At 59.6% G+C, this 227191-nt stretch carries 216 protein-coding genes and 2 riboswitches (2 of these 218 cut by a window edge); of the genes, 112 read left to right on the top strand and 104 right to left on the bottom strand.

The window, feature by feature from the left end; all coding sequences use genetic code 11:
* The 6 genes from ACVDG9_RS15135 to ACVDG9_RS15160 all read right to left on the bottom strand — a co-directional run.
* Positions 1-161: the 5' end (the start) of a hypothetical protein gene (locus ACVDG9_RS15135; RefSeq protein WP_023000998.1), read on the bottom strand. 430 nt of this gene lie to the left of the window's left edge; only the first 161 of its 591 coding nucleotides appear in the window; it begins with the start codon at positions 159-161; its stop codon lies off the left edge, out of view.
* Between the two features lie 153 nt (positions 162-314).
* Positions 315-1376, bottom strand: coding sequence for a FecCD family ABC transporter permease (locus ACVDG9_RS15140; protein WP_229004167.1), 1062 nt, complete (start codon positions 1374-1376; stop codon positions 315-317).
* A 53-nt stretch (positions 1377-1429) separates the two neighbouring features.
* Positions 1430-2365, bottom strand: coding sequence for an ABC transporter substrate-binding protein (locus tag ACVDG9_RS15145; protein ID WP_447238365.1), 936 nt, complete (start codon positions 2363-2365; stop codon positions 1430-1432).
* A gap of 17 nt (positions 2366-2382) precedes the next feature.
* The gene (locus ACVDG9_RS15150; RefSeq protein WP_055654925.1) at positions 2383-3156 is read right to left on the bottom strand and encodes an ABC transporter ATP-binding protein; all 774 of its coding nucleotides are present in this window, start codon (positions 3154-3156) and stop codon (positions 2383-2385) included.
* On the bottom strand, positions 3153-3557 hold the full coding sequence (locus tag ACVDG9_RS15155; protein WP_031269287.1) for a DUF1636 family protein: 405 nt from the start codon (positions 3555-3557) through the stop codon (positions 3153-3155). Before ACVDG9_RS15155 ends, ACVDG9_RS15150 begins: the two co-directional genes overlap by 4 nt.
* On the bottom strand, positions 3547-3825 hold the full coding sequence (locus ACVDG9_RS15160; RefSeq protein WP_447238366.1) for a hypothetical protein: 279 nt from the start codon (positions 3823-3825) through the stop codon (positions 3547-3549). The genes ACVDG9_RS15155 and ACVDG9_RS15160 overlap by 11 nt, the downstream gene beginning before the upstream one ends.
* A gap of 108 nt (positions 3826-3933) precedes the next feature.
* Positions 3934-4146, bottom strand: a riboswitch (cobalamin riboswitch).
* A gap of 143 nt (positions 4147-4289) precedes the next feature.
* Between ACVDG9_RS15160 and ACVDG9_RS15165 the strand changes: the two genes are divergently transcribed.
* Together ACVDG9_RS15165 and ACVDG9_RS15170 are read left to right on the top strand one after the other, a co-directional pair.
* Positions 4290-6374, top strand: a complete 2085-nt coding sequence (locus ACVDG9_RS15165; protein ID WP_168684064.1) for a S9 family peptidase — start codon at positions 4290-4292, stop codon at positions 6372-6374.
* A 204-nt stretch (positions 6375-6578) separates the two neighbouring features.
* Complete coding sequence (locus ACVDG9_RS15170) at positions 6579-6977, top strand: hypothetical protein (protein WP_023000992.1); 399 nt, start codon at positions 6579-6581, stop codon at positions 6975-6977.
* Positions 6978-6981: 4 nt separating this feature from the next.
* On the opposite strand, the gene ACVDG9_RS15175 is transcribed toward ACVDG9_RS15170, so the two are convergent.
* Positions 6982-7908, bottom strand: a complete 927-nt coding sequence (locus tag ACVDG9_RS15175; RefSeq protein WP_297834958.1) for a LysR family transcriptional regulator — start codon at positions 7906-7908, stop codon at positions 6982-6984.
* Between the two features lie 99 nt (positions 7909-8007).
* On the opposite strand from ACVDG9_RS15175, the gene ACVDG9_RS15180 reads away from it, so the two are divergent.
* Genes ACVDG9_RS15180 through ACVDG9_RS15190 form a run of 3 tightly spaced genes read left to right on the top strand, consistent with a single transcriptional unit; the run spans position 8008 to position 8933 of the window.
* Positions 8008-8316 carry a putative quinol monooxygenase gene (locus ACVDG9_RS15180; protein WP_023000990.1) on the top strand — a complete coding sequence of 103 codons (309 nt, stop codon included), beginning with the start codon at positions 8008-8010 and terminating at the stop codon, positions 8314-8316.
* 6 nt (positions 8317-8322) lie between these two features.
* A complete protein-coding gene (locus ACVDG9_RS15185; RefSeq protein WP_023000989.1) occupies positions 8323-8541 on the top strand; it encodes a DUF2798 domain-containing protein in 219 nt (72 codons plus the stop codon).
* A gap of 17 nt (positions 8542-8558) precedes the next feature.
* Positions 8559-8933 (top strand): RidA family protein, encoded by a 375-nt coding sequence (locus ACVDG9_RS15190; protein WP_447238367.1) that lies wholly within the window; start codon positions 8559-8561, stop codon positions 8931-8933.
* 195 nt (positions 8934-9128) lie between these two features.
* On the opposite strand, the gene ACVDG9_RS15195 is transcribed toward ACVDG9_RS15190, so the two are convergent.
* From ACVDG9_RS15195 to ACVDG9_RS15210, 4 genes are all read right to left on the bottom strand, one after another.
* A complete protein-coding gene (locus ACVDG9_RS15195; RefSeq protein WP_447238368.1) occupies positions 9129-9620 on the bottom strand; it encodes a GNAT family N-acetyltransferase in 492 nt (163 codons plus the stop codon).
* 28 nt (positions 9621-9648) lie between these two features.
* Positions 9649-10581 carry a cytochrome c gene (locus tag ACVDG9_RS15200; protein ID WP_077292604.1) on the bottom strand — a complete coding sequence of 311 codons (933 nt, stop codon included), beginning with the start codon at positions 10579-10581 and terminating at the stop codon, positions 9649-9651.
* Between the two features lie 143 nt (positions 10582-10724).
* Positions 10725-11186 (bottom strand): c-type cytochrome, encoded by a 462-nt coding sequence (locus ACVDG9_RS15205; RefSeq protein ID WP_370199026.1) that lies wholly within the window; start codon positions 11184-11186, stop codon positions 10725-10727.
* Positions 11187-11386: 200 nt separating this feature from the next.
* Positions 11387-11989 carry a superoxide dismutase gene (locus ACVDG9_RS15210; RefSeq protein ID WP_023000984.1) on the bottom strand — a complete coding sequence of 201 codons (603 nt, stop codon included), beginning with the start codon at positions 11987-11989 and terminating at the stop codon, positions 11387-11389.
* A 799-nt stretch (positions 11990-12788) separates the two neighbouring features.
* Between ACVDG9_RS15210 and ACVDG9_RS15215 the strand changes: the two genes are divergently transcribed.
* Entirely contained in the window at positions 12789-13967 is a 1179-nt protein-coding gene (locus ACVDG9_RS15215) for a YbfB/YjiJ family MFS transporter (protein WP_447238369.1), read from the top strand.
* A 10-nt stretch (positions 13968-13977) separates the two neighbouring features.
* Here ACVDG9_RS15215 and ACVDG9_RS15220 read toward each other — a convergent pair whose 3' ends face one another.
* Positions 13978-14835 (bottom strand): branched-chain amino acid aminotransferase, encoded by an 858-nt coding sequence (locus ACVDG9_RS15220; RefSeq protein WP_055656627.1) that lies wholly within the window; start codon positions 14833-14835, stop codon positions 13978-13980.
* A gap of 314 nt (positions 14836-15149) precedes the next feature.
* On the opposite strand from ACVDG9_RS15220, the gene ACVDG9_RS15225 reads away from it, so the two are divergent.
* The 5 genes from ACVDG9_RS15225 to ACVDG9_RS15245 all read left to right on the top strand — a co-directional run bounded on the left by ACVDG9_RS15225 (position 15150) and on the right by ACVDG9_RS15245 (position 20587).
* On the top strand, positions 15150-15584 hold the full coding sequence (locus ACVDG9_RS15225; protein ID WP_055654941.1) for a VOC family protein: 435 nt from the start codon (positions 15150-15152) through the stop codon (positions 15582-15584).
* Positions 15585-15705: 121 nt separating this feature from the next.
* Positions 15706-16368 carry a haloacid dehalogenase type II gene (locus ACVDG9_RS15230; RefSeq protein ID WP_023000980.1) on the top strand — a complete coding sequence of 221 codons (663 nt, stop codon included), beginning with the start codon at positions 15706-15708 and terminating at the stop codon, positions 16366-16368.
* A gap of 322 nt (positions 16369-16690) precedes the next feature.
* Entirely contained in the window at positions 16691-17797 is a 1107-nt protein-coding gene (gene dctP, locus ACVDG9_RS15235) for a TRAP transporter substrate-binding protein DctP (RefSeq protein WP_023000978.1), read from the top strand.
* Between the two features lie 96 nt (positions 17798-17893).
* Positions 17894-19228: a TRAP transporter small permease subunit gene (locus ACVDG9_RS15240; protein ID WP_023000977.1), complete on the top strand. Its 1335-nt coding sequence runs from the start codon at positions 17894-17896 to the stop codon at positions 19226-19228.
* Between the two features lie 3 nt (positions 19229-19231).
* On the top strand, positions 19232-20587 hold the full coding sequence (locus ACVDG9_RS15245) for a TRAP transporter large permease (RefSeq protein WP_023000976.1): 1356 nt from the start codon (positions 19232-19234) through the stop codon (positions 20585-20587).
* A gap of 108 nt (positions 20588-20695) precedes the next feature.
* On the opposite strand, the gene ACVDG9_RS15250 is transcribed toward ACVDG9_RS15245, so the two are convergent.
* Positions 20696-21451 carry an outer membrane protein gene (locus ACVDG9_RS15250; RefSeq protein WP_447238370.1) on the bottom strand — a complete coding sequence of 252 codons (756 nt, stop codon included), beginning with the start codon at positions 21449-21451 and terminating at the stop codon, positions 20696-20698.
* Positions 21452-21631: 180 nt separating this feature from the next.
* Here ACVDG9_RS15250 and ACVDG9_RS15255 point away from each other — a divergent pair, with 180 nt between their 5' ends.
* Both ACVDG9_RS15255 and ACVDG9_RS15260 read left to right on the top strand, forming a co-directional pair.
* A complete protein-coding gene (locus tag ACVDG9_RS15255; protein WP_023000974.1) occupies positions 21632-22213 on the top strand; it encodes a hypothetical protein in 582 nt (193 codons plus the stop codon).
* A 346-nt stretch (positions 22214-22559) separates the two neighbouring features.
* Positions 22560-22781 (top strand): helix-turn-helix domain-containing protein, encoded by a 222-nt coding sequence (locus ACVDG9_RS15260; RefSeq protein ID WP_023000973.1) that lies wholly within the window; start codon positions 22560-22562, stop codon positions 22779-22781.
* Here ACVDG9_RS15260 and ACVDG9_RS15265 read toward each other — a convergent pair.
* Entirely contained in the window at positions 22778-23164 is a 387-nt protein-coding gene (locus ACVDG9_RS15265; protein ID WP_447238371.1) for a YkvA family protein, read from the bottom strand. The genes ACVDG9_RS15260 and ACVDG9_RS15265 overlap by 4 nt on opposite strands.
* Positions 23165-23366: 202 nt before the next feature.
* On the opposite strand from ACVDG9_RS15265, the gene ACVDG9_RS15270 reads away from it, so the two are divergent.
* Positions 23367-23636, top strand: a complete 270-nt coding sequence (locus ACVDG9_RS15270) for a hypothetical protein (protein ID WP_077292599.1) — start codon at positions 23367-23369, stop codon at positions 23634-23636.
* An 18-nt stretch (positions 23637-23654) separates the two neighbouring features.
* Here ACVDG9_RS15270 and scpA read toward each other — a convergent pair whose 3' ends face one another.
* Positions 23655-25820, bottom strand: a complete 2166-nt coding sequence (gene scpA / locus ACVDG9_RS15275) for a methylmalonyl-CoA mutase (protein ID WP_447238372.1) — start codon at positions 25818-25820, stop codon at positions 23655-23657.
* Complete coding sequence (locus ACVDG9_RS15280; protein ID WP_447238373.1) at positions 25817-27829, bottom strand: methylmalonyl-CoA mutase family protein; 2013 nt, start codon at positions 27827-27829, stop codon at positions 25817-25819. Before ACVDG9_RS15280 ends, scpA begins: the two co-directional genes overlap by 4 nt.
* 509 nt (positions 27830-28338) lie before the next feature.
* On the opposite strand from ACVDG9_RS15280, the gene ACVDG9_RS15285 reads away from it, so the two are divergent.
* A complete protein-coding gene (locus ACVDG9_RS15285; protein ID WP_006939443.1) occupies positions 28339-29040 on the top strand; it encodes a helix-turn-helix domain-containing protein in 702 nt (233 codons plus the stop codon).
* A 214-nt stretch (positions 29041-29254) separates the two neighbouring features.
* On the opposite strand, the gene ACVDG9_RS15290 is transcribed toward ACVDG9_RS15285, so the two are convergent.
* Together ACVDG9_RS15290 and ACVDG9_RS15295 are read right to left on the bottom strand one after the other, a co-directional pair.
* Positions 29255-29662 (bottom strand): DUF4332 domain-containing protein, encoded by a 408-nt coding sequence (locus tag ACVDG9_RS15290; RefSeq protein ID WP_023000968.1) that lies wholly within the window; start codon positions 29660-29662, stop codon positions 29255-29257.
* 44 nt (positions 29663-29706) lie between these two features.
* Positions 29707-30099: a DUF2780 domain-containing protein gene (locus ACVDG9_RS15295; protein ID WP_055656631.1), complete on the bottom strand. Its 393-nt coding sequence runs from the start codon at positions 30097-30099 to the stop codon at positions 29707-29709.
* Positions 30100-30319: 220 nt separating this feature from the next.
* On the opposite strand from ACVDG9_RS15295, the gene ACVDG9_RS15300 reads away from it, so the two are divergent.
* The 6 genes from ACVDG9_RS15300 (at position 30320) to ACVDG9_RS15325 (ending at position 37837) form a co-directional block, all read left to right on the top strand.
* Positions 30320-31879: a helicase HerA-like domain-containing protein gene (locus ACVDG9_RS15300; RefSeq protein WP_447238374.1), complete on the top strand. Its 1560-nt coding sequence runs from the start codon at positions 30320-30322 to the stop codon at positions 31877-31879.
* Between the two features lie 8 nt (positions 31880-31887).
* The gene (locus tag ACVDG9_RS15305) at positions 31888-32835 is read left to right on the top strand and encodes a cation diffusion facilitator family transporter (protein WP_447238375.1); all 948 of its coding nucleotides are present in this window, start codon (positions 31888-31890) and stop codon (positions 32833-32835) included.
* A 131-nt stretch (positions 32836-32966) separates the two neighbouring features.
* Positions 32967-34859, top strand: coding sequence for a mechanosensitive ion channel family protein (locus tag ACVDG9_RS15310; RefSeq protein ID WP_447238376.1), 1893 nt, complete (start codon positions 32967-32969; stop codon positions 34857-34859).
* Positions 34860-35008: 149 nt separating this feature from the next.
* Positions 35009-36397 (top strand): dipeptidase, encoded by a 1389-nt coding sequence (locus ACVDG9_RS15315; protein WP_447238377.1) that lies wholly within the window; start codon positions 35009-35011, stop codon positions 36395-36397.
* Positions 36398-36500: 103 nt separating this feature from the next.
* On the top strand, positions 36501-37082 hold the full coding sequence (locus tag ACVDG9_RS15320) for an LOG family protein (protein ID WP_447238378.1): 582 nt from the start codon (positions 36501-36503) through the stop codon (positions 37080-37082).
* 164 nt (positions 37083-37246) lie between these two features.
* Positions 37247-37837 carry a DUF1131 family protein gene (locus tag ACVDG9_RS15325; protein WP_023000961.1) on the top strand — a complete coding sequence of 197 codons (591 nt, stop codon included), beginning with the start codon at positions 37247-37249 and terminating at the stop codon, positions 37835-37837.
* A 220-nt stretch (positions 37838-38057) separates the two neighbouring features.
* On the opposite strand, the gene ACVDG9_RS15330 is transcribed toward ACVDG9_RS15325, so the two are convergent.
* Entirely contained in the window at positions 38058-39095 is a 1038-nt protein-coding gene (locus tag ACVDG9_RS15330; protein ID WP_023000960.1) for a phytanoyl-CoA dioxygenase family protein, read from the bottom strand.
* Between the two features lie 176 nt (positions 39096-39271).
* On the opposite strand from ACVDG9_RS15330, the gene meaB reads away from it, so the two are divergent.
* Both meaB and ACVDG9_RS15340 read left to right on the top strand, forming a co-directional pair.
* Positions 39272-40270, top strand: a complete 999-nt coding sequence (meaB, locus tag ACVDG9_RS15335; protein ID WP_023000959.1) for a methylmalonyl Co-A mutase-associated GTPase MeaB — start codon at positions 39272-39274, stop codon at positions 40268-40270.
* Positions 40267-40878: a pyroglutamyl-peptidase I gene (locus ACVDG9_RS15340; protein WP_447238379.1), complete on the top strand. Its 612-nt coding sequence runs from the start codon at positions 40267-40269 to the stop codon at positions 40876-40878. Before meaB ends, ACVDG9_RS15340 begins: the two co-directional genes overlap by 4 nt.
* A 165-nt stretch (positions 40879-41043) precedes the next feature.
* On the opposite strand, the gene ACVDG9_RS15345 is transcribed toward ACVDG9_RS15340, so the two are convergent.
* Complete coding sequence (locus ACVDG9_RS15345; protein ID WP_447238380.1) at positions 41044-41622, bottom strand: TetR/AcrR family transcriptional regulator; 579 nt, start codon at positions 41620-41622, stop codon at positions 41044-41046.
* 203 nt (positions 41623-41825) lie between these two features.
* On the opposite strand from ACVDG9_RS15345, the gene ACVDG9_RS15350 reads away from it, so the two are divergent.
* Positions 41826-42299: a YHS domain-containing (seleno)protein gene (locus ACVDG9_RS15350; RefSeq protein ID WP_023000956.1), complete on the top strand. Its 474-nt coding sequence runs from the start codon at positions 41826-41828 to the stop codon at positions 42297-42299.
* 199 nt (positions 42300-42498) lie between these two features.
* Positions 42499-43869: a TIGR03808 family TAT-translocated repetitive protein gene (locus ACVDG9_RS15355; RefSeq protein WP_031269278.1), complete on the top strand. Its 1371-nt coding sequence runs from the start codon at positions 42499-42501 to the stop codon at positions 43867-43869.
* Positions 43870-44108: 239 nt separating this feature from the next.
* Here the strand turns inward: ACVDG9_RS15355 and ACVDG9_RS15360 are convergent, their stop codons facing one another.
* Positions 44109-44909: a dimethylarginine dimethylaminohydrolase family protein gene (locus ACVDG9_RS15360; protein WP_447238381.1), complete on the bottom strand. Its 801-nt coding sequence runs from the start codon at positions 44907-44909 to the stop codon at positions 44109-44111.
* A 45-nt stretch (positions 44910-44954) separates the two neighbouring features.
* Here ACVDG9_RS15360 and ACVDG9_RS15365 point away from each other — a divergent pair, with 45 nt between their 5' ends.
* The gene (locus ACVDG9_RS15365; protein WP_447238382.1) at positions 44955-45371 is read left to right on the top strand and encodes a GNAT family N-acetyltransferase; all 417 of its coding nucleotides are present in this window, start codon (positions 44955-44957) and stop codon (positions 45369-45371) included.
* A 115-nt stretch (positions 45372-45486) separates the two neighbouring features.
* Here the strand turns inward: ACVDG9_RS15365 and ACVDG9_RS15370 are convergent, their stop codons facing one another.
* Together ACVDG9_RS15370 and ACVDG9_RS15375 are read right to left on the bottom strand one after the other, a co-directional pair.
* The gene (locus ACVDG9_RS15370) at positions 45487-46515 is read right to left on the bottom strand and encodes an asparaginase (protein WP_062488426.1); all 1029 of its coding nucleotides are present in this window, start codon (positions 46513-46515) and stop codon (positions 45487-45489) included.
* A gap of 35 nt (positions 46516-46550) precedes the next feature.
* Positions 46551-47729: an aminotransferase gene (locus ACVDG9_RS15375; protein WP_447238383.1), complete on the bottom strand. Its 1179-nt coding sequence runs from the start codon at positions 47727-47729 to the stop codon at positions 46551-46553.
* A gap of 179 nt (positions 47730-47908) precedes the next feature.
* Here ACVDG9_RS15375 and ACVDG9_RS15380 point away from each other — a divergent pair, with 179 nt between their 5' ends.
* Positions 47909-49693: a hypothetical protein gene (locus ACVDG9_RS15380; RefSeq protein WP_447238384.1), complete on the top strand. Its 1785-nt coding sequence runs from the start codon at positions 47909-47911 to the stop codon at positions 49691-49693.
* A gap of 23 nt (positions 49694-49716) precedes the next feature.
* Here the strand turns inward: ACVDG9_RS15380 and ACVDG9_RS15385 are convergent, their stop codons facing one another.
* The 3 genes from ACVDG9_RS15385 to ACVDG9_RS15395 all read right to left on the bottom strand — a co-directional run bounded on the left by ACVDG9_RS15385 (position 49717) and on the right by ACVDG9_RS15395 (position 52106).
* Positions 49717-50409, bottom strand: coding sequence for a transporter substrate-binding domain-containing protein (locus tag ACVDG9_RS15385; protein ID WP_447238385.1), 693 nt, complete (start codon positions 50407-50409; stop codon positions 49717-49719).
* Between the two features lie 47 nt (positions 50410-50456).
* On the bottom strand, positions 50457-51200 hold the full coding sequence (locus ACVDG9_RS15390) for a substrate-binding periplasmic protein (RefSeq protein ID WP_447238386.1): 744 nt from the start codon (positions 51198-51200) through the stop codon (positions 50457-50459).
* A 237-nt stretch (positions 51201-51437) separates the two neighbouring features.
* Positions 51438-52106, bottom strand: coding sequence for a substrate-binding periplasmic protein (locus ACVDG9_RS15395; RefSeq protein WP_447238387.1), 669 nt, complete (start codon positions 52104-52106; stop codon positions 51438-51440).
* Here ACVDG9_RS15395 and ACVDG9_RS15400 point away from each other — a divergent pair.
* The 4 genes from ACVDG9_RS15400 to ACVDG9_RS15415 all read left to right on the top strand — a co-directional run bounded on the left by ACVDG9_RS15400 (position 52099) and on the right by ACVDG9_RS15415 (position 58046).
* Positions 52099-52503, top strand: coding sequence for a hypothetical protein (locus ACVDG9_RS15400; protein ID WP_447238388.1), 405 nt, complete (start codon positions 52099-52101; stop codon positions 52501-52503). The genes ACVDG9_RS15395 and ACVDG9_RS15400 overlap by 8 nt on opposite strands.
* A 74-nt stretch (positions 52504-52577) precedes the next feature.
* Positions 52578-54116 (top strand): SulP family inorganic anion transporter, encoded by a 1539-nt coding sequence (locus ACVDG9_RS15405; RefSeq protein WP_055656639.1) that lies wholly within the window; start codon positions 52578-52580, stop codon positions 54114-54116.
* Between the two features lie 172 nt (positions 54117-54288).
* The gene (locus tag ACVDG9_RS15410) at positions 54289-56103 is read left to right on the top strand and encodes an adenylate/guanylate cyclase domain-containing protein (protein WP_447238389.1); all 1815 of its coding nucleotides are present in this window, start codon (positions 54289-54291) and stop codon (positions 56101-56103) included.
* A gap of 116 nt (positions 56104-56219) precedes the next feature.
* Entirely contained in the window at positions 56220-58046 is a 1827-nt protein-coding gene (locus tag ACVDG9_RS15415; RefSeq protein WP_447238390.1) for an adenylate/guanylate cyclase domain-containing protein, read from the top strand.
* A gap of 51 nt (positions 58047-58097) precedes the next feature.
* Here ACVDG9_RS15415 and ACVDG9_RS15420 read toward each other — a convergent pair whose 3' ends face one another.
* The 3 genes from ACVDG9_RS15420 to ACVDG9_RS15430 form a co-directional block, all read right to left on the bottom strand.
* The gene (locus ACVDG9_RS15420; RefSeq protein ID WP_023000943.1) at positions 58098-58667 is read right to left on the bottom strand and encodes a cytochrome b; all 570 of its coding nucleotides are present in this window, start codon (positions 58665-58667) and stop codon (positions 58098-58100) included.
* Positions 58668-58981: 314 nt separating this feature from the next.
* Complete coding sequence (locus tag ACVDG9_RS15425) at positions 58982-60097, bottom strand: helix-turn-helix transcriptional regulator (protein ID WP_447238391.1); 1116 nt, start codon at positions 60095-60097, stop codon at positions 58982-58984.
* A 175-nt stretch (positions 60098-60272) separates the two neighbouring features.
* Complete coding sequence (locus ACVDG9_RS15430; RefSeq protein ID WP_023000941.1) at positions 60273-61658, bottom strand: homospermidine synthase; 1386 nt, start codon at positions 61656-61658, stop codon at positions 60273-60275.
* A 46-nt stretch (positions 61659-61704) separates the two neighbouring features.
* Between ACVDG9_RS15430 and ACVDG9_RS15435 the strand changes: the two genes are divergently transcribed.
* The gene (locus tag ACVDG9_RS15435) at positions 61705-62448 is read left to right on the top strand and encodes a hypothetical protein (RefSeq protein WP_447238392.1); all 744 of its coding nucleotides are present in this window, start codon (positions 61705-61707) and stop codon (positions 62446-62448) included.
* Positions 62449-62545: 97 nt separating this feature from the next.
* Here the strand turns inward: ACVDG9_RS15435 and ACVDG9_RS15440 are convergent, their stop codons facing one another.
* A complete protein-coding gene (locus ACVDG9_RS15440; RefSeq protein WP_447238393.1) occupies positions 62546-63097 on the bottom strand; it encodes a GNAT family N-acetyltransferase in 552 nt (183 codons plus the stop codon).
* 10 nt (positions 63098-63107) lie between these two features.
* Positions 63108-64238 carry a type III PLP-dependent enzyme gene (locus ACVDG9_RS15445; protein ID WP_447238394.1) on the bottom strand — a complete coding sequence of 377 codons (1131 nt, stop codon included), beginning with the start codon at positions 64236-64238 and terminating at the stop codon, positions 63108-63110.
* Between the two features lie 705 nt (positions 64239-64943).
* Between ACVDG9_RS15445 and ACVDG9_RS15450 the strand changes: the two genes are divergently transcribed.
* On the top strand, positions 64944-65324 hold the full coding sequence (locus tag ACVDG9_RS15450; protein ID WP_447238395.1) for a VOC family protein: 381 nt from the start codon (positions 64944-64946) through the stop codon (positions 65322-65324).
* Between the two features lie 28 nt (positions 65325-65352).
* Here the strand turns inward: ACVDG9_RS15450 and ACVDG9_RS15455 are convergent, their stop codons facing one another.
* Positions 65353-67005, bottom strand: coding sequence for a pyridoxamine 5'-phosphate oxidase family protein (locus tag ACVDG9_RS15455; RefSeq protein ID WP_447238396.1), 1653 nt, complete (start codon positions 67003-67005; stop codon positions 65353-65355).
* A 76-nt stretch (positions 67006-67081) separates the two neighbouring features.
* Positions 67082-67702 carry a glutathione S-transferase family protein gene (locus ACVDG9_RS15460; protein ID WP_447238397.1) on the bottom strand — a complete coding sequence of 207 codons (621 nt, stop codon included), beginning with the start codon at positions 67700-67702 and terminating at the stop codon, positions 67082-67084.
* A gap of 176 nt (positions 67703-67878) precedes the next feature.
* On the opposite strand from ACVDG9_RS15460, the gene ACVDG9_RS15465 reads away from it, so the two are divergent.
* The gene (locus ACVDG9_RS15465; protein WP_062488416.1) at positions 67879-68775 is read left to right on the top strand and encodes a LysR family transcriptional regulator; all 897 of its coding nucleotides are present in this window, start codon (positions 67879-67881) and stop codon (positions 68773-68775) included.
* On the opposite strand, the gene ACVDG9_RS15470 is transcribed toward ACVDG9_RS15465, so the two are convergent.
* From ACVDG9_RS15470 to ACVDG9_RS15500, 7 genes are all read right to left on the bottom strand, one after another.
* Entirely contained in the window at positions 68753-70384 is a 1632-nt protein-coding gene (locus ACVDG9_RS15470) for a sensor histidine kinase (RefSeq protein ID WP_062488415.1), read from the bottom strand. The two genes, ACVDG9_RS15465 and ACVDG9_RS15470, sit on opposite strands and share 23 nt — an antisense overlap.
* Positions 70381-71103, bottom strand: coding sequence for a response regulator (locus ACVDG9_RS15475; RefSeq protein WP_447238398.1), 723 nt, complete (start codon positions 71101-71103; stop codon positions 70381-70383). Before ACVDG9_RS15475 ends, ACVDG9_RS15470 begins: the two co-directional genes overlap by 4 nt.
* Before the next feature lie 66 nt (positions 71104-71169).
* Positions 71170-73500 carry a VIT and vWA domain-containing protein gene (locus ACVDG9_RS15480; protein WP_447238399.1) on the bottom strand — a complete coding sequence of 777 codons (2331 nt, stop codon included), beginning with the start codon at positions 73498-73500 and terminating at the stop codon, positions 71170-71172.
* Positions 73497-74993, bottom strand: coding sequence for an exosortase T (xrtT, locus tag ACVDG9_RS15485; RefSeq protein WP_447238400.1), 1497 nt, complete (start codon positions 74991-74993; stop codon positions 73497-73499). The genes ACVDG9_RS15480 and xrtT overlap by 4 nt, the downstream gene beginning before the upstream one ends.
* Before the next feature lie 41 nt (positions 74994-75034).
* Positions 75035-75877, bottom strand: coding sequence for an ABC transporter ATP-binding protein (locus tag ACVDG9_RS15490; RefSeq protein ID WP_168684120.1), 843 nt, complete (start codon positions 75875-75877; stop codon positions 75035-75037).
* Positions 75870-76889, bottom strand: coding sequence for a FecCD family ABC transporter permease (locus tag ACVDG9_RS15495; protein ID WP_208997690.1), 1020 nt, complete (start codon positions 76887-76889; stop codon positions 75870-75872). The genes ACVDG9_RS15490 and ACVDG9_RS15495 overlap by 8 nt, the downstream gene beginning before the upstream one ends.
* Positions 76889-77878, bottom strand: a complete 990-nt coding sequence (locus ACVDG9_RS15500) for a FecCD family ABC transporter permease (protein ID WP_447238401.1) — start codon at positions 77876-77878, stop codon at positions 76889-76891. The genes ACVDG9_RS15495 and ACVDG9_RS15500 overlap by 1 nt, the downstream gene beginning before the upstream one ends.
* 92 nt (positions 77879-77970) lie before the next feature.
* On the opposite strand from ACVDG9_RS15500, the gene ACVDG9_RS15505 reads away from it, so the two are divergent.
* Both ACVDG9_RS15505 and ACVDG9_RS15510 read left to right on the top strand, forming a co-directional pair.
* Positions 77971-78879, top strand: coding sequence for an ABC transporter substrate-binding protein (locus ACVDG9_RS15505; protein WP_447238402.1), 909 nt, complete (start codon positions 77971-77973; stop codon positions 78877-78879).
* A gap of 132 nt (positions 78880-79011) precedes the next feature.
* The gene (locus tag ACVDG9_RS15510; RefSeq protein ID WP_447238403.1) at positions 79012-79389 is read left to right on the top strand and encodes a VOC family protein; all 378 of its coding nucleotides are present in this window, start codon (positions 79012-79014) and stop codon (positions 79387-79389) included.
* A gap of 13 nt (positions 79390-79402) precedes the next feature.
* On the opposite strand, the gene ACVDG9_RS15515 is transcribed toward ACVDG9_RS15510, so the two are convergent.
* The 4 genes from ACVDG9_RS15515 to ACVDG9_RS15530 form a co-directional block, all read right to left on the bottom strand.
* Positions 79403-79870, bottom strand: coding sequence for a GFA family protein (locus ACVDG9_RS15515; protein ID WP_031269258.1), 468 nt, complete (start codon positions 79868-79870; stop codon positions 79403-79405).
* 72 nt (positions 79871-79942) lie between these two features.
* Positions 79943-80386 (bottom strand): winged helix DNA-binding protein, encoded by a 444-nt coding sequence (locus tag ACVDG9_RS15520; RefSeq protein WP_447238404.1) that lies wholly within the window; start codon positions 80384-80386, stop codon positions 79943-79945.
* A gap of 264 nt (positions 80387-80650) precedes the next feature.
* Entirely contained in the window at positions 80651-81649 is a 999-nt protein-coding gene (locus ACVDG9_RS15525) for a hypothetical protein (protein ID WP_447238405.1), read from the bottom strand.
* Between the two features lie 194 nt (positions 81650-81843).
* Positions 81844-82983, bottom strand: coding sequence for an EF-hand domain-containing protein (locus ACVDG9_RS15530; protein WP_447238406.1), 1140 nt, complete (start codon positions 82981-82983; stop codon positions 81844-81846).
* A 235-nt stretch (positions 82984-83218) separates the two neighbouring features.
* On the opposite strand from ACVDG9_RS15530, the gene ACVDG9_RS15535 reads away from it, so the two are divergent.
* Entirely contained in the window at positions 83219-83947 is a 729-nt protein-coding gene (locus ACVDG9_RS15535; RefSeq protein ID WP_023000920.1) for a response regulator, read from the top strand.
* Positions 83944-85389 carry an ATP-binding protein gene (locus tag ACVDG9_RS15540; RefSeq protein ID WP_023000919.1) on the top strand — a complete coding sequence of 482 codons (1446 nt, stop codon included), beginning with the start codon at positions 83944-83946 and terminating at the stop codon, positions 85387-85389. Before ACVDG9_RS15535 ends, ACVDG9_RS15540 begins: the two co-directional genes overlap by 4 nt.
* 6 nt (positions 85390-85395) lie before the next feature.
* Here ACVDG9_RS15540 and ACVDG9_RS15545 read toward each other — a convergent pair whose 3' ends face one another.
* The 5 genes from ACVDG9_RS15545 to ACVDG9_RS15565 all read right to left on the bottom strand — a co-directional run bounded on the left by ACVDG9_RS15545 (position 85396) and on the right by ACVDG9_RS15565 (position 88778).
* A complete protein-coding gene (locus ACVDG9_RS15545) occupies positions 85396-86538 on the bottom strand; it encodes an FAD-dependent oxidoreductase (protein ID WP_447238407.1) in 1143 nt (380 codons plus the stop codon).
* Positions 86539-86675: 137 nt separating this feature from the next.
* Complete coding sequence (locus ACVDG9_RS15550) at positions 86676-87098, bottom strand: (R)-mandelonitrile lyase (RefSeq protein WP_023000917.1); 423 nt, start codon at positions 87096-87098, stop codon at positions 86676-86678.
* 75 nt (positions 87099-87173) lie between these two features.
* Positions 87174-88094: a DMT family transporter gene (locus ACVDG9_RS15555; RefSeq protein WP_062488402.1), complete on the bottom strand. Its 921-nt coding sequence runs from the start codon at positions 88092-88094 to the stop codon at positions 87174-87176.
* A gap of 10 nt (positions 88095-88104) precedes the next feature.
* Complete coding sequence (locus tag ACVDG9_RS15560) at positions 88105-88449, bottom strand: antibiotic biosynthesis monooxygenase family protein (protein ID WP_447238408.1); 345 nt, start codon at positions 88447-88449, stop codon at positions 88105-88107.
* Entirely contained in the window at positions 88446-88778 is a 333-nt protein-coding gene (locus ACVDG9_RS15565; protein WP_055656646.1) for an NIPSNAP family protein, read from the bottom strand. Before ACVDG9_RS15565 ends, ACVDG9_RS15560 begins: the two co-directional genes overlap by 4 nt.
* 93 nt (positions 88779-88871) lie before the next feature.
* On the opposite strand from ACVDG9_RS15565, the gene ACVDG9_RS15570 reads away from it, so the two are divergent.
* Entirely contained in the window at positions 88872-89561 is a 690-nt protein-coding gene (locus ACVDG9_RS15570; RefSeq protein WP_075283257.1) for an ArsR/SmtB family transcription factor, read from the top strand.
* A 519-nt stretch (positions 89562-90080) separates the two neighbouring features.
* Here ACVDG9_RS15570 and metH read toward each other — a convergent pair.
* The 9 genes from metH to ACVDG9_RS15615 form a co-directional block, all read right to left on the bottom strand.
* A complete protein-coding gene (gene metH / locus ACVDG9_RS15575) occupies positions 90081-93809 on the bottom strand; it encodes a methionine synthase (protein ID WP_447238409.1) in 3729 nt (1242 codons plus the stop codon).
* Positions 93810-93886: 77 nt separating this feature from the next.
* On the bottom strand, positions 93887-94171 hold the full coding sequence (locus ACVDG9_RS15580) for a hypothetical protein (protein ID WP_077292563.1): 285 nt from the start codon (positions 94169-94171) through the stop codon (positions 93887-93889).
* A gap of 184 nt (positions 94172-94355) precedes the next feature.
* Complete coding sequence (gene metF / locus ACVDG9_RS15585; protein WP_023000909.1) at positions 94356-95270, bottom strand: methylenetetrahydrofolate reductase [NAD(P)H]; 915 nt, start codon at positions 95268-95270, stop codon at positions 94356-94358.
* Position 95271: 1 nt separating this feature from the next.
* Complete coding sequence (locus tag ACVDG9_RS15590; RefSeq protein WP_031269253.1) at positions 95272-96282, bottom strand: ArsR/SmtB family transcription factor; 1011 nt, start codon at positions 96280-96282, stop codon at positions 95272-95274.
* Positions 96283-96594: 312 nt separating this feature from the next.
* Entirely contained in the window at positions 96595-97350 is a 756-nt protein-coding gene (locus ACVDG9_RS15595) for an amino acid ABC transporter ATP-binding protein (protein WP_447238410.1), read from the bottom strand.
* Positions 97347-98027 (bottom strand): amino acid ABC transporter permease, encoded by a 681-nt coding sequence (locus ACVDG9_RS15600; protein WP_031269252.1) that lies wholly within the window; start codon positions 98025-98027, stop codon positions 97347-97349. Before ACVDG9_RS15600 ends, ACVDG9_RS15595 begins: the two co-directional genes overlap by 4 nt.
* 99 nt (positions 98028-98126) lie before the next feature.
* Positions 98127-98900, bottom strand: a complete 774-nt coding sequence (locus ACVDG9_RS15605; protein ID WP_447238411.1) for an amino acid ABC transporter substrate-binding protein — start codon at positions 98898-98900, stop codon at positions 98127-98129.
* Positions 98901-99367: 467 nt separating this feature from the next.
* Complete coding sequence (locus tag ACVDG9_RS15610) at positions 99368-100243, bottom strand: glycosyltransferase family 17 protein (protein ID WP_447238412.1); 876 nt, start codon at positions 100241-100243, stop codon at positions 99368-99370.
* A 181-nt stretch (positions 100244-100424) separates the two neighbouring features.
* Entirely contained in the window at positions 100425-100991 is a 567-nt protein-coding gene (locus tag ACVDG9_RS15615; RefSeq protein WP_447238413.1) for a hypothetical protein, read from the bottom strand.
* Between the two features lie 434 nt (positions 100992-101425).
* On the opposite strand from ACVDG9_RS15615, the gene ACVDG9_RS15620 reads away from it, so the two are divergent.
* Positions 101426-103309, top strand: coding sequence for a caspase family protein (locus ACVDG9_RS15620; protein WP_447238414.1), 1884 nt, complete (start codon positions 101426-101428; stop codon positions 103307-103309).
* Positions 103310-103426: 117 nt separating this feature from the next.
* Here ACVDG9_RS15620 and ACVDG9_RS15625 read toward each other — a convergent pair whose 3' ends face one another.
* Both ACVDG9_RS15625 and ACVDG9_RS15630 read right to left on the bottom strand, forming a co-directional pair.
* Positions 103427-105844: a mechanosensitive ion channel family protein gene (locus ACVDG9_RS15625; protein WP_447238415.1), complete on the bottom strand. Its 2418-nt coding sequence runs from the start codon at positions 105842-105844 to the stop codon at positions 103427-103429.
* A gap of 162 nt (positions 105845-106006) precedes the next feature.
* Entirely contained in the window at positions 106007-107092 is a 1086-nt protein-coding gene (locus ACVDG9_RS15630) for a DUF2336 domain-containing protein (RefSeq protein ID WP_023000900.1), read from the bottom strand.
* Positions 107093-107542: 450 nt separating this feature from the next.
* Between ACVDG9_RS15630 and ACVDG9_RS15635 the strand changes: the two genes are divergently transcribed.
* A complete protein-coding gene (locus ACVDG9_RS15635) occupies positions 107543-107773 on the top strand; it encodes a hypothetical protein (protein ID WP_447238416.1) in 231 nt (76 codons plus the stop codon).
* Positions 107774-107886: 113 nt separating this feature from the next.
* Here the strand turns inward: ACVDG9_RS15635 and ACVDG9_RS15640 are convergent, their stop codons facing one another.
* The gene (locus tag ACVDG9_RS15640; protein WP_228872550.1) at positions 107887-111408 is read right to left on the bottom strand and encodes an indolepyruvate ferredoxin oxidoreductase family protein; all 3522 of its coding nucleotides are present in this window, start codon (positions 111406-111408) and stop codon (positions 107887-107889) included.
* Positions 111409-111555: 147 nt separating this feature from the next.
* On the opposite strand from ACVDG9_RS15640, the gene ACVDG9_RS15645 reads away from it, so the two are divergent.
* Complete coding sequence (locus tag ACVDG9_RS15645; RefSeq protein WP_006939550.1) at positions 111556-112035, top strand: Lrp/AsnC family transcriptional regulator; 480 nt, start codon at positions 111556-111558, stop codon at positions 112033-112035.
* 33 nt (positions 112036-112068) lie between these two features.
* Here the strand turns inward: ACVDG9_RS15645 and ACVDG9_RS15650 are convergent, their stop codons facing one another.
* Complete coding sequence (locus ACVDG9_RS15650) at positions 112069-113337, bottom strand: NAD(P)/FAD-dependent oxidoreductase (RefSeq protein ID WP_447238417.1); 1269 nt, start codon at positions 113335-113337, stop codon at positions 112069-112071.
* 101 nt (positions 113338-113438) lie between these two features.
* Here ACVDG9_RS15650 and ACVDG9_RS15655 point away from each other — a divergent pair, with 101 nt between their 5' ends.
* The 5 genes from ACVDG9_RS15655 to ACVDG9_RS15675 all read left to right on the top strand — a co-directional run bounded on the left by ACVDG9_RS15655 (position 113439) and on the right by ACVDG9_RS15675 (position 118534).
* Complete coding sequence (locus tag ACVDG9_RS15655) at positions 113439-114404, top strand: bile acid:sodium symporter family protein (protein WP_031269250.1); 966 nt, start codon at positions 113439-113441, stop codon at positions 114402-114404.
* A 69-nt stretch (positions 114405-114473) separates the two neighbouring features.
* Positions 114474-115256: a DUF2259 domain-containing protein gene (locus tag ACVDG9_RS15660; protein WP_447238418.1), complete on the top strand. Its 783-nt coding sequence runs from the start codon at positions 114474-114476 to the stop codon at positions 115254-115256.
* A gap of 121 nt (positions 115257-115377) precedes the next feature.
* Positions 115378-116049 carry a ribulose-phosphate 3-epimerase gene (gene rpe, locus ACVDG9_RS15665; protein ID WP_152506214.1) on the top strand — a complete coding sequence of 224 codons (672 nt, stop codon included), beginning with the start codon at positions 115378-115380 and terminating at the stop codon, positions 116047-116049.
* A 296-nt stretch (positions 116050-116345) separates the two neighbouring features.
* Positions 116346-116645, top strand: a complete 300-nt coding sequence (locus ACVDG9_RS15670) for a GIY-YIG nuclease family protein (protein WP_055655048.1) — start codon at positions 116346-116348, stop codon at positions 116643-116645.
* Positions 116646-116956: 311 nt separating this feature from the next.
* The gene (locus ACVDG9_RS15675) at positions 116957-118534 is read left to right on the top strand and encodes an APC family permease (protein WP_447239034.1); all 1578 of its coding nucleotides are present in this window, start codon (positions 116957-116959) and stop codon (positions 118532-118534) included.
* 18 nt (positions 118535-118552) lie between these two features.
* On the opposite strand, the gene ACVDG9_RS15680 is transcribed toward ACVDG9_RS15675, so the two are convergent.
* Positions 118553-119035, bottom strand: coding sequence for an NUDIX hydrolase (locus ACVDG9_RS15680; RefSeq protein ID WP_447238419.1), 483 nt, complete (start codon positions 119033-119035; stop codon positions 118553-118555).
* A gap of 158 nt (positions 119036-119193) precedes the next feature.
* On the opposite strand from ACVDG9_RS15680, the gene purB reads away from it, so the two are divergent.
* The 5 genes from purB to ACVDG9_RS15705 all read left to right on the top strand — a co-directional run bounded on the left by purB (position 119194) and on the right by ACVDG9_RS15705 (position 123306).
* The gene (gene purB / locus ACVDG9_RS15685) at positions 119194-120522 is read left to right on the top strand and encodes an adenylosuccinate lyase (protein ID WP_023000891.1); all 1329 of its coding nucleotides are present in this window, start codon (positions 119194-119196) and stop codon (positions 120520-120522) included.
* Positions 120523-120747: 225 nt separating this feature from the next.
* Positions 120748-121149 (top strand): DUF4260 domain-containing protein, encoded by a 402-nt coding sequence (locus ACVDG9_RS15690; RefSeq protein WP_447238420.1) that lies wholly within the window; start codon positions 120748-120750, stop codon positions 121147-121149.
* A gap of 3 nt (positions 121150-121152) precedes the next feature.
* Positions 121153-121902 (top strand): metallophosphoesterase family protein, encoded by a 750-nt coding sequence (locus tag ACVDG9_RS15695; protein WP_447238421.1) that lies wholly within the window; start codon positions 121153-121155, stop codon positions 121900-121902.
* A gap of 94 nt (positions 121903-121996) precedes the next feature.
* Entirely contained in the window at positions 121997-122512 is a 516-nt protein-coding gene (locus ACVDG9_RS15700) for a BA14K family protein (RefSeq protein ID WP_447238422.1), read from the top strand.
* 239 nt (positions 122513-122751) lie between these two features.
* Complete coding sequence (locus ACVDG9_RS15705; RefSeq protein WP_075284787.1) at positions 122752-123306, top strand: RBBP9/YdeN family alpha/beta hydrolase; 555 nt, start codon at positions 122752-122754, stop codon at positions 123304-123306.
* 6 nt (positions 123307-123312) lie between these two features.
* On the opposite strand, the gene ACVDG9_RS15710 is transcribed toward ACVDG9_RS15705, so the two are convergent.
* From ACVDG9_RS15710 to ACVDG9_RS15720, 3 genes are all read right to left on the bottom strand, one after another.
* Complete coding sequence (locus tag ACVDG9_RS15710; protein ID WP_055655054.1) at positions 123313-123528, bottom strand: hypothetical protein; 216 nt, start codon at positions 123526-123528, stop codon at positions 123313-123315.
* 185 nt (positions 123529-123713) lie between these two features.
* A complete protein-coding gene (locus ACVDG9_RS15715; protein ID WP_023000885.1) occupies positions 123714-124520 on the bottom strand; it encodes an HpcH/HpaI aldolase family protein in 807 nt (268 codons plus the stop codon).
* 220 nt (positions 124521-124740) lie between these two features.
* Positions 124741-125064: a DUF1476 domain-containing protein gene (locus tag ACVDG9_RS15720; RefSeq protein WP_023000884.1), complete on the bottom strand. Its 324-nt coding sequence runs from the start codon at positions 125062-125064 to the stop codon at positions 124741-124743.
* A 307-nt stretch (positions 125065-125371) separates the two neighbouring features.
* On the opposite strand from ACVDG9_RS15720, the gene purC reads away from it, so the two are divergent.
* From purC to ACVDG9_RS15750, 6 genes are all read left to right on the top strand, one after another.
* Positions 125372-126136: a phosphoribosylaminoimidazolesuccinocarboxamide synthase gene (gene purC / locus ACVDG9_RS15725; RefSeq protein ID WP_006932454.1), complete on the top strand. Its 765-nt coding sequence runs from the start codon at positions 125372-125374 to the stop codon at positions 126134-126136.
* A gap of 121 nt (positions 126137-126257) precedes the next feature.
* Positions 126258-126797, top strand: coding sequence for a hypothetical protein (locus tag ACVDG9_RS15730; RefSeq protein ID WP_055655057.1), 540 nt, complete (start codon positions 126258-126260; stop codon positions 126795-126797).
* Positions 126798-126903: 106 nt separating this feature from the next.
* Positions 126904-127146, top strand: a complete 243-nt coding sequence (purS, locus tag ACVDG9_RS15735) for a phosphoribosylformylglycinamidine synthase subunit PurS (RefSeq protein WP_031269246.1) — start codon at positions 126904-126906, stop codon at positions 127144-127146.
* A gap of 28 nt (positions 127147-127174) precedes the next feature.
* Positions 127175-127282: a phosphoribosylformylglycinamidine synthase-associated small membrane protein gene (locus ACVDG9_RS15740; protein ID WP_023000881.1), complete on the top strand. Its 108-nt coding sequence runs from the start codon at positions 127175-127177 to the stop codon at positions 127280-127282.
* An 18-nt stretch (positions 127283-127300) separates the two neighbouring features.
* A complete protein-coding gene (gene purQ, locus ACVDG9_RS15745; protein ID WP_023000880.1) occupies positions 127301-127966 on the top strand; it encodes a phosphoribosylformylglycinamidine synthase subunit PurQ in 666 nt (221 codons plus the stop codon).
* A 19-nt stretch (positions 127967-127985) separates the two neighbouring features.
* The gene (locus ACVDG9_RS15750; protein WP_447238423.1) at positions 127986-128240 is read left to right on the top strand and encodes a DUF2164 domain-containing protein; all 255 of its coding nucleotides are present in this window, start codon (positions 127986-127988) and stop codon (positions 128238-128240) included.
* Positions 128241-129159: 919 nt separating this feature from the next.
* Here the strand turns inward: ACVDG9_RS15750 and ACVDG9_RS15755 are convergent.
* Positions 129160-129960, bottom strand: a complete 801-nt coding sequence (locus ACVDG9_RS15755) for an AraC family transcriptional regulator (RefSeq protein WP_023000879.1) — start codon at positions 129958-129960, stop codon at positions 129160-129162.
* A 107-nt stretch (positions 129961-130067) separates the two neighbouring features.
* Between ACVDG9_RS15755 and ACVDG9_RS15760 the strand changes: the two genes are divergently transcribed.
* Positions 130068-130604 carry a peroxiredoxin-like family protein gene (locus ACVDG9_RS15760; RefSeq protein ID WP_447238424.1) on the top strand — a complete coding sequence of 179 codons (537 nt, stop codon included), beginning with the start codon at positions 130068-130070 and terminating at the stop codon, positions 130602-130604.
* Between the two features lie 123 nt (positions 130605-130727).
* On the opposite strand, the gene ACVDG9_RS15765 is transcribed toward ACVDG9_RS15760, so the two are convergent.
* Complete coding sequence (locus ACVDG9_RS15765; protein ID WP_208992478.1) at positions 130728-130967, bottom strand: DUF1127 domain-containing protein; 240 nt, start codon at positions 130965-130967, stop codon at positions 130728-130730.
* A 102-nt stretch (positions 130968-131069) separates the two neighbouring features.
* On the opposite strand from ACVDG9_RS15765, the gene ACVDG9_RS15770 reads away from it, so the two are divergent.
* The 4 genes from ACVDG9_RS15770 to ACVDG9_RS15785 all read left to right on the top strand — a co-directional run bounded on the left by ACVDG9_RS15770 (position 131070) and on the right by ACVDG9_RS15785 (position 134786).
* Positions 131070-132581, top strand: coding sequence for an aminotransferase-like domain-containing protein (locus ACVDG9_RS15770; protein WP_023000876.1), 1512 nt, complete (start codon positions 131070-131072; stop codon positions 132579-132581).
* A gap of 23 nt (positions 132582-132604) precedes the next feature.
* On the top strand, positions 132605-133075 hold the full coding sequence (locus tag ACVDG9_RS15775) for a hypothetical protein (protein WP_447238425.1): 471 nt from the start codon (positions 132605-132607) through the stop codon (positions 133073-133075).
* A 106-nt stretch (positions 133076-133181) separates the two neighbouring features.
* Entirely contained in the window at positions 133182-133694 is a 513-nt protein-coding gene (locus ACVDG9_RS15780) for a hypothetical protein (protein ID WP_447238426.1), read from the top strand.
* Between the two features lie 126 nt (positions 133695-133820).
* Positions 133821-134786, top strand: a complete 966-nt coding sequence (locus tag ACVDG9_RS15785) for a calcium/sodium antiporter (protein WP_447238427.1) — start codon at positions 133821-133823, stop codon at positions 134784-134786.
* Between the two features lie 97 nt (positions 134787-134883).
* Here the strand turns inward: ACVDG9_RS15785 and ACVDG9_RS15790 are convergent, their stop codons facing one another.
* Positions 134884-135861 carry a cyclase family protein gene (locus ACVDG9_RS15790; protein WP_447238428.1) on the bottom strand — a complete coding sequence of 326 codons (978 nt, stop codon included), beginning with the start codon at positions 135859-135861 and terminating at the stop codon, positions 134884-134886.
* Between the two features lie 534 nt (positions 135862-136395).
* Here ACVDG9_RS15790 and purL point away from each other — a divergent pair.
* From purL to grxD, 3 genes are all read left to right on the top strand, one after another.
* A complete protein-coding gene (gene purL, locus ACVDG9_RS15795) occupies positions 136396-138594 on the top strand; it encodes a phosphoribosylformylglycinamidine synthase subunit PurL (RefSeq protein ID WP_447238429.1) in 2199 nt (732 codons plus the stop codon).
* A gap of 42 nt (positions 138595-138636) precedes the next feature.
* A complete protein-coding gene (locus ACVDG9_RS15800; protein ID WP_006932469.1) occupies positions 138637-138870 on the top strand; it encodes a BolA family protein in 234 nt (77 codons plus the stop codon).
* An 89-nt stretch (positions 138871-138959) separates the two neighbouring features.
* Positions 138960-139295, top strand: a complete 336-nt coding sequence (grxD, locus tag ACVDG9_RS15805; RefSeq protein ID WP_023000869.1) for a Grx4 family monothiol glutaredoxin — start codon at positions 138960-138962, stop codon at positions 139293-139295.
* Between the two features lie 249 nt (positions 139296-139544).
* Here the strand turns inward: grxD and ACVDG9_RS15810 are convergent, their stop codons facing one another.
* A complete protein-coding gene (locus ACVDG9_RS15810; protein ID WP_447238430.1) occupies positions 139545-139937 on the bottom strand; it encodes a hypothetical protein in 393 nt (130 codons plus the stop codon).
* Positions 139938-139997: 60 nt separating this feature from the next.
* Here ACVDG9_RS15810 and ACVDG9_RS15815 point away from each other — a divergent pair, with 60 nt between their 5' ends.
* Positions 139998-140279: a hypothetical protein gene (locus ACVDG9_RS15815; RefSeq protein ID WP_023000868.1), complete on the top strand. Its 282-nt coding sequence runs from the start codon at positions 139998-140000 to the stop codon at positions 140277-140279.
* Positions 140280-140436: 157 nt separating this feature from the next.
* Here the strand turns inward: ACVDG9_RS15815 and ACVDG9_RS15820 are convergent, their stop codons facing one another.
* A complete protein-coding gene (locus ACVDG9_RS15820; protein WP_209169522.1) occupies positions 140437-142017 on the bottom strand; it encodes a DUF427 domain-containing protein in 1581 nt (526 codons plus the stop codon).
* A 205-nt stretch (positions 142018-142222) separates the two neighbouring features.
* Between ACVDG9_RS15820 and ACVDG9_RS15825 the strand changes: the two genes are divergently transcribed.
* The 4 genes from ACVDG9_RS15825 to ACVDG9_RS15840 all read left to right on the top strand — a co-directional run bounded on the left by ACVDG9_RS15825 (position 142223) and on the right by ACVDG9_RS15840 (position 144103).
* Positions 142223-142576 carry a hypothetical protein gene (locus ACVDG9_RS15825; RefSeq protein ID WP_062488373.1) on the top strand — a complete coding sequence of 118 codons (354 nt, stop codon included), beginning with the start codon at positions 142223-142225 and terminating at the stop codon, positions 142574-142576.
* A gap of 118 nt (positions 142577-142694) precedes the next feature.
* On the top strand, positions 142695-142976 hold the full coding sequence (locus ACVDG9_RS15830; protein WP_447238431.1) for a hypothetical protein: 282 nt from the start codon (positions 142695-142697) through the stop codon (positions 142974-142976).
* Positions 142969-143433 carry a DUF411 domain-containing protein gene (locus ACVDG9_RS15835; RefSeq protein ID WP_055655078.1) on the top strand — a complete coding sequence of 155 codons (465 nt, stop codon included), beginning with the start codon at positions 142969-142971 and terminating at the stop codon, positions 143431-143433. Before ACVDG9_RS15830 ends, ACVDG9_RS15835 begins: the two co-directional genes overlap by 8 nt.
* A gap of 79 nt (positions 143434-143512) precedes the next feature.
* On the top strand, positions 143513-144103 hold the full coding sequence (locus tag ACVDG9_RS15840; RefSeq protein WP_077292536.1) for a L,D-transpeptidase: 591 nt from the start codon (positions 143513-143515) through the stop codon (positions 144101-144103).
* A gap of 93 nt (positions 144104-144196) precedes the next feature.
* Here the strand turns inward: ACVDG9_RS15840 and ACVDG9_RS15845 are convergent, their stop codons facing one another.
* Positions 144197-145621, bottom strand: coding sequence for an aldehyde dehydrogenase family protein (locus tag ACVDG9_RS15845; protein ID WP_447238432.1), 1425 nt, complete (start codon positions 145619-145621; stop codon positions 144197-144199).
* Positions 145618-146613, bottom strand: coding sequence for an NAD(P)-dependent oxidoreductase (locus ACVDG9_RS15850; RefSeq protein ID WP_447238433.1), 996 nt, complete (start codon positions 146611-146613; stop codon positions 145618-145620). Before ACVDG9_RS15850 ends, ACVDG9_RS15845 begins: the two co-directional genes overlap by 4 nt.
* 114 nt (positions 146614-146727) lie before the next feature.
* Between ACVDG9_RS15850 and ACVDG9_RS15855 the strand changes: the two genes are divergently transcribed.
* Positions 146728-147606: a LysR substrate-binding domain-containing protein gene (locus ACVDG9_RS15855; RefSeq protein ID WP_206907475.1), complete on the top strand. Its 879-nt coding sequence runs from the start codon at positions 146728-146730 to the stop codon at positions 147604-147606.
* 461 nt (positions 147607-148067) lie between these two features.
* Here the strand turns inward: ACVDG9_RS15855 and ttcA are convergent, their stop codons facing one another.
* The 8 genes from ttcA to ACVDG9_RS15895 all read right to left on the bottom strand — a co-directional run bounded on the left by ttcA (position 148068) and on the right by ACVDG9_RS15895 (position 156323).
* Positions 148068-149006: a tRNA 2-thiocytidine(32) synthetase TtcA gene (gene ttcA / locus ACVDG9_RS15860; RefSeq protein WP_370198391.1), complete on the bottom strand. Its 939-nt coding sequence runs from the start codon at positions 149004-149006 to the stop codon at positions 148068-148070.
* 107 nt (positions 149007-149113) lie between these two features.
* A complete protein-coding gene (locus ACVDG9_RS15865) occupies positions 149114-150496 on the bottom strand; it encodes an FGGY-family carbohydrate kinase (RefSeq protein WP_447238434.1) in 1383 nt (460 codons plus the stop codon).
* 6 nt (positions 150497-150502) lie between these two features.
* A complete protein-coding gene (gene rhaM, locus ACVDG9_RS15870) occupies positions 150503-150817 on the bottom strand; it encodes an L-rhamnose mutarotase (RefSeq protein ID WP_055655087.1) in 315 nt (104 codons plus the stop codon).
* A 3-nt stretch (positions 150818-150820) separates the two neighbouring features.
* A complete protein-coding gene (locus ACVDG9_RS15875; protein ID WP_062488364.1) occupies positions 150821-151837 on the bottom strand; it encodes an ABC transporter permease in 1017 nt (338 codons plus the stop codon).
* The gene (locus ACVDG9_RS15880) at positions 151834-152817 is read right to left on the bottom strand and encodes an ABC transporter permease (RefSeq protein WP_055655090.1); all 984 of its coding nucleotides are present in this window, start codon (positions 152815-152817) and stop codon (positions 151834-151836) included. Before ACVDG9_RS15880 ends, ACVDG9_RS15875 begins: the two co-directional genes overlap by 4 nt.
* Positions 152814-154367 (bottom strand): sugar ABC transporter ATP-binding protein, encoded by a 1554-nt coding sequence (locus tag ACVDG9_RS15885; protein WP_152506194.1) that lies wholly within the window; start codon positions 154365-154367, stop codon positions 152814-152816. Before ACVDG9_RS15885 ends, ACVDG9_RS15880 begins: the two co-directional genes overlap by 4 nt.
* 101 nt (positions 154368-154468) lie before the next feature.
* The gene (gene rhaS, locus ACVDG9_RS15890; RefSeq protein ID WP_077292528.1) at positions 154469-155461 is read right to left on the bottom strand and encodes a rhamnose ABC transporter substrate-binding protein; all 993 of its coding nucleotides are present in this window, start codon (positions 155459-155461) and stop codon (positions 154469-154471) included.
* A 55-nt stretch (positions 155462-155516) separates the two neighbouring features.
* Positions 155517-156323, bottom strand: coding sequence for a DeoR/GlpR family DNA-binding transcription regulator (locus ACVDG9_RS15895; protein ID WP_031269240.1), 807 nt, complete (start codon positions 156321-156323; stop codon positions 155517-155519).
* Between the two features lie 184 nt (positions 156324-156507).
* Here ACVDG9_RS15895 and ACVDG9_RS15900 point away from each other — a divergent pair, with 184 nt between their 5' ends.
* On the top strand, positions 156508-158610 hold the full coding sequence (locus ACVDG9_RS15900; protein ID WP_447238435.1) for a bifunctional rhamnulose-1-phosphate aldolase/short-chain dehydrogenase: 2103 nt from the start codon (positions 156508-156510) through the stop codon (positions 158608-158610).
* Positions 158611-158763: 153 nt separating this feature from the next.
* Positions 158764-160047 (top strand): L-rhamnose catabolism isomerase, encoded by a 1284-nt coding sequence (rhaI, locus tag ACVDG9_RS15905; RefSeq protein WP_447238436.1) that lies wholly within the window; start codon positions 158764-158766, stop codon positions 160045-160047.
* Positions 160048-160098: 51 nt separating this feature from the next.
* Here the strand turns inward: rhaI and ACVDG9_RS15910 are convergent, their stop codons facing one another.
* From ACVDG9_RS15910 to ACVDG9_RS15940, 7 genes are all read right to left on the bottom strand, one after another.
* On the bottom strand, positions 160099-161106 hold the full coding sequence (locus ACVDG9_RS15910; RefSeq protein ID WP_023000849.1) for a LysR family transcriptional regulator: 1008 nt from the start codon (positions 161104-161106) through the stop codon (positions 160099-160101).
* 59 nt (positions 161107-161165) lie between these two features.
* Positions 161166-162077, bottom strand: a complete 912-nt coding sequence (locus ACVDG9_RS15915; RefSeq protein WP_023000848.1) for a dihydrodipicolinate synthase family protein — start codon at positions 162075-162077, stop codon at positions 161166-161168.
* 81 nt (positions 162078-162158) lie between these two features.
* Entirely contained in the window at positions 162159-163331 is a 1173-nt protein-coding gene (locus ACVDG9_RS15920; RefSeq protein ID WP_023000847.1) for an L-rhamnonate dehydratase, read from the bottom strand.
* Between the two features lie 13 nt (positions 163332-163344).
* Complete coding sequence (locus ACVDG9_RS15925; protein ID WP_447238437.1) at positions 163345-164367, bottom strand: 4-hydroxythreonine-4-phosphate dehydrogenase PdxA; 1023 nt, start codon at positions 164365-164367, stop codon at positions 163345-163347.
* Positions 164364-165644 (bottom strand): TRAP transporter large permease, encoded by a 1281-nt coding sequence (locus tag ACVDG9_RS15930; RefSeq protein ID WP_023000845.1) that lies wholly within the window; start codon positions 165642-165644, stop codon positions 164364-164366. Before ACVDG9_RS15930 ends, ACVDG9_RS15925 begins: the two co-directional genes overlap by 4 nt.
* Complete coding sequence (locus ACVDG9_RS15935; protein ID WP_023000844.1) at positions 165641-166204, bottom strand: TRAP transporter small permease; 564 nt, start codon at positions 166202-166204, stop codon at positions 165641-165643. The genes ACVDG9_RS15930 and ACVDG9_RS15935 overlap by 4 nt, the downstream gene beginning before the upstream one ends.
* A gap of 65 nt (positions 166205-166269) precedes the next feature.
* Positions 166270-167253, bottom strand: coding sequence for a TRAP transporter substrate-binding protein (locus ACVDG9_RS15940; protein ID WP_209169534.1), 984 nt, complete (start codon positions 167251-167253; stop codon positions 166270-166272).
* A gap of 297 nt (positions 167254-167550) precedes the next feature.
* Between ACVDG9_RS15940 and ACVDG9_RS15945 the strand changes: the two genes are divergently transcribed.
* From ACVDG9_RS15945 to ACVDG9_RS15965, 5 genes are all read left to right on the top strand, one after another.
* Positions 167551-168468 (top strand): LysR family transcriptional regulator, encoded by a 918-nt coding sequence (locus tag ACVDG9_RS15945; protein ID WP_447238438.1) that lies wholly within the window; start codon positions 167551-167553, stop codon positions 168466-168468.
* 101 nt (positions 168469-168569) lie between these two features.
* Positions 168570-170225, top strand: a complete 1656-nt coding sequence (locus tag ACVDG9_RS15950; RefSeq protein WP_447238439.1) for a sulfatase-like hydrolase/transferase — start codon at positions 168570-168572, stop codon at positions 170223-170225.
* A gap of 1 nt (position 170226) precedes the next feature.
* Positions 170227-172338, top strand: a complete 2112-nt coding sequence (locus ACVDG9_RS15955) for a TRAP transporter permease (protein WP_447238440.1) — start codon at positions 170227-170229, stop codon at positions 172336-172338.
* Between the two features lie 28 nt (positions 172339-172366).
* A complete protein-coding gene (locus ACVDG9_RS15960; RefSeq protein ID WP_229004258.1) occupies positions 172367-173341 on the top strand; it encodes a TAXI family TRAP transporter solute-binding subunit in 975 nt (324 codons plus the stop codon).
* Positions 173342-173527: 186 nt separating this feature from the next.
* Positions 173528-174016 carry a LysM peptidoglycan-binding domain-containing protein gene (locus ACVDG9_RS15965; RefSeq protein WP_447238441.1) on the top strand — a complete coding sequence of 163 codons (489 nt, stop codon included), beginning with the start codon at positions 173528-173530 and terminating at the stop codon, positions 174014-174016.
* Positions 174017-174101: 85 nt separating this feature from the next.
* Here ACVDG9_RS15965 and rpsD read toward each other — a convergent pair whose 3' ends face one another.
* Positions 174102-174719, bottom strand: a complete 618-nt coding sequence (gene rpsD / locus ACVDG9_RS15970) for a 30S ribosomal protein S4 (protein WP_023000837.1) — start codon at positions 174717-174719, stop codon at positions 174102-174104.
* Positions 174720-175210: 491 nt separating this feature from the next.
* Here rpsD and ACVDG9_RS15975 point away from each other — a divergent pair, with 491 nt between their 5' ends.
* Complete coding sequence (locus tag ACVDG9_RS15975) at positions 175211-177007, top strand: EAL domain-containing protein (RefSeq protein WP_023000836.1); 1797 nt, start codon at positions 175211-175213, stop codon at positions 177005-177007.
* 195 nt (positions 177008-177202) lie between these two features.
* On the opposite strand, the gene murI is transcribed toward ACVDG9_RS15975, so the two are convergent.
* Positions 177203-177997: a glutamate racemase gene (murI, locus tag ACVDG9_RS15980; protein ID WP_447238442.1), complete on the bottom strand. Its 795-nt coding sequence runs from the start codon at positions 177995-177997 to the stop codon at positions 177203-177205.
* A 9-nt stretch (positions 177998-178006) separates the two neighbouring features.
* Positions 178007-178819, bottom strand: a complete 813-nt coding sequence (locus ACVDG9_RS15985) for an RNA methyltransferase (RefSeq protein ID WP_023000834.1) — start codon at positions 178817-178819, stop codon at positions 178007-178009.
* 500 nt (positions 178820-179319) lie between these two features.
* Between ACVDG9_RS15985 and ACVDG9_RS15990 the strand changes: the two genes are divergently transcribed.
* From ACVDG9_RS15990 to ACVDG9_RS16000, 3 genes are all read left to right on the top strand, one after another.
* Positions 179320-179622, top strand: coding sequence for an EAL domain-containing protein (locus tag ACVDG9_RS15990; protein ID WP_447238443.1), 303 nt, complete (start codon positions 179320-179322; stop codon positions 179620-179622).
* A 321-nt stretch (positions 179623-179943) separates the two neighbouring features.
* Positions 179944-182160: an NADP-dependent isocitrate dehydrogenase gene (locus tag ACVDG9_RS15995; RefSeq protein WP_447238444.1), complete on the top strand. Its 2217-nt coding sequence runs from the start codon at positions 179944-179946 to the stop codon at positions 182158-182160.
* A gap of 75 nt (positions 182161-182235) precedes the next feature.
* A complete protein-coding gene (locus tag ACVDG9_RS16000; protein ID WP_447238445.1) occupies positions 182236-182922 on the top strand; it encodes a hypothetical protein in 687 nt (228 codons plus the stop codon).
* A 185-nt stretch (positions 182923-183107) separates the two neighbouring features.
* Here ACVDG9_RS16000 and ACVDG9_RS16005 read toward each other — a convergent pair whose 3' ends face one another.
* Positions 183108-183929, bottom strand: coding sequence for an alpha/beta fold hydrolase (locus tag ACVDG9_RS16005; protein ID WP_447239035.1), 822 nt, complete (start codon positions 183927-183929; stop codon positions 183108-183110).
* Positions 183930-184177: 248 nt separating this feature from the next.
* Here ACVDG9_RS16005 and ACVDG9_RS16010 point away from each other — a divergent pair, with 248 nt between their 5' ends.
* A complete protein-coding gene (locus tag ACVDG9_RS16010) occupies positions 184178-184678 on the top strand; it encodes a MarR family winged helix-turn-helix transcriptional regulator (RefSeq protein WP_447238446.1) in 501 nt (166 codons plus the stop codon).
* Positions 184675-185391, top strand: a complete 717-nt coding sequence (locus tag ACVDG9_RS16015; RefSeq protein ID WP_447238447.1) for an HAD family hydrolase — start codon at positions 184675-184677, stop codon at positions 185389-185391. Before ACVDG9_RS16010 ends, ACVDG9_RS16015 begins: the two co-directional genes overlap by 4 nt.
* 6 nt (positions 185392-185397) lie before the next feature.
* On the opposite strand, the gene ACVDG9_RS16020 is transcribed toward ACVDG9_RS16015, so the two are convergent.
* The gene (locus ACVDG9_RS16020) at positions 185398-186345 is read right to left on the bottom strand and encodes an AraC family transcriptional regulator (RefSeq protein ID WP_023000825.1); all 948 of its coding nucleotides are present in this window, start codon (positions 186343-186345) and stop codon (positions 185398-185400) included.
* 183 nt (positions 186346-186528) lie between these two features.
* On the opposite strand from ACVDG9_RS16020, the gene ACVDG9_RS16025 reads away from it, so the two are divergent.
* Positions 186529-186900, top strand: a complete 372-nt coding sequence (locus ACVDG9_RS16025; RefSeq protein ID WP_023000824.1) for a hypothetical protein — start codon at positions 186529-186531, stop codon at positions 186898-186900.
* Positions 186901-187082: 182 nt separating this feature from the next.
* Positions 187083-187568, top strand: a complete 486-nt coding sequence (locus tag ACVDG9_RS16030; RefSeq protein ID WP_075283922.1) for a YHS domain-containing (seleno)protein — start codon at positions 187083-187085, stop codon at positions 187566-187568.
* Positions 187569-187658: 90 nt separating this feature from the next.
* Here the strand turns inward: ACVDG9_RS16030 and ACVDG9_RS16035 are convergent, their stop codons facing one another.
* A complete protein-coding gene (locus ACVDG9_RS16035) occupies positions 187659-188336 on the bottom strand; it encodes an energy-coupling factor ABC transporter permease (RefSeq protein WP_447238448.1) in 678 nt (225 codons plus the stop codon).
* 54 nt (positions 188337-188390) lie between these two features.
* Positions 188391-188601, bottom strand: a riboswitch (cobalamin riboswitch).
* 323 nt (positions 188602-188924) lie between these two features.
* Between ACVDG9_RS16035 and ACVDG9_RS16040 the strand changes: the two genes are divergently transcribed.
* Together ACVDG9_RS16040 and aroQ are read left to right on the top strand one after the other, a co-directional pair.
* Entirely contained in the window at positions 188925-189158 is a 234-nt protein-coding gene (locus ACVDG9_RS16040) for a hypothetical protein (protein ID WP_023000821.1), read from the top strand.
* A gap of 50 nt (positions 189159-189208) precedes the next feature.
* Positions 189209-189733, top strand: a complete 525-nt coding sequence (gene aroQ / locus ACVDG9_RS16045; protein WP_062488344.1) for a gamma subclass chorismate mutase AroQ — start codon at positions 189209-189211, stop codon at positions 189731-189733.
* A gap of 35 nt (positions 189734-189768) precedes the next feature.
* Here the strand turns inward: aroQ and ACVDG9_RS16050 are convergent, their stop codons facing one another.
* Positions 189769-191871: an EAL domain-containing protein gene (locus tag ACVDG9_RS16050; RefSeq protein ID WP_168684241.1), complete on the bottom strand. Its 2103-nt coding sequence runs from the start codon at positions 191869-191871 to the stop codon at positions 189769-189771.
* A gap of 491 nt (positions 191872-192362) precedes the next feature.
* Between ACVDG9_RS16050 and ACVDG9_RS16055 the strand changes: the two genes are divergently transcribed.
* Positions 192363-192518 carry a hypothetical protein gene (locus tag ACVDG9_RS16055; RefSeq protein WP_447238449.1) on the top strand — a complete coding sequence of 52 codons (156 nt, stop codon included), beginning with the start codon at positions 192363-192365 and terminating at the stop codon, positions 192516-192518.
* A 94-nt stretch (positions 192519-192612) separates the two neighbouring features.
* Positions 192613-193413, top strand: a complete 801-nt coding sequence (locus ACVDG9_RS16060) for a class I SAM-dependent methyltransferase (RefSeq protein ID WP_447238450.1) — start codon at positions 192613-192615, stop codon at positions 193411-193413.
* A 9-nt stretch (positions 193414-193422) separates the two neighbouring features.
* On the opposite strand, the gene ACVDG9_RS16065 is transcribed toward ACVDG9_RS16060, so the two are convergent.
* Positions 193423-194844 (bottom strand): MFS transporter, encoded by a 1422-nt coding sequence (locus ACVDG9_RS16065; RefSeq protein WP_447238451.1) that lies wholly within the window; start codon positions 194842-194844, stop codon positions 193423-193425.
* Between the two features lie 131 nt (positions 194845-194975).
* Between ACVDG9_RS16065 and ACVDG9_RS16070 the strand changes: the two genes are divergently transcribed.
* The 6 genes from ACVDG9_RS16070 (at position 194976) to ACVDG9_RS16095 (ending at position 199625) form a co-directional block, all read left to right on the top strand.
* Positions 194976-195416, top strand: coding sequence for an Rrf2 family transcriptional regulator (locus tag ACVDG9_RS16070; protein WP_023000815.1), 441 nt, complete (start codon positions 194976-194978; stop codon positions 195414-195416).
* Between the two features lie 222 nt (positions 195417-195638).
* Positions 195639-196856, top strand: a complete 1218-nt coding sequence (locus tag ACVDG9_RS16075; RefSeq protein WP_023000814.1) for an NADP-dependent isocitrate dehydrogenase — start codon at positions 195639-195641, stop codon at positions 196854-196856.
* Positions 196857-196998: 142 nt separating this feature from the next.
* Positions 196999-197607 (top strand): ABC transporter ATP-binding protein, encoded by a 609-nt coding sequence (locus ACVDG9_RS16080; protein WP_229004270.1) that lies wholly within the window; start codon positions 196999-197001, stop codon positions 197605-197607.
* Positions 197604-198410: an ABC transporter permease gene (locus ACVDG9_RS16085; RefSeq protein WP_447238452.1), complete on the top strand. Its 807-nt coding sequence runs from the start codon at positions 197604-197606 to the stop codon at positions 198408-198410. Before ACVDG9_RS16080 ends, ACVDG9_RS16085 begins: the two co-directional genes overlap by 4 nt.
* Positions 198407-199039 carry a glutathione S-transferase family protein gene (locus ACVDG9_RS16090; protein ID WP_447238453.1) on the top strand — a complete coding sequence of 211 codons (633 nt, stop codon included), beginning with the start codon at positions 198407-198409 and terminating at the stop codon, positions 199037-199039. Before ACVDG9_RS16085 ends, ACVDG9_RS16090 begins: the two co-directional genes overlap by 4 nt.
* A gap of 196 nt (positions 199040-199235) precedes the next feature.
* The gene (locus tag ACVDG9_RS16095; protein ID WP_209017890.1) at positions 199236-199625 is read left to right on the top strand and encodes a hypothetical protein; all 390 of its coding nucleotides are present in this window, start codon (positions 199236-199238) and stop codon (positions 199623-199625) included.
* Positions 199626-199642: 17 nt separating this feature from the next.
* Here ACVDG9_RS16095 and ACVDG9_RS16100 read toward each other — a convergent pair whose 3' ends face one another.
* Positions 199643-200974 (bottom strand): cyclic nucleotide-gated ion channel, encoded by a 1332-nt coding sequence (locus ACVDG9_RS16100; RefSeq protein WP_208993906.1) that lies wholly within the window; start codon positions 200972-200974, stop codon positions 199643-199645.
* 191 nt (positions 200975-201165) lie between these two features.
* On the opposite strand from ACVDG9_RS16100, the gene ACVDG9_RS16105 reads away from it, so the two are divergent.
* The gene (locus tag ACVDG9_RS16105) at positions 201166-201291 is read left to right on the top strand and encodes a hypothetical protein (RefSeq protein ID WP_023000808.1); all 126 of its coding nucleotides are present in this window, start codon (positions 201166-201168) and stop codon (positions 201289-201291) included.
* Between the two features lie 545 nt (positions 201292-201836).
* Here the strand turns inward: ACVDG9_RS16105 and alaS are convergent.
* Positions 201837-204494, bottom strand: coding sequence for an alanine--tRNA ligase (gene alaS / locus ACVDG9_RS16110; RefSeq protein WP_447238454.1), 2658 nt, complete (start codon positions 204492-204494; stop codon positions 201837-201839).
* 353 nt (positions 204495-204847) lie between these two features.
* Complete coding sequence (gene recA, locus ACVDG9_RS16115) at positions 204848-205918, bottom strand: recombinase RecA (protein WP_031269221.1); 1071 nt, start codon at positions 205916-205918, stop codon at positions 204848-204850.
* 339 nt (positions 205919-206257) lie between these two features.
* Between recA and ACVDG9_RS16120 the strand changes: the two genes are divergently transcribed.
* Complete coding sequence (locus ACVDG9_RS16120) at positions 206258-207181, top strand: PfkB family carbohydrate kinase (RefSeq protein ID WP_447238455.1); 924 nt, start codon at positions 206258-206260, stop codon at positions 207179-207181.
* A 105-nt stretch (positions 207182-207286) separates the two neighbouring features.
* A complete protein-coding gene (locus ACVDG9_RS16125) occupies positions 207287-208219 on the top strand; it encodes a pseudouridine-5'-phosphate glycosidase (RefSeq protein ID WP_447238456.1) in 933 nt (310 codons plus the stop codon).
* Positions 208220-208303: 84 nt separating this feature from the next.
* Here ACVDG9_RS16125 and ACVDG9_RS16130 read toward each other — a convergent pair whose 3' ends face one another.
* Entirely contained in the window at positions 208304-210730 is a 2427-nt protein-coding gene (locus ACVDG9_RS16130) for a DUF3772 domain-containing protein (protein ID WP_447238457.1), read from the bottom strand.
* A gap of 349 nt (positions 210731-211079) precedes the next feature.
* On the opposite strand from ACVDG9_RS16130, the gene ACVDG9_RS16135 reads away from it, so the two are divergent.
* From ACVDG9_RS16135 to ACVDG9_RS16150, 4 genes are all read left to right on the top strand, one after another.
* Positions 211080-212285 carry an RLV_5639 family protein gene (locus tag ACVDG9_RS16135; protein ID WP_023000800.1) on the top strand — a complete coding sequence of 402 codons (1206 nt, stop codon included), beginning with the start codon at positions 211080-211082 and terminating at the stop codon, positions 212283-212285.
* Between the two features lie 62 nt (positions 212286-212347).
* A complete protein-coding gene (locus ACVDG9_RS16140) occupies positions 212348-213274 on the top strand; it encodes a DUF6384 family protein (RefSeq protein WP_447238458.1) in 927 nt (308 codons plus the stop codon).
* Positions 213275-213311: 37 nt separating this feature from the next.
* Positions 213312-214778: an AAA family ATPase gene (locus ACVDG9_RS16145; protein ID WP_447238459.1), complete on the top strand. Its 1467-nt coding sequence runs from the start codon at positions 213312-213314 to the stop codon at positions 214776-214778.
* Between the two features lie 169 nt (positions 214779-214947).
* Positions 214948-215442: a hypothetical protein gene (locus tag ACVDG9_RS16150; RefSeq protein WP_023000797.1), complete on the top strand. Its 495-nt coding sequence runs from the start codon at positions 214948-214950 to the stop codon at positions 215440-215442.
* Positions 215443-215587: 145 nt separating this feature from the next.
* On the opposite strand, the gene ACVDG9_RS16155 is transcribed toward ACVDG9_RS16150, so the two are convergent.
* Positions 215588-216016, bottom strand: coding sequence for a VOC family protein (locus ACVDG9_RS16155; protein WP_447238460.1), 429 nt, complete (start codon positions 216014-216016; stop codon positions 215588-215590).
* A gap of 140 nt (positions 216017-216156) precedes the next feature.
* Between ACVDG9_RS16155 and ACVDG9_RS16160 the strand changes: the two genes are divergently transcribed.
* On the top strand, positions 216157-216765 hold the full coding sequence (locus ACVDG9_RS16160; protein ID WP_447238461.1) for a TetR/AcrR family transcriptional regulator: 609 nt from the start codon (positions 216157-216159) through the stop codon (positions 216763-216765).
* 87 nt (positions 216766-216852) lie between these two features.
* Positions 216853-217248 (top strand): VOC family protein, encoded by a 396-nt coding sequence (locus tag ACVDG9_RS16165; RefSeq protein WP_031269217.1) that lies wholly within the window; start codon positions 216853-216855, stop codon positions 217246-217248.
* Here ACVDG9_RS16165 and ACVDG9_RS16170 read toward each other — a convergent pair.
* Entirely contained in the window at positions 217200-217862 is a 663-nt protein-coding gene (locus ACVDG9_RS16170) for a helix-turn-helix domain-containing protein (RefSeq protein ID WP_062488327.1), read from the bottom strand. The genes ACVDG9_RS16165 and ACVDG9_RS16170 overlap by 49 nt on opposite strands.
* Before the next feature lie 172 nt (positions 217863-218034).
* Here ACVDG9_RS16170 and ACVDG9_RS16175 point away from each other — a divergent pair, with 172 nt between their 5' ends.
* From ACVDG9_RS16175 to ACVDG9_RS16200, 6 genes are all read left to right on the top strand, one after another.
* Positions 218035-218919, top strand: a complete 885-nt coding sequence (locus ACVDG9_RS16175) for a LysR family transcriptional regulator (protein ID WP_031269215.1) — start codon at positions 218035-218037, stop codon at positions 218917-218919.
* A 127-nt stretch (positions 218920-219046) separates the two neighbouring features.
* A complete protein-coding gene (locus ACVDG9_RS16180; protein WP_447238462.1) occupies positions 219047-219523 on the top strand; it encodes a formate dehydrogenase subunit gamma in 477 nt (158 codons plus the stop codon).
* Complete coding sequence (locus ACVDG9_RS16185; protein WP_447238463.1) at positions 219520-221037, top strand: formate dehydrogenase beta subunit; 1518 nt, start codon at positions 219520-219522, stop codon at positions 221035-221037. Before ACVDG9_RS16180 ends, ACVDG9_RS16185 begins: the two co-directional genes overlap by 4 nt.
* A gap of 32 nt (positions 221038-221069) precedes the next feature.
* The gene (gene fdhF, locus ACVDG9_RS16190; RefSeq protein ID WP_447239036.1) at positions 221070-223913 is read left to right on the top strand and encodes a formate dehydrogenase subunit alpha; all 2844 of its coding nucleotides are present in this window, start codon (positions 221070-221072) and stop codon (positions 223911-223913) included.
* A gap of 6 nt (positions 223914-223919) precedes the next feature.
* A complete protein-coding gene (gene fdhD, locus ACVDG9_RS16195) occupies positions 223920-224738 on the top strand; it encodes a formate dehydrogenase accessory sulfurtransferase FdhD (protein ID WP_447239037.1) in 819 nt (272 codons plus the stop codon).
* Complete coding sequence (locus tag ACVDG9_RS16200; protein WP_062488321.1) at positions 224728-224931, top strand: formate dehydrogenase subunit delta; 204 nt, start codon at positions 224728-224730, stop codon at positions 224929-224931. The genes fdhD and ACVDG9_RS16200 overlap by 11 nt, the downstream gene beginning before the upstream one ends.
* A gap of 210 nt (positions 224932-225141) precedes the next feature.
* Here the strand turns inward: ACVDG9_RS16200 and ACVDG9_RS16205 are convergent, their stop codons facing one another.
* The gene (locus ACVDG9_RS16205; protein ID WP_447238464.1) at positions 225142-225819 is read right to left on the bottom strand and encodes a S8/S53 family peptidase; all 678 of its coding nucleotides are present in this window, start codon (positions 225817-225819) and stop codon (positions 225142-225144) included.
* A protein-coding gene (locus ACVDG9_RS16210; RefSeq protein WP_447238465.1) for an ABC transporter ATP-binding protein crosses the window boundary here: on the bottom strand, positions 225816-227191 show its 3' portion. 367 nt of this gene lie beyond the right edge of the window; the window shows 1376 of its 1743 coding nt (coding positions 368-1743); the start codon falls outside the window, past its right edge; its stop codon occupies positions 225816-225818. The genes ACVDG9_RS16205 and ACVDG9_RS16210 overlap by 4 nt, the downstream gene beginning before the upstream one ends.

Here is a 227191-nt window from a genome sequence, read left to right on the forward strand (position 1 = left end):
AACGACCACCCAAGGTGCACGCTGTAGATCTCTTCGCGTTGGGGATGCTGAACATACCGCGCGAGGCCATTGAGCAGCCGCGCAACACCCAGCCCGATCACCATGCCGATGATGATCCGGATGTGTGTGAATTCCGCAAGATTGGTGGGAAGTTTGTCCATGTGGGTCCGTTTTGGTCTCGATAAGGCAACACTATACGAATGCTGCCTGATGGAAACCGTCGAGATCTACCACAACGAACCTTGAGCCTCGCTCTGACCAGCGACCGTTCAACCAGGCCCGGTTGAACGGCCGGCAGCGGACCATGCGAGGTTCTAGTGTGCCTGACCCGTGCGGGAGCGCAGGAGGAGCACGAAGAAAATGCCGCCAATCAGCCCGGTGACAATGCCGATTGGCATATCCTCGGGGGACAGGAGCGTTCGTGCGATGATATCCGCCCAGATCAGGAAGATTGCGCCAAGCATCATTGATGCCGGCAGAACCCGGCTATAATTGCCCCCTACCAGAAAGCGGGCAATATGCGGCACCATCAGCCCGACAAAGCCGATGATGCCTGAAAAGGCGACCATCACACCGGTGATCAGAGCTCCCAGCACAAACACCGTGAGACGGAACCGGGCAACCGGAATGCCGAGCGTCGACGCTGTTTCATCGCCGATGGTCATCGCATTGAGATCGGCAGACCGCAGCAGAAAATACGGCGCCACCAGCAGCAGAATGCCAAGCGGAAACGGCAGTTGAGCCCACTGGGCAAGACCGAGACCGCCCAGCATCCAGAAGACAACCGTATGCGTTGCCCTCGGATCACCAAGGAAAATCAGGATATTGGCGATCGCCATGATGATGAAGGACACGGCTACACCGGCCAGCACCAGCCGGTCGGCACTGGTTGCAGATGCAAACCGCGTCACCCCGAGCACCAGAAAAGTTGCCGCCAATGCTCCGGCGAATGCCATCAGCGGAACGGTCATCAGCCCCAGGAAAAGACCAGTATGCAACAGCGCAAGAATGGCGCCAGCCGCTGCACCGGACGAAATGCCGAGCAGATGCGGATCGGCCAGTGGATTGCGCGTGACGGACTGCAGAGCGGCGCCGACAACGGCCAGACCAGCGCCGACAAACCCGGCCAGCAGCGCCCGCGGAAACCGGATCTCCCAGACGATAGCCTCCCGGCCCTTGGACCAGTCAATCGCGAACAGATCCGGCATCACACCGTTGGCCAGGATCTTGAAGACAGTACCACCCGGGATCGCCACCGCACCCGCACCGATGGCGGCTACAATGGAAATAGCCAGCACCAGCACGCCGGCCAGAAGCAATACCCCATTCCCCCGCAACCGGCGTAGGCCAGCGCTTTTGTCCGTGAGCACGCTCATGCGGGCCCGTCGTTTCTGCCTGCAACGGCAGTTCGAAGCATTTTCTGCAAGGCTCACTCTCCCCAAAACGCTTCGGTGAGCTTTCCGATGGCCTTGAGGTTCCGCGGCCCCGGGGTTGCCTCGACATAGTCCAGCACGACAAACCGGTCGTTCTTGACGGCTGCAATATTGGCCAGAGCGGGATTGTGTTTCATGAAGTCGCGTTTCTGGTCAGCCGTCACTTCGCCGTAGTTGACGATCACGACCATGTCCGGGTCTTTTTCCACCACGGTTTCCCAGTCGACGGTCGCCCAGCTCTTTTCAAAATCGTCCATCACGTTGACGCCGCCGGCTGCCTCGATAAGCGCTGTCGGCATGGCATATCGTCCGGCGGTGAAGGGCTTGTCCTCGCCGCTGTCATAGACAAAGACCCGCAACGGCTCTTCACCAGCAGGCACCGTTGCCGCGATCCGGTCCAGCTCCAGTTTGTAGGCCGCAACAAGATCGTGGGCGGTGTCTTCAACACCGAAGATCTTTCCGAGGTTGAGGAGGTCGTTATAGAGATCCTGCAGGGACGCCTTCGGCTTGTCTCCGATATGAATGCAGGATTCGGTCAGCTCGTAGACCTTGATGCCGAACGGCTCCAGCGTTTCAGGCGTCACTTCACCGCCCACCTTCATGCCGTAGTTCCAGCCGGCGAAGAAGAAATCGGCGTCGGCCCCAATCAGCACTTCCTTGCTCGGATATTTCGACGCGAGTTCGGGAAGTTCGGCAACTCCCTCACGCATCTCCGCGTCCAGCGTCTTCCAGCCTGAAATGCCGGTATAACCAACCATGCGGTCGCGCAGGCCAAGTACCAGCATCATCTCGGTCAGGTTGACGTCATTCGAAACGGCTGCTTTTGGCGGCGAGTCGAAGGTCACCGTACGGTTGCAGCTTTCCACGCTCGTCTGCGCTAATGCCGGAACAGACAGAAAGGTGAGCGCGAGGCTCAGGGCAATCTTTTTCATTTTAAGTCTCCAGAAATTCAAAGATGGAAGGTCAGGTAGCGCTCGCGGCTGGCAGACAGTTGCTCCAGACGGACCTGTACCGAATAGGCTTGCTCAATGTTGCCGGGGGTCAGCACCGTCTCCGGCATTCCCTGGGCAACCAGTCGGCCCTCATGCAACAGCAAGACCTTGTCGCAGACACGGCTTGCCAGGTTGAGGTCGTGCAGGCTGGTGACAATGGTAATGTCCAGATCGGCAATCAGCTCGACGATCTCGAGCTGATGACGGATATCCAGATGGTTCGTCGGCTCATCCAGCACCAGAAGCCTTGGTTCTTGCGCCAGCGCCCGGGCCACCATCACCCGTTGCCTTTCCCCCCCGGACAATGTGCCGAAGGCTCTTTTTGCATAGGACAGCAGATCCATTTTCCCGAGACAGTCATCGACGATCTCGGCGTCCCGCTTGCCTGCGCCGGCAATACCGGTTGCATGGGGACGCCGGCCGAGTGTGACGATCTCGCGCACGGTCAAGGCAAAATCGGTCGGCTGCTCCTGAAGCACGGCGGCGATCGTTTTGGCGGCCTCCCTGGCACTGATGTGCCAGAGATCCGTGCCATCCAGAAGGATTTCGCCCGTTTTCGGTTTCAGGAAACGATAGAGCAGCCGCAACAGGGTGGATTTGCCGGCACCATTGGCGCCGGCAATTCCAAGTACCTCACCGGCAGGCAGATCGAAGCTGAGCGGATGCAGAATGGTTTTGCCCTGCCCCGTCTTCCAGCTGACCTCCCGGACAAACAGATCGACCCCCGTCATGAGAACGCCGTCCCGTCTGCTTCCGAGACGATCATCGCTGCCGGAAGCCGGCCTTGCGATGCGCTCCAGCGCTTGCCGTGGCTTTCCTCGGTTACCTCGCATCCATTTTCAATCTGGCGATACCGATTGGCGTAGTCGACCAGGTCGTCGATGTCCGTATCGTCCTCAATGTCCCCAAAGAGGTAGATCGCCTTGTCGGTGGCCTTGAATGCCAGCGTGCAAGGTCTCGAACAGCTCTCCATGTCGGCTGTTCCACTGATTTCGAATTCGTCTCCAACGACAGGCACTGCCTGTGCCATTGCGCTCTTCAGCTTGCAGATCAGCCCATATCCGGGATGGCAAGTCTGCCCATTGTGACGACAGGTCGTGCAGACAAATATCTTGTGCGGATCATTGCTCATGACGCGCCTCCACGGCTTCTGCCAGTGAACCGACAGCAGGCTGCGGAAAAGCAAAGGCATTGCTTTCCTCGTTGCACTGGGCACGGCCGGATCGGGAAGGTTTGGCACAATCATCATGTAATGTTATTACATTACCAATGTTCTTGCTGACAACAGATTTTTGCAACCCATCCGGAACCATCGCGCGCACTGCGCGCGCCGCCAGTGGATCAGCCTCGGTCAGGAGGTTGGCAAGTCTTGAGAATTCAGCAGAAAATTTCCGGTTCATATCGCCCTCCGCGATTTCGCGGGGCAGTCAGGAACCGAATGTGCAACTTTGCCGGCAGGTGCCGATTGGCCATGTCACTCACTCCTCCGGGGCACCCCGCCCGGGTTAAGGTTTGAAGGTGAAATGGCAGGTCTCCTGACTTGCGGGTCATTGCTTGCCTGATCCTTCCCGGGGTCTCCCCAGTGGCGCTTTCAGGTTTGCTCACCGCTCACAGTTGCGGGGGCAGTCACGGATTTGCAGCCTTTCGGGCTCGTCGCACCGTGTTCCCTTTTAATCCCGGTCCGGAGTTCGGAGTCGGGAACCATCTCTTCCTAAGTGCGCGAACGCCTGAAAAATGTCAAAGACTTTTGCGAGGCGCCGCTCTTGTCTGAAAGCACGACAGGATTGCCTGGAAGCGGAAACACCCAGCCGCCTCGGCAGTATTGACCCTTGCCTTCAAGGCTCAAAAATCTTACCTCCGATCCATGAAACAGGATGCCCTTCCCCCGCGCGCCGCAGCGCGCCCCCTCACCCTTGAGACCCACGGCATTACCCGCCAGGACGACTTCGCCTGGCTGAGGGCGGACAACTGGCAGGAGGTCATGAAAGACCCGTCCGTGCTGGATGCCGACATCCGCAGCTATCTGGAAGCGGAAAATGCCTATCACGAAGCGCAGATGGCACCGACGAAGGCTCTGCAGGAGAAGCTTTTTGCGGAGATGCGCGGCCGCATCAAGGAAGACGACAGCTCGGTTCCTGCGCCCGACGGACCCTTCGCTTACGGCCTCAAGTATGAAACCGGCGGCCAGCAACCGGTTTTCTTTCGCACCCCGCGTGACGGCGGCGCGGAAACGGTACTTCTCCATGGCGACAAGGAAGCCGAAGGAACGGCATATTTCCGGATCGGCGGCGTCAGCCAGTCGACGGATCACAAGCTCATCGCCTGGGCCTATGACGACAAGGGCTCGGAATATTATTCACTGAAGCTGCGCGACGCCCAGTCTGCCAAGGATTTCGACTACGCCATCGAGGATACGGGCGGCGGCGGCGTCTTCTCGGAAGACAGCCGCTATGTGTTCTACGTTCGCCTCGACGCCAACCACCGGCCATCGAAACTCTTCCGTCACGAAGTCGGTTCCGACCCGGCGAGCGACGTTCTCGTCTACGAGGAAAAGGATGCCGGCTTCTTCATGGGAGTCGGCAAGACCCAGTCCGGCGACACGATCGTCATCGACATTCATGATCACGAGACGTCCGAAGTCTGGATGATCCCGGCAACGGACCCGACCGCCGAACCGGTGCTTGTCGCAGAGCGCGAGACCGGTATCGAGTATTCCATCGACGATCACGGCGACACACTCTACATCCTGACCAACGCAGGCGGCGCCGAGGACTTCAAGATCGTCACTGCGCCGAAAGGCAATCCCGGCCGCGAAAACTGGTCCGATCTTGTGCCTCACAAGGCAGGATGCCTGATCCTGTCGCATTGCGTCTACAAGTCCTTCATGACGCGGCTGGAGCGCGAAGACGGCTTGCCGCGCATCGTGATCCGGCGGCTTGCAGACAACATCGAGCACTCCATCGCCTTCGACGAGGAAGCCTATTCGCTCGGCCTTGGCGGCGGATACGAGTTCGACACAAGCACGATCCGCTTCACCTATTCCTCGATGACAACGCCATCGCAGACCTTCGACTACAATGTCGAGACCCGCGAGCGTGTTCTGCGCAAGGAACAGGAAGTGCCTTCCGGCCATGATGCGGACGACTATGTCACCCGCCGGTTGATGGCTCCCGCAGCCGACGGCGAGACCGTGCCGGTGTCTGTGCTCTACCGCAAGGACACCAGGCTCGACGGCTCCGCACCTCTGCTGCTTTATGGCTATGGCTCCTACGGCATCACCATACCCGCAAGCTTCAACACCAACTGCCTGTCGCTGGTCGACCGGGGGTTCGTCTACGCCATCGCCCATATTCGCGGCGGCAAGGACAAGGGCTTCCACTGGTACAAGGATGGGCGGCGCGAGAACAAGAAGAATACCTTCAGCGACTTCATTGCCGCAGCAGACCATCTAGTTGCGGAAAACTTCACCTCGCACGACCGTATCGTCGCTCAGGGCGGCTCGGCCGGCGGCATGCTGATGGGGGCGATTGCCAACCTGGCACCGGAAAAATTCGGCGGCATCATTGCCGAAGTTCCGTTTGTCGACGTTCTGTCGACCATGCTGGACGACACGCTGCCGCTCACGCCGCCGGAATGGCCGGAATGGGGCAACCCCATTACGGACAAGGCAGCCTACGATTACATCGCGTCCTACTCGCCCTATGACAACGTCGAGGCAAAGGCCTATCCGGCCATCCTGGCAGTTGGCGGATTGACCGATCCGCGCGTAACCTACTGGGAGCCGGCCAAATGGGTTGCCAAGCTGCGGGCAACCGGCACAGGTGACAAGCTGCTGATGCTGAAAACCAACATGGAAGCCGGTCATGGCGGCGCTTCCGGCCGTTTCGACCGGCTGAAGGAAGTCGCCGAAACCCAGGCCTTTGCCCTTTTGGTGACCGACAAGGCCTGACACCTCGTCAGGCCCGAGGATTTTCCGGGCGTGCGGAGCAGTTCGCACGCCCGGGAACCTAAATTCCTTTCACACGCCCTTGCGGGTACCACCCGAGCGAACGTGACTTGATTTTGACCAAGTCTTCGGCTCATGTGAGAGTTGTTGCAAATCAATCAATTGAACGGTCCTGGACCGTACCGATGCTGTTCACTGGAGCCCGTGATGACCTGCTACCGCACACTTCCGCACCGCCTTGCTGATGGGCTGAAAAAGGGGTTGCGCCTGGTTCCGGTCATGGCCGCCACGCTGAGCCTTGCCGCATGCCAGTCCTACGACACGACCGGCGGCAACGTGGTGGAAACGCTGCTGTTCTCCCCCACCTTCACCAAGAACCGGCAGGACATCCCCAGCACCTACAACACAGCTTATGACTGCCGCACCTTTACCGGCAGCGGCTGGAAAGGCATTGCCGGTGGCAAGGTCTTCAATTTCAGCCAGAAATACATCATCTCCCAGGCCGGTTGCTTCAAGACTCAAGGCGAATGCAACGCATGGCTTGCGGTCATGTCCAGCTACATAGATCAGCCGCGCTACATCCGCTGCAATCCCTACACTGCGTAGGACATCAAGCAGATCTTGCAGGATCACGCTGGACGACAGTCCCCTGAAACACGGGAAGCGCTGCCATGAACGGTTCCATGTAATCAAGCAGGCAGCGCGCCCGGGCGTTGAGCAGCCGCCCGGTGGGCCATACCGCAAAGATATCCCGTTGCTGCCCTTGCCAGTCTGCGAGCACAGGTGTGAGGCGGCCTGAAATCAGGTCATCGGAAATCTCGCTCACAGGCAACAGAGCGAGCCCGTGACCGTCGCCGGCCAGCTGCCGGGCAAGGCTGATGTCATCGACAACGACACGTGCATCGACAGGCACGGTTTCGCGGCAGCCCGTTTCCCGATTTGTCAGTTGCCATTGCGGAAGCGTGGACACCCGCACCACCTTGTGCCGGCCGATCTGGTCCGGTCTTTCCGGGGCACCCGCCTGTTCAATATAAGCAGGCGCCGCAACGAGAACCGTTGCCACCACCCCGAGACGCTTCTGGTAAAGCCGCTCATCGGTTTGGGGTCCGGCTCGGAGGGCAATATCGACCCTGTGTTCCAGCAGATCCTTGTTCTCGTTGCTGAGCGTCAGCGTCAGCTGGATCTCCGGAAAGGTCTTGAGAAAATCCGACCACATGGGCTGCAGGATGCCGATGGAAATATTGGTGGGCGCCGCCACCTTCAACGCTCCCCGAAGACCGTGCAGATCAGTGCTTAACCCGTCCAATGTCGTCTCAGCGTTTTGAACCAGGTCGGCAAAGGCCTCGAAATACGCCTCACCCGCCACCGTCAGATCGAACTTCCGCGCGGAGCGAAAGACCAGCTGCGTGCCGATGGTTTCCTCCAGCTTCGCCAGGCGCCGGGTCACCGTTGCCGCAGGCAATCCGAGATGCGCAGCAGCCTTTGCCAGGCTTCGATTACGCGCGATGTGAACAAACAAGGCGATGTCGTCGAGCATGATTTCATTTTCAAAATTTAAACTCTCATTATTCGATATAGATTGAGATTAGAGAAATCAATAAATCTGTCTTCGTCCTTAAACGCAACGGAGACACTCATGGGCAATTACTTCATCAGCGCTGGTATCGAACTGCAACAAGGTGCGGAGCGGACCAGGGCAGAGACGGAACTGCGCCGACTTGTGGCTGAAACCCAACACGAACCCGGCTGCAATTTCTTTGAAATCCGGCAGAACCTGCAGGATCCCGACAAGTTCACCCTGTGGGAAAGCTGGACTGACAAGGACGCCCTGGCCGCCCATTTCGAAATGCCGCACACCAAGGCCTATCTCGCGCAGAACCTGACACAGGTCAGCTACATTGAAGAACTGGGCGAAATCGGCACCAGCGAAGCGATCAAAAGGTAGTCAGTCATGAAGAACCGATTGATCGCGACGTTGCTGATGTCACTGGGTCTGTCGCTCTTGATGTCGTGCTGGGTCACATTCCTGAACCTCGGCTGGAGCGACAGGTTCTTCTGGCAATGGATGAATGCCTTTCGTCTGGCCTGGCCCGCAGCTGCCGTCATCGCCTTCTTTCTCGGCCCGCCCGTGCAAAAGGCAACGCTGTTCCTTTCAGCCCGCCTGCCGTAATCAGAAAAGGAAAAATAATGCCTCTTGCCCGACAGAATTTCGAGGAACTGGGCCTGCCGGCAGGCCCCTATACCCACGCCGTTCGGCATGGACAGACGGTCTATACATCCGGTTTCACAGCTTTCGGCACACCTGCACAGGCCGATTCGGCCGGCCCGCAAATCAGGGCGGTGTTCGCTCAGTTGAACACGATCGCCGCCCACTATGGAAGATCACTGAAAGATCTGGTGAAAGTAACCGTGTTCGTCACCGACATGACCGACTTGCCGGAAATCCGGTCAGCCCTTGCAGAACTCTATGAAAATGAGGTTCCTGCTAGCTCGCTGGTCTGTGTTGCCGCTCTGTTTCACCCACAGCTGAGGGTCGAAGTTGAAGCGATCATTGCAACCTGATCGATGAACGACTTGCAACCGGATCGAGAAATACGTATTATCCCTTAGTTGAATAGCAATGGACCGGCTCTACAACTTTCTGGAGATACGCGTTCCAATTTCTCGAATAACTGTGCACGGGCAAAACGACCCAATAATAAAAAGCGAAACTTGACCACCTGCTCGCAGGTGGTTTTGTTTGAAAGCGTCAGTTGTTTACTCGTTCAGTTGTTTTTTGAAAAAAACCGTCTCCAGGATCGGCGTATCGTAATAGGCGCCAACTTGCTCAAACCCCGCGGCCTTATAGAGCTTGATGGCACCCGTCATGCTTGGCAGCGTGTCCAGAAGCATCTCCCGGTAGCCGGCGGCAACCGCCGCTGCGATTACAGCCTCCACCAGCGCACCACCCACACCCTTGCCGCGTCCGTCCGGCAGGACGTAAAGCCGCTTCATTTCACACGCACCGTCTTTTCCGAACGCCCGCAGGCCAACACAACCGAGAACCGAGCCTTCCTCATCCTTTGCCAGGAAAAGCGCCCCGGACGGCGGCGCGTATTTCCCCGGCAGACCTGCAAGCTCTTCTTCAAAGCCCTGGTAGGAAAGGTCGATGCCGAGCCAGTCGACATAGGCACGAAACAGGTGCCGGATCGGCGCCAGGTCGTTTTCGTTTGAAACGGGTACGATCGAAATTTGCTGCGATTGAATCATGGAATGACAAAAGGTCCGCGTGATGTCGTCAGTTGGCTGTCGGCGCAACGGGCGGGATGGCTTTCAGGTAGGCGGCGATCGCTTCACGATCACTGGCAGGAAGCTTGGCCATGTTTTCCTGAACATGCACCATTTCACCACCGACGGAATCGTATTCAGGCGTGAAGCCGCTTTCCAGATAATAGGCAATATCGCTTGCACTCCAACTGCCGAAACCACCGTCTACCGGCGTAATGTCCGGAATACGGCCTTCACCTGTGGGAGCCGGTGCGCCACCGAGCCATTTTGCCAGATCCAGTCCCCCTGCAAGATTTCGAGCCGTGTGGCATTCACCGCAATGACCGGGCCCTTCCACCAGATACCGTCCGCGGTCCCAAAGCGCAGCGTCGACCTCGTTCCCGCTTGAAGGGGCGGCTATGACGGGTGACGGATCCAGGAACAGCCGTTTCCAAAGCCCCAACCCCCGACGGATATTGAACGGGAAACCGAGCTCATGAGGTGGCGTTTTACCGTTGACGGACGGCAGCGTTTTCATGAAGGCAAATAGATTGCCGATGTCTTCGCCAGACATGCGGGCATAGGAAGTATAAGGGAACGCCGGGTAATAGTTTTGCCCGTCCGGTGATGTGCCATGCGTCATGGCATTGGCGAAATCAGCAAGCGACCAGGCTCCGATACCGTCTGCCGTGCTGGACGAAATGTTCGGGGCAACAAACACCCCGAACGGCGTCTCCAGGCGAAGGCCTCCGCCAAGCTTCAGCTTGTCGTCTCCCGCAGCATCCTTGGCCGCATGGCAGGACGTGCAGCCGCCGGCCCAGAATACAAGTTCCCCTTGCGACGCATCCCCTTCCGCAATGGCGGCAAGCTGGGCTTCGCTCAGCTTCGTCGGCGCGGACAGGAACCAACCCGCACCTGCCGCAACAACGGCAAGAACGACGAGGACGATGACAGCCTTTTTCATGAGGTCTCCCTGGGTCTTCCTGGCACCGAAACGCCAAAACAGCGGCTCTTCAACCCGGACAGGGTGAAAAGCCGCTGATCTGTCTCACAGTCTGGAGCCTGCCTGTTGCAGTCTGTGTGCGGTAGACCCCGGAGTGCCGCCGGTCAGTTTTTCTTACGGTAAGTTTCGTGGCACGATTTGCAAGAGCCGAACACGGGGCCCATCGCAGCCTTGAAAGCTTCGACATCCGCAGGACCGTCCTTGCCGGATGCTTCGAAGGCTTTTGAAGTCGCGTCCGCAAACTTGGCCAGCTCAGCGGAAAATCCGTCCGGATTTTCCCAAATGGCGGCAGCGGCACCGGTTTCACCCTGATCGGAACCTGCAGGGAAATAGTCTCCGAATGTCAGGGCTGCTGCATTCATCGTTGCGATGGCAGCCTTACCGGCAGCAGGAGAATAGGCGATCTCCCCTTTCATCAGGCCTCCACCGAGCCCGGCCGCCGCGCCGACCGACGACATGATGGCCTGCCGGGTCGCAATCGGATCGTCAGACGCCTGAGCAATGGAACCGGCAAGGCCAATCCCGGCCGCAAGACCCAATACAACAGCCGATTTGATCATTCGCATCGTTCTCTCCCTCTCGTGGAAATTGCCTTCGGCAATGATTCACCAGTGCGAGTACAGCCCATGTACCGCTCGGTCTGAAAATCACGGTCGCGTGATGTGCGCCATGTTCGGTGAACACAGCGTCAACGCTGACGAAACAGCCAAACAAAAAACCCCGGCCTGTTCAGGCCGGGGTTTCGCAAAACGGGATGTATCCCGAATTACTTCGTTGCAGCTTCGTACATTTCCAGCACGTAGTCCCAGTTGACCATGCTGTCGATGAAAGCTTCGAGGTACTTCGGGCGCGCATTGCGATAGTCGATGTAATAGGAGTGTTCCCAGACATCGCAGCCGAGAATCGGCGCTGCGCCGTGTACCAGCGGATTTTCACCGTTCGGGGTCTTCATGATTTCCAGCTTGCCGTCCTTGACTGCGAGCCAGGCCCAGCCGGAGCCGAACTGGCCAACACCTGCGGCGATGAAGTCGGCGCGGAACTTGTCGAAACCACCAAGATCACTGTCGATAGCGGAAGCCAGCGCACCCGGAAGCGAGCTGCCGCCACCGTCTTTCTTCATCCACTTCCAGAAGTGAATGTGGTTGTAGTGCTGACCGGCGTTGTTGAACAGCGGAGCGTTCTTGCCGAAGCTTTCCTTCACGATTTCTTCCAGGGATTTGCCTTCCAGGCCGCTGCCGGCGAGCAGCTCGTTGCCTTTGGTGACATAGGCCTGGTGGTGCTTGTCGTGGTGAAACTCGAGAGTTTCAGCAGACATGTAAGGGGCCAGCGCGTCATATGCATACGGCAGGTCAGGCAATTCGAAAGACATGACAAACTCCTTAAAAGGTCGGTGACCGGCGGCGACATTCCTGCCTCAAGAATGAATGCAGGAACGGCCGCGTCGAGCGGCAAAATAGGATTGCTGGGCCGTCACGGCAAGCGCCGATCCCCAAAATAAAGAAATTTTTTCTTTTTATTTTAGGACGTACGATCTGCCATTGACACTTCCCACGAGGGGAACGCGTCCACACGGCTGCAGTTGCGCCATTCACGGAAATGTGATCAGTAATTTTCCAAAGAAAAGCATCGTCATTTTTAATGAAAACACTTAAACAATATAGAATCATCTAATAATATTCAGCATATTTCGATCATTATTTAATTTATATATAGCATTATATTAAATAATAAGTAGAAAATATCACTTCTTTTCTCAAGAAACATTCTCCCTGCTACCACCATCAACTCTCAGACCAGGCTCTGAAACGGCAGTGACCTCGGCGAATGCTAAAACAACTGGATTTGATGATGTAACGACAAGACCTGCCGCTACCCGAACAGTTGCTACGGTGGAGCATGGTTCATTGCGACTGTATCCATAAGACCTGCATGACCCGGGCTCCCGGTTCCAAGGTCCAGTCGGTAAGACACCAATGCCCTGCGAAAGGTAATGCGCACCAATACTCGTCTTGTCGCCCCTGGTGTCCGCACCGGAAACTGATCGCCTTCACCCTGCCCTAGACCAACCCAACCGGAACTCGTTCCTGGAAATGACAAAGCAGAGCGATCGTGCAAGATAGCAACGACTGCATGTCAGTTTTCAGCTATCGCCTCACGACCGGAACTCCATGTCACCCATCTCGCGCTCTCCTGCCGCATTGGCTTTCGGTGGTCTGCTCGCCCTTGCTGCCGCGATGGGCATCGGCCGGTTCGTCTATACCCCGATCCTGCCCTTCATGACCGACGGCCTGCAGTTGCCGCCTGATGATGCCGGCCTGATCGCGTCCGCGAATTTTCTCGGATATCTGGCTGGAGCTCTTGCCGGCGCCTCAAGGTCGCTGCCGGGCAATCCCCGGCTGTGGTTCCTCGGTGGGCTTCTTGCCAGCGCCCTGACCAGTGCCGCGATGGCGCTGACCACTTCCCTGACTCTGTTTCTGTTGATCCGCTTCGCGAGTGGGGTCGCAAGCGCCTTTGCGCTGGTCTTTTCAACCAGCCTGATCCTGGAGCGGCTGACGGCAGCCGGTCGCGGCGGCTTGAGCGCCCTCCACTTTGCCGGGGTCGGCTGCGGCATTTCCTTTTCCGCTGTTCTGGTTGCCCTCCTGGCGCATCTGGAGGCAGACTGGCGTGGGCTCTGGCTGGCCAGTGGCGCTGCCACGCTTTGCTTTCTTCTGGTGGCTGCATTTCTGGTGCCGTCCGAGCCGTCTTCCCAGCCGGTCACCACACCTGCGCCAAGCTCCCCCGACGAAGCCTCGGCATCTCCGTTTGGCTCTGCCAGTCGCATCCGCCTCATTCTGGCCTATGGTCTGTTCGGTTTCGGCTATGTCATCACCGCGACCTTCGTCAATACGATCGCACGCGCCAATCCGGCACTTCAATCAACCGAAGCCTTCGTCTGGTTGACAGTTGGGCTGTGCGCTGCACCTTCAATTTACGTCTGGAACAGGATTGCCGCCCGCATGGGCACTCGAAAGGGCTTCGCTCTTGCCTGCGTGCTGGAAGCGGCAGGCGTTGCCTTGACGGCGGTGAGCACAGCGCCTGGGCTCTTCCTCTTCGGAGCAGCGCTCCTCGGGTCAACCTTCATGGGTATCACCGCGCTTGGCCTGATGGAGGCACGGCGCGAAGTCAGCCGGGACGGACCGGCAGCAATCCGTCAGATGCTTGCGGTACTGACGGCAAGCTTTGGCGTCGGGCAGATGGCCGGGCCCTGGGTTGCCGGCCAGATGCACCATCTGACCGGGTCCTTTACTGCTTCATCCCTGGCAGCCGCCGCGGCGCTTGTGGTAGCCGCGGCACTGGTCGTCAGATGAAACTCCCCACTCAGGCGTGGGAGAATTCCCAGTAGAGCTCTCTTGCGCGAGCCGCGATCGGACCAGGCTGCAGGTCGCGTTCCTCGATCCGCTTGACCGGCGTTACCTTGCTGTAGTTCCCGGTTGAGAAGATCTCGTCGGCTTCCAGGAATTCGCCATAGTCCATGGTGCGCTCGAAAACGTCATAGCCAACGGACCTCAGCAGCTGAATAACGCGCTGACGGGTAATGCCGTTCAGGAAGGTGCCGTTGGGAACCGGCGTGTGTACCTTGCCTTCCTTGGCCATGAAGATATTGGCCGATGTCAGTTCAGCGACATTGCCCAGCATGTCACGAACGACCGCGTTGTCGAAGCCGCGCCCTTTGGCCTCCAGCATCGCTCTCGCATTGTTGGGATAAAGGCAGCCGGCCTTGGCGTTGACAGGCATACATTCAACAGTCGGACGGCGGAATGGAGACAGCGTGATGCTCATCGCCGCATCCTTGGGTGCCATCGGCGCATCGAACAGGCACAGGCAGAACCGCGTGCTGTCCGGATCGCCCACGATCACCCCGGGTCCGTCACTTTCGACCCAGTACATGGGCTTGACGTAGATCTGCTGGTCACCACCGAATTTGGCGCAGCCTTCCTTGGTGAGTTCGACCATTTCACCAACCTTCATGGTCGGCTTCATGCCCAGCGCCACGGCACTGTCGTTGACGCGTTTGCAGTGTAGATCGATGTCCGGCATCACACCTTCAAAGAAGCGGGCGCCGTCAAAAACGCTGGAACCGAGCCAGGAAGCATGTGTGCGCGGGCCCATGATCGGCGGATTGCCCTCGTGCCAAGTCCCGTCGATCCAGGTCCAGGTGTCACTCCATCCGCTCATGTCTCTTCCCTTTTCTGCGCTGCGGTTGTGCAGTCTGTCCGCCGAAACAACACCGCTCATCCCGGCAGGTCAATAGCTTACCGCGAAATTGAGGAAAGTTGCTGTCATTCTTCGCAAGATACGGTGATATCAGGATAAAAATCACCAAAACACCCACTTGAGCGACATCATTTTTTCAAGTCGGGTTCTGCAATGACAAGATGTGGATCCCCTCACCGACCCTTGGCTTGGAAACAATGCCCCCGCCCTCGGACCATTGACTCTCGCTACACAAAGTTCACTATATGTTCCTGTTACAATTTTGGGAGTTCAGGATGGAACAGCGCATTTCCGTGACGACGCTCGTGGTTGAAGACGTTGCCGAGGCACGCCGCTTTTTCGAAGACGGCCTGGGATGGCAGGTTCATTCCTCGCCGGGCCCAGAAGTGGTCTTTTTCCAGGTTCCCGGCAGTGTATTTGCCCTCTATGGCCGCGCCTCCCTGGAAGAGGAAATCGGACGCTCTGTCACCGACAGCCCCACCGGTGCGGTGACGCTCGCCTGGAACGGCAGGTCGGAAGCCGAGGTGGACACAAGCTTCCTGAAAGCGCTCGCCGCGGGCGCCCGATCGGTCAAGGAACCCCAGAAAGCCTTCTGGGGCGGGTATTCTTCTTACGTGGAAGTCCCCGGCGGTCACCTGCTCGAGATTGCCTATAACCCGTTTTGGCCGGTGGAAGAGGATGGCGCAATCACCCTGCCTCCAGTCCAATAGCAGGGCACAATTGTTGTATAAGTCCTGCCTGCGACCTTTGTCGCAGATAGCTGCGCTTGACGCAGGAGGCCGCAGGCTGTTCTCTTCCGCGGTTTCGTGAAAGGGCTTGGAGGTCTTGAAGATGGCGCATGCAGCTTACGTGTTCGATGCGTATGGAACCTTGTTCGATGTGCATGCCGCCGTCCGCAAACATGCGGAGAAGCTCGGACCGGATGCCCAGAGACTGTCGTCTCTCTGGCGGGAAAAGCAGCTTGAATATTCCTGGGTGCGCGCCCTCATGGGCAAGTATCTGGACTTCTGGGAACTGACCCAGCAAGGCCTGGACACCGCATTCGCCCTGGTGCCTTCCGCTGACAAGTCGTTGCGCGAAGATCTTCTCAGCGCCTATTGGGAACTTGATTGTTACCCGGAAGTGCCGCAGGTGCTGACCAACCTCAAGGCAACCGGCGCTAAAATCGCGATCCTGTCCAACGGATCTCCGGCCATGCTCGAAGCTGCCGCCAAGGCCGCCGGATTGACGGAACTTTTCGACGAGATCTTTTCCGTCGACGCGCTTCGAACCTTCAAGACCGATCCGCAGGTCTATGAAATGGTCACGACCCATTTCCGGATCTATCCGGAAGAGGTTTCCTTCCAGTCTTCAAACCGTTGGGATATTGCCGGTGCTACCGCATTCGGGTTCCGTACCGTGTGGATGAACCGGATGGGCATGCCTGACGAATATCCGGACCTTTCTCCCAAGGCGGTTCTGGCGGATCTGACAGGGCTCGCCACACTCGGCTGACCTGACACCACTTTCCTTCAGGAAGAGGAGACAGCGCTAGCTTTGTGTTTCTCTATTTTCAAAACAGTTCCGGCCATTTTTTCCAAAAAGGAAAAGATGTTTTGAGCGTCCGGCAAGGTTGCAGGATTCTGTAAGTGTAATATCCTTCCCTTGGTTGGGAGGAAAAGAAGAGCGACAGACTTCCTCGAGGTCATCCCGAACCAGTTACAAAACAACTGCTTAAGAACACAAACAGCTGGTTTGTCTCCGCGAAGAAGAAGGGGCGTTGAAACACTCCCCGCGCGAGCGCTCATTTGCTCCCAGACCTATTTGGGAGGATACCATGAAACAACTTACGACACGCAGGCAGGCCCTGCGGACGCTCGCAGGTGCCGGCACGGTCGGAGCAGCGACACTCGCTGCGCCGCATATCGCTTCGGCACAAGGCCAGACGACGACCTGGAAAATCCAGACGTCCTGGCCAGGCGGTGCCGGTTTGCAGATCTTCAAGGACTGGTGCGCAACCATTGCCGAAAAGACAGGCGGGGAGCTCGCCTTCCAGCCATTCGGTGCCAACGACGTCGTGGGCGATTTCCAGCTGTTCGACGCCGTCAAGAATGGCGTTCTGGACGCGGTCAACCCGTTCACGATCTATGCGCAGGGCATCATCCCCGCGGCCACCTTCCTGACGAGTTATCCGCTCGGTATGCGCAACCCGCACGAATGGGACGTGTTCTACTATTCCCTTGGCGGTCTCGAAATCGCCCGTGAACTCTACGCCGCACAGAACATGATGTTTGTCGGACCGGTGCATCACGGCCCCAACATCATCCATTCCAAAGTGCCGATCCGCTCGATCGATGACTTCCGCGGCCGCAAGATGCGCCTGCCCGGCGGCATGGTCGCCGAAGTCTTCACCGAGATCGGCGCGGAAACGACGGTGCTTCCGGGATCGGAAATTTTCCCCGCACTTGAAAAAGGCACCATCGACGTCGCCGATTATGTCGGTCCGGCGGTCAACTATGCCCTCGGTTTCAGCCAGGTCACCAAATACATCTCAATGGGCCCTCCGGGCTTCATGTCGCTGTATCAGCCGGTCGACCTTATGGACATCACCGTCGGCATGGATGCCTGGAATGCGCTCAGCCCGCAGATGCAGCAGTTCGTCGAGATGGAAACACACGTCTATTCCGACATGCACCATGCAGCCATCCAGAAGGCAGACCAGGAAGCCTGGGCGAAGTTCGAGGCCGACGGCACCGAAATCACCCGGCTCAGCCAGGACGATGTCGAACTGATGACCGAAGTCGCCGTTCCGATCTGGTTCAACTATGCGAACCGGGACAAGGACAGCGCGCGCCTCTTCAAGATTCAGCTCGACTACATGATGTCCGGTTCACTCGGCTACGTCACGCCGGAGCAGGTCGAAGGCCTCGAACTCGACCTCTGATCCCAGACGACGTCTCGGGAAACGGACCCGCGCGGCCAGCCGCGCGGGTCCTGTTCAACTCAACAGGGGCTTGTTTCCCCTGGGGAAGGGAGAGGCATGCCTCATCTGGACTTTACCCTGCCGCACTGGGCCTATTGGCTGGGGCTGATCATCTTTCCGCTGATCGCCGCTGCCCTTGCCAAGCGGCCTAAGCCGACTGAACGGCGCTACTCGCTGGTGCTCGGCTATTTCATTCTTGTCACCGGCGGCATCCTGGGCCTGCATCGGCTTTACCTGAAAAGCCTGATCGGGCTGGTCTATATCCCGGTGTTCGTGCTGATCCTCTACGCCAACGCGCAAAGCCAGGATGCGCGCGCGGTTGTCTCGGACATGGCCAACGCAGTGCGACAGGCGGAGCGGACGCTCGAGCGCGAAGGCGAAAGGGTGAAGACCGCAGAGGCCGATCTTCCTGCCTTGCGCCAAAAGCTCGCCGAGGCGGAAGCGCAGGCCGAAGAAGGCAGCTTTGCCAAGCGCCGCGCGGAAAGGGATGTCCAGCGCGCCGAACAACGTGTCGAACAGGGCAAGACCCGGGTTGCGGAGGCCGAGGCAACTCTGGAGACCGCCCGCCCGGCTGCCGTAACAGCTCGCGAAACCCTCGATTTCTGGGGCAATGTTGCCAAGTACGCCTTCTGGCTCCTGCTTGCAGGTGTGGCGGTCGACGCACTCCTCCTGCCCCGGCTGGTTTCCAAAGCGAACGAAAACCTGCCACCGGACCCGGAACTCAGCGAGGCGGAAAAGAAGCTCAAGGAGCTGGAAGAAGCCGAGCGCAAGGACGATGCGGATCACGTCTCTTCCGGCTGGACCGGCTGGATTGACCGGCTCTCGCTCTACTGTGGCGAGTTTGTCAGCTACTGGGCGGTGATCGCCGTTCTTGTCTACTACTTCGAGGTCATGAGTCGATACGTCTTCGGCAGCCCGACCAACTGGGCTCACGAGGCGATGTACCTCATGTTCGGCATGCAGTACCTGATCGCCGGTTCCTACGCCATGCTGACGGAATCCCATGTACGGGTCGATGTCTTCTATGCGCCGCTCTCGCCGCGCCGCAAGGCAATTGTCGATCTATTGACATCCGTCTTCTTCTTCATCTTCGCCGGCACCCTGCTGGTGACTTCGTGGATTTTCGCCTTCGATGCCATCGCGGTTCCCTCCGGCAACTCGCTGGTATCTGACTGGGCACGCGGTGAAATCGGCTTCAGCGATGTCGTTGCAAGCTGGAACCTGGCCCAATGGACCGATCCGAACATCCGCTGGGGCGAAATCAGCTTCAACGAATGGGAAGTGCCGCTCTGGCCAATGAAGTGGGTCATGGTGCTCGGCGGGTTGCTGCTGGTGCTCCAGGGAATTTCCAAATTCGCGCAGGACATCCGCGCAGTGATGGGCAGGGCTTGATCGATGGGACTTGAAATCGGAATCGAGTGGCTGACACTCATCATGTTCGGCTCGCTGCTGGTCCTCTTGATGGCAGGGCTGCCGCTGGCCTTCGTTACGGGAGGGCTCGCCTGTGTGTTCCTGTTCGTCCTGGGTGACGAGCGGGCGCTCAACATCGTGCCGTCGCGCATCTTTCCGCTGATGACCAACTACCAGCTATCGGCAATCCCGCTGTTCATATTCATGGCATCGATGCTGGAACGGGCTGGCATCATCAACGACATGTTCGATGTCATCTACAAGGTGCTTGGCGGCGTGAAGGGCGGCCTGGCGGCTGCCACCATCATCGCCTCCACCGTACTGGCGGCCATGGTGGGTGTCATCGGGGCGGCTGTTGTCACCATGGGCATCATCGCCCTGCCCGCCATGCTGAAGCGAAACTACGATCCGAAGATCGCCATGGGCTCGATCATGGCCGGAGGAACGCTTGGCATCCTGATCCCGCCGTCGATCCTGGCAATCATCTACGCCGTCGTGGCCGAACAGTCCGTTGGTGAGCTCTTCATCGGCGCGGTCATTCCCGGCCTGCTGCTGTCCGGGCTCTACATCCTTTATGTGATCGTCAGCTGCATGATCGACCCCAGAAAAGGCCCGCCGATCCCGGAGGAAGAACGTATTCCGTTCAAGGAAAAGGTCCGGCTGCTGTCGAACATGTCCGCTCCGATCGCGCTGATCGTGATCGTGCTGGGCGTGATCTTCACCGGCGTCGCAACTCCGGTGGAAGCAGCCGGCATCGGCACCTTCGGTGCCATAGTCGTGGCCGCCATCCACCGCAATCTCGATTGGCAGACACTGCGCGAAGCCTCGCTGACCACCTTGAAGGCTTCGGCCATGGTGATCTGGATCATGTTCGGCGCGACCATCTTCGTTGGTCTCTATGTACTGGAAGGCGGTCAGCAGTTCGTGCAAGGCGCGCTGGAAGCCACCGGCCTCGGCCCATGGGGCATTCTGATCATCATGCAGATCGTGCTTGTCGTCCTGGGCATGTTCCTGGACTGGGTCGGCATCCTGCTCCTGTGCGTGCCGATCTTCGTGCCGATCATCAAGGCGCTCGGAGCGGCCTCCTTCGGGCTCGACAGCCCGGACGATCTGGTGCTGTGGTTCGGTGTTCTCTATCTGGTGAACATGCAGATGAGCTTCCTGTCACCACCGTTCGGTTACGCACTCTTCTACCTGCGAGGCGTCGCTCCGGCGGACATTCCGATGACAGACATCTTCAAGTCTGCCCTGCCCTTCCTGGCGCTTCAGGTGCTTGGACTGGCATTGTGCATGCTGTTCCCCGGACTGATCACCTGGTTGCCGAACCTGGTCTACGGATAACAGAGCCCACAAAGACAAAGGGAAACGGCTGCGCTCAGTGGGAAAAGCGCAGCCGATCCATGCTGCCGGACAAATGTGCCAGACAGGATTGGCTTGTCAGGAGACAGATCAGAACGAACGGGAGAGCCCGATCATGAGCCGATGGTTACCGGCCGTCCGATCTACCTTCGTACCGCCATATCCGGCCTTCTCGTCCAGGATTCCGGTCATCGAGTAGTCGGCCCTGAGATGCCACGCATCCGTTACCGCAACCTCGACACCCCCGCCGATCACTGGACCAATCGAAACGGAGTTTCTCTCCGTCCCGTTCGCCTTGAGGCTGTGTTCTGTCGCAGCAATACCGAGGCTGAGATAAGGCATCACGTTGTTGATCGGCACGCCGACCCGGGCCTTGGCATTGATCGTCCACTTGGATCCTGTCTCGATGGTGCCCAGCGTCGGATGGTTGCCTTTTTCACGGCCGCCGAGATAGGCCGCACCGCCTTCGACACCCAGGACGAAGCGGGAGACTTCCCAGTTGTAACCGCCGAAAAGACCGAACGCTGCGTCGACCCGTGAAAAATCCTTCGATCGCCCCCCTGATTTGACGTCTGTCACGGTCTGCGAAACACCTGCTTCAAAGCCGAGATAAGGCCCAGCCCAGAGCGACTGTGGCGCTTGCGAATAGACAGGAGCGTCAAAAGTCTCCAGATCGGCAGCACTCGCCCCAACGACAAGCACACCAAGAACGGCGCACAGAACCAGCGGCTCCAACAGCCAGTGGCTCCGCAGAACACGCCTGATCACACCGGGGCGTTGCCTGGAGCGACCGCGCCCGATGGCCGGCGGCGCACGAAAAACATAATTGGCAAAGGAACTTACCATCAGTGATCTCACTTCATGTATGACAATCTCATCGCCTCACATATTCAAAAAATTAATGTAAAACGATAATTTGAAAATTGATTGCAATAATTTTTTTGTCAATAGCAATGTTTTTGAATTTGTGTTTTCCCGACAGATGAACTAGATACGATGCCGCAATGACACGATGCGGAGTAACCGATGAGCGAACTTGAATGGGCGGAACGGGAGAAGCGGCTGACGCGGATCCGGCGTGTATCCGCGTTCATGAAATGGGCCGTCACCATCATCCTGTTGATCCTGCTGGGTCTGGGCGTGGTTGTCACGATCGGTATCGCCCTGCCGAACGAGTTGATGATCGGTGCGCAAGAAACATTTGATGTCGCCGATACCGAACGCATGCTGGGTGACATTCCGCAGGTTCAGCGCATCGGAATATCCATACTGGCAGCCATTGCCTTCAGTCTGCTGCTGGCGGTTGGCTGGAACATCCGTCAGGTCTTCAAGCGGTTTCAGAAGATGGAGTTCTTCTCGCCGAAGACGCTTGCAAACGTGTTTTCCTTCGGCATCTGGCTTATCGTGTTCGCGGTCTTCGACCTGATCAGCGATCCGATCGGCTCGGTCCTCCTGACCTATGACTTTCCCCCGGGCCAGCGCACCGTCGACATCAGTCTGGACGGTGGCGAGATCTTCTTTCTCGTCCTTGGTGCCTTGATGCTGCTGTTCGGCTGGATCCTTCGCGAGGCTGCCCTGATTGCAGACGAGAACCAGCAGTTCATTTGAGGTGGACCATGGAGCGTTGCGAATGCTGAACATCAATGGCGTTGCCTGTCTCCCGCAACTCGGCCTCATGCACGGTGGCACCGAGGTGGGCAGATGTCTTCAGCCCCCGCACCTTCTCTCAGCCTTTGCAAGCAACAAGGCTCCCCGTCATCCACGGCCAGTCGCGTTTGCGCGCCGGAAGCTTTCACAAGAACAAAGGATTGTTGACGCCGTGGCTGATGGCAGTGAAATATCAGGCATGATTCTCGGGACGCTCATGCCTTGCTCATCTCTCTCTTGCGTAAGGCCGTCCAGCTCGCAGAAGAAAATCGAAAAATAAGCAAGCGACAGCGCCGGGGGTCCCTTCATGCCCATCATCATTGAACTGGACGTAATGCTCGCCCGCAGGAAGATGCGGTCCAAAGAGCTTGCCGAACGCATTGGCATCACCGAGCAGAATGTTTCGCTGCTCAAGTCCGGAAAAGTGAAGGGTGTCCGTTTCGAGACCCTGGAAAAGATCTGCGACGTGCTCGACTGCCAACCCGGTGACATTCTGATTTACGAGCCCGAAAAAACTCCGGAAGATTAGACAGAAACACGCCGCCAGAACCACAAAAGTGCAGCCAACGCCGCACCGATCCAGATCAGTAGAACCAGGACTGCCGCCATTTTGTTGGCAGGCAGCTTTTCCGATCTCCTTTCAGCTTCCACCCGGCAGTCCTCCATCACCTGCGGTGGAATGAGCTTCACCACCAGGTAGATGCCGAGCGGCACGAGAAGCAGATCGTCGAGATATCCGATCACCGGAATGAAATCCGGAATCAGGTCAATGGGTGACAGAGCATAGGCTGCGGTTGCGATGGCCAGGGCCTTCACATACCAGGGAACCCTCGGATCCCTTCCAGCCAGATAAAGGGCATGGAGATCTCGCTTGATGCGCTTTGCCCAGGTCTTGATGGTGTCCTTCAGCATGTCAGCCCGCGTGAATTGGAAACAGTTCCTGCGACACGGCAGCCCCTGGGCAGTGTCGGCCGGCAGGTCATCGGGCCCGAAACACCTTCCAGTCCTGCGCAAGCTACGCTGCCTAGAACATCCTCCGTAATTTCAACAGGTCCGACGGAGCGAGCGGTCTTTAGCCATGACGCGATCAAATTCCCCCCTTGAAGGCAGGCCGGTGCCTGCAACAAGAGCGCGGCTGCGATCAGGCAAGCTGCTCAATCTCGACAGCACGCACCTGAGCGAATGCACGCTTTACGACCTTGAGAACGGCGACATCGGCATCGTCGTTCAGGACCCGGACCTGCCGGTGCCGGACCGGGTGCTGATCGATGACGACAAGGAACTGACCCGGGTCTTTACGGAAATCCGTTGGCGCATGGGTCCTTACCTCTTCGGCATGTACCTGGAACCACCGGTCCCGGTGAGCAAGTTCCAGGATACCTGACGATTGCCGACATGGGCCTTATTCAGCTGCTTCAGCGGAGCCATATCCCAATTGCTCGTTGAGTTTGCCGATCAAACCGATGGCCGCTTCCGCAATCACGGTTCCCGGTGGGAAGATCGCCGCTGCCCCGGACTTGTAGAGTTCGTCATAATCCTGCGGAGGCACGACACCGCCAACGACGATCATGATGTCTTCCCGGCCTTCTTCCGCCAGCGCCCGCCTCAGAGCCGGCACCAGTGTCAGATGGCCTGCCGCCAGCGATGACACGCCGACCACGTGAACATCGTTTTCGACCGCCTGGCGAGCAGCTTCTTCCGGGGTCTGGAACAAGGGTCCGATATCAACGTCGAAACCCAGGTCGGCAAACGCCGAGGCAATCACCTTCTGACCGCGGTCGTGCCCGTCCTGCCCCATCTTGGCGACCAGGATACGCGGTCGGCGGCCATCGTTGTCTTCAAAGGCTTCCACCAGCTTCTGGACTTTCTCGATGGTTCCGGACATGGCGCCAGCCTCCCGTTTGTAGACACCGGCAATCGACTTGATCTCGGCCTTGTGCCGGTCGAACACCTTCTCCATTGCCAGGGAGATTTCACCCACGGTTGCCTTGGCCCGTGCGGCCTTGACCGAAAGGTCCAGCAGATTGCCGTCACCGGACGCGGCACATTGGGTCAACGCTTCCAGGGCGGCCTGGGTCTCGGCCTCGTTGCGCTCTTCACGCAGGCGCTTGAGCTTATCGATCTGGGCGGCGCGCACCTGGGCGTTGTCGACCTTCAGAACGTCGATCGCCTGTTCGCTTTCCGGCTTGAACTTGTTGACGCCGACCACGGTTTGCGCACCGCTGTCGATGCGCGCCTGTGTCTTGGCGGCTGCTTCCTCGATCCGCAGCTTCGGAATGCCCTTCTCGATGGCCTTCGCCATGCCGCCAAGCTCTTCCACTTCGCGGATGTGCGCCATGGCCTTCTCGGCAAGGTCTGCCGTCAGCTTCTCAACGTAATAGGAACCGCCCCAGGGATCGATCACCTGCGTCGTGCCGCTTTCCTGCTGCAGAAACAGCTGCGTGTTGCGGGCGATACGTGCGGAGAAATCGGTCGGCAGAGCCAGCGCCTCGTCCAGCGCATTCGTGTGCAGCGACTGCGTATGCCCCTGCGTTGCCGCCATGGCTTCCACACAGGTTCTAATAACGTTGTTGAAGACGTCCTGTGCCGTCAGTGACCAGCCGGAGGTCTGCGAATGGGTGCGCAGCGACAGGGATTTCGGGTTTTTCGGCTGGAAGTTTTCTTCCATCAGGGTCGCCCAGATCAGGCGCGCGGCACGCAGCTTGGCAACTTCCATGAAGAAGTTCATGCCGATCGCCCAGAAGAAGGACAGCCGCGGTGCGAACTGGTCAATATCCATGCCGGCGGCGACACCGGCGCGGGCATATTCGATGCCGTCGGCAATCGTATAGGCCAGCTCCAGATCCGCCGTCGCCCCCGCTTCCTGCATGTGGTAGCCGGAAATGGAGATCGAATTGAAGCGCGGCATGTTCTGGGACGTGTATTTGAAGATGTCCGAGATGATCCGCATGGAATGCTTGGGCGGATAGATATAGGTGTTGCGGACCATGAACTCCTTCAGAATATCGTTCTGAATGGTGCCCGAGAGGTCCTTTTGCGCAACGCCCTGCTCTTCCGCCGCAACGATGTAAAGCGCCAGCACCGGCAGCACCGCGCCGTTCATGGTCATGGAGACGCTCATCTTGTCCAGCGGAATGCCGGAAAAGAGCGTACGCATGTCATAGATGGAATCGATCGCCACCCCTGCCATGCCGACATCACCCGAAACACGCGGATGATCGCTGTCGTAGCCGCGGTGCGTGGCAAGGTCGAAGGCCACCGACAGGCCCTTCTGACCGGCGGCAAGGTTACGCCGGTAAAAGGCGTTTGAATCTTCGGCCGTTGAGAACCCGGCATACTGGCGCACTGTCCAGGGCTGCTGGACATACATCGTCGGGTAAGGACCGCGCAGAAACGGCGGCAGGCCCGGCCAGGTATCCAGATGTTTCAGTCCATAAAGATCCTGCGCCCCATAGACAGGCGGCACAACGATGTCTTCCGGCGTTTGCCAGCTCTCCTGCGAGCCGGCGTCCGCAGCCTTCACGATTTTCCGGAACGGCTTGTCAGCGAAATTCGGGATCCTGCTCATGATTGGACCTCCAGATCTTTCGGCTCGACCCCTTGTTGGGTCTCCAGCCGGTCAAATGCATCCTTCAACAGTGCAAGCAGATCGCATCCGGCAAAGACGAAAGCGTCCACACCGGCTTTGCGATAGGCATCTTCCCGGTCTCCAGGGCGCCCTGCAAGGTAGAGGTAATCCACCCCTGCCGTTTTCAGGGCTCGAGCAGCCTCTTCCGCCTGCGCCTCGTAAACATCGTCCGTGGAGACGAGACAGGCAAGCATCGCCCCGCTTTGCCGGAAGGCCTCAACGAGATCTTCAAGAGAACCATAGACAGCCGGTCCGACGGGTTTCAACCCGCCCGCCGCAAAGGCGTTTGCCGTCCAGGTGGCTCTCGCCGAGAACTGGGCCAGACTGCCGAGAGACGCCAGGAATACCGTTGGCGTCGTCGACGCGGCCTGCTCGAAGGCTTCGGACCTGCTACGAAGCTGTTCGAAGGGCTCCGCTATCCGGGCCGTTTCCAGCTTCGGAAGGGAATAGTCGCGCGGCAGAAGGTCAAGCCGCATGCCCAGCTCGCTCAGGGGCACTCCCTGAAGGGCAAGCTTGCGCAGTGTCGCAAAGCGCTCGCCGTCTCCCGGTTCCGGCAGGTCCTCACGCGGTGCGCTCACGCCTGCAAGATCTTCCTTGCTCGATTTCAGCACCGCAACAGGCTTTTCAGCAAGGTCCGGGAACTCGCTTACGCCGGTGATAGGACGCTTTCTGGTGGCGATGTTCTTGGCAAGACCGGCCCTGGCAGCCCCGATGCGATCATGCACGAGGCCCGTGCGCACCGCCTCGAACAGGCCGCCGGCCGCCTCGATATCCTGGAAGAGGCTCCAGGCAGCCTCGCAAACTGTATCCGTCCGGTCTTCAATGGCGCCAGAGCCGGCGGCCGGATCGGTCACCTTCGCAAGGTTGCTTTCTTCCAGAAGGATAAACTGCGTATTGCGCGCCAGCCTGCGGGCAAAGCCGTCGGGCAAACCGACAGCCAGCGTATGCGGCAGGACACAGACACTGTCTGCACCACCGACACCGGCTGCAAAGGTTGCCACGGTGTTGCGCAGCAGATTGACCCAGGGATCCCGGCGGGTCAGCATTCTGTAGGAAGTCGACATATGCAACGGCAGACCTGCTTGCGGCAGCCCAGCACCGTCCAGTACCGACGCCCAGAGCGAGCGGATCGCGCGGGCCTTGGCAATGGTTCCGATCTGGTCGGCTTCCGCGATCAGGCTGAAGGAAATTCTGTCAGCCCATTGTTCGGGCGCCAGTCTCGTGCCTTCCAGCAAGCGCATGTGAGCTGTGGCGGAAGCCAGAACAAGCGCAAGCTCCTGCGCAGGCGTTGCCCCCGCTTCGTGCCATATGCGGCCATCGGCCTTCATTACCCGTGCCGGGCTGCCAAAATCATGCGCTGCAACCACCAGATCGCGGAAATGCCTGTAGGCGTTTTCCATGTCGGCGAGAGCGACACCATTGACTGCCACCCAGCCATAGGGATCGATCCCGGCCGTCAGGCGAACGCTTGCCGGATCGATATTGCGTTTTTCGAGCAATGCCAGAATGGAGGCGAAAATCTCGACATTTTCCCGTCCCGCCTCAAAGCGCAGGTCAATCAGATCCAGTTCGACGTCTTTCAGGAGGCGGTCGACACCGGATAGATCGTCTACCCGGATGCCATTGCCGTATGATGCGGCAGCACCGCGGAAAACCAGGTCAAGGCCGCTCGCGCCACCCTCCAGATCTTCCAGAATTTGTGCGTTTGCGGCGGCAGGATCGGGAATGTCGATCCGCTGGACCACGGACCAGTCGCCTGCGGCAGCCCGAAGGGCGCGCGCCGGACTGTCTGTCCTGCGCTCATAAAGCGGCGCGATATCCAATCCATCTTCGGTTTTCCCGTAAAGCTTCTGCCGGGCACTCCCCTTCAGGGCCTTGTCGACGGCAGCCCACCAGGCCTCCGCGTCGGCAGAATAAAAACTTTCAGGTCCAGTAAAGCTGTTCGGCATCGCACGTACTCCCTGGCCCCGTTTTAGTCCCTGGGCCCGAAGCTTGGCAACTCAGCAGAATGGGTAAGGATTTGAAGTTCACAAGGTCTCGGACAGTTGAATCAGGTGAAACCGGGAGCCAGTTCCGACTTGCGATTCGCTCGTAGAATTAATTAGACGCGCAAAATAAAAATTTATCTACAAATTGCGTTTTTCGACTTACACTTACGAAGACGTTAAACACTTCTCAGAAAGACAATTTGGCCTCTTCTAGGCGCCAACTTGTCAATTTTTTGGCGGAATAAGCTAAATTTGCCAGTTTTCCCTATTGGTACGATCATCAATTGTATTGTAGCGTATAGGTGCTGACGCATGGGAAATTCTACCCTCATAAGAAATGCGCGGCGTCCGGATCCGACACTTACCTGAATAGGTTTGGCGGGAACGGGTTTCACCCATCAGCGGATGTTCCGGCTCGCGTACGGACACCCGCAAAGACGCGGCCACCCAAGCCGCAAAGGATGTGCACAATGCTTGATCAAACGGAATTGAAGAGCAAGCTGAGAGCAATCTCGGAAGCAAATGCCGCCCATCATGTTCTCGATATTTTGGAATCGAACCTTCGACGCATGGGGGCGACGCATATCCTCATTACCGGCCTGCCGATGCCGAACCGCCCGATCGACAACCTCGTTCAACGGTTCCGGTGGCCCGATCAACGCAATGACGGAATTGAAAGCACTTCGCTTTCTGCAAATGACAGCGCCTTGATGCTTGGCCTCGGTTCAAACCGGGCTCGCGTCTGGACAATCTCCGCCGGTGACATGGAACATTCCGACCTTCTGGCGTCAGCCGGGGAAGGAAGTCAGGTTCTCGTCATCCCGGTAACGGAACTCTATCCTTTCCAGGCATTCGTGTTTGCAAGCGGCCCTGCTCTTCAGGTCAACAAATACGATCTTTCCAATCTGGAAGCACTTGCAGCTGCCGCCTTCTCGCGTCTGCGCGAACTTGGCGTGATTTCCGGACAGCGACCGGGCGCATTGTCGACCCGTGAGCGCAAGGTTCTGGAACTGACGGCCTATGGCAAGACAGCCGGCGAAATTGCAGACGTGCTCGACATCTCCCAGCGGACTGTCCACGCTCACCTGCAGAATGCCAGTGTCAAGCTGAACGCTTCCAACAAGACCCACACCGTGGTCGAAGCGCTTCGTTACGGCCAGATCAGCGTATAACGCTGCTTCTCCAGCCAACAGCTTCCAGGGGCTAACAACAGGCGCACTTCGGTGCGCCTTTTTTGTTCTGGCGCGGATGCAAAACAACATGGGCCAGATGAGACCACGCTAGGCACGCACGCCGGGCAACAACGTCAAAATGCCAATCGCCAAAAGGAAAAGGCGCGCTTTCCGCACGCCTTTTTTTGTCATTTCATTTTTCGGCTTGCCGACCTCAGTAGGTCATCATCGGCGGCAATTCCTTGGCCTGATCGACCCATTTGGTGACCTGGCTTTCACTCGGCACCTGGCGAACAAGCTTCTTGGCTTCGTTCACTTCCTGCATCTTCTCCGCCAGGTTGGCGGCATTGCGATGCTTCAGTTCCTTCACCGTGTCGACGCCGGCAGCTTCCAGGAGTTCGGAATATTCCTCACCAACGCCGCTGATGCGCATCAGATCCGCCATGTTGGCCCATTTCAGGATCCGCTTGCCGTCGATGCCGGTTTCTTCTTCCAGCGCCTTGCGACCTTTCGGGTCCTTCGCACGCTCCAGATAAGCTTCCGTTGTCTTGATGCCGACTTCACCCAGCTTTGCAGCATAGGTTGGGCCGATACCTTCGATTTCATCGATGGAATAAGACATGCGCTCAGAACTCCCTAATCAACCGGCAACCGAACCTGGGACAGTCAGACGATCTGGCTCAGTCCCGGAATTTGTGAAACCACTTCATTCACAACATCGTCCCCTGCTTTTTCCTTAGCATAGGACACGAGTTCTTTGACAACACTTTGCACGCCATCCATGTCGAGGCCCGCATTTGTCAATTCATTGAGTGCCGCCATGGCGCCCATGCCACCGCCCATCATGCTTCCAAGACCGCTCAAAAACCCGCCGCCGGAACCGGCTTCCGCACGCGCATCGACAAGATCCTTCGCTCCAGGCAAAGCGTCGAAGATGAGCTGCATCTTGTCTTCCGGACCTTCCTTGTTCAAGAAGCCCAGAATGATGCCGATGGCGTTCTTGGCAACATCTTCCTCGATGCCTGCTGCCGCCATGATCCGCTGGATGAGCTCGTCCATGAAAATCTCCTGATCAAATGACTGACGCCATGTCATCCGGCGCCCGTTTGGCTTCTCTATACAAGTCTCGAGGTGCCCACGTCGATGGGCAATGTCTTTTCTGCTCGACTATGCCGCATGCAGCCCGCAGGCTCGTCCAATGCCGCCCGGCAACAGAATGTTTCAATCTGGCAGCGAAAGGCTCTAGGCTGCGGCAAGATGCAGGGATTCGGGGGTAATCGTGACGGTAAAAGACAGTATTTTCATCGGTGCCAGCACCAGGGAAGAAACCCTCACGCTCAAGCTCGCAAACCGCCACGGCTTGATTGCCGGAGCAACAGGCACCGGCAAGACCGTTTCGCTGCAGATCCTTGCCGAAGGCTTTTCCAAGGCCGGTGTTCCCGTGTTCTGCGCCGATATCAAGGGCGACCTGTCCGGACTTGCAACCGCGGGTGTTTCCAAGGACTTTCTTGAAAAACGCGCCAGCGATGTCGGGATCGCCGACGAATACACCTACGAAGCGTTCCCCGCGGTGTTCTGGGACCTGCTCGGCGAGCAAGGCCATCCGATCCGCACCACCGTTTCCGAGATCGGGCCCCTGCTCCTCGCGCGACTGCTGGAACTCAACGATACGCAGGAAGGTGTACTGAACGTCCTGTTCGAGCTGGCCGACGATGAAGGCCTGCTGCTGCTGGATCTGAAAGACCTCAGGGCAATGCTTGCCCACGTGGCAGAACGTGCCTCCGAGCTTTCCACGATCTACGGCAACGTTTCCAAGGCGTCCGTCGGGGCCATTCAGCGCAGGCTTCTGGTGCTGGAGCGCCAGGGCGGAGAACACTTCTTCGGAGAACCGGCCCTCGACATCCGTGACTTCATCCGCACCGCGCCGGACGGCCGGGGCGTCGTCAACATCCTCGCTGCCGACAAGCTCATGTCCGCCCCCCGGCTCTATGGCGTCTTCCTGCTCTGGATGCTGTCTGAACTCTTTGAGGAACTGCCCGAAGTCGGTGATCCGGAAAAGCCGAAGCTAGTGTTCTTCTTCGACGAAGCCCACCTTCTGTTTTCCGATGCTCCCAAGGCACTTATCGAGAAGGTGGAACAGGTAGTCCGGCTGATCCGCTCCAAGGGTGTCGGCGTCTATTTTGTTACTCAGAACCCGCTGGACGTACCGGAGACCGTGCTTTCCCAGCTCGGCAACCGCATTCAGCACGCCCTGCGTGCCTTCACGCCGCGCGACCAGAAGGCTGTCAGGGCAGCTGCGGAAACGTTCCGTCCCAACCCGGATCTCAACACCGAACGGGTCATCACGGAACTCGGTGTCGGCGAAGCACTGGTCTCGACCCTGGAAGGCAAAGGCATTCCGTCCGTCGTTCAGCGCACGCTGATCCGTCCACCCTGTTCGCGGCTGGGTCCTGTCACTCAGGCCGAACGACGGGCCTTGATCCAGTCTAGCCCCGTCTTTGGCACTTACGAGCGCACCCGCGACCGGACGTCGGCTTACGAAGTCCTGATGGGGCGCGCGCAGGAAGCGCAGAGACAGGAACAGCGGCGCCAGGAAAAGGAAGACAGCTACGCCAGGAAACATGGCGATCCCCGGCGCTCGCGATCCGGTTTTCAGCTGCCCGACTTCGGACGCGATGACAGGCCGCGTCAGGAAAGCCGGGAACGGCGCAGCAACCGCCGTGGCCAGCGCGACACGGCCCTGGAAGCCGGGCTCAAGTCCGCAGCCAGAAGTCTCGGTTCCTCGCTCGGCCGTGCGCTGGTTCGGGGCCTGCTCGGTTCGCTGAAAAGAGGCAACTAGACAAAGCGATGCCGGCAACCGCGGCCCAAAATCTGGAGACCGAGCGCAAGGCGCTTGTCATCGGCAAATGGGCCAACCTGTTCATGGCCGTTGCCGGCCTTCTGACCGCCTGGGTATCCCGGTCCGACGCCATGCTGGTGGACGGGCTGTATTCGGCGGTCAACTTCATCTCCGCCATTGCGGCCGCTCGTATCGGGGCAAGGGTTGGCCTGCCACCGAAACGCTCCAGACCCTGGGGACACGATTTCGACGAGGTGCTCTATGTCACCTTCCGGAGCCTCATCCTCATCGGCGTGCTGGTCTTCGCAGCCTTTGTCTCCATCTCGAAAATCTGGACCTTCTTTTCCGGAGGCGTTGTCCCGGAACTGGTGTTTGGTCCGATCGCGGTCTACGCAGTCGTCATCGTCAGCATCTGCCTTGGCCTTGCATTCAACTTTCACCGTGCCTACCGGAAAACCGGCAAGCGCAGCGCCATCCTGAAGACCGAAGCCCGCGCCGCTCTCATCGACGGCGCGCTCAGCGTCGGATCGGGAGCAGCCCTTCTGTCGCTGCCCTATCTGGAAGATACGGTTCTCGGACCATTTGTCCCGATCGGTGATGCCGTCATCGTTCTGGTGTTGATCCTGGCGATCATCTGGCAGCCGCTTTCGACCTTCCGCACGACGCTGGCAGACCTTGCCGGCGTCAGCGCCCCCAGCAGCACCTATGCCAAGGTCGCCAGGGCTGCCAGGGACCTTGCCCGCGAAAAAGGCTATCGCCTGCATCGGGCAGCTGTCCTTCAGGCAGGGCGCATGCACTGGGTGGCCGTCTATCTCGACCCCGAAAAACCCGTTCGTGCCGAAGACATAGACACGTTCCGCGACATTCTCTCCGCCCGGCTGGAAGATGTCATCGGGCCTGCAAGGGTGGAAATTGTCCTCACCGCAAGCGATTACACCAATCCGGTTCAGGAGTGATGCGCCCCCATTATCCCCTGAGTAACAGGATAGTTACCCCTTCCCGTTAAGGCTGCAATTGAAACAACGGCAGACGGGGCAACATGCGTTACCGAGAACACCGGCCACAACCGCAATACAAAGCTGAGTGCTTGCAACAGCGCCTCTTCGGTTCGGCCCTGCAATTGCTTTTCCTGCTGTCCCTGGTTGCTGTTCTCCTGACCGGCGCGCCGATGGCCGGTGCACAGGAGCCCGGCGCAGCCCCCACCAGTACGGAAGAGCGGGCAGGATCACTGGATCAAAATCGGGTGGCACGCGCCCGGGAGTACCTGCGCGACAACCCGATTTCTCCACCCGACACGTCCAGTCCGCGCGCGACACTGGAAAGCTTCGTCTACATCATGAACGAAGTGAACACGCTCTGGATGTCGGTTCGGGACAGTTATGATGACAGCAACCGGCTGTTCCTGTCGGACAGCGAAGAGGAAAAACTGGTTCTGGTACGTGCGCTTCTTTCAAAAGCCGCGCAGACTTTCGACCTAAGCGGCATTCCCGTGACTTCCCGGGAAAATGCCAGCGTCGAGATTGCACTGCAGCTTCAGGAGATCCTGGACAGGATCCCGGCGCCGCTTTTCGAAGACATTCCCGGCTCGCCTGCAGGCAGCTCGCGAAAGGCCGGCAACGCGGCGGACTTGCCTGACCATTGGACCATTCCCGGCACCAGCATCAACCTGCTGCGCCAGGATGAAGGGGAACTGCGCGGGCAGTACCTGTTTTCCAGGTCCTCCGTTGAACGCATTCCCGAAGACTATGCAGTTGTACGGGTTCTGCCCATCACCGCGGATCGCGGGGAAGACCTCTTTGAATACTACACCTACACCCCCGGCAACCTGATTGCACCGCTCTGGTATGACGTCATTGAAGCAGGGCCAGACCTGCTTCAGTACCATTTTGCCGACCAGGCGTATTGGCAGTGGCTGGCACTTGCCGGACTTCTCGTCCTCTACGCGGTCGTGTTCGGATACTACGTTCGCTGGCGCAGGTGGCGTGCGGTCTCCGTGAACGAAGGTACCCGCATCGTCCACGCGATCCTCAATCCGGTTGTCGTGATCCTTGCCGCAAGTCTCTTCCGCTATGTGTGCGAAGATCAGATCAACATCACAGGCATGCCTTTGGTGGCAGTCGGAACGTCGACGACAGCCATCATCTGGTCGGCGACCGCCTGGATGGTCTATCAGCTTCTGCAGCTGTTCTACGTCTGGTTTTCCAGCAGTGCCGGGGCTGCAAGAGATGGACTTGACGTCAGCCTTCTGCGCACCGGCTTCCGGGTCTTCTCCCTTGCCATCGCGCTGATCGTGCTCGGGTATGGCGCAACTCAGATCGGCATTCCGATCTACGGCGTCATCGCTGGTCTCGGCGTGGGCGGTCTTGCAATTGCCCTTGCCGCCCAGCCGACAATCGAAAACCTGATCGGTGGTATCATTCTCTATGCTGACCGGATGGTGCGTGTCGGCGAGTTCTGCCAGTTCGATGATCTGGCGGGCACCGTGGAATCCATCGGCATCCGTTCAACCCGTATCAGGGCGCTCGACCGAACACTCATTACCGTTGCCAATGCCGACCTCGCCAAACGAAAGATCATCAACTACAGCTACCGTGACCAGTTTCACTTCCGACACAAACTCAAACTGCGGTATGAGACGAGCCCGGCATCGCTGAAGCGCGTTCTGGCAGCGATCCACGACTATCTCCTCGCCCACGAAAAGGTAATCGAAGATCCGCTTCGCGTGCGAATGATCGGCTTTGACGATTACGCTATATCGGTCGACGTCTATGCCTATGTGCAGGCAGCCACCGTCGCAGCGTTTCAGGAAATCCAGGAAGAGCTGCTCTTCGGCATAAGGGAGATCGTCGAGGCCAACGGATCTGAAATCGCCTATCCCTCCTCGACCGTCTATCTGTCGCAAGACAAGGGTCTGCAGGACGAACAGACGGCCGGTGACGCAGCACCTGCCGCTGGCGAGAAAGAGATCCAGGCCGCCTGATGGATCGGCGGCCGGCGCTTTGCGGGCCGTCTTCTGCTTCCTGAATAAGCAATTGCGCTACGCGCGCCGATATGGCCTGTTAGGGCCTTCTCACATTGCCCGAGTCCATCGGGCCTGCTCCTATCTGTTCAAAAATTCAAGGATCCGTCATGAGTTCCATCGACAAGGTCTTGGCGCGCATCGATGCCAATCTCGACAACAGCCTCGACCGAATGTTCGACCTCCTCAAGATCAAGAGCATTTCCACCGACCCGGCTTTCAAGGCTCCGTGCCGTGAAGCCGCTGAATGGCTGGCAAGAGAACTGAACGACATCGGCATTGAAGCATCGGTACGCGACACGACCGGCCATCCGATGGTTGTGGGTCACCGCAAGTCCGGCAAGCCGGGGCCGCATGTCCTGTTCTACGGCCACTACGACGTTCAGCCGGTCGATCCGCTGAACCTGTGGAAGCGCGATCCGTTCGACCCGGCCATCGAGACAAAGCCGGACGGCAGCAAGATCATCGTTGCCCGCGGTTCCGCCGACGACAAGGGTCAGCTGATGACCTTCGTGGAAGCGGCCCGCGCCTACCTGGAAGAAACCGGCGATCTGCCGCTCGACGTGTCGATCCTGTTCGAAGGTGAGGAAGAGTCTGGTTCGCCGTCGCTTCATCCGTTCCTTGAAGCCAACAAGGACGAACTGTCCTGCGACCTTGCGCTCGTGTGCGACACCGGCATGTGGGACGCTGAAACACCGGCAATCTCCATCATGCTGCGCGGCATGGTCGGCGACGAGATCATCGTCAAGGCGGCCAGCCGCGACCTGCATTCCGGCTCCTATGGTGGCTCGGCTCAAAACCCGAACCACATCGTCGCTTCGATCATTGCCGGCCTGCACGATGAGAACGGCAAGGTGACCCTGCCCGGTTTCTACGACGGCGTCATCGACATGCCGGAAGAAGTCACCAAGATGTGGGACGAGCTCGGTTTCTCGGTCGAGGAATTCCTCGGCGAGGTCGGCCTGAAATATCCGCGCGGTGAAAAGGACCGCATGCCGCTTGAACATCTCTGGACCCGCCCGACCGTTGAAGTGAACGGAATGTGGGGCGGTTACCAGGGTGCCGGTTCCAAGACCGTGATCCCGGCCGAAGCACATGCCAAGTTCACCTTCCGCCTTGTCGGCGATCAGGACCCGGACAAGGTCCAGGAAGCTTTCCGCGCCTACGTGCGCTCTAAGATCCCGGCAGACTGCACGGTGGATTTCATTGCCAAGGAAGGCAGCCCTGCCCTCAGGCTCGACTTTGCGATGCCTGCGCTGGAAAAGGGCAAGACAGCCCTCAAGGCGGAATGGGACAAGGATGCTGCGCTGATCGGAATGGGCGGTTCGATCCCGATCGTGGGTGATTTCAAGCGCATGCTGGGCATGGATTCGCTGCTGATCGGCTTTGGTCTGGAAGATGACCAGATCCATTCGCCGAACGAAAAATACAACCTGACCAGCTTCCACAAGGGCATCCGTTCCTGGGCCCGGGTTCTGGACGAGTTGGCCAAAGACTGACCTTGAAGATGACACGCGGGCCCACGGGCCCGCGTGTCATGGATCGAACACGATCAAAATTCCTGAGGGCAGAGCCTGCCACCTCAGCGACCGGAGAACAGACATGAAATCCATTTGCGTCTTTTGTGGCTCCAGCTACGGCGCTCTCGAGGCATATGCGGATATTGCGTGCGAAACGGGACGCGCCATCGCCGAACAGGGCTACACGCTTGTCTATGGCGGCGCCAAGGTTGGCCTGATGGGCACCGTTGCCGACGCGGCACTTGCAGCCGGTGGCAAGGTGATCGGCGTGCTGCCGCGATCTCTTCAGGACAAGGAAATCGGCCACGAGGGTTTGAGCGAACTGCATCTCGTGGATTCGATGCATGAGCGCAAGGCGATGATGGCAGACTTGTCCGACGCCTTCATAGCCCTTCCGGGCGGCGTTGGTACGCTCGAAGAAATTTTCGAAGTCTGGACCTGGGGCCAGCTCGGTTATCACAAGAAGCCCTGCGGTTTCCTCAATGCCGAAGGCTATTACGATCACCTGATCGCCTTCCTCGACCACCAGACAGAGCAGGGTTTCACCAAACAGGTGATGCGCGACATGGCGCAGATCGCCAGTTCTCCGCTTGATATGATCCGCCAGTTCGAAAATTATACGCCCCCTTCCGCACCCAAATGGATCAACCGGGACGAGACCTGACAGGCACGCTGAAACGCAAGCCTTGATGCCCCTGCGGCAGTTGCCTGCAAGCTTCGGGAACTGTCCACAGGGGGCATCGCTCTCTTTGCAAACAAGACGTTACTTGGTAAATCCCGTATCGCTTCTGCGCACTTCGGCGCAGCCCAATCAGCCCGAGTATCATCATGCGTCTAACTGCTATCGGTTTTGCCTGCCTTTTCGCACTTACGGGAGCGGCCTGCGCACCGACGGCGGATCTGGACGGCACATCCGGGCGCCTGGTGCGGACATCCAACATCACGCTGGTGCAAATCGCCGAAGATCATGTCGGCGGCATTACCGGTGAAACCCAATACGGCCAGAAAGCCATTGAGGCAGCCCTGCCCGGCTTCACCACCGAAGGCATTCAAACCGCCAACGAAAACTCCACCGAGTGGGCTCTTGCAGCTTTCAACAGTGACGGCTTTCAGGTGTTGCAGGTGTTCAAGGGTCAGAACGGCAAGGTCCGCACCGTCCACGGTGTGACACACCACCTGCAGGGCCCGAACGGCGAACGGATCGGCATGACCTTTTCCGAAATCGGCTCCTCACGTGCCGATTGCCGGGTCGGCCAGAACCTGTGGCGCGGCATGGCAATCTGCCATTCCGATGGCCATCCGAACGTGGAACTGGTCTACGCGATTCCGGGCTACGACGGCCCGTTCGACCGCCTTCCGGCTGAAAACGACCTGTTCGATGCACAGCTACAGCGGATCCTCTGGACGCCGAAGAGCTGACGGTTACACGGCCGGCCAGGTTCATTCCGACAGATCACCCCCAATTTCCCCCTCATCCTGAGGAAGCGCGAAAGCGCTGTCTCGAAGGATGGGCGGCACACTCTTGAGCAATTGGCCCATCCTTCGAGACGGACCTGATGGTCCTCCTCAGGATGAGGTTGGATGGGAACAATTGACTATCGGATCTTTGAAACGAAGAAATCAGAAGACACCTCAGCCCTCACACATGCGGCTGCGAGCGCACCATGACTTCGCCCACCTTGCGCCACACGTTGCGCTGCTTCAGCGTCTTTTCAGCCACATCCGCAAGATCCATCAGAACCGGCATGCCGCGATCCTTGAGACCCGGCAGTGCCTTGATGTCGCCGCCGGTCCACGGCAGGAACGGATTGCGGCGCATGTGCCAGTGGATTTCCGAACGGACTGTCGGTTTGTCGGACGGCGTGCGGCCGTGAAAGGCAAAGGTATCGGCCACGATCAACGTGTTTTCCGGCACCGCCATCTTTTTGGGCTGCGGCAGGCCAAGGGAGGCAAGCTCATCCGCCTTGATCCGGAAAGACCCGCTGGCATGGTGGGACCTCAGGTCCTTGGCTGCGCTCAGGGAGCATTCGTACTCCCATTCCAGCCGCTCCTTCGTGAGCTTGTGTGAGCCCGGCACGAAGAAGAAGGGCCCGTCGTCCTCGCCGACGTCCTGCAGGAACAGCCAGGCCTTGGACGTCGCGTGGAACGTATCTGCATGGGCATCGGACTGCGGATCTTTTTTCTTCACCTTCAACGGTTCCACCAGGACCGTCTGAATGAAATTGAGAGGCTGTCCACCCTGCGAGGCGGCATAGCGGATCATGTTGATCGCACGCGGATCACGCACCGCCTGAGCCAACGCAGCGTTTTTGCGCAACACCTCCGGCGGCAGCAAGGTCATCCGCGTCACCGCCTGGCCCTGGCGCATCTCCCGCGATTCGAACGGCTGGTTGAACACTTCTTCCTTGAGCTGGCGGAAAGTTTCTTCCGGCAGGAAGTTCTTGACCAGGAAATAGCCGTTCTCATCGAAGAAAGCCTGCTGGTCCCGATCAACCAGATGGGCCAGCTTTGCGCGTCTGTGTGCAGCAAGATCGGCCGCAAGCTGCACTCTTTTCTTGTGCAGGCCCCAGGTATTCAGCCTCTCGCTTCCCAGAAGCGGATTCTTGCGCGGAGACTTGTCGGTTCCGGCGAGACCCAGAACCCAGAACGGGGCTTTCAGATAGGACAAGGGTGTCATGCAGCACCAAAAATGAATTTCATCGAAGTGGCGTGTATCTAACACGTTTTTGCCTGCGGGTTTCAATGTTTCCATCCATTTCGGCGCTGTTTTGCGCCATCAGAACGCGTCGCGAATGCGTCTTCACCCTTTGGCGGCAGTGACCTTTGCCGAATCCTGCGCTAACACCTTGAGGCATGATGACAACGGCACGAAATCTCGACCCCGCGAAGCTGGCGGACGGTCTGAAAGCCGGACAGCGCGCTGCGCTTGCCCGCGCCATCACGCTCGTGGAATCGCGCAAGCGTGAGCATCGCCGCCTTGCCCAGCATCTGATCCAGGAACTGCTGCCTCTCACAGGCAAGGCCCTCAGGGTCGGCATCACCGGCGTACCAGGTGTCGGCAAGTCCACGACCATCGACACGTTGGGATCCAACCTGACTGCCGCCGGGCACAAGGTCGCCGTTCTGGCGGTTGATCCGTCATCCACCCGTACCGGTGGGTCGATCCTGGGCGACAAGACACGAATGGCCCAGCTAGCTGTGGATCCGAACGCCTTCATCCGCCCATCGCCTTCCGCCGGTACACTTGGCGGGGTCGCCGCGAAGACGCGCGAAACCATGCTGTTGTGCGAGGCCGCCGGGTACGACGTGATCCTGGTTGAAACCGTCGGCATCGGACAATCGGAAACCACGGTTGCCGACATGGTCGACTTCTTTCTGGTCCTGATGCTGCCTGGCGCCGGTGACGAGCTTCAGGGCATCAAGAAGGGCGTTCTTGAGATTGCCGACATGATCGCCGTCAACAAGGCCGACGGCGACGGCGCTACCCGTGCCCGTACCGCTGCCTCGGACTATCGCGCAGCGCTGCATATTCTTGCTCCCAAGTCGCCCACATGGACGCCGCCTGTCATCACGGTGTCTGGCCTCGCCAACGAAGGGCTGGATCACCTGTGGGAGCAGATTACGGTGTTTCGCGAGCGCATGCAGGCCAGCGGTGAATGGCATCAAAAACGCAGCGGACAACAAGTCGCCTGGATGTGGGACATGCTTCAACAGCGCATGATGGAAGCCCTGACATCGAACACGCGTACCGCCGACCGTCTCAAATCCCTGGAGGAGGAAGTGCGCGGCGGCAAGACCGCTGTCTCGCTCGCGGTGGACGAATTAGCGACCTTGATGGGGCTTGGCGAATGAACACTTCAGGACGCAAGACCGTTCTTGTGACCGGTTTTTCGCCGTTCCCGGGGGCACCCGTCAATCCGACGGAGCGCCTCATGAGACGGCTCGCCAAACGCATTGGGGCGCATCAGTCAGGTGTCGACTTCGTCTTCCATGTCCTGCCGACAACCTGGGCAGGGCGTGAGGTTGTCACAGACCGGCTCCGCACCACCCTTTCGCCAGACGCCATCGTGCACTTCGGCGTCGACGGGACGCGGAGAACGATCAATATTGAAACAAGGGCCGTCAACAAAGCCGTACGCGTGCGTCCGGATGCGTTGGGCAGAGCACCGGCGAGGCCGGAACTGGCAATGTCTCAAGAGCGCGCGCGGAGCTCAACCCTGCCTGCCAGGGCCCTGCGCGATGCTGCGCTTGCCGCAGGTGCGCCCGCACAGCTTTCCACCAACGCCGGAACCTATCTCTGCAATGCCACCTTATGGGATTCCATCGGCTCGGGCATTGCCAGCATCTTCGTTCACGTTCCGGCTTTGCCGAAAGGTCCGCGCGATACGAGACCCGCCTACCCTGTCATCGAGGAAGCCGCGGTCCGTATTCTGCGCGAACTGGCAAGGCGCCTGCGATAGAGCGAGGCTCGGAACACCCTCCTGAAGAACTTTCCCCTCATCCCATCCTTCGAGACAGCACTTCGTGCTCCTTCGGGATGAGGTGGTATTGGGTTATCTGAAATTCAGTATTTCGCGGTTTCAAAGTCCCCGAGCCTCAATAAACCACCTGCTCCTGCTCCTGCCTCAATGCACTCGGCCAAGCAGTCTCTCGACCTGGCGGATGCAGTCGGCCGCCATGTCGGCGGACAACCCCGCCCGGCCGAGAACCCGCAAGCCGAAATAGGCTGTCAGTACGCCGCGTGCGGTGCCGCGAGCTTCTGTCCCCTCAAGCCCATCGTCCCGAAGCGCGCGGTAAAAACCGTTTTCCAGACGCCTTGTCATCGCCTGCAGACTTGCCTCTGCCTCTGCGCCCCCCGCCTTGTCGACCAGGGCATTGCACAGAAAGCAGCCAAGCCTGTCGCCATCTTTCTGGGCGAGCTCGGCAATGCGGCCGAACAGGGCAAGTATCCGGTCCCGTCCCGCCCCTTCTGAAGGGTCACCAAGAAAAGCGACCGTGTTGCTGACAACCTGATCGTTGTACCTGTCGAGTGCCGCCAGATAGACCGACTGTTTGTCCTGGAACGCCTTGTAGAAAGAACCCTTGGTAATGGCCATCGCATCGAGCAGTTCGGACAGCGAGGCTTCGTCATAGCCAACGTCCCAGAACAGCTCCATGGCTTTTTCCAATGCCTCATCGGCGTCGAATTCCCGAGGTCTTGCCATGCGATCTCCCGTCAAGCCACTTCACAAAAAACTCAACCGCGTGTCACGCGCTTGTGTTTTGTACCATTCGGTTCCTAACTCTATTTAGGAACCACCGGCAGGGTTGGTCAAGTGCGACCGATTAGGAACCAATCGGTTCCTATCTCAAGATCGCTTGAACACGTCTTTGCCGGACCAATTCAACCCCTTGGGAGTGTCTCCAGATGTTTGCAAACCTCATTCGCGGCTCAGTTGCCGCCCTGGTCGTCGTCACCGGGCTTGTCTCCAGCGCTTTCGGTGCCGGTTTTGATGTCAACGCCACCATCACCGGCCTGGCCCTGCGCGGTGTCGATCCGGTTTCCTATTTCGTCAATGGCGCTCCGCAGGACGGCGACATTGCTATTACCGAAGTTCACAACGGCGCCACCTACCGTTTCGCCTCTGAAGAGAACCGCGATCTCTTCAAGCAGAACCCGGAAAAATATCTTCCGCAATACGGCGGTTTCTGCGCCTTCGGTGCTGCCATGGGCGTGAAGGTCGATGGTGACCCGGACCTGTGGAAGATCGTCGACAACAAGCTTTACCTGAACCTCGCACCGTCGATCCAGGAACGTTGGAACAAGGACGTACCGGGCTTCATTTCCAAGGCTGACGAAAACTGGGTTGGTCTGGAAAGCGTCGACCCGAGCAGCCTCTAATCGTCTCTGACCGGTCTCTTCTGCCCCTGTAGACCGGTTACCTGACCGGCCAGGCCATGTGCCTGGCCGGTCTCTTTTTTTCCGCCGGTTAAAGCGTGTGATCTCGCAAATGCCAATCCGGCACGGCTCTTGCGATTTCAGCCATAGACACTTGAGACGCATCCCAATCCGGGACGTCGGAAAGCAATTGGCCGGATCGATGACACGTAATCTTTCAAAACTGAACCGACGCGCGTTTCTTGCCGGGACAGCATTGTGTCTTTCCGGGACAGTCGCCACGGCCCAGATGAAGGTTGCCGACCTGCGCGGTTCTATCGACTCAGAGGATCTTGGCCTTCTGCCCAACGCGGCAGATGACCAGACCGCTCAATTCCAGAATGCCGTCAATCGTGCCGTTGAGCGTGGTCGCGCGCTGTTCCTGCCTGCCGGCACCTATCCGGTCGCCAATCTGCGTCTTCCCTCTGGCACATTGATTGTCGGGGTTCCCGGCAGAACACGGCTCGTCTACCAGGGCGGCGGCGGTCAGTTGATCCGTGCCGAGGATGTTGCCAATGTCGGTCTGACCGGGATTACCTTCGATGGCGCCAATCGATCCATCGGCGATTTCACCGAGGGCCTGCTGCATTTCATCAACGTCAAGAACGTCACGCTGGACAATTGCGAGATCACCGGTTCTTCCAAGATGGGACTGTTGCTGGACCGCTGTTCAGGCCGGGTCGAAAATTGCCGGATCTCCGGTGCTGCGGAAGCGGGACTGCGCTCGAACGAGGCAAACGGCCTTGCCATCACCGGCAACACGGTAACCGACTGCGCCAACGGCGGCATCTGGGTGCACCGCTGGCGCGAAGGCGAGGACGGAACCATCGTTTCCGGCAACCGGGTGGAACGTATCGGCGCCCGCTACGGCGGCACCGGCCAGTTCGGCAACGGCATCAATGTTTTCCGCGCTCATGGCGTCATGGTTTCCAACAACCGCGTGGCGGATTGCGCCTTCTCCGCAATCCGCTCCAATGCAGGTTCCAACGTCCAGATCATCGGTAATTCCTGCCTGCGCTCCGGAGAAACGGCGATCTATTCCGAGTTCGGTTTCCAGGGAGCGGTCATTGCCAACAATATCGTTGACGGCGGCACGATCGGCATATCCATCGCCAACTTCATGGATGGCGGCCGTATGGCGGTCTGCTCCGGCAACCTGATCCGCAACATCAAGAAGGAAGGCCCCTACCCGCCGGAAGTGGCCGGCTTCGGCATCGGCATTGCCGTTGAAGCGGATACGACATTGACCGGCAATGTGGTGGAGGGCGCACCGAAATTCGGCCTGATGCTCGGCTGGGGCCCCTATATGCGCAACATCGCAGCCTCCCAGAACGTTGTTCGGGACTGCGGCACGGGCATTGCTGTCACCGTGGTTGATGGCGCGGGCGCTGCCGTCATCACCAACAACATCGTCCAAGGTTCGCAACAGGGCGCGATCAACGGTTACCGCTGGCTCGAAAAAGCGACCGGTGAACTGAACAATGTTTCGGAATTCGACAATCTCACCGTTCACGGCAACCAGATAGCCGCCTGACTGACCCGACCGCCCGGCACAAACGCGCTCATCCTCTGAGACATCCTGTAGACCGCTCTCTCCACAACTCAGGTTAAAACCTTACGAGCGGAAACGGAATGGATGCCATGGCCAACCCGTGTCGTGACAATGGAGTTCGAAAGCCTGATACTTCTCAATGAACTCATCCCGAGAACGCATTTACGCGCGTTCCCAGGCCCAAGACGAACCGCTGTCAGAACTGGAGAGCTCCAGAGAGATCAGTCCAGGGCAAAGCGCAGTGACAGGCACGACAGGCCACCATCGACCTTGCGGGCTTCGTGGGTCGGCAGGACAACGGTCGTGAAACCGGCCGCCTCGATGGCTGCCAATGTCTTCGGGTAGCCTTCCGGTACCATGACGACATCATTCACACGGATGACGTTGGCGGCGTAGTCTTCCCCTTCCGGAACGACCACAATTTCCCGGTCACCGAAAAAGCCGCTGTCTGCCATGACCTTGGTCGCCAGGATGACGCCATCGCCAAGGGTGGAACAGGCCGTCTTGAAATGCAGCACGCCATCGGGCGTCTCGCAGACTTCGGCCTTGTACCCCCACTCGCCCAGCAATCCGGCAAAGGCATCAGCGCCCTCCCGGTCGGTGCGGGCGGACAGGCCGATCAGGATGACGTCGTCGAGCATCAGGACATCGCCGCCGTCGACATGACCGTTCCCCGGCAGGTCGACAACCTTGCCGAACCGGCTTTCCAGCGCCGCACGGATCTCCGCGCCTTCGCCTTCCCGGCTGGCCGTGCCCGGCCGAAGCTGGATGGCGCCATCAGGAAGGCAGAAGGCAGGATCCTCGACAAAACAACTGTCCGGGTAGGTTTCAAGCTGCGGCAGAACGTCAACCGTCAAGCCGGCTTCTTGCAAGGCCGAGACATAACGCTCATGTTCTGCCCTGAATTTTTCGCCACTCGGGTTGCCCGTGTCCACCGCACGGATGCCGTCGGCCACGCTGTCGGCGGGCGTGCGCGTGATCGCGTGGGTGAAACGGAAAGACAAATCGGGACGATGTGCCATGAGACAACTCCTGTGACAGAACCAAGCGCTCAACCAGCCATCCGCATGGCCAAATTGCAAGACGTCCCGGCCCTGAAAACATGCATCGACAGGGCCTATGCACTGGTAAAATCAACCTTGCCAGACCTGCCGGACGTCTCTTCCGGCCTGGAGGAAGACATCGGGCAAAATCAGGTCTTCGTTGCCGAAACGGATGGCCGTATCGTCGGCTGCGCAATCCTGGGTCTCCACGGCCAAAGTGCTCATCTCATGAACATAGCCGTCGATCCGGATAGCAGGGGCATGGGCATCGGACGTCTGTTGATGGAAGCCGTAGAGGTCCTCGCCAGTGAGAGCGGAGCCACCGAGATACATCTGGCAACCCATGTCGCCATGCCTGAGAACGTTGCTCTTTACGCGCACCTGGGCTGGAGTGAATTGGAAAGAAACGGCAACAAGGTGCTGATGAAAAAAGATCTTTGAGCCAGCCCATAAGCGCTCGTCACACTCCTCTGCCTCAAGAGCCGAAAAAGCGGCATCTGAAACCAGACGGAAACAGGTGAGAGCCAGGAATGAAGCCTGAGAGTGCGCCGGCTTGTTAAGGCAGCGCTGCTTTCAACTCGGTCAGGAACTCTTCGCGCGGCTTGATGTGTCCGGCCTGGATACCGACCCGGGTCAGGATCGGCGGATTCACCAGTCCGTCAAGCAGAGCTGCCTCATCATCGTTCAGCTCCAGCATCGCTTCCAGAACGGTTGCCATCATCACTTCGGACGCCCGGGTTGCTCCGTCGTCGCATTTCAGCGCGACACCGAAACCAAGCTCGGGAATGGAAGCACAGAAGACACCTTCGGCTCCGGTCTTGACGAACACTCGGCCACGGAAAGCTTCCATCACCCTGGTGCAGAAACGGCCTGTCCCGGCAACCATGTAAGGTTCGTTGATGCAGGCATCAAACAGCCGTTCGGCAGCCTCGGCCCGAAGCGGCTCCAGCCCTTCACCCGTTCCGAAGGCGGCAAAGGCGCGCGCGAAGCTGCGCAAAGGTGAAGCGTAGGTCGGGATTGAACAGCCGTCTGTTCCGCAGACATCCTCGGACAGAGTGTCACCGGTCATCTGCTCCATCACGTTGCGAACTTCACGCTGCACAGGGTGTTCCGCGTTTACATAGCCGCGTGTCTCGACACCCATAACCTTGGCCAGGCCAAGGAAACCGGCATGTTTGCCTGAGCAGTTGTTGTGCAGGCCGCAGGGCGATTCATCAGCCAGGATAAGTTTGGCTGCGTCTTCCATCCGCTGGGGCCACTGCGGGCCGCACTCGAGATTGTCTTCGGCAAGGCCTGCCTTCATCAGCATGACCCTTGCCGAATTGGCGTGAACTTCCTCGCCGTTGTGAGACGCACAGGCGAGTGCCAGTTCGGCATCTGAATAGTCGAGCGCTTCTGCCGCTCCCGATTCAACCAGGGGCAATGCCTGAAGTGCCTTGATGGCGGAGCGCGGAAACACCCGGGCTTCCACATTGCCGATACCGAAAACCAGCTTTCCGGCGCTATCGACGATGGCAATGCTGCCCCGATGCAGGCTTTCGATCACGGTGCCGCGGGTGACGTCGACCAGAGCCGGATTGTCCATGAAGTTTCTCATTTCCAAGGTTTCACACTATCAGGCTAAGCGGATTCGGCCCGGGCCGCAGTCAAAAATGCGGAAAGACGCGCGAGCGCTTCGTCGATCACGGCATCCTGCTTGCAGAAGCAGAAGCGAATGTAGCCTTCAGGCGCATCCGATCCATAAAAGGCAGACACGGGAACTGCCGCAACACCGGCGTCCGTGACCAGGGTTTCACACGCCTCGACGTCGGTCCGTCCAAGCCCCAGCCCTTCGAACCCGCAAGTCAGGAAGTAGGTTGCATTGCAAGGCAGAACGGAAAAGCCGAGGGCGGCAAGGCCTGCCGCCATGCGGTCGCGCTTTGCGGCAAGGTCTTGCGACAGGCCATCGTAGTAGCTGTCGTCCTTGCGCAGGCCATAGGCAACAGCCTTTTGCAGATGTGGCGGTGTCGTGAAGGTCACCCACTGGTGCGCCTTGGCAATCGGATCCATGAGCGCGGCATGCCCGGTGACATAGCCGACCTTCCACCCGGTGAGCGAGAAGGTCTTGCCCGCGGAGCCGATCCGCACCGTGCGCTCGCGCATGCCGTCCAGCGTCATCAGCGGTGTGTGCCTATGACCGTCAAAGACGAGGTGCTCGTAGACTTCGTCACAGATCGCATAGGCATCATACTGGCGGCAGAGAGAGGCGACCAACTCAAGCTCTTCGTCTGAAAACACCTTGGCCGTCGGGTTCATCGGGTTGTTGATGAGAACTGCCTTGGTCTTGTCGGAGAAGGCTGCCTTGAGAGCTTCAGCATCCAGCGACCAGTTGGGCGGGGTCACCCGGACGCGCACGGGAATGCCGCCGGCCTGCTTCACCAGCGGCAGGTAGCAATCGTAGAGCGGTTCGATCAGCACGACCTCGTCACCCGGGGATACCAGAGCGAAAATGCAATCCGCCAACGCCTCGGTCGCACCGGAAGTCACCATCACTTCGGTTTGCGGATCGACCTCGAGACCGTAGAAACGGCGATTGGCCTCGGCAACGGCCTGGCGAAGGTCCGGTATTCCCAGCATGGGCGGATATTGGTTCGGCCCCTGCAACAACGCATCAGCCGCCGCCTGCCGGATATCCACCGGCCCGTCGACATCTGGAAATCCCTGTCCGAGGTTCACGGCCCCATGCGCCATTGCCAAGCGCGACATGGTCTCGAACACGGTGGTGGCAATGCCGGTGAAGACCGGATTGGTCGGCTTCATGGTTCCTCCCGAGCGTCTTTTCGCCGGTTCTAATCCTACCCGCGTTTGCCGTCGAGCTTTTTCATTTGAACGAGGCCCAGGCGCAGTTCGACCACCACGTGTCACATGAGTGTCGTTGACTCAGTCCATCACCCGCAGTCAGATAGGTTCCGCATCGGAACCTTGGCGGAGGAAGCGTGATGCTCGGCGTGATTATTGGAATTGTGGCAATCCTTCTGGGAGCCAGCATCATTCTTCGACGAGCCGGAGTTCCCGCCGGCGGTCACAGGCTGGTTCAAATTTTTTCGAGCCGGTTCATGGGCATCATTCTGGTGCTGATCGGCGGCTTCATGCTCCTGTCCTCTTCCTTCATCTTGGTGGACGCCAACAGTGTTGGTCACCTGAAGAGGATCTATGCGTTCGAGGAGTTACCCGAGGGCCGCATCATTGCCCTGGACGGCGAAAAAGGCCCGCAGGCCCAGATCCTCGGGCCCGGCTTTCATTTCATTCCGCTTGTCCGGGTGCTCTACGATTTCGAGGAATGGGACGTCGTCACCATTCCCGAAGGCTATTATGGCCAGTTGACCGCACTCGACGGCGACGCCATGCCCTCCGGCATGTTCATGGCACCGGCAATTGCAGATGCGGATGTCGGCGACATGCTGAAGGCCGACAGCTTCCTGACAAAGGGCGGTTTGCGCGGACCGCAGGAAACGGTGCTGAAACCCGGGCAATACCGTCTGAACCGGTATCTCTTCGACATTCGCCTCGATGAGAATACCAACGCGACGATTATCCCCGCCGGGCACGTGGGTGTGGTCAAGTCCAATGTCAGTCAGCCCGGCATCAATTGCATCGAGGAAGAAGTCTCTGCCTCCTCTGTTTCCCGCGAGGCGCTTACCGTTCCCCTGGTACCCAGGGGCTGCGTCGGCATCTGGAAGGACCCGCTCTTCCCCGGGGCCTATTACCTCAACCGGCAGGCCTATGAAGTGACACTGGTCGATACCCGCGTCCAGACCTGGGAATACAAGGGCGGCTACGTAAAACGCATCATCGATCTCTCGGTCGATCAACAGGGCAATATCCAGCAGAACGAACGGTCCGTGCAGGAACAGATCCCCAGCGACGCTGCCGACCGGGCGGTCTACGTGAAGGTGGAAGGCTGGGACATTCCCCTGGAACTGCGCGCCCTCGTCCAGGTCGACCCTGACAATGCACCCGTGGTCGTCGGCTCCGTCGGCGGACTGGAGGAGATTGAAAACCGCATCCTGACACCGGCCATCCGCTCGATCGTGAGGAACGTCGCCGGTGCCTCGATCCGCGTGCAGGACAAGAATGCCGACGGGACGCCGGTGCAGCCTGCGACCTACACCGTGCGCCCAACCAAGGTTCTGGATCTCATCGAAAACCGCGATGCCCTGGAACAGACCATCGAGCAGCAGATCAAGATCGAAGGCAACAAGGCCGGCGTCGACATTCGCGAGATCCGTCTGGGCGAACCGGCCATCCCGCCGGAACTGCTGGTCTCCCGCCTGCGCGTGCAATTGGCCGATCAGCTATCCACCGCCTACGAACGCGAAACGGATGCGCAGCAAAAACGCATCGAAACGGAACAGGCGCGTTCCACGGCGGACGAACAGCCCCGTCTCGTGGAAGCCCAGATAGCTGTGCAGGTAGCTAATCAGCGCGAACAGGAACGCGCGGCCCTCGGCCGCGCCGAGCGCCAGTATCTGGAGGAACTTGCCCGAGGCCAGAGAGCGCAGGTCGACGTTCTCGGCCAGGACCGCGTAGCCCTGCTGCAGGCGCTGGAGAAACTGCTGACCTCGCTGGAACGCAAACCGGAGCTGGTCGGCCTCGTCGGCAAGCTTGTTCCCAATACAGTTGTCGGTGGAGACAGCGGCTTTGCCGGTGCGGCCGCCCTTCTCGGTGCAAGCCTGGGCCAGGCCCAGCAACCGGCAGCTAACCGTACATCCGGCGGGCAGTAATCCGGATCAGCGGATTGGCCCGCCTAACTCGGGCCATCCCCGGTATCCTTGTCCTTCTCACCCAGGACGGCGCGCAAGGCCTCCTCCACCCGAGGCACCAGATCCCGGTGCCGCTCGTGAAGGTAATGATAGAAGGCATATTCCTTGCGGCTGGACGGGAGAGAATAAGCATCCTCAAGACCGAACCTCTCTATCATCTCCTTCGCCCTCAACTCGCGGACGAAAACCAGATCGAGTCGCTTCTGTTTCAGCATGAGAAACAGCTGCTCCGGTTCTTCAGCCGACCATACCTCAGCAAACCCGCTGGCCGCCATTTCGCCAAAGACAGCCCCGCGCACATGCCCTGCCCGCAGGGATTTAAGATCCTCCAGGGATTTGTCCTTCAGGTCTGCGCGGTTGGTGTAACCGTAGGCCACAACAGAAAGCAGCGGCACATCCAACCTGACGAGGGTGGGATAACGGTCCCCCACAGAGCCGATCCGGATCACTTCGCCATCGGTTTTGCCGGAGGTGGATTCCACCAGTGCCCGGCTTGGCGTGTTTTCGACAATCTCCAGTTCGATCCCAAGGCTCGAATAGGCTTTCTGCAGATAACCGACCGCCACCGGGGTCAAACCGGGAGCCTCAAACCCGGACAGCACAATTCTCTCGCCAGCGGAAGCGGCAGTAGCCAGAAGGAACCCGGCCAGCAGACATATGAGCCTCTTCGTGCACATAGTGTTCCTCGCAGCGTCTCGTCGGCCGTGCAGCCTGCGTAAAACCTTCAGCTCAAGCCGGTCTTGTGCAGAACGTGTCCATCTTTCTCCGGTGCCGTTTCACCGACACCGTCGGTTTCCTCACCCACTGGCACAGCCAGCATTCTTTTCAGAACTGCTTCGATCCTGGGCACCAGATCCGCATGTTTTTCATGCAGATAATGATAGAATGCGACCTCCTGCAAAGACGGTCGCAACGGGAAGACACCCACCAGTTTCCGGTCGCGGATAATGCGCCGCCCCGTGCCCTCCCCGGCAATGACAAGGTCGATCCGGTCTCGCTGGAGCATCTCGAACAATTGTTCGGGCGTATCTGCGGTCCATACTTCGGCAAACCCATCTGCCAGTTCAGCGGCGAACCGTGCGCCCGCCACATGACCAACCCGCAAATGCCGGAGCTGCTTGAAGGACTTGCCGCGAAGCTGAGGCTTGTTCGCATAGGCGAAGGTCCGAGCCAGGATAATCGGAACATCGACACGCAACAGGCTGCTGTGATCGGCTTCGATGGTCCGGATCCGCACCAGTTCACCGTCGGTCTTGCCGGAAGCTGAATCCAGCAGTGCCCTGCGAGGGCTGGTGATAATCGTCTGGATGCGGATGCCTAACTCCCCATAGGCCTGACTTAGAATACTCTCGGCAACGGGGGTCAGGTTTGGAGCTTCAAAACCGGACAGCTTGAGAACGTCCTGTGCCCGGGCGCTGGACATCAGAAGAAGAACGCTCAGCATGGCGCAAAACATGAGCCGATGCATTCCGCCCTCCTTAAGCTGCCTGCACGACAATTTCGTTCACAACAAGCCGTTTGACTGCGGTCACGTCCTCCGCAGTCCGGTATCTAGAGCAATAACCCTACGGGACAATTTGCAGACTTTCCAAGCTGATTGCAATGCGGTTGTACAATCTATTGAGAATAACCAATAACGTGCGCTTACACGCCTCTCCATCTGCCAGTCAGGAAAAGACTTCAAGGATCGAAAGATTTGGCAACGTCAGGAGTGCGAGCCGTAATAGTCCTCTGCAATCTTGTCGATGAAGCCTTCGTCGACTAGCTCCTTGATGACACGGTTCAGTTCATCAAGCTTTGCCGCCCAACCCGATTTCTTGGAAACACCGAGATACAGGTCGACCGAGTTTCCCGGATTATACGGCGCCTTTTCAATCTTGTCGGCGAACCCCTGGCGTTTGATCAGGTAATCCACCTGGCAATCCGTACCGATCATGATACCGAAACGCCTCTTCATCAGCATGTCGATCAGGATCTGCTCCTGCGCAACGCCGACCTTGTCCAAAGACCTGTCCTTGTCGAACCTTTCGAAGTAGGCCGAATGCAACACGTAGCCGACCTGGTATGGCGCCAGGTCTTCGTAGCTCCGGATCTTATCGGCTTGTCCCTTGATGGTGTAGAAGGCGGTCGTGCATCTGAAATAAGGCGTATCGGTATAGGCGATATATTCTGCCCGGTCCGGACGGAAAGCCAGCCCGGTCATGACATCGACGCCGCCCCCTTGCATTTCGGTGAGCGCCCGCCCCCAGGGCATCTTGGCAATCCGGAGCTCGGCTTCTGTGCGCCTGGCAACTTCGTCCATCAGGTCCAGATCCAGCCCGATGAAGGTATCTCCCTCCGAAATCCGGAAGGGCGGCCAGTCATCGGTGGCCATGATCATCTCGTCCGCGCGTGCGGCACCTGCTGACACCGCAAGCAAAAAGGAAAAAGCAACGCAACAGATACGAGAAATTGACACAACAACAACCCCAAATAATCAGAGAATTAAAGTTGTTACCCAATTTCATCAAATATTATCGCTCGTATTATTGCAACATCGTAAATTGTATCCAGCAAGAACCAATTCTTCTTCCTTAACGGAAAACTCCTGTCATACACGCGCTTTACTGGCTCAACAGGCAACCATCGAACCTTTATCAAGGAAGAACCCCGGTCAACGCATGGCTGCTCCTGCCTGGCCCGCCTTGCTGCGTTGCAAAAAATCGATTAGAAGGTGGCAACTTGATCCAGGTCAAAAGTGGAAATCCGGGCAGGGATTGGCGCTGACCTAAAAAACCACACCAAATATCCGGAGCAGCCCGTGTCAGCACGCGCGGAGGCCGTTGCGCCTGAACAACCGTTGAAAATGGATGCGTCCCGCATCAAAACCGAACTTCTGGCCGGGCTTACAGTTGCCCTGGCGCTCGTTCCCGAAGCCGTGGCCTTTGCCTTTGTTGCCGGCGTAAATCCGCTGGTAGGTCTCTATGCGGCGTTCTTTGTCGGTCTGATCACGGCCTGTATCGGTGGTCGTCCCGGCATGATTTCCGGCGCGACCGGCGCACTGGCCGTAGTGATGGTCTCCCTCGTCAGCCAGCACGGGGTGGAATACCTTTTCGCCACCGTCGTGCTGATGGGCCTCATCCAGATCGTGGTGGGCTTGCTGAAGTGGGGCAAGTTCATCCGCATGGTGCCCCATCCGGTCATGCTTGGTTTCGTCAACGGCCTTGCGATCGTGATCTTCCTTGCACAGCTTGGCCAGTTCAAGGTTCCAGATGGCGCTGGCGGACTGACATGGATGGAAGGCTCCCAGCTGTATCTGATGCTCGGCCTGATCGCCCTCACCATGGCTGTTATCTGGTTCCTGCCCAAGATCACATCGTCTTTCCCAGCGCCGCTTGCAGGCATTCTGGTTGTCTCCGCGCTCGTGCTCGGCTTCAACCTCGACACCCGCTCGGTTGGCGATCTCGCCTCGATCGCCGGCGGCCTGCCGGATTTCCACATTCCCATGGTGCCGCTGACGCTCGACACATTGCAGATCATCCTGCCTTATGCCGTGATCCTGGCAGCCATCGGCCTAATTGAATCCCTGCTGACGTTGAACCTCGTGGCCGACCTGACGGGCACCAAGGGCGGCGCGTCCAAGGAATGCCTTGCACAGGGCACGGCAAACGTCGTGACCGGCTTTTTCGGTGGCATGGGTGGCTGCGCCATGATCGGCCAGTCCATGATCAACGTGAAATCCGGTGCACGTACCCGGATTTCCGGCATTGCCGCAGCTCTTTTCCTGCTGTCCTTCATCGTCATCGCCTCGCCCTTGATCGAACGGATCCCGGTCGCAGCCCTGGTCGGCGTAATGTTCATGGTGGTCATCGGCACCTTCGCATGGACCAGCCTGAAGATCATGCACAAGATCCCGCCGATCGACGCGCTTGTGATGGTCATTGTCACCTGCGTCACCGTTTATTCGGATCTCGCGGTCGCTGTTGTTGTTGGTGTGATCATTTCCGCGCTTGCTTACGCCTGGAATGCAGCCAGCCGAATCCGTGCCCGCATCGGCACCAGCAAGGAAGGCTGGAAGGTCTATCGCCTGACCGGCCCGCTGTTCTTCGGCTCCACCACTGGCTTTGCCGATCTCTTCGATCCGTTGAACGATCCCGAGGACGTTGTCGTCGACTTCATCGACAGCCGCGTGGTCGATCATTCCGGCCTGGAAGCAATTGACGCCCTCGCCTCGAAATACCTTGCTGCTGGCAAGCGCCTGCACCTGCGCCACCTGTCGCCGGACTGCAAGAAGCTGCTGGCCAAGGCTGGCGACCTTGTCGAAGTCTCGGTCCTTGAAGATCCGGATTACGAGATTGCCGTGGACTACGGTCACACGTTCGACCGGGCAGAAAAGACTTCCTGACGCACGCTTTTCCAAGCGCGAAAAACCAAGACCCGCACGGTTTCGCCGTGCGGGTCTTTTTGTATCTGAAAAAGGTTTCAAGTTTCCGGTGCAGTTCCCCGATTGCTACGCGCAGCGTAATTTGAAAGAGATATCGGCTTACGACAATACAGCTCACAATCGGGACGTCACGGTGCCAGCACGCAGGAAACTCTTCATCACACCGACCCTTGCCTCCGTCATCGGCAGTTTCGTGCTGGTGACCGCGGCTGCGATCCTCTTCATCCAGGCCGTCACTTCTTCGGAAGTCGTCAGGAGAATGGGCGGTGAGTTGGTCGATATCGGCATGGATGCGGCCGAAACGGCGTTTGTCGAGCAGCTTCATGCCATCACCGAAACTGCCGAATTCACCCGACTGACCTATGAGCGCAAGGAACTGCCGGTCGACGACCCCGATCTCATCCTGTCTTACCTTTACGGTGCACTCGCCCCGATGGAGCAGGTCTCCTTTCTGGTTCTGGTAGACGAAAATGGCGAAGGCGTTGATGTCGACAGAGGCGATGCGGACGGCAAGCTGCTGGGCGGCAACGTCAATCTGGCGAAGGATATTCCGATCCTGGCTCCGCTGGCGGAACGCGCGAAAAAGCAGTCTGGTGCTTTCTGGAGCGAGCCGTTCTACATGCCGAACCGCGAGCACACCTATTACGTCTTTGTGCGCCCGCTGCATGAGGGCAAGACCTACCGTGGCAGCCTGATGATCGGCATGTCGCTCGACAGAATGTCCGAGATCACCTGGCACGTTTCGACAGACGACATAACCGTCTTTCTCATGAAAGAGGGATCAGACGAAATCGTCGCCCATCCCGACCTTCACAAATCCTTCGATGACCTGACAGCAGAAATGCCTCTTCTGAATGTCGATCGTTTGCCCGATGCCTTTCTGGCTGGCTTCAAGGACATGCCGAGGGTCAAGAATGAGTCCTTCGACATTTCCGAGAAACTGGCTGTCTATTCCGGCACTGCCCCTGACGGCGCCGAACGGTTCGTGATCCTTGAACAGAAGAACGAAAACCTTTTGGGCCTTCCGGTCAGGATCGGTGTTCACTTTCCGGCCGAGTACCTTTCCCAGCCGCTGAAACAACTGCTGATGGCGCTACTTGTTGGTGGCGGACTGCTCGTGCTGTCGCTGCTTGGCGCAGTTTTGCTGGCGAGACGGATTGCAAGACCGGTGCAACGTGCTTCGGTCGCGGCAAGAGAAGTGGCGGGCCTGAACCTTTCGACCGTAGCCCCGCTGCCTTCCAGCATCATCCGGGAACTGGACGACCTGTCCAAGGGCTTCAATGCCATGTTAGGCGGCTTGAAAGCCTTCAATCGCTACGTTCCGGGCACACTTGTCAGGAAACTTCTGAGCGAAGGCCGGGCGGATGCCCCGCCGGAAGAAAGGGAGGTTGCAGTGCTGTTCACCGACATCGCCGGCTTCACCTCGGCCTCCGAAGGCATGACGGCAACCGAAACCGCTGCCTTCGTCAATCATCACCTGTCCCTGCTCGGCGCCGAGATCACAAAGGAAGGCGGCACCATCGACAAATACATCGGCGACAGTGTCATGGCATTCTGGGGCGCACCGGAAAGGCTGGAAAATCCGGCAGAGCCTGCGGCCCGTGCGGCAATCGGCATGGCCCGTGCCATCCGGGAGGACAACATTGCACGCGTTGCCCGCGGTGAAGCGCCTGTTCGTATTCGCATCGGCCTTCACATGGGCCCGCTCGTGGTCGGCGACATCGGCGCACCGGAGCGGGTCAACTACACGGTCATCGGCGACACGGTAAACGCCGCTTCCCGGCTGGAGAGCCTCGGCAAGGAGATCGACGGCGACGCCGATGTTGTGATTCTCGTCTCCAGCGAGATCGCCAAGCGTCTCGACAGCAGCATCGAGCAGGAGGCCATCGGACTGCACAAGGTCAAGGGGAAATCGGCAGCGGTCGAGGTCGTTCGGCTGCGTGGCTAGCTCCGAGCCGATCATCCGTTGCAATCCTCACGGTTTCATCCGGTCACCCGTGCTTTGCCTCGCCACGTTATCAGGGTATGGGTATTGCGTCGAAATTCAGTACGCAGGCCAAGCACTTGCCCTTTAACAGGCGCCTTCACATCACGCCGACGCTCACGACGGTCATCGGTGGTTTTGTCTTCATCACCGCTGCGCTTGTCCTGATCGTTCAGGCGGCCACGTCCGAAAAGGTCGTGCGCAACCTGGGCGGCTCGCTGATAAACTCGGGCATGCACTCCCTGGAGCAGGCCTTTTCCGCCCAGATAGAAGCCGTCGAGGAAGCAAGCTCCTTTACCGCGGCAGCGCTTTCCACCGGCAGCATCCTGTTGCGCCATCCTCAGGAAGTCGCCGACTACATGTTCGGTGCGCTGTCGGCCATGGAGCATGTCTCCTTTGTCATCGTCGCCGACAGGAACGGCAATTTCATCCAGGTCGACCGGGGCCGAGCAGACGGAATTCTTGTACCCCAATTCGTGCCGAAGACGGACGAAACGCATGCCCTTGCGGGTCTGATCTCGTCTTCAAGGGACAAGACAGCCCCCTTCTGGTCTGGCCCGGCCTTTTATCCTCAGCGCCAGCACACCTATATCGCTCACGTTCAACCGATCCTGTCCGACGGCCCTGACGGCAGTGATTACGAAGGCCTCGTCCTGATGGCCATGTCCATGGAGCGCTTGTCGGAAGTCACAAGCGACATCTCCACCGGCCTGGTTCAGGTGTTCATGATCAACCCGCAGACCTACGGTCTGATTGCTCATCCTGCGTTGTCAGAGGTCTTCAACCTTCTGTCGCCGACAAGTCCGCTGATTGAACTCGAGAACGTCCCGGACACTTTTTTGCAAACCCTCAAATCGACCGAAACAGTCGATGCATCAGGCTATGGGATACGCCAGGGACACGAAATGCGTGCCGGCTATGATGCCCTTGGCAACAAGCGGTTTGTCGTCCTCCAAAGCCCGGACCTCGGCCCGACAGGGTTGCCGATTTCAATCGGCGCCCATTTTCCGGCGGAGGTTCTCGAGCAGCCGCTTGAGCAATTGAGCGATGCGATACTGATCGGCATCGCCCTTCTCGGACTGTCGCTGATCGGCGCCGGCTTTCTTGCCCACCGCATCGGCCAGCCGATCCGCCGGGCAGCGCTTGGGGCAAGGGCCGTCGCGGATCTTGAGCTGGACTCTGCCGAGCACCTGCCAGGCAGCTTCGTGCGCGAACTGGACGACCTGGCCAACGGTTTCAATTCCATGGTCAGCGGCCTGACCGCTTTCAGCCGGTACGTACCCAAAACACTGGTCAGGAAACTCCTGCGTGAAGGCCGGGCGTATGCGCCGCCGGAAGAACGAGAAGTCGCGGTTATGTTCACCGACATTGCCGGTTTCACCTCCGCCTCCGAAGGCATGACGGCAACCGAAACCGCTGCCTTCGTCAATCATCACCTGTCCCTGCTCGGCGCCGAAATCACAAACGAAGGCGGCACCATCGACAAATACATCGGCGACAGTGTCATGGCATTCTGGGGCGCTCCGGAACGGCTGGAAAATCCGGCAGAGCCTGCCGCCCGTGCGGCAATCGGCATGGCCCGTGCCATTCGGGCGGACAACATTGCACGCGTTGCCCGCGGTGAAGCGCCTGTGCGTATTCGCATCGGCCTTCACATGGGCCCGCTCGTAGTCGGCGATATCGGTGCACCGGAGCGGGTCAACTACACGGTCATCGGCGACACGGTAAACGCCGCTTCCCGGCTGGAGAGCCTCGGCAAGGAGATCGACGGCAGCTCCGATGTAGTGATCCTCGTCTCCAGCGAGATCGCCAAGCGACTTGGCAACACCGTTGAGTACCGGTCCATCGGCCAGCATCAGGTAAAAGGCAGAGTTGAGCCCCTGGAGGTGGTGCGGCTCATCGATTGACGCTCGCCACTGGAGGAAGCGGCGAGCGCTACCCAGCACTGGCTGTTCGGTTCAGAGGATCCGGTAGAGTGTCCGGTCACGCCTCAGAACGTGGTGGAACAGTACCGCGCCAATGTGAAGGGCAAACAGTGCCAGCAACGCCCATGCACTCCAGGAATGAATGGCCGACAGTGTCCCCGCAATGTCTGGCGACTTGCCGATCGGGCTCCAGACCGGAACCAGTCCGAACCAGCTCAGCGGAAATCCGTGGGCGTTTGTTGCCAGAAACCCGCTCACAGGCATGACGATCAGAAACAGATAGAGAAGCCCGTGAACGACGCTGGCCGCCAGTCGTTCCAGAGCCGGGCCCTCTTCCGCCGGCTTTCGAGCAACAAGCTTGTTGCCGACACGAACCAGCATCAGCCAGAGCACCAGAAAGCCGAAACTTTCGTGCAGCAGGTAGAAATCCAGGGACACATCGCTTTTCACGAACTTGATCACGTAACCCAGTGGCCATGTCGCCAGAACCAAAGCGGCAATCATCCAGTGCAGGATCCTGGTGGTTCCGGCATGACGGCTTTCCGGTCCAAGGGGATGCGCATCGGTTCGCGAAGTCGTTTCCATGGAATTCAGCACTGTCATTGTCCTTTTTATGTCTCAACAGCCCGGGTTCGTTTTGCGCCCGGTTCCTTCACGGTCGGCTGCCCGCCAGGTTCGGGTAGATGGCAACCGTTGTCACCAGCGTTTGAACCTGACACGAGCCCTGTCACCGTCTCTTGTTAGCTCATCCCCTTCCCGGCCTCCTGTGACCAGCGACACTGCCCGAACAGCAGGCGCAAACGGTCTTGACATGAAACCGGGGGAAACAACGCAAGGCGGCCCGGGTCCGGCAAGATCAGCGACAACGGATCCAGTATAAATCTGTCAGGCATTCCGGATGGCAAGAGCTTCGCAGGTCAGCGAAGACGGAAGAAGCAGAACCGCTCGACCAGCCGCAAAAGGTCTTTCTGCGAGCGGCAGTTGGCCTTGGCCATTGTATTCTTCAGGTGTTTTCTTGCGGTGTCGAGTGAGATGCCGCGCTCAACGCAATGTTGCGACAGATCCTGCCCGGACGCGATTGCGCCAACCACAAGCTCCTCGGAAGGTGTCAGGCGGAACAAGCCGGCAAATTGCCTGATCTCCGATGGGTCCGGCCCATGCTGCATGTGGAGCGGAATACACAGGACAGCCAGCATCGAGCCGCCACCACCGATCCCTCCGGGAACGGGCAGGAAGCGGACCCCGATCTGATGATCCGTTGTATCGGTGAGCGTAACGGTCTCGCCCGAAGGAACGCTCGAACGGAAGTGAAGGGCATCCAGCGCAAGCGCAAGACGCCGGTTCAAGGCCCTGTCCCGGAAGACAAGACCCCGGCTGCTCATTTTCAGAACCTGTTCTTGCTGCAAGGCTTCGGCCTGATCGTTCGCGAAGACGATCCTGCCCCCTGCGGTCACCAGGATTATCCCTTGCCCGCGTGCCGTCAGGAGATTGCCGAGCGTTTCCGTATTCGCTTTTGCTTCTGCCAGTGTCAGATGGATCCGCAAGGCCTGCCGGGTATGGCCGAGGATCAGCTGCTGAGCCTCGAGCTGATCTTTTTCCCAAGGCTCCTCTTCATAGAGAGAAAAGCCAAGCCAGCTCAAGCGATCGGGCATGGCGAGCTGGGCGCCAGTTACCTCGTAGAGTTCGAAAGGCAGCAGGTTCTCGTGATAGACGGGACTGGCCATCCGCTCTTCGTCGGTCCACAGGAGATCTCCGTGCAGAACTCTTCCGACCGGAGCTTCCAGAATGCGCGGATACCTGACATCAAGCTCTGCGTAAGTGCCCATGTAATCCTTGTGAAAATCAGGATCCATGCGAACCGTGACGAAAAGGTCGTCCCCCGCATCTGTCAGGTTGTTGGAGAAGAAGTGACAACTCTTTGCCTGGAGGGCGTCAGTCACCTCTTCCATGGCCGGCTTCCAGAGCTCCGCCGTAACCGCGGCCTCATAAAGGCCCCGGATGGCAGCGTTCAGTCTTGCCTGATCGACTTTCAACTTGCCCTCGCCGAATGGTTGCACCCTATGACGTATATTCTGCCAAGATCTATTTCAAGAATGTTATGTAGATCACAAAGTTTTCGCGTTCAGCGACTTTCCGAATTTCAACAAACAACAAAAAAGCCGCCGGAGTTATCCGGCGGCTATATTCACCAAAGGTTGCCCTTTTTCGCTATCGCACCAGAATGTTACGGAACTGCCAGGGATCCTTGGTGTCGATATCTTCCTTGTAGAAGCCAGGCCGCCCCTCCAGCGGAGTCCAGTCCGTATAATAGCCTTTGACCGGGCCAAGATACGGCAGCTGGATTTCGAGGCAGCGCTTGTAGTCCATCTCGTCCGTCTCGACGATGCCCGCTTCCGGGTTCTCCAACGCCCAGACCATTCCGGCCAGAACAGCCGAAGTCACCTGCAGACCGGTCGCGTTCTGATACGGCGCAAGGTCCCGGGCTTCCTCGACAGACAGCTGGGAGCCATACCAGTAGGCGTTTTTCTTGTGACCATAGAGCAGAACGCCGAGTTCATCGATGCCATCCTGCAGTTCACTTTCGTCGAGAACGTGCAGCGTCTCCTGAACCTTTCCTGCGGAGCCGAACAGTTCATGCAGCGAGAGCACGGCCACGTTCGCCGGATGATAGGCATAGTGGCATGTCGGGCGGTAGCTGACCTTCTTGCCGTCGCTCACGGAGAAGTAGTCGGCGATGGAGATCGCTTCATTGTGCGTGACGAGGAAGCCATATTGCGCGCCTGGCGTCGGGCACCAGGTCCGCACACGGGTGTTGGCGCCCGGCTGTTCCAGATAGATCGCCGCCTTGCAGCCTTTCTTGTGCTTCTTGGCGTTCGCAGGCTTCCAGGTTTCATGCGTGCCCCAGCCGAGTTCCGCAGGCTGGAAACCTTCGGAAAGGAAACCTTCCACCGACCAGGTGTTCCAGAACTCGCCGAATGGTTTCGGTTCCTTGGCTCGCTGGGTGTCACGCTCGGCAATATGGATGCCCTTGACACCCACCTTTTTCATCAGCTTGGCCCAGCCCTTCTGGCTGGACGGTTCCTTGAACTTGACGCCGGTATCGGTCGCGATATCCACCAGCGCCTTCTTCACGAACCAGGAGACCATGCCGGGATTGGCACCGCAGCAGGAAACTGCCGTAGTGCCGCCAGGATGTTTCTTCTTTTCGCGTCGTACGGCCTCACGCAGCGCATAGTTGGTCCGGTCGGCTGCCGTTGCGGTGTCGTCGAAGTAGAACCCCGGCCAGGGTTCGACCACCGTGTCGATATAGAGCACGCCAAGCTTGCGGCAGAATTTCATCAGGTCCAGCGATGAAGTGTCGACAGACAGATTAACGACAAACCCCTGCCCCTCGCCCTCCGTGAGCAAGGGCGTCAGTATGTCCTTGTAGTTTTCAGGCGTCAGGGCGACTTTTTCGAACCGGTATCCCCGGTCGGTCACCAGCTTGGCATCGCCATCAACCGGGTCGATGACGGTAAACCGGCTCTTGTCGAATTTGAAATGACGCTCGATCAGCGGCAGCGTTCCCTTGCCGATGGAACCGAGACCGATCATCACAAGAGGACCGGTGATCGTTCCGTGAACAGCGCCTGCTGATGCAGTGGAACCTGCTTTCGGTTCAGCGGCCTTCGAAGCTGCCGCCTTCGGTGCAGAAGCTTTAGGAGCGGCTGTCTTCGCCTTAGAAGCATTCGCTGCTTCCGGTTTCACCAGAGCCGCTTTTTTGGCAGCCGGCTTGGCCGCAGTCTTGGCCTCAGTCTTGGTCTGCGTTTTTGCAGCAGCAGGTTTCGGTGTCCTGCTTGTCGAAGGTTTTGTGGCCGCCACAGACTTTGCGGGCGCTTTCGCGTCAGCTGCCTTGGTGGCGGAGGCGGACGGCTTGTTGGTTGCGGGTTTCGCAGCAGCAGGCTTTGCAGAGGCCGTTTTGGCCGGAGTTTTTGCAGCAGCCGGTTTCGCAGACGCCGATTTCGCAGCCGCCGGTTTGGCGGGCGCAGCTTTGGCTGCAGCCGGCTTCGCAGACGGTGATTTGGCAGGTGTCGATTTGGAGCTTGCCGGCTTTGCCGATGCGGCTCTGGAAGCAGGCGTACGCGATGTGGTCTTGCGCCGTGTTGTTGGCTTTGCGGCAGCTTTTGCCGCCGGCTTCTTCGGCGCACCGTCGTTGGTGTCGTCGGTCATATGCGTAACTCCAATCCTATCCGATATGCCGCCCACATCGCTTCCAGAGGGTCCGGCCCGTTGGGAAATCCTTCAAACAGCAAAGCGCACTTATTGCGCCTTTGTTAGGTGTGGCTGGTTTCTGCAGGAATTTCAAGTCTTCTCGGTGAAAGCCCGTTCAAGGAAAGACAAATGACTGTCTCAAACCCTGTTATTTTTAAACAAACAAGCCTGTGCTTAAAAAACAAGAGACGGCGGCGAAAAACTTCGCCGCCGTCTCCAAGTCTAAAGCTTCAAATTGCTTGCGAAACCGAGAAGACGTCTTCCCGGGCAGCCGGCACTGCCATCGGATCCAGTACACCGGATGCCGAAAGCACACCCTCCAGGCCGTCAATGTGCCCTGGAGTGAACTCCAGTGCGAGGAAACGGTGATAGTCCACCGGTCCCGGCATCCCGACCTTGTCGAGAAGGCCCGCAGCAAAACCGAAGCGGGTATAATACGGCTGATCGCCGACCAGGATCACGGATCCATGGCCAAGCACGGCAGCCTGGTTGAGGGCGTGCCGCATCAGGCGGTCTCCGACCTTCAGTCCCCGGCAAGCCGGATCGACGGCAAGGGGTCCGAGCAACAGGCTTTGCGAGCCGTTGCGGTCCGCCACAGACCAGAGCCTTACCGTGCCAACGAGCTTGCCAGATTCGTCGATTGCAGAAAATGCGAAGACCGGAAGCCGGCCTTCACGCAGACGCTCGGAGGTTTTCCTGAAGCGGTCCTCGCCGAAACAAAGGTCAAGCAGACCCTCGCGGGCGCCGGTGTGATCCGGCGCCGCGTCCACAATATCAATCATGGCACTTGCCTCAGATGACGAAGGACGCCAGCGGCGCGAAGCCGTTGAAGCCGACCGTGGAATAGGTCGTGGTGTAGGCACCACAGGCCTCGATCAGCACCTTGTCGCCAATGGACAGGCTCACCGGCAGTTCGTACGGCGTCTTTTCGTAAAGAACGTCGACGCTGTCGCAGGTCGGGCCGGCCAGCACGCAAGGTGCGGTGGTGTCGCCGTCGCGCGGGGTGCGGATCGGATAACGGATCGCCTCGTCCATGGTTTCGGCCAAGCCGTGGAACTTGCCGATATCGAGATAGACCCAGCGCACTTCGTCGTTTGCGGATTTGCGGGAAATCAGAACGACTTCAGCTTCGATCATGCCGGCATTGCCGACCATGCCGCGGCCCGGCTCGATGATGGTGGACGGCAGACGGTTGCCGAAGTGCTTGCACAGCGCCTGGAAGATCGCTTCGCCGTATGTCGAAACGCCCGGGACGTCCTTCAGGTAACGGGTCGGGAAGCCCCCACCCATGTTGACCATTTTCAGTTCGATGCCGCGGAGCGCCATTTCCTGGAAAACGCCTGCTGCCATGGCGAGAGCGAGATCCCACGCCGTGAGGTTGGCTTGCTGGGAGCCGACATGGAAGGAAACGCCATGGGCGACAAGGCCGAGCCGGTGCCCGTGTTCGAGGACGTCGGGCGCCATTTCGGGGTCGCAGCCGAATTTGCGGGAGAGCGGCCACTCGGCGCCGACACCGTCGCACAGGACGCGGCAGAAGATTTTGGAGCCAGGGGCAACGCGGGCGATTTTTTCAACTTCTTCGACGCAGTCGACGGCGAAGAGGCGGACGCCATACTGATAGGCACGCGCAATATCCTTCTCCTTCTTGATCGTGTTGCCGTAGGAAATGCGGTCGGCGGATGCGCCGGTTGCCAGCACCATTTCGATTTCGCCGACGGAGGCGCAATCGAAGGAGGAGCCGAGGCTTTCCAGGAGCGACAGGATTTCAGATGCCGGGTTGGCTTTCACTGCGTAGTAGACGGAGGTGTCCGGCAGGGACTTGGCAAAAGCTTCAAAGTTGTCGCGCACGATGTCGAGATCGACAACAACGCACGGGCCATCTTCGTCACGTCGGCGGAGGAAATCGCGGATACGGTCGCTCATTGGGGGGCTCCCCTCTTTCTCAATCTCAGCCGCAGGCGCGCTAATCCTTGGCGTGCGCGCTGCGTTCACGTCGCAGGGTGCTGCAATGCGCACCGGGCCTCCCCCGGGATGGAACCGGAGGCCGGGTTGACTGCAGCGACGGTTGGGCTATGCGACTGCCAAGCAGCACAAAGCTTTCCCGCGTCGGGAAATGCCGTTGATTGGATCGGGAGAACCGAACCGCACGTCGGGCAATGATGTAACAAGTGCCTCTTCAGTGACGCCGGAGGTTGGAAACCCCGGCAGAGACCAAAAAAGCCCTCTTACGTCGTTGCTTTAAGCCGTCCGGATCTCAACTGCCCCGCCCCTTGGCGGATTGTCTGGCAGCGGCCCCTTAAGAGATGTCTTGTTGAACATCCCATGGACGACCACGGGCACGTGCGAATTTGGGCAAGGCGTATATGCGCCCGTTCGCCCCCCGATGCAATAGGAAATTTTCAGTTGCAGAAGGTTTTTTTCACGCTGAACCGGACGAATGGTCTTCAGAACCGAAAGCCTTGCCCGACCTTAACTATTTGCTAAAAATTGTGACAGTCCCGGCAGGCGTTTCGCGGTGCCTTGCCCGGTGTCTTGGATGCCGACCGGCATTGACTTGCCAGCCCTCGAGGGTCAGACAACAAATCACCACTTACCGGACCAAACGGACCGCTCGGGAAAGGCCAGCGCATGAAGATCGGAAAGCTAGACCACGTCAATCTTCGCACCACGCGGCTCGACGAACTGATCGCCTGGTATGGCGACATTCTCGGGATGGAACCCGGACCACGTCCCGATTTTCCCTTTCCAGGTGCCTGGCTCTACGCGGGTAACGATGCAGCCATTCATCTGGTCGGTGTTGAGGGGCCGGAAGCAACCGGATCCGAAGCCAAGCTGAAACTGGAACATTTCGCCTTTACCGCTTCCGGTCTGGAAGCTTTCGAAGCAAGACTGAACGAACGCGGCGAACGTTATCGCCGCTCCGTTCAGCCCGGCACGGGGACGGTTGCCATCAACGTCTGGGACCCGGACGGCAACCATATCCATGTCGACTTCACCCCGGAAGATTAACGACCGGACTGATACGCCCGGATCGCCCTCAGAAGGCTTCGAAGTGGATCCGCTCCTGCGAAACACCGAGCTGTTCCAGCCCGGACTTCAGATCAGCCAGGAAGGCAGACGGACCGCACAGGAAGTATTGCGTCTGCAGTGTGGGTGACAAGTCCAGCAGCTCTTGTGCCGTTATCCGGCCGACCGAATTATAATCCTGACCTGAAACGTCCGAAGGCTGTGGGCGGCTATAACGGATCTCGTGCCGAATGTTCGGCCTCCCCGCCGTCAGGCTTTCGACTTCCTGCCGGAAGGGATGATGATCGCCATCCCTGACACTCTGGACAAACCACACGGGACGGCTCCCGTCCTCACCAGCCAGATGATGCAGCATGCTCAGGAGCGGCGTGATGCCGATGCCCGCACTTGCCAGCACCACCGGGTCCTTCGTCTCCGGCAACGCAAAATCGCCAGCCGGCCTTCCAGCGTCTATGTATCCGCCAACCTGAAGCACGTCATGCAGGAGACGCGAGACAAGTCCGTTCGGCTCGCGCTTCACGGATATTCGATAGCGGCCTTCGGACGGATCGCCGGAAAACGAATAGCTTCGCTGGATCTTGCCATGGCCGGCAGGAAGGCTGAGTTCTATCGGCAAATGCTGACCGGCCTTGAACGAAGGCAAAGCTCCCTCGTCGCGAGCCTCGAACACAAACGACGTCACATCGGAACTTTCCCGGATTTTCTCTGCGAGCCGCAACGACCGGATTGCCGATGCTTCTTTCTGCCAGCGCAAATGCAAGACCGACGTCAGTTCAACGATTTCGTCGACCTCGAAGGACACGAGTTGACGTGCACCAGGCACTTTCGCCACTTCTTCCGCATCCCAAACGATCGTTGCCCGGCCGGTCACCTGCAACAGGCTGCCGCTTGCAAAATCCAGGAACAACAGCCCTGTTCGCGCATCCGCCAGAATGTTGCCGAGCGTGTTGTAGAACCTGTTGCCCGCATAGTCGGGGAAGATCAGCCGGCGATCATCCAGAACATGCACGAAGCCGCGTTCACCGCCCCGGTGAGACACGTCCATGCCGAAGGCCTCGTCTTCGCCCTCTCCCCGGTAGCCGGTTGCGATGAAGAACGTATCGGCGGACCTGATCCACGCCGATTGCGTCGCACTCAAACGCGATCCACGAACTGCTTCTCCCGAGACAGCTTCCGTGCTCCAGCGCACATCCCGTGCCCGGATATATTGCGGGCAATTTCCGAACGACTGCCCGACAGCAAACCGGAAACCGTCGGCCCCTGCTGACGCGACTGTCCCGTTGACGCGGTTGCGCCGCCGGGTCGCAAGTTCGATCCCGATGAACCCGACATCCGCGCCTTCGACAAATGCCTCTGCCAGGGCGTCTCCTGCGACAGGACGCGCTGAAATCGTCAACGACGCGGGATCGGGTGAGCGTACAAATCCGGGCCAGCCCTCCAGCACTGTCGCCCAGGGGCGACCGGCAGCATCGCGTGCCGAGGCGATCATGAATGGCTGGTCCTCGAAGAAGGCCCGATGCTGATCCGGCATGAAGCCGCGGATGGCACCACGCGCCCAACGCTCTACGTCCCTGTCGCCAAGTCGTTCCTGCACCTGGCGTTCGCCGTCATGAAACGGAGAAGGGATGACCGTCCGGTTTGCAGTCTCATCGATCTCAGCCATCGTCAAATCCTCTCGGTACCTTCGAGAACGCCAGACGCAGGCCCTTGCTCGCAAGGACCTGCAGTTCGGGGAAACGTTACGCGGCAAGGCCTGCCTTGGTCGCCGGCATGGCCACATAGCCCGGCAAGTCCTCGATGCGCTTCAAAAGACCGCGGATGCGCGGATAGGGTTCGAGCGAGACGTTGCCTTCCGGCGCATGCGCCGTGTAGCTGTAGATGGCGATGTCGGCGATCGTCGGCCGGTCGCCAACGAGCCACTCGCGGCCGTCCAGATGGGCTTCCAGGTTATCGAAAGCCACCTTGGCGACAGACTTCGCGCGTTCCGGATCAAGCGGCCGTCCGAAGACCGTGATCAACCGCGCCGCACCCGGGCCGCTGGCAAGTTCACCGGCGGCAAAGGCCAGGAAGCGATGAACTTCCGCTTCCAGATACGGATCTGTCGGCAGCCAGTCCGGCGCATATTTGCGTGCCAGGTAGACGAGGATCGCGTTGGAGTCAGAGAGCACGGTCGAACCATCTTCGATGACCGGAACCAGGCCCACCGGATTGAGTTTCAGAAACGGATCGCGTTTGTGCTCGCCATTGGCCAGGTCGACCTCGACCAGCTCGTAATTGATGCCGGTGAGGCTGGAAAAGAGTTCCACCCGGTGGCAGTGACCGGAGAGCGGAAAACGGTGGATCTTGATTGCGTTGGACATCGCCAGCTTCCTCTTGCCTTGAAGGATCTTCCTGCGGCCGAAGCGTCTTGGTCCGGTCCGCTGCCTGCAATATGCCTCCTGACTTGAATGGAGATAATCTTCGAATTCATTCAATGATTATGTACAAGTAGGGGATAAATAGCTGACGAGAGCAGGATCCGCCGAGGACAATAGTGATGGACAAGATCGAAACCATGCGAGCCTTCATCGCCGTCGCGCAGGAAGGGTCCTTCACAAGCGCGGGGCGACGGCTGGGCCTGTCGACCAAACTTGTCAGCAAATATGTCCAGCATCTGGAAGGCCAGTTGAAGACCCAGCTTTTCAACCGGACCACGCGCAGTGTGTCCCTGACCGACGTCGGCGCTGCCTATCTGGAACATTGCCGGCCGATCCTGGAGCAGATCGATGATCTGGATTCGCTTGTGCGTGAACGTCAGGGCGCCCTGGCCGGCCAGATCAGGCTGACGGCCCCGACCGGCTTCGGCAGCACGAGGCTGAGCGAGGCGCTTGTCCCTTTCCTGCGCAAGCATCCGGATGTCGAGGTGGATATGCGCCTGACCGATCACCGGCTTGCCCTGGTGGAGGAAGGCCTCGACCTGGCGATCCGCATCGGAGCCTTGCGGGATTCCACCCTGATCGCTCGCAAGCTGGCCGGCATGCCGCTGGTTCTTTGTGCCTCACCGGATTATCTGAAGCGGCACGGCAGACCGCAGGACCCAAGAGCCCTTTCAACCCATGTCTGCCTTGTCGACAGCAATCAGACCGAACTCAACACCTGGCGGTTTCATTCCGGGGACGAAGAGCAGGTCATTCGGCTGCATGGTGCCGTCCGCTCCAACTCTCCCGGAGCCCTGGCCCGTATGGCAATGGGCGGTCTCGGCCTCACAATCGCGCCGCTCTATGCCATCGAGGACGCCCTGGCGGACGGACGGCTTGAGCGCGTGCTGCCGGAATACAAGACCGACACGTTCGGCCTCTATGCACTCTACCCGCCCAACCGGCACCTGACCCGCCGTGTGCGTGCACTGCTCGATCATCTGGCCGCAGTGTTCAGCTCCCGCTGGCCGGACTAATGGCAGGCGACCTCACCGGAAAGAAGAGTTCGAAGGTTGCGCCACCGGCACCCGGCAGCAGTCGGATCGCTGCACCATGGGCCTTCAGGAGCGCCTGGACGATGCCAAGCCCCATGCCGGTGCCCCCGCTTTGCCGCCGGGTGGTGAAGAAGAGTTCGAAGACCTGGTCCTGATTGCCTTCGGAAATGCCCTCGCCATCGTCTTGCACCTGAACCGTCAGGCCTTTCTCGTCGGGCACGGCAACAATCGACACCCTGGACGCGGCGTGGCGGCGGGAGTTGTCGATCAGGTTTTCAAAAACGATCCGGGCGTTTTCCGCCGACATAGGCAGATCCGCCTCGCCGGACAGGTCGATTTCCAGCCCTTCGAAGCGTCTCCTGAGCGCGGTGGCAACTTCGCTCAGCCGACAACTCCCGCCGATCTCGACGCTGTCGGCCCGGGCGAGATCTCGAAGTCGGTTCAAGAGCTTCGAGGCACGTTCGGTATCGTGCAGGATATTGCCCAGGAACTTCTCCCTGTCCGCTTCGCTCAGCTCTGCCCCTTCGTCCTTCAACAGCTCCGCCGCACCCTGGATAGAGGTCAGCGGCGTCTTCAACTCGTGAGTCACGTGGTTGGCGAAGGTGGAGATATAGTCGTTCCGATCGAACAGCTTGCGCGACATGTCCAGCATGCTTTCTGAAAGCGCATGGATCTCGCGGTTGCCGTGAATGGCAAGCGGCACCAATGCCTCCCGCTCGCCATTACCGATCGCCAGAGAACGCCGTGTCAGTGCCTTGATTGGTCCGGTGATGGCGCGCGCGAAAATGAAACCGACGACAAAAGTCGCAGCCAGCACAAAGACCACGACCCAGAAGACGGCCTCGCGCTTAACGAACATTTCCTTGAGAATGTTGCTGGGTGTTCGCGAGGCATAGACAACGCCCGCGACCCGGTCGCTCACGATAATCGGCATCGCGACAAAAACGCGAACGCTGGTTCCCCGGCTGATGGAATAGATCGGCTGCGGGTTGTCGACGATGCGCTCGCGCAGCGCACTGGCATAATGTCCCGAAAGCGCTCTTTTGATCTCCTCCACATGGGCAAGCGACAGGCCGATATCCTCACGTCCGGCGATGATCACGCCATTGAAATCCAGCACCCGGAATCCGGCCAGGGTCTTCTTCTGAGTTTCCTGCAGGATGCGGTCCACGGCTTGTCCGGCACTCAGATATTCGAGAAGTGGTGGTTCGGCAGCCGGCCGTGGCGCCCCTCTTCCGGGCAAGACATTCGTGCGTGTCAGATCGAGTTCCGGAAGTTGCGGCGTCCAGCTTCCGCCCGGGTTCCGCAGATAGATGCTGCGACTGCCGGGCACCTCCGTAGCCTTCGCAACTTCCGGCCCCAAAGGCAGGTCGGCGCCACCGATCTCCTCAAGGCGCTGCGCCATTGCCGCGGCAATTGCCGCCGACTGCCCGATCAGCTCCGCTTCTGTCGTCTCGATGAGCTGGTTTTCATAGACGCGAAAGAAGGCGACACCTGCGAGAGGCACCAGCAGCATAATGCCAAGAACACCCGCCACCACGAGCGACAGCGGCGGACGCCATTTGTCTCGGAAGGTGCGCGACAGGATCATCCGCCGTTTCCATTCTCGACCCGGCAGGGCCCAAGTCGGAACCCGACGCCGTGCACGGTCTCGATGGCATCGCCGCATCCAGCGGTACCAAGCTTGCCGCGGATGTTGCGGATGTGGCTGTCGATGGTGCGATCGGAGACGTGGATATTATCCCGGTAGGCATTCTGGAGGATCTGCTCGCGGGTAAAGACGATCTTCGGCCGGGCCAGCAGGGTAGCCAGGATATCGAACTCGATGGCCGTGAGCGTGACAGGTGTTCCATCGACTGTCACATGGCGCTGCGACCGGTCAAGTTCGACTGCACCGAAACGCAGCGCAGGTAAGTCTTCAACCATTTCGGCAGCCGCGGGGGCGCCGTAGCGCTTAAGGATCGCGCCGACGCGGGCGATCAGTTCGCGCGGGCTGAAAGGTTTGGTCACATAGTCATCGGCGCCCAGTTCAAGGCCGACGATCCTGTCGATCTCGTCATCGCGTGCCGATAGAAACAGGATCGGCACTTCCGACGTGCGGCGCAGATGCCGGCAGACATCCAGCCCGTCCATTTCCGGCAGGCCGATATCCAGAACGATCAGGGACGGATTGCATAAAAGCGCCTTGTCGAGCGCTTCCTTCCCGTCAGCGGCAACTTCGAACACATAGGACGCTTTTTGAAGCGCGAAACAGATGACGTCCCGGATATGCGGGTCGTCATCGACAACAAGAATGGTTTGACCTGGCAAATGTCTCTTCCCGAAAAATGGCTCCCGCAGTTGCCTGCGGGAGCGTTACCAATAGCGAAGCACGGATCAGGTTTCCAGCCACCAACCATCCCGGCGCAACGTGCGGGGCAAGGCAGGATCCAGCTCGCCAGACGCAGCTTCCTCATCGCGTGACCGGAACCCGCGAACCCTTTCCCGCAACTTGCGGAAACTATTTGCCAGTTGAAGCCGGAACCGGGCAGCCACAGCCAGGAGGACCAGCATCACACCCAATATGCCTTCCGGCTCCGGCGCGGAACTGCCGGAAAGATTCAAGGACGGATAGGCGTTGGTCGAAACGCCTGCAACCTGCGGCAAGGGCACGTTTCGGTGAGAGGCCGTCGACGGTGTGCCATTCACCACATTTTCAGAGACGGCGACAAAGGACGTGAACCGGGTCTGAAGCGAATAGGTCAGGCCCAGATCGACGATTTCCTGCTTCAGTTGCGTGTCGGTGCTGCCACCGATCGTATAGGCGCGCTCCTTGTCGAAAATCTGCTCGCGTGCCCAGATCAGCGGCAGGGCCCGGCTGGAAACCGAGCTGCCATCGACAGAAGACTTCAGGTCGATTTCAAGCGGCAGTCTGGCAGCATGTCCGTTGACCAGACCGTTGATGAAAATCGTGTGCTTGCCACCGGCAGCGTATCGCCCCATCACGCGCACCGAGCCGCCTTCGAACAGATCAGGTGTCCGGGCCGGGCTCTGTCCCTCAACCTTGAGACCGTTCCAGTCGATGGCGATGTCTGTCAGGAGCGGTGTCTTCAGGTTCGCGGCAAGGCTTTCCGCCGCTTCGCCCGCATCTTCTCCCAAAGCCACATAGCGGGCATAGCCCCTGCCCTCTGTGGCCATCGCATCCAGCAGGAACCGGTTGACCGAGTTGCCGACGCCGAAGGCATAGATACGCGCCTTGCCGATACGGCTCGCGACACTCGAGATCACGGTCGCCTCGTCGCCGATATAACCGTCGGTCAGAAAGACAACGATGCGTGTGGTGTTTTCCGGTTGCACCTGATCGAAGGCGGTGTTTACGGCCTGGTTGATTTCCGTCCCACCACCGGTCGAAAGGCCAGCCACGAACTTCAAGGCCTGCCGCTTGTTTCGCTCCGTTGCCAGAACGGCATTTCCGGCAAATTGGGAAGTGTTATTGGAAAAGCGGAGGATGCGGAAATAGTCATCAGGGCGCAGAGACCTGATCGCTGCCGTCATGAAGGTCTTGCTCGCTTCGATCGGCTGCCCGCTCATGGACCCGGATGTATCCAGCACGAAGACAAGCTCACGCTGGCCAATCATATCTTCAGCCGGCAGTTTCGGCGGCTCGATCAGCAGCGAAAAATAGCCCCCGCCATCGGCTTCGTACCGGGACGAGACACCGGCAGCAACATCGCCCTGTGCGGCAAGCTCGTAACGCAAAACGAAATCCCGATTGTCGATGGCCCTGCCGGACTTGAAGCGGACTGTCCGCATTTCGCCCTGGCTTGAAACCTCCAGTGCATGGGTATCGCTCGACAGCCGCGAGACAGGCATTGGTGCCTTGAGAGCAAGTTCCAGCGACACCCGCCTCGGATCGATTTCCTTCGGAGCATTCTGCCCGATGACCTCCGGATAGGCCGGAAGCTTGTCAATCTGCCAGCCGGAGACTGTTTCACTGTGCTTGAAGGCAGCAGGTTTCGCAGAGACGGGTTCATCGCTCGCATATTCGGTATCGCCGTATCCTGGACTGTCGTCCTCCGGCACACTCTTGTCCGCGATGTTTTGCGAATGCTTCAGGGCGGCTTGCGCGCCCAGCCTCTCGTAACGCGGCCCCACCACCATCGGCATTACCAGCTCATAGGCGCCGTCGATCTTGGGGACGGTCTGGGCGTATTCCAGGGTCACCTTCACCGGGCGACCGGGCATCAGATGCGCAATATCCTGGGTGAACATGTTGGGCCGGTGCTGCGTCAGAAGGGCAGCGGCCTTGCCTTCCCGTTTCGCCTTCTCGAAGGTTGCCTTGGCATCTTCCTTCTTCTTCATCCGCGCCACGATGGTCTCGCCGTCGAGATCCATCCGCATGGCGTGAATGGCCGCCTTCTGGTTCAGCGGAAACAGGTAGGTCGCATCGAGCGGCAGCTTGGTCGGGTTCAGGAAGGTCTGCGTCAGTTCCACATGGGCAACATCGCCTTCAACCTCGACCTTGTAGTCGGCCTTCAGAAGCGGCAGATGGATCTCCTTGCCACCGGCAGTGGCAACCACGGTGCCGGACAGATCGTCGAGATCTGGCTCGGCTGAAGCCGGCAGCGCTGAAAGTGTGCCAAAGACGATGGCCAGCGAGGCTGCCAAAGTGGCTTTCAGAGTTGGTTTTAGAGAACTGGCAGACGCCAATGGGGACAGGAACGTCATATGCGTTTCTCCTTTTGGGCAGGGAAAATACCGGACGTGCGGGTGTTGAGATCGAGCGCAGCCCCTGCGGCGGCCTCAAAGGCGGCGCGTTGCGGCTCGTCTAGTGTCCACGGGGTAATTCGCTGAATGCTGGTCCAGGTGGTGCCGGGCCGTTTCAGCCACAGCCAGATCGCCTCGGCGATGTTGTGGGTCGTCTCGCCGGTGCTGGAGGTAAAGGTGACGGCAACGCGCCAGTCACCTCCGGTTTTCGAACGGGCCCGGTAGAGCGCTGTCGGAACCGGTTCGAAACGGCTGCCGAGAAAGGTCACGTCGAAGCCGAGCCCGCGCAGGCAATCGTCCGGGGCGTGCAAATGGCGCAGCGGCGAAGAAGTGTGCACCAGCGTCAGTGCCATCGGCCCGTAGCGCCGCTTCTGGGCGTGCCCACCATATTGCAGGAAGTATTGCTCCTCGATCGGCAACAGCGCCTCGTCGACACCGACCTCACCCGCCAGTGTCAATGGCAATGGCTGCGGCCTGGTCGAAGAAGAAACATCAAGCGCGTGCCGCGGCAGGCTGACGATGAACAAGGCAAGGCTCAGGAACACCAGAGCAGACATCTTCTGCAAGGGCCGCGACATCACCGGCAAGCTGAAGACAGCCTGGGCAGCTCGCCACTCAGCGGGACGTGGCTTGTAAAACGCCAGCACCGGTGCCATCGACAAAAGAAGCGTCAGATAACCGATAATGTCGTGGAGCGGCTGCGCCATGACATCGGCCTCAAGGACACTTTCCGGATAGGCAATGCCGACGGCAAGCAAAGCGATGCGCAGAGAATTGCCTATCAGAGCCAGCCCGAGCGTGATGCCAATCCAGAGCACGGCAGTCAGCAGGTTTGGCCGGTATAGCGCAGTCAGGATGACCAGGAAGGCCATGGCGAGCATCAGCCCGGATGTGCCCGAGCAAGGCAGGTCCACCAGAACGTCCTTGCCGGCAAGACCGATCCGGATGCCTGAGCACGAGAGGTCCGAAAAGAAGAGGCCGAGACCGCTGCAGGAAAGCTTGGCCGACAGTTCCTGCAGCGGATAGCCGAGCAGCCGTTGCAGAATGCGCTCGACCGGCAGAGTGAACAGAAACAGGACGGACAGCCAGAAGGGGGAAACGGCACGCTGCCTCTCCCCTGTCCGCAAAAGGGTCGCCAGCGCGAAGACATCAATTGCCAGCGCCAACCCGCCGACCACGTTGATCGCCAGAACCTGGCTTGCCAGCCGGATCAACGCCGCCCCCAACAGGAGCAGCACTGCCATTTGCCGGTGCCCGATCGAATTCTGCCGAACCGGGCTCGTCATCGACCAGAGCACCAGGGCTGCCACCGCGATCAGATAGAGCGCGCCGGTCGATGGGTAGGACGGGTCAGTCCATGTGCCGACCAGCCAGCGTAGCGGCTCATAGGCAAGGATCAGCGAGGCCAGGAGGAAGGCCAGTGAGGTCGGGGAAGAGGTTGCCAGGCGGGTCATGGCACCTGTTGTGCCAAGCCCGCTTGCAGGCCTTTGTCAGCCTATGTGCAGATTTTGCGCATTTTGTCGGACGACAGGCCGGAAACGCCCGCCCCGGTGGCCTTGCCCCAGGAAACGATGACTGGTCGTTCCAACCCGTCCAGGGGCATAATCCTGCAGGCGATGCCAAATACGGAAGAGACGGTCGCTTCCGTCAGCACTTCCGTTGTCGGCCCATTGGCGGCGATCCGTCCCTTTTCGAACAGCACAACGTGATCGGCGTAGCGCATGGCCATGTTGAGATCATGCAGGACAATGACGAAGCTTCGGTCCTCGGAGCGGCTCAGGTGCTTGACGAGGTCCAGCAACTCAAACGCATGGGCAATATCCAGATGGTTGGTCGGCTCGTCCAGGAAGATCCTGGGCGCATCCTGCGCCAGTGTCATGGCAACCCAGGCACGTTGCAGCTGCCCGCCGGAAAGCTGGGCGAGAGCCCGGGATTTCAGCTCGGCCATTTCGGTGATTTCAAGCGCACGGTCGCAGGCAGCCCTGTCCGCTGCAGATGGCCCGCCGAACCGGCTTCGATGCGCAAACCGCCCCATCAGCACCAGATCCTCAACCGAAAGATCCGACGGTGCATCGGGCGACTGGGACAACATGGCGACCTGGCGCGCAAGATCCTTCTGGGACCAGTCGCCAAGCGCCCTGCCTGCGATTTCCACATTGCCGGCATCCGGCCGGTGCAGACCGCGCATCACTTTCAGGGCCGTCGATTTGCCGCTGCCGTTCGGTCCGCAAAAGGCGATGATCCTGCCGTCGGGCAGGTCGAGACAGACCTCGTTCAGCGCAAGGGCGCCGTCATATGCGGCACTGACACGATCGAGACTGGCCAAAGTGTCAGGCATGGGATTGCCGTCCTTTTACAAGCAGATAGAGAAACAGCGGCGCACCGACGAGCGCAGTCAACGCGCCTGCGGGCAATTCCAGCGGCGGAGCGATGATCCGGGCCAGCGTGTCGGCTGCCAGCACCAGGAAGCTCCCGGTCAGAGCCACGGAAACCAGATAACCGGACCTGAACTGACCGTGGAAGATCCGTGCGACGTGCGGCGCGACCAGACCGACAAAACCGATGGCACCGACATGGGCCGTTGCGATGGCCGTCAGGAAAACGGCAACTGCCAGCAGGCAGAACTGGGCCTTGTCCAGCGACAGACCGGTCACGGCAGCGCTTTGAGGATCAAGTACGAGTTGCCGCAGTGTGAGCCGTTGCCACAACAACACCGGGATGATTGCGACAAGGCCGAGACCGACCGCCAGAACGTCCTGCCAGTGGGCTGCACCAACCGAGCCCGTCAGCCAGGTCAGTGCCTGACTTGCCCTGTAGACAGGCCCGAGAATAATCAACAGCGTGACCGCGGCCTTTGCGAGTGCCGCCAGGGCAATACCGTACAAAATGATCTTCAGCGGCTTGCTGCCTGCCCGATCGAGCGATGCCAATGCGATCACCAGGGCACCGAAGACGGCCGCCCCGGCGATGGCGGCCAGAGGCTGCCAGTGAATGGAGACTGTCAGATTGTTCGCCTGATCGGAAAAAAGCCACAAGAACAGCACGACGCCAACCGCCGCGCCGTCGGTAATGCCCAGAACCGAGGGCGACGCCATGGGATTGCGCACGACCCGCTGCAGCAAGGCACCCGCAAGGGCAAGCGCCGCTCCGGCCAGTATGGCAAGGGCAACACGGGGCAAGCGGAGGGTCCAGACGATTACTTCATCCATGCGGCTGCCCTGCCCGGCCAGCGCCGCGACAACACGTTCCGGCGGCATGAAGCTGGACCCGATGCCCGTTGCTGCCAGCGTCAACGCAAACACGAGCAGCATGACCGGCAGCAGCCTGAAAAGTGGAAATGCGCCTGCCATCACGCTGCCAGCCCTTTCCGCCTGTGAAGCAGATGTACCAGCATCGGCACACCGACAAGCGCAAGAACGGCACTCATCGGCGCTTCACCGGGCGCAACCACAATACGCGCAAGAATATCGGCAAGGACTGCGATCAGGGCACCGGTCAGAAGGGAAAGCACGATCAACTGCCGTGTCGACGGCAGGGCGCCGTCGGTCAGGCGACGGGCAAGATGCGGCGCAACCAGCCCCAGAAACAGCACCGGCCCCGCCATCGCCACCGCGCCCGCCGCAAGCAGGGCAGCAAGCCCGAGCGCCGTCGATCGGACCGCGCCAACATTGACACCCACAGACCGGGCACTGGCATCGTCGAGGCGCAGCACATCCAGCGGTGTTGCCAGAAGAAGGCTGCCTGCGACCCCGATGGCAAGCGACGGCAACCCGAGTTGCAACAACCCTATAGGCCTGTCGGAAAAACTGCCCGACAGCCAGAACAGCAGTGTCTCAAGAGCGCTTTCGTCGATCAGCAGCAAGGTCTGCGTGAAGGACGCCAGCAGCGCGGCGACGGTAAATCCGGCCAGCAACGTGGTTGCCGGATTGCCTGCACCGCCAGTGGACGCTGAAATCGAAAAAACCAGGGCCGTTGCCGCCAGCGCGCCCATCACTGCTGCCGTGCCGATACCGGCAAGGCTTGCCACGCCGAAGACTGTCACCCCGAAGGTCACGAACAGCGCACCGCCTGCATTGACCCCGAGCAGTCCCGGTTCAGCCAGCGGATTGCGCGTAACCGATTGCATCAACAGGCCGGAAAGGCCGAGAGAGGCCCCGCAAACCACCCCGATCGCGGTTCTTGGAAGACGCAACGTCGTCACGATCAGCGCATCTGCGCCCTCCCCCCCCAAGAGCGCGGAAAGGACCGTATGAGGCGCATAGAAGGTCAATCCGGCATGCAGGCTGAAAATGACAGCCGCGCACAGCGCCAGACACAATGCAATCGCCGGCCGCCTCATGCGCCCTCTCCCCTCCGATTGACAAATCAACGGCCCGTCCATACACGGGTTTAATACTGGAGGCAAATATTCAACTTTTTGGAGTCATTCTAATGAAGATCTGGTCACGCCTGCTGTGCGCCCTGCCGCTGTTTGCAATGCTGGCATCAGCCCCTGCGATTGCTCGCGATGTCACCGACAGCATGGGCACCGTCACGGTTCCGGACGCCCCGAAACGGATTGTCGTCCTTACCAATGAAGGCACGGAAGCGCTGCTGGCACTGGGAGTGACGCCGGTGGGCGCGGCCAATTCCTGGAATGGCGATCCCTGGTGGGACCATATTTCCGATGCCATGGACGGAGCAGGACCTGTCGGCAAGGAAAGCGCGGTGAACCTGGAACTGATCGCAGCTCTGGAGCCCGACCTGATCCTGGCAAACAAGCAGCGGCACGAGGAAATCTATCCGCAGCTGACTGCAATCGCCCCGACCGTCATGTCCAAGGAGCTTCGTGGTGACTGGAAAATCAACTTCCGCCTCTATGCCGAAGCACTCGGCAAGGAGCAGGAAGCGGATGCAGCCATCGCCGATTACGATGCTTCAGTCGCAGACCTTCGCGAGAAACTTGGTGACCACCTCAACGAGGAAGTTTCCGTGATCCGTTTCGTGCCCGGCCAGATCCGCATCTATCAGCTCGACAGTTTCTCCGGTGTGCTTTTGAAAGACATCGGCTTTCACCGGCCGGCGAACCAGAATGTGGAAGAATTTGCCATCCGCACCGGCAAGGAGAGCATTCCGGATATGGACGGCGACCGGATCTTCTATTTCACCTATGACACGGGCGATGGCAAAGGCACGTCTCTGGAAGAAGAAGTGCTTGCCGATCCGTTGTGGCAGTCCCTGTCCGCCGTCAAGGCGGGCAAGGTGCATCAGGTCAGCGATGCGATCTGGAACACCGCCGGTGGCATTCTGGCTGCAAAGCTGATGCTTCACGACATTGCCGGCATTTACGGCCTTGACTAGAAAACCGTTCGGCTTCCGCTTGAGCGGAAGCCGTTCCCACACAGGCACCGCCCTGAGATTGCGGATAAGCGGGTTCTCACCGGCACCGACCGGTTGCCTTGCTGTCCGTCATTGAAAACAGAAGGGTAAGCCATGACCACCGACACTTCCTCGCAGCTGCGGCTCGGCCGCATCGCCGCAACACTGGGCGTCAGCGATATTGAACGTTCCCGTACACTCTACCGGGAAATCTTCAGCCTGGAAAAAGTGTTCGAAAACGGCAGTCCGGTTGGCTTCATGATCCTGAAGAAGGACGAGGCCGAATTGCACCTGACACTCCAGAAAGGCTACCGGGCTCCGCCATTCAATCAGGCCCACATCATGGTGTCCGACGCTGACGCCGCCTGCCGGGCCTGCGAGCGCCATGGTTTGCGCATCGTCAAGCGCCTCCAGAACAAGGACTACGGCCTCAGAGCCTTCGTCTTCGCCGATCCGGACGGCAACCGGATCGACGTTGCCGAGGAAATCTGACCTGGCCGACCTGCTATCTGGTTGCCAGCTGGTGGGCGGCGAATTCGCCCATCAGCTTCATGAAGTCTTCCGGCGGCGGAAAGCCTTCATAACGGTGCCTTGCAGGCGTTTCCGCCCAAGGCAACTTGCTGGCAGTCATTGTTTCCATGAAAGGTTCTGTCCAGTGGAGGTCGTCGAGCAGGACCGAGCGGACATTGACGATTTCGTCGTACCCGGGAATACGCGTGAACATCCAGGTCTTGCAGTCCGGGCAGAAGTAATGATCCGCCTCAGGTCCCTGCAATCCCCCTTTGACCGGCGTACCTTCGGTCACCTTGAACGCGGGCGCCGGCATGATCGCAGTCAGGGAATAGGCGCTGGAACTCATTTGCTGGCACCCTCTGCAATGGCAGGCACAGGTGATCAGCGGCGGCGCGGAAACCTCGAAGCTCGTGTGACCACAACGGCATGTCCCCTTGAGTGAAAAAGTCTCTTGCGTCATGTCCGGCTCCATCTGGTTCGGCTGGCCGTTTGGCCAGTGGCAACGGCAACTTGCAGAGGTTCGCGTCTCCATTCAAGTGTCTTCTGGACTGTGGCAATTGCTGACGAGCCTGGCCAGAACATTCACCACAAGGCTGTAATCAGCCTCGGAGATTCCCTGCATCGCCTTTCTCCGCAAGGCGGTTTGGCGTTCCATCGCGCTTCTGTGGACGTCCCTGCCCTTGTCCGTAAGCCGCCAGAAATCTTCCTCGGACCGAAGAAGCCGCCGGTCTGCAAGACTGATCAGAACCTTGTGCAGGTCCCTTACCTCCAGCATGGGATCAAAGGTCTGTCTCAGCCGGCCAAACGACATTCCTGCTGCACTTTCGGCAAGCGTATTGAGCACCTGCCAGTCGGCTCGCTCAAGCCCCAGGTCAAACTGGATGGCCTCGATCGCCTTGGTAAGACATCTATCGGCAGAGCGGATCCAGTACCCGATCGGGCGCGTGGAAACCTGCGTTTCAAATGGGATCGTCATGACATGCTCCCTCGACTTCGCAAACGCGAAGGGACGGCATCTCCGCCGCCACAGTCGGGGGTTCTTGACGGACGGCGTTTATGCCGCCTGGCCGAACAAAGCCTTCACGTGTGAAGGGACCGGGGCTTACCCGGGCGACAGGCCCAACCGGTCACGCCTTTTTCGACAACCTTCAGGTAACCGGACCGCGGCATCCTTGCAATATTGACGACGTGCCAAGAAGCCGGGATGGAACAAAAAAACGTTGGCCGGCCTGGTACCCGGTCAAACTTTCTCCAGCAATGGCCGGAGCAAGGGATGAATGTTCGGGCTTTCTTCCCGGATGAACCGCAGCAGGGCCTTCTCGTTTTCATGCAGGAGACCGTCGCGGCCAATGCGCTCCACCAGCCAACTGGCTTCGTCTTCCGTCACCACCTCATTGGCGGCAATCTCCGCAAGCATCTCGTTTCCGCGGGCGGTGAACGGGTCAGGCGTGTCGCCATAGGCGTCACGAATGCCGCCGACACCACCGCTGAACATCTTCTTGAAAAATCCGCCGAGCCCACCTTCAAATCCGCCGGGCTGTTCCAGCCAGTTTTCACGCTCGAGGGCAATCTTGCGGGAGGGTGGCGTGAAACCGGACATCGCCATCATGTAATTGGCGACCGCCTTGGCAAAGAGCTCCGACCAGCCGGGAGCATTTTCCGCCTCTATTGTCGCGTCGTTGAGATCGAACAGTACCTCGGCTTCAGCCTTCGAAATGGCAACGCCGCGACTGCCGGCACCGGCATAGAGCACCCGGCGCAGCAGCTCCACTTCAGCCTCGGCAATGACGCCGGGCTTGAGGTCCAGGCCCGAGCGCGTCGGACCTTTCCCCGAAATCACGCTGTCCGCCACAGCCCGCAGTGCAAACTGTTCGAGACTTTCCGGTGCTTCGCGGGCTTTTTCCAGCACATGCAGCACGGCGTCCAGCTCGGTTTTGCCACAGATATGACCGTCCGCCATGATCTGGGTGACCAGCCAGGCAGCCTTGTCCTCCGATACATAGCCCTCGGGTTTTGCCTGGTGCACCAGGATATCGAGGATGGCTTCGGGAAAGAGTTCGTACCAGGTGTCGTGATAGGTGATGTCGGCATTGTTCAGCCGAAAAAGAGCTTCCCCCTCTTCAACAGACACGGCCATGTCGCCGTAAACGTAGCGGCGTACGTTGATGACATCATCCTCACTGAGATGTCCCGCTGCTATTCTGGCAGTCACGAATTCATTCAACGTCGGTTTGGCCATGCTGTCCCCCTTGAAAACCGGAACGACTATTGCCGAAATTTCTTGAAGTTACCCTAAACCCGAACCGACAAAAAAAGGGAGCCGCGAGGGACGGCTCCCTTATCCGTTTCCCGTGCGCGGGGTGGGCCGCCGGGGGTGGGAAACGGCTCCGGCCGGTGTGATCGGCCGGAGTTTTTCAGGTGTTCTGCGCCAGATCAGCCGCGGTGGTGTTTACCCCATCCCTGACCTTGACCTTGACCACGACCTTCGCCATCACCATGGCCGTGACCTTTCTTCCAGCCGTGGCCTTTGTCCGGACCATGGCCACCTTTCCGGCCACCCTTGAAGTCCGCCTTGGTGATCACGCCGTCGTTGTTGCGGTCGGCGCGCTCCAGCATGCGGTCCTGGTGTTTGCTCTGTTCTTCCGCGGTAATCCCGAGGCTGCCGTCGGCATCGGCACGCTGGAACATGTCGACCACCCGGTTCTCGTTGATCGAAAGCCACAGCGGACCGAAATCCTGAAGCGTGAACGAGCCGTTGCCGTCGGTGTCGGCCAGAGCAAACAATTCACCGCGCCTTGCATCGAATTCCTCGCGGCTCACCTTGCCGTCCACATCGGTGTCGAACATGCCCAGGAACATGCCTCCCGGGCCGCCGTGACCACCACGACCCATGCGGTGTCCACCTTGTCTCATTTGCGGTCCACCGCGCCAGCCGTGCTCACCACGGCCGCCGCGCTCGGCTCGCTCTCCGCGCTCTCCACGCTCTGCTCTTTCGCCACGCGGGCCACGATCATCGTCGTCATCGTCGGCCATAGGGCCACGCGGACCGCGAACACGTTCAACGGTTCCGTTGCCGTCACGATCCATCATGTTGAACATGCGATTGGCAAGAAAATCCGCTTCTTCCTGGGTTACAGTGCCATCGCCGTCACGGTCGAGGAACTGAAATGCCCTGACCATGCGGTCATTGGAGCGGGTGAGAAATTCGGCCTTGAATTCCTCCAGACTGATCTCGCCGTTGCCATCTGCATCGGCCGATGTGAACTCCTGCGTCCGGACTTCCTCGATTTCAGCCTTGGTGATGACACCGTCTTCATTGACATCGAAACGTTCGAACAGCCGCTCGGCGCGTTCCTTGCCACCGCGCATGCCATGACCCCGGCCGAAGCCGTATCCCGGACCACCGCGCCCATCCATAAGCGCGACACGCTGTCCGTCGGCCTGCTGAATTTGTTGCCCCCCGTCCTGGTTTGCAGTCGCGTTCTGGGCGGAAGCGGACAGGCCGGCCGTCAGCGCGGTACCCGCGACGCTCGCAGCCAGGGCGGCAATTGCAATCTTCTTGAACGGTTTCATTCCAACAACTCCTTGGTTCGTTGATGAGCTGAAGGTAGGCAGCAATTGTCGCAGGAATACCGTCCGAATGGGCCCGAAGTGTCGCCATCTGTCCCGGATGGGCACTGCGACACACTTTGTTACAAGTTACGGTCGCGCTAGCGCGTTCCGGAGACTATTTTTACCTTAGAAACAGTAGGATCACAGCGCCCGGCCGGTTTGAGACCATTCCCGGCAGGCCAGATTGGAGAGACACTTGAGCGATCCGAGCCCGCATATCCTGGTGGTGGACGATCACCGCGACATCCGCGAAACCCTTGCGCGCTACCTCGTCAAGAACGGACTGCGCGCAACCGTGGCGGAAAATGCCGCACAGGCGCGCAAGACCCTAAAGGCAGCGTCCATCGATCTTGTCGTGCTGGATATCATGATGCCGGGCGAGGACGGACTGTCCCTGTGCCGTCATCTGGTGGAAACCGGCTCCATGCCCGTGATCCTGCTGACCGCGATGGCAGACGACACGGATAGGGTGATCGGTCTGGAAATCGGTGCCGACGATTATGTTACTAAGCCCTTCAACCCCCGCGAACTGCTCGCGCGCATTCGTGCGGTTCTGCGCCGTACATCGCTTGTGCCGAAGGAACGCGATCCGATCGAGCACGACAGGCTTCATTTCGACGGCTGGTCGCTGAATGTCTCGCGTCGAGAGCTTCTGGACCCGGAAGGGACTTCCGTGGCCCTTTCCAGCGGCGAATTCCAGTTGCTGTGCGCCTTCCTCAAACGTCCGAAAATGGTGCTGAACCGCGACCAGCTGATGGACCTGACAACCGGCCGGACGCCCGCTGTCTTCGACAGGTCCATCGACAACCAGGTCTCCCGTCTGCGCCGCAAGATCGAGATCGATCCGAAAGACCCCAAACTCATCAAGACCGTCTGGGGCGGCGGCTACATGTTCACCGCGGAAGTGAGAGACACGGCCGAATGACGACACGTCCGACGCCTCGCCCGATCCTGTCCCGTCTCTGGCCGAGCACCCTCGCCTCGCAGCTGATCATTCTGCTGCTCGCAGCCATCGTCGCGGCACAGGCCTTCAGCATCTGGATCTTCCAGGACGAGCGGCGCATCGCGCTCGTGGCGGCGGCCCGTGACAACCTTCTGTCGCGCGCTGTTTCCCTGGCGGAGCTGATGGAAGATACACCTGCAAACCTGCAGGACAGGATCCTTGTGGCCAGCAGCAGCCGGTTCGCAGTGTTCTGGCTTGGCGACAAGCCGCTGGCACCGGCGCCCGGCAACTCGCGCTTCGAAAAACGCCTGCAGGGCTACATGGCCGAAAGGCTGGAACACGGCCAGACTGTGCATCTCAACATTCTTGCCGACGAAAAACGTGGACCGCGTGGCCGCGAGGCAGACGACGATGATCATCCGAAGTGGCGCGACGAGCCGCGGCACGAACGCCCTTCGAAACTGCGCAAGATCATGAACAAGCCGGAAGACCTGTCGCTGTCTATCCAGATGAGTGACGGGCGCTGGCTGAATGTCGCCACCAGCTATCGCCCGCCAGCCGGCGATTTTCTGCCTCTGGTCGTGCAGCTGTCGATCACGGCCCTGCTGATGGTGCTCATTATCGGTTTTGCCGTCCGCCGAGTGACCCGGCCCTTGAAGGAACTGTCCGTGGCTGCCGAGAAGTTCGGCCGCGGCGAACAACAGAAGCCACTGACACCCAGCGGGCCGAGCGAAGTCCGCTCGCTGACGAACGCCTTCAACGACATGCAGGACCGTCTGACACGGTTTGTCAGGGACCGCACACGGATGCTGGCCGCCATCAGTCACGATCTCAGAACCCCGATAACTTCATTGCGCCTGCGGGCCGAGTTCATCGAGGACGAGGAAAACCGCGACAAGATGATCGAAACCCTGGAAGAAATGGCCGCGATGACGGAAGCCGCGCTGCGTTTCGCCAGGGACGACGCCCAGGCGGAAACAGCGGAAAACGCCGATCTTGGTGCGATCCTGGAGGCACTTGCAGGCGACCAGCAGGACCTTGGCCACAAATGCACCGTTGAAACGGAAGAACGCATCGTGCTTCCGTGCCGTCCGGTGGCCTTGAAACGGGCCTTGAGGAACCTGATAGAGAACGGGATCCGCTACGGAGACGGCGTCTCGGTCCACGCGGCAAGATCCGCCGGCGAAGCCATCATCCGCATCACCGACAAGGGTCCCGGCATTCCCGAAGAAAAGTTGAAGGACGTCTTCGAACCCTTTGTCAGGCTTGAAGAATCCCGCAGCGAAGAAACAGGCGGCATCGGTCTGGGTCTGGCGATCACCCGTTCGATCATCCATGCACATGGCGGCCGGATCGAGTTGAAGAACCGTCCGGAAGGCGGTCTTCAGGCCGACGTCAGATTGCCGCTCGGGGCGGGCAAATAGACTGGGTCAAATACCGCGTGGCACAAGCGTTCCCGAGATCAGATGCGACAGCACCGATGGAACGGGGGGGATCCGGCTGACAGGAAACAGCACATTGTCGCGCAAAAAGGGCAGCAACCGGCTGTCACTTTGATAGGCCGGCGTGAACATCGCGCTGAACGCCTGATAGACACCCACGTGCCAACGTCTGGCCTTGCCGTAGGCAGGGAGAGCCTGGTCAAGCGGCAGGGTCTCCAATGCCTTTGCCAGGGCGGCAGCGTCCAGCAGAGCCATGTTCGCGCCCTGCCCGAGCTGCGGGCTCGCCCGGTGGGCGGCATCGCCGACAAAGGCAATCCTGTCACCCCAGGGCTGGCGCAAGGTGCCATGGCTGTAGCGCGCCATGGTCATTTGCTCCGGATCCGTGATCTGCTCCAGAAAGGGGCCGGCATCGGGCCAGATCGACAGCGCCGTGTCCTTCCAGGCTGCCAGCCCGCCCTTGAGCCAGTCTTCATAAGCGTCCTGGCGAAGTGACCAGAAGAACGCGGCCTTCCGCCGGTCCTGTCCCGGCATGAGGCCGACAGGCAACACACCAATCATGTGGTCTGCACCGCGATAGCGCTGGGAAAGATGATCCTCGGGCAGACCGCCGGAAACCCAGTCGACAGTTCCCCAGATCGCACCGAACGACAGTGCGCGCGCTTTCAGCGGCGACAGAACCGAATTTGCGCCCGACGCATCGATGATCAGGTCGAAGGCCTCGGAAAAGCTGCCATCGGCGAAACGCAGTTTCCCGTCCTGGTGACCGGTGATCCGGCAATCCGTGTGCCAGTAAAGCGCACGGGTCAGCACCTTTTCATAAAGTGCGGAAAACAGCGCGGCCCGGTGGATACCAAGCCCCGGCACTGCGCCATAGTCCACGTCAAGAACCCGTCTGCCGGTTTGCGACGACCTGCCAAGCACACGCTTGATCGGTGTTGCGTGCTTCAGCACTACATCCGCGACACCAGCCAGCTCCAGGACTTCAAGCCCGACAGGCTGGATCATCAAACCCGAACCGATGGGAACCGGTTTGCGGAATTGTTCAAACAGGGAAATCCGGTGGCCCAGACGCTCCAGGAGAATGGCTGTGGCCAGTCCTCCGATCCCGGCCCCGACAATGGCTATGTTCATCGGGCAATCACTTCATGAATGGATGGGTCCTTTTGACCAGAGTCTGCCGGCAAGCACAATATGCTCCGGCACCCCGTGCCGCGGATGAACGCAAGGCATTCGCCGAGAGGAGACGAGGCAACTTCGGCACCGGGTGCTCAACGCCTTGCCTGAAGGCCACCGGCGTAAGTGGCCTCATCGACCGGTTCGAGCCACTCCGCCGTCGCACCGTCCTGCTCTTCCTGTATGGCCAGATGGACAAGTGACGTGTTCGGTCCGGCACCATGCCAATGTTTGACGCCAGGCGGGATCCAGATGACATCACCTGGCAGTATCGACAGTTTCTCCTGCCCCCACAGATGCACAAAACCTGCCCCCTCCAGTATCTGAAGGGTCTGCCCGAGCGGGTGAGTATGCCAGTGGGTACGTGCTCCCGGTTCGAACGTCACCCGCAATGCACGCACGCGCGCTGGCGCGGGCGCCTCGATCACCGGGTCCTGCCAGACCGTTCCAGTGAAATAATCCGGATTTGCACGTCGCGATGGCCTGGAACCGGCCTCGAATACGGTCAGGACACTCATGGACACCTCCTCGCAAGTCTCTGCCACCATGCGCACGGATCGGGCCGCCCAGTTTCCTGCCGGCCGAATGCCCTCTTACTTGGCGGCAGATACTGGAGCCGAAACGTCTTGACGCTTCACCGCACGTGGCCAGTTGATCAGAACAACACCGAAAATAGCAAGGCAAATTCCGGCAAAGGTCTCCAGATCCAGCGTCTCCGACAGGAACACGACACCGAGAAAGACACCTACGCCTGAGCGCAGATAAGCCTGACTGGCCGTTCCCATTGCCCCAAGGGTCGACAGCAGACGAAAATAGATCAGAAATGCCAGCGCGGTGCACGCGAGCGAGAGCGTCAGCGCGGCAACGATGCCGGTCGTATCCGGCGTCAACTGCCAGGGCCGGTCGACGATGAGGCTTGCCGGGACCAGAACAACCGATGCGCAGATGAGCGTTCCCGCAGCCGGCACAATCGGCGGCAGACCCGCAAAGACACGGCCGCGCAGGGCCGCGATGCCATAGAGCGCAGCCCCGAACAGGACGACAAGCTGCGGCACAAGGTTCCTGCCGATATCCTCAAGCGCACCGACACCGACGATCAGCACGATACCGGCAAAGCCGAACAAGGCGCCGGTGAGTTGCCGGGCACCTGGCCTTTCGCCATGGTTCAGCAGCAGGAACGAAAAGGCGAAGACCCAGAGCGGCGAGGTTGAATTCAGAACGCTAGAGACGGCCGTCCCGGCATATTGCTGGCCCCAGGCCAGCATCAGCCAGGGTCCTGTGCTGTTGACCAGGGACTGGATGAAGAACTGCTTCCAGTTTTGCCTGTCCAGCGGCATGCGAATGCCCCTTGCAGCCATGATGGCCAGAAGCGCCAGCGCAGCAAGAGACACACGGATGGCAATCAGCGTCGCAGGCGGAAACGATGGCAGCGCCAGGCTGATCCACATGTAGGACGAGCCCCAGAGCAGGGCGAGCACACCCAAAAGCGCCAGTTCGATGGATCTGTTTTGCATGGTTGCCGGCTTAACCGTTCACGTCGCGGCTGTCGGCGGGAGCCTCGTCGCGCTCGTCCATGCCATAGTCGCGCAGCACCTGCGCCACCCGCAACCGGTAGTCCTTGAAATAGCTGTTCCGTCCGACACGCTGCGCCTTGCGATGCTGCGTGAGCTGCCGCCATTCATTCAGCGCGGCTTCGTCCCGAAAGAAGGAGACCGACAGTAATTTCTCCGGATTGGTGAGGCTCTGGAAACGCTCGACGGACAGGAACCCGTCGATCTGTTCGACCAGTGGCTTCATCTCGGCAGCCATGTCGAGATAAGCCTGTTTCTTGTCCGCATGCGGGATCACTTCGAAGATGACGGCAATCATTTGAGTTTCTCTCCCATGCCATGCGGTGCAGAGGCCAGTTTCAAAAACGTGCGGTCTTCCCGCAAGATGAATTTTTCCTTCATGGCAAAAGCATAGTTCTCCTGCCCCAACGGGTCCGCGGCAAGCCGCGCCCGGTAGGCTTCATATGCCGCAAGGTTCTCAATGGAATAAACACCGTACGCCAGCGTCGTCGAGCCTTCGTGGGGTGCAAAATAGCCGATGAGATCCGCACCGCAACGCGGGATCGCCTGCCCCCAGTTTCGCGCGTATTGCTCAAAGGCGGCTTTCTTCGTCGGGTCGATGTGATAGCGGATGAAACAGGTAATCACCAAGGTCTCCTTCAGGGCTGTGTCGATTGCGCTTGTGTGCCACGGTCTATGTCTGCAATGCTTCGACGCAGATCGAACCATGGAGGAGATCCGATGAAGGATGGACCGGACATTGCCCGCATCGGCGCCTTGATGGGTGACCCGGCCCGCGCCAACATTCTGAGCGCGCTGTTAAGCGGCAAGGCCCTGACGGCGACGGAACTGGCAACCGAAGCCGGCATCACCGGCCAGACCGCCAGTTCGCACCTGAAGAAACTGATGGAAGGCGGCTTGCTGACCCAGGCCAAGCAGGGTCGGCATCGCTATTTCACGCTCGCGGGCCCGGAAGTTGGGGCCGTGCTGGAAGCCGTAATGGGCCTTGCCGCCCGCAAGGGTCACCTACGCACACGCACCGGCCCCAGAGACCCGCAGATGCGGGCCGCCCGTGTGTGCTACGACCATCTGGCCGGCGATATGGCGGTGCGTATTTTCGACAGCCTGCAGAAGCGCGGGTTCCTTGCCGTCTCGACGGACAAGGGCGGCCTCGCCCTGACCGCGGATGGTGAAGGTTTCGTCTCAGGCATCGGCATTGACCTGGATGCCCTCACAGCAAGCCGTCGCCCGATGTGCCGTGCCTGCCTGGACTGGAGCGAAAGGCGCAATCATCTGGCAGGAGGTCTGGGGGCCGCTCTTCTGACGCGCTTCACCGAAAGCGGCTGGCTGCGCCGCGAACCGGCGGGACGCATCGTTCATATTTCGCCGAAAGGTGAAGCGGAACTGAAGAAACTGTTTCCGGTACCCTGAGCAACACCCCTGCCCCTTTCTGCTCATCCACAGATCAACAAAAAACCCGGCCGAAGCCGGGCTTTGTAAGGAAGTGGGCAGACGCCAGGGGCAAACGAGGCGCCCAGTGATCTTGTTCTTGTTTCTTGGGGCCAATTTCGGGGTGGGCCCAGCTCAAAGAGACCGGATTGTCTCCTGAACCTTCGGAAGGGCTTCACGCCAGGAGCGATAAAGCCGCGCCGGCAACCACGCAAGGCGATCCCGGTTGTAATCCTGGCGATGCTGAACCAGCAAAATTCTAGCGATTTGCACAGTCATGTTTTTTTCTCCTTTGGTGTGCGCAGAACCTTTATCGGCGCTCACCTGATAGAGCATATGTTAGCGCACTGCGTGCACATTACAAGAGTGCACAGTGTGCATATTCTCAAAAATTTGTGTTATTTTCCTTACGTCATTTAATTCATTGGAGAAAATAAATGGCCTCCCGCGTGCGACACGCGGGAGGCCATCTGTTTCCAGTCGGTTCTGGTGGTGCGGACCCTACTCGGCAGCGACCATCCGGGCCGGATCGTAGTTAAGAATCGGAGCCAGCCAGCGTTCCGCGTAGGCCAGATCCCAACCTTTGCGTGCGGCGTAGTCCTCCACCTGGTCCTTCTCGATCTTGCCGACACCGAAATAATGGCTGTCGGCATGACCGAAATAGAGCCCGGAAACGGAAGACCCCGGCAACATGGCCCTGCTCTCTGTCAGCTGGATGCCTGTCAGGCGTTCCGCATCGAGCAGCCGGAACAGGGTATCCTTTTCCGTATGGTCCGGCTGGGCCGGGTAGCCCGGTGCCGGACGAATGCCCTGATATTTTTCCGAGATGATATCGTCGATGGACAGGTCTTCGGCGGCGGCGTAGCCCCAAATGTCCTTGCGTACGATCTGGTGCAGCTTCTCGGCAAAGGCTTCCGCCAGCCGGTCTGCCAGGGCCTGGGAGAGGATCTTGTTGTAGTCGTCCGACTCCCTGGCGTAACGCGCCGCCAGCTCGTCCTCGCCATGACCCGAGGTAACGGCAAATCCGCCAATCCAGTCGGCAATGCCGCTGGCCTCGGGCGCAACGAAATCGCTGAGGGCGATATTGGCGCGGCCACCTGCAGTCCGGCTCATCTGCTGGCGCAGCGTGTGGAAGGTCGCCAGCGTTTCGCTCCGGCTTTCATCGGTGAAGACACGCACATCGTCACCAACCGCATTGGCCGGCCACAGGCTTGCAACACCACGTGCCGTCAGCAGCTTCTTTTCAACGATTTCATCGAGCATCCGCCGGGCATCGTCGAAAAGCGCCTTGGCCGCCGGGCCGTAGCGATTGTCGGTCAGCACCGCCGGATAACGGCCCTTGATCTCCCAGGTGGAGAAGAACGGCGTCCAGTCGATGAACGGCACCAGTTCCTCCAGCGGGAAATCGTCATAGACAGTCGTGCCTGGCTTCTTCGGCGCAACCGGCTGTTTGCCCTTAAAGTCGGCCTTGAAGGCATTGTCCCGCGCAGCTTTCAGCGACGTGCGCTGCTGAGAGCCCCGGCCTGCTGCATGCTTTTCGGCAATATCGGCATATTCGGCACGCACATCGGCATAGTAAGGCGCGCGGCCACCTTCGCTCATCAGCTTGGAGGCAACACCGACAGCCCGGCCCGCATCGGTGACATAGATTGCCTGGCCGCGGGCATAGTTCGGGTGGATCTTCACCGCTGTATGGATCTTGGACGTGGTCGCCCCGCCGATCAGCAGCGGCACATCAAGCCCTTCACGTTCCAGCTCGGCGGCAACGTGGCACATTTCGTCCAGCGACGGGGTGATCAGGCCGGACAGCCCGATCATGTCGACCTTTTCCTGACGCGCGGTATCGAGGATCTTCGCTGCCGGCACCATGACGCCGAGATCAATCACCTCGAAGTTGTTGCACTGGAGCACGACGCCGACAATGTTCTTGCCGATGTCATGCACATCGCCCTTGACCGTCGCCATCAGGATCTTGCCGGCGGAAGAATGACCTGTCTGGCCAAGCTCTTCCTTTTCCTTTTCCATGAACGGCATCAGATAGGCGACCGCCTTCTTCATGACGCGGGCAGACTTGACCACCTGCGGCAGGAACATCTGCCCGGATCCGAAGAGATCGCCGACGACGTTCATACCGTCCATCAGCGGGCCTTCGATCACGTGCAGCGGCCGGTCGAAGGCCTGGCGGGCTTCTTCGGTGTCTTCTTCCACGTAATCGGCAATGCCGTGAACGAGCGCGTGTTCCAGGCGCTTGGCAACACCCCAGGTGCGCCAGGTGAGATCGGCTTCCTTTTTCTTGCCGCCCTCGCCTTTCCAGCGCTCGGCCGCTTCCAGCAACCGGTCGGTGCTGTCCTGTCGCCGATTGAGGACAACGTCCTCGCAAAGCTCGCGTAGTTCGCGATCGAGATCATTATAGACCGCAAGCTGACCGGCATTCACGATGCCCATGTCCATGCCACGCTTGATGGCATGATAGAGGAACACCGAGTGCATCGCTTCGCGCACGGCTTCGTTGCCGCGGAACGAGAACGACAGGTTCGATACACCGCCCGACACATGGGCGTGCGGCAGGTTCTCGCGGATCCAGCCGGTCGCCTCGATGAAGTCGACGCCGTAGTTGTTGTGTTCCTCGATGCCTGTCGCGACGGCAAAGATGTTCGGGTCGAAAATGATGTCTTCGGGCGGGAAGCCGACCTTTTCGGTCAGGATCTTGTAGGAGCGCGCGCAGATCTCTGTCTTGCGCTCGAAGGTGTCGGCCTGTCCGCTTTCATCAAACGCCATCACCACAACGGCAGCACCGTAACGGCGGACCAGCGTCGCGTGCTTGATGAACTCCTCTTCGCCTTCCTTCATCGAGATGGAGTTCACGACCCCCTTGCCCTGGATGCATTTGAGGCCCGCTTCGATGACCGTCCACTTGGAACTGTCGATCATCACCGGAACCTTGGCGATGTCCGGCTCGGCGGCCACCAGGTTCAGGAAGGTGACCATGGCTTCCTCGGAATCGAGCAGGCCTTCGTCCATGTTGATGTCGATGATCTGCGCGCCGTTTTCGACCTGCTGACGGGCAACTTCGAGCGCGGTTGGGTAGTCCCCTTCCTTGATCAGCTTGCGGAACCTGGCCGAGCCGGTCACGTTGGTCCGTTCGCCCACGTTGACGAAGTTGGTCTCCTTCGTCACCACGAACGGCTCCAGGCCCGACAGACGCATGTGAATGTCGATGTCCGGGATCTCGCGCGGTTTCTTGTCCGCAACGGCGTCCGCAATCGCCTTGATATGCGCAGGCGTGGTACCACAGCAGCCGCCGACAACGTTGACGAGACCCGCCGAGGCGAATTCCTCGATCAGGCCGGCCATATGTTCCGGGCTCTCGTCATATTCACCGAATTCGTTCGGCAGGCCGGCGTTCGGATAGGCGCACACAAGCGTGTCGGCGACGCGGCCGAGCTCGTCCACATGTGCGCGCATTTCCTTGGCGCCAAGTGCGCAGTTGAGACCGATGGTCAGCGGGCTGGTGTGACGGACGGAGTTCCAGAAGGCTTCCGGTGTCTGTCCGGAAAGCGTCCGGCCCGAAAGATCGGTGATCGTACCGGAAATCATCACCGGCAGGATCTTGCCGGTTTCTTCGAAGACCTCGTCAATGGCAAACAGCGCCGCCTTGGCGTTCAGCGTGTCGAAGATGGTCTCCACCAGGATGATATCGGCACCACCCGCTATGAGACCTCGGGTAGCTTCGGCATAGGCAATGCGCAGATCATCAAAGGAAACAGCACGGTAGCCCGGATTGTTCACATCCGGGGAGATCGACGCTGTCCGGTTGGTCGGGCCAAGCGCCCCGGCGACGAAACGCGGCCGGGACGGATCCTGTGCCGTGACCTTGTCGCAGGCTTCACGCGCGAGTTTCGCGCTTTCGAAGTTCAGCTCATAGGCCAGCTCTTCCATGCCGTAGTCGGCCTGGGCGATCGTCGTGGAGGAAAAGGTGTTGGTCTCGACGATGTCGGCACCGGCTTCCAGATAATCGACATGGATCTTCCGGATCGCGTCCGGCTGGGTCAGGCTCAGCAGATCGTTGTTGCCCTTGATGTCGCTCGGCCAGTCCTTGAAGCGCTCACCGCGGTAGGCCGCTTCATCCAGTTTCAGAAGCTGGATTTCCGTGCCCATGGCACCGTCAAGGACGAGAATACGGGTCTTGGCGAGGTCACGGAGGCGCTCGAAGGCGTCTGACTTGATCACGGGGTTTCCTTCCGGAAATTTCTGTTGGTTTGGCCGGCGGAAGCCGGCGTGATTTAACTTTGCAACCGGACAGCGTGTCAGCTGTCCCGGTCGGTATCGTTGTAGGAGGCGTCCCAGAACTTGGTGCGGCTGTGAACGTCGTCTTCGGTCGGGTGCCAGTCTTCGCCGCGCGCCTCATAAACGGCCAGAAGCCCGAGAATTTCGAGGGCCGAATGCCCGCGGAACTCGTGGTCCTTGTCGGTGGCGACGATCAGACGATTGTTGTCCGCGCCCATGTCGACGACATGAAGCTCGAAGCCCTTCTCGCGCAACACCGCATAGGCGGTCGATTCAATGGCATCGGCAGTGCTTAACTTGATCATCTCGCTCCGCTTCCCGCTTGGTTTCCGGCCGTTCCTGTCCTGAAAGACAGCAGCGTGTCCCGGCTGCGCCGATACCCCCAACCCTGCCCCACCCAGGTAAGGGTAAGGGGCCAAGAGGGGGCATCCGCTCTAAATCCAAAACAACTGGCTCGTTTCTGCGCCTGGCCCGGCCGCCTCGCCTCCCTCAGGCCGCCAGGGTTTCCTTGGTTTCCGGCTGCCCCATGCCAAGCATGTGGCAGATGGCAAAGGTCAGGTCGGCCCGGTTCATGGTGTAGAAATGGAAGTCGTTGATGCCGCGGTCGACCAGGTCCATCACCTGTTCGCAGGCAACCGAAACGCCAACCAGCTTCCGGGTTTCCGGATCGTTGGTCAGGCCGGCAAAACGCCGAGCCAGCCACTGCGGAATGGAGGTGCCGCACTTGGCGGAGAACACCATCGTCTGTTCGAAATTGTGGATCGGCAGAATGCCCGGGATCACCGGAATATTGATGCCGGCGGCCGCAATCCGGTCCAGGTAATCATCGAACAGGTCATTGTCGAAGAAGTACTGGGTAATGATCCGGTCCGCACCGGCGTCGACCTTGCGCTTCAGATTGTCGATCTCTTTCTGCCAATTGCCGCTTTCCGGATGCCTTTCCGGATAGCCGGAGACGGAAATATCGAAATTGGCGATCTTCTTGACGCCTTCAACCAGGTCGGTCGCATAGGCATAGCCCTCCGGATGCGGCACGTAACGCGAGCCGATGCCGTCGAGCGGGTCACCGCGCAGCGCCACCAGATGACGCACGCCCAGATCCCAGTAGTCCTTGACGATCGCATCGATTTCGCTGCGCGCCGCACCGACACAGGTCAGGTGTGCCGCCGGTGCAAGGTCGGTTTCCTTCAGGATCCGCTCGACAGTGCGATGCGTACGCTCGCGGGTGGAACCGCCTGCACCATAGGTCACGGAAACAAAGGACGGGCTGAGCGGCGCCAGCCGCTGAACCGTCTGCCACAGCGTCTCCGCCATCTTGTCGGACTTCGGCGGGAAAAATTCGAACGAAGCCGTGATTGGCGAAGGTGCGGCCTGGTGAGACCGGCGGTTGGAACAGGTTGTCATGTTAGGCGACCTCTCGGGACGTGTCTCGGGCAGGCAGGTCGGTGACAATTCGGCGGTCACGCGCAAGCCAAAGGGTTACGGTAAGGTTGGTGTCGTTGCCGTCTCCCGGAACAAGATCGGTGACCTGTTCCAGGTCCAGTTCGAGCGCTTCAAGCCAGCGCTCCATCTGGTCATGGGCAAAGCCCAGGCGACGATGCGCGTGTTTTTCGCGCAGGAACTCCAGCTGATGCGGAGCAAAATCGATGATCAACAGGCGGCCACCGGGACGCAGCGCACGAGCAGCCTCGTTGAGCGCCCTTGCCGGTTCCTCAAGGAAGTGCAGCACCTGGTGGATCGCCACGACATCGAAGGACCGCGGCGGCACATTCAGTGCGTAAACATCGCCGTGGCGTACCTGGGCGTTTGAAAGCCCGGCCTTGGCAAGGTTCGCGCGGGCAACGGCAAGCATGTCATGCGAGGCATCGACACCGAGTGCCGTCGCATACTGGTCTGCAAACACTTCCAGCAACCGGCCGGTGCCGGTGCCAAGGTCGAGGAACGACTGGAACGGCTTGTCGCCCAGTGCCTTGCGCATCGCCTTCTCGACATCGTCTTCGGAAACATGCAGCGAACGCTCCCGGTCCCAGGTGAGCGCGCGGGCTGCAAAATATGCAGCCGCCTCGTCCGCCTTGGCCTTGCGGATCGCCCGGAACCGTTCCTGGTCCGCCGCCAGCACCGGGTCTTCCAGGGAAATGCGGGCAACAAGATCGCGTGCAAGCTGGCCTTCAGGACCATCCGCCAACCGGTAGTAGACCCAGGCCCCTTCCGGGAACCGCTGAATGAGATCCGCTTCGGCAAGCAGCTTCAGATGACGGGAGATGCGCGGCTGGCTCTGTCCGAGGATCGCCGTGGCATCCTTCACCGTCAGCTCGCTTTCCGCCAGAAGCGCAATCAGCCTCAGGCGCGTCGCCTCGCCGACAGCCCTCAGGGCGGCCAGGGTATCGTCAACGGACAGGGTCTGTTCTTCGGTCATGCGCTTCGCCATCAATGTCGATATAAAGATATCTTTATATGAAATCGAAGCGCCATGCAAGAGATCAAAACAAATACGACACTGATTGGTCCGTATTCGTCGAAATTACGCCCGCAGGAGAAAAACGAGAGCCGACCTGCGCACCACCTCGCATCCACTAAGCGGGGCCATCAGCACAAATGGAACGAGCCACTTCAGGTCAGGTGAGCTGCCTTACGCGGTCTTGAGCCCGGGCAAGGGCAATAGCCCAGCCCTCGCGTGACACGCCGAATTGCACCACTTCCCGCATCTGAGCAATGCGGGAGCGCTGACCTAGAGCGTCTGTGCGGCGTTGATGGAGGAGACAAACCGGCGGGTGCGCTCGCGCTCGGGATGACGGAAGATCGCGTCCGCGTCTCCGGTTTCCACCACCTGCCCGGCCTCCAGAAAGACGACATGATTTGCGATCTGCGATGCCAGTCGCAGGTCGTGTGTCGCCATCACCATGGTGGTCCCTTCCCGGGCAAGCTGACCGAGTACGTCGACCACCTCACCGGCCAGTTCCGGATCGAGCGCGGAAGTCGGCTCGTCGCATAGAAGCACCTTGGGCGAAGGTGCAAGAGCACGGGCAATCGCAACACGCTGCTGCTGACCGCCGGAAAGGTTGGCCGGCCAGGCGTCGGTCTTGTGCGACATGCCGACCTTTTCGAGCAGATCCAATGCCCGCTGCCGGGCCTTTTCACGGGGCCATTTCTGAACCACCAGCAGGCCTTCCATCACATTTTCGATCACTGTCCTGTGCGGAAAGAGCTGAAAGTTCTGGAACACCATGCCCGTCTCGCAGCGGATCTTCTGAACCGATGCCTGCGACACTGAAACGCTCGGCTTGAACGTGATCTTGTGTTCACCGACCTGAACGCTGCCGGAGGTCGGTATCTCCAGCAGATTGATACAGCGCAGCAAAGTGCTCTTGCCGCCGCCCGACGGGCCGACAAGCGCCGTTACGCTGCCTTCGGGAAAACGCAGCGAGATATCGTCGAGGATAAGCGCGTCACCGAACTTTTTCTTGATATTGGAAAGCTCGATCATCTTGAGGTCTCCAGCATGCCGCCATATCGCGCAAACCGGACTTCCAGCCGCTCCTGCAGCCAGGCAAGCACGGAACTCATGGCAAGATAGATCAGGGCAGCCTCGATGTAGAGGATCAGCGGTTCATATGTGGTGGCAACAATGCGCTGCGCCGACTGGAACAGCTCCGGCACCGTGATGGCAGCGGCCAGAGACGTATCCTTGACCAGCGAAATGAAAGTGTTCGACAGCGGCGGCACCGCCACGCGCCCGGCTTGCGGCAGGATCGTGCGCATCATCGCCTGGCGCCATGTCATCCCGGTGGAAAACGCGGCTTCCCACTGTCCCTTCGGCACGGAGGAAATGGCAGCCCGGATGATCTCCGACGAATAGGCACCGACATTGAGCGTAAAGCCGATCAGGGCGGCTGGAAATGCATCCAGCAAGATACCGATACTGGGCAGGCCGTAAAAGATCACGAAGAGCTGTACCAGCAGCGGCGTTCCCCGGAAGACCCAGACATAAAAGCGCGCGACCAGCACCAGCGGCAGCGGCGCGAACAGGCGTGTGACAGCCGTGGTCAGACCAAGACTGAGCCCCAGTGCGAAGGACAACAGCGTGAGCGGAATGGTGAATTTGACCCCAGCCCACAGAAGCGTCGGCAGGGAATCGATCATCAACTGAAGCCAGTGAGGCACGATAAAGCTCCAAAAAAACGCGCCCGGCGCGAACGCCCGGCGCTTTTCGTTTAGGTGAGAAGGGCCGGTCTAGATCTGCATGGACCGGCCTTCATCATGTCAGTTGGACACGTCCTGACCAAAGTACTTGTCGGAAATCGCCTGGTAGGCACCATCCGCCTTGATGTCGGCCAGTGCTGAATTCAGGGCGGCAACCAGTTCCGGATCCCCCTTGCGCACCAGAATGCCGGAATAGTCGGCATTTGCCTTCTCGGCGACAACCTTCACCGGTGCATCCGGTTTCTGCTTCTTGAAGTCCAGATAGGACAGGCTGTCGTTGATGGTCGCATCAGCGCGGCGTGTCAGCACCAGCTGGATTGACTGGTCGAACCCGTCGGTGCCGACCAGTTCCGCTCCGGCTTCTTCCGCCAGCTTGCCGAAATTGCTGGTCAAGGACTGAGCCGCCTTTTTGCCGGTGAGGTCTTCGAAGCCATTGATGTCGTCATTGCTGTCGCGAACGATCAGCACTGCCTTGGAGGCGATGTAGGGGTCGGAGAAATCGTATTTCTGCTTGCGGGCGTCAGTGATGCCGACCTGATTGATGACCACGTCGTAGCGCTTGACGTCCAGGCCGGCGATCAATCCGTCCCATTTGCCTTCGATGAACTCGGCCTTGACGCCAAGTTTTTCGGCAACGGCCTCGCCGATTTCGACATCGAAACCGACCAGTTTGCCTTCCCCGTCGTGGAAGGTGAAAGGCGCGTAGGTGCCTTCGGTGCCGATCTTCAGGACACCTGCCGATTTGATCGCATCGAGGTTGTCACCCGCCTGCGAGGGAGAAAGGGTAAGTACCTGCAGCACTGCGGCCGCGGCAATCGCTTTGAACCAGCTCATATCAATTCCTTTCCGGCATGATGAGTGAGTGGCCTTAGTGCCGGAATGTGGAAGCGATTGCAGGAGAAGAAAGAGCAAAAATGCAGAAAGAGGGAGAATATTTTGCTCTCATATTGCGGATCGGCAGCACACGACACAACACCGGTCGCAGCCTCGCCCCCCCCTCTTTGGAAGTATCCTGGCGGCAACTGTCCGCCACTGAAACTGTTCCCGTGACCGCTCCTATGGGTGCCGTCAGTCGCTAAAGCGGCGGAAGGTTCATGGATACGTTCTCCAGGTCAGGCTCCAAATCGGCTTCATGTGAATATTTCCCACAAGAAGAAGACGCCGTCTACTTGGGCGAGGAAGCATCCAGCCCGCATCGTGTAGAAGCTCGATCGGATTAGTCACATGGCTGCGATCATCGAGCGTGCCCTCCCGAACGGATCAGGTTTCCGATTACCAAAGACCGAATTCGGCGGAACTCGTCAGCTTTCGGCGGGCACAGCACCTTGATCCAGCATGTGATCGAAGCGCCCCTCGTGCACACAGCCCGGCAGTCCTTCGCGCGGGATGATCTCGGTGCCGACAAGCTCTTTCGCGTAGAGCCTTTCGATATCGCTGGTATCGACCGTCTGGCCATGGACGACAGATGCCAGTTTGGTTCGGAAGGCTTCCACGCCGCCCATGGATGAAAAATGCCAGCCTGCATCGGGCAGGATATTCACCGGGCGGCTGATGCCCGACAGGTTGTTGTTGCGGATCCTGAGAAGCGGTTGGGCGACAAAACCCGGCACGTAGGACTTTTTTGTCATCCGGGCCTTTGTCCGTCGCAGTTGCTGCGGCGTGGTCAGGTACTTCCTTTCAATCATCCGCGACCCCAGAAGCCAGGTCTTGCCGGGAACGATCCGGTCGAGATGGTGTTTGTGCAGGCTCTGTTCGAACACCAGCAGCCGCCCCTTGTAGAGTTTCTCGTCCAGCACCTTCTTCAGAACATCCGCCCGCACGATCTCGTCGACATCCGACAGAAGGATGACGTCGTCCGACGCGCAGGCGTCCAGTCCCCGTGCAATGCAATTGCGCTGATAGTTCTCGCGTTCCCAGTCCGCCTTCCGGCGGTTCTTGTAGACGCCGAGCGCCGGTGGCAATTCATCGGGAAACTCGACCTGAAGATCGATGATCTTGTCGGCCCAGGGCGCAAACCGTTCGCGATTTTCCGCAAAGTAGAACGGCTTGGGACCACCGCGTTGCGTCTGGTTCGCTTCCACCAGGACAAACTTGTCGACATGGTTCCCCATCTCCCGAAGACGGATTTCCAGAAGGTCGAATTCGTTATGGAAGACAAAACAGTCGTAGAGCTTCATGCTTGGGCCCGGTTTCCTCGATCAGCGAAGGGTGGCGCATCCCGGCTGCCGGATGGCAGCTCAAGTCATGGCAAGCCTCTTCCTGGTGCCTGCCGGGACCGATATCGGATTTCAGTCAAGAGGTCCACGGACCTGGCGCACAAAAGCGAAGAGACCGCCTCTAACCCCGTTGCCGATGCACCTACTTGATTGAAAAGGGCATCCGGACTTTCGCGGAATTGCCGCTGAATTCATCGTTGACGGTGAGTTCCAGTACATAGTCGCCCGCCGGGGCCCCGCTGACATTCAGGGTCAGGTTGGCCATGTATTCGGTATTGGGCACGTGGCTCTTGAAGTCGAACCGGCCAAAGCCCTTTTGCCCAGCCAGCACCTTGCCATCGGGCGACGCGAGGTCGAAGTCGACGGTCAGAAGAGATGTGAAAAGGCCATCCTGCTGTTTCCAGTCGAAGCCAACCGGCTCCAGGTAGATGCGCAGCGGCTCGTCCGCTCCGAAAGCTGCATCTGCCCGGGGTTTATAGATGCCGAAGCCGTCGGCGGGGGCCATCACGAACAAGGCGGTTGGAATGGAAATGGTGGCTTTCGACCAAACGTCGAAAAGCGCCTCGCGCATCAAAGAGATGGCTTCCCCGCCCTTGCCGGCATCAAGCGCGGCCTCCACTTCAGCCGCCTTGTCCTGCAAAGGTCCCGCAATGGCCTGGCATGACAGGGCAACCGCAAGCGCAGTTCCCAGAAACATTGGTTTCAGCATAGTCTCCCCCTTCACATTTGCGATCCGAAAGGTGAAGCACACCATTATGGCGGTCTCGCCGCAAGTGTCAGATTCTGTCCTGCGGAACGCAAGGGACAAGGCGAAATGCTCAAAATCTCATGCTAGGCGGGCAAGTGAAGCCTGTTCTAACCGGCAGAGTGCGTTCGGCAGGTATGCTTCCGTCTTTTGGTCGTTTCCAACAGGCGTACCGAAAGAAAAAGAGCCGCTGCATTCATCCAGGTTTCAATAGCCACTCCATACACAGAAAGCTTGCTTGCTTCCGCCAAGGGAAGCCGCTTAAATCCTGGTACTGGCCACTTCGTTTCCCGTTTCAGGAAATCCGGACGCCTTATTTCCGCCAGTACACATGTTTGACGAAATGATCGAAGAAGCTTTTGCCTGGGAGTGTTCAATTGTTTTTCGAGCGTGGCCCCGTGACGAGATCAATTTACCTATTTTTCAGCGTTCTGCTTTTCACGGTTCCCGCACATGCCGAAAAGCGTGTCGCGCTAATCGTGGGGAACGCGGCCTATTCCTCGGCCAGCACGCTCGAAAACCCGGTCAACGACGCAAGGAAACTTGGTGAAGCCCTGAAAGAGCTGAATTTTGAGGTCCTGCTGCAGGAAAATCTGCAGCTTTCCTCGTTTCTGGAAACAATCCGGATGTTTTCCAAATCCCTGGAAGGGGCTGACGTCGCCCTGTTTTTTTACGCTGGGCACGGAATCCAGGTTGCCGGCGAGAACTACCTAGTCCCCTCCGACGCCCATTTGCAGGAAGAAAGCGACATCAGCGCCGAGCTGATCGCCGTCAAATCGCTTCTACAACAAATGGACGGCTCGGCAAAAACCAGGATCATTCTGCTTGATGCCTGCCGTGACAATCCATTCGCACAAACCCTTGCCGGCGCCATGGGGAATAGAGCGGTTGAGGTAGGCCAGGGGCTCGCCCGGGTCGATGCCGGACCAGGCACGCTTATCGCCTACGCAACGGAGCCAGGCAATGTCGCCCTTGACGGAACAGACGGAAACAGCCCCTTTACAAAGGCATTGCTGACGCACATTTCCACCCCTGATCTGGACATTGCCCGCATGCTGCGGCGGGTGCGGACGGATGTGATTGAAACCACGGAAGGAGCCCAGATCCCCTGGGAAAATTCATCCCTGGTTCTGGATTTCACCTTCAACCCCACCGAACAGGGCAAACTGGCACTTGCGTCGAGCGAAGAAGCCTTGTGGGAAGCCGTCCGCTACGGCGACAATCCGGATGAAGTCAGGCTGTACCTGGAGCGCTATCCGGACGGGCCATTCGCCGAGGACGCTTTGAAGCTGCTGAACAACGCCCTCGGACACAAGCATCCCTCGATTGCCGACAACCAGGATGCCAAGGCGCGGCAGTCAGCTTCAAGGCCGGTCAAGACATGCCTGGCCATCGAGAACGCAGATATAGGGCTCAGTGATCCCGAAGAGGCCGTGCAAGCCTGTTATGACGCCGTCGCGCTCTTTCCCAACTCCGCCCTGCTTCGGCTGCTTTACGGCAAGGTCCTCGACCGCTCGGGCAACGAAGCCGAGGCATCCCGCCAGTACCGACAGTCGGCGGAGCTCAACAACACCGAAGCCATGGTCGAACTGGCCGTCGCGTATGAGCTCGGCAAGGGCGTCGAATGGCAGCCGGGAGAAACGCTGCGGCTTCTGGAAAAATCCGCCCGTCTGGGCAACGCCAATGCCATGAACCTGCTCGCGCATTCCTATAGCGAAGGCAACCTCGTCGACTATGACGAGGCGAAGGCGTTCGAGTGGTTCCAGAAGGCAGCCGAAGCCGGCAACCCGGAAGCCGCGTTTTATGTCGCCGGAGCTTATGACAGAGGCGAAGGAATTGAGCAGAACGATTTCAAGGCCCGCCACTGGTACCAGCGCGCGCTGGCGTCGGACGACGAAGGCCTGGCGGCAACAAACCTCGCCTGGATGTATCTCAAGGGCCGCGGCGGCGACAAGAACATCGACAGGGCCCGGGAACTGCTGGAACAGGCAGCGGCGGCTGACGACCCGATTGCGATGCGGGAACTGACCCTTCAATACCTCAACGGCACCTTCAAGAGCGACCGGAGGGAAATCGCCATCGATTGGCTCATGAAGGCAATCAAGTCCGGCGGCAGGATCGAAGCGGAGTTCTGGTTTCTGACCAAGTCCGACACTTACCCGCTCTCCTTCAACAAGGCCGTTCAACGCCGGTTGAAGGAAGCCGGGGTTTATCATGGCAAAATTGACGGCCAGATTGGCGACCAGTCCCTGCAGGCGCTCTTTCAATATGCGGATGAGTAGTAATTTTCTCGTGGGTTATATGGATTTCAAGGATGCGGGCGACGCCTTTTTCGCGCTCTGCGGATGTGACCGGATCGGTCCGCCTCAAATCAAATGATCCTTAATAGCGGCCATACCCTAAAGCCGGTCTTCCGCTCCCTCTCGGCCTTCCCCATCGGCCTCTTCGCCCAATAGTCCAGCCGCAGCAGCCCCTGCGGCGGCAGCTTCCTTGGCAGCAGGCGGCATTGCCTCTTCGTCGTTGTCGGTCCCGGCAACACGCACGGTCACCTGGCGATGTGCAAAGCGGATCCCGTTCTTTTCGAACAGATCACGCAAACCTGCATAAACGACCTTGCGAAGCTCGAACTGCTTGCCCGGTTTAGTCGTGAACTTGACGCGCGCGATCATGGCACTGTCTTCCATCGACATGATGCCCTGAGATTTCAGCGGCGCCAGGAACATGGGCCCGAAATACTCGTCCTCCAGCAGCTCCTTGCCGAAGTTCTTGATGATCTTGCGCATCTTGTCCACGTCGGTGTCGTAGGTGACGCGGAACGCAAGTTTCATCACCGCCCAGTCTCGTGAGAAATTCTCCACTTTCTGAATTTCGCCAAAGGGAACCGTCGTAAGCGCACCGCGGTGGTGCCGCAGTTGCATCGACCGGATCGAGATCTTTTCGACAACGCCCTTGGCGCTGCCGATATCGATGTATTCCCCTTTCCGGAACGCATCGTCGATCAGATAGAAAGCTCCGGAGAAGATATCCCGGATGAGGGTTTGAGCCCCGAATCCAACTGCCAGACCGACGACACCGGCACCGGCGAACAATGGCGCGATATTTACGCCCAGCTGCGACAGGATCACCATCGTGGCGATCACCACGATCGTGATGAGCAGGAAATTGCGGAAGATCGGCAGCAAGGTGGAAATCCGGCTCTCACCGGTTCCGCCGACTTCCGCCTCTTCGTCTTTCTCGGCAGGCGCTTCCTTGGCAATTTCCCGGTCAATGACGATTTTCACGGCCTCATAGGCCATGTAGCCAAGGAACATGACCAGAAGCACCTCGACGAAGGAACCGATCAGCGAGCCGCTACCGGCAAGCGGCAGTCCCCATTTGGAAGCCAGCATGTCCAGCGAGGTGAACACGACCAGAATAGTGGCACCTCGGTCGAACAGGTCCCGGAAGGGTGAGCGCCGCGCTTCCCGCTCGGCAGCTTCCGCGCGCGCCTGGGCCAATGTGCTGGCAACATCCTCTTCGCCGCCCTCGCCTGCTTCGGCACGTTTGATGTCCTCGGCAATCTTCTCCTGTGCGGCGGCCGTGTCCAGCCTCGGCAACAGAACCCGGTCGATGAGCAGGATCAGCAGCCCATAGGCAACCGCAGCCATCAACAGCACTTCCAGCGGCGCACCGACAAGACCGATCGCGTCCGGCAGGTCGAGCAGGATACGCACTGCCGAAATCCCCCAGGCGAGGAAGAAATAGGCAACGGCAACAAAGTGCCAGCCGCTGGCCAGAACCCTTCGCCAGATCGGCGCTTCAGCCCCCTTCTTTCCCCGGATCAGCCGCCCAATCACCCTGCGATAGACAATCGCGATGCCGGACAGGATGACCATCGACAGCGCGGAGGCTGCAATCAATGCCAGCTTGTGAATGTCAGGCGACAGACCCAGTCGCTCCATCCAGAGGCAGAAGGCAACCGCCGCAAGGGAAATGGCGGAGCCGACCAGCAGCGTCCTGTAGAGCCCGGTCGCTTCCTGATTGGAAAGCGCCAGCAACCGGTGGCTCTCCGCGTCGGGTGCCAGCACATTCAGCCAGACAACACGGAGCGCCAGAAAAACCGCCATGGTGCCGACAACCACAAGTGCGGTCTTGTTGGATGCATCAATGCCCGTTCCGACCAGAAGAAATACCCCGGCCGCTACGGCAAAGAAGAGCCCGACACCGACGAACATCAGGATCGCCCGGGCATAAAGATAGATAATCTTGTCAGCCCGTGTCGTCGCGTCCGGCTGGTACCAGGACGCGAATTGCCGCCGGCCCCACCGGTTCACCAGGGAAGAGGCCACAAGGCCGAGAACAACGGCTATCAGAATGTCCACCAGCGTCGACGACATCCAGTTGAGACCCCGTTCGCCCCCCTGGGCGCGCAGGGTCTCCACCATCACATCCTGGATCTCGGGAATTTTCTGAACGATGGATTTGAGAACATCCCGGGCCTCGACGGCATCTTCGGTGAACTCGTCAACGGTCTGAAGAAGGTTTGCGCCTTCACCGGCGCCGTCGGCCGGCGCCACTGCAGAGCCAGCCGCTTCCGTCTGCGCATTTCCATCTGCCGTTGTTTCAGCGGCCGGAGCCCCGGTACCGGTACCGGTCTCGGTAGAGCCCTTTCCGGAAAACAGCCCGGGTATTCCCTGTGCCTGCACCCCTGAGGGCAAACCACCCAGACACAGAAAGAGTGCAAGCAGACCTGACAGAAGAAGGAACGCCTTGCCTGGCCTCTTGCGGCCGCCATCGGCAAGACAGGATCGGCGATAGGTTGGATGTGAAAAGCGCATGTCAGCCCCAGGACGAGTCGCGAAAAGGATCCCCGTCTTTCTTGGCACGGATCTGTGCCATTTGAAAGAAAGCCGGCTTTTCGCAAGGCGCTGAAAAAGAAGAGGCCCGATCCTTTCGAACCGGGCCTTACATGCAGGCAGGAGGCGCCTTGCTTAATTGTGTCAGTGCAGAACGGTGTTGTTCCAATGAGCCATCTTGCGCTTGGCTTCGGCGATCGTCATGCGCTCGAACATGGCCATGGCATCGCTGCGCACATCCGGTGTCAGGCGGTGGCGCCAGGGGCCGATGGCCAGCAGGGAACCCACGGTGATGGAGGAGAAGCCGGAAGCCTTGGCAAGGATGACGAACGGCTCCGGATCGGGGCGCACCATCCAGTGGCTGACTTCCTCGACACCGCATCTCACCAGCCAGGCAAAGGTGGCAACCGCTTCCGCGAACCGGTCTTCCGAGGCGAACCGGCGCAGGGCGGCCTCATTGACCATCCCGCGTTTGGCCAGCAGCAGTACCCGGCTGCGCGCTGTTTCGAAGTCGTAGCGGCCCAGCCAATACTGGTTGGACATGCGCTGTGCGGCGATATCGGCAGCTTCCTCTACCCGCTCGGCTTCGTGACCACGGCCGGTTGCATGCAGCTTCCGCCGAACTTCCTCGCTGGCAACCGAGATCAGGCTGGCAATATGCGCTTCGGCAAGATCCGCACGCTCGCTCAAGGAAAGCTGCAGCGTCGCATCGGAGGCAGCATCGCTGATCAGGGCCATGATCGATGCATCCGACAGGCAGGCGCCATCGTTGCTGGCCACCTTGCGCTTGACCTTCAGATCACCGCGACGCACCAGCACATCGGTCAGCTCTTCAGACAGAACTTCGCGCTGTGCGATGGCGAACCGGTGCGCATTGCCGCGTTTTTCGGCGATCTTGATCAGATCGGCCTCCCGCAGCACGGTGGAGCGCAGCAGGATCGGCTCAGCTACCTCGATCTCGTCATCGGCCAGACGGCGGATGGTTTCTTCCGGACCGCGTCTCAGGCTGGACATCTGGTCAGCGACATAACGGCGAACTTCGTCTTCCACCATGTCGACAAGCCGCAAGAGGACGGAGTCATAAATATCGACCTGCTCGTCGGAGCACCGATCGGAGGTCAGGGCAAACAGGGTTGCGACATGCCGGGCCAGTTCGGCCCTCCGGGCGCTGCCAGCTTCACCGGTCAGCTCCGAGAAGTTCACCAGTTCTGTTTTCAACGCTTCAGTCATGTTCCATTACCAATTTTCACAAGTGTGCCGGTTTGGCGTTGGTACAGAAAATGACGATGAGTTTTAAAGAAGGTCGAAACGCGCTTTTCCAGAATGTAATTGTCTTTTTTTAAAACTTGAGAACAATTCTAACTATATCGCATGTATTCATTACATGTCATTGAAATGTAACAATTTTGACCGCTTCGCTCCCCGCTCGAAGTCACTTTTTTATCCCGTTGAAATCCGAATATTTTTTCCGAAAAAAGATTTTCAAGGGCCGTTTCAATAGCCTCCGAAGGTCAGAAATTGCGACTGGTTTAAATACATTCGTTGCGCCGCAAGGCCTCTGGACAGGGGCGTGCCCATCGGCAGCGCACGAGATAAAGAAATATTTTCCTTTTCTTATTGACCCTTCACCAGGCGCAATCTAAATAAAGAAAGCAATATATTTCTTTATTGGAGCCAGCCATGTCCTCCGTGGTCCGTTTTCCCCGTGTCGCCGCCATACCGCCCTCCCGCACCCGCGGTCTCTATCAACTGGCGGCCCTCCTGCGACGGAAACTTGGCAAGGCCATTTCCCGCCGATCCAGCCATCAATCCATTCCGGACGATCTTCTTTTCGATGTCCTCAGCGACAACGATTTGAGAGCCCGCGAAGAAAACCGGCGGCGGCCGATCATTAGCGGCCCCTGGCGCTAGCTCGTCCATGGACTTGCCGTCTGTTTCAGGATTGCAGCGCCTTCACCCGGAGCAGAAGACATAAAAAAACCGGCACCCTGCGGCGCCGGTTTTTTGCTGTTCCTGCTCAGCCTTTATTCGGCTGCCGCCAGAAACTCCTTGGTGCCGGTCTTGTTGTCCGAACCGCCGTCGTTGCTTCTGTCGAGCTGCTCCAGAAGCACACGGCGCTTTTCAGTCGCCTTTTCGATGTTGTCATCCTTGATCGGACCAAACCCGCGGATAAGATCCGGAACCCGGGCGAGCTCGACCAACAGGCCGTAGTGTCCTTCCGGCAGCCGCTTCAGGATCTCGGCAATATCGCCCTCATACTGGCTGATGAGCGCGCGCTCTGTCTTGCGTTCCGCCGTACGGCCGAACGGGTCGTACCATTTGCCGCGCATGCCCTTGAACTTCGCCAGGAAGCTGAACGCGGAGAAGATCCAGGGTCCGAAGGCAATCTTCTGCGGACGGCCGGTCTTCGGATCCTTGCGATGCGCGAGGAATGGCGGTGCCAGATGAACCTTCAGCTTCTTCGGGTCTTCAAAGCGCTGCGCGATCTTCTCCTTGAAGGCAGGATCGCTATAAAGCCGCGCGACTTCATATTCGTCCTTGTAGGCCATCAACTTGAAGAGCATGTCGGACACAGTCTGCGTCAGACGGAACGTGCCCGGACCATGCGCTTCGTCAGCCTCTTTGACCTTGCCGACCAGATCCAGATAACGCTGTGCGTAGGCCGCATCCTGATAGGCAGTCAGCTCCTGGGCGTTGAAGGCAATCTTCTCATCGACGGTAAAGACACGCTGCTTGGCTTCCGACGGCAGGGCCTTGAGCAGTTTTTCCGGATCTGCAGCCAGCACGCGGCCTGCACGGAACGCCTTGATGTTGTTCTTCACCGACGCGCCGTTGAGCTCCAGCGCGGTTTCGATGGCATAGTCCGAGACCGGCAATGCGCCACTCTGGAAAGCCATGCCGACCAGCAGCATGTTGGCATAGATGGCATCGCCCAGAAGCTTCTCGGCAATGTCTGCAGCATTGACAGGCAGATATGTGCCGGAGGCTTTGCGCAGGGCGCTGTCCATCTGCTTTTCATCGAAGGAAAGCGTCTGCTTCAGCACGAATTCCGCAGTCGGGGCCACCTTGGTGTTGGCGACGGTCATCGTGTGACCACGATGAGCGAGCGCGAGCTGATCCGCGTTCGCGGCCACCACCATGTCACTCGCGATCAGAAGGTCGAGGCTGGCTGCCGGAACCCGCGGACCTTCAATCGACCTGTTGCCCGCCGCAAAACGCACGTGAGACGTCACCGGGCCACCCTTCTGGGCAAGGCCGGTCATGTCCAGCGTGGAAGCCTGTTTGCCGTCCACATGGGCCGCCATAGCCAGGATCGCGCTGATCGTGGTCACGCCCATGCCGCCGATACCGGCCACCAGCGTGTTCCAGGTGCGGTCAAGCGAAGCAAGTGTCGGCAGCGGCAGGGTTTCCACCAGGGTGTCGATATCGACATCCGCCTTCTTCGGCTTCTTCAGTGCAGCACCGTTGATCTCCACAAAGGACGGGCAGAACCCCTTGATACAGGAGAAGTCCTTGTTGCAGCTCGACTGGTTGATGACGCGCTTTTCACCGAATGGCGTTGCCAGTGGCTCCACCGACAGGCAGTTGGACTGCACGGAACAGTCGCCGCAGCCTTCACACACCCGGTCGTTGATAAAGAGGCGCATGTCCGGATCGGGAAACTGCCCGCGCTTGCGCCGGCGACGCTTTTCCGCGGCGCAGGTCTGGTCGTAAACGATCACCGACACGCCCTTGAAGGTCTGGAACTCCTCCTGAACCTCCATCAGTTCGTCGCGGTGGTGAATCTTGGTTCCCGGGGCAAGCGGTGTCCAGGAGCCGTAGCTGTCCGGGTTCTCCGAAACAACCGCGATCCGCTCGACGCCTTCGGCTTCCAGCTGACGGGTGATCTGCGGAACGGTCAGCTGGCCGTCCACCTTCTGGCCACCGGTCATGGCAACCGCGTCGTTGTAGAGGATCTTGTAGGTGATCGGCACGTTGGAGGCGAGCGCCTGCCGGATCGCCAGGATGCCGGAATGGAAGTAGGTGCCGTCGCCGACGTTGGCAAAGACGTGGCTGTCGCCGGAGAAGGGCTGCTGCCCGACCCACAGGACACCCTCGCCGCCCATCGCAATCTGGCCTTCCGTTGTCCGGCCGGCCATTTCCGTCATCGCGTGGCAGCCGATGCCCGGCAGCGAGCGGGAGCCTTCCGGTGTCTTGGTCGACGTGGAATGCGGGCAGCCTGAGCAGAAGTAGGGAATACGGGCAGCGCGTTCCGCATGGCCCTGGGCCCACATGGCCTGTTTGGTCATCCGGTTGGCAACGGCGCGCATTTCTTCCGAAACCACATCGCCCGGCAGCCAGGTCATGAGGCCTTCGATCAGCTCGGCAACGGACAGTTCCAGAACGTCGGACAGGAACGGTGTCCCGTCCGGACGGCGTTTGCCCCAGATCTCCGGCCGGCTCATTTCCGGCCAGTGATAGGAGATGTCCTTGATCTGGGATTCCATGAACGCGCGCTTGTGCTCCACCACCAGCAAACGTTCTGTGCCACGGGCGAAATCACGCAGGCCGAGCGGCTCCAGAGGCCAGCTCATTGCCACCTTGTAAACCCCGAGGCCCAGCGCCTTGGCAAAGTCTTCTGTAATGCCCATCAGGTCGAGCGCCTGCAGCAGATCCCGGTAGGCCTTGCCGGAAGCAACGATGCCGTATTTGGGATTGGTCCTCGTTCCGAAGGTGACCCGGTCCAGACCGTTTGTCCGCACATAGGCCTGAGCCGCCGGAATACGAAGATCGCGCACCAGACGCTCTGTCTCCAGGCGGTTACCCAGAAGGAGATCGCGATTCTGGTGATAGTCCTTGCGCGGATCGCCTTCCAGCGGACGCACCATGCGCAGCCTGTTCGGAGAGATATTGATCGTTGCCGATGCATCCATCGTGTCGGCAACGCAGATCAGGGCCGTCCAGAGGCTGGTGAAGCGGGACATTTCCAGGCCGTGCAGGCCGTAGTCGAGAACATCCTGGATATCGGCCGGGTTCAGGACCGGAATTTCCGCATGCTCGAAATAGAACTCGCTCTGCGCCGGAAGGATGGAGGATTTTGCAAGGTGGTCATCACCGGCCAAGGCAAGCACACCGCCGTTGCGGTCGGTGCCCGAAGCGTTGGCTTGACGCAGCACATCGCCGGCACGGTCGACGCCCGGCGCCTTGCCGTACCAGATGCCGAAGACGCCGTCGTAAGAGGTTGCCCGTCCAACACCGCCCTCGCCGCGCAGCTTCTGGCTGCCCCACACTGCGGTCGCGCCCAGCTCTTCGTTGACGCCCGGCTTGAAGACGACGTCATACCCCTTGAGGTGGCGATGAGCCCGCATCAGCTCTGTGTCGTAACCGGCAAGCGGCGATCCCCGGTAGCCGGAAATGAAGCCGCCCGTTTTCAGGCCGGCCAACTGGTCCATGCGCGCCCGATCGAGCGCCAGCCGGACAAGCGCCTGTATGCCTGTCAGATAGACCCGTCCTTCCGTGGCGACGTATTTGTCCTCCAGGGTAACGGTTGGCATGTGCACGTTCATCCGAATTCCTCCTCAACCGACATCTGGGGCAATGTCCCCCGGCGGCAACCTCACATAATAGGTAATATCATCCTTTTCTCAGGCAATTTCTGTGCTATCGTCACGGCCAATCACCCAGAGGCAGAATAAAAATTCCTAAAATATCCAATGACAGATAAATATCTTCTCGACCCGTCGGACATACGTGTTCTGCGTGTACTGCAACGGGATGCGTCGCTCTCCATTGCCGAAGTGGCAAAGGAAGCGGGCATGAGCCAGACGCCTTGCTGGCGCCGGATCAAGCGCCTCAAGGAACAGGGAATCATCCGCCAGATCACTGCCATCATCGACCGCGAATCCGTGGGTCTTGGCTTCGTGGCCTACTCGTTCGTCAAGCTTGCGGTTCCCAGCCGCGAGAACATGGAAACATTCGACAAGCTGGTCCACCATTGGCCCGAAGTCGTGACGTGCGAGCGCATCACCGGTGCCGTCGACTATCTTATCAAGGTTGTGACGGATGATATCAAAACCTACGACAATTTTCTGCGTTTGAAGCTGCTGGACAATACACTCGTGTCCGATGTGCAGTCTCGCATCGTCGTCAATACGGTGAAGGATACCGTCGCCCTGCCCTTGCGCGAGAGCTGACATCCGACCTTGCACGACCGCCAGGTTAGACGCTCAGGTGGCGAACCGCAACGCAGACAGCCCCGCCGGGTCCAGGAAAGGCTGCTTGCCCGCAATCATGCTGGCCAGCAGCCGTCCCGTCACCGGCCCGAGCGTGAAACCGTCATGAGCATGGCCGAAGTTGAGCCACAGGCCCGGGATCTTTGCAGACGGACCAACCACGGGCAGCGAATCCGGCAGGCACGGCCTGCTTCCCATCCACGGCTGTTCCTGTAACGCCCGACCAAGCGGAAAAATTTCCTCGGCCCGTCGTTTCGCCAGCTTGACAATCGCCGGATTGGGCGGGGCATCGCGCTCGGCCAGTTCGACACCAGTGGTCAGGCGAATGCCATTGTCCGTCGGTGTCAGGGCGAAGCCGTTTTCGACATCCACAACCGGTCGTGACAGGGACGCCCCGGACAACGGACGATAATGCATGTGGTAGCCACGCTTGACTGCAAGCGGATAGGTTTCTCCAAGGCGTGCCAGCAGATCCGCGGTCCAGGCGCCGAGGGCAACCACTGCCTGGCGGGAAAACAATGTGCCGCGTTCCCCCTCGATTTGCCAGCCGCCACGCTCCTGCTTCAGCTTCATCGCATCGGCGCGGAAATACCCGCCCCCGTCATGCACGAATCCCCGCCAGAAAGCATCGACCACGGCACCGGGATTGGACACCGAACAACTTTCCGGCCAATGAACGCCTCTCAGCCCCTGCGCCGTCAGGCCAGGCTCCAGCGTTCCGATCTCGCCAGCCGACATTTCCCGATAGGAAACGCCAAACACCCGCGCGTATTGGCGTTCGGTCTCGCTTGCCTGGAAGGCAGTCTCCGAGCGGTAAAGATGCAGCCAGCCGCCCTGGCGGTAAAAGCGGTTGGCATTGGTCGCATGCGCCAGGTCGAGATGCTCCTCGACGGCGAAGGCTCTCAACGGAGCAATCGCCCGCGAATAGGCCTCAACCCCGCGGGCATTGCCTGCTGCGTGGAACTGGCGCAGCCACGGCAACATCCGCAGTACGGTGGCCATATCCAGCGAAACGGCACTTGAGCGGCCGAAAAGGATCCCCAGAAGCGTGAGCGGATGCGTCGGCACCGCATGCGGTACGAAGCCGTTGCGCTGGACAATCCCGGCATTGCCGAAGGAAGCTTCCTCGCCCGGGTGCTTGCGGTCGATCAGCGCAACGGACAGGCCCAGCCGCTGCAGATGCAGTGCCGTCGACACGCCGACGATACCGGCGCCGAGCACCATCACGTCGAAGGATTGCGTTTGCCTGGTTTTTGCTGTCATGCCTGTTCCGGACGGTGCCCTAATACTGGCGTCCGAGGTCCGGATCCTTTAAGAGGCGCGGAAGTGCCTGCCACAACTCGCGGTTCAAAGGACAACTTAAGATGATTCGATGGTGTGGTGCAGGCTTGGCATGGATCGGGCGCAACGGAACGGCCGCCCTTGCTGTGAGTATCTTCATCGGCATGGCCTTGCCGGCGCTGTCCGCCTATCTGCGGCCCTACCTGACCGTTGCCGTCTTCAGCCTGTTGACCCTGGCTTTTCTGCGGGTCGACACCTTCGCGATCCGCATGCGCCTGCGTCGCCCCACGCTTCTGATTGCCGCCCTCCTGTGGATGATGCTCGGCGCACCCCTGCTGACGTGGCTGCTGATCGATCTCTCCGGACTGAAGGCTCTTGGCCCCGATGTGATGTTGGCCCTTTTCATCGCAACCGCCGCTCCCCCGGTGATGGCAGCTCCTGCCTTCATCTATTTGCTCGGCCTTGATGGCACCCTCAGTCTCGCGCTTTCTGTTGCCGCTCTGATCATCACCCCGCTGACGGCCCCCTTCATCGGCGAGTTGATGCTCGGGCCTGCCCTGCCTCTCAGCGTCGGAGGGCTAGCCATCCAGCTCTCCCTGCTGCTCGCAGGCGCCTTTGCGGTCTCGATCGCCTTTCGCAAACTGGCCGGTGAAGAGCGCCTGGCTCGCTCCTCCCACCACATCAGCGGTCTCAATGTGCTGCTGCTGCTGGTCTTTGCCATAGCTGCCATGGACGGTGTCGCCGCAAGCTTTGCCGCAAAACCACTGTTCACGCTGGGCCTTACCGCCATCACCTTCTGCCTCGCACTGGTACAGATTGCGCTCAGCCTGCTGCTGTTCTCACCGGCGACCCGAGAAGACGCCTATGCAATCGCCCATACCTGTGGCACCAGAAACATGGGACTGATGGTCGCCGCCTTCGGTGGCACCCTGCCGGAATTCACCTGGCTCTGGTTCGCTGTCGGCCAGTTTCCGATCTACATCCTGCCCCTGTTCCTGAAACCGTTTGTACGGGTGTTCTGCCGTCTGAACGTGAAAACTGTGACGTAGCACACCTGACAGGCGAACGTGCTAGGCTTACCACTTGCCAGGTCAAACACTTCGCGTGAGGAAAGTGCCGTGTCCGTTCTGCCATCCACCGTCAAATCCCTGTGCTCATCGGCGGGCCGCAGTCTTCTGTGTGCCGCAACGCTCCTGCTTGCCGGCGCGAGCCTCGCTCCGGCCGCAATGGCTGGAGACACCGCAGAGCTTCAGCTTCTCGGCTTTTCCAGGAACGGCGATTTCTTCGCCTTTGAGCAGTTCGGCGTCCAGGACGGATCCGGCTTCCCCTATTCTGAGATCTTCGTTGTCGACGTGATCGGCGATACCTGGGTGCCGCCGTCCCCCTTCCGCCTGCGCAAGGATGTTGACCCGGGTCCGGGCGATGCAGCCGACAACGCCCTGTCGGAGACCAGGGCGGAGAACCGTCTTGCCGCCCAGCCGCTGCTTCAGGACAAGGCCATTGCCGGTAAAGGCCAGACGGTCGGTTTCAATCCTCGCACGGAATTGACATCCGATCCCCACAAGATGCTGGTTGCCACCCGTACCGCCTTCCTGTCCGGTGACGATCCAATCGACCTCACCCTGTCGGAATACCCCCTGCCGAATGCCCAGTGCCAGAGCTACGGTGCCGAGACCAAGGGGTTCCGCCTGACCATGGTCCACAATGGCGTCACCCGCATCCTCAACGAGGACAACAGCGTGCCTGAAAGCCGCCGTTGCCCACTGGCTTACCGGATTGAGCGCATCGTCACCCATTTCCCCGATGAAGCCCCGCCAGTCTTTGCCGTGCTGATCCAGATGGATAGCCTCGGCTTCGAAGGACCGGACCGCAGATATCTGGCGATAACGGGACGTCTTTGAGCTTCTAAACCGATTGAGGCCGGCTCGGGTATCTTGCCCAGTCGCATCAGAAGTGCTAGCGCGGCGGCAACATCAGAAAACGGGACGATAACGGCCCGTCTGGCCTGTCCGGGAGTTTGCCATGCCGCGCGACATCAAGATTGCCCCCTCCATCCTCGCCTCCGATTTTTCCAAACTCGGCCAGGAAGTCCGCGACGTGGTGGAAGCGGGAGCCGACTGGATCCATCTCGACGTCATGGACGGCCACTTCGTGCCGAACATCACCTTCGGCCCGGATGTCATCGCCAAGCTGCGCCCGCACACGGACAAGATCTTCGACACCCACCTGATGATCGCTCCCTGCGATCCCTACCTGGAAGCCTTTGCAAAGGCAGGATCCGACATCATCACGGTTCATGCCGAGGCCGGCCCCCATCTCGACCGGTCTCTGCAGGCAATCCGCAATCTGGGCAAGAAGGCCGGTGTTTCTCTGAACCCGTCGACCCCGGAAAGCGTCATTGAATATGTTCTCGACCGGCTGGATCTCATTCTGGTGATGACGGTCAACCCGGGTTTCGGCGGTCAGAAATTCATCCAGTCGCAGGTCGAAAAGACCCGCCGCATCCGCCAGATGATCGGTGACCGTCCGATCGACCTCCAAATCGACGGTGGCGTCACCCCCGAAACCGCCCCCCTCGTTGCAGCGGCTGGTGCCAATGTGCTGGTGGCAGGGTCCGCAGTCTTCAAGGGCGGCACGGTGGAAAGCTATGCCGGCAATATCTCCGCGATCCGCAAGGCCGCGGAAGAGGCTTGAAGGCGGCGCTAGCTCTTATCGAGTGCCCGGGTCATACGCCGTGGACTAGGCACCCATAAGGCAACCGCTTTTTTAGAGGAAACGCTGTGCGAGGCTGAGCAAGCGGCCCATCCTTCGAGACAGGCCTTTGGCCTTCCTCAGGATGAGGTGGTGGGGGACAGGGAAGCAACCACCGCTTCAGCCCGTCTACACTAACGACCTCATCCTGAGGAGGACCTTTAGGTCCGTCTCGAAGGATGGGCCACACCCCCAACCGGCCCGTCCATTATTTGTCCAAGCCATGATATCCAGCATCGATGAAGGTTACTTTCTATATCCTCAGATGTTCGAACGGCAGCTATTACACAGGCGTCACGCGAAAGGATCTCGCGAGCCGAGTTAGTGAACATCAGCAAGGAACGTACGACGGTTACACAGCGCGCTACCGACCGGTTGAACTGGTTTTCAATTGCGAGTTCGAGCAGCTTACAGACGCGATTGCCTGCGAACGCCAGGTAAAAGGATGGCGGCGTGACAAGAAAGAAGCCTTGATCAAAGGTGAGTTCGACCTGCTTCCCGCGCTGTCGAAACGGGGTGAAACCGCATCAAAAAATTGAGCAAATGGCCCATCCTTCGAGACAGCGCTTCGCGCTTCCTCAGGATGAGGTGGTGGATCGGTTTGGCGCTCTAATGCTCTAGAGCTCTGATGTTTTCAGGCCCAGAGACAACTTTCACTTCAGACCTCCAACAAGCACTTCCTCATCTTGAGGAGGACCGCCAGGTCCGTCTCGAAAGATGGGCTACAGATACCGTTTTCACCCACGACTTCCGGTCGCGAAGCAATTACTTCCGCAACGCGTCTTTCCGTCGAGACATTCCCTCGGTTAAGCTCTCCCCGTTAAAGACTGGGGGAATCGTCTTGGCGCATATGCAACGCAGTATCGGTCTGCTGAGCCTCACCTTTGTGGCGATCAGCGGAATTCTCGGATCTGGCTGGCTGTTCGCGCCCTTGATGGCTGCGCAAGCTGCCGGGCCGTCATCACTCATCGCCTGGATGATTGGCGGCTTCGCGATGCTGCTTCTTGCCGCGACCTTCGCCGAGATCGCGGCGATTCTGCCGGTTGCAGGCGGCATCGGCCGTGTGCCGCATTTCTCCCACGGGTCGGTCGTCTCCATGACAATGGGCTGGACGGCCTGGGTTGGCTACAACACCACCGCCACCATCGAGGTGGAGGCAGTACTGCGCTACTCCAAGAGCCTTGCCCCCTGGCTTTACGGGTCAGACGGACTTCTCAGCCCTGCCGGTCTGGCGGTTGCCTGCGTCCTGCTGGCGGTCTTCACGGTTCTCAATGCCTTTGGCGTCCGCTTCTTTGCCCGTCTCAACACGGCGCTCACCTGGGTCAAGATCCTTGTTCCGGCCGGACTGGCCGCCGTTATCCTCACGTCCGAGTTCCGATACGCCAATTTCAGTGAATACGGCGGCTTTGCCCCCGAGGGACTGAAGGGCATCCTGTCGGCGATCTCAACCGGCGGTGTGATCTTCGCCCTGATCGGGTTCCGCCACGTGATCGATATGGCCGGGGAAGCCCGCAATCCGAAGGTGAACGTGCCGCTGGCGCTTGTGATCAGCCTGGTCGTCTGCCTGCTGATCTACGGCGGGCTGCAGCTCGCCTTCCTAGGCGCCCTTGATCAGTCACAGCTCAAGCAAGGCTGGGCGGCGCTCAGCTTCCCGGGCGAGCTGGGGCCCATGGCGGCCCTTGCGACCGCCGTCGGCGCGCTCTGGATCGTCAGCATTCTGGACAGCAGCGCCCGCATCTCCAGTTTTGCCTCGGCGCTTGTGTCCGTCGGCTCAAATGCCCGCCTCGGCCTTGCCATGGCCCAGAACGGTCTCTTTCCGAAGTTCATGGAAACGCTTTCGGCGCGCGGCGTGCCGCTGTTCGCTTTGCTGATCAACTTCGTGGTCTCGGCTCTGTTCTTCTTCATTCTGCCATTCAACGAAGTGCTCGCCCTCAACACGTCATCCATCGTGTTGTCTTTCGTCGTCGGCCCTGTCGCCGTGCTGGCCTTCCGCCAGCTGATGGCCGACGCCCCGCGCGCCTTCGTGCTGCCGGCCGCTCCTGTCACCGGGTGTCTTGCCTTCGTCGTCGCCAGCCTGATCATCTACTGGAGCGGCTGGGACACCATGCTGCATCTGGGCGTCTGCCTGGTCATCGGTTTCCTGCTGATGATCTACCGCAACAGCAGAGGCGGCTTCGACAGCCTGGACTGGCGCGAGGCGGCCTGGCTTGCTCCCTATCTTGCAGGTCTTGTGCTCATTTCCTGGCTTGGATCCTTCGGCGGCGGCGCGGGCTACCTGCCGGTTGGACCGGATATCGCCGTGGTTTCTGCTCTGGCAGTCGCGGTCTACATCCTGGCGGTGCGCCTTCGCCTTCACCAGGACAAGTTCGATCTCTACATGGCCGAGGAAAAGGCTGACGAGCGGATGGAATACGGCGACGGCGCGTGAGGCGGCTCAGGATCCAGCCTAGCTGAAACGACGGCCCGGCACGGGTTTCCCCGCCTGCCCTGGCAGCTTGTCCTGCAAACCGGAGGGATAGAGCTCAAGACCCTTGGCGGCCAGTTCGTCAAGCGTGATCCAGCGTGCCGTCCCGACCGTGTCATCGTTCACCTCGTAAACGATGGTATCGGTCCGGTAGTAGCTGTTGTCGGTAAAATGGGCGTGGCACAGGAAAACGATCTCGTGGCCTGCGACGCCATGATGATCGTAGATGTTCTCCATGACGATATACTCGTCCAGCAGAGTGATCCTTGCTCCCAGTTCTTCCAGGAACTCACGCTGGAGCGTATCGCGCCAGGGCTCGCCAAACTCCACGGTGCCGCCGAGCGGCCGCATGCCGGTGATACGTCCCGTATCGTTCCGCACGTCTGACAGAAGCAGCGCGTCATCCTGCCAGATCAGGGCAAGAGCCTTGACCGCAATCGTGTTAGCCGGCCGCCAGATTGTCATCCGTGTCTCCTCAAAGACAGTCGCATCGCGCTCGTGTGCACCGTAAAATTCACATTCGGGCACTTTGCTGCAAGCAAAAACCGCGTCTCCGCATTGAAGGGGCAGCGCCCCTCTGCTATTCCGCAGCCAGATTTTCCACATACGAGGTCCATTCGCCGATGATCCCGCGCTATTCCCGTCCCGACATGGTTGCCATCTGGTCGCCGGAATCGAAGTTCCGCATCTGGTTCGAGATCGAGGCCCATGCCTGCGACGCACTGGCCGAGCTCGGGGTCATTCCGAAAGAAGCGGCCAAGACCATTTGGGAAAAGGGTGGCAGCGCCACGTTCGACATAGACCGCATCGACGAGATCGAGCGCGAGACCAAACACGACGTCATCGCCTTCCTGACCCATCTGGCGGAAATCGTTGGCCCGGATGCCCGTTTCGTGCACCAGGGCATGACCTCGTCCGATGTGCTCGACACCTGCTTCAACGTCCAGCTGGTCAAGGCAACCGACATGCTGCTGGCCGACATGGACGCCCTGCTTGCCGCGATCAAGCGCCGGGCAATGGAACACAAGGACACCGTCTGCATCGGTCGCTCCCACGGCATCCATGCCGAACCGGTAACCTTTGGCCTGAAGATGGCCGAAGCCTATGCCGAGTTCGACCGCTGCAAGAAGCGCCTGCTGGCAGCTCGTGAGGAAATCGCCACCTGCGCCATTTCCGGTGCGGTCGGCACCTTCGCAAACATCGACCCGGCCGTGGAAGAACACGTCGCCAAGGCCATGGGCCTCCAGGCCGAACCGGTCTCCACCCAGGTGATCCCGCGTGACCGTCACGCGATGTATTTCGCGACCCTCGGCGTGATCGCCTCCTCCATCGAGCGCGTGGCAACGGAAGTCCGCCACCTGCAGCGTACCGAGGTTCTGGAAGCCGAAGAATTCTTCTCCAAGGGCCAGAAGGGCTCGTCGGCAATGCCGCACAAGCGCAACCCCGTCCTGACCGAGAACCTGACCGGTCTTGCCCGTATCGTCCGCGGCTTCTCCATTCCCGCAATGGAAAACGTGGCTCTCTGGCACGAGCGCGACATTTCCCATTCCTCCGTCGAGCGCATGATCGGCCCGGACGCGACCATCACCCTTGATTTCGCTCTGGCCCGCCTGACGGGCGTTATCGACAAGCTGCTGGTCTATCCGGAGCGCATGATCGGCAACATGGACCGTCTCGGCGGCCTCGTGCATTCCCAGCGTATCCTGCTCGCTCTCACCCAGGCCGGTTCGTCGCGCGAGGACGCATACCGTCTGGTCCAGCGCAACGCCATGAAGGTCTGGGACAGCTACCAGGTGGCTGGGGCCGCCTCGGTCGACTTCCTGACCGAACTTCTGAACGACGCGGATGTGCGCAAATATCTGTCCGAAGAAGAAATCCGCGACCGCTTCGACCTCGGCTACCACACCAAGAATGTCGATGTGATCTTCGAACGGGTGTTCGGCGAAGCGTAAGGCTTCCCTGAAACGCGGTGGGTTCGTCATCCCGGACGCAGCGAAGCGAAGATCCGGGATCGGAGACCCAAAGCAGAACCAACATTGGGAGAGCCACGGCAAAACCTGTGGCTCTCCGATCCCGGCTCGCACTTCGTTTGGCCGGGATGACCCCGGAAGATAAAACGAAGACGGCGAGGACCGGAGGTATTCGCCTCCCTTTCCTCTTTGGTCGGGAGATTGCACATGTCCGGCGAAAAATCCTTTGTTGCCTGGCAGCGCATCGAAGCGCTTTTCATCCTGATTGCTTCGCTGGTCCTCTATTTCTGGACAGGGGCGCCGTGGCTGACGTTTGTCATCCTCATTTTGGTGCCCGACCTGTCGATGCTGGGCTATTTTGCCAATCCACGCGTTGGCGCCCTGATCTACAATCTCTTTCACACCTACATCGGCCCGGCCCTCCTGATGGGGCTTGGCGTCCTGCTCACGGATTATGATCTGGATCCCTACGCCTTCTGGGATTTTGCTCCGATCGCGATCATCTGGACCGCCCACATTGCGTTCGACCGGGTTCTGGGCTACGGCCTGAAGAGCCCTGAAGGGTTCAAGATCACTCACCTTGGCCGGATCGGCCGTCAGGATAGCTGAATCATGAAAATCGCCGTCGTCTCGGACATTCACGGCAATGTCCTGGCCCTTGAAGCCGTGCTTGCAGACCTGAAACTGGAAGCACCGGACCTGATCGTCAATCTGGGTGACTGCATTTCCGGTCCGCTCTGGCCGGAGGAAACTGCCGCCATCCTGCGTGAGACTGCCTGGCCGACCGTTCGCGGCAACCATGACCGCATCGTCCTGGACGATCCGATCGACAAAATGGGACCGACCGACGTCTTTGCCGCTGAGCGTCTTTCACAGTCAAGCCGCGACTGGCTGGCAACAAGTCAGCCGACCATACGCCTGACAGACGAGATTTTCCTGTGCCACGGCACCCCGGACAACGATGACCGCTACCTGACTGAAAAGGTGGACGGGCCGAAGGGACACCTGCCGGACGAACAGACCTTGCTGGACGAGTTGAAGGGCGAAACCGCTCCCGTCATCTGCTGCGGTCACACGCACATTCCCAGGGTCATCCGCCTCCAGAAAACCGGGCAGATCCTGCTCAATCCGGGCAGCGTCGGCTTGCCGTCCTACGAAGACGACCATCCGCACCGGCATGTCATGGAAGCCGGCAGTCCGCATGCCCGCTATGCCCTGATGACAAACAATCACGGAGCATGGAACTTTCAGGAAAAGATCCTGACATACGATTGGGACACAGCCTCCGCCGAAGCGGAAAAGAACGGGCGTTCGGGTTGGGCCCGGGCCCTGAAACACGGTTTTTACGGCCCACTTTCCTGAGATCTTCGCGATCACAAATGACGGAGCATGACCATTTCGGGGAACGAAGCCGGGCGCTCCACGTTTTATACCCATGATTAGCATGGAGTATGTGATGTCGATCTGGAAATCCGTTTTAAGTCACGCCGCTATCGGCGGTCTTGCCGTGAGCCTGGCTTTGCCGGCCTTCGCCGCTCCGCTGCCGCTGCTCAAGACCGTGCCGGTGCCGGTTCAGACGCACTCGGAAGCCCCGGCGAACGTCCTCAAGGTTGACCACAGAAGAGGTCATAACCCGCATCGCGGCTACAACAATCGTAACGGACGCCACTATTACAACGGGCACCGGGGTTACCGGAAATATCGCCAAGGCTATCGCCAGTATAACGGCTGGTGGTTCCCGCCGGCAGCTTTTGCCTTCGGCTTCGGCGTTGCTCCCGGCCCCCGCTATGCGGCCCCACCACGCTACGCAGCCCCCCCGCGCTACGCCGCCCCGCCTCGCTACGGCCGTGGCTACAGCCCCGCGCACTATCAGTGGTGTGGTCAGCGTTATCGGTCTTACCGCCCTGGCGATAACAGCTTCCAGCCCTATCACGGACCACGCCGTGTGTGCGTCTCGCCCTATGGGCCGTGATTTAAGCTGAAGCCGACAAACATCGAGCCGGTCCTTTGGGCCGGCTCCTTTCATTTGCCTCAGCCGTCACCTCGAAGGCTTTGAACGCAAACGGCGCTGAGATCCGAAGGCCGGTAGCTTGCCGGTTGCTTCTTCCAGCCTTCCGAACATCCGGCTCCTTCCTTGCCGCGATTGACAAGCGCCCGGAAAAACTGCGAGACAGCGGCACATCTTCGACAGCCACGCAAAAGGTGTAGCCCGTGAAAATTTCAGACACCGACATTCTGCTTGTTCCAGGTTACGGTCAGACACTGCCGGGCCATTGGCTGTTGCGCTGGCGCGACAAGATGCCGACGGCCCGGGTCGTGAAACAGGCAGAGCTGCATCGTCCGAGCAAGAAGGAATGGCTGGAAACGCTGGTGAAAGCGGTTGATGCCGCCGAACGGCCCGTTGTGCTTGTCGCACATTCGCTTGGCTGCATCCTGGTTGCCCACGGTGCCCATGCGCTGAAGGACAAGATTGCCGGCGCCTATCTCGTCGCTCCTTCCGACTGGGACCGCGAGGGGCTCGTGGCGGAATTCGATGGCGGGGACTTCAAGCCCATTCCCGAACATCCGTTGCCCTTCCCCGCGCATCTTGTCGCCAGCCGGGACGACCCATATTGCGACTACGCCCGTGCCGAGCATTTCGCCAAGGTCTGGGGCACCACTTTCCAGGACGCCGGAGCCGCCGGTCACATCAACCTGGAAAGCGGCCACGGCCCCTGGCCGGAAGGCATGATGTCCTTTGCCCATTTCATGAAGAAGCTCGGCTGACGGCTGTCAGGTCCGTGCAGAGGAAGCGTCCATCAACGCTCCGAGGCGCGTGGCCACCCAATAGCTCACCGGAATGGCGATCGCGGCGCCTGTCGCCGCGCCGCCGACCAGAAGCAGAGCATTGAATGTGCCGACACCGTAGATCGATAACGGAACCAGTGCACCAAGGCCGGCAAGCGTCGGGCCGATGATGATGAACAAGATCATTGCCAGTTTCCACATGAGGATCTCCCATCGGGAAAGCGGCGGTTCTCCGTCCTGAGCAACAGCGGCAACAGTGGTTGATTATGAGACATAATCAACTTTGTCGTTGAAGCTCAGAACCGTCGCGGTTTCGATATCTGAATACTTTCGCAATATCGAAATTAGAACATTGACCCAGGTCAAGCTTCCGCAAGAAGTGCAAATCAATATCCGGCGGCAGGTCCTGTGCCCTGCTCCGCCAGCCAGGCCACTTCCTTGAGCGCAGCCCTGGCGGAATGATCAAGAAAGAGCGTGTCGACGCCGTGTGACATCAACCGGAACCCCTGATTATAGGCTTCCTCGACCTTGTCGGCGTTGAGGCAGAAAATCCCGGCAAGTTTCCCTGCCGCGAGCGCCTTTTCCGCAATCTCACCGGCAACTTCGCCGGTATGTGCCCCGTTCGGATCGAGCGAAGCGCCTTTCGACAACGCAAGGGAAAGATCGCTCGGACCGACAAACACGCCATCAAGACTGTCGACGCTCAGGATCTCGTCCAGCGCGTCGATCGCGTCCTGGGTTTCGATCATGGCAAAGGCAAGGGTCTGTGCATTGGCGTTTTCGAGATACTGGTCCCGCGTCTGGCCGCTCAGCATGGCTGCCCGAAACGGCGACCAGCTGCGGTCGCCGATTGGCGGATACTTGACAGCCCGCGCAAAGGTTTCCGCGTCCCGAAGGGAATTGATCATCGGCGCGATGATGCAATCGGCCCCCATGTCGATCAGCCGTCCCGCTAGGGCGTTGTCACCGACGGGAATGCGGGCGATGCGGTGCGCCCCGGCAAGAGCAATGGCTGCCATCGCCTCGCACGCCGATGCAAAATCATACATGCCGTGCTGAAGATCGAGCGTAACCGCCTCGTATCCCGAGCGCGCAAACAACTCCGGAACCATGGGCGCGGACAATTGGGACCAGCCGGTAATGACGGCTTTTCCGGAACGCAACTTGTCGGCAAGAAAGGCATTATCTGACACGGGTCGTCTCCTCCGATAGAGGAGGTATCAAATCCGTCCGCCGACACAACCGCAAGCGCTGTTTTTGCAATTCTGGGAGCTTGGTTGACGCAAAGGGAGATGGGGATTTTCTTCTTCCAGGCCGGAAAAGCCCCAACTTGCCAATCATCATGCCCGTCAAAACAAAAACGCCCACCGTTTCCGGCGGGCGTTTGAAACTGACAATCGAAGAAAGCTTCGATCAGCCTTCTTTCTGCAACTGGTCCACAGCCGTGTGCATCAGTTCGTCCATGGTGCGACGAATCTGATGATCGGACTGCTCGACCTTGTTTGCGTCGAAATCTTCGCGAAGCTTGCGGAAAACGTCTTCCTCGCCCGGCTCTTCGAAATCGGCCCGGACAACTTCCTTGGCGTATTCGTCGGCCTTCTCGCCTTCAAAGCCCAGAAGACCTGCCGCCCACAAACCCAGCAACTTGTTGCGGCGTGCGGTTGCCTTGAACCGCAGCTCCTCGTCATGCGCAAACTTGTTTTCAAACCCCTGCTCGCGCTTGTCGAATGTGCTCATACTCATCGTCTCCTGAACTGCGCTGATGCACTTCCCCCCATATGGGGCTGATTTGGTCTCTTGCATATCCCCGCAAGCCGATCAAATCAACGCAGTACGTACACTCATGCGTCAAAAGCATAACCGCCCTGCGAACTCTCCGGAAACATAAGATTGTACTTTTGCCCGGCTTCGGTTAAGTTCCGCGCCGCAAAACAGGGCCTGCTGCCTTCAAGCATCGGCCGGTTGACGACAAACGTCCCGGTGGATTTTCAGACAAGGTAAGCATGTTCCGTCAAAGGTTTCTCTAAAAGATACGGTATAGCCTATGAACCGCCGCCGGCGCATTTACGAAGGTAAGGGCAAGATCCTTTACGAAGGTCCGGAACCGGGAACCCTGGTTCAGCACTTCAAGGACGACGCGACTGCCTTCAACAACAAGAAACACGAGATTGTTGACGGCAAAGGCGTGCTCAACAACCGGATTTCCGAATATATCTTCAATCATCTGAATGCCATCGGCATCCCGACTCACTTCATTCGCCGCCTCAACATGCGCGAACAGCTGATCCGGGAAGTCGAGATCATTCCGCTGGAAGTGGTCGTGCGCAACGTCGCCGCCGGTTCCATCGCCACCCGTCTTGGCCTGGAAGAAGGCACGCAGCTGCCGCGCTCCATCATCGAGTTCTACTACAAGAACGACGAGCTCAACGACCCGATGGTCGCCGAAGAACACATCACCGCCTTTGGCTGGGCCACCCCGCAGGAACTGGACGACATGATGGCGCTTGCCATCCGCGTCAACGATTTCCTGTGCGGCCTGTTCCTGGGCGTCGGCATCCGTCTTGTCGATTTCAAGATCGAATGTGGCCGTCTGTTCGAAGGCGACATGATGCGCATCGTCGTCGCCGACGAGATTTCCCCGGACAGCTGCCGCCTGTGGGACATCGAGACCAACGACAAGATGGACAAGGACCGCTTCCGCCGTGACATGGGCGGCATGCTGGAAGCCTACCAGGAAGTTGCCAAGCGGCTGGGGATCATGATCACCAGCGAACGTCCGGCAGGCTCCGGACCGACCCTGGTCAAGTAAGACCCGCTGCTGATGCAGTATTGACACAGGCCGGCGCAATCGCCGCTAACGGCCCTAACGTCAGTATTGCAACCAAAGGTATTGCAAACTATGACGCCCCCTTGTTCAACGAGGGGGCGTTATGTCTTTTAGATTTTCTTTCATTTTCAAAGCCGTATCGATTGCACTTCTGTGCGGCTTTCTTGCAGCCTGTCAAACCACGGGCCTGAAGCCCGGCAGCATATCCTCCAGCTTTGCACCCAAGGGTTGGGCCAGCAAGCAGAACGGCAACAAGGCCGTCTATGTTTGTCTGCCATCCACCTGCAAATCGCCTGAAGTTGTCGTTGTGGGTCCGATCGAGGTCAAGGGCGACACGGAATCGGCCATCCGGCAAAACCTGATCTCTGCCGAATTGATGAATGCCGTCGGCAACATTGCGAACGTGGCCTCGAAGGGGCAGGTCCGTCTCAAAACCAATCGCCGTGTCGTCACCAAATCCTATTCCGGCTTCGACATGACTGCCAGGTACCGGACGGACAAAGGCAACGTCTATGTTGCCGCACGCATCATCATTCAAAACGACCGCGGCAGCACCGTTGCCTCCTTTGCGACATCAAGCTCCAGGGCAAAGACAAATCTCGACCGCTTCCTGAAGCAGACAACGATCAAACGCCTGCCGTAAATCGCAGGTTTTCTGCACACAGGCCTTTCGCAAATGGGGCTCCTCGTGTATGGGGAGCCCCAAAGTCATTCAACTGCAGAATCTGCAGTCTGCTGCGGGGATCCCAATCATGAAAGCACGTGTGATCGTCACCCTGAAAAACGGTGTTCTCGATCCTCAGGGAAAAGCCATCGAAGGCGCGCTCGGCGGCCTCGGCTTCGGCGACGTCGGCTCTGTTCGTCAGGGCAAGGTGTTCGATGTCGAACTGACCGGCACCGACAAGGAAGCCGCCAAGGCTGAACTGGAGCAGATGTGCGAAAAGCTGCTCGCCAACACCGTCATCGAGAACTACGCGATCGAGATCGCCTGACCGAAACTTCGACACCGGGGCACCACCGATGGATGACGATACCCGCACGGCCCTGATCTTCATGGCCACCAAAGCGGCGATATTCATCCTGGTGCCCGCAATCGCGGCCTTGATAGCCGTACTTGTTCTGCTCTGAACCGACTGGATTGCCCACATGAAAACCGCAGTCATCGTTTTCCCCGGCTCCAACCGCGACCGTGACATGTTCCACGCACTGGAACTGATCACCGGCACCAGGCCGCAGAGCGTCTGGCACACGGAAAGCACCCTGCCGGATGTGGATCTTGTGGTTGTTCCCGGCGGCTTTTCCTACGGCGACTATCTGCGCTCCGGTGCAATTGCAGCCCGCTCCCCGATCCTCAAGGACCTTGTTGCCAAGGCCGACAGCGGCGTCGCCGTCCTTGGCGTTTGCAACGGCTTCCAGATCCTGACCGAGGCAGGCCTGCTTCCCGGTGCCCTGATGCGCAACGCCGGCCTCACCTTCGTCTGCCGCGAAGTCCTGATGGAAACGGTCAACACCGCGACGAGGTTTTCCTCGAAGTTCGAAAAAGGCCAGGTCTGGCGTTGCCCGGTTGCCCATCACGACGGCAACTATTTCGCCGACGCTGACACGCTGAAGCAGATCGAGGACAACGGCCAGGTCGTTTTCCGCTATGCGGGCGACACCAACCCGAACGGCTCCATCAACAACATTGCCGGCATCATGAATGCCAAAGGCAACGTTCTGGGCATGATGCCGCACCCGGAAAACCTGATCGAGCCGCTCAATGGCGGCCTCGACGGGCGCCTCCTGTTCGAAAGCCTGCTGGAAGCAGCCTGAAGCCATCCGGGAGGCGGACATGACGGACCTGACACTCGACAAGGACGCCAGAACCCGCCTCGCCTCCGAGATCAAGCATTATCTCGAAACAGACCTGGACATCGACATCGGCAACATGGATGCCGAATTGCTGATCGATTTCCTGACGCCATCCCTCGGGGCCAGGTACTACAACCTCGGCCTCAAGGACGCCCAGGCGCTGCTCGCCCGCAAGGTCGATGACATCAACGACGAACTCTACGCCCTGGAAAAACCGGTTCAGGATCGCGGTTGAGCTTTACGGCGATTAGTTGCGCGAATACTCCATCGCAGTCCTCGTTACCCGCGTCCCACGACACAAAAGCCGCCTCGCCCTTGTCATCCCCGCGAAGGCGGGGATCCAGTAACCGGCTGCCTCGGGCACATCGCATTATCCTGCCAGCTCCCACGACTACTGGATCCCGGTCCTGGCGCTTCGCACCAAACTGGGATGACAAGCGGGGTTGGGAAAGTCGCTGTAGCCTGACCATCTATGAGCGAAAGCAGTACCTCCTGCGCTCCAATCCGCCAGCACCTCACAAACCCGAGCCGCCCTCCACCTCCCTTGTCATCCCCGCGCAGGTGGGGATCCTGTAACCCACTGCCTGGACCGCTTTGCCTATTCCTTCAGCCCTGAAGGCTACTGGATCCCGGTCCTGGCGCTGCGCATCAAACCGGGATGACAAGCGGGGTTGGGAAAGTCGCTGTAGCCTGACCATCGAAGTGTGAATGCGGTACTCTCGCGCACAAATCAGCCATAACCTCACGAACCCGAGCCGCCTTCCACTCTCTTTGTCATCCCCGCGAAGGCGGGGATCCAGTAACCGGCTACCTGGACCGCTTTGCCCATTCGTTCAGCCCTGAAAGCGACTGGATCCCGGTCTTGGTGCTGCGCACCAAACCGGGATGACAAGCGGGTTGGGAAAGTCGCAGTTGCCTGACCATCGAAGTGTGAACGCGGTACACTCTCGCGCTCAAATCAGCCTGCGCCTCACGAACCAAGTCCGCCCTCATCTCCCTTGTCATCCCGCGAAGGCGGGGATCCAGTAACCGGCTGCCTCGGTCACATCGCATTATCCTGCCAGCTCCCGCGACTACTGGATCCCGGTCCTGGCGATTTGCGCCAAACCGGGATGACAAAAACAGGGGCTAGTGAGGTTCAGCGAACAGACGGTTCAGGCCGCCTGGCTACGCTTTTGTTTGGGGGAATAGCCGAAACGGCGGGAGAAGGCCCTGGAAAAGGCCGCCGGACTTGCGAAGCCGCAGAGGCTCGCGACGGCCTTGACCTGCCTGCCTGTTTCCAGCTCCGAGCGGGCAATATCCAACCGCCAGTTCGAGAGATAACCCATGGGTGTTGTCCCGACGAGCTCCTTGAACGTCACCGCGAACTGGGTGCGTGACATGCCGGCGGTTTCGGCCAGTTTTTCCAGTGTCCAGTGTTCTCCGGGCACCTCGTGGATTGCCACCAGAGCGGCTGCGATCCGCGGGTTTGCAAGACCGTTCAGGAGGCCGGTATCGGCCTTGCCTTCTTCCATGGCATGACGCAGCAGACGGATCACCACCACTTCGCACAAACGCTGGAAGGCAGCCTGCCCACCGCACCTGGGCATAGTCGCCTCCTCGATCAGCGGCGTCACGACAGCGGTGAGATATGGATCTTCCGACATCGGCACGGAAATGCAGTCCGGCAAGGCACTGACCAGCTGCCTGCCGACACCTGATATCGTGATCCGGGCAGCGACAAGCGACGTTTCGTCGGGGGCTGCTTCCATACCTGCACGCACGGCAGATCCGTCCCGCTCCGGGCAGAAAACCAGTCTCAGCCCTCTCTCAGGACTGTCATAGACCCTCAGGTTGGCATCGCTTTCGCTCCCGTCCGCTGCCAGTGAAATGTCCACCTGAACGCGGAGCCGGTCGATGAGCGAAGACAGCCGGTCCAGCCTTCCATTAAAGGACGTGCGATATGGGACCGACATTTCCGTACTCCTGAGCATATTTTTTGAATGTTTATAGCGCTTGCGTTCACTACCTTACAGCCATCGGCAGGGAAATGTGAAGCCTTGCCTAGCCAAATGAGGAAAACATGCTCGTTCCACGCCAACCGGTACCCGGCCTCACGGTCGAAACCCTGAGCTCCGGCACCTTTGATCTGTCCAAGGATAACGCCGACTTTGCAACGCTGGTAGTGTTCTACCGCGGCCTTCATTGTCCGATCTGCGCCACTTACCTAAAGGAACTCGGCCGTCTGACCGCCGACTTCGCGGCCAAGGGCGTCAAGACGATCGCTATTTCGTCGGACGAGAAGGACCGTGCGGAAAAGATGGCGGAAAAGGTCGGCCACGCGGATCTGCGCTTTGGCTACGGCCTGCCGCTGAGTGTTGCGAGGGAATGGGGACTTTATGTTTCAACCAGCCGCGGCACCACCTCGATCGGCATCGAGGAGCCTGCGCTGTTTTCCGAGCCGGGTGTCTTTCTTGTCAGACCGGACGGCACGCTCTATTTCGCCTCCGTCCAGACCATGCCTTTCGTGCGTCCGCACTTCCAGGAAATGGTCGGTGCACTCGATTTCGTTCAGAAGAACGACTATCCGGCACGCGGCGAATATACCGGTGCAGTCTGACGGCACCTTGATACGGAATTGAAAACAAGGATGCCGGACACGGGCTGCATCGTGTCCGGCATCAACAAAGACTCGCCAGGGGTAGCAGGTCCTTGTTTGGGGGGATCGCCAAAGATCTCCGCATCAATACCGGCCCTTGCGCCGGCTTTCGGTATCCCAGAAGGGGCGCATTGCCTCGGCAAGCGCAGCTTCCCGGGTCAGTCCGAGGTCCTCAAGGGCCGCGTCTGACAATTCCAGAAGTTCCAGGCGGGTCCGGCGCCTGACAAACCAATCCTTCAGATAGCTGAAAGCCGTTTTGGTAAAACCGCCGGGAATCCGGAGCCGCGATATCGGGCGCCCGGATATTGTTTCGATTGAACTCATTTGAGACATCTCCAGGGTGACAATTACATCAATTGGGCGCATTGTTGCGCTACAATCATATGAATTGACTCCATTCGGGATGCAATATATTAAATTGTCACCATGACAAATTGGCACCCAGAGATTCCCGAGGGCCAAGGGCCCCTCTACATCCGGCTGGCGGACCGCATCGCCGAGGATATTGCCACTGGCGCGCTTGGTGCCGGTTCCAAACTGCCGCCGCAGCGCGACCTTGCGTATGATCTGGGTGTCACTGTCGGCACCATAGGACGCGCCTACGCCCTGATCCGACAGCGTGGCCTCGTCAGCGGCGAAGTCGGGCGCGGCACATTCGTGCTCGGCAGCACCTATGAACCGTCACTCGAAGAAGACACCAAACCAAACCTTGACCGGCCGACACAGCAAACCAACGGCTCCGCCGCACATGACATGTCCGCCTCTTCCTGGACCCAGGGCGCGATGCACATGCCTAAGGATGTCGCCTTTGGCGGCACCAGGGTCATGGTGCCTTCGCCGGAGGCTATCCGCTTCGACAGCACATCCGCTCCCGAGATCGGCCAGGCCGGCGTCATCGGAAGGCTGACGGCAGACATCACCCGTGATGCCCCTTACGAAATTGCCAGCTATACCCGCTCCGTGCCTGAAAGCTGGCGCCAGGCCGGGCGGATCTGGCTGTCCCGTGCCGGCTGGCAGCCGCCGGAAGGCAGCATCGTGCCGACAACGGGCGCCCAGGCGGCAATCATGGCAATCATCGCGGCAACGACAGCACCTGGCGATCAGGTCGCCTTCGAGGAACTGACCTACAGCTCGATCGCCCGTGGCGCGGCTCTCTCCGGTCGCAGGCCAGTGCAGATCGCACGGGACGACGAAGGTCCCCTGCCCGAAGATCTCGCGAGGGTCTGCGCACAGAAACACCCGAAGCTGCTGTTCGTGATGCCGACCATGCATAATCCGACCCTCGGCATGATGGGTGAACAGCGCCGTGCGGACATTGTAACCATCGCCCGCCAGTACAATCTCTGGATCATCGAGGACGAGGTCTACGGTTCCTTGCGCGAAACCTCGCCGCCCCCGCTTGCCGCACTGGCACCGGAGCGTACCTTTCATGTCGGCTCGCTGTCCAAGTCCGTGACGGCAGGCGTGCGCGGTGGCTGGGTTTCCAGCCCGCTGTCTCATGCACAGCGGATCTACACCGCCCACAAGATGCTGACCGGCGGCATATCCTTTCTCCTGTCGGAATTGTCATCCCGGCTGGTTCTGTCCGGCGCTGCCGACGAATTCCGCCAGAAAATCCTCGCGGAAGTCTCCGCCCGTTTCGAACTGGTGCAGAAATATCTCGGCGCCTACGACATGTTTGCCGCCGCCGACGCGCCGTTTCTCTGGCTGAAGCTTCCCGAACCCTGGCTCTCCGGCACTTTCAAGGCGGCGGCCGCTGCCGCCAATGTGCTGATTGACGATGAAGACGAGTTCAAGACCGGCCGATCCGGCAAGGTCTATCACCGCGTTCGCATCGGCATCACGAACCCGATGACCCGGCAGGAAACCGCGAAGGGTCTGCTGATCCTGCAAAATTTGCTGGAGGACAGCGGCGCCTGCTACGACAGTTTCGAATAGCGACCCTTTGAAGGCGGAGAAACATGTCTGAAACCAGCTTGCTCTTCTTGATCCTGCCAGCCTTCGCAGTCGTCTTCGCCCTGTTCTGGTCGCTGATCGTCTTTGTCATTGCCCATACAGGCGGCTGGGCGGGACTGGCAAAAGCCTACCCGGCCAGCCAGAAGCCGGAAGGCCGCACCTGGAGCTGGCGCACCATCCGCTTCGGTCTCTTCGGCAACTACCGCAACAGCGTGGATGTGACCCTGTCCGATGCAGGGCTCCACATGTACCCGATCTTTGTCTTCAGGATCGGCCACAAGCCGATACTCATTCCCTGGACCGCAGTCTCGGACGCATATCGCCGCGATCTCTGGTTTGCGCCGACGCTGACGCTTTCAGTTACTGTGACGGGAAACGGCGATGAAAGACGAGTGTCCTTTTACGGTGCGGAGTTCGTCGAGGCGATCGAGGACTGTCTGAGGCGCAATGGCAACGGCAACGCTCTCCGCAGGTAAGCAAACCGCCGGTTTGCCTGCCTCGCACCGTTTGATACCGGAAACACGTTTTCCTTGTCCTGCACCGGCGCTGCTGACAATGTGAACCGACTACCGGGAGGTTGTGATGACAGGGTCTGTGCCTTTGTGGGTGAAACTGGCCGGCGTGGCAGCGGCTGTCTATTGCGTTGCCGTCTTCGGAACCGTCTACCGCTACAATCAGTCCATCCTGGAAAGCGCCAGCTTCGCCGAAATCACCGGCGGTGGCTTCATATACAACTACCGCATCGCCGACATTCGGGCGGGCATTACGGTTGGCCTCGTAAAACCCCTGCCCCTTGGCACCCGGCTCATTGCCGAGTTTGAAAGCCCGCAAGGTGGCAAGATCGAGGTCGAAAAGGCCGTTTCCCACGCCAAGCGGAACTACAGCTTCGAAACACCGTCCCTCAGCGATGTTGAAGCCGAACGCACCTATGCGGCAGTTCTTCATGTCATCGACGCAAAAACGGGCGAGGAAATAGAGCGCCACGAAAAGGGTCTCAAATCCAGCGTCGCGCCAAAGGCGATGCCGACAAAACCGCTTACCATCGGCCCCGGGTATCACGTCAATCCGGATATCCGGCCGGCGCCAAAGGGCTAGACCGATTGCCGCCGCGGGAAGTCCTTTTGCTATCGCGCGAAAAAAGTGTGCGCGACACCTCAAGAGCCATTGTGCGGTGCAATCCGGCACACCATCTGCCAGCGACGTGTCCTCGGGATCTCCAAAATGACTGTCTTTGAAATTGCGCTCGGCCTGGTTCTCCTCGTGGCCGGTGGTGACGTGCTTGTGCGCGGTTCTGTCGGCCTTGCAAAGCGCTTCGGCATCTCCGAACTTCTGATCGGCCTGGTCCTTGTGGGCTTCGGCACGTCGACACCGGAACTGATGACGAGCGTGCTGGCGGCACTCAACGGATCTGCCGGCCTTGCGGTCGGCAACGTCGCCGGCTCGAACATCGCCAATATCCTGCTCATTCTGGGGCTGACGGCCGTCATCTCACCATTGCTGGTCGACCCCAAAGCGTTGCTGCGCGACGGTCCGGCCAACGCTCTGGCAGCTCTCGCTTTCACGGGCCTCGCATTGTCCGGCTTGATTGGACGGGAAGCAGGCCTGGTCCTGATACTCGCACTGGCGGTCTATCTTGTTGTCACCTACCGGATGGAAAAAGGCACGCATACGCCTTCGGCGGAGCTGCACAGGGGGGAAGTCCAGCTGGTCGCTCCCAAAACCGGACAGCTGAACCTGCTACTCAATCTGACGATGGCATTTGGCGGACTGGTAATGATCCTGGGCGGAGCGCACTTTCTGGTCTCCGGGGCAACCAGCCTTGCGCAGGCTGCGGGCATCAGCGACGCGGTTATCGGCGTCACCATCGTCGCGGTCGGCACGTCCCTGCCTGAGCTGGTCACCTCGGTGATCGCAGCTCTCAAGCGGCAGACAGATATTGCTCTTGGCAACATCCTTGGCTCCAACCTCTTCAATATCCTGGGAATTCTGGGCATTACCGCGGTTATCACCCCCCTCCAGGTCCCGCAGGAAATCATGAGCTTCGACATCTGGGTCTTGTTGGGGGCTACAGTGATCCTTCTGGTCTTTGCCATGACGGGGGGCCGTATCTGTCGGCGCGAGGGCGCCATCATGCTCCTGGCCTATGCCGGCTATACAGGTTACGTCCTCCACAACGCCCTCGGGTGAACCTCCTCAAAAAAGCCGACCCTAGCGCAATGGGGAGATCTTCTCCTGCCCGCGCAAGCCGGCGGAGGCTTTTGCTCCGCCGGGCAGAAGTAAAGCTTCAACGACTGCTTCTGATCGGGACCGCAATCGGGCGGATCGGCGAGCCTGTGGCGCCACGCAGTTTCAGCGGCGAGGTGATGAAGGCAAATTCATGCACCCCGTCCCTTGCCAGGTCTTCCAGCCACAAGAGCTCGATAAACGAGACACCCTTCTGCGCCAGCAGATAGGAATGGACAGGTGCGAAATTGTCCGGATTGGTGGACGGGAAACTTTCCAGACCCAGGTTATCCGCGCCCAGCACCATCGCCTTTTGCTCCTCGGCCAGCCACCTTGCGGCATCAAGGCCAAGCCCTGACTGGCTGAACAGCGCCAGTTTCGACCTGTCCGGCCAATGCTGCATCTGGCCTGTACGGATGAGCACCACATCACCTTCCTGCAAGCTGGTTCCCTGCGCATCCAGCGCGGTTTTCAGATCATCCACCGTAATGGCGTAGGACGCCGGCAGCACATCCACACCCTTGGCCTTCGCTACGTCGATCAGCACGCCGCGCGCAATGATGGGTGGATACTTGTCCGCACCCGATTTCGCCCACCCGCGCGCCCCCTGCGCCTCGTCGGCGCTAACGTTGTTCCAGATTTTCCCGTGAAGTCCGAAGTGGCTGAGCGTGTCGATATGGGTTCCCGTGTGGGTATTCATCGAAATCGCTTCGCTGGAATGCGAAAGGAGCTCCTCGCTGCCATCCCCGCGCGCCGGCGCATGAAGCATCATCATCTGGTAGGTCGGATCTCCGAAGGCGGCACTGCAACAATCTGGCATGCCCACAAAGAGATCCACACCGAGATCATAAATCTTGCCGGCATCGATGCGCTGCAAGATCTCCAACCGGGAGGCATCGCTCATCATGTTGAGCGTGCCGATCTCGTCTTCCGGTCCCCATGGACTTTCACCCACCTGATCGTCTGCCGCGAAAACCGGTGAACCGGCAAGGGTCGCGGCCAAGAGTGTGGCGGCAAAAAGCTTTCGGGTGTGATTCATCAAGTCTTGCACCAGTGGAATTCCTTCCTCTCAAAACCCCGTGCATGCAGGAACGACCGGCAAGGCGATTCCGTTCATGGAGGATTGCTCCTCCACGTTTCAGCAGGACGGATTGCCTGACAGGGTTTTCGGTTTTCAGAACGGGCGCATTCGAACGCGCTCAGTACGATTAGGACAATTGCCCTAAAATCGAATTAGGACAATCGTCCAAATCTGTCAAGACTGCAACCAAATGCACTGAAACACCCGCATTGCAGCCATCTCCGCTTTGCCGGTGAGACTTTTACGAACCGTATTTTCCCTTGATACCGGGCTTGAATTCGAACTTGCGCCGGTTGGAATGCACTGCGCTGTCAGGTGGAAGAACGTCTGCAAGGCCAATAGCATCGCCCGCGATCAAATTTGTCGAATTTCTTTGCACCGCAAGGCTCCCAAATTGGGGGACAATCTGCTAAACGGCGGCATCATCGTCTGCCCGTGCCGTCGCGGCCCCACCCATTGGCCAGAAACACTGGCCAAAAACAGTGAAACGTCATGATCCCGAACGACATCAAGATCACGCCCGACCTGATTGCTTCCCACGGTCTGAAGCCGGATGAATATGAGCGCATCCTGGAACTGATCGGCCGCGAGCCGACCTTCACCGAGCTGGGCATCTTTTCAGCCATGTGGAACGAGCACTGCTCGTACAAATCCTCCAAGAAATGGCTGAAGACCCTGCCGACCGAAGGTCCGCGCGTGCTTCAGGGCCCGGGTGAAAACGCGGGTGTGGTCGATATCGGCGATGGCCAGGCCGTGGTCTTCAAGATGGAGAGCCACAACCACCCGTCCTACATCGAGCCTTATCAGGGCGCTGCGACCGGTGTCGGCGGCATCCTGCGTGACGTCTTCACCATGGGCGCGCGACCGGTTGCAGCCATGAATGCCCTGCGCTTCGGCGAACCCGATCATCCGCGCACCCGTCACCTCGTTTCCGGCGTCGTTTCCGGTGTTGGCGGCTACGGCAATTCCTTCGGCGTTCCGACAGTCGGCGGCGAAGTCGAGTTCCATGCCCGCTACAACGGCAATTGCCTGGTCAACGCCTTTGCGGCAGGCCTTGCAAAATCGGATGCGATCTTCCTGGCCAAGGCCGAAGGCGTCGGCCTGCCGGTCGTCTATCTCGGCGCCAAGACCGGCCGTGACGGTGTCGGCGGCGCGACCATGGCTTCGGCGGAATTCGACGATACGATCGAAGAAAAGCGCCCCACCGTTCAGGTTGGCGATCCTTTCACCGAAAAATGCCTGCTGGAAGCCTGCCTCGAGCTCATGGAAACCGGCGCGGTCATCGCCATCCAGGACATGGGTGCGGCCGGTCTCACCTGTTCTGCCGTCGAGATGGGCGCCAGCGGCGACCTCGGCATCGAGCTGGACCTCGACAAGGTTCCGGTGCGCGAAGAACAGATGAGCGCCTACGAAATGATGCTTTCGGAAAGCCAGGAGCGCATGCTCATGGTTCTGCGTCCGGAAAAGGAACACGAAGCCGAAGCCATCTTCAAGAAATGGGGTCTCGACTTCGCCATCGTCGGCAAGACCACCGACACGCTGCGCTTCATCGTCAAGCACCAGGGCGAAGTCGTCGCCGATCTGCCGATCAAGGAACTCGGTGACGAAGCTCCCGAATATGACCGTCCCTGGGTCGAGCCGAAAAAGCGCCCCGTTCTGTCCGCGTCCGAAATCGAGGAACCGGCGGACTATGCCGAAGCGCTCAAGACCCTGGTCGGCAACGCCAACGGCTCATCCCGCCGCTGGGTCTATGAACAGTACGACACGCTGATCCAGGGCAATTCGGCCGCGACGCCGGGCGGTGATGCCGGTGTCATCCGCGTGGAAGGCACCCGCAAGGGCCTGTCCTTCTCCGTTGACGTGACACCGCGCTATTGCGAGGCGGACCCGTTTGAAGGTGGCAAGCAGGCCGTTGCCGAAGTGTGGCGCAACCTGACCGCCGTCGGATCCGAACCGCTGGCTGCAACCGACAACCTGAATTTCGGCAACCCGGAAAAGCCGGAAATCATGGGCCAGTTCGTCGGCTGCATCAAAGGCATCGGCGAAGCCTGCCGGGAACTCGAGTTCCCGATCGTCTCCGGCAATGTGTCGCTCTACAACGAGACCCATGGCGAAGCGATCCTGCCGACCCCGGCCATTGGCGGTGTCGGACTGCTTCCGGACGTCACGGTGCGCGCAGGTGCGGCCTTCGTAAACAAAGGTGACGCAATCCTGCTCATCGGTGGCAAGGGCACCCATCTGGGCGCATCCCAGTATCTCGCAGATATTCTGGGTCGTGAGGAAGGCGCTCCGCCGCCGGTCGACCTGGCGGCAGAAAAGCGCCGCGGCACGCTGGTTCGCCAGCTCATCGGCGCGGCCCGTCTGACGGCTGTACACGATATTTCGTCGGGCGGCCTGGGTGTCGCTCTCGCCGAGATGGCGATGTCCAGCGGCATCGGCGCAACGGTCAAGATCGATGGTCCGGCCCATGCCGCGCTCTTCGGTGAAGACCAGGGACGCTACGTCGTCACTGTTTCCCAGGACAAGGTGGAAGCCGTTCTGGAAGACATTCTGGACGGCGGTATCGACGTTCAACAAATCGGCACCACCGGTGGCACGGATTTGACTGTTGAGGGCATTCTCACCATATCCGTTGCAAACTTGAAAAAAGCGCACGAAGATTGGTTCCCGAATTACATGGCAACGGCATAAGCCGTTTGACCTTCAGGAACTTAACAACAGGACGGACGCACGATGCCGATGAACGCAAATGAGATCGAGACCCTGATCAAGGCGGCTTTGCCCGATGCTCAGGTCGAGATCCGGGATTTGGCTGGAGACGGCGATCACTATGCAGCGAATGTTGTCTCGGAATCCTTCCGGGGCAAAAGTCGCGTGCAGCAGCATCAGCTGGTTTACGAGGCACTGAAAGGCAACATGGGCGGCGCTTTGCACGCCCTCGCCCTTCAGACCAAGGCACCGGATTGAGTTGACACATTGCCGCGCAGGCAGCGCGAGCACTTGAATCTGCCGCCGGATCTCGCCAGATAGGCGGCAAAGAGACAAAGGACGGACCCATGAGCATCCAGGACTGGATCAAGAACGAAGTCGACACCAACGACGTTGTGCTTTTCATGAAAGGCACGCCGAACTTCCCGCAGTGCGGTTTTTCCGGTCAGGTCGTACAGATCCTTGACTATGTTGGCGCTCCTTACAAAGGCATCAACGTTCTGGAAGACGACGATCTGCGCCAGGGCATCAAGGAATTCACCAACTGGCCGACCATTCCGCAGCTTTACGTGAAAGGTGAATTCGTCGGCGGCTGTGACATCATCCGCGAAATGTTCCAGAATCAGGAACTGCAGGGCCTTCTCACGGAAAAAGGCATCGAGACCACTCAGCAGACCGCCTGAGCCGGCTGCAGGTTCCGATCGAGGCTTTCAAGGGGCGGTTTGACCGCCCCTTTTTCGTGTCTCAGAGGGTTCCTGCACTGGTGATAATCCGGAAATGGGGCGCCGGGCTGCGGCATGAAACGACCGGGATCCTTGACCGCAGGTGGCTCTCCGATCCCGGCTCGCGCTTCGCTTGTCCGGGATGACGATGGTGAGGGAGAGAGTCGGGCGACGGTTCAAGATGCGCTTTTTGGCGTGTTGAGTTGCGCCTCACCTTCCCGTCATTCCGGACAAGTGAGGCAACGCCGAACGCCGATCCGGAATCCAGACATATTTCGCGCCCGAGGCGCGGCCTTCCATTGAAATAAAGAGTTCGCTTTGCTCACGATGACATCTGGTTTCCGGATCGGCGCGCAGCTTCGCCGGACTTGTCCGGAATGACGGGTGCCATAAGGCACTCCGGAACCATTCGCCGGGTAAATCAGAATGATGCCAATCGGGCTCAAACCCCGTCAAAACCACTTGGACTTGCACTTTATCCAATGTTAACCGGAATCGGTTGCGGTCGAATGCAGGCACCATCTCGGCAAAAATTGCCGAATCACCTAAGCTGAACGCAAGGTGAATGCGGATTTCAGGGTGAGTACAGGTGCGTTCCGCCATTCTCCGACCATATCGCAGGGCTCCATCAAACAACGGAGCCGGGAAATGGGACCGGGGACAATGAACAAGATTGCAGTTGCTGCCACCTCCACTTTCGTTCTGGCACTTGTCGGAGCCGGCATCGTCATGTCCGGTGGCGTAAAGACCGATGGCGAACTGCGCCGCGTTGACTGCCAGGCGCTCACCATGTTTACTCCAGCCAAAGCCAAGAGTGCCGAAGAACTTTGCGCCAACTACGGCGGTGTTGCACTGAAGGATGCCGAGCCCAGCAAGGAAGGCCTCGTAATCCTTGTCCGCAACCAGCCGATGGGCGGATTTGACGGAGAACACACCGTCCGCTGAATTCCGGCGCGCTTCAGGCTGAGCGTTCGCTCGCTCAGCACTTGGCAGATGGTGACAGGCATCCCCTGAAACGTTGCGGCTTCCCGAAAAGATCTCCGAAGCAAGAGTGGCAATGGTCTTTGTAAGCTGGCCGACTTGAAGAATTCAGGTCTCTTGCTCAGCCATCCCGCGTCGTGACCGCATGCGCTGCCACAGGCCCGGCGACGTTGTGCAGGTCGACCGATCCGAGCGGGATCGACGGCAGCCCTGCTTCCAGGGCCACTTCCGCCGTCGCAACGATCTCCTGCCCGATAACCTTGCCGTAATCCCCAAGTCGTGCCGCGATGTTGGCTGCATGGCCGATCACCGTGAAATCAAGCCGCTCCCTTGATCCGACGTTGCCGTAGGTGACCTCACCAAAGGCGATGCCGATGGCACAGTGCATGGAGATGCCCTGTGTGTCCGGGTCTGGCACCTTCAGACGGCGAACGATCTCCTCGGCACTGGCAACTGCTTGCCGGCAGGCCTCTTCCAGGCCGACGCCCGCAGGGAAAATCGCCAGCACTGCATCGCCAATGAACTTCAGGACCTCGCCTTCATGCGCGTTGACGATGTCGGTTGTGACTTCGAAGAAACGGTTGAGTTCACCGACGTAGGCTTGCCGGCCAAGCTCCGTTTCGAGCCGAGTGGAATGCCTGAGGTCGCAGAACAGGATCGCCGCGTCGATGACATCACCGTCCCCACGCCGGATATCGCCGCCCAGAACCCGCGCGCCTGTCCGCTTGCCCAGATAGGTTTCCAGAAGGGATGTCGCGTTCGATGTCAGAGCAAATACCTCGAAAAGCCGGCTGATAAGGGCCGAACATTCGAACACCAGTCCGAGGTTTGCCGTGGTGAAACCGGCAGGATGATCCGAAGCGAGGGTCATCACATTGATCCGCCCGTCGGAAAAAGGCAGCGGCATGGCGACATAGTCGGTAACGCCCTGCTGCCTGAGGTCTTCCATGATCGGGAAATTGAACTCGTCGGGGTTCGAATCGATCTTTTGCCGAATGCCTCCCAAACCGTCGGCCACATGCTGAAGCGGGCTCAGGCGAAAGGCCGGGCTCTCCAGTGTCTCGTAGGACGGAGCAAAGCTCTGCACGGTATCGTCGTCGCGCGTCCACACATAATGACGGCCGGCAATCATCGGGTGCAGTGACCAGATCAGGATGCTGATTCGGCAGACGGCTATCCCGTCCTCCACCAGCTTTCGGCCAAGGGCGGCTGTAAGTTCTTCCGGCGTTTTCGCGGCCCAGGCTTCGCGCAGCAGCCAATCGACCGTAGGCCCCGTGATGTTCCCGACAGGCAGCGGATCAATCGGGGCGCCCTGAAAATCGACCCGGCTCGCCACACCCGGCATGAAGGCCACAAGGCCATCAACCGCCTTACCTTCAGGCAAAGCATTGAGATAACTCCAGGCGCCGTTCTCCAGCGTCTCATTGCCGACCCGGACGTGGCTGTAGCTAGCCGTTCCCTTGAACGGGCAGAAGGTTCTGCGCTCCGGAGCCGGTTCGAGGTCTGCCAGAACGTCGTCGCGCGGGAAATAGATCGCAGGCGCAAGCCGGGTTTCATACATCACCCGCGCCTTTGAAGACCGCGCCAGCAACTGGTCCCCCCGCCAGGCCGTCACTTCGCCGGCAAGCGGTTCCACAAGGATCCCGTAGTCGTTCGAGGTTTGCTGCGCGTGCACGGTCATGAAAAAAGAGATATGGAACACATGGCGAGCTGTCCAGTGCACATGCACGCGCCCCCTCTGCTCACACCTGTGTGGCGCGCCCCAGTCGCCGACACTTGCAAAAAACGCATAGGTGGTACCCGGGGCAGACTCCGTGGCAAGCCACGGTTTGACCTCAATTCGCGATTACGCGCTTGTGAGCAGCCAAGGTATGGAAATTGAGACCCCTGTCGGGTACTGAGATTGAATGCGCAACGTCTTGATCACATTGTTGATCTGCTTTTTTGCCGGGGTCACAACCGCCGCAGCCTACACGCATGTTCCAAAGAGCATTCGCGCTCTGGAACGCTCGATGGCGGTGGAAACGGACCTGGCCGCAAAGACGGTGCAATTTACCGCGCATCATGCCCAATGTTGCCAACCGGACAGCCAGACCGGAAAAACCACCAAACCCTTCGGGTGCGGCCCGGATTGCCTGTCTCATTTCTCCGTTGTGGCGCTGCAATTCCAATCCGCGGTGACCGGGCCGGAAACCACGTCACCTCCCGTCCTGACGGACGCTCTGCCGTCCGCGGAAGATCAACCTCCCATTAAAGGCTGACGATCCAACGGAACACAAAGTTCCGGCTTAGCCAACAGTATTGGAAGGTTGAACGACATCTTGCCGGGGCACAATTCACCGGCATGAGAACAGTTCGCCTGAAAGACAGGAAAAAATCATGAGTCTTCAGGAAAACGGTACACAGGCATCCTATGCCGCGCCTGTATTTCGAACTCAAAAATATCTGAACAGGAACAATCTCTTCATGTTCGGCTGCTGCCTGCTGATGGCGGTGGTGACCGGTCTGCTGATCGTTTCCGCACCGACCGGACTGACGGCTGGTGAAGCGTTGCTGCTGGCCGTGCCGATGTTCGGCTGCGTCGCCATGCATGTGATTCTGCATCGTGTCATGGGCAAGCCGTGCCACGTGCACGCACGAAAGGAGGCCGACCATGTCTAGAAGACCTTTCGCTTTTGCACTTGCCGGTGGGTTCCTGGCATTGTCCTCGGTCGCCTGGGCTGCGGAAGACAACACAATCACGGTCTACAAGTCACCCTGGTGCGGTTGTTGCGAGCTGTGGACCGAGGCTGTCGAGGCTGCCGGCTACAAGGTCGCCGTTCACGATATGGAAGACCTGAGCTCCATCAAGGCGCAGGCAGGCATTCCGGATGACATGCAGGCCTGCCACACGGCGGTGACCGGTGGTGACCGGAAATACATCATCGAAGGACACGTGCCGCTGGAAGCGGTTGAAAAAATGCTGTCGGAGCGTCCGGACATTCGCGGCATCGCGGTTCCGGGCATGCCCCAGGGGTCGCTCGGCATGGGCGACGACCCGACGGCGCAATACACGGTTTACACCCTCGGCCAGAATCCGGCCGATCCTCCCGTCCCTTATCTAGAAACAGGCCAGTAGCCTTCAAATGACGAACCTTACAAGAAGATCATTTCTTGCCGGGTCGGCGAGCCTTACAGGGCTCGCCGTCAGCGGCTGTATGACGACCGCTCCCCAGCAGCCACTCGCCCCCTGGCAGGATCCGTCCGTCCTTGCCATGTACCGTGCGATGCCGGAAGAGCAGTTTCCGATCCCTGCTCCGGATTTGAAGAAGGTACCGGAACGCTACTACCGCAAACAGGTCGATTATCAGACCAGCGAGAAGGTCGGCACGCTGGTCGTCGATACCAGCAACTACTACCTCTACCTCGTCCAGGAAAACGGCAAGGCGATGCGCTACGGCGTCGGCCTTGGTCGTGCCGGGTTCGAATGGTCCGGCCGTGCGCGGATCGCCCGCAAGGCCGCCTGGCCCAAATGGACACCGCCGGAAGAGATGATCCAGCGGCAGCCGGAACTGGAAAAATGGAGCTGGCGTAACGGCGGCATGCCCCCGGGCATCGAAAACCCGCTGGGTGCAAGAGCGCTCTACATCTTCCAGGGCAACAAGGATACGCTCTACCGCATCCACGGCACGGGCGAATACTGGACCATCGGCTCTGCCGTTTCCAGTGGCTGTGTCCGCCTGATCAACCAGGACGTCATCGATCTTTACAGCCGGGTTGCTGACGGATCCCAGATCGTCGTTTTGTAAGGTTCAAGACACGCTTGCGGAAAAGGGGCCGGCCAGCCGGTCCCTTCGCCATCTTCAGCCATCAGCAATGGCTGGTGCGTCCGCTGCCTGGTATCAGCCTGTAATGGCTTTCAGTTCAAGAAAGTCTTCCAGGCCGAATTCGCCATATTCGCGGCCATTGCCGGACTGCTTGTAACCGCCGAACGGCACATCCCAGTCCGGGCTGTTGCCGTTGATATAGACGCTGCCAGCACGCAGTTTGCGGGCTACGCGTTTCGCCCGTTCCGGATCGCCGGTCTGGACATAGGCGGCAAGGCCGTAAGGCGTATCGTTGGCAATCGCGACAGCCTCCTCTTCCGTCTCGAACGGGATCATCACCAGCACGGGCCCGAAGATCTCGTTACGGGCAATCGACATCTGGTTGGTGACATCGGCAAAGACTGTCGGCTGAACGAAATACCCTGTCTCGAACCCCTTCGGTTTGCCCGGACCACCGGCAACAAGGCGGGCACCGTCTGCCAGACCGCGCTCGATATGGCCCTGGATCTTTTCGTATTGCAGGTCACTGATCACCGGCCCGATGTGATCTCCCTCCTCCGCCGGATCGCCGACCTTGGTTTCCGCCGCAATCTTTCCGGCAAGCGCAATAGCCTCGTCATAGACGCTTCGCTCCACGAGCAGACGGGTCGGTGCATCGCAGGACTGGCCCGTGTTGGAAAAGCAGCCCGACAGCGACGTGCGCAGGGCCGTTTTCAGGTCCGCATCCGCAAAGAGCAGGTTGGCCGACTTGCCGCCGAGCTCCAGAGCAACACGCTTGACCGTCGGTGCAGCATTCTGACTGACCGCGACGCCGGCACGGGTCGAACCGGTAAAGGACATCATGTCGATATCCGGATGCGAGGACATGGCAGATCCGACGCCCGGCCCATCGCCATTTACCAGATTGAAAACACCAGCCGGGCAGCCGGCCTCATCCAGGATCTCGGCGAAGAGAAGCCCGGAGAGAGGCGCAATTTCACTTGGCTTCAGCACCATGGTGCAACCAGCGGCAAGCGCCGGCGCGACCTTTGCCGCAATCTGGTTGATCGGCCAGTTCCAGGGTGTGATCAAGCCACAAACGCCAATCGGCTCGTGCCGCAGCACGCTGCCGCCACGCGGGCTCGGACGTTCGAACACATGATGCTTCAGGGCTTCAAGCGTCGCTTCCAGGTGGCCGGATCCGGCAGGTGTCTGGCTGCCGCGCGCAAAGCTGCGCGGTGCCCCCATTTCAAGCCGGATCGCTTCGTCCATTTCCTCCGACCGGCGATGGTAGATCGCGATGACACGCTCAAGAAGCGCGGCACGTTCCTCGACACTTGTCTCAGACCAATCGGCAAATGCGGCCTTGGCTGCAGCAACCGCCTTGTCCACATCGGCGGCACTGCCCAGGGAGATCACGGCAACCGGCTTTTCCGTCGCCGGGTTGATCACCTCGAGCGTTTTTGCCTCGACCGGATCGACCCAGGATCCACCGATATAGAACTGCCGCTTTTCAATCATCCGCCTGCTGCTTCCCGTCTGTTCAGTTTCATGTCGTCGCCACTTCTTGGCATAACCTCATATCCGGCTTCTTCCGGCTCCTCGTCAACCATCTCATCCGGAAAACCCGGTGCCCGGATATCAAGACCGGTTGCATCTTCAAGACGTTTGATGATGTTGGGCGACAATTCCCGCGGACCATAGCGGTTGATCCCGTCTGCAAAAATACGGTTGAGAAGCGGCGACACTTCCAGCGGCACCTGATGATCGTCTGCGATTTTCTGGAACAGGCCGATGTCCTTGGCAACAAGATCCATGGTGAAGGAGATGTCGCGCGAGCCGTTGAGGATGACCTGGCTCTCCGTTTCATGGACGAACGAGTTACCTGAGGAAATCCGGATTGCCTCGTAAGCCGTGCCAAGATCCATTTCGGCTGCCTTGCAGGTGGTCAGCGCTTCGACCAAAGACACCAGATTGGCCGTTGCCAGATAGTTGGTGACGACTTTCAGAACAGATGCCGAGCCGATCTCGCCGGTGTGCAGCACGCGCCGCCCCAGAACGGTCAGGAGCGGCAGCATGCGCTCGAAGGTTTCCCGCGGACACCCGGCAAAGATCGAGATATTTCCGGTAGCAGCCCTGTGGCAGCCGCCCGAAACCGGGCATTCGATCGCCTCCGCCCCTCTGGCGACGACAAGCCCTGCCAGACGGCGCACTTCGCCGGCATCCGTTGTCGACATTTCCGCCCAGATCCTGCCCGGGCCAATACCTTCCAGAATACCGTCCGGACCTTCCACCACCGCAGCACAGGCTGCCGGACTGGGCAGGCAGGTGATGACGACATCGCAGCTTTCTGCAAGCTCCTTCGGGCTTTGGCCGCGTCTGGCTCCCCTGGCCGCAAAGCTTTCCATAAGCAGCGGATTGAGGTCCAGCACCATGACCTCAAGACCGTTGCGCAGCAGGCTGCCGGCCAGTTTGCCGCCGACGTTGCCCAATCCGATGAAACCGACCTGCATGAGAAGCGCCTTTCGTGAAACAGGGTTGGATGCCCTCACTTTGCGCCTCGCCTATAAAGTAGAGAAATGATATTAATTCAGCCAATTACCAAACTATTTTTATGAATGAAGAGAATGTCGGCACTTCCCAATCTCGTATGGCTGAGAAGCTTCGAAGCCGTCAGCCGGCTGGGCGGCTTCACCGCAGCGGGCGCGGAACTCGGCCTCACCCAGGCCGCTGTCAGCACGCATATCAGCGCACTGGAAAGCCAGCTCGGCCATCAGCTTTTCGAACGCACGACGCGAAAGCTGGAGCTTACCGCCAGCGGCCGGGCTTATCTGCCGTCGGTACGCAAGGCCTTGCAGGACCTTGCCGTCTCCACGGACAGCCTCTTCGGCAACCGAACGGCCGGCTCCGTCACCATTCGGGCGCCGATTTCCGAAACTGTTCTCATCATCGCCCCTGCCCTGGCGGAGTTCCAGAAGACCCATCCTGAACTGGACATCCGGCTCTTGTCGGCAATCTGGGCCGACACCGCCCTTGAGACCGGCACCGATATCGAGATCCGCCTCGGCACAGGCAATTGGCCAGGTGCGCATGCAGAACCGCTGGGGCCGGAAAAGATCGTGCCGGTGTGTCATCCAGCGCTGGCCGAAAGATTGAAGGAACCGGCGGATCTGATGGATCTTCCACGCATTCACATTCTCGGCTTCGACGATCACTGGCCACGTTTTTTCGAAGCTCAGTCCCTCACGCAGCCATCCGGACACTCAGGCGTCACCGTCGACACCTCCCTCGCCGCGGTTGAACTGGCGGCTGCCGGCGGCGGTGTCGCCCTGCTGCTGGGCAAGGTTGCAGCCCGGCTGGCGGGAAGCGGACGGCTGACGACCCCTCTGGACCCGGGGCTGCCTTCCATGCGCACCCATTACCTGCTGAACCGGGACAATTCCTCACCGCGAAAACCGGCAGTTCAACGGGTGGAAACCTGGCTGCGAGACCTGTTTGCAGCTTAGGCCGGTAGCTATTCCGGTCAGGTCAAGCGCTCACCTGCGCGCTGGAAGTGGGCAAGAGGCTCATATCGTTTTCAATAGATGCATGTCTCCGCGTTCACAGGCACTCACCCCAGCGAAAAACCGATAAGATTTTGAAATACATTTCTTTTTAGAGGTCCAATCGCAGGGCATACTGGATCCCGGTCTTGTCGCTGGTGCGACAAACCGGGATGACAAGCCAAGGACGTGTGACAATGACGGAGCAGGCTGAGCTGCGAGATCATCCCTTTCCGTGCCACACCCTCGTCATGCCATGGCTCGTCCATGGCATCCATGCCGATGCAACACGACATGGCAACGCCTGTCCATTTGGAAAGGCCAGGGAATGCATTGCAGGGTCAAGTCCGGCAATGACGGGGAGCGCGGGGATATGGAATGGGGCTATCTGAACGCTGTTGTTACCGCGGATACGCCTCAGAAGGTCACTCCGCTGCGAACAGCTTTGCCGTCATCGCCAGGCTTGCGCCACAGGGTTCTTCTGCTTCGCCGCTCACCTCTACCCCGCCCTCGGCAGGGCGCAGGTTGACGAAGTCGTAGAGCGAGCGGTCGAGAAGATGCGACGGACGGGTGTGACCGAGGGCGCGGGCCATGACGCCGAGGCGTCCCGGCGTTGCCTTTTCCCAGCCCTGCAGCATGCGTTTGACTTCCTCGCGCTGCAGACCGTCCTGCGAGCCACAGAGATTGCAGGGAATGATCGGGAACTGCATGCCGGTGGCAAAGCGGGCGATATCGCTTTCGGCGGAATAGGCAAGCGGACGGAGCACCAGAAGGTCGCCCTCGTCGTTGATCAGCTTGGGCGGCATGGAGGCCAGACGACCGCCATGGAAGAGGTTCATGAAGAACGTCTCCAGAATATCTTCCCGGTGATGGCCGAGCACGATGGCCTCGCAGCCTTGCTCCCGTGCAATCCGGTAGAGAATGCCACGCCGCAGGCGCGAGCAGAGCGAACAATAGGTGCGGTGCTCGGGGATCTTGTCGGTGACGATGGAATAGGTGTCTTCGCGCACGATGATGTGCTCGATACCGTTGTCCTCGAAGAATTTCGGCAGGATGTCCGCCGGAAAACCGGGCTGAGCCTGATCCAGATTGCAGGCGATCAGGTCGACCGGCAGCAGACCACGCCATTTCAGTTCGATCAGCACCGCCAGCAGCGTGTAACTGTCCTTGCCACCCGACAGGCAGACCAGCCACTTCGGCCGCTTTTCCTGGGAAGCCCCTTCCGGCAGCATCCCGAAGTCGGCAATCGCCTCACGCGCCTGGCGCAAGAGGCGCTTTCTCAGCTTCTTGAACTCGACGCTCGCAGGTGCATTGCGAAGCAACGCGGGTACGTCGATGTCGGTACTGTCGGCAATATCGTTCATTTGAGAAGCTCGGCGGCTTGTTGGGTTCGCTGTCTTTGCGCTGACATAGCGGATCAAGGCTGCCGGGAAAAGGGAAAAGCCGTGCGTATCAGGGGATGACAGTTCGCTCACTGGAGCTGTTCTTGCCACTTCTCTGCATATTGCTTCAGCCGAGAGAGACGTTCGCCGCCGCGTCCGCGTGGGCCAGCCTGCGGCCGTTTTTCCGTATCACCGTCCGCCACCAGCAACGCGGCGCCGATACTGGTTCCGGTGAGCGACCCAGCCGATGCTTCAACCGGCCGCCCGGTCGCAACCTCCAGCATGTCAAGGTAAAGCCCGTTCTGAGCGAACGGCCCCTCCACAACAATTGGACCTTCTGCACCGGTCATCGCCAGGCACTCTGCCGTCACCAGCGCCAGATAGAAGGACAGAGCCGCAAAGCATTCGCCGTCGCTCAGGAGCGTCTCATCCACGCTCCAGTGATACTCGCTGCCCTGGAAAGGGCCGGAGCGTGGGTCGACAGCGGGAAAAAGCATGATCTCGCGAGAAAGCACGGTATCAATCTGTTCTTCCGAACAGCCCTTCTCACGTCCCTTCAGGATCATGTCGAACTCACGTCCCCCCATGAACCTTGCCGAAGGCACAGGATCACCGAAAGCGTTGACGTTGATCAGCGTGTCGCGGGACGGGTCGAGGAGCACCCGGCCGCCTCCTATCGCCAGCACGATCACCCAGGTGCCGGTAGAGACGACCGAAAACGGAGGCTGTCGCAGGATCAGATGCGGATAAAGCGAAGCGTTGGAATCGTGAATGCCGCAGGCGACCGGAATATCCTTCGGCAATCCGGTCCGGGCCACAACCTCCGGCAGGACGGACCCGAGACGATCACCCGCCTTGCGCACGGGAGCCATCTTCTCCTCCAGACCGAGCTGGTCCACAAGCGAGGAGAACCGGTTTTCGGACGGACACCACAGGTCGGTATGGCAGCCGAGCGAAGTCACCTCGTTGGAAAGAACGCCGGTGAGCTTGAAGGTCCAGTATTGCGGATAGGTCAGAACTGTCGCCACCCGGTCAAGCAGACCCGGGTCCGTTTTCAGCTGCCAGTGGAGTTGCGCTCCCAGATTGAGGCCCATGCCGAGCCTGGGTGACCCGGTTTCCGCGAAGTCCGGCCGGATCGCATCATAGGCGGCCGCCAGGTCGTCCGGGCCGGTGAATTCATAGTCCAGCATCGGCGCGGCAAGGTTCCCTTCCGCGTCCAGAAGCACGGCGCTGGCACCATGCGTCGTCACCGACAGCGCATCGATACCATGGGCCTTGTGCAGCTCCGCCAGCGCATCGCAGATGAAATCCCAGTGGCCTTCCAGGTCGAAATGCGGATAGGGCGGCCCCGGCAGGACCGAGTTGGGCCGCGTCAGGACGCCAAGTTCCCTGCGCTGGTCCAGATCGACCACGGCAACCTTCGCATTGGTCTTGCCAATATCGATGACGCCCACATTCCGGATCGCTGCCATCAACGCTCAATCCATGTGAAAGACGGTTGTGAGCGGTGTTGCTACTGGTTCGTTGTCCGGCTTGGTCGCCATAACATCGGCCATATGTGCCCACCATTTCCGCATCACCGGGTGGTTCGGCAGATCGTCCATCTTGTGGCCATCCTGGCGCCAAAGCACGCCGAAGAGGATGTCGGTCTCGGGATCCAGATGAATGGAATAGTCGCTGATGCCTGCGTCTTTCAACAAGGCCACCAGTTCCGGCCAGATTTCGTCATGGCGCTTCCGGTATTCGGCTTCCATGCCCGGATTGAGCTTCATCTTGAAGGCATATTTTTCCATGGTTCAGGCCTTCCGTTTTGCGAGAACCCGGTGGGCGATGCGCGGCAAGGCAATGACGGCAATCAGCAGCAGACCGATGAAGATCGACATGACGATGCCCGGTACGTTGAGCAGGCCAAACCCGAAGGTGACCATGCCCATGACGAAGGCAGCGATCACCACACCCGGAATGGAGCCGGAGCCACCGAGAATATTGACGCCGCCCAGCACAACCATTGTCACGATCTCAAGCTCCCAGCCGAAGGCAATCGATGGTCTTGTCGCCCCGAGGCGCGAGGTCAAGCAGATGGCGGCAACACCCGACATAAGGCCCGTGAGCAGGAAAAGTGCGAATTTGACCCGCGGCACGCGAATACCGGAAAAAAGCGCGCCGACAGGGTTGTTGCCGACGACATAGACCGCCCGGCCAAAGTTCGTCTTGTGCAGGATGACGGCAAAGACGATGGCCAGCAGAGCGAACAGGACGAACTCGAAGGAGATCACCCACCAGACGTAGCCCTGACCGAAAAAGGCAAAGTCGGACGGATAGCCGGTGTAGGCCTTGTCGCCGAGCACGATATAGGAAATGCCGCGGAACAGGCTCATGGTGCCGATGGTCACAACGATGGACGGCAGGCCGAAGCCGGTCACCAGGAAGCCGTTGAAGGCACCGCACAACAGCCCTGTGCCGAGGCCGATCATCACCAGAACCGGCGTATCGGCCCCCATCTGGACGGCAAAGCCCATGGCCGTGGACGAAAGCGCGATAATCGAGGCAACCGAAAGGTCGATCTCGCCGGAAATGATCAGAAGCCCCATTGCAAAGGCGATCATGGCCTTTTCGGTGAAATTGAAGGTCGCGTCTGAGAGGTTCCACGGGTCGAGGAAATAAGGCGAGGCAAAGCTGTTCAGCGTGAAGACGGCGACGGCGACCACGAGTAACAGCAGTTCCCAGCTCACCAGAAACCGCTGCAGCGGCGACTTCAGCCTGTCCGGAATCTGACGCCCCTGCGCGCCGGTGTCTGGGGTGGCGAGGCTCATGCTGCGTGCTCCGCTTTTTTCAGGATCACCCGGCCCTTGGTCCGGTTGGACGTGGCGTTGAAGGCTACGGCGATGATGATTGCGCTGCCGGAAATCGCAAGTTGCCAGAAGGGCGAGATATTGATCACCGGAAGGGCGTTCTTGACGATACCGAGGAACAGCGCACCGAGCAGAGCCCCGCCGACAGACCCGATGCCGCCGGCAATCGAGATCCCGCCGATGACGCAGGCCGCGACCACCTCAAGCTCGAAGCCGCCGGCGATATCGACATAGGCAACGGCATAGCGGGCAACCCAGAGATAGCCGGTGAGACCGGCAAGTGCGCCGGAAATGACATAGGCCGCGCATTGGGTAAGGCCGACATTGATGCCCGTATAGACCGCCGCGTGCGGATTGCCGCCCACGGCAAAGAAAGCCCTGCCAAGTGGTGTCCGCCCGACCAGAACGATAAACCCGATCACGACGGCGATCGCGATCCACGACAGAACCGGCAGGCCAAGCACGACCTCACGCGGGAAGGCCTTGAAGGCGTCACTCATTTCATGGGCGTTGATCCACTCCCCGCCGGAAATGACGAAGATGATGCCCCGGTAGATGGTCATGGTGCCAAGGGTGACGACAATGGGCGGAATATCCAGCTTCCAGACAAGCAGTCCGTTTGCAAGCCCCATCAAGGCCCCAAGACAGATCGCCAGGGCCAGGATAACCGGCACCGGCAGACCGGGCATGGCCATGTTGAGCATGGCGACCACCATGCCGGTGAGCGCAAGGTTCGCGGCAACGGACAGATCGATACACCGGGTGAGGATCACCACCATCTGGCCGAGTGCCAGAATGATCAGCGGAGCCGTGTCGTTGAAGACATTCGCCAGGTTCGACGGCGCGACGAAGCCGGGAAAGCGAGTGGCGATGGCCAGCACCAGAACCAGGATGGCTCCGGCGAGAATGGTCTCGCGCGATTTCATCAGCGAGCGGATCATGTGCGCACCTCCGTGATGCCGGCAGCCGCCCGCACCAGATGTTCGGGCGACAGGTCAGCGCCTTCAAATTCGGCGGCGATACGCCCCTCCCGCATCACAATCACCCGGTCGGACATGCCGAGAATTTCCGGAATTTCGGACGACACCATGATGACCGCCAGACCTTCGGCAGCCAGTTCCGCCATGAATTCATGCACCGCGGCCTTGGACCCGATGTCGATGCCCTTGGTGGGTTCGTCCAGGATGATCACCCGAGGTTTGGTCGCAAGCCATTTGGCGATGACAACCTTCTGCTGGTTGCCGCCAGACAGTTCGCCAATATCCTGGTCAAGAGCTGCTGCGCGCAAGTCCAGCCGCCGCGTGTAGTCACGGGCCAGCTTGAATTCCTCCGCAAGCCGCAGGAACCCCTTGCGCGAGGTTTCTTTGAGCGACGGCAGCGAGACATTCTGGAAAATGGGCAGGCCCTTGATGGCCCCCTGTTTGCCCCGGTCCTCCGGGACATAGACAATGCCCTGCCGGATGGCTTCGTTCGGATCGCGAATGACGGCGATCCTGTCGTCTATCCGGATTGCCCCCTTGGAAGGCCTGGTCACGCCGAACAGCGCCTGCATGAATTCGCTGCGCCCGGCCCCCACAAGGCCGTAAAACCCAAGGATCTCTCCCGCACGAAGCGTGAAGCCGATGTCCTCGAATTCCGTCGGGTGGCAATAGCCGACAACCTTCAGCACTTCCTCACCCAGTTGCGGTGCCCGTTTCGGGAATACCTGGTCGACCGACCGGCCGACCATGAGCTTGACCAGCTCCTGTTCGGAAACAGCCTCGATCTTGCCCTTGCCGACCATCTGGCCGTCCCGGAAAACCGTGTAGCGGTCCGCGATGCGGAAGATCTCGTCGAACTTGTGGCTGATGAAGAGGATCGCCTTGCCTTCCGCCTTAAGGCGTTCCACCAGCTCGTAGGTTTCCTCGATTTCCTTGTGGGAGAGCGAGGCGGTCGGCTCATCCATGATGACGATCTTGGCGTCGATGGAGAGCGCCCGGGCAATCGCCACCAGGTGCTTGTTGGCAATACCGAGATCTTTCAGCGTGACATTCGGATCGATCCTGGCGCCGATCCGGTCGAGCAGCGCTTGTGCCTTGCGCAGCATTTCCTTGCGGTCGATCAAGCCGAAACGGGTTTTCGGCGCATGGCCGATGAAAATGTTTTCCGCCACCGACAGATCATCGAAAAGGACAGTTTCCTGATGGATCGCCGTCACCCCTGCCCGGCCCGCGTCCTGGGCGGTGGGAAAGGAAACCGGTGTGCCATTGATCGCGATTGCGCCCTCATCCGGCTGATAAATGCCGGTCAGGATCTTCACGATGGTGGATTTACCCGCGCCGTTTTCCCCCACCAGTGCAGTAACTTCACCCGGGAACAGCTCCAGCGATACCTCGGAAAGCGCCTTTACGCCCGGGAACGACTTGGAGATACCGCTGAGCGTCAGTACCGGCCCCGCGCCGTCTTCCGTTTGCGGATGCGTGTCCGCTATGCCCTGCGTGTTCGCAAGCATGACCATTTCCCGGAGCCTGGAGTTTCGTTGCTGGTTTCAAAGACCCGGTGCGCTTGGCACCGGGTCTGACATGTTTCTATCGTCCGGCCCTGGCGACCAGCTTAGAAAATGTCCTTGAAGTCGTCGATGTTGGAGCTGTCATAGACGAACGGGTCCGCCATCGCGCCTTCGTTGCTGTCGTTGAGCGTCAGCGTGCCCATACGGCCCATCGGAATTTCCGCGCCCGGCTTTGCTTCCGCGGCGCCGGTGGACAGGTTGTAGGCCAGCATGGTTGCCGAATAGCCGAGATCGATCGGGTTCCAGATGGCGAACGACTTGGATGCACCGGATTCGATGTGGCCAGCCATTTCTGACGGCAGGCCGAGCCCGGTCACGTTGACCTGACCGGCTTTTTCGGCGTCGGAGACCGCCTGAGCTGCGGCAACGATGCCCACGGAGGTCGGCGCGATGATCGCCTTCAGGTCCGGATAGGTCTGCATCAGGCCCTGGGCTTCACGGTAGGACTTGTCGGCAAGGTCATCACCATAAACGGTGGCGACCACGTTGATGCCCGGATAATTGTCCTTCACCTTGTTCATTTCCTCGATCCAGATGTTCTGGTTCGTGGCGGTTGCGGACGCGGACAGGACGGCGACATCACCGCCATCGGGCAGATGATCGGCGGCCAGCTTGATGATCATGTTGCCGATCAGCGGATTGGACGACGGATTGAGGTGAAGCTGGCGACCTTCCGGCGCAACGCCGCTGTCCCAGGAAATCACGGTAATGCCGCGGTCCATGGCTTTCTTCAGTGCCGGAACCAGGGCGTCCTGATCGTTGGCGGAGATCGCAATGGCATCCACCTTCTGGGCGATCAGCGCGTTGATGACCTCGATCTGACCTTCTGCGGTCGTGTCGGTCGGGCCGGTGTAGATGATCTCGACATCGCCGAGTTCCTTGGCAGCTTCTTCAGCGCCCTTGGCGGCAGCTTCAAAGAAGCCGATGCCGAGCGCCTTGACGACAAGGGCGATGCGTTTTTCCGCGGCACTGGCCGGTGCGGCGATGCAGACGGCGGCGACTGCTGTTGCCGCCAGAAGTGACTTGAGCAATTTCATGGTCTTCCTCCCTAAAGTGCTGCCGGCCCCTCCCAAGGTCCGGACAGTGTGCCGGCTACCCGTTCGAGGTTGCCTTGGTCTGTGCGGCGCTTGTTTCCGCCACGATCAGATGGATGTCGGCCTGTTCCAGCATGTTGGCCGCGCTGTCGGGGATCCTGTCATCGGTGATGACGGTGGATATCCGCTCGAGCGGGCACAGGATCAGGCTGGAACGTGCGCTGAATTTCGACGAATCCGCCAGAACCACCAGTTCATCCGCCTGGCCGATCAGCTTCTGCTCGGCCTGAATGAGCAACGGATCGGCCTCCATGAGCCCAAGCGGCCCAAGCCCCTGAGCGCCCATGAACATGCGCGTCGCGTAGAAGTTCCGGGTCACGTCATTGTCGAAGGGGCTCAGGATAATGTTCTGTTCGCGATAGATCACCCCGCCCGAGAGCATGATGGTGTTCTTGGAATTCTTGAGGAGATGCTCGGCAATCGGAAACGAGTTGGTGAACACCTGGCAGCGCTTGGTTGCCAGCGGATGCACCATCTGAAAGGTGGTTGTTCCGCCGTTGATGATGATGGCATCGCCATCCTCGCACAGCTCCACCGCCTTTTGTGCGATTGCGCGTTTCTGAGCGATGTTGATCGTTTCGTTGACACTGAACGGACGCCCCGCCAGACCGACGAACTGCGGCGGATGAATGCTCTCCGCCCCACCCCGCACACGGCGCAGCTTCTTCTGCACATGCAGCTGGGCAATATCACGACGGATGGTTGCTTCAGAGGAATCCGTCAACGCCACCAGCTCCTGCACCGTCACGACCGGACGATCCTGGACTGCGGACAATATGATCCTGTGGCGTTCTTTCTCGTGCATCTGGTCCTCCCATTGATCAAACGTTTCCACCAAAACCGGTCAATGTCAATCATAAAAAATCAAAAATGATCATTTTGCAGCGCAATATGATTGATATTGATCGTTTTTGATTGACAACCTGATCCGTTCAAGCGAGTTTCTAAACAACGAGACGCAAGCCGTCAGGCTTACCTGGGAGGAAAAGATGTTGAATTCCGCTGCCGGTTCCCGGCTTGCAAACCTGTGGGATGACCAGAAGGCTTCCGGCATGAGCGAAGCGGAGCTGCTGCTCTATCGCTCCAACCTCCTGGGCTCCGACAAGCGCATCACCAACTACGGTGGCGGCAACACCTCCGCCAAGGCGATGGAAAAGGATCCCCTCACCGGCGATCAGGTAGAGGTACTGTGGGTCAAGGGCTCCGGCGGCGATGTCGGCACCATCAAGATGGATGGTTTTGCGACGCTCTACATGGACAAGCTGCGGGCACTTAAAGGGCTCTATCGCGGTGTCGAGTTCGAAGACGAGATGGTCGCCTGCCTACCCCATTGCACCTTCAACCTGAACCCGCGCGCCGCCTCCATCGACACCCCGCTTCATGCCTATGTGCCGAAAAGCCATGTCGACCATATGCATCCGGACGCAATCATCGCCATTGCAGCGGCAAGCGACAGCAAGGCAATCACGCAGGAAATTTTCGGCGCCGACATCGGCTGGTTGCCCTGGAAACGACCAGGGTACGAACTGGGCCTGTGGCTGGAAAAATTCTGCCTGGAAAATCCGGAGGCTCGCGGGGTCGTTCTGGAAAGCCATGGCCTCTTTACATGGGCTGACGACGCCAGGACCTGCTACGAAACCACCCTGGAGATCATCAACAAGGCGATTGCCTGGTTTGAGGAAAAGACGGCAGGAAAAGATGCTTTCGGCGGCTCGAAACACCGCGCCCTGGCCCCATCGGACCGGCGCGCCGTTGCCGCCCGCCTGATGCCTGCAATCCGGGGGATGGTCTCCGGCAAGCAGCATATGGTCGGTCATTTTGACGACAGCGACGCTGTGCTGGAATTCGTCTGCGCCAGCGACATGGAAGCCCTTGCCGCCCTCGGCACAAGCTGCCCGGATCATTTCCTGCGCACCAAGATCCGCCCGCTCGTGGTTGATTTCGATCCCGCGACCCCGGACATCGAGGCAACGCTTGCCGGGCTCGGTCAGGCTGCAGAAGCTTACCGTGACGACTATGCGGCCTATTATAACCGTTGCAAGCACGACGACAGCCCCGCCCTTCGCGACCCGAACGCCGTTGTCTACCTGGTACCGGGCGTTGGCATGATCACCTTCGCCAAGGACAAGGCGACGGCACGCATTTCAGGCGAGTTCTATACCAACGCCATCAACGTCATGCGCGGCGCTTCCAGCGTTTCCACCTACCGCGGCCTGCCGGAACAGGAAGCCTTCGACATCGAATACTGGCTTCTGGAGGAAGCCAAGCTGCAGCGCATGCCCAAACCCAAGAGCCTTGCAGGCAAGATCGCGCTGGTCACCGGCGGTGCCGGCGGCATTGGCTCGGCCACCGCTGAACGCTTTCTGCGCGAAGGCGCCTGCGTGGTGCTGGCCGACATCGACGCGGACGCACTCGGGGCCGCCGCCGACAATCTCACCTCACGTTATTCCAGGGACGTCGTGCGCACGGTTACGATGGATGTCACCAGCGAAGACGCAGTGGCAGACAGCTTTGCCCGAGCGGCGCTGGAATTCGGCGGTGTCGACATTCTCGTTTCCAACGCCGGCATCGCGTCTTCCGCCCCGATCGAGGACACCACGCTCGACCTGTGGAACCGGAACATGTCGATCCTGTCGACCGGTTATTTCCTGGTGTCCCGTGAGGCCTTCAAGGTCATGAAGACGCAAGGGGTCGGCGGCTCCATCGTGTTCATCGGATCGAAGAACGGCCTCGCCGCGTCTCCCGGTGCCAGCGCCTATTGCACAGCCAAGGCTTCCGAACTGCACCTTGCCCGCTGTCTCGCCCTGGAAGGTGCTCCGGAGGGGATCCGCGTCAATGTGGTCAATCCGGACGCTGTCCTGCGCGGGTCCAAGATCTGGTCCGGTGACTGGCTGAAGGAACGCGCCGAAGCCTACGGCAAGGACACGTCGGAGCTGGAGGAACACTACCGCCAGCGCTCGCTGCTGAAACTGTCCGTGCTGCCGGAAGACATCGCCGAGGCAACCTACTTTTTCGCCTCCGAGTTTTCCGCCAAGTCGACCGGGAACATCATCAACGTCGACGCCGGCAACGTTCAGGCTTTCACGCGGTAAACGTCACATCCACAAAGCAGACCTCATCCTGAGGAAGCGCGAAGCGCTGTCTCGAAGGATGGGCGGCACACTCCAGACAAGCGGCCCATCCTTCGAGACGGGCCTCGCGGCCCTCCTCAGGATGAGGTTCTTCGGGCAGGAAAGGATCTTCTCATGATGATCGACACATCGCTGGTCGCCGGGGAAAACGAGACCCGCACAGCCGACCTGAAGCGTGACTATGAAACTCTGGGTGAAAGGCTCGACCGGCGCGGCGTCTCCATCGATGCCATCAAGGCGAAGGTCGCCGCCTATGGCGTCGCGGTGCCGTCCTGGGGTGTCGGCACCGGCGGCACGCGCTTTGCGCGGTTTCCCGGTAAGGGCGAACCACGCCATATCTTCGACAAGCTGGAAGATTGCAGCGTCATCCAGCAGCTTACCCGCGCAACACCAAACGTTTCGCTGCACATTCCCTGGGACAAGGCCGACCCGGCGGAGCTGAAGACCAAGGCAAGTTCGCTCGGGCTTGGCTTTGACGCCATGAACTCCAACACCTTTCAGGATCAGGACGGTCAGCCTCTTTCCTACAAGTTCGGCTCGCTCAGCCATACGGATGCCGGCACGCGCAGGCAGGCTGTCGAACACAATCTGGAATGCATCGAGATCGGCAAGGCCATCGGCTCCAGGGCCCTGACCATCTGGATCGGCGACGGATCGAACTTTCCCGGCCAGGCCAACTTCACACGTCAGTTCGAGCGGTATCTGGACGCGGCAAAAGCCATTTATGCGGAACTGCCGGACGACTGGCGGCTGTTCACCGAGCACAAGATGTATGAGCCGGCTTTCTATTCCACCGTGGTGCAGGACTGGGGCACCAACTACATGATCGCGCAGGAATTGGGAGAGAAGGCCTACTGCCTTGTCGATCTCGGCCACCATGCCCCCAACGCCAATATCGAGATGATCGTTGCCCGGCTGATCCAGTTCGGCAAGCTCGGCGGTTTCCACTTCAACGACAGCAAGTATGGCGATGACGATCTGGATACGGGCTCCATCGACCCGTATCGGTTGTTCCTGGTGTTCAACGAACTGGTGGACGCCGAAACGCGGAAGGCGCCCGGCTTCGACCCGGCGCATATGCTCGACCAGTCTCACAATGTGACCGACCCCATCGAAAGCCTGATGGTCTCCGCCATGGAGGTGCAGCGTGCCTATGCCCAGGCACTGCTGGTCGACAGGTCTGCCCTGGACGGATTTCAGGACACGAATGACGCCCTGATGGCGACAACTACGTTGAAAACTGCTTTCCGCACCGATGTCGAGCCGATCCTGGCCATGGCAAGACTGGAAAACGGCGGCGCTGTCGACCCTGTTGCGGCCTACCGGAGTGCAGGATACCGGCAGAAGGTCGCGGAGATCCGCCCGGAAGTTTCCGGGGCCGGCGGCGGGATCGTCTGACCCAGGAGTATTGACCAGGAAATACCGGCCGGGAGGGTTTCCCCTTCCCGGTCAGACAGAGGCGCGAATGAGCGAGACCAGGGCCTCGACTTCCGGGTCGAATTCATCCTTGTTCGGGATCAAAAGCCCGTATCGGCTCATGTGCTCTTCCAGCCTGACCGGCAGAATGCGGATCAGGCCGTTTTCCTGATAGTAGTCGGCAACCGATTGCGGCAGAACGGCCAGCATGTCGCTTTTTCCGACCGCCAGCGTCGTCATCAGCATCGACGACGTTTCAAGGCCGTAATGCGGTGCGGGCAGATCCGCATGAGCAAAAGCAAGCTCGATCGACATGCGCATCGGGCTGGGCCTTGGCTGAAGGATCCAGCTGAAATCACCAAGGTCCACTAGACTGAGCTGCTTGCTTGGCACCAGAGGATGCGACGGCGCCGCCACGACAGCGAGCCTCTCCTGCCAGAGCGGTTCAAACCGAATACCGGTCATGTCGAGATGTTCCACCGGCCGCCCCAGCACGATATCCAGCGCACCTTCGTTGAGCGCGGAAATGAGATTGTCGGAAGTCGACACCATCAGGCTGATCTGTGGGCCGACATTGGTTTCCATCAGGTTCATCAGAAGCTCGGATACCTGCCCCGGCAAGGCTTCCATGATCGCACCAAGCCGCACCTTGCCATATTCGCCGCGCTGCATCGCCGACAATTGCGCCTTCAGCCGCCCTGTCTCGGAAATGATCTGGCGGGCATGCCGGGCGACCACCACGCCATAGGCCGTTGGTTTCATGCCCCTGGAAAGACGCTCGAACAGCGTGACCCCGAGCGTGTCCTCCACTTCCTTCAAAAGTTTTGTCGCCCCGGGCTGGGAAAGGTTCAGCTCGCGCGCGGATTCATGCAGATTGGTCGTGACTTCCAGGCTCGCCACAAGGGCAAGCTGTTTGAACCGCAGGCGAGACAGGATCGCCATGTCGAAGGTTCCATGCATATCGATCGATCCGCTCAGTCGTTGGCGTACCCGCTTGGCGGTCTCAATCGATACCGGATTTTTTCCTTTCCAGACAGTCAAATACCCGGCCTCATGTCTTTAGGTGGATCAAACGGCGGCTGACCGCCCCGGAGTTCTCCTCACTGCCCCCAGCGCAAAACCAGGGGATCGAGCCGGCGCAGAAGCGTCAGTAGCCTCTCGCGCACCGGCTGCGGCAGCGGGTCGATCGGATGCCGGCAGAAATCGGATTTGATGACACCGCCTTCGACCATCGCCGCCTTGCAGGAGCGCCAGCCGCACAAGCGGTTCTCGTGATTGATGACGGGCAGAACCCGCGCATAGGCATCTGCTGCCTCGTCGGTTTGGCCCGCGTGATAGAGCTCGATGACGGGCTTGATCTGGTCGACGATCATCCCCGAGGTCATCGATCCGCGCGCGCCTGCGTCCAGATCCGCCAGCAACGTGATGCCTTCTTCACCATCAAATGGGCCTTCGATGGCAGGGCCGCCTTCAGCAATGAGAGACCGCAGCTTGTTGGCAGCCTGCGGGCATTCGATCTTGAAGAGCTTCACCATCTCGATCTCGCGGGCCATCTTCACCAGAAGCGGCACCGGCAAGTCGACGCCGGACAGGGGCGCATCCTGGATCATGATCGGAATGCCGACCTCGCCAACGGCAGCGAATTGATCGAACGTCTGCTGGGCGTTCCCTTTCAAAAGAGCACCGTGATAGGGCGGCATCATCATGACAATGGCTGCGCCAAGCGACTTGGCAAGCTGCGCCCGCTCTACCGCGATCCGTGTCGCGAAATGGCTGATCGTGACGATGACAGGAACGCGGCCGTCGATATGCTCGATGCAAAGCCGAGTCAGCAACTCGCGCTCTGCATCCGACAACAGGAACTGCTCGGAGAAATTCGCCAGGATGCAGATGCCGTCCGCGCCCTGGTCGATAAGGCAATCCAGCACGCGGCGCATGCCCGGTTCATCAAGCGAACCGTCTTCGTGAAAGGGTGTCGGGGCGACAGGCCAGATACCGGAATAAGGGGTCATGGGGCTACGTGCTTTTGTCTTTCAGGATAATGGTTGAGCTTCCTGCCCCGGTTCGCTGGCCGGAGCAGGAAACCCGAAAGGTCACTCGGCAATGTCGAAATGCTGGAGATGCTTGTCCGAGATCGTGATGCCGAGGCCGGGCAGATCGTCGTCAAGCTGCAGATAGCCGTCCACGGCTTCCGGGTCGCCTTCGAAGATGTAATAGAAGAGCTCGTTGCCGACCTCGACATCGAACACCGGAAAATACTCGCTGATCGGGCAATTCGTGTTGGCCATGGTCAGATGGTAGTTGTGCATCTGGCCCGCATGGGGAATGACCGGGATCTGGGCAGCTTCGGCAATGGCGTTGATCTTCTGCGCCGCCGTGATGCCGCCAACCCGGTTGGTATCATACTGCAGGATGCTGACGGCCTTGCGGTTGATGAGCTCGGCACAGCCGATCACCGAAAACTCGTGCTCGCCGCCGGAAATCGGCACGATGTTCATAGCATTGAGTTCGGCATACCCGGCAACGTCATCCGCGATCACGGGCTCCTCTAGCCAGCGTGGCTCGTAAGGAGCAAGTTTCGGCAACATGCGCTTGGCATAGTCGAGGTTCCAGCCCATGTAGCATTCCAGCATGAGGTCATTGTCGTAGCCGATGACCTCGCGAACCGCCTCGACCCGCTTCAGGTTTTCCCGCATGCCCGGCATGCCGTCCTTGGGGCCGAAGCCAAAGCGGGACTTGAAGGCCTTGTAGCCGCCCTTCATTGCCTCCTCGGCTTCCTTCTGCATCGCCTCGATCGACCCGGCGTAGAGCTTGGAATAATAAACCGGGATCTTTTCCTTGGTGCGGCCGCCCAGAAGCTTGAAAACCGGCTTGCCGACCAGCTTGCCCATCAGGTCCCAGATCGCGATATCGATGGCCGAGATAGCCGTCATGCCGATCCCCTTGCGCCCCCAGGCGTGGCTGCGCCGGTACATCTTTTCCCAGATGTAGGCATAGTCGAACGGGTCTTCGCCGATCACCAGTGGTGCATACCAGTCGTCGATGGCCTTCTTGACGACCGAGGGAGCCAAGGCGGCGTTGCCGATGCCGATGGTGCCGTCTTCCGTCTCGACTTCGCATGTCAGCCACTGGTGAAAGCGGAAAGAGGACATTGCATCGCCCTTCATCCACAGGGCATCGGAAGCGTTGGTGCAGAAGTTGCCCTGCGGCGGGACCGTCGGACCTTTCCAGGTCCAGACGCGCGTGCGTACGGATTTGATTTTCATATGGTTGATCCACTCAATTGGAAATTCGGGAAGTCCGGCGCCGCGTTCCTATGGCGCAGGCAATGTTCCAGGCGTTGCGCATCGGGCCGACATTGGCCGTTCCCTTGCCGCGAATGTCGAATGCGGTTCCGTGTGCCGGTGTGGTGATCGGGATCGGCAGACCACCCTGCACCGTCACCCCCTGCCAGAAGCCCAGCAGCTTGATCGCGATCTGCCCCTGATCGTGATAGAGCGTCACGATGGCATCGAGTTCCTTGGCGACCGCTTTCAGGAAAATGGTGTCGGAGGGATAAGGCCCTTCCACAGGCAGACCAAGCGTCTTCGCACGTTCGACTGCGGGCGTGATGATCTCGATTTCTTCCGTCCCGAAATTGCCGTTGTCGCCATTGTGCGGATTGAGGCCGCAGACACCGATCCGCGGGCTCTCGAACCCGGCATCCTTCAAGGCCGAATGGATCAGGCGTGCAGCCTCGATAATCTTGTCTTCGGTGATGAGGTCAGCCACATCGCGCAGGGCGATGTGGCTCGTTACCCGGCTGGTCCAGAGACCGTCCATCACGTTGAGTTCCGAGACACTGCCATTGTGGCCCAACCGGTCGGCAAACCAGTGCAGCTCGTCCGACTGGCTCATGCCGGCCGAATGAAGTGATGCCTTGTTGAGCGGGGCAAAGACCAGCGCATCCGCCTTGCCTGCCCGAACCATGTCGACCCCCATGCCAAGCGTTTCCAGGCAATGTGCGCCACCTTCCGCGCTCACCTCGGCACGTTTCCAGCCACCTTCCGGAGCCTTGCCAACTTGCAGGAATGCCGGAACCCCGGACCCTTGCTCGGGAAACGCAGCTGCTGAGACGACCTGATAGTCGAAACGGACACCGGCGATCTCCATGCCGGTTTTCAGCTCTGCCTCGTCTCCAAGGATCAGGATATCCGCCGCCTGGCGGGCTTCCTCTTCGCCGAGAAGCCGGGCGACCAGTTCAGAGCCGATACCCGCCGGATCGCCAAGGGTCAGAACCAAACGCGGTTTGGGCGTCGTCATTGAATAAACTCCGTCAAAGCAAGGGAAACCTGGGGAACGTAGGTCACCAGAAGCAGGATCAGGGCGAGCACGCCGATGAACGGCAGGTTGGCACGGGACGTTTCCCAGATGCCCGCCTTGGCAATCGAGCAGGACGTGATCAGCACCGAGGCGACCGGCGGTGTCTGCTGACCGATTGCAAGGTTGAGTGTCACCATGATGCCGAAATGGATCGGGTCGATGCCAACCGCATTCACCAGCGGCATGACCACCGGCACGACCAGGATGATTGCTGCCGCCCCGTGCAGGAACATGCCGAGCACCAGCAAGAGCAGGTTGAGCAAGGCCAGCACGATGAAGGGATTGGTGGTCAGTTCGGTGATCTGCGCGGCCAATTGCTGCGGCACCTGGGCCTGCGTCAGGAACAGCCCCAGCGCGGCGGATGTTGCCACCAGCAGCATGACCACACCCGTCTGGCTGATACCTTCCAGCATGGTCTTGCGCAGGCGCCGGACATCGAGATCCCGGTAGATGAACAGGCCGATCACCAACGCCGCCAGTACCGCCAGCCCGGCGCCTTCCGTTGCCGTCACGATACCGGAGAATATGCCGCCCAGGATGATCACCGGCATGGTGAGCGCCCAGAACGCTTCCCGGAAGGTCCTGGCAACGTGGCGAAGGTCGAAGCCTTCGGCGCGCGGCAGGTTGTAGCGAACCGCCAGAATGTAGGTGACGATCATCAGCAGTCCGCCGCCGAGAACGCCCGGAACGATACCGGCTACGAACAGCTTCAGCACCGAAGTTTCGGCAATTGCACCATAAAGGATCATGGGAATGGACGGCGGAATGATGATGGCAAGGGACGCCGAAGACGAAGTGATTGCCGCCGCAAGCGTCCGGGAATAGCCGCGTTTCTTCATTTCCGGGATCAGCACTGTACCGGTGGCGGCCACATCGGCCACGGCTGACCCGGAAATTTCGGCAAAGACCATCGAGACACCGATGTTGACCATGCCCAGCCCGCCCCGGACAAAGCCGATGAGAGCAGTGACAAAGTTGATCAGCCTGACGGAAATGCCTGACGTGTTCATCAGGTTGCCGGCAAGGATGAACAGCGGGATAGCGATCAGCGGAAAGGAGGTCGAACCCGAATAGAGCGCGATGGCCATGTCGTAGAGCCGGTCCGTACCCGAAGTCAGGACGAACCCACCGAGAGCGACAATCCCGATTGCCACGGCAATCGGCACGTTGATCAGGATCAGTCCGATAAGGACGATTGTTGTCAGAAGAAGGATCATCGCGTGCCCTCCCGTGCGTGCATGGCCTGGGCCTCTTCTTCAGCCTCGGCAATTGCGTGTTCGATTTCCGCGTGTTCCCGATCAACCCCGGCGGCAGCATCGCGCAGAGTGCGTGGCAGCGTCAGCAACGTTCCGATGATCATGAGACCTGAGGTGATGGGGATAACCGATTGCACGATGTCGAGCGTCATCCACGGAAGGCTGAGGAGTGAATCCCACTTGGCAACCGCCAGAACCGCATAGCCGTACCAGGCAACAATTGCGAAGAAGGCGATGACGAGCAGTTCCGAAAAGGCTGTCAAGGCCACCGCCAGCCCTCTCGGCATGGCAGTCACCAGGCCGGAAAAGGACATGTGATGCCGCATGAAGACAGCGTAGGTCGCGCCGAAGTAGGTCAACCACGCCAGCATCACGCTGGCCAGTTCGTCGTACCAGGACGGCGAAGCCCCCAGGTAGCGCATTGTCGTCGAGTAGATGACCGCTCCCGTCAAGGCGAGCAGAAGTGCGATGCAGACAGCCTCGATTGCGCGCAACAAAAGGCGCTCGAACAAAGCAATCATGGCTCCTCCCAGAGAAATTGCCGGCCGGTTGACCCGGCCGGCTGTTTTGTCAGTGTCTTGTTTGATCAGTCGGCAAGGCTCTGCGCCAGCCCCACCAGCTTGTCGCCACCCTCAACCTTCGCTGCAAAGGCTTCGTAGATCGGCGCAGACGCTGCGATGAAAGCGGACTTGTCGGCCTCGTTCACCTCGACCCCGGCGGCACGCACCTTGTCGACCAGCTCCTTGTCCGCAGTCTCGCCTTCATTGAGCGACCAGTCCTGCACCGAAGCTGCAACTTCGGATACGGCCGTCTTGACGTTTTCCGGCAGCTTGCCCCAGGTTCCGGCACCCGTCGTCAGGTAGGTCGGCGAATAGACGTGGCCTGTCAGGCTGAGATACTTCTGAACTTCCTGGAAATTGGCGCCGACAATGTTGGTGAGCGGATTTTCCTGCCCGTCCATCGTGCCGGTCTGCAGGGCCACGAACACTTCCGAAAATGCCATCGGCGTCGGGTTGGAGCCCCATTCCTTGAACATCGCGACACGCCACTCGGAAGACGGTGTTCGGATCTTCAGCCCGTCCAGGTCGGCCGGTGTGTTGATCGGGCGGGAGTTGTTCGTGATCTGGCGGAACCCGTTTTCCCAGGTCGAAATCACGTGAAGACCGGCGGCTTCAGCCTTGGGAGCCAGTTCCGTCTTGACCAGATTGGCGTCGATGGCCTTCAGGTGCTCGCGATCCTTGACGAGGAACGGCATGTCGAACAGGGCGAATTCCGGCGCCACGTTGGTCATGATGGACGAAATCAGGGTGAACTGCACGGTGCCGAGACGCAGCTTCTGCATCAGCTCCTTCTCGTCGCCCAGCTGCGCGTCGGCATAGAATTCGACCTTGTCGGCATCGCCGAGACGCGCCTGCAGCTCCTCGGCAAACTTCTGCGCGCTGCGGCCCTGCAAGCTGTTGGAAGCCGCGCCAACGGCAACGATGTAGGTCTCGGCCTGCGCGGGCAGCGCACCGAAAGCAAAGACGGACGCGAGCAGGCCTGCACAAAGGCCCTTGTGTATCTTGTTCATTGATGTCTCCTCCACTTGACGGGACCGACGACCGGCGACGGACGTCAACTCCCACCTAAGGGAACCTAGTGAAAGTCCGTTGCCAAGAATAATGGGAAGACAGGATCGACCGATAACCAAATGGAATTGATCACACCTGTTGCGAAAACCATGAGAGCAAGTACCAGCGACAGCTGCAAGCCCGATAACGGCGGTTTTCGCCCCTTGTCCCAAGCCGAAATGCAGCGCTCTGTAGCCTGATCAACCGAACTTTGGCACAGTCTGGCACTGCCAGAAATCAACCGGAAGGCCCATGGCGTGAAAGCCCAGTATGTGGAACTGATCGACGCTGTCGCGACCCTTGGAAGCCTGGCGGCCGCCGCGAAGGTCCTTGGAAAATCTCAGCCTGCAATCACCAAGGCGTTGAAGAAGATCGAGGGCGATCTCGGCGTTGTTCTGTTTCACCGGGTGCCGAGCGGCATCGTGCCCACGCTGGAAGGCCAGACGGTCATCGATCGTTGCCGCCGTATCCAGAGCGACCTGAAAAAGCTTTCGGAAGATGTCGCCCAGTCACGCGGGCAATATGTCGGCATGATTTCGGTCGTGGTCTCACCGCTGGCCGCGCTCAAGATCATTCCGCCTGTGCTGCGCCGGTTTCAGAACCGGTTTCCGGGCATCGAGCTGAACATCACCGGAGGCCACGCCCCGAAGGCCTTTCACGCGCTGAGGTCGGGCGAAGCGGATTTCGTCATCGGCCCGGCTCCTGACGGACAGCCCAAGGCAGGGCTTCATGTCGAACCGCTGCTGACGACATCGGTGACCTTCCTTGCGGGCCAGCAGTCCTACCTGAAGGACCTTTCAAAACCGCAGGACCTGTTGAACGCACGTTGGGCCGTTATCGGCCCGAGCAGCCGCCGCCCTCTTTTTCAGGACTTCTTCCGCCTGCACGGCCTGCAAGGGCCCGCCCCTGTCATCCGCTCCGATTCGATCCTCAGTATCCTGTCCGTTCTGGAACAGTCCGACATCGTCTGTTCGTTTCCATCGCTCATTGTGGACGAGGTCAGGGAACGGTGGTCCGTGACGGCGCTGCCTGTCGACCTGAGCATGCTGACGGTGGATATTGCCCTTACCTGGACCAAGGAAAGGCTGCTGACGCCTGCGGCCCTCGCCTTTGCAGACATCGTTCGCGAAGAAGGCCGCAATTGCGCTCCCCAGACACGAATGGATATAACCTGAAGTTATATCCATGAGTTCGAGTTAATTGAGGGATATACCTCCGGAGTGCTAGTCTTCCCCCCAAGAAGGCCGCAGAAGCGGCACCTTGGGAGGACATCTGAGTGAATATCCTGTTCGTCATGTACGACCAGCTGCGCTTCGACTATCTGAGCTGCGCGGGACACCCTTATCTGCAAACACCGAATTTTGACCGGGTTGCCGCCAGGGGCGTGCGCTTTACCAACGCCTATGTGCAATCCCCCATATGTGGCGCCAGCCGGATGAGCTTCTACACCGGGCGCTATGCGTCCTCCCACGGGGCACAGTGGAATGGCTACCCGCTCCGGGTCGGCGAACACACGCTCGGCGATCACCTGCGCAAGGCCGGCATGGACTGCTGGCTTATCGGCAAGACGCACATGAAGGTGGATACGGAAGGGATGACCCGGCTGGGGCTGTCCCCGGACAGCATCATCGGTGCCCGGCAGGCCGAGTGCGGATTTGATGTCTGGGTGCGGGACGACGGTCTCTGGGGCGAAGGGCCGGACGGCTTTTATGACGAAAAACGTTCGCCTTACAACGAATACCTCAAGTCCCGCGGCTATGCGGGAGAGAACCCCTGGGCGGATTTCGCCAACGCCGGCGTCGAAAACGGCGAGAAGGCGTCCGGCTGGATGTTCGACAATGCGGACAAGCCCGCCAATATCCGCGAGGAAGACAGCGAAACACCCTGGCTGACGACCCGCACGATCGAATTCATCGAACAGGCAACTGCACCCTGGTGCGCGCATGTCAGCTACATCAAGCCCCATTGGCCATACATCGTACCGGCGCCCTACCACGACATGTACGGGCAGAACCACGTTCCCGCTGCGATCCGCGCCGATATCGAGCGCGACAACGCCCACCCTGTCTACGCGGCTTTCATGGCCAACAAGATTGCGGCCGCCTTTCAGCAGGAAGATGTGCGCCGGAAGGTCATCCCCGCCTACATGGGCCTGATCAAGCAATGCGACGACCAGCTCGGCAGGCTCCTGGACTACCTGGAAGAGACCGGCCGGATGGAGGACACGATGATCGTGCTCACCTCCGACCACGGCGATTATCTCGGGGACCACTGGCTCGGCGAAAAGGACCTGTTCCACGAGCCTTCGGTCAAGATCCCGATGATCGTCTACGATCCGCGGTCCGAAGCTGATGCCACAAGAGGCACCACCTGCGACGCACTGGTGGAGGCGATCGACCTTGCCCCGACATTTCTGGAAGCTGTAGGCGGGGTCGAAGCCGGTCACATTCTGGAAGGCCGCAGTCTGAGCCCCTGGCTGCGCGGGAAGACGCCCGACTGGCGAGAGGCGGTCATCAGCGAATACGACTATTCCGTCACCCCCATGTGCGCTTCCCTTGGCGTCAGCACCAAGGATGCCCGTCTCTTCATGGTGTTCGACGGCCGCTACAAGCTGATCCATGCCGAAGGCGGTTTCCGGCCGATGCTGTTCGACCTTGAGAACGACCCGGAAGAATTCCACGATCTGGCCAAGGCCGACGGCCATGAAGCCGAGATCGCCCGCATGTACGACCTACTGGCCCGCTGGGGCCGGCGTATGTCGCAGCGTGTGACGCGGTCGGATGCCGATATCGCCGCCATGCGCGGCAAGTCCGCCCGGCGCGGTATTCTTCCGTTCCTGAAGGATGGGTCGGAAGTGCCGGAGGAACTGACCGAGGCCTATCGCGGCCCTGCCCTGCAGGATCATGTTTCGCCCGAAAAGGGAGGACGTTGAGGTGAGCACGGCAACAGGCGACACCCCGGCTATTGCCCGCAGCGACAAGTGGATTGCCGACTGTCTCGCCGTGCTTTTCGTGCTCGTGATCGTTACCTATGCGGCCTCCGGCCCGATCACGGATTTTGTCCGCTGGTTCATCGAGACCACAACACAAGGCTTCGATGAACTGTCGCGCCGCGATCAGCGCGCTCTGCTTCGCGACCACTGGCTTGGGGCTGGTTACCGCTCGTTCGAACGATCCTTCCTGCTGCCGACCGGGCTGATCATCGGCCTGCCAATCGTCTTTTCCTTTGCCATCTGTCTGCTGACACTGCACCGGGGCCGCGCCTGGCGCTGGCTCAACTGGGCGCTGACGCTGCTTGCGCTCGCCGCCTTTGTGTCCTGGATGCTGAAGATCTTCGCGACTGACGGCGGTGCGCTGCCAAGCGCCAGCCCCATCGACTTCGTGATGTTCCCGATCGCCACCGCCATTACGCTTTATCTGACCTGGCGCATGTTCGGCGGCTTCATCGTCGCCTTCTGCCTGTTCTGGGTGGTCTATTTCTTCATTCGCGGTTACCTGCCGGACTGGACCGGCATTCTGGCCGGATCCGACTCCACATTCGGGCAGAGCCTTCGCGCCATGGTGTTGAACTTCTGGGCCCAGACCGGTGGCCAGTTCGGTCAGCCCCTGCAGGTCGTCTCCGGCAGCGTGCTGATCTTCATCGTTTTCGGTGCGGTGATGATGGCCTCGGGCGCGGGCGACCTGCTGATGAAGATCGCCAACCGGCTCACCGGCGGGCTCGTCGGCGGTGCCGCTCACGCGGCGGTCGCCTCCTCCGCCCTATTCGGCACGCTTTCCGGCGCCGCGATTTCCAACGTGGTCTCCACCGGCGTGATGACCATTCCCGTCATCAAGAAATCCGGCTTCAAGCCGGCCTTTGCCGGGGCTGTGGAAGCTGCCGCTTCCACAGGCGGTCAGATCATGCCGCCGGTGATGGGGGTTGTCGCCTTCTTCGTCGCCGGACAGATCGGGCTGGAATACCGCTACATCGTTGTGGCCGCCATCCTGCCCGCGATCATGTTCTACTTCGCCACCTTCCTGACGGTCTATTTCGAGGCCCGGCGTCTTGGCATCGGGGCCCTGCCGAAAGAGCAACGGCCGCCGCTGACAGGCAAGGAATGGGTGCAGTGCCTCGTGTTTGTCGTGCCACTGGGTGTACTTACCTATTTCCTGTTCAGCCAGCCGTCCGTACCCAAGGCGGGGTTCTACGGCTTTGTTGCCGCCATCGTCTCCGCACTGGTCCTGTTCAGCGAATTCCGGTCCCGCACACGTCTCTGGCAGGCGTTCGTCAACGCGGGTCGCATGGCGGCTACGATCGTCGTCATCGTTACGGCCATCGGACTGATCGTCGGCCTGATCCAGGTGTCCGGTTTTGCCGGTCGCCTTGCACTGTTGCTGACACAGCTTGCCAGCGGGCCGCTGCCGCTCGTACTGGTGGTCGTTGCCCTCGGCGCCATCGTGCTCGGCATGGGTCTGCCGCCTGGCGCAACCTATTTCATCATCGTGATCGCGCTCTCTTCCGGCATTGATGCGGTTGGTATCCCCGAACTGACGCTGCACCTGTTCGTGGTCTTCTTTGCGGTCATGTCCACGGTTACCCCGCCCGTTGCGCTCGCCGCCTTTGCCGCCGCCCCGATTGCCGGGGCCGACCCGATCCGCACGGGTTTCGAAGCGGCCCGGATCGGCATTGCCGGCTTCCTGATCCCCTTTGTCTTCGTCTATCACCCGGCGGTTCTCTACAAGCTGCAGGTGCTGTTCGCCTGGTTCGGCACCGGCGCGCCGGACAGCAAGGCGATGGTCGATCTCGCAACAGTCTCCTGGGGAGCATTCTTCTGGATCATCGCCGCTTTCGCGCTCGCCATGTGGTCGATCGCTTCCGCTTTAGCCGGGTTTGACCGGGGGCGCCTGCCGTACTGGGAGCGTATTTTGCGCATTTGCCTCGGCCTGCTGGTTCTGGTGCCGCACGTGGCCATTGCCGGTGCAGCCGCGGTTCTGATCCTGGCAGACCTCGCCTTTCACGCAATGCGGCACCGAAGCCCAGCCGCCGCGCCCAATCCATCACAATGAAAAGAGCAATTTTCCACGGGAGGACGGAATGAAACGATTTGCCTTTACAGCCCTTGCGGGCCTGATGCTGGCCGGCTCTGCGTCGGCTCAAGACACCACGCTCAAGATGCAGACCATCGAGCCAAGCCTCGGTCAGGCAATCACCATGGCGACCTTCGCCAACATCGTGACGGACAAGCTCGATGATGTTTCCATCGAAGTCGCAGGCGGCGGCGCGGCAACGCTGCACCAGATGGAAACCGCTCGCGGCAATCTCGACATGTACATGATCTCACCCACCATCCACATCCTGATGAGCAACGGTGCGGCCATGTACAAGAACGAGCCGGAAGCCCCGGAACTTGCCAAGAATGTGCAGGTGCTGATGTGGTTCCCTTACGGCCAGTATCACTTCGCCGTTCGTGGTGACAGCGACATCACCGTTCTGGATGACATCGAAGGTGCAACGGTCTTCCTCGGACCGCAAGGTGGCGGTGCGTACAACGCAGCCAAGGGCTGGATCGAGGCCACCACCGGACTTGTCGCCGGCGAGGACTACGACGCCATCAAGGCAAACTGGGCAACCGGCTTCCAGTCCTTCCTGGACGGCAAGGTGGAAATGTATGTCAACGGCTGCATCGACCCGTGCCAGCAGTTCATCCAGTTCACCGAAACCGAGACAGTCCGCTTCATCGGGCCGGAAGACGATCAGGGTGAAGAGGTCGACAAGTTCCTCGGCAAGTTCCGCCAGCGGGCTGAAATTCCGGCAGGTCTCTACGAGAACCAGGTGAATGACGGTCCGGTCATGTCCAACGACACGGCTGTCGGGATCGGTGTGCGTGCGGACCTTGACGAAGAACTCGTCTACCGGATCACCAAGGCCTTCTGGGAAAACCTTGGCAGCATCACAACCGATGCCCCCTGGGCCAAGGCCTTGTCGCCAGACTATGCCGCACAGACACTCGGCACAGCCACGTTCCACCCGGGCGCTGCCCGTTACTACAAGGAAATCGGGGTTCAATAACCGGCGTTAGCCCTGACCGACGAAATGCGGCCCGGCAAATCCACCAAGACCGGGGGTCTCCAGCCGTGAGCGCAGACCCCCGGTAAAGTTGCATCTATCGTTTTTCCGCCAAAACGTTGTACCCTTGTCAAAGCCGGCTGGGGGCAGCGGAAGATACCTGAGACTTTTTACGCGGAAGGTATTGATATGACTGTAACTCTGGATATTCAGCAACCACAGCCGTTTGATCTGGTGGGATCAAGAATACTGATCGCGGGCAATGCGACCGCATTCGAAGGAACCTTGAGCATTCGGGTTTCCGAAGGACACGACGAATATGCCTCCTTTACCCAGGTAGGCTCACTCGGCCTCAAGCAGTTTCAGGGATTTATCGATATCCCGGACACCAACCAGTTTCAACTCAATCGCCTGTTCCTGACCCTGGCCGACGACACCGGCAACGAAAATGGCCCGTCCGTCGTCATCCCTGTCCTGTTCGGCCCCAGGATCCTGGCGGGATACGGTGGCTGGCAGCCCTACACGGTGAAGTCGGGCGATACCCTGACAAAGATCGCGCAAGACCAGTATGGCACTAGCGACTATCAGCCGATCTTCGATGCCAACCAGCACATCCTGAGCAGTCCAAACGTTATTTTCCCGGGTCAGGTTCTTCGAATACCGCGAAACGACATCTGACGCCCGGCATTCGTTGCAAACAAAGGCCGGCAAAAAAAAGGCCCGCCAGAGGCGGGCCTTTCCGTCAAACCGTATTCGGCGCTGATTAGCGCGAATAGAACTCGACCACCAGGTTCGGTTCCATCTGTACCGGGTACGGTACGTCAGAGAAGCCCGGAACGCGGGAGTAGGTCGCGGTCATCTTGTTGTGGTCGACGTCGATATAATCCGGAACATCGCGCTCTGCGGACTGGGTTGCTTCCAGAACCAGGGCGAGCTGCTTGGACTTTTCACGAACTTCGATCACGTCACCCGGACGGATCTGGTAGCTCGAGATGTTGACGCGCTTGCCGTTCACCTTCACGTGGCCGTGGTTGATGAACTGACGTGCTGCGAAAACGGTCGGGACGAACTTCGCACGGTAGACGATGGCGTCCAGACGGCGCTCCAGCAGGCCGATCAGGTTTTCGGAAGTGTCACCCTTCATACGGGACGCTTCAGCATAAACCTTGCGGAACTGCTTTTCGGAAATGTTGCCGTAGTAGCCTTTCAGCTTCTGCTTTGCGCGGAGCTGAACACCGAAGTCGGACAGCTTGCCCTTGCGGCGCTGGCCGTGCTGACCCGGGCCGTATTCACGCTTGTTGGCCGGGCTCTTCGGACGACCCCAGATGTTTTCGCCCATCCGGCGGTCAATTTTGTACTTAACGCTATGGCGCTTCGACATCGCGGTTTCCTTTGAATTCGCGTTGTTATTTAAAAGGAAACGCGCCCTCCTTTATCGTCACAACCCGTCTTGCGACGGAAAGGTCAGATCGACAGGGACCCGGCTAGACGGCGCCGGCCGGATGCCCACGGGTGCGTAGATCCGGAAGACATTGTCTGCCGGACCGCGCGGAGATACAGGCAGAGCCTTGAAATGTCAATCCGGGCACCCGGTCCGCTTCGGAAAAGACCCGCCAAACCCGGCCAATTCTGCTTATTTTGTCGGACAAGCAGGCATATTTAACGGTTCAGATGGAATTCGTTGCCATAATTTATGACGTAGCGTCCACAAAATGGGGAAAACAATGCATACATTTAGAGATTTTTAATTGCAGCTTTTCACTATGCAATCGCCGTTGCAACCATAGCGAATAATATCAGTGCAACGGACTGTTCCGAGACCCCATCAAACAACGGAAGCTTATCGGCCGGACCTCGGCAATAGGATCTAGAATGTCAGCGAATCGTCAACCAGTTCTTCAGACAGTTCCGGAAGCGCCCGGCTTGCTCTGTCGTACGCCGAAGGACACGCTGGCGAAACTGGATTATGCCCTTCAACCGGTCGTCGATATCGGCACCGGTGTTGTTTACGGCTACGAGGCCCAGATCCGGAACTGCGATCTTGTCGGTGCGCAATCTCCTGACGAACTGATCGATTTTGCCCACGCCGAAGGATATCTGCCCCAGTTGGAGGCCCATCTTCTGGCAAAGGCGATGAACCGCTTCGGCAGGTTGAAGATCGCCCAGGGCACCAAACTCTATTTCAAGCTGGATGGACGCGACCTCGGCCAGGACAACGATCCGCGCATGCGGCTGGCAGGCCTTGTGGCGGAAGCCGGCTTGCAGGTGAACCAGATCTGTCTGGAATTTTCCGAGCGGCACCAGCAGACCTTCACCGACGTTACCCACCACGCCGTCAACGACCTGCGCCAGTTGGGTTTCCTGATCGCGCTTGACGATTTCGGCCGGGGCTCTTCCGAGCTGCGTCTGCTGCACGACATGTCGCCCGACTACGTCAAGATCGACCGTTTCTTCCTGAACGGCATCGATTGCGACGCCAGGCGCAAGCTGTTTGTCACCACGGTGGCCAACCTGGCGCACGTGCTGGGCGCAAGGGTGATTGCCGAAGGTGTTGAAACGGAGAGCGAGTTCAAGGCCTGCCGGGAAGCCGGCTGCGACCTGATCCAGGGATACTTCGTCGCCAAGCCCTTCCAGGAAGCTTCTTCCGCCAAGCTCTTTTATGACCATGTGCGCGCGCCGGGTGTCGGCCGCAAGCGCCGGGAGGAGCTGGACCGGATTCGCAACGAGCTGATCAAGGTACCGACCATCCAGTCGAACGCTTCCATGAACGACCTGCTCGACATGGTGGTCCATAACCAGGAGGCCAGTGTGGTTCCGGTTGTGGATGCCAACAACGAGCCGCGCGGCCTGATCCACGAACGCGACCTGAAGGCCTATCTTTATGCGGGCGCACCGGACGACGACGATGCCAAGGCAGCCCTCGATTTCCCGCTGCGCTCTTTTGTGCGCGCCTGCCCGATCGCCGACATTGATTCCAATGCGGACATGCTGCTGGTGACCTTTGCCTCCTCGATCAATTCGGATGGCATCATCATCACCGAGAACTTCCGCTATGCCGGTTTCCTGTCAGCCACCTCTCTTCTGAAGATCATTCACGAAAAGCGTCTTCAGGAAGCGCAGGACCAGAACCCGCTGACCCGCCTGCCGGGCAATGGCGCTATTTCCAGGTTCATTGCCGAAAGCGGGCGCAAGGGCACGTACGACCGGCACATGTGTTATTTCGACTTCGATAACTTCAAGCCGTTCAACGACACCTATGGCTATCGCCAGGGCGACCGGGCGATCATTCTGTTCAGCGAACTGCTGCAGCGCCATATTTCGGGGTCAGGCACGTTTTACGGCCATATCGGCGGCGACGATTTCTTCGCCGGTTTCCAGAATGTCGACCAGACAGATGTTGCTGCGCGCATGCTGGCGCTGAAACGTGCATTCCGCCTGGATGTCGAAAGCTTCTATGAGCCTGAACACCGGGAACGCGGCTTCATCGAAGCCCAGGACCGCTTCGGCACGACGCGGCAGTTCCCGCTGCTGCAGTGTTCCATATCGATCCTCAGCCTGCCCAAGGGCCTGACGCTGCATCCCGATACGCTCAACCACGAGATCATGGAACTGAAGCGCGCAGCCAAGCGCTCCGACGACGGCCTGGCCGTCAAATGCCTGGCTGCGTGAGGCCAAGCCACACTTCTACACTTCTCAGGGAACACGTTGCACGTTCTCACCTGACCGGCGGGACACGGCTCTGAGCGCACCTCTCAAAGGAGGGCACGTTCGGGATGATGCCTTGCGCTGCTGTGTGACTCGGTTCGCGGAAAGATCCGTGCGACCGATGGCCAGGGAAAAAGGCCCGTGCGACTACGCTGCCAATCAGTCCAGCACCAGGCCAAACCCGGCCAGCAGCCGTGACACCCCCGCATCCTTCGTACCCGAGGTAAAGACCGCCCGATCTGGCAGATGGCGGGAAGGTTCACTTGCAGCCCCCTCCCCCAGAACACGGACCAATTGGCGGGCGATGGCTTCCGCCGGATCCAGCCAGTCGACCGGCCAGGGAGCAATCCTGCGGAAACGGTTGGCAAGAAACGGATAGTGGGTGCAGGCCAGCACGACGATGTCGGTTCGCTTGCCGTCCTGTTCCAGGAAACAGTCAGAGATTTCCGGCAGAAGGTCTGCGTCGGAGACGGTGTCGCCACGCAGATGTTTTTCGGCCAGTTCCGCCAGCTTGTCCGATCCGACAAGCCGGACATGGCACTGGCTGGCGAAACTCTCGATCAGGCTTCGTGTATAGGTTCTGCGCACCGTGCCCGGCGTTGCCAGAACCGAGATCAGCCCGGATGAAGTGCGCTCCGCCGCCGGCTTGATTGCCGGAACAGTGCCGACAAAAGGCACATCCGGGTGCGCCTCGCGCAGCGCGTCTCCAGCCAACGTGAAGGCTGTATTGCAGGCAATCACCACCGCCTTGGGGCCGTGTTCGGCAATCAGATCGTCGAAAAGGGATACGATCCGTTCTTTCAATTCCACTTCCGGCCAGCGGCCGATGGGAAAGGCCGCATCGTCGGCGACATAAAGGAGCGGCTCATAAGGCAGCAGATATCGCGCTTCGCGCAGCACCGTGAGCCCGCCAAGACCTGAATCGAAAAAGAGTACCGGCCCCGAACCCTGCAAGATCTGCCTCTATTCTTCGCTGCCTGAACCTGATCTGTCCTTGCGCGGTCGCGTTTCCCGTTTTTCCAGCGAGGCCACGACACCGCGCAGCGCGCGCACTTCCTGGTCGGTCAACTCCGCCTTCTGGAAGATGTTGCGCAGCGTGCGCACCATATGCGGCCGCCGCTCCGGCGGACGGAAGAAGGTTGCCTTGTCGAGTGCCCCTTCCAGGTGCTCGAAGAAACGCAGCACTTCGTCCTTCTTCGCCGGTGGATGCACTTCTTCCGACAGGATAAAGGGCAATGCGCCGGACGTCGCGGTCTTGCGCCATTCATAGGCACACACCAGCACTGCCTGCGCAATGTTCAGCGAGGCAAAATCCGGATCGACAGGCAGCGTGACGATCTCGTCGGCGAGAGCTACTTCCTCGTTGTTGAGACCCCAGCGCTCTCGGCCGAACAAATATCCGGTCGCGGCACCCTGTTCTCCAAGTTCGACGGATTTTTTGGCAGCTTCATCCGGCCCCCGCACAGGCTTGGGCACTTCGCGCGAGCGGGCCGTGGTGGCGAAGACGAATTGCAGATCGGCAATAGCCGCCTCGACACTGTCGAAAACCTGCACCTTGTCGATAACATGATCCGCCCGGCTTGCCGCGGCTCTTGCCTTCTCACTCGGCCAACCGTCGCGCGGATTGACGATCCGCAGGTCCACCAGACCGAAATTCGCCATCGCCCTTGCCGCCGTGCCGATGTTCTCGCCAAGCTGCGGCTCGCAAAGGATCACCGCCGGCGGCTTGGCCGTCACGGCGCGGGCTTCGTCTCTGATGTGTGCATTCTTGCTCATGAAGCGGGGATTTAGCGTTTCTTAGCAGGATTGGAAAGCTGCATTGTGCGCGTTTCTAATTCAATGACTGCTGTAAATCCTGCTTCAACTTCAATTAGAGCACATACTTACGCGTTTCGCTTGTATTCACGGCCCCCGTCTCCAAATCCAAGTCCTGAAAAGTTCAAAGCAATCAGGCTAGGAACGAAAGATATTCACAACACAAGAAATTTAGAGCGTTTACATTCAACTGAACGGGTGGCGATGCATTGCGCCGCCACCCTGAAAAGTTGCGAATTATCGTAAATATTCCGCACCGCAATTAAATTTAGCGGTAAATCTTCGTCTTTAGGTTCTCACTCAAGCACAAACCTGACATGCAGATCACACCGGACAAGAATCTTCAGTTTCGTTTTGCAGGCTACAAGTTGTTGCTCCGGTTTGTGATCACTGTCTTTGGCTTGATATTTGCCGCGTTATTTGTTTTTTCCGATACCAGTTCCGGTATTGCTGCGAAGGTTATGCCTACATTTCTGCTAACTATCTTCGGCGTCTCCACGCTTACACCCTTGGCCAGATTTGTTCAGATCGACCGGGCCCTGATTTCTCCGCTGTCCAGCAATCCGGAGCAGTTCAAGCTGATCAAGACAATCGTCGACATGGCACACGGGCTCGGCATCGAAGCCCTTGCCGAAGGGGTCGAAACGGAAGATACGATCAACAAGCTGCGCATGCTCGGTGTCAACTACGTTCAAGGATATGCCTTCAGCAAACCAATGAACATTGTCGACCTGCAAGGCTTCCTCGTTCGCAAGTCAGCCTGACGCGGGCGGTCCTTTCCGTCAGCCTAATGGATATTCCGGGCCCGATCGGAAAGCTCCGGCAGATCGCCCATAACTGCCGGCCAACCTCCGCCGGAACGCCGGTCTGCCCGGTTCAAATCAGGCCATGGCCGATGCCGATCCCTCCACTCCTGATTGCCTTTTCCAGCGGCTTTGCTAGAACACCTGCGGACTTCACACCCTTCGCCTTCCGGAGGGCTTTCAATTGATTGCGTACAATTGTATACGCATGTCGAAATTCATCGGGAGCGGCCCCGCACCACTCCTTTGACCAATGTTCGAACGCTAGGAAATGTGACTGTCATGGCCGACATTATCTACACCAAGGTCGACGAAGCACCGGAACTGGCCAGCGCCTCGTTCCTGCCGATCATCCGCTCCTTCACCAAGGCAGCCGGTTTGACCGTCGGTACCAAGGATATCTCCCTCGCAGGCCGTATCCTGGCGAACTTCCCCGAGTATCTGACGGACGCACAGAAGCAGTCCGACGATCTTGCCGTCCTCGGCGAAATGGTCAAGCAGCCGGACGCCAATGTCATCAAGCTGCCGAACATCTCGGCATCGCAGCCCCAGCTCAACGCCGCCATCAAGGAACTCCAGGCCCAGGGTTACAAGCTGCCTGAGTATCCGTCCGAGCCGAAGACGGACGAGGAAAAGACCGTCAAGGCCAAGTATGACGCGATCAAGGGCTCTGCCGTGAACCCGGTGCTGCGCGAAGGCAACTCCGACCGCCGCGCGCCGAAAGCGGTCAAGGAATACGCCAAGAAGAACCCGCACCGCATGGGTGAATGGCTGCCGTCTTCCAAGACCCACGTCGCCACCATGGGTGAAAACGACTTCTTCTCCAACGAAAAGTCGGTGACCGTTTCTGCCGGCTCCGCGGGCAATGCGAAGATCGAATTCGTCGGCAAGGATGGAACCGCAACGGTTCTCAAGGGCGACTTTGCCCTGGACGAAGGCGACGTCGTCGACGGCACCTACATGAGCGCCAAGGCGCTGTTCGCGTTCCTGGAAAAGGAAATCCAGGATGCCAAGGACATGGGTATCCTGTTCTCGCTGCACATGAAGGCAACCATGATGAAGGTCTCCGACCCGATCATCTTCGGTTACTGTGTGCGGGCGTTCCTGAAGGACGTCTTCGACAAGCACGCCGCAACCTTTGCCGAGCTCGGCGTCAATCCGGACCTCGGCATCGGTGATCTGGAAGCCAAGGTCGCCACGCTGCCGGCCGACAAGGCCGCCGAGATCAATTCCGACATCAAGGCCGCTCTCGACAACGGCCCGGCCATGTACATGGTGAACTCCGACAAGGGCATCACCAACCTGCATGTCTCTTCCGACGTCATCATCGACGCCTCCATGCCGGCCCTGATCCGCGCAGGCGGCAAGGGCTGGGGTCCGGACGGCAAGGAAGGCGACGCCAAGTGCGTGATCCCGGACAGCTCCTATGCCGGCGTCTACTCCGCCGTGATCGACTTCTGCCGCGAAAACGGCGCGCTCGATCCGGCCAAGATGGGCACCGTGCCGAACGTCGGACTGATGGCCCAGAAGGCAGAGGAATACGGCTCGCATCCGCAGACCTTCAAGGCTCCGGCTGACGGCACCATCCGCATCGTCGATGCCGCCGGCAACACCCTGATCGAACATGCCGTTGAAGAAGGTGACATCTGGCGCGCATGCCGCACCAAGGACGCCCCGATCCGCGACTGGGTCAAGCTCGGCGTCACCCGCGCCCGCCTGTCCGGCATGCCGGGCGTCTTCTGGCTGGACAAGACCCGCGCTCATGACGCGGAACTGATCAAGAAGGTGGAAGCCTATCTGCCGGAACACGACACTTCCGGTCTCGACCTGCAGATCATGGCTCCGGCCGATGCGGCGAAGTATTCCACCGAGCGTATCGCCCGCGGTGAAGACACGATCTCCATCACCGGCAACGTGCTGCGTGACTACCTGACCGACCTCTACCCGATCCTGGAAGTCGGCACCTCGGCAAAGATGCTGTCCATCGTTCCGCTGATGAACGGTGGCGGTCTTTTCGAAACCGGCGCAGGCGGCTCCGCTCCCAAGCACGTTCAGCAGCTGATGGAAGAGAACTACCTGCGCTGGGACAGCCTGGGCGAGTTCTGTGCCCTCGGTGCATCGCTGGAACACCTGGCGAACGTCAAGGGCAACGACAAGGCACAGGTTCTGGCGGACGCGCTTGACAAGGCCGTCGAGAAGCTCCTCGACAACGACAAGTCCCCGTCCCGCAAGGTCGGTGGCCTGGACAACCGCGGCAGCCACTTCTACGTCGCGCTTTACTGGGCACAAGCACTGGCCGCACAGGACAAGGACGCCGAGCTGAAGGCGCATTTCGCACCGATCGCCGAAGCGCTCTCTGCCAAGGAAGATGCGATTGTTGCCGAGCTCAACGGCGTTCAGGGTTCACCCGCCGACACCGGTGGCTACTACCATGCCCCGCAGGAAAAGGTGAACGCCGTCATGCGTCCGAGCGCAACGCTCAACGCCATTATCGGTTGATTTGCGAATACACCCTTGGGTAGAAGTAGGGCGGCTCCGGCCGCCCTCTTTTTTGCGCCAGGGAGCTCATTTCAAATGGCCCTTCAAAACGAGAACCATCAGCCGGTTGTCCGGAATGGAGCCGGGGAAGAGTTCACCCTCTTCTCGGCAACAAACGACCCTCAATCCGCCAAATGGTGGCCGGACACGAGTTTTCTGGTGCATGCGCTCAGCGATGGCGATTTTTCGACCCTGCGCGGTGCCATACAGCTCATGGACGATGAGCACGAACCAGTCTTTCTGACCGGGCCCGGCAGCGTCACGAACGAACTTTATGCCCGCCTGGAACACCTCGGCTACATGAGGACCACGGAAAAGCCCCTGCCCGAAGAAATGCAGGGGCTTGTGGTCGAGCGCGGGCTGACCGACTACGGCAAGGAACATATCGCCGACTTTGTAATCGCCCAGCGCATCCAGATGGAAGAGCTGGATGGCAACAGGGAAACGCTGGAAGACTTCTGCACGAAATTCGACAATCTGCGGGAGCATCACACGGGTTTCCCGCTCGAGGCGCTGCACACGTTCCGGATGTTCTTTTCCGATCCACGCTACGATTTCGATCTGGACCAGTCTTCGAACTATCTTTTCCGCCTCTACAAGATGTTCGGCATTGTGGAGATCTCCGACGAAGGTGTCGCACGCGCAAGCCGTTTCGGCTCCATGAATGTGCCGTTTCTCTTCGATCTGCTTCTCAACGAGCGTGGGGCAACAGTCAGACACTAGCCCCGAAAAGCGCTATTGCCTGGGTGCAGGACATCCCGGGGCTTATGACGATCGGTTGCCTTAGTTGACCTTCCCGAGCCGCAGTTCCGGGCCTGTAACTTTGCTGCGCTCCGTGCGGGGAGACGATTTGAGGCTGGCAACGAAAAAGGGCGGCTCACCGAGCCGCCCTTTTTTACCGACGCCGCTTATCCGCGGATGAATGCCAGAACGTCGTTGTTGAACTCCTCGGCCTGCAATTGCGCAAGACCGTGGCCGCCGCCAGCATAGATCTTCAAGGTGGCGTCGTCGACGATTTCCGCCGCCCGGTGGGCAGAAGCCTTGATGGGCACGATCTGGTCGTCGTCGCCATGCACGATCAGCGTCGGCACCTTGATGGCCTTCAGGTCACCGGTGTAGTCGACTTCCGAGAACTCGCGGATACAGTCGTACTGACCCTTGATGCCGCCGGCCATGCCCTGCAGCCAGAAGCTTTCCTGCAGACCCTGATTGGTGTCGACCCCATCGCGGTTGAAACCATAGAAAGGTACCGTCAGGTCCCTGAAGAACTGCGACCGGTTGTAGGCGGTCCCCTGGCGAATACCGTCGAACACTTCCATCGGCGTGCCGTCCGGATTGTCTGCCGTTTTCAGCATCAGCGGCGGCACAGCACCGACGAGAACGACTTTGGCGACCCGGTCATTGCCATGCCGGCCGACATAATGGGCAACCTCGCCACCACCGGTGGAATGACCGATCAGGATCACGTTCTTCAAATCCAGATGCTCGATCAGTTCGGCCAGATCGTCCGCGTAGCGGTCCATGTTGTTGCCGTCCCATGGCTGGCTGGAGCGGCCGTGGCCGCGGCGGTCATGGGCAATCACCCGAAAACCGTTCTGGCCGAAAAACAGCATTTGTGCGTCCCAGGCATCAGCCGACAGCGGCCAGCCGTGGGAGAAGACGATCGGCTGCCCCTGCCCCCAGTCCTTGTAGAAAAGCTCTGCGCCATCGGATGTCGTGAAAGTCGTCATTTTCAGATTCTCCTGTTCAAGCAGTTGTTTTGCGGCACCGAACTTCGGTGCCATCACCAGACCGAGCCCAAGGACACCGCCGCCAATCAGCGCCTGGCGACGGTTGACCTGCGGCCCAACGATCTTGTTTCCCATCGGATGATCTCCATTTACCTCGCACACGATTTAATCGTGTGCGATGTATATGTATCGGCAAGTTCGCTCTGTCAACGCTTGCCAAGAAAAAAAATGCTGCTTAGGAACGTTTCATGTCAGAACGCACTGAAAACAAAGGCGCCTCGAAGCCCTTGAAGAACGCTGGCCCGGACGCCTTGGGCGGAGATCTCGACGATTTTCTCTGTTTTGCCGTCTATGAGGCCAATCTGGCCTTCAATCACCTTTACCGGTCTTTGCTGGAAGAGCTCGGCCTCACCTATCCGCAGTATCTGGTGATGACCCTGCTTTGGCGCAGAAACGAGAGGACGGTCAAGGATATCGGCGACGCGCTCAGCCTGGAATACAACACGCTGACACCGATGATTAAGCGCCTGGAAGCAATGGAGCTTGTCTCCCGCGTCCGCGATCTGGAAGACCAGCGCGTCGTCAACGTCTGCCTGACAGCCAAGGGCAACGCGCTTCGGGAAAAGGCGGCTGCCGTGCCGCAATGTGTTGCCGAGGCATCCGGTCTTTCGGAAAAGGCTTTCGAGGATTTGAAGTCCGCCCTCGACACATTGCGGTCCAACCTGAAATCCACGGGAGACCGGCCTTGAACAACCTCACAGGCAACATCACCGCCATCCTGTTTGACAAGGACGGCACCCTGCTTGATTTCGACGCGACATGGGCACCGGCCTATCGCGAAACCTCGCTCCATGCAGCCAGAGGCGACCGCGCCCTGGCCGACAGGCTCCTGGAACAGACCGGCATGGATCTGGCGACCGGAAAGTCCGCGGCCGGGTCTCTGCTTGCAGCTGGCAACTCTGCGGAAATCGCGGCTGCCTGGATTGCCTGCGGTGCTAATTTTCAGGAAGGCCCGCTGACCGCAGACCTCGACCGGGTGTTCATCGGCTGCATGCATGATGCTGCGCCCCTTACTGGCATTCCGGAAGCTGTCGAGACCTTGAGCGGAACCGGGTTCACTTTGGGTGTTGCCAGCAGCGACAGCGAAGCGGCCATAAGGGCCTTTCTCGCCGGCACCGGACTTGCGCCCCGATTTGCTTTCGTCACGGGTTACGACACAGGTTTTGGCCCGAAGCCGGAACCGGGCATGGTTCGCGGCTTTGCCGAGGCAACAGGTCTTGCACTGGACCGGATCGCCGTTGTCGGTGACAACACGCATGATCTGGAAATGGCCCGTTCGGCAGGCGCCGGACTTTGTATCGGTGTCCTGACGGGCACAAGCGCGCGCCACGACCTGGAAACCCTGGCGGATGCCGTTCTGGAGAGCGTTGCCGATCTGCCGGCCTATCTGGCCGCCAACTGATTCACATCAGGCCGGCACCGCCGCGCCTTGCCGTCGCACCTGTCCGGGCGTCTGGTTGAATTGACGCTTGAAGGCCCGGTTGAAGGCGGCTTCCGAGCTGTAGCCGATGTTTTCGGCAATATCGATCAGGGGCAGATCCGTCTCCCGAATGTCGCGCCGTGCCCGTTCCATGCGCCAGTGGGTGACATAGGCCAGCGGCGTCATGCCGACGAGGTTCGTAAACCTGTCCGCAAAAACCGTCCGGGACATGCCGGCTTCCCGGGCAAGGCTCTCCACCGTCCAGGGCTTTTCCGGCGCCAGATGGATCTTGGACATGCTGCGCCCGAGCTTCGGGTTGAGCACCGCCGCCAGGCATCCGGCCCTGTCCCCCTCCCTGTCGACGAACGTTCGCACCACCTGGATGAAGATGATCTCCGTCAACCGGTGGATGATCGCCTCGGACCCCGGCTGCCCGGCGCGCACCTCGCTGGCAACAAAACGCATCACTGCTTCCAGCCAGAAGGCGTTCATCGTCTGTGTGTTGGGCAGATGAATGACCGATGGCAAGGCATCGAGCAGCGGATGGACCGAGCCTTCCTCGAATTCGAAATGGCCACAGAACAGTTTACAGGCCAGTTCCTCGTCCGGACCGCCGTAATAGAGCGCACCTTCCCCCGTATAACCGGATTGCCGCACGACCTCGTCCACTTCGGCGGCGGGACGGCCCGGTTCATCGCTCAGGATATGAGCGGCCCCGTGCGGAATGACGGCCAGGTCACCGGTCGCAAGGCGGATCGGCTTGTCAACACCGTCTACCGCGAGCCAGCAGCCACCACGCATGGCCATGTGAAACCGCGCGACATTGCCGAAAGCCGGCACCCGCACAGCCCAGGGCGGCGAAAAGCAGGTATGGAAATAGACGGATCCCCGTAGCTTCAAGGCATCCAGGATCTGGGTCAGGGCGTCATGTTTCATGAAAGGCCGGTTCCGGTTGAAGTCTCATTCCCGCATTTTTGCCTCAACACCGCAAAGCGCAAGGCTCCCGGACGATCGGTCAATTTTCAGGGACTTTCATGCATGGATAGAACCGAAGTCGACCAACATCTTTGGGCTCGTGGGCAATCCGCCCGCAGGAAACCAACCTGGAGCACTTGAAAGATGTCTGTTCGCTTCGTCACCAAGACCATGCACGCCTATCTCGATTATCCCGTCGCGATCGGCCTTATTGCCCTGCCCGTATTCCTTGATCTCGGCCAATCCAACCCGATCGCCTTCTGGCTATCCTTCCTGACAGGCTTTGCAGCCCTGGCCCTGACGATCCTGACGGATCACCAGACCGGCATCATCCGCATTCTGCCGTATTCGGTTCATCTGGCGGTCGATTTTGCCGTCGGCATCGTGTTCCTGGCAGCTCCCTTCGCACTCGGCTTCACCGGACTCGACTTCGCCTATTACCTGGTCAACGCCATTGCCGTTCTGACAGTGGTCAGCCTTGCCAAACCGCAGGAAACGGTTGCTCAGGCCGCTTGACAGCCCCCGTCAACGCACAATGACACCGGCCCTCGCGCCGGTGTCTTTTTTTGAACTGCAATCCGGACGATCTGCAAATCCTCGGGAACTTGCGAACATGGAGACGCCTGAGCTTCGGACGCAAGGTAGAGGCACCGGAGCAAATCCGGCCTTCAACCTTCATACCCTTTCAGGAGTAGAACATGTCCTTGATGAAATCCGCCATTGCCGCAACGCTGCTGTCTCTTGCCGCTCTCTCTGCCCCGGCAATGGCCGCGGACGAATACAACACCTCCAGTGGCCTGACGGCCGCCGGCAGCCCGCTCGGTCTTCATGGTGTCGATCCCGTGGCTTTTGTCAGCCTGGGCAACCGGATTGACGGAACCGCGCAATATACGGCCGTCCACGACGGTGTTGCCTATTACTTCGCATCCCAGGAAGCCATGGATGCCTTCACCGCGCATCCGGATCAGTACTTGCCGCAAAACGGCGGCTTCTGCACCTTCGGTGTTTCAGTCGGCAAGAAGTTCGACGGCGATCCGCAGTTCGCGGCTGTTGTGGACGGCAAGCTTTATCTGTTCCTGAACGAGGCCATCTTCCGCGAGTTCCAGAAAGACCAGTCCGGTACGATCACCAAGGCGGAAGCCAACTGGAAGAAGATCCGCTCCACCGAGGCAACGAAGCTCTGATTGTTCGTTGTCAAGGCGTCGGAACGACAAACAAAAAGGGCGGCCCCAAGGCCGCCCTTCGTGACTTGATTTCGGCAAAAGCCCGAAGACTTAAGCCGCGTTGTGCAGCCGATTTTCGAAAGCAAGGTTCCGGGTCAGCGGTGCCAGTGTCTTGGCAGCGGCCAGAACAGCCAGATCAGCCAGCGGCTCGCCCAGGATCACCAGCATGTAGGCAAAGCCGAAGGAACCGACGGAAGCCATGTTCTCGGCACCGAAGCCCTGGCCGTAGAATGCCCAGAAAGCAACCCAGCCAACGATACCGGCCTGGAACGTGGTGGAAAGAGCCAGTGCCTGAACGTAGGAAACGTCAACATAGGCGGTCTTATCCGGAATGATGCGGTTTGCCAGCATGCTGACAGCCCACAGCGGCACGAGCAGCGTGGTGACGTTGATGCCGTACTGCGGCAGGTCGAAAGGAGCAACCAGCGTCCCCTGGAGCAGAAGGCCTGCAGCGAGGCCGATTGCTGCCGGACCAGCGCCGAACATCAGGAACAGGGTGGAGCCCAGGATAAAGTGCACTTCGGAAACACCGACCGGATAATGCGGCAGGATTTCGAAGAAGCAGAATACGGCAACCGTCGTGATGACGGAGCGGACGGCAAGGCTGAGAACGCCGCTTTTGCGGATCGTGTCGAGAGCCATTTTGCCCAGAAGGCCGAAGGAAGCAGCCGCGGTACCGTAGCTGAGTACGATTTTGGCACCGTCGACGATGCCCGGTTCGATATGCATGTCATTTCTCCTTTGCGCACCCTCCGTGCGCGAGCAGATGGTGTGAACCGGCCCCGATGGGACCGCTGGATGGCAGGTTTCCTGGCTCGCGAGTCTCTGCGCTGCCCGCCTTCCCGGATCGATCCAGTGGCTTGAAGGGCTTTGCTCGTCGCATACAGTTGCGGGGGCAGCCACGGTATTGGTCCCTGTTGGGTACGCCTCACCGTGTTCCCATTTCATCCGCCCTTACGCTTGTTCGGGCGAAACCATCGCATCGTCTAGATTTGCAAGGATTGGCGATATTCTGCAAGCGAATTTTCGCCATATTCGGTCTGAATGCGACATTGCACCGAAATTTTGCCGCCTGAAGATCCCGCCGAAATCAGCCTGATTCTCAACACCGACAAGCTTCAGATCTCAAAACACTTCTTCAGGAAATTGCGTCAGCCACCTGAAAAATCTGACCTTTGAAGCACCCAATCAAAGATGAAAATCAAAACCGTTGTTTATTAAACTTTTCTGTATTTAGGGTAATTGTGATTTTTACTTGCAGAAACCCTAACGAAAGATAACCTCACTCGCATACAAAGCACATCATGAGAGTTTGCAATGCCCTTTACCAAATTGGGAACGCTTATCGCTGGTGTCGTCTTTTTCCTTGGCTGCATTCAGCTGGCACTTCTGGCCGGCGTTACTCTTGGTGCAGTCACTGAACCAAGACCGGGTTTTTTCCTTGGCAATCTGACACGCGAACAGGCGCTCGACAGCGGACTATTGAAGATCATGGCCGCCGTCGCATTCGGCGTGATCACCGAGATCAGCCGCTCGGTTGAAAAGAAGTAGACCACAACCAAAGACTTGCCGCAGGCGGTGACCTGTGAAAGTCTTCGGCCATGTTGAAATCGATTCCCCTGACCGCTCTTGCGGTATCTCTCCTTGCTGCCACCGTCACTCCTGGCTGGGCGGCACCTGACAAGCTGTTCGGCGCCATCAACGAACGTCTGTCGTTCATGCAGTCGGTTGCAGCCTGGAAAGCGGATAACGACAAACCTGTCGAGGATCTGCCGAGGGAAAAGGTGGTGCTGGATGCTGCCCGCGAAAAGGCAGTCGAAAACGGCCTGTCGGCTGACAATGTCACCTTGTTTTTCCAGGCGCAGATCGATGCGGCCAAGGACATCCAAACCTGCTGGATCGAACGCTGGGAGAGCGGTGAAGCTCGTCCGCAGAACGTACCCGACCTGATCAAGGATGTCCGTCCGGAGCTGTTGCGCCTCGGCAACGAGATCCTGACGCTACTCGCAGAAAGCCCCGTCGAAGCCTCTGACCAGCAGGCCTTCACGGAGGCGCTGACCGTGGAATGCCTGTCCGACGGATCAAAGAGCGCTCTGTTTGAAGGTCTGGTCGACGTACACGACTAGGCACATACAGCCATCAGGACATCCCTCATCGGAGTTCAGGAGGCTGCCTGCCTCCAGGGCTCGGCCGCATTCGCCTCTTCTTCCCGCTTCATGACCATTCGCGAGAACTCGCCGAACGGCACTGCCGGGCTCCACAAGTAGCCCTGGCCGAGCGTCCCACCCCACAGATTGATGTAATCCATCTGCAACTGGGTCTCGACCCCTTCGGAAACTGTGTTGAGATTGAGCTGCCTCGCCAGCATCAGGATCAGCTCGACGATGGTCCGTCGATCCTCGCAATTGGCAATGTCCATGATGAAGGACCGGTCGATCTTCAGCGTGTCGAATGGCATGCTTGCGAGACTGTGCAGCGAGGAATAGCCGGTGCCGAAGTCGTCGATTGCAAATTTGACCCCTTCTTTCTTGATCGGCAGGATCTGATCCAGAAGGTTCTGCGAATAGTCGACAAGACTCGATTCCGTCACTTCCAGTTCCAGCTTCTCCGTCGAGAACCCGCTCTCGCCAATGATCCCGAGCATTCTGCCGGTAAATCCCTTCGCCTGCAGCTGCGCGGGCGCAACGTTCACGGCGACAGATACATCGACATTCTGCCGGTGCAGGGATTTCATGTCGGAGAGCGCGGATGCCAGCACGAATTCTCCGATCGGAACGATCAGACCGCATTCTTCTGCCACGGGAATGAACTTGTAGGGCGGTACGGATCCGAGTTCGGCATCGTTCCAGCGCAGCAGCGCTTCAGAACCGACAATCTTGCCGGACGAAATGTCGACCTTCGGCTGGTAGTGAACGGATAGCGTGCGGTCTCTCAGTGCGCTTTGCAGCCTGTGCCGGATCTGTTCGCGCTCGGTCATCCGTTCGCGAATGATATCGTTGTAGGCGATCGACTGAGCCCTGCCGGCACCCTTTGCTTCATACATGGCCATGTTGGCGTTTCGCAGAACTTCCTCGGCCGTTGTACCGTGCTCCGGGTATCTCGCGATCCCCGCGCTGACGGTCAGCGAAAGGGAAAGCCGGCCAATTCTGTAGGCCCCACCCAGCCGCTCGACCATCGTTCTGGACAACTTGGCAAGCGTCTGCAGATCATCGACGCCGGGTAACAGTACGACGAATTCGTCGCCGGAAAACCGGGCAACGCAGGGGGGTTTTGACGTCAGTGGCTTGGCCAGCTCGTCGACCAGGACGGCCAACCGGTTGCCGACCAGCCGCAACAGCTTGTCGCCTACGGCATGTCCGTGCATGTCGTTGATCAGTTTGAAGCGGTCCAGTCCGATGTAAAGAACGCTGCCCGTTTCCTTGGGTCGCAGATCGATCAGCGTCATCGCGACATTGTCCAGCTTGGCCCTGTTGGGCAAACCGGTAATGCGATCGGTGTAGGCGAGTTCCTCGATCCGCAGAATATTCTCGCGCAGCTTGACCATCATTCCGCGGAACGCGGTTTGCAGGTCACCCACCTCGCCTGGTGCATCAGTTTCCAGATTGCAGTCGAGGTAACCGGCAGCGGCCTCATTGGCTGCCTGCGTCACGCGGCTGACACCTGCCGTTGCCCGGTACATCAGCGCAGCAATCACCGGAACGAAGGCAAGAAGAAGAACCGCCAGGATCAACACCACCTGAACAATCTTTTCCCTCAGAACGCCCGCAAGCTCGTGCTTCGAAATGCGCACCAGCACGGACCCCACCACTTCCCCACTGCGGGAAACCGGCAGGATGTATTCGATCATGTCGGCGGTTTCCGAATACTGAGCCTTGCCCGACTGCGCGACATTCAGGGCGCCTTCGTTGAACTGCACGGCGCTCGAGGGTTCTGCGGAGGTAAAATCGCTGGCGAACTCCTGACCGAAGCGGCTATAGGCCTTGGCTGCGATAATGTATTTGTCACCCGCAATCGCATTCAAAAGCCGCTCGACTTCACCATAGTTCTTGTTGGCGATTTCGCGCGCCGCAATATTGGTGACAAACAGCGCCTTGTCGTGAGCAGTCCGAGCAAGGCGTTCCTCGATCTTGTCCGTCTGGGTCAGATAATCGATGCCGATCAGAACCAGCGAAAAAGCCAGCAATCCGAACACACCATAAAGCGTTGCCCGCACAAAGACGCGCTTGAACAGCGCGTTTCCTCTTGATCGAACGGTTTCGAGCACGAAACAAGCCCCTTCGGTCCATTGCGTTGCCCGGGTCGAACTGCGACCCGATACCAGCAGTGTTTCGGCAGCCGCCTCAACAAATTCTGAACCTGAAAGAGGAAACACGGCCCTATTCTGGAACTATTGAACCTACGAGCATCTATTTCTTTCACACCGGCCAAATTGCTCGTCAAATTTTCCTAGGCACTACTGAATTCACGAGAAACCCTGTCCGCGTAGAATTACCAAGCCGGACCGGCATCTACGGAAGATTTGAATCGATCACACTCTCAACTTGGCCCGATTTCTGTACCGAAAGGTGCGATTTTCAACCAAAACCCCAAATCGACGCGCGTCTGAGCAGCGCCTGAACATGTTGTTCTTGACGTTGTCGGTTCGTAGGCAATTTTCGTGGTTTGTTGTCGAGCAAGGGCAACTAAAAATAGTTTTTACTTTACCGGGACCGGATTCGGCATATTGGCACGGGCGCAGTGCAGGCGCGGCCCTACGTGGACACCTGGATTGCAGAAGCCCAGTTGCCGCGCGGTGAACCTGGTGCGGCCTTCAATCGCCTGATCGACGTGCGCCGGTTCGCCCGCCGGTTAGGATCTGACCTGCAGCTCTCGAATGTCCTGCCCCATCTCAGCAGTTTTCTCGCGGTTTAGGTCCGGCGCTAAATAGATTGCCGTTGTCCAAATTCACGTTCAAAGGCACTATTTTCGTATCTGGAATATCAATCCTGGGCGGGAGGCCAAGGACATGTCCGGCAATGCGAAACACGATTCCTGGAGTGCAGGTCGCAGTTACGATCACTACATGGGCAGATGGAGCCGATTGATCGCAAGAGAGTTCGTGTCCTGGCTCAACGCGCCTGCTGATGCAGACTGGGCGGACATAGGGTGCGGCACCGGAGCCTTGACCGAAACCATACTCGATATGGCCAAGCCAAAATCGGTTGTCGGTCTCGATCTTTCGGAAGGCTTCGTGATGCATGCGCGGGAAGCGATCACCGACGAGAGAGCCCGCTTTGAAGTCGGGTCTGCACAGGACCTGCCGCTTCCCGACAACTCCATTGACGTATCAACGTCCGCGCTCGCGCTCAACTTCGTTCCGGACAAGCTGCAGGCACTTGCCGAGTTGCGTCGCATTACCCGCCCTGGCGGAACAATATCCTTCTATGTCTGGGACTACCCGGGAGGTGGCATGGGCTTCATTGACGCCTTCTGGAAAGCAGCCGCTTCAATCGACCCCGCAGCCGAAGACCTTGATGAGGCGCTTCGATTTCCCTTTTGCACTCCGGACGGGCTCCGCCAACTTTGCACTGAAGCCCGGTTGCCGGGTGCCAGTGTTCACACCCTTGAAGTCGACACCGTGTTTCCGGGGTTTGAGGAATTCTGGCATCCGTTCACGCTCGGGGCCGGGCCTGCGCCCGGCTATTGCATGAACCTGCCACGGGAAAAACGGGATGAGCTGAAAGCAAAGCTCCAGGGTCAACTCGATACCGGCGGAGAAATCCGCTTGCCCGCACGCGCCTTTGCCGTCCGCTACCAGCAGACGTGAACACGCAGTTCATCCAGAGCGGAATTTACAGGCAAGACCAACGGCAAGCACAGCAAGCGCGAAACACGAACTCGCCGGATAAAGCAACGCTGCAGCCGCAGCATCCCGGTACAGAGCCTCACTACGACCTGCCGCCAGAACCTGGAAGAAGATCTGGCCCTGCACCGCGATACCAAGCGCCATGCCGATCTGCTGGAAGGCCTGGAGAACTCCGGACCCCGCTCCGGCATCCGGTCCGGAAACCCGCGACAACACGAGCTGGAACAATGCTGGAATCATCGTTCCGGTACCAAGTCCGACAATCAGGAATGGCAGCGCCAGCAGGCTTGCCGATAGTCCATCGGAAACAAGCAGGCGCACCACCACCAGACCGCAGAAGACCGCCAGCATGGCAAGGCTGATCCTTGCCGCCTGATAGCGGGATCCGAACCGGCCTGTCACCGCGGACGCAAGGATGACACCAACCGGATGCGGCGCCAGGATGAGCCCGGCCGTCATGGGCGATAGTCCAAGGCCTGCCTGCAGGAAGAGCGCCATCATGAAGAACATGCCTGCAAGACCGGAAAAGAACAGCGCGACAAACGCGACACCCGCAACAAACACGCGGTCCCCTGTCAGAAGCACCGGCAGAAGCTGCGCCTGGCCGAGGCGAGCCTTCTGAACCTGCAACCGGTAGAACAGGACAGCCAGAACTGCGCTTAGCCCCATCAAGGCAAAACACCAGAACGGCCAGCCGAATTGCCTGCCTTCCACAAGCGGAAACACCAGCGCCAGCACTGCGAGGGCAAAAAGAAACGTTCCGGACCAATCCGGCGTCACCCGGCTTTCGGTTTCAAGGTGCGGCAGAAAGCGAAGAGCACCGGCCAGCGAGATCAACCCGACAGGCAGATTGATCAGGAAGATCGGCCGCCAGCCCAGCCCGAAGATATCGGCCGCCACAATTGCCCCGCCCACCAGCGGCCCCGCCACGGCCCCAAGTGCGCTGATGGAGCCGAACAGGCCGATGGCCTTGCCTTTTTCCTCTGCCGGAAAGATCACGTGAACAATGGCAAGTACCTGCGGCACCATCATCGCCGCGCAAAGCCCCTGCAGGCCGCGGGCGGTAATCAGGGTGCCTATATCGGGTGCCAAGCCGCATGCCAGGGAACTGGCGGTAAACCCGGCGACACCCCAGCGGAAGACCCGACCCCTGCCGACCACGTCTCCAAACCGGCCGAAAGGCAGCAAACCGGCGGCAAAGGCCAGCACATAGACAACCAGCACCCATTCCAACTGGGTGTCCGTGGCGCCAAGTCCTTGGCGGATGGACGGCAGCGCCAGATTGACCACCGACACATCGAGAATATTCATGAACATGGCAAGGTAGAGCGCCGCGAGCGCCGCCCAGCGATTGCGCCTCTCCCTGGTCGCATCGTCAAACAAAAGGGACATTCAGAACTCCTGGCAAGGCGTGAATTCGATTTTGTTACTTATAAAGTTACATATTCACACACGTCAATCTCATGTGTCTTGAATTGTCACGTAATCGAATCCGGCATAAGGTTTTCCAAACGGAGATTTCCATGCGAACCGACAGCCGATTGCCGCGCGTGCTTCACGTGCTCCTGCATCTGGACCAGACAGAAGACCCGGTGACGTCCGACCAGATCGGGAAGATGCTCAACACCAACCCTTCCCTGGTCCGGCGCACCATGGCGGGGCTGCGGGAAGCGGGTTTCGTCGGGGCCACCAAGGGTCATGGCGGCGGCTGGGTGCTGGCCAAGAGCCTGGACAGCATCTCGCTGGCCGAGGTCTATGCCGCCCTCGGCTCACCACAGCTTTTTGCCGTCGGTCAATCCGCCGACGCCCCCACCTGCCTTCTGGAACAGGCCGCCAACAGGGCAACTTCAGCCGCTCTGAAGGCGGCACGCGAAACATTTCAGGAGAAGCTTGGGCAGGTCACGGTGGCCGATCTGGTACGGCCGCATGCGCAGGAAATCCGGGAGCATCAGGAAAAACCTTAGGTCCGAATTTTGGCCGCAAACCTTGGGCAATCTTCGGAACACCTGTGAAGACATCCATTAAAGAACCTTCTTCGAGGCATGGTCCGGGGCAAACTGAACAGCCCCCTTGCCTCGCGGCGCAACATTGTATACAAGCGCACACAATAGAAATCAGGTACAACCGCACCATTCAGATTTCCGTTTCACCGTCCCATTTTCCAGACCCGCGAGGCAATGCGTCCCATGGCAAAGATCAAAGTCGACAATCCGGTCGTCGAGCTCGACGGCGACGAGATGACCCGGATCATCTGGGCCTTTATCAAGGACAAGCTGATCCACCCCTATCTCGACATCGACCTGCTCTACTTCGATCTGTCGATCCAGAAACGCGACGAGACCGACGACCAGATCACGGTCGATGCGGCCAACGCCATCAAGGAACATGGCGTCGGCGTCAAATGCGCCACGATCACACCGGATGAAGCGCGGGTTGAGGAATTCGGCCTGAAGCGCATGTACCGTTCGCCCAACGGCACGATCCGCAACATCCTTGGCGGTGTCATCTTCCGTGAGCCGATCATCATGCAGAACGTGCCGCGCCTCGTGCCGGGTTGGACCCAGCCGATCATCGTCGGCCGCCATGCCTTTGGCGACCAGTATCGCGCCACCGACTTCCGCTTCCCCGGCAAGGGCAAGCTGACCATCACCTTCACCGGCGAAGACGGCCAGGTGATCGAACACGAAGTCTATGACGCGCCGTCCGCCGGCGTTGCGATGGCGATGTACAATCTCGACGACTCGATCCGCGATTTTGCCCGCGCTTCGCTGAACTACGCGCTCAACAGGAAGGTGCCCTGCTACCTCTCCACCAAGAACACGATCCTGAAAGCCTATGACGGCCGCTTCAAGGACCTGTTCCAGGAAATCTACGAAGCCGAATTCAAGGACCAGTACGCCGAAGCCGGCATCTGGTACGAACACCGGCTGATCGACGACATGGTCGCCTCCGCTCTGAAATGGTCCGGCGGGTACGTCTGGGCCTGCAAGAACTACGACGGTGACGTCCAGTCCGACACGGTTGCCCAGGGGTTCGGCTCGCTCGGCCTGATGACGTCCGTCCTGATGACACCGGACGGCAAGACCGTGGAAGCGGAAGCCGCCCACGGCACGGTCACACGCCACTATCGCCAGCACCAGAAGGGCGAGAGCACGTCGACCAACTCCATCGCCTCGATCTTCGCCTGGACCCGCGGGCTCGCGCACAGGGCCAAGCTCGACAACAATCAGGAGCTTGCCCGTTTCGCCCAGACGCTGGAAAAGGTCTGCATCGACACGGTGGAAGCCGGCCACATGACGAAGGACCTTGCCCTGCTCGTCGGCCCGGATCAGGCCTGGCTCACCACCACCGGCTTCCTGGACAAGATCGACGAGAACCTGGCCAAGGCCATGGCCGCACACTAAGGCATTGCCTGTGAAGGCCGAAGGAGCAACACCGCGGACATTGTCCGCGGTGTTTTGCTTTTCGGCCCAACAACAACCTGCCGATTGTCCCTCTTCCCGGCCCGCGCTAGGCTCACCTGGCCGGCAGCCAGAGGAGAGCACGGTGTTGACGATCCGCGAATTGAAGACGCCTCTGATCGGCCCCCTGAACCTTGCCTTGCAGGCAGGTGAAGCCGTTGCGATTTCAGGACCCTCCGGCGCTGGCAAATCCCTGTTTCTCAGAGCAATTGCCGATCTCGATGAAAGCGCTGGCCATGTTGCCCTGGATGGCACGGAGCGCGAATCCATACCGGCTCCTGAATGGCGCCGAAAGGTGGCTTACGTGCCTGCCGAAAGCGGCTGGTGGGCGGACCGTGTTCAGGATCATTTCGCCGAAACTTCCGACCTTCCCAACCTGCTGCACCAGGTTGGTCTTGCCGATGCGCTTGCCTGGGAGGTCTCCCGGCTTTCCACCGGTGAGCGCCAACGCCTTGCCCTTGTGCGCGCTCTCCAGACAGCACCGCAGGTTCTTCTCCTGGATGAACCCACCTCCGCGTTGGACCCGCCCTCCGTTGACCTGGTCGAAACTCTCCTGAAACACCAGCTTGCTGCCAATCGCGCCCTTCTGATCGTCACACACGACCCCGGCCAGCCCGAACGGCTCGGGGCACGACGGCTTGTCATGGACAAAGGCCAGCTGACGGTAGGTGCTGGCCAGGGGGCGCCCGCGTGACCGGTTATCTCGCCCTCACCTATTGGGACCTCGTGGCTGCCTCGGTGTTCCTGCTATTGAACGCGGCTTTTTCGATCGTGCTTGATCTCGGCCTCACCCGCACGCTCATCATCTCGGCCTTGAGAATGAGCGTGCAGCTGATCCTGGTTGGGCTTGTCCTCAAGGCAATCTTCTTTGCCGGATCCCTGTTGTGGACACTGCTGGCTTCTGCCGTGATGCTGGCTTTTGCAGGGCGCGAAATCTGGGCGCGGCAGGACCGTCGCCTGGCTGGCCTCTGGGGCCCGGGGCTGGGCGTCGCCGTCATGCTGGTCGCAGGCACCCTCGTCACGATCTACGCCCTGGCAGGGCTCATCCGCCCCGACCCGGTCTGGATGCCGCAATATGCGCTGCCGCTATTCGGCATGGTGCTCGGCAACACCATGACCGGGGTCAGCCTCGGCCTTGATACACTTCACACGTCGCTTGCCCGCGGGCGACGCGATGTGGAAGCCCAGTTGCTGCTGGGGCGCACCCGCTGGGAAGCGACACGCCCCTTCTCCCGTCAGGCACTGCGGTCAGGATTCACGCCGATCATCAACGCCATGGCGGCAACAGGCGTCGTGTCATTGCCCGGAATGATGACAGGGCAGATCCTGTCCGGGGTCGATCCGCGTGAAGCAGTCAAATACCAGCTCATGATCATGTTTCTGCTTGGCGGCGCTACCGGCCTCGGCGTCCTTGGCGCTACCTTCGCCAGTGTGTGGCGCCTGACTGACAACCGTGACAGGCTGCGTCTCGACCGTTTGAACGGAGGGTCTCGATGATTGAACTTTATGGTGCTGACTATTCGGTGTATGTGCGCTCGGCCCGAATGGCACTTATCGAAAAAGGAATTGCTTACGAACTTGTCCCGATCGATGTGTTTGCCCCGGGAGGACCACCGGAAAGCTATCTTGAGCTGCAGCCTTTCGGCAAGATCCCCACACTGAAGCATGGCGACTTCACCCTGTTCGAAACAGCGGCCATCCTGCGCTACATTGATGAAGCCTTCGACGGCCCTCCGCTTCAGCCAGCCTCTCCGCAACCGCGGGCGCGCATGGCTCAGCTTCTCTCCATCCTCGACAATTACGCCTACAAGACCCTCGTCTGGGACATCTTCGTCGAACGGGTGTCAAAGCCCTCTGGCGGCGCCCCCGCGGATGAAGTCAAGATTGCCTCGGCGCTCGGCCGGGCAAGAACGATCGTCGAAACACTGGAAGCGCTTGTGACGGAAGGTCCGTTCCTGATGGGGGATCAGCTCACCCTCGCCGACTGCCATGCCGTCCCGATGCTTGCTCTCTTCGAGCTGTCAGAAGAAGGCCGGCTGCTGCTGCGTTCGGCGCCGAAGCTGTCCTCATGGCTGCATATGTTCAAGGAACGCGACAGTTTCAGAAAAACCGGATTGTCTGGTTGAGCGCGATTACGCGTCAGGCCTTTATCTTTTCCGCAGGTCAGATCCACTGCAAACATGTTAGTCTTTTGCCGTTCCACAACGCCCGTTGTTCCATTTATCTTCAGGCAGGCGCAACATTGAATCATTTTATGAAGAAAGGGATTTTTTGATGAGGTTTCAAAAGCTTGTAATTGTTTTCTTGAGCAGCCTTTTGCTGATGTGTGCCGGTTTGGCAGCATCGGCACAAACCGTCCACGAGCCCTCCCGCGGCACTGCCGAGCGCAAGGACATACTCGATGCAATGCGTCCGATGATGGAGGCGAGGGTGGGACCGCCGGTCGAGTTCGTCGTCAACTGGATGCGTTCCGGCCATGGCTGGGCTTTCGTCCAGGTCTCGCCGCAGCGCCCAGGTGGTGGCGCCATTGACCTGTCCCGCACGACCTTCGCCTCGCAGGCGGACTATATGGATGGCCTCGTCACCTTCGCCTTGCTGCGTTACCAGTTCAACCGATGGAACCTGGTCGACTTTGTCGTCGGCCCGACAGATGTCTTCTGGCAGGGCGATCCGCTCTACGCCCAGGTGCCGCGCGGCCTGACACCCTACTGAGCGCCTTTCTGACTGGCCTACTTTGCCGGATCCTTCTGCGTTCCGGCAACTTCCTCCATCATGTCATCTTCAGAGTCGGCTTCGTCCTTGGAATCGTCCCCCTGGAAGAGCTCCGGCTCCTGGTCGGTGTTCTCTGAAGATGCAAACACGCCCGACTGCTGAAGTTCCTCTTCCGCCAGCTCGCCCAGAACGCGTTTTCCCGCCGCCACACGGTCGCGCGCTTCATCCATGATCTTCTTGGCCAGCCCTTCATCCCTGTCCATCAGGTGTTTGAGGGCTTCCGCCTCCAGCACCAGAAGCTGGCAATCCTTGTAAGCGACCACTTTCGCGGTTCTGGGTGTCTGATTGATCAGTGCCAATTCGCCAAAGAAACTGCCTTCTCCCAGATAGACCGTGTCGTGCTGCAGCCGGATTTCGACTTCTCCGTCGGCGATGAAATACATCTTGTCCGCAACATCGCCCTGCTCGGCAATCGTGCCGCCCTTGCGCACGCGAAGCGACTGCAGCAGCTTCGCAACTTCGGCAATCTCCGTCGCTTTCAGGTCTTCGAACAGGGGTACGCGCGCCACCATCGACCAGGTGACGACAAAATCCCGGCTATGGATTTCCCGGGCAAAGGCCGAAGCAATGATGCCGACCGGCAAGGCTATCAGCCCATAGCCCATCAGCATGACGATACCCCCAACCGTCTTGCCGAGATTGGTGACTGGCACGACATCGCCATAGCCGACGGTCGTCACAGTGGTAATCGCCCAATAGATGCCGTGCAGAATGCTGCGGAACTTTTCCGGCTGGTCGTCATGCTCGATCAGATACATCAAGGTGGCAGCCATCAGGATGACCCCGCAGATGATCATGCTCGATCCGAGCAGCGCCCTGCGCTCGTTGCCGACAGCGGAAATCAACGAACGCAACGCGGGTGAATACCGGGCCAGCTTCAGGAAGCGCAGCAGCCTCAGGATGACGACCATCGTGACGGCCTGATTGGGCAGGAACACCACGAACAACAGCGGCAAGGCCCCGATCAGATCGATGATCGCGTCCGGCTGCATCGCATAGCGCAGCCTGGAAAACACCGGCCCGTAACGGCGCAGTGGCGGATGGAGATCGGCCACGTAAAGACGCATGACGTATTCGGCCAGAAAGACAAGTCCGCTGCCCAACTGGATCAGACGCAGGTGCGTGCTCAGGATGTCGCGGATTTCCGGCACGGTTTCCAGCACCGCAAGCGCGATGTTGATCAGAATGAGGACGATCAGGAAGTTCCGCAGCACGCGCGCGCCGATGCGGCGTTTGCCCGTGTCCTCAAGCACCTCATAGAGCGCCCGTTTGAATTCGTGGCCGGACACCGAGCCCCCCGTTTCTGATTTTGCTCGCGTTTTCATGAATAGCCGAAAGACAGGCTACGACAAAGCTCTCCACGCGGACAGCCCTCACCATGCCGCACGAAGCTGTGCATAGGGGTGAGCGGAACGTGATTGGGCAATTTTGTCGCAGGCCCCATCTCCATGGATAGCCAACCGAACTGAAGGAGAACACCATGACCATAGACACCGACAAGGTTCGCGCCGCAGAAACCACGCCTCACCACATCGTGCTGAAAATGTTGCTGGTCTCGACGTTCTTCGCAGCAGCCGCCCTGGCAGTGACTGCTTTGCTGAACTGAACCAACCGGCAGGCCGCCGGAGGTAGACCTGACCAGGCCACCTCAACCGACGCCCCCTTCCATCGTCATCCCGGCCAAGCAAAGCGCGAGCCGGGACCGTGGAGCGACAAGCCTTGCAGGACCTCAAGAGGCCATGCCGAGAGCAATAGGGCTCCCCGATCCCGGATCTTCGCTTCACTGCGTCCGGGATGACCAAAGGGGGGGTTGATTGAACTCGGTAGCGAGGAAGAGACCTGATGCCTTCAGGCGAGCGGGAAAAGCGCCAGTAGGGCCGCCTTCCCTACAAAACAACCAATATCCCCTCCGTCGTCATCCCGGCCAAGCGAAGCGCGAGCCGGGACCGGGGAGCGATAAGCCTTGCAGGACCTCAAGAGGCCATGCCGAGAGCAATCGGGCTCCCCGATCCCGGATCTTCGCTTCACTGCTTCCGGGATGACCAAGGAGGGGTTCGCGTAATTTCGCCGGGGAAATGACCGAGCGCCTTAAACGAACAAGGGCGGCCCTGATGGGACCGCCCTTTTCAATTTTGATTGCCGGAAGGACCGTCAGAGCCCCGAGAGGTGCGCCTCGATTGCGGCAACGGCTGCGTCGGCCTTGGACCCATCCGGTCCACCGGCCTGCGCCATATCAGGCCGACCGCCACCACCGCGGCCGCCGAGCGCTTCCGAACCGATCCGCACCAGATCCACGGCGCTGACCTTGTCGGTCAGGTCCTGCGTGACGGCAGTCACGATGGCAGCCTTGTCGTCTTCGGCAACGCTGATCAGAACGACCACGCCGGACCCGAGCTGGGTTTTGGCCTCGTCGGCCATGCCTTTCAGATCCTTCGGGTTGATCCCCTCGACGATGCGCGCCATCAGCTTGAACGCGCCGGCGTCCTTAACCGGCGTGCCGCCTTCCGCGCCACCGCCCATGGCAAGCTTCTTCTTGGCATCCGCCAGTTCGCGCTCCAGCTTCTTGCGATCTTCAACCAGCTGCGCCACGCGAGCCGGAACATCATCGGCGCTGATCTTCAGCAGGCTGGCCAGTTCGCGCATGCGCTTGTCCTGGGCATCCAGATATTCACGGGCTTCTGCGCCGGTCAGCGCCTCGATCCGGCGAACACCGGCAGCAACCGCACCTTCGGAAACCAGTGTCACCAGACCGATATCGCCGGTACGCTTCACATGTGTACCGCCGCACAGTTCAAGCGAATAAGGCTTGCCCTGCTTGGGGCCATGGAGAGCGGTCCCCATGGAAACGACGCGAACCTCATCACCATATTTTTCGCCGAACAGAGCCATGGCGCCAGCTTCAATTGCGTCGTCGACCGCCATCAGGCGGGTATCGACGGGCGCGTTCTGCAGCACGATCTCGTTGGCAAAGCTCTCGACCGTTGCCAGTTCCTCATCGCTCACCGGCTTGGGATGCGAGAAGTCGAACCGCAGGCGCTCCGGCGTTACCAGCGAGCCCTTCTGAGCGACGTGATTGCCAAGGACCTCGCGCAAGGCCTCATGCACAAGGTGCGTCGCCGAGTGGTTGGAACGGATCGACTTGCGGCGGGAATGGTCGACCTTCAGTTCCAGGGCAAGGCCCGGAACCAGCTCGCCTTCTTCCACGGTGACCGAATGAACGAAGAGCCCTTCGGCCTTCTTCTGCGTATTGGTCACGGCAACCTTGACGCCATTGGCCAGCATCCAGCCGGTGTCGCCCACTTGGCCGCCGCTTTCGCCGTAAAACGGCGTCTGGTTGAGAACCACGAAACCGCTTTCACCTGCGGACAGTTTGGCAACTTCCTTATCGTCAGCAGCAAGACCGGCAACGACGCCTTCGGCCGTCTCGGTCTCATAGCCGAGGAAGTCCGTGGCACCGTGTTTTTCCTTCAGTGCGAACCAGACTGCTTCCGTCGCGGCGCTGCCTGACCCGGACCAGGCCGCACGGGCTTCCGCTTTCTGGCGCTCCATTGCAGCATCGAAGCCATCCGTATCAACGGAAATGTCGCGCGTTCTGAGCGCGTCCTGGGTCAGATCCAGCGGGAAGCCGTAGGTATCATAAAGCTTGAACGCGGTTTCCCCATCCAGACGCCCCCCAGCCTCAAGGCCTTCGGTTGCAGCGTCGAGCAGGCCGAGGCCACGCTCCAGCGTCTTGCGGAAACGCGTTTCTTCCAGCTTCAGCGTTTCGGTGATCAGATCTTCAGCGCGGCTCAGCTCCGGATAGGCACGGCCCATTTCACGCATCAGCGCCGGAACCAGCTTGTGCATCAGCGGTTCGCTCGCCCCAAGAAGATGGGCGTGGCGCATGCCGCGGCGCATGATCCGGCGCAATACATAACCGCGGCCTTCGTTGGACGGAAGCACACCATCGGCAATCAGGAAGCTCGTGGACCGCAGATGGTCGGCAATCACACGGTGGCTGCCGGTGGCGTCGCCTTCTGCTTCCACACCCGTGGCGTTGACGGACGCCGCAATCAGCGCCTTGAAGAGGTCGATGTCGTAGTTGTTGTGAACGCCCTGCATGACGGCGGCGATACGCTCGATGCCCATGCCGGTGTCGATGGACGGACGCGGCAGGTCGAGACGCTTTTCCGGCGTCTGTTCGTACTGCATGAAGACGAGATTCCAGATCTCGATGAACCGGTCGCCATCTTCTTCCGCAGAACCCGGAGGGCCGCCCCAGATGTGGTCGCCATGGTCGTAGAAGATTTCAGAACAGGGGCCGCACGGGCCGGTATCGCCCATGGACCAGAAATTGTCTGACGTCGCGATGCGGATGATCCGGTCTTCGCTGAGACCTGCGATCTTCTTCCAAAGATCGAACGCCTGATCGTCTTCGGCAAAGACGGTTACCAGCAGCTTGTCCTTCGGCAGGCCGAATTCCTTGTTGACGAGGTTCCAGGCCAGTTCGATCGCCTGGTCCTTGAAATAGTCACCAAAGGAGAAGTTGCCCAGCATCTCGAAGAAGGTGTGGTGGCGTGCGGTGTAACCGACGTTGTCCAGGTCGTTGTGCTTGCCGCCGGCGCGAACGCATTTCTGTGCCGTGACCGCACGGGAATAGTCGCGCTTTTCCAGACCGGTGAACACGTTCTTGAACTGGTTCATGCCCGCGTTCGCAAACATCAGGGTCGGATCGTTACGCGGCACCAGCGGCCCGGACTCGACCACTTCGTGGCCGTTTGTCTTGAAATAGTCCAGAAAGGCAGAGCGGATTTCATTTACGCCGGTCATTCGGATCTCGCATCGGTCACAGCCCCGCATATGAGGGCCTGTTGAAAATCTTGAAGGCGCTGGATCTGGGTCGCCGATCCGCGCCGGAACAGCCTTTTAACTTTCACCTCCAACCCTGTCCAGCGGTTGCGCGGACCCGACCCAACGGAAAGCTGCCGCGAAACAGGCGATTTCCGGAATGAAGGCTGCCGTCATGCGCAGGACAATCGCTCCGACAGGATCTGACCTCTTCCGATTTCGCTCCGTTGCGGGTCCCGAAAAGCAAAAGGCCCCCTTCCGGAGTGCGGAAGGAGGCCCTTGGAAGACCGGACAAACGTCCGGAGCTTTCGCAGACGGAGACCGGAAGCTGAGGATCAGTCCTCTGCTTCTTCCGATGCAGCGTCCGGATCGATGATCGCATCGGCGATCAGGCCGGCGTTCTGGCGGATCGCCAGTTCGATTTCATCGGCAATTTCCGGATTATCCTTCAGAAACTGCTTGGCGTTTTCCCGGCCCTGGCCAAGACGCTGGCTGTTGTAGGAGAACCAGGCACCCGACTTTTCAACGATGTTGCCCTTGACGCCAAGGTCGATGAGTTCACCGGTCTTGGAGACCCCTTCACCATAGACGATGTCGAATTCCACCTGACGGAAAGGAGGCGCAAGCTTGTTCTTGACGACTTTCACGCGGGTCTGGTTGCCGACGACTTCGTCCCGGTCCTTGATCGCACCGATACGGCGGATATCCAGGCGGACGGAGGCATAGAACTTGAGCGCGTTACCGCCGGTCGTGGTTTCCGGAGAACCAAACATCACGCCGATCTTCATGCGGATCTGGTTGATGAAGATCACCATGCACTTCGACTTGGAAATCGACGCGGTCAGTTTGCGAAGAGCCTGGCTCATCAGACGGGCCTGCATGCCCGGTAGGCTGTCGCCCATCTCGCCTTCGAGTTCGGCCTTCGGCGTCAGCGCGGCGACCGAGTCGATGACCAGAACATCAATGGCGCCGGAGCGCACCAGCGTATCGGCAATTTCCAGTGCCTGTTCACCGGCGTCCGGCTGGGAGATCAGCAGATTGTCGATATCGACGCCAAGCTTGCGCGCATAGATCGGATCCAGCGCGTGCTCCGCATCGACAAAGGCGCAGATACCACCGGTCTTCTGGGCTTCGGCAACCGCATGCAGGGCAAGTGTTGTTTTACCCGAAGACTCCGGCCCGTAGATCTCGACGATACGGCCGCGCGGCAGACCGCCGATCCCGAGCGCGATATCAAGTCCGAGCGACCCGGTCGAGACGGCTTGCACCTCAACCACCTGGCCCTGACCCATCTTCATGATGGAGCCTTTGCCGAAGGCGCGTTCGATTTGGCTGAGCGCTGCGTCCAGCGCTTTTGTCTTATCCATCTGGCTGCTTTCTACGAGACGAAGTGTACTTTGCGACATGGCTTACGCTCCTTATTCCACGATGGACGCGCCGTTTCAATGAGAGCCTTTGTACACATTTTGTTCTCACTTGACAAGTCGGCAAAACCGATTGGTATTAAAATGAAAATGGCTGTTTGTTTCCAATATGTTCTCACTTATCGATTTCAGAACTTACCTTGCGTAATCTATTGATCGGAACATCCCGTGATTCCGCGATCGTGCAGAATCACCGGCGCTTCCCTGCCGCCAGTTGCCGCCCCGGCCTTAATCTGCTAGCCCGCCACTTTAACGGTTGCCAGTACCGGCGCATCGAACGCTTCCGTTCTGATGCCGGCTTTTCGTGAGACAGTCCAGAACGTGACTTCAGCCATCTCCTCCCCCGTCATCGCAATCGGTGCGATCCATTACGATACGATCGCCCATGCAAGCGAGCCGATCCGCCCCGAGACTTCGACCCCATCGAGGTTGAACGCAAAGCCGGGCGGCGTTGCCACGAACATTGCCCGTGCGCTGGTTCGGCTCGGGGTTGGAACACGCCTTGTGGGAGCGGTTGGAGAAGACGGCGCTGCCGACATGCTTTCCCGCCAGCTCAGTCAGGAAGGGCTCGAGCTGCATGTGAAGACCCGGAAAGGTCTCGCAACGGGCCAGTACCTCGCACTGCATAATCCGGCAGGTGATCTTGCGGCCGCCTGCGTTGACGACCGTGTTTTGTCCGAAGCTCCGGAGGATCTCTTCGACGGTATCGTTGCGCATCTTGCAGCAAACGCAACGGACGATACGATCTGGTTTCTGGATGCAAACCTGCCCGCTGCAATGCTGGTCCGGTTGACGGGGCGTGCCTTGCCCGGGCGTCTTGTTGCCAATGCCGTTTCGGATGCCAAGGCAATCCGGCTGCGTGGGGTTCTCGGCAAACTGGATTGCCTGATGCTGAATCGCGGCGAAGCGGCCACGCTTACCGGGCTTTCCCGTGGCACGTCTTCCGAAGACCTGGCGGCGGCCTTGTCGCAGACCGGTCCCAAGAGTTTTGTCCTGACCAGCGCAGCATCTGATGTGCTGGTGCTCGAAAGCGGGAAACTTCACCGGTTCGCACCGCTTCAAACAGATATCGTTGATGTCACCGGAGCAGGCGATGCATTAACCGCCGGAACGGTCGCGGCGCTCGCCAGAGGCTATGGCCTGAAGCAAGCAGTCCCACTTGGCCTTGCAGCTGCAGCCCTGACCTTGCGCAGCACCGGCGCCCTCGCGGAAGAGCTCTCCTGGGATGCCCTCGCCAACTTTTGACCATATGGACAAATTCCAATCTTGGCGCTGCTCCGCCTTGCGCCTATAAGACCCGCAGAATTGAACCGGCCCGAGCAGCCGGACGAAAACAGAAAGGCACACGCCGTGACCACTCCGACAACGCCCTCCGCCATCAGGGATCTGATCGTTTACAGCGATGAAGTGCGCGAGGCACTTGCGAACGGCAAGCCGGTCGTTGCGCTGGAATCGACCATCATCACGCATGGCATGCCTTTTCCGAAGAATGTTGAGACCGCCCGTGAGGTGGAAGCCGATATTCGCGCGGAAGGCGCCGTTCCTGCCACCATCGCTCTGATGGACGGCAAGATCATGGTGGGCCTTTCCGATGAGGATCTCGACCGCCTGGCACAGGCCAAGGACGTGATGAAGTGTTCACGTGCCGACATGACCTTCGCACTTGCCACCGGAAGCTACGGTGCGACAACCGTCGCCGCCACGATGATGGCGGCGCATGCGGCGGGCCTGAAGGTTTTTGCCACGGGCGGCATCGGCGGCGTTCACAAGGGCGCGGAAGAAAGCTTCGACATTTCCGCCGACCTTGATGAACTTGGCCGCACGCCGGTCTGTGTGGTGTCCGCCGGTGCCAAGGCATTGCTCGACATTCCCAAGACCCTTGAAGTTCTGGAAACCAAGGGCGTTCCCGTCATTGCTTTCGGCACGGAAGAACTGCCGGCATTCTGGTCGCGGGCCAGTGGTCTCAAGGCCCCCTACTCCCTGAATTCGGCTGCCGAAATCGGTTCGCTCCTGAAGATGCGGTCCCGTTTTCCCGATCATGGCGGTGTCCTGATCGCCAACCCGGTACCGGAAGCCGACCAGATCCCGCGGGATGAAATGACCGGCTACATCGATGCAGCTATTGCGGATGCCACTGCGAAGGGTGTTCGCGGCAAGGACGTGACCCCGTTCGTTCTCGGCGCCATCCTGGAGTTGACCGGCGGCCGCAGCCTCGACACCAACATCGCGCTGGTGCGTAACAATGCCCGCCTGGCCGCGCGTATTGCCGCTGAACTGGTCTGACGGCACGTTTTCTCGAGAAACCAACTGGACCCCAAAAATCTGCCGGGCTTTCAATCCGTTTGAAGTGAAAGCCCGGCAGACTTGTCAGGACGGTTTGTCTTCCACCGGTTGAGGAACATCCGGCGCCTGACGGCGCTCAAGCGCCGCCGCCAACCGGTCGATGTCCTTGAAATGCAGGTCACGCTGCGGGAACGGTATCTCGATACCCGCCTTGCCAAGCTCGTTGTAGACCGTGAAGTAAAGGTCCGACTTGGTAATCATCACATTGCCGATGTCTTTCAGGAAACATCTCAGTTCGAAATTCAGCGAGCTGTCGCCCAGCCCGATGAAAAGAACCTGCGGCGTCGGATAACGTGCGATGGTGTTGTGTCCGCGTGCCGCATCGAACAGGATGGATTTTACCTTTTCCAGATCACTGCCATAGGCAACGCCAACCGGCAGGATGAGCCGGCCCGACTTGTTGGTCAGCGTCATGTTCTTGACCGTGCCGGCAATCAGGTCCGAATTCGGAATGATGACGTCATGCCGGTCGAAGGTTTCGATGCGCGTTGAACGGACAGAGATCTTGCGGACATAGCCGGATTGTCCGGAGACCTCGATCCAGTCGCCTTCCTTGATAGGCCGTTCAATCAGCAGAATGACGCCGGAGACAAAGTTGGAAACGATGGTCTGGAGACCAAAACCGATACCGACCGACAGCGCACCGGCGACGACTGCAAGACTGGACAGGTTCAGTCCAGCGGTGGAAATCGCAATCAGCGACGCCAGCGTGAGCCCGACATAGCCTGTACCGGTGACCACGGCGTTCTGCGCACCGCTGTCCATCCGCGTCTGCGGCAGTACGGTCGCCTTCAGCAGGTTCTGCAGCCAGCGCGTCACGACAACGCCAATGCCGAAAATGGCAACCAGGACGATGAAGGAGTCCAGCGACAGGTGAATGTCGCCCAGTTGCACGCCGTTCGTAAGCAGATACCAGACCTCGACGATATCCGTTCCGCGTGCGCCCCAGGTCATGGCGATCAAGGGCGCGAAAATCAGTGTCAGAACACAGATCAGCCCAAAGGCAACGAGGACCGGAGCAGGTTCGTCTTCCCGCTTGCCGATAGCCGTTTTCACGACAACGAGCACGAGATGGTAAAGCATGAAGCCGAAACCAAGCTGCGCAACCGTCATGATCACCGGCAGGATCGCCACCCGGGCAAGCTGGACATAACCGACCAGCGTCACGGAGACTGCAAGAACGGCGGATGTTTTCATGAGCAGCGACAAGAAAAGCAGAAAGCCGGATTCCTGCGGCTTTACTGTTGCCTCTTCGGGCTCTTCTGCTGTCTGCTCGCTCTCCTCGGCATTGCTTTCAACGGACTTGTTGGACCTGATGACGCTGGCCAGAGACCAAAGCAGTACCGCCGCCATCGCGATTGGGGGAGCCGAGAGTACCGAAATCGCCGCCGTACCGAAGGCGTTATCAAGTTCGAATGCCTCGACCGCCACTTCAAGGGCCATGAAGACGCCCAGTCCTTGGCAGAGACGCAACCCGAGTTTTGCTTCCCGGTCACCCAACTCCAGGAGACGCCAGCGATCCTGCCCGGGGGCAAAAATCGTGTGCCCCAGCCAGTTCGCTATGATCATCACGAGAGCCATCACCGGCACGGCGGTTACCGCCGTGCGAACCGAGTTCGGATAGATATCGAGAATGGGAAAGATGGAGACCAAGGCGGTGGCACCGATGGTCGGCAGCACGATAAAGCTGGCATTGTAGAGCACCGCCAGCATCAACGCCTTTGCACCGGTGGCCGGCTTTTCGCAATAAAGTTTCAGCGCCCGTGAAATCGGATGCTGCAGAACCGTCAGGAACAATATCCCGAAAATTGCCAGACCGAGGGAAAGCGGCACCGTCTCATGCAGTTTCTTCGAGACGCTCGGACGGGCCAACTCGTTCTGCACACCACGTTCGAACCGCTTTATGAATTCCCCGATCTCCTGAAAGCCCGCGGCCCAGGTCGACGGCGCAAGCGGCGAAGGATACCTGTCCAACAGCGTCGAAAATTGCCGCGCACGAAGCTGCCTGTCGACCTGACGAATGTAGAAGATAGCCTGATTGTTGATTTCGCCGGCCACACGGACCGGTGCATTTGCGGCCGCCAGCGCATTGGTAAGCTCCAGGCGTCTTGCTGCAACTTCTTCAGCTTCCTTCTGCCCGTCTGCAGGCGGTGCACCGAGGCTGTTCAGCTGGGCTTCCAGGGCGCTCGCCCGAATGTTCCCGCGATCGATGATCTCCGCGCTGGCGTCCCGAACCTCTACGAGCTGAGACCGGAGCTGATCGAGGGTCTTGGGAGAAATGCTTCTTTCTTCCAGCGCCGTTGCCGCCCGGCTGAACAATTCGGCCGACCGCGCTAGGGGCTCCGGCGGAACCTGCCCGGCCTCCTGGGCAAGCAGCGTTCCGGCCGGCATGCCGCCGGCAAAAGTGATGGATAAGGCAAGAACCAGCAGGATACACTTGAGAAACTTCATGAAGACGCCATCACTTTTGGGACAAGGCCCGGTTCCGGTTCGCAGACTGACCACGTTGCCTAGGAAGCCAGGTGGGCTTCAAGGCATATGCATCCATCCGCGGCCCGATTCGAACAATCAGCTTATTTGCGAATTTCGGCAGATCTTTCACCATGGAAACACATTTGTCGCAAAACGGGCCTAAGGAAAGGCTCTGGCAGGTTTCAAGGCTGCCCGGCTTTGGCCCGAAATACGTGCCAAGCCGTTGACAGAGCGGCGTAAGCCTGCCCTAACATGCGAAATTATGACGTTAACAGGACGTTGCGGCAAAATACCTGAAAACAAGCCGCGTCCTTCAAGGAGGTCAGACATGACAGACGCGGCAACCCCTGAAACCCCGCAGACTGCAACGGCTCCGGCAGGAAGCATTTCCCCGCTTCAGTACCTCGACCGTGCGCTGTCGACCCTCCGCGACATCGGCATCACGCCGGAAAGCGAGCAGGATGCACCGATAAATGCCCTTCTGGAACAGATTACCGATCTTTCTCCCGACAAGGTGCTGATCATCACCCGGACCCTGGCCCAGGCTTCCAATTTCAACGAGGTTGTTCGCTCGCAGGTTCAGCAGATGGATATCGGCGAACGCTACGAGCAGATTACCGAGGCGTTCAATTCCATCCGCGATGACGCGAAGGCGCTGGTCGATCAGCTTGCCGACGGCAAGATCTCCTTCACCGAGAACCTGTCCAACAAGTGGCGCGACTTCCGCCGCGGGACCATTTCCGATCGTTTCGATGATATCCGGGGTACCTACAAGGACGTTGCAAAGGCAACCAAGGACCAGATCGAGCGGGAACAGACCATTCTGGAAGCCTATCGCGATTTCCGCGGTGCCTTGAAACAAGCGGAAGTCACCGCACTGGAACTGCTGAATATCGCAACCGGCAAACTGGACGCTGCCAAGGGTGCCCTTGAAGCTGCCTCCGGCGAAGTCGAAGCCTACACCGGTGACGACCCGGCGCAGAAGGCACGCCTTGAACTGGCACGCGACGAGAAGCTGCGTGAAATGCAGGACGAGGAAAAGCGGTATCAGATCGCCAAGGACCTCTCCGACAACCTGACGATTGGCTACAACACGTCAGAGGTCATCATGGCGCGCCTGGTCCAGACAACCAACGCCAAGGAGCGCGTTTATGCCCAGTCAGTCAGCTTCTTCTCCACCAACGAATCCGTTCTCACCGCACTCAACGCCTCGTTCACCGGCCTGCAGGGCCTGCACGAAAGCACCGAGACGCTGAACGCCATGAAGGACGGCATCAACAAGAGCCTGGAAACGCTGGCGGACATCGGCGACGAAGTGCAGAAAAAGGCACTCGAAGCCGGCTATGGACCGACCGTTGCCGCAGCCTCGGTGAAGAAGCTTGTCGACTCCGTCGTCAATTTCCAGGTGCAGTCGCGTGAAATCATCGACGAAATGCGCGAGATGTCGACCAAGAATTCCGAGGAAATCCGCAACGCCGTGGAAGACGGCAAGCGGCGGCTTGCCAAGCTGACCGCCCAGGGCAAGGCCCTTTGATCTGACGATAATCCGGCAGGCCGGACCCTCCGGCCCGCCCTTTTTCAAGAAGACATGCATTCATGGCAAGCAAATCCGACGCCCCGCTTGACGATCTGATGATGGCGATGGACGTGGTCGACACGCTGCGTCATGAAGAAGGTCAGGTGGCCCGCGAGCTGAAGACCGATGAACGCGATGCCGCCATGGTCGAGCGGCTGCGTCAGGTCTATGCGTCCCAGGGCATCGAAGTTCCGGACCATATCCTGAAGGCGGGTGTCGAGGACCTGAAGCGCGACCGCTTCGTCTATTCTCCACCTTCCGCAGGCTTCCAGCGCACGCTGGCGATGATCTACATCTCGCGCAGCACCTGGTCAAAATGGCTGGCGGCGGTCGTTGCAGTCGTCATCGTTTGCATTGCGGCCTGGTACTTCATCGTCAAGCTGCCGGCGCAACGCGCGGAAGCGGACCTGCTGGCAAGACTTCAGGCCCTGCCCGCGACCTACACCGAATTGGTCGGGCGGATCGATTCCCTGACCGAAAATACCGAAATCGAAGCCAACGCCGCACGTCTGGCCACCGACGGCAACCTTGCCCTTTCGGACGGCAACAACGAGGCAGCCTTCAAGGCGGAGGCCGACTTGCGCGATCTTGCCGGACGGCTGCAGGAAGTGTTCGAGGTCCGGATCATTTCCCGCGAAGGCGTGCCGACCGGCGTTTCCCGCATTCCCGAATCCAATCCAGACACCGAGAACTACTACATCGTGGTCGAAGCCGTGGACGCGGACGGCAAGATCCTGGAGCGCAGGATCGTATCGGAGGAAAGCAGCGAGGCCGAACTTGTCGACAAATGGGGCCAGCGCGTTTCGGAAACCATCTACAACGCCGTTCGGCGCGACAAGATGGAAGACGGCATCGTGCAAAAAGGTGTCCTTGGGCAGAAGCGGCGCGGAGAGCTGGATATCAAATGGCGCAGCGGCGTTCAGGACGGAGCAATTACGAAATGGTAGCGGTTAGGATTGCACCGCCTCACCGGGAGGCACCGGCATGCTGACGGGACGCCAGACCCTGGGCACCATCGAGCAGTCGCTTGCCGATTTGCGCCGTGAAGAAGCCGAGCTGAGCAAGCGGATCGAGCGTTCGACCCGCGCCCTGACAGACCTGCAGGAACGCCAGAGTGAAGCCTACCGTGACCTTGCCCGGTTCCGACTGGATACCGACAGTGCCGGAGCACTCAACACACGCCTCGACAGCGCCGCGCGGGAAGCCCGCAAGCTTCTGGACAAGCGCAATGCGGACTACAAGGTTCTGACCGACCAGTTGCGTCAGTGCGAAAGCGACCGCAGCCAGTTGCAGAAGAAGCGCGTCGAGCTCGATAGCGCCCGTGATGCCGCCGAAAACCAGATGGACGAGTTGATGGAGGCTGTCGACGGCCGTCTGGAAGGCGATGCCGATTATCAGGCACAGCGCGAGAAGACAGAAGCCGCTCTTGCGACTGCGGAGGCAGCCGCCTCCAAGGCTGCTACATCCGAAAAAGACCGAAAGGAAAAAGGCAAGGCCTATGAGGCCGATCCGCTGTTCATGTATCTGTGGCAACGCGGTTTCGGAACACCGGCATACGCGCACCGCGGTCTTGTGCGCTCGCTCGACCGATGGGTGGCCGGCCTTGTCGGTTTCAACGACGCCCGCGCCAATTTTGCGATGCTAACCAGCATTCCGGACCGCATGGCACGCCATGCGGAGCGCTGTGCCGAAATCGCACTGGAAGAACAGGACAAGCTCGCGGAGTTCAGCCGCAATGCGATGACCGACGCTGCCGGAACGGATCTTGTCGGCACCATCGAAACCCTGAGCGCGGACATCGACCGTATCGACGGAGAACTCGACAATCTGGACAGGCGGATCGAAACGCTATCCTCCGCCCTCGCCGAATTTTCCAGCGGGGAAGACACCGACTTCCAGAAGGCGGAAGAGCATCTGTCCGTTTCTCTGCAGGCGGATGACCTCAAGGATTTGTGGCGCGCCGCGCTCGATACCCCCTCGCCCGAAGACGAGAAAATCGTTCAGCGGATCGAGGATCTGAAGGAGCGCATCGACCAGGTTACACGCGAGATCCGTCAGGACAGGGAACTGCAACGCGATATTGGCCGACGCCGTGCGGAACTTGCAGACGTCATCAAGCGTTTCCGTTCCAGCGGCTATGGCAGCTGGGAGTCCACCTTCTCTGACGAGAAGCTGACGACCGTCCTGTTGGGCGAGTTGGTCAAGGGTGCGATTACCGGTGCCGAATACTGGGCCCGCGCGGAGCGTTCGCACAAACGCCGCAAACCGAAGGGACGCCAGGTCGCGTTCCCCAACGGTTCGGGTCTTCCCAAGTCCATGGGAGGCTTCGGTGGCGGCTTTGGCGGAAGTTCCGGCAAACGGTCCGGTAGCAGTGGCGGCTTCGGCGGTGGTGGTTTCAAAGGCGGTGGAAGTTTTGGTGGCGGCGGTTTCAAGACAGGCGATACATTCTGACCTTCACCGATTGAAATCCCTGCCCCCGTGAGGCCACAAGGCTTCGTTAGGAGTGTTATGTCAGTTTACTGGCAGAAGATGGTGGCGGTCACATGCAGTTTTCTTGTGCTTTGTGAAGACGTGTTCTAGACCGGCTCTTAAGTTGACCATTTTAACCTTGGGACTGCCCATGCGACGTATCGTTTTATCCGCTTTTTGCGCTCTTGCTCTTGCCGCCTGCCAGTCCGGGTCCTCTCAGCGCCCCACACAGCCGGATCAGCCAAGGCTGGACGTGCCGGCCGGCGCGCAATCGGTAAATATCGCAGCCGATCCGGCAAGCGTGCGGTCCGCACTGGTCTCCAGTGCCCAGGAACGCGGCACCGTCGTACTGCAGGACCAGCCGAACATGGTGGTTCTGGAACGCCCGATGACCGGCGCGAACCCAGCGCTCGATTCCGAATTCGGCCCGTCCGACAACGGCCAGCGCGTGATCCGCATCCGGGTTCGCTTCACTGGAACGCCTTGCCAGACACTGGCTGTTCAGGATCTTGCCGTGATCAACAACGTGCGCACGGCACTTGAGCAGAGCTTCGTTCTGCCGGGCAACCCGAACACGATGCAGAGCCTGCAGGGTCTGAAGTCGCGCGCCGAACAGGGTAGCTCCTGTCCGCCGGTTTCCTCCTGACGCATCAACAGTCAGTCTTGAAAATGACGAGGCGTGGCCGGGTTTCCGGCCACGCCTCTTTCATGCCGGCCTACTCCGAAGCGGATCACAGCAGTGGGAGACTTCCCTCACTCCGGACGCATTCACCGGCATGACTGTCGACGCGTCAGGCAGGCACAGCTTCAGCGGCGAACTGCTTCAGGAACTCTTCGCTGGGCGGGATCGGCTTGATCACGTCGATCAGCACTCCGTTCGGATCACACGTGATGAAATGGCGCTGGCCAAAGGCCTCGTCCCGCAGCACCTGCAGAATGGGTAACCTGTTCGCCTGGGCGGCCTCATAAACCGTATCGACATCCTCGACCTCAAAATTGATCAGAAGCCCTCCTGCGCCCCGGCCACGACCGGCTTCCGGAATGGTTTCGTGGTTCTGGTCGAGGATCGCGAGATTGACGCTTTCGTCCTCCTCCGACTGCAGGTGCACGTACCAGTCGGCTTCAAACATCGACTTGAAGCGGAAATGTTCCGAATAGAACCGGGCAGTCTCCGCGACCTTGTCGGTCATGAGGACCGGATAATACTGGGTGCATTTCATCGTTTTTCTCCTGTTCCTCGCCAATTTCGGATGTGGATTGCCTGTTCCATCCGGCCTCCGGCTGTTTCCGAGGCTTTCCAATCGCAACAAAAAGACATACAGTCTGTATGTATTTTTCAACTAACATACAGGCTGTATGTATGCAAGGCAAAAACCCCGAGAAGTCAGGTGAACGCCGTACACAGGCGGAAAGGCGCGCGGAAACGCGCAAGGCCCTGCTGGATGCGGCAAGGGCGCTAATCGTTGAAAAAGGCTATGCGGAAACCGGAACACCTGAGATCGTCAAGGCGGCAGACGTCACCCGCGGCGCGCTCTATCATCACTTCGCCGACAAGGCAGATCTGATGCGGGCGCTGGTCCACCAGGAATCGGAAGCGATCGCGGCGGAAATCAACAGCCAGACGAACACGGGCCAGACACCACTCGATGCCTTCATGTCCGGCGCCAGCGCCTATTTCTCGGCCATGTCCGTTGCGGGCCGCGCGAGGATCATGCTGCTGGAAGGACCGACGGTGCTCGGGCTGTCGGAAATGGCGGAGATCGATCGCCAGACCGGCGGTGCCACGCTTCTGGAAGGCCTGCGGCATGCAGCCAATCACGGTGCACTGAAAGATATTCCCCTGGAGCCTTTGGCCGACCTGCTCTCTTCCGCGTTCGACCGCGCGGCGCTGGCAATCGCAAATGGCGGTGACAGGAAAGCGTATGAAGCGGCGACCCGCAAGCTATTGGCCGGCATCCTGGCAGACTGACAATCGGCTCTGATGTCGTGATCCTTCAAGACGGCCTTGCACCAACCTTCTATGGCTGGCCCCAAACCAACCGACCGGGAGACCCAAGTGATTCTGAGATACACCATCCTCTACGTCGAGAATGTCGCCGCCGCTCTCGACTTCTACGAAAAGGCCTTCGGGCTGGAACGTCTGTTCCTTCATGAATCCGGAGACTACGGCGAACTCGCAACGGGCGAGACAAAGCTCGCGTTCTCATCCAAAGCACTGATGAACCAGCTCGGAAAGACACCGGGCACCCCCGAACCGAAGTCACCTGTGTTCGAACTGGCGTTCGAGACGGATGACGTTGCAGCCTCGCTTGCCCGTGCAGTCGCCGCCGGTGCAAACAAGTTGCAGGATGCACGCGAGGAACCCTGGGGGCAGATCACATCCTATGTGAGCGATCCTTTCGGCTACCTCGTGGAGATCTGCTCGCCGATCCAGTTGCCCAGTGCTGGTTGAGACAACAGCGACAGGCTATCGGGGTCCCGGCGCAATTGCGCCGGTGACCGTCCGAACCAGCGCTGCAGGTCGCGCGTCATATGGGCCTGATCGCTGAAGCCGCACACAGCGGCGATCTCCACCAGCGGCACTTCCGTCGTCAGCAGTCCTGCAGCCCTGCGCGCTCGCGCGAGCAAGCGCCAGTATTCCGGTGGTGGCAGGCCTTGCTCCCGAAACCGCCTCTGCAGTGTTCTCACCGACACGCCTGCCTGTTTCGATGCCCGCTCGACGGTCGACTGTGGCAACGTCAGGGCAACGATCACGTCATCCAGGTCATTGGTCTCGTCAAGTACGTTGCCGAGGATGTCTTCCACTCGTTCGCAGTCGCGTTCAATGGCCTGAAGAACCTCGTCCTCAACGACGCCACCCGGGCGCAACCGGAACCCCGTGATATGCGTCCCGGCCGCGAGTTCGGCGATGCGCGGCTGGAAATCGAGGTCCGTCAGCAGAACCTTTTCCCGCTTGCCCTGCTCACGCACCACCAGCACATCCCGGCAACCATCCGGAAAGATCAGCGCATTTTCCGCTGTGTCGATCCGGTGATGCCATTTTTCAAATCTGACCGTGCCACTCATGGCCAACCTTTAGCAGGTGGCGGCAGCGCAAGCGAGATTGTTCAACCTGGCGTGGGCAGCTGCAAGTAAACATCGATCGAAAATTCTGATTGAAAACACTACTTTCAATTCCCCTGGTCAAATGTCATGAAGCAAGGACCTACCCACTACTGACCGGTTCGGAGCCTTTGTGATGATCGAAAAACTGGAGATGTTTCTCGCCGTGGCCCGGGAAGAACATTTCGGCCGTGCGGCCGAAAGCCTCGGCATCGCCCAACCGACACTCTCGACAGGCATCAAGCAGCTTGAGGATCAGCTTGGTGTTCAGCTGTTTTTCAGAGGCTCCCGGTTCGGCGGTCTGACACCGGAAGGCCAGCGTGCCCTGGTCTGGGCCCGACAAATCGTGGGGGACGCCCGCCAGTTGCGCGAGGAGATGCGGTTCTCCCGCGACGGCCTAACGGGACAATTGCGCATAGCCGTCATCCCGACCGCCCTCACCTGGGCAGCCAAACTGACGACATGGTTCGGCAACAAGCACCCGAACGTGCGTTTCACCATCTTGTCGCGAAATTCGATGGAAATCCTGTCGATGCTGGAGAACCTCGATATCGATGCCGGCATTTCCTACCTCGACAACGAACCGACCGGCAGGGTCAGCACCGAGCCGCTCTACAATGAAAGCTATATGCTGGTTTGCAACGAAGCTTCGTCCTTCGCTGGCAGAAAGTCGGTCAAATGGAAGGAGCTGGCCGAGGAACGGATCTGCCTCCTGACGCCCGACATGCAGAACCGGCGGATCATCAACCGTCATTTCGGCGAAGCCGGAATCATGCCGGAAGCCCGGATCGAGTCCAATTCCACGGTCGTGCTGGTGGCAAATGTGCTGGACGGCGGCTGGATAACCGTCCTGCCAGCGGATCTCGCAGAATTTCTGACAGCCGGAAAACCCTTGAAGACGATCCCTCTTGTCGGCGTTCACACCGGTCACACTGTCGGCCTCGTGGCCCCCTATCGCGAACCGCACACCCCGGTTTTGCGGGCTCTTCTGTCCGAAGCAAGGCGTATTTCCGAGGTCTGACCGGAAGTTAGCCGAAACGGTCAAATCATGTTCGATCACGATTTCCAATCGATCAACGGAAAATCATTATTGATATCAAATCAAACTTAATGGTGTGATGCGCCTCGAAATATACGGGAGGACGCGCATGCCGTATGCGACGGGAGAGCCCACGACCGAACAGATCTCGGCCGTGATGGAAGATTTTATTACCTTGGAAGGTCCACTTCTGCCCATGCTGCACGGCTTGCAGGCGGAATTCGGCTATGTGCCCCAGGCAGCGGTCGAGCTGATTGCAGAGGCGCTCAATCTCTCCAAGGCGGAAGTTCACGGCGTCATCTCCTTCTACCATGATTTCCGCAAGGCCCCCGCCGGGCGCCACGTCGTCAAGATCTGCCGGGCAGAGGCCTGCCAGGCCGTCGGCGGCGAAGCCCTTGGCGAGGCGGTTCTGGCCAAACTCGGCCTGGACTGGCACGGCACAACCCGCAACGGTGACGTCACTCTCGAACCTGTCTACTGCCTCGGCCTGTGTGCCTGCGCCCCTGCCGCGATGGTCGACGGCAAGGTCATCGGCCGTGTCACCGAAGATCGCATGACACGTATCCTCCAGGAGGCCGGTGCATGAAGATCTTCGTTCCCCTCGACAGCGCTGCCAAGGCACTGGGTGCCGATGAAGTTGCCGCAGCAATTCAAATCGAAGCCGGCAACCGTGGTCTCGATGTCACCGTGGTGCGCAATGGCAGCCGTGGCATGGTCTGGCTTGAACCGCTTGTCGAAATCGAAATCGACGGCACCCGCAAGGCCTATGGCGCCGTCACAGCCGAAGACGTTCCCTCTCTTCTGGATGGCACGCTGGAAAGTCTCGGCACGGTGGAAGACATCCCCTTTTTCGCCCGCCAGACCCGGCTGACTTTTGCCCGTTGCGGCCTGATCGATCCGCTCAACCTCGCCGAATACGAAGCCCATGGCGGACTTGTCGGCCTGAAACGCGCTCTTGCTCTCGGCGAAGAAGAGATCGTTGCGGAAGTCACCAACTCCGGCCTGCGCGGCCGTGGTGGCGCAGGGTTTCCCACGGGGATCAAGTGGGACACGGTCCGCAAGGCAGTTTCGGCGCACAAATACATTGTCTGCAACGCGGACGAAGGTGACAGCGGCACCTTCGCCGACCGCATGCTCATGGAAGGCGATCCCTTCACGCTGATCGAAGGCATGATCATCGCCGGCCTCGCCACAGGGGCTACAAAGGGCTTCGTCTATATTCGCTCCGAGTATCCGGACGCCATCGCAGTCATGGAAGCCGCTGTCAGGATCGGTCTCAAGGCCGGCCTGCTCGGCACGAACGTTCTGGGTTCCGGCAAGGCTTTCGACCTGGAAATTCGCACTGGCGCAGGCGCATACGTGTGCGGTGAGGAAACGTCCCTCCTCAACAGCCTGGAAGGCAAGCGCGGCATCGTGCGGGCCAAGCCGCCGCTGCCGGCGCTTGAAGGCCTCTTCGGCAAGCCGACCGTCGTCAACAACGTGCTCTCGCTGGCAACTGTTCCGGTCATTATGGAAAAAGGCGCGGAGTTCTATGCCGGGTTCGGCCTCGGCCGCTCCAAGGGCACCATGCCGATCCAGATCGCAGGCAATGTCCGCCACGGCGGTCTTTTCGAGACCGCTTTCGGCATGCCTCTGGGTGAGCTGATCAACGATATTGCCGGTGGCACCGCCAGTGGCCGGCCGGTCAAGGCTGTCCAGGTTGGTGGCCCCCTCGGGGCATATATGCCCGTCTCCAAGTTCAACACGCCGTTCGGTTATGAAGAATTCGACGGCCAGGGTGGCCTCATCGGACATGCCGGCATTGTCGTCTTCGATGACAGGGCTGACATGCTGAAGATGGCCCGCTTCGCCATGGAATTCTGCGCTGTGGAAAGTTGTGGCAAATGCACACCGTGCCGGATCGGCGCCGTGCGCGGTGTCGAGACAATCGACCGGATCGATGCTGGCGATGCAGGGGCTGTCCACCTCCTGACGGATCTCTGCGACACGATGAAAGACGGCTCGCTTTGTGCCCTTGGTGGGTTCACGCCCTATCCGGTCATGAGCGCCCTTACCCACTTCCCTGAAGACTTTGCCCGCCAGAAGGAGGCCGCCGAATGACGGATCTCGCCAACATCCATGACGATCGCGACATGGGCACTCCGGCAAAGGAAGGCGCTCCGGTCACACTGACCATCGATGGCTTCGAGGTCACGGTGCCGGAAGGCACCTCGGTGATGCGCGCGGCCTCTGAAATCGGTCTTCAGGTTCCCAAGCTTTGCGCCACGGACAGCATTGACGCCTTCGGTTCCTGCCGCCTCTGCGTGGTCGAAATCGAGGGCCGGCGCGGCACACCCGCCTCCTGCACCACACCGGTTGCGCCGGGCATGGTCGTTCACACCCAGTCCTCCAGGGTCAAGCAGATCCGCAAGGGCGTGATGGAACTCTACATCTCCGACCATCCGCTGGACTGCCTGACTTGCGCTGCCAATGGCGATTGCGAGCTGCAGGACATGGCCGGCATGGTCGGCCTGCGTGATGTCCGTTACGAGCCGGGCCGCAACCACTTCGAACAGCGTACCTCTGTTGGGCCGAACCCGGAGTATATCCCGAAGGACGTGTCCAACCCCTATTTCGCTTATGACCCGGCCAAGTGCATCGTCTGCTCGCGTTGTGTGCGGGCCTGTGAAGAGGTTCAGGGCACATTTGCCCTGACCATCGAAGGCCGTGGTTTTGAAAGCCGTGTTTCGCCGGGGGCAGCGTTCGACGATTTCCTGTCTTCCGACTGCGTGTCCTGTGGCGCCTGCGTGCAGGCCTGCCCAACCGGCACGCTTCAGGAAAAATCCGTCATCGAACTGGGAACGCCGGAACGTTCCGTCGTCACCACCTGCGCCTATTGCGGCGTCGGCTGCTCGTTCAAGGCTGAACTCAACGGTGACGAACTGGTGCGCATGGTGCCTTACAAGCACGGCAAGGCCAATCGCGGCCATTCCTGCGTCAAGGGCCGCTTCGCCTATGGCTATGCGACCCACAAGGACCGGATCCTCAACCCGATGATCCGCGACAGCATCGATCAACCCTGGCAGGAAGTTTCCTGGGACGAAGCCCTCAGCTTCGCCGCCAACCGCCTGCGCGGCCTGCAGGAAAAGCACGGCCGCAAGTCCATCGGCGTGATCACCTCCAGCCGCTGCACCAACGAGGAAACCTTCCTGGTGCAGAAGCTGACCCGGGCGGTCTTCGGCAACAACAACACCGACACCTGTGCCCGTGTCTGCCACTCGCCGACCGGCTACGGCCTCGGTCAGACCTTTGGGACCTCTGCAGGGACGCAGGATTTCGATTCCGTCGAACATACCGATGTCGTCATCGTGATTGGCGCCAACCCGACCGACGGTCACCCGGTCTTTGCCTCCCGCCTGAAGAAGCGTCTGCGCGCCGGTGCCAAGCTGATCGTTATCGACCCGCGCCGCATCAATCTGGTGAAAACGGCCCACATTGAGGCGTCCCACCATCTGCAGCTGCGCCCCGGCACAAACGTTGCCGTGGTAACCGCCCTCGCCCATGTCATCGTTACCGAAGGTCTTTTCGACGAAGACTATATTCGCGATCGTTGCGACTGGGACGAGTTCCTGACCTATGCCGACTTCGTTCGCGATCCGCGCCACAGCCCGGAAACCAGCGAAGGCCTGACCGGCGTTCCGGCGGAAGAACTGCGCAAGGCGGCCCGCTTGTTCGCGACCGGCGGCAATGGCGCGATCTACTACGGCCTCGGCGTGACGGAACACAGCCAGGGCTCGACCACGGTCATGGGCATCGCCAACCTTGCAATGCTCACGGGCAATGTCGGGCGAAAGGGTGTTGGCGTGAACCCGTTGCGCGGCCAGAACAACGTCCAGGGCTCCTGCGACATGGGCTCCTTCCCGCATGAACTTCCGGGCTACCGCCATGTGAAGAACGAGGACGTCCGCGCGATCTTCCAGGACATCTGGGGCGTAGAGATCGATGCCGAGCCGGGCTTGCGCATCCCCAACATGCTGGATGCCGCTGTCGATGGCAGTTTCAAGGGGCTCTATTGCCAGGGCGAGGACATTCTCCAGTCGGACCCCGACACCAAGCATGTGGCGGCCGGCCTTGCAGCCATGGAATGCGTCATTGTTCACGACCTCTTCCTGAACGAGACCGCCAACTACGCCCATGTCTTCCTTCCCGGTTCCACGTTCCTGGAAAAGGACGGTACCTTTACCAACGCCGAACGCCGCATCAACCGCGTGCGCAAGGTGATGGCGCCGCGCAACGGCTATTCCGACTGGGAGATCACCCAGATGCTCGCCAACGCCATGGGTGCCGGATGGACCTATAGCCATCCGTCCGAAATCATGGCTGAAATCGCTGCAACCACGCCCTCCTTCGCCGGCGTCACCTACGATCTGCTGGAGGAAAAAGGGTCGGTTCAATGGCCCTGCAACGAATCTTCGCCGGATGGCACGCCGCTCATGCATGTCGATGGTTTCGTGCGCGGCAAGGGCCGGTTCATTGTCACCGAGTATGTGGCGACGGACGAGAAATCCGGGCCGCGCTTCCCGCTGCTTCTGACCACCGGCCGTATCCTGTCCCAGTACAATGTCGGTGCCCAGACCCGGCGAACCGACAACGTTATCTGGCACGATCAGGATCTTCTGGAAATCCACCCGCATGACGCTGAAAACCGCGGACTGAAGGAAGGCGACTGGGTGAAGCTGGCATCGCGTTCCGGAGAAACCACCTTGCGGGCCCATCTCACCGACAGGGTCAGCCCCGGCGTCGTCTACACCACCTTCCACCATCCGGACACCCAGGCGAATGTCATCACGACCGACTTCTCCGACTGGGCCACAAATTGTCCGGAATACAAGGTGACGGCGGTTCAGGTCAGCCTGTCCAACGGACCGACCAACTGGCAGGAAGACTATGCCGCCCAGGCAGCTATGTCCCGGCGGATCCTGCCGGCTGCGGAGTAACTGGTGATGGATCGCCCGCTCTCCCGCTCCATGCCCGGCCGTGCCGTCCACGCGGACGGCCAGGTGGCGGTCGCGAGAAGCCTGCCGGAGGAAAGCCCTGTTGCGCTCGTCTTTGATGGCACCACGCAGGCGGTGATGATGGCAACGCCTGGCGATGTTGCCGACTTTGCCGTCGGCTTCGCCCTAAGCGAAGGCATCATCAGCTCGATCACCGAAATCGAAGCCTTCGAGGAGGTCTCTCATGACCGCGGCATAGAGGCTCGACTTTGGTTACGCGCAGACCGCTCGAAACGGCTTCTTGCCCGCCGCCGTGCCATGGCCGGTCCGGTTGGTTGCGGCTTGTGTGGCATCGAAAGTCTGGATCAGGCCCTGCGACCTTTGCCGAAGGTCGACGCAACAACAGTCCTGTCCCGCCTGGATGTGGCCAGAGCGACCGATGCGCTCAGCCGGCTGCAGCCGCTTCGGGACCAAACGCGCGCCACCCACGCCGCCGGTTTCCTCCAACCGGGCAAGGGCGTGGTCGTGGCGCGCGAGGATGTTGGCCGCCACAATGCGCTCGACAAGCTGATCGGCGCCCTTGCCCAAGCCGGGACCGACCCTGCAACCGGCGCTTTCGTCCTCACCAGCAGGCTGTCGGTGGAACTGGTGCAGAAATGCGCCTTTGCCGGTTGCCCGGCCCTGATTGCCGCCTCGGCCCCGACGTCGACCGCACTCCGCCTCGCCGACGAGGCCGGCATAACGGTCGCCGCATTTTCAAGGGACGGCGGCTTTGATCTTTACGCGCATCCAGAGCGCGTCTTATCCGGAGTTGCAGATGTCGCCTGAAAAGATGGTCTATATGGCCAACCAGATCGCCACCTTCTTCAAGACCCAGCCAGGCGTTGACCAGGCGGAGAAGGTCGCGAACCATCTGAAGGACTTCTGGGAGCCGCGCATGCGCGACCAGTTGAGAGCCCATGTGGAAGCCGGCGGTGCCGGTCTCGACGCCGTCGTCCTGGAAAGCGTGCGCAGGCTCTGACGGGAGGGTTTCCCTCTTCAATGCCACGATACTGAAATTTGGAAATTCTGCCGCTGCGAATCTGCGGCCCATCCTTCGAGACGGCCCTGATGGTCCTCCTCAGGATGAGGTCGAAAGAGAGATTTCGGCCTCGCAACAAATACAACCTCATCCTGAGGAAGCGCTGTCTCGAAGGATGGGCCACAAACTCCGGCCTCTTTTCAAATAAGACTACCCGCCGGCAGATACCCCGGCCGCTCCGCTGGCCGCAAGCGTCCCATCCCCGCGCCGTTCCCGCCCCCGGTATCGGACAAAGGTCTCCAGCCCGACCAGGGCATTCGTTTCAGACCCCTGAACCGATCTCGCCAGCAGTCCGGCGAGATGCGCTGCCGCCGCGCTGGCGCCGCGAATATCCTCGCGCCCGGCAGCCATTGGACAGGCACCGAAGGTGGCCTGCGGCAGATCCAACTTTGACAGCTCCGCAGGGCCACAGCGGGCATCGCCCTGAACGGACAGAACGCCGTCATACGCAGCCGGATAGGCGTTCCCACCGCGCGCCGGAGCAGAACCGACAATCAGACTGCCCGCCTGCTGTAGCCGAGCCACTGCCACCGACATCTCGATGGAAGATCGCGCCATGCCGAAGGCACACAGGACAATGTCGGGTGGATCCTCAGCCAACCAGCTCAAGGCAGCGCAGATGGCGTCAAGCGTGGTCGAAAGCTGCCCCGGAAACACAACGGCGTTGAGAAGCAAAACATCTGCCGCATGAGTGCACACGGTCTGCGCCATCGCCTCCGCATGCCCTGAGGCAAGTTCAGCGGCATCCGGCCTGCAGAACCATTCCTGTCCCACCAGGCCCGGCCAGTCCCCCGGCAAGGCGCCGTCTATCAGCCCGACCCTGATCAAACCCCGACCTCTCTTGCTTGTAGCACCAGCTCACTGTCAAAGGTCCCATACCGTTCCGCATCCCCATGCGTGACGACAAGGCGGGTACGATCACCAAATCGGGTGTCAATCCGGGTCATGATCCGTGACACCCGGTCCGCATCAACCTCCGAAAGGCTTTCATCCAGGATCAGCACCTGGAACGGCTGCAACAGGGCGCGGGCAAGGCACAGCCGCTGACGTTCTCCGCCGGAAAGGTCAAGCCCTCCCTCACCAAGAGCCGTTTCAAGTCCCTTGCCAGAAAACCGGTCCTCCAGCTCCACGAATTGCAGAACGACATGCATGTCTTCCTCGGCTGCCTCAGAAGACCCGAGACAGAGATTGTCCGCCACCGTTCCGGAAAAGACATGCCCCTTTTGCGGCACAAGGGCGACAACCGTGCGGAGATCTTGAAGAGAGAGATGACGTAAGTCCGTACCATCCAGAAGGATCGTTCCGGCCTGCGGATCGTCATGGCGTTGAAGCAGCGACAGAAGCGACGTCTTGCCGATGCCGGACGGACCGCTCAGCCGGATTTTCTGTCCTTTGGGGACGGTCAGGCTAACATTCTCAAACAGCGGCACGCCGCCATCCGGTGCATAGGCAACACCTGCCAGCACCAATTCACCACCACCGGCAGTCAGTGACACAGGTGAAACCGGGTCCTGGACATCCGGTACGGCACTCATGATCCGGTCGAGCCGGTCGAGCGCCGCCTTCATGCGCGCCTGTCCATGCCAGAGGGAAATGAGCGACTGCATCGGCCCGATCAGGAAGGCGAGATAGGCAGTGAAGGCGATCAGGGACCCGAGCGGCATGGTGCCGTCGATCACCGCGAGCCCGCCAACCAAAAAAACCGCACCACGCAGGAGCGCCGTCAGCACCATCGGCACTGCCCGCGTTACTTCGTTCCACATCTGCGCAGACATCAATGCTGCGACAAGGCCCTGTTGCCGTGTTTCGATCCGTTTTGCCGCAGCTCCGGTCGCATTCAGCGCCCGCAGTGCGGAAAGCCCGGTAATCGTCTCCGCAAGCCCAGATGCCAGCACTCCGCGCGCTTGCCGTACCTCAGTTGCCTTCGCCTGGGTGACGGGTCGTGCACGGGCGAAAAACAACAGTTCGACCGGTGCCAGCGCCAGTGCAAGAAGAGCCAGCTTGGGCGCCAGCACAAACAACATGACCAGGCCGCCGACCAGTCTCAACAGGCTGCCACCGCCGTTCACCAGCACGGCAAACGTGAATTGCTGTACTTCCCCGGCATCGCCATCAAGGCGGCTCATGAGTTCGCCGATGGATTGTTTGGCCTGCCAGCGGGGCGACTGGGCAAGGATCCTGTCGACGGCCGAACGGCGCA

The sequence above is a fragment of the Roseibium sp. RP-7 genome (genome assembly GCF_053005225.1).

What these genes read in the sequence shown, in the direction of transcription:
- ACVDG9_RS15140 (WP_229004167.1), bottom strand. Translation starts at nt 1,376, where the DNA reads ATGAGCGTGCTCACGGACAAAAGCGCTGGCCTACGCCGGTTGCGGGGG.
- ACVDG9_RS15145 (WP_447238365.1), bottom strand. Translation starts at nt 2,365, where the DNA reads ATGAAAAAGATTGCCCTGAGCCTCGCGCTCACCTTTCTGTCTGTTCCG.
- ACVDG9_RS15150 (WP_055654925.1), bottom strand. Translation starts at nt 3,156, where the DNA reads ATGACGGGGGTCGATCTGTTTGTCCGGGAGGTCAGCTGGAAGACGGGG.
- ACVDG9_RS15155 (WP_031269287.1), bottom strand. Translation starts at nt 3,557, where the DNA reads ATGAGCAATGATCCGCACAAGATATTTGTCTGCACGACCTGTCGTCAC.
- ACVDG9_RS15160 (WP_447238366.1), bottom strand. Translation starts at nt 3,825, where the DNA reads ATGAACCGGAAATTTTCTGCTGAATTCTCAAGACTTGCCAACCTCCTG.
- ACVDG9_RS15165 (WP_168684064.1), top strand. Translation starts at nt 4,290, where the DNA reads ATGAAACAGGATGCCCTTCCCCCGCGCGCCGCAGCGCGCCCCCTCACC.
- ACVDG9_RS15170 (WP_023000992.1), top strand. Translation starts at nt 6,579, where the DNA reads ATGACCTGCTACCGCACACTTCCGCACCGCCTTGCTGATGGGCTGAAA.
- ACVDG9_RS15175 (WP_297834958.1), bottom strand. Translation starts at nt 7,908, where the DNA reads ATGCTCGACGACATCGCCTTGTTTGTTCACATCGCGCGTAATCGAAGC.
- ACVDG9_RS15180 (WP_023000990.1), top strand. Translation starts at nt 8,008, where the DNA reads ATGGGCAATTACTTCATCAGCGCTGGTATCGAACTGCAACAAGGTGCG.
- ACVDG9_RS15185 (WP_023000989.1), top strand. Translation starts at nt 8,323, where the DNA reads ATGAAGAACCGATTGATCGCGACGTTGCTGATGTCACTGGGTCTGTCG.
- ACVDG9_RS15190 (WP_447238367.1), top strand. Translation starts at nt 8,559, where the DNA reads ATGCCTCTTGCCCGACAGAATTTCGAGGAACTGGGCCTGCCGGCAGGC.
- ACVDG9_RS15195 (WP_447238368.1), bottom strand. Translation starts at nt 9,620, where the DNA reads ATGATTCAATCGCAGCAAATTTCGATCGTACCCGTTTCAAACGAAAAC.
- ACVDG9_RS15200 (WP_077292604.1), bottom strand. Translation starts at nt 10,581, where the DNA reads ATGAAAAAGGCTGTCATCGTCCTCGTCGTTCTTGCCGTTGTTGCGGCA.
- ACVDG9_RS15205 (WP_370199026.1), bottom strand. Translation starts at nt 11,186, where the DNA reads ATGCGAATGATCAAATCGGCTGTTGTATTGGGTCTTGCGGCCGGGATT.
- ACVDG9_RS15210 (WP_023000984.1), bottom strand. Translation starts at nt 11,989, where the DNA reads ATGTCTTTCGAATTGCCTGACCTGCCGTATGCATATGACGCGCTGGCC.
- ACVDG9_RS15215 (WP_447238369.1), top strand. Translation starts at nt 12,789, where the DNA reads ATGTCACCCATCTCGCGCTCTCCTGCCGCATTGGCTTTCGGTGGTCTG.
- ACVDG9_RS15220 (WP_055656627.1), bottom strand. Translation starts at nt 14,835, where the DNA reads ATGAGCGGATGGAGTGACACCTGGACCTGGATCGACGGGACTTGGCAC.
- ACVDG9_RS15225 (WP_055654941.1), top strand. Translation starts at nt 15,150, where the DNA reads ATGGAACAGCGCATTTCCGTGACGACGCTCGTGGTTGAAGACGTTGCC.
- ACVDG9_RS15230 (WP_023000980.1), top strand. Translation starts at nt 15,706, where the DNA reads ATGGCGCATGCAGCTTACGTGTTCGATGCGTATGGAACCTTGTTCGAT.
- dctP (WP_023000978.1), top strand. Translation starts at nt 16,691, where the DNA reads ATGAAACAACTTACGACACGCAGGCAGGCCCTGCGGACGCTCGCAGGT.
- ACVDG9_RS15240 (WP_023000977.1), top strand. Translation starts at nt 17,894, where the DNA reads ATGCCTCATCTGGACTTTACCCTGCCGCACTGGGCCTATTGGCTGGGG.
- ACVDG9_RS15245 (WP_023000976.1), top strand. Translation starts at nt 19,232, where the DNA reads ATGGGACTTGAAATCGGAATCGAGTGGCTGACACTCATCATGTTCGGC.
- ACVDG9_RS15250 (WP_447238370.1), bottom strand. Translation starts at nt 21,451, where the DNA reads ATGGTAAGTTCCTTTGCCAATTATGTTTTTCGTGCGCCGCCGGCCATC.
- ACVDG9_RS15255 (WP_023000974.1), top strand. Translation starts at nt 21,632, where the DNA reads ATGAGCGAACTTGAATGGGCGGAACGGGAGAAGCGGCTGACGCGGATC.
- ACVDG9_RS15260 (WP_023000973.1), top strand. Translation starts at nt 22,560, where the DNA reads ATGCCCATCATCATTGAACTGGACGTAATGCTCGCCCGCAGGAAGATG.
- ACVDG9_RS15265 (WP_447238371.1), bottom strand. Translation starts at nt 23,164, where the DNA reads ATGCTGAAGGACACCATCAAGACCTGGGCAAAGCGCATCAAGCGAGAT.
- scpA (WP_447238372.1), bottom strand. Translation starts at nt 25,820, where the DNA reads ATGAGCAGGATCCCGAATTTCGCTGACAAGCCGTTCCGGAAAATCGTG.
- ACVDG9_RS15280 (WP_447238373.1), bottom strand. Translation starts at nt 27,829, where the DNA reads ATGCCGAACAGCTTTACTGGACCTGAAAGTTTTTATTCTGCCGACGCG.
- ACVDG9_RS15285 (WP_006939443.1), top strand. Translation starts at nt 28,339, where the DNA reads ATGCTTGATCAAACGGAATTGAAGAGCAAGCTGAGAGCAATCTCGGAA.
- ACVDG9_RS15290 (WP_023000968.1), bottom strand. Translation starts at nt 29,662, where the DNA reads ATGTCTTATTCCATCGATGAAATCGAAGGTATCGGCCCAACCTATGCT.
- ACVDG9_RS15295 (WP_055656631.1), bottom strand. Translation starts at nt 30,099, where the DNA reads ATGGACGAGCTCATCCAGCGGATCATGGCGGCAGCAGGCATCGAGGAA.
- ACVDG9_RS15305 (WP_447238375.1), top strand. Translation starts at nt 31,888, where the DNA reads ATGCCGGCAACCGCGGCCCAAAATCTGGAGACCGAGCGCAAGGCGCTT.
- ACVDG9_RS15315 (WP_447238377.1), top strand. Translation starts at nt 35,009, where the DNA reads ATGAGTTCCATCGACAAGGTCTTGGCGCGCATCGATGCCAATCTCGAC.
- ACVDG9_RS15320 (WP_447238378.1), top strand. Translation starts at nt 36,501, where the DNA reads ATGAAATCCATTTGCGTCTTTTGTGGCTCCAGCTACGGCGCTCTCGAG.
- ACVDG9_RS15325 (WP_023000961.1), top strand. Translation starts at nt 37,247, where the DNA reads ATGCGTCTAACTGCTATCGGTTTTGCCTGCCTTTTCGCACTTACGGGA.
- ACVDG9_RS15330 (WP_023000960.1), bottom strand. Translation starts at nt 39,095, where the DNA reads ATGACACCCTTGTCCTATCTGAAAGCCCCGTTCTGGGTTCTGGGTCTC.
- meaB (WP_023000959.1), top strand. Translation starts at nt 39,272, where the DNA reads ATGATGACAACGGCACGAAATCTCGACCCCGCGAAGCTGGCGGACGGT.
- ACVDG9_RS15340 (WP_447238379.1), top strand. Translation starts at nt 40,267, where the DNA reads ATGAACACTTCAGGACGCAAGACCGTTCTTGTGACCGGTTTTTCGCCG.
- ACVDG9_RS15345 (WP_447238380.1), bottom strand. Translation starts at nt 41,622, where the DNA reads ATGGCAAGACCTCGGGAATTCGACGCCGATGAGGCATTGGAAAAAGCC.
- ACVDG9_RS15350 (WP_023000956.1), top strand. Translation starts at nt 41,826, where the DNA reads ATGTTTGCAAACCTCATTCGCGGCTCAGTTGCCGCCCTGGTCGTCGTC.
- ACVDG9_RS15355 (WP_031269278.1), top strand. Translation starts at nt 42,499, where the DNA reads ATGACACGTAATCTTTCAAAACTGAACCGACGCGCGTTTCTTGCCGGG.
- ACVDG9_RS15360 (WP_447238381.1), bottom strand. Translation starts at nt 44,909, where the DNA reads ATGGCACATCGTCCCGATTTGTCTTTCCGTTTCACCCACGCGATCACG.
- ACVDG9_RS15365 (WP_447238382.1), top strand. Translation starts at nt 44,955, where the DNA reads ATGGCCAAATTGCAAGACGTCCCGGCCCTGAAAACATGCATCGACAGG.
- ACVDG9_RS15370 (WP_062488426.1), bottom strand. Translation starts at nt 46,515, where the DNA reads ATGGACAATCCGGCTCTGGTCGACGTCACCCGCGGCACCGTGATCGAA.
- ACVDG9_RS15375 (WP_447238383.1), bottom strand. Translation starts at nt 47,729, where the DNA reads ATGAAGCCGACCAATCCGGTCTTCACCGGCATTGCCACCACCGTGTTC.
- ACVDG9_RS15380 (WP_447238384.1), top strand. Translation starts at nt 47,909, where the DNA reads ATGCTCGGCGTGATTATTGGAATTGTGGCAATCCTTCTGGGAGCCAGC.
- ACVDG9_RS15385 (WP_447238385.1), bottom strand. Translation starts at nt 50,409, where the DNA reads ATGTGCACGAAGAGGCTCATATGTCTGCTGGCCGGGTTCCTTCTGGCT.
- ACVDG9_RS15390 (WP_447238386.1), bottom strand. Translation starts at nt 51,200, where the DNA reads ATGCATCGGCTCATGTTTTGCGCCATGCTGAGCGTTCTTCTTCTGATG.
- ACVDG9_RS15395 (WP_447238387.1), bottom strand. Translation starts at nt 52,106, where the DNA reads ATGGCCACCGATGACTGGCCGCCCTTCCGGATTTCGGAGGGAGATACC.
- ACVDG9_RS15405 (WP_055656639.1), top strand. Translation starts at nt 52,578, where the DNA reads ATGGATGCGTCCCGCATCAAAACCGAACTTCTGGCCGGGCTTACAGTT.
- ACVDG9_RS15420 (WP_023000943.1), bottom strand. Translation starts at nt 58,667, where the DNA reads ATGACAGTGCTGAATTCCATGGAAACGACTTCGCGAACCGATGCGCAT.
- ACVDG9_RS15430 (WP_023000941.1), bottom strand. Translation starts at nt 61,658, where the DNA reads ATGATCGGTCTCGGTTCCATCGGCAAGGGAACGCTGCCGCTGATCGAG.
- ACVDG9_RS15440 (WP_447238393.1), bottom strand. Translation starts at nt 63,097, where the DNA reads ATGATTGATATTGTGGACGCGGCGCCGGATCACACCGGCGCCCGCGAG.
- ACVDG9_RS15445 (WP_447238394.1), bottom strand. Translation starts at nt 64,238, where the DNA reads ATGAGCGACCGTATCCGCGATTTCCTCCGCCGACGTGACGAAGATGGC.
- ACVDG9_RS15450 (WP_447238395.1), top strand. Translation starts at nt 64,944, where the DNA reads ATGAAGATCGGAAAGCTAGACCACGTCAATCTTCGCACCACGCGGCTC.
- ACVDG9_RS15455 (WP_447238396.1), bottom strand. Translation starts at nt 67,005, where the DNA reads ATGGCTGAGATCGATGAGACTGCAAACCGGACGGTCATCCCTTCTCCG.
- ACVDG9_RS15460 (WP_447238397.1), bottom strand. Translation starts at nt 67,702, where the DNA reads ATGTCCAACGCAATCAAGATCCACCGTTTTCCGCTCTCCGGTCACTGC.
- ACVDG9_RS15465 (WP_062488416.1), top strand. Translation starts at nt 67,879, where the DNA reads ATGGACAAGATCGAAACCATGCGAGCCTTCATCGCCGTCGCGCAGGAA.
- ACVDG9_RS15470 (WP_062488415.1), bottom strand. Translation starts at nt 70,384, where the DNA reads ATGATCCTGTCGCGCACCTTCCGAGACAAATGGCGTCCGCCGCTGTCG.
- ACVDG9_RS15480 (WP_447238399.1), bottom strand. Translation starts at nt 73,500, where the DNA reads ATGACGTTCCTGTCCCCATTGGCGTCTGCCAGTTCTCTAAAACCAACT.
- xrtT (WP_447238400.1), bottom strand. Translation starts at nt 74,993, where the DNA reads ATGACCCGCCTGGCAACCTCTTCCCCGACCTCACTGGCCTTCCTCCTG.
- ACVDG9_RS15490 (WP_168684120.1), bottom strand. Translation starts at nt 75,877, where the DNA reads ATGCCTGACACTTTGGCCAGTCTCGATCGTGTCAGTGCCGCATATGAC.
- ACVDG9_RS15495 (WP_208997690.1), bottom strand. Translation starts at nt 76,889, where the DNA reads ATGGCAGGCGCATTTCCACTTTTCAGGCTGCTGCCGGTCATGCTGCTC.
- ACVDG9_RS15500 (WP_447238401.1), bottom strand. Translation starts at nt 77,878, where the DNA reads ATGAGGCGGCCGGCGATTGCATTGTGTCTGGCGCTGTGCGCGGCTGTC.
- ACVDG9_RS15505 (WP_447238402.1), top strand. Translation starts at nt 77,971, where the DNA reads ATGAAGATCTGGTCACGCCTGCTGTGCGCCCTGCCGCTGTTTGCAATG.
- ACVDG9_RS15510 (WP_447238403.1), top strand. Translation starts at nt 79,012, where the DNA reads ATGACCACCGACACTTCCTCGCAGCTGCGGCTCGGCCGCATCGCCGCA.
- ACVDG9_RS15515 (WP_031269258.1), bottom strand. Translation starts at nt 79,870, where the DNA reads ATGACGCAAGAGACTTTTTCACTCAAGGGGACATGCCGTTGTGGTCAC.
- ACVDG9_RS15520 (WP_447238404.1), bottom strand. Translation starts at nt 80,386, where the DNA reads ATGACGATCCCATTTGAAACGCAGGTTTCCACGCGCCCGATCGGGTAC.
- ACVDG9_RS15525 (WP_447238405.1), bottom strand. Translation starts at nt 81,649, where the DNA reads ATGGCCAAACCGACGTTGAATGAATTCGTGACTGCCAGAATAGCAGCG.
- ACVDG9_RS15530 (WP_447238406.1), bottom strand. Translation starts at nt 82,983, where the DNA reads ATGAAACCGTTCAAGAAGATTGCAATTGCCGCCCTGGCTGCGAGCGTC.
- ACVDG9_RS15540 (WP_023000919.1), top strand. Translation starts at nt 83,944, where the DNA reads ATGACGACACGTCCGACGCCTCGCCCGATCCTGTCCCGTCTCTGGCCG.
- ACVDG9_RS15545 (WP_447238407.1), bottom strand. Translation starts at nt 86,538, where the DNA reads ATGAACATAGCCATTGTCGGGGCCGGGATCGGAGGACTGGCCACAGCC.
- ACVDG9_RS15550 (WP_023000917.1), bottom strand. Translation starts at nt 87,098, where the DNA reads ATGAGTGTCCTGACCGTATTCGAGGCCGGTTCCAGGCCATCGCGACGT.
- ACVDG9_RS15555 (WP_062488402.1), bottom strand. Translation starts at nt 88,094, where the DNA reads ATGCAAAACAGATCCATCGAACTGGCGCTTTTGGGTGTGCTCGCCCTG.
- ACVDG9_RS15560 (WP_447238408.1), bottom strand. Translation starts at nt 88,449, where the DNA reads ATGATTGCCGTCATCTTCGAAGTGATCCCGCATGCGGACAAGAAACAG.
- ACVDG9_RS15570 (WP_075283257.1), top strand. Translation starts at nt 88,872, where the DNA reads ATGAAGGATGGACCGGACATTGCCCGCATCGGCGCCTTGATGGGTGAC.
- ACVDG9_RS15580 (WP_077292563.1), bottom strand. Translation starts at nt 94,171, where the DNA reads ATGATCAAGTTAAGCACTGCCGATGCCATTGAATCGACCGCCTATGCG.
- metF (WP_023000909.1), bottom strand. Translation starts at nt 95,270, where the DNA reads ATGACAACCTGTTCCAACCGCCGGTCTCACCAGGCCGCACCTTCGCCA.
- ACVDG9_RS15590 (WP_031269253.1), bottom strand. Translation starts at nt 96,282, where the DNA reads ATGACCGAAGAACAGACCCTGTCCGTTGACGATACCCTGGCCGCCCTG.
- ACVDG9_RS15595 (WP_447238410.1), bottom strand. Translation starts at nt 97,350, where the DNA reads ATGATCGAGCTTTCCAATATCAAGAAAAAGTTCGGTGACGCGCTTATC.
- ACVDG9_RS15605 (WP_447238411.1), bottom strand. Translation starts at nt 98,900, where the DNA reads ATGAGCTGGTTCAAAGCGATTGCCGCGGCCGCAGTGCTGCAGGTACTT.
- ACVDG9_RS15610 (WP_447238412.1), bottom strand. Translation starts at nt 100,243, where the DNA reads ATGAAGCTCTACGACTGTTTTGTCTTCCATAACGAATTCGACCTTCTG.
- ACVDG9_RS15615 (WP_447238413.1), bottom strand. Translation starts at nt 100,991, where the DNA reads ATGCTGAAACCAATGTTTCTGGGAACTGCGCTTGCGGTTGCCCTGTCA.
- ACVDG9_RS15625 (WP_447238415.1), bottom strand. Translation starts at nt 105,844, where the DNA reads ATGCGCTTTTCACATCCAACCTATCGCCGATCCTGTCTTGCCGATGGC.
- ACVDG9_RS15630 (WP_023000900.1), bottom strand. Translation starts at nt 107,092, where the DNA reads ATGACTGAAGCGTTGAAAACAGAACTGGTGAACTTCTCGGAGCTGACC.
- ACVDG9_RS15635 (WP_447238416.1), top strand. Translation starts at nt 107,543, where the DNA reads ATGTCCTCCGTGGTCCGTTTTCCCCGTGTCGCCGCCATACCGCCCTCC.
- ACVDG9_RS15640 (WP_228872550.1), bottom strand. Translation starts at nt 111,408, where the DNA reads ATGAACGTGCACATGCCAACCGTTACCCTGGAGGACAAATACGTCGCC.
- ACVDG9_RS15645 (WP_006939550.1), top strand. Translation starts at nt 111,556, where the DNA reads ATGACAGATAAATATCTTCTCGACCCGTCGGACATACGTGTTCTGCGT.
- ACVDG9_RS15650 (WP_447238417.1), bottom strand. Translation starts at nt 113,337, where the DNA reads ATGACAGCAAAAACCAGGCAAACGCAATCCTTCGACGTGATGGTGCTC.
- ACVDG9_RS15655 (WP_031269250.1), top strand. Translation starts at nt 113,439, where the DNA reads ATGATTCGATGGTGTGGTGCAGGCTTGGCATGGATCGGGCGCAACGGA.
- rpe (WP_152506214.1), top strand. Translation starts at nt 115,378, where the DNA reads ATGCCGCGCGACATCAAGATTGCCCCCTCCATCCTCGCCTCCGATTTT.
- ACVDG9_RS15670 (WP_055655048.1), top strand. Translation starts at nt 116,346, where the DNA reads ATGAAGGTTACTTTCTATATCCTCAGATGTTCGAACGGCAGCTATTAC.
- ACVDG9_RS15675 (WP_447239034.1), top strand. Translation starts at nt 116,957, where the DNA reads ATGCAACGCAGTATCGGTCTGCTGAGCCTCACCTTTGTGGCGATCAGC.
- ACVDG9_RS15680 (WP_447238419.1), bottom strand. Translation starts at nt 119,035, where the DNA reads ATGACAATCTGGCGGCCGGCTAACACGATTGCGGTCAAGGCTCTTGCC.
- purB (WP_023000891.1), top strand. Translation starts at nt 119,194, where the DNA reads ATGATCCCGCGCTATTCCCGTCCCGACATGGTTGCCATCTGGTCGCCG.
- ACVDG9_RS15690 (WP_447238420.1), top strand. Translation starts at nt 120,748, where the DNA reads ATGTCCGGCGAAAAATCCTTTGTTGCCTGGCAGCGCATCGAAGCGCTT.
- ACVDG9_RS15695 (WP_447238421.1), top strand. Translation starts at nt 121,153, where the DNA reads ATGAAAATCGCCGTCGTCTCGGACATTCACGGCAATGTCCTGGCCCTT.
- ACVDG9_RS15700 (WP_447238422.1), top strand. Translation starts at nt 121,997, where the DNA reads ATGTCGATCTGGAAATCCGTTTTAAGTCACGCCGCTATCGGCGGTCTT.
- ACVDG9_RS15710 (WP_055655054.1), bottom strand. Translation starts at nt 123,528, where the DNA reads ATGTGGAAACTGGCAATGATCTTGTTCATCATCATCGGCCCGACGCTT.
- ACVDG9_RS15720 (WP_023000884.1), bottom strand. Translation starts at nt 125,064, where the DNA reads ATGAGCACATTCGACAAGCGCGAGCAGGGGTTTGAAAACAAGTTTGCG.
- purC (WP_006932454.1), top strand. Translation starts at nt 125,372, where the DNA reads ATGAACCGCCGCCGGCGCATTTACGAAGGTAAGGGCAAGATCCTTTAC.
- ACVDG9_RS15730 (WP_055655057.1), top strand. Translation starts at nt 126,258, where the DNA reads ATGTCTTTTAGATTTTCTTTCATTTTCAAAGCCGTATCGATTGCACTT.
- ACVDG9_RS15740 (WP_023000881.1), top strand. Translation starts at nt 127,175, where the DNA reads ATGGATGACGATACCCGCACGGCCCTGATCTTCATGGCCACCAAAGCG.
- purQ (WP_023000880.1), top strand. Translation starts at nt 127,301, where the DNA reads ATGAAAACCGCAGTCATCGTTTTCCCCGGCTCCAACCGCGACCGTGAC.
- ACVDG9_RS15750 (WP_447238423.1), top strand. Translation starts at nt 127,986, where the DNA reads ATGACGGACCTGACACTCGACAAGGACGCCAGAACCCGCCTCGCCTCC.
- ACVDG9_RS15755 (WP_023000879.1), bottom strand. Translation starts at nt 129,960, where the DNA reads ATGTCGGTCCCATATCGCACGTCCTTTAATGGAAGGCTGGACCGGCTG.
- ACVDG9_RS15760 (WP_447238424.1), top strand. Translation starts at nt 130,068, where the DNA reads ATGCTCGTTCCACGCCAACCGGTACCCGGCCTCACGGTCGAAACCCTG.
- ACVDG9_RS15765 (WP_208992478.1), bottom strand. Translation starts at nt 130,967, where the DNA reads ATGAGTTCAATCGAAACAATATCCGGGCGCCCGATATCGCGGCTCCGG.
- ACVDG9_RS15770 (WP_023000876.1), top strand. Translation starts at nt 131,070, where the DNA reads ATGACAAATTGGCACCCAGAGATTCCCGAGGGCCAAGGGCCCCTCTAC.
- ACVDG9_RS15775 (WP_447238425.1), top strand. Translation starts at nt 132,605, where the DNA reads ATGTCTGAAACCAGCTTGCTCTTCTTGATCCTGCCAGCCTTCGCAGTC.
- ACVDG9_RS15780 (WP_447238426.1), top strand. Translation starts at nt 133,182, where the DNA reads ATGACAGGGTCTGTGCCTTTGTGGGTGAAACTGGCCGGCGTGGCAGCG.
- ACVDG9_RS15785 (WP_447238427.1), top strand. Translation starts at nt 133,821, where the DNA reads ATGACTGTCTTTGAAATTGCGCTCGGCCTGGTTCTCCTCGTGGCCGGT.
- ACVDG9_RS15790 (WP_447238428.1), bottom strand. Translation starts at nt 135,861, where the DNA reads ATGAATCACACCCGAAAGCTTTTTGCCGCCACACTCTTGGCCGCGACC.
- purL (WP_447238429.1), top strand. Translation starts at nt 136,396, where the DNA reads ATGATCCCGAACGACATCAAGATCACGCCCGACCTGATTGCTTCCCAC.
- ACVDG9_RS15800 (WP_006932469.1), top strand. Translation starts at nt 138,637, where the DNA reads ATGCCGATGAACGCAAATGAGATCGAGACCCTGATCAAGGCGGCTTTG.
- grxD (WP_023000869.1), top strand. Translation starts at nt 138,960, where the DNA reads ATGAGCATCCAGGACTGGATCAAGAACGAAGTCGACACCAACGACGTT.
- ACVDG9_RS15810 (WP_447238430.1), bottom strand. Translation starts at nt 139,937, where the DNA reads ATGGCGGAACGCACCTGTACTCACCCTGAAATCCGCATTCACCTTGCG.
- ACVDG9_RS15815 (WP_023000868.1), top strand. Translation starts at nt 139,998, where the DNA reads ATGAACAAGATTGCAGTTGCTGCCACCTCCACTTTCGTTCTGGCACTT.
- ACVDG9_RS15825 (WP_062488373.1), top strand. Translation starts at nt 142,223, where the DNA reads ATGCGCAACGTCTTGATCACATTGTTGATCTGCTTTTTTGCCGGGGTC.
- ACVDG9_RS15830 (WP_447238431.1), top strand. Translation starts at nt 142,695, where the DNA reads ATGAGTCTTCAGGAAAACGGTACACAGGCATCCTATGCCGCGCCTGTA.
- ACVDG9_RS15835 (WP_055655078.1), top strand. Translation starts at nt 142,969, where the DNA reads ATGTCTAGAAGACCTTTCGCTTTTGCACTTGCCGGTGGGTTCCTGGCA.
- ACVDG9_RS15840 (WP_077292536.1), top strand. Translation starts at nt 143,513, where the DNA reads ATGACGACCGCTCCCCAGCAGCCACTCGCCCCCTGGCAGGATCCGTCC.
- ACVDG9_RS15845 (WP_447238432.1), bottom strand. Translation starts at nt 145,621, where the DNA reads ATGATTGAAAAGCGGCAGTTCTATATCGGTGGATCCTGGGTCGATCCG.
- ACVDG9_RS15850 (WP_447238433.1), bottom strand. Translation starts at nt 146,613, where the DNA reads ATGCAGGTCGGTTTCATCGGATTGGGCAACGTCGGCGGCAAACTGGCC.
- ACVDG9_RS15855 (WP_206907475.1), top strand. Translation starts at nt 146,728, where the DNA reads ATGTCGGCACTTCCCAATCTCGTATGGCTGAGAAGCTTCGAAGCCGTC.
- ttcA (WP_370198391.1), bottom strand. Translation starts at nt 149,006, where the DNA reads ATGAACGATATTGCCGACAGTACCGACATCGACGTACCCGCGTTGCTT.
- ACVDG9_RS15865 (WP_447238434.1), bottom strand. Translation starts at nt 150,496, where the DNA reads ATGGCAGCGATCCGGAATGTGGGCGTCATCGATATTGGCAAGACCAAT.
- rhaM (WP_055655087.1), bottom strand. Translation starts at nt 150,817, where the DNA reads ATGGAAAAATATGCCTTCAAGATGAAGCTCAATCCGGGCATGGAAGCC.
- ACVDG9_RS15875 (WP_062488364.1), bottom strand. Translation starts at nt 151,837, where the DNA reads ATGAGCCTCGCCACCCCAGACACCGGCGCGCAGGGGCGTCAGATTCCG.
- ACVDG9_RS15880 (WP_055655090.1), bottom strand. Translation starts at nt 152,817, where the DNA reads ATGATCCGCTCGCTGATGAAATCGCGCGAGACCATTCTCGCCGGAGCC.
- ACVDG9_RS15885 (WP_152506194.1), bottom strand. Translation starts at nt 154,367, where the DNA reads ATGCTTGCGAACACGCAGGGCATAGCGGACACGCATCCGCAAACGGAA.
- rhaS (WP_077292528.1), bottom strand. Translation starts at nt 155,461, where the DNA reads ATGAAATTGCTCAAGTCACTTCTGGCGGCAACAGCAGTCGCCGCCGTC.
- ACVDG9_RS15895 (WP_031269240.1), bottom strand. Translation starts at nt 156,323, where the DNA reads ATGCACGAGAAAGAACGCCACAGGATCATATTGTCCGCAGTCCAGGAT.
- ACVDG9_RS15900 (WP_447238435.1), top strand. Translation starts at nt 156,508, where the DNA reads ATGTTGAATTCCGCTGCCGGTTCCCGGCTTGCAAACCTGTGGGATGAC.
- rhaI (WP_447238436.1), top strand. Translation starts at nt 158,764, where the DNA reads ATGATGATCGACACATCGCTGGTCGCCGGGGAAAACGAGACCCGCACA.
- ACVDG9_RS15915 (WP_023000848.1), bottom strand. Translation starts at nt 162,077, where the DNA reads ATGACCCCTTATTCCGGTATCTGGCCTGTCGCCCCGACACCCTTTCAC.
- ACVDG9_RS15920 (WP_023000847.1), bottom strand. Translation starts at nt 163,331, where the DNA reads ATGAAAATCAAATCCGTACGCACGCGCGTCTGGACCTGGAAAGGTCCG.
- ACVDG9_RS15925 (WP_447238437.1), bottom strand. Translation starts at nt 164,367, where the DNA reads ATGACGACGCCCAAACCGCGTTTGGTTCTGACCCTTGGCGATCCGGCG.
- ACVDG9_RS15930 (WP_023000845.1), bottom strand. Translation starts at nt 165,644, where the DNA reads ATGATCCTTCTTCTGACAACAATCGTCCTTATCGGACTGATCCTGATC.
- ACVDG9_RS15935 (WP_023000844.1), bottom strand. Translation starts at nt 166,204, where the DNA reads ATGATTGCTTTGTTCGAGCGCCTTTTGTTGCGCGCAATCGAGGCTGTC.
- ACVDG9_RS15940 (WP_209169534.1), bottom strand. Translation starts at nt 167,253, where the DNA reads ATGAACAAGATACACAAGGGCCTTTGTGCAGGCCTGCTCGCGTCCGTC.
- ACVDG9_RS15960 (WP_229004258.1), top strand. Translation starts at nt 172,367, where the DNA reads ATGAAACGATTTGCCTTTACAGCCCTTGCGGGCCTGATGCTGGCCGGC.
- ACVDG9_RS15965 (WP_447238441.1), top strand. Translation starts at nt 173,528, where the DNA reads ATGACTGTAACTCTGGATATTCAGCAACCACAGCCGTTTGATCTGGTG.
- rpsD (WP_023000837.1), bottom strand. Translation starts at nt 174,719, where the DNA reads ATGTCGAAGCGCCATAGCGTTAAGTACAAAATTGACCGCCGGATGGGC.
- ACVDG9_RS15975 (WP_023000836.1), top strand. Translation starts at nt 175,211, where the DNA reads ATGTCAGCGAATCGTCAACCAGTTCTTCAGACAGTTCCGGAAGCGCCC.
- ACVDG9_RS15985 (WP_023000834.1), bottom strand. Translation starts at nt 178,819, where the DNA reads ATGAGCAAGAATGCACACATCAGAGACGAAGCCCGCGCCGTGACGGCC.
- ACVDG9_RS15990 (WP_447238443.1), top strand. Translation starts at nt 179,320, where the DNA reads ATGCCTACATTTCTGCTAACTATCTTCGGCGTCTCCACGCTTACACCC.
- ACVDG9_RS15995 (WP_447238444.1), top strand. Translation starts at nt 179,944, where the DNA reads ATGGCCGACATTATCTACACCAAGGTCGACGAAGCACCGGAACTGGCC.
- ACVDG9_RS16000 (WP_447238445.1), top strand. Translation starts at nt 182,236, where the DNA reads ATGGCCCTTCAAAACGAGAACCATCAGCCGGTTGTCCGGAATGGAGCC.
- ACVDG9_RS16005 (WP_447239035.1), bottom strand. Translation starts at nt 183,929, where the DNA reads ATGACGACTTTCACGACATCCGATGGCGCAGAGCTTTTCTACAAGGAC.
- ACVDG9_RS16010 (WP_447238446.1), top strand. Translation starts at nt 184,178, where the DNA reads ATGTCAGAACGCACTGAAAACAAAGGCGCCTCGAAGCCCTTGAAGAAC.
- ACVDG9_RS16020 (WP_023000825.1), bottom strand. Translation starts at nt 186,345, where the DNA reads ATGAAACATGACGCCCTGACCCAGATCCTGGATGCCTTGAAGCTACGG.
- ACVDG9_RS16025 (WP_023000824.1), top strand. Translation starts at nt 186,529, where the DNA reads ATGTCTGTTCGCTTCGTCACCAAGACCATGCACGCCTATCTCGATTAT.
- ACVDG9_RS16030 (WP_075283922.1), top strand. Translation starts at nt 187,083, where the DNA reads ATGTCCTTGATGAAATCCGCCATTGCCGCAACGCTGCTGTCTCTTGCC.
- ACVDG9_RS16035 (WP_447238448.1), bottom strand. Translation starts at nt 188,336, where the DNA reads ATGCATATCGAACCGGGCATCGTCGACGGTGCCAAAATCGTACTCAGC.
- ACVDG9_RS16040 (WP_023000821.1), top strand. Translation starts at nt 188,925, where the DNA reads ATGCCCTTTACCAAATTGGGAACGCTTATCGCTGGTGTCGTCTTTTTC.
- aroQ (WP_062488344.1), top strand. Translation starts at nt 189,209, where the DNA reads ATGTTGAAATCGATTCCCCTGACCGCTCTTGCGGTATCTCTCCTTGCT.
- ACVDG9_RS16060 (WP_447238450.1), top strand. Translation starts at nt 192,613, where the DNA reads ATGTCCGGCAATGCGAAACACGATTCCTGGAGTGCAGGTCGCAGTTAC.
- ACVDG9_RS16065 (WP_447238451.1), bottom strand. Translation starts at nt 194,844, where the DNA reads ATGTCCCTTTTGTTTGACGATGCGACCAGGGAGAGGCGCAATCGCTGG.
- ACVDG9_RS16070 (WP_023000815.1), top strand. Translation starts at nt 194,976, where the DNA reads ATGCGAACCGACAGCCGATTGCCGCGCGTGCTTCACGTGCTCCTGCAT.
- ACVDG9_RS16075 (WP_023000814.1), top strand. Translation starts at nt 195,639, where the DNA reads ATGGCAAAGATCAAAGTCGACAATCCGGTCGTCGAGCTCGACGGCGAC.
- ACVDG9_RS16090 (WP_447238453.1), top strand. Translation starts at nt 198,407, where the DNA reads ATGATTGAACTTTATGGTGCTGACTATTCGGTGTATGTGCGCTCGGCC.
- ACVDG9_RS16095 (WP_209017890.1), top strand. Translation starts at nt 199,236, where the DNA reads ATGTGTGCCGGTTTGGCAGCATCGGCACAAACCGTCCACGAGCCCTCC.
- ACVDG9_RS16105 (WP_023000808.1), top strand. Translation starts at nt 201,166, where the DNA reads ATGACCATAGACACCGACAAGGTTCGCGCCGCAGAAACCACGCCTCAC.
- alaS (WP_447238454.1), bottom strand. Translation starts at nt 204,494, where the DNA reads ATGACCGGCGTAAATGAAATCCGCTCTGCCTTTCTGGACTATTTCAAG.
- recA (WP_031269221.1), bottom strand. Translation starts at nt 205,918, where the DNA reads ATGTCGCAAAGTACACTTCGTCTCGTAGAAAGCAGCCAGATGGATAAG.
- ACVDG9_RS16130 (WP_447238457.1), bottom strand. Translation starts at nt 210,730, where the DNA reads ATGAAGTTTCTCAAGTGTATCCTGCTGGTTCTTGCCTTATCCATCACT.
- ACVDG9_RS16135 (WP_023000800.1), top strand. Translation starts at nt 211,080, where the DNA reads ATGACAGACGCGGCAACCCCTGAAACCCCGCAGACTGCAACGGCTCCG.
- ACVDG9_RS16140 (WP_447238458.1), top strand. Translation starts at nt 212,348, where the DNA reads ATGGCAAGCAAATCCGACGCCCCGCTTGACGATCTGATGATGGCGATG.
- ACVDG9_RS16145 (WP_447238459.1), top strand. Translation starts at nt 213,312, where the DNA reads ATGCTGACGGGACGCCAGACCCTGGGCACCATCGAGCAGTCGCTTGCC.
- ACVDG9_RS16150 (WP_023000797.1), top strand. Translation starts at nt 214,948, where the DNA reads ATGCGACGTATCGTTTTATCCGCTTTTTGCGCTCTTGCTCTTGCCGCC.
- ACVDG9_RS16155 (WP_447238460.1), bottom strand. Translation starts at nt 216,016, where the DNA reads ATGAAATGCACCCAGTATTATCCGGTCCTCATGACCGACAAGGTCGCG.
- ACVDG9_RS16160 (WP_447238461.1), top strand. Translation starts at nt 216,157, where the DNA reads ATGCAAGGCAAAAACCCCGAGAAGTCAGGTGAACGCCGTACACAGGCG.
- ACVDG9_RS16170 (WP_062488327.1), bottom strand. Translation starts at nt 217,862, where the DNA reads ATGAGTGGCACGGTCAGATTTGAAAAATGGCATCACCGGATCGACACA.
- ACVDG9_RS16175 (WP_031269215.1), top strand. Translation starts at nt 218,035, where the DNA reads ATGATCGAAAAACTGGAGATGTTTCTCGCCGTGGCCCGGGAAGAACAT.
- ACVDG9_RS16180 (WP_447238462.1), top strand. Translation starts at nt 219,047, where the DNA reads ATGCCGTATGCGACGGGAGAGCCCACGACCGAACAGATCTCGGCCGTG.
- ACVDG9_RS16185 (WP_447238463.1), top strand. Translation starts at nt 219,520, where the DNA reads ATGAAGATCTTCGTTCCCCTCGACAGCGCTGCCAAGGCACTGGGTGCC.
- fdhF (WP_447239036.1), top strand. Translation starts at nt 221,070, where the DNA reads ATGGGCACTCCGGCAAAGGAAGGCGCTCCGGTCACACTGACCATCGAT.
- fdhD (WP_447239037.1), top strand. Translation starts at nt 223,920, where the DNA reads ATGGATCGCCCGCTCTCCCGCTCCATGCCCGGCCGTGCCGTCCACGCG.
- ACVDG9_RS16200 (WP_062488321.1), top strand. Translation starts at nt 224,728, where the DNA reads ATGTCGCCTGAAAAGATGGTCTATATGGCCAACCAGATCGCCACCTTC.